225 protein-coding genes, 1 tRNA gene and 1 pseudogene (2 of these 227 running past the window's edge) are annotated in these 225702 nt (G+C 63.2%); 114 read left to right on the forward strand and 113 right to left on the reverse strand.

Annotation, left to right across the window (positions count from 1 at the left end; genetic code table 11):
• The 3 genes from JLC71_RS14475 to JLC71_RS14485 all read left to right on the forward strand — a co-directional run.
• A protein-coding gene (locus JLC71_RS14475) for a DMT family transporter (RefSeq protein ID WP_200916169.1) crosses the window boundary here: on the forward strand, positions 1 to 634 show its 3' portion. Its footprint begins 287 nt before the window's first position; only the last 634 of its 921 coding nucleotides appear in the window; the start codon falls outside the window, past its left edge; it ends in the stop codon at positions 632 to 634.
• Positions 635 to 698: 64 nt separating this feature from the next.
• Positions 699 to 1529: a triose-phosphate isomerase gene (gene tpiA / locus JLC71_RS14480; RefSeq protein ID WP_200916171.1), complete on the forward strand. Its 831-nt coding sequence runs from the start codon at positions 699 to 701 to the stop codon at positions 1527 to 1529.
• Positions 1530 to 1614: 85 nt separating this feature from the next.
• Positions 1615 to 2571, forward strand: coding sequence for an MBL fold metallo-hydrolase (locus JLC71_RS14485; RefSeq protein ID WP_200916173.1), 957 nt, complete (start codon positions 1615 to 1617; stop codon positions 2569 to 2571).
• A gap of 65 nt (positions 2572 to 2636) precedes the next feature.
• Here the strand turns inward: JLC71_RS14485 and JLC71_RS14490 are convergent, their stop codons facing one another.
• Positions 2637 to 3569 carry a LysR family transcriptional regulator gene (locus JLC71_RS14490; RefSeq protein WP_200916175.1) on the reverse strand — a complete coding sequence of 311 codons (933 nt, stop codon included), beginning with the start codon at positions 3567 to 3569 and terminating at the stop codon, positions 2637 to 2639.
• Between the two features lie 106 nt (positions 3570 to 3675).
• On the opposite strand from JLC71_RS14490, the gene JLC71_RS14495 reads away from it, so the two are divergent.
• Both JLC71_RS14495 and JLC71_RS14500 read left to right on the forward strand, forming a co-directional pair.
• Positions 3676 to 4569 (forward strand): DMT family transporter, encoded by an 894-nt coding sequence (locus JLC71_RS14495; protein ID WP_200916177.1) that lies wholly within the window; start codon positions 3676 to 3678, stop codon positions 4567 to 4569.
• A gap of 332 nt (positions 4570 to 4901) precedes the next feature.
• Positions 4902 to 5621, forward strand: a complete 720-nt coding sequence (locus JLC71_RS14500; protein WP_200916179.1) for a sugar isomerase domain-containing protein — start codon at positions 4902 to 4904, stop codon at positions 5619 to 5621.
• 114 nt (positions 5622 to 5735) lie between these two features.
• Here the strand turns inward: JLC71_RS14500 and JLC71_RS14505 are convergent, their stop codons facing one another.
• Positions 5736 to 7022: a hypothetical protein gene (locus tag JLC71_RS14505; protein WP_200916181.1), complete on the reverse strand. Its 1287-nt coding sequence runs from the start codon at positions 7020 to 7022 to the stop codon at positions 5736 to 5738.
• A 168-nt stretch (positions 7023 to 7190) separates the two neighbouring features.
• Here JLC71_RS14505 and JLC71_RS14510 point away from each other — a divergent pair, with 168 nt between their 5' ends.
• Positions 7191 to 8069, forward strand: a complete 879-nt coding sequence (locus JLC71_RS14510; RefSeq protein ID WP_200916183.1) for an EamA family transporter — start codon at positions 7191 to 7193, stop codon at positions 8067 to 8069.
• Positions 8070 to 8135: 66 nt separating this feature from the next.
• On the opposite strand, the gene JLC71_RS14515 is transcribed toward JLC71_RS14510, so the two are convergent.
• Together JLC71_RS14515 and JLC71_RS14520 are read right to left on the reverse strand one after the other, a co-directional pair.
• Positions 8136 to 8489, reverse strand: a complete 354-nt coding sequence (locus JLC71_RS14515) for an SUI1 family translation initiation factor (RefSeq protein WP_200916185.1) — start codon at positions 8487 to 8489, stop codon at positions 8136 to 8138.
• A 40-nt stretch (positions 8490 to 8529) separates the two neighbouring features.
• Complete coding sequence (locus JLC71_RS14520; protein ID WP_200916187.1) at positions 8530 to 10737, reverse strand: YgiQ family radical SAM protein; 2208 nt, start codon at positions 10735 to 10737, stop codon at positions 8530 to 8532.
• Between the two features lie 135 nt (positions 10738 to 10872).
• Here JLC71_RS14520 and JLC71_RS14525 point away from each other — a divergent pair, with 135 nt between their 5' ends.
• Genes JLC71_RS14525 through JLC71_RS14535 form a run of 3 tightly spaced genes read left to right on the forward strand, consistent with a single transcriptional unit; the run spans position 10873 to position 11983 of the window.
• On the forward strand, positions 10873 to 11322 hold the full coding sequence (locus JLC71_RS14525; protein WP_200916189.1) for a YaiI/YqxD family protein: 450 nt from the start codon (positions 10873 to 10875) through the stop codon (positions 11320 to 11322).
• Between the two features lie 36 nt (positions 11323 to 11358).
• Positions 11359 to 11667, forward strand: coding sequence for an NIPSNAP family protein (locus tag JLC71_RS14530; RefSeq protein WP_200916191.1), 309 nt, complete (start codon positions 11359 to 11361; stop codon positions 11665 to 11667).
• Positions 11668 to 11674: 7 nt separating this feature from the next.
• On the forward strand, positions 11675 to 11983 hold the full coding sequence (locus JLC71_RS14535) for a cupin domain-containing protein (protein WP_200916193.1): 309 nt from the start codon (positions 11675 to 11677) through the stop codon (positions 11981 to 11983).
• A 154-nt stretch (positions 11984 to 12137) separates the two neighbouring features.
• Here JLC71_RS14535 and JLC71_RS14540 read toward each other — a convergent pair whose 3' ends face one another.
• Positions 12138 to 13049, reverse strand: a complete 912-nt coding sequence (locus JLC71_RS14540) for a DMT family transporter (protein ID WP_200916195.1) — start codon at positions 13047 to 13049, stop codon at positions 12138 to 12140.
• A 94-nt stretch (positions 13050 to 13143) separates the two neighbouring features.
• On the opposite strand from JLC71_RS14540, the gene JLC71_RS14545 reads away from it, so the two are divergent.
• A complete protein-coding gene (locus JLC71_RS14545; protein ID WP_200916197.1) occupies positions 13144 to 14019 on the forward strand; it encodes a LysR family transcriptional regulator in 876 nt (291 codons plus the stop codon).
• Positions 14020 to 14036: 17 nt separating this feature from the next.
• Here the strand turns inward: JLC71_RS14545 and JLC71_RS14550 are convergent, their stop codons facing one another.
• Positions 14037 to 14576, reverse strand: coding sequence for a YaeQ family protein (locus tag JLC71_RS14550; protein ID WP_200916199.1), 540 nt, complete (start codon positions 14574 to 14576; stop codon positions 14037 to 14039).
• A 177-nt stretch (positions 14577 to 14753) separates the two neighbouring features.
• On the opposite strand from JLC71_RS14550, the gene JLC71_RS14555 reads away from it, so the two are divergent.
• Positions 14754 to 15962, forward strand: a complete 1209-nt coding sequence (locus JLC71_RS14555; protein ID WP_200916201.1) for an aspartate aminotransferase type Ic — start codon at positions 14754 to 14756, stop codon at positions 15960 to 15962.
• Between the two features lie 283 nt (positions 15963 to 16245).
• On the forward strand, positions 16246 to 17142 hold the full coding sequence (locus JLC71_RS14560; RefSeq protein ID WP_200916203.1) for an AraC family transcriptional regulator: 897 nt from the start codon (positions 16246 to 16248) through the stop codon (positions 17140 to 17142).
• Between the two features lie 3 nt (positions 17143 to 17145).
• Here the strand turns inward: JLC71_RS14560 and JLC71_RS14565 are convergent, their stop codons facing one another.
• Complete coding sequence (locus JLC71_RS14565) at positions 17146 to 17853, reverse strand: tetratricopeptide repeat protein (protein ID WP_200916205.1); 708 nt, start codon at positions 17851 to 17853, stop codon at positions 17146 to 17148.
• Positions 17854 to 18273: 420 nt separating this feature from the next.
• Here JLC71_RS14565 and JLC71_RS14570 point away from each other — a divergent pair, with 420 nt between their 5' ends.
• A complete protein-coding gene (locus tag JLC71_RS14570; RefSeq protein WP_200916207.1) occupies positions 18274 to 19572 on the forward strand; it encodes a DUF3422 family protein in 1299 nt (432 codons plus the stop codon).
• Here JLC71_RS14570 and JLC71_RS14575 read toward each other — a convergent pair whose 3' ends face one another.
• From JLC71_RS14575 to JLC71_RS14630, 12 genes are all read right to left on the reverse strand, one after another.
• Positions 19573 to 21069: a pilus assembly protein TadG-related protein gene (locus tag JLC71_RS14575; protein ID WP_200916209.1), complete on the reverse strand. Its 1497-nt coding sequence runs from the start codon at positions 21067 to 21069 to the stop codon at positions 19573 to 19575. It lies immediately after the preceding gene.
• Positions 21070 to 21072: 3 nt separating this feature from the next.
• Positions 21073 to 21354 carry a DUF3613 domain-containing protein gene (locus tag JLC71_RS14580; RefSeq protein WP_200916211.1) on the reverse strand — a complete coding sequence of 94 codons (282 nt, stop codon included), beginning with the start codon at positions 21352 to 21354 and terminating at the stop codon, positions 21073 to 21075.
• Positions 21355 to 21385: 31 nt separating this feature from the next.
• Positions 21386 to 22114 carry a tetratricopeptide repeat protein gene (locus JLC71_RS14585; protein ID WP_200916212.1) on the reverse strand — a complete coding sequence of 243 codons (729 nt, stop codon included), beginning with the start codon at positions 22112 to 22114 and terminating at the stop codon, positions 21386 to 21388.
• Positions 22114 to 23028: a type II secretion system F family protein gene (locus tag JLC71_RS14590; protein WP_200916213.1), complete on the reverse strand. Its 915-nt coding sequence runs from the start codon at positions 23026 to 23028 to the stop codon at positions 22114 to 22116. The genes JLC71_RS14585 and JLC71_RS14590 overlap by 1 nt, the downstream gene beginning before the upstream one ends.
• An 11-nt stretch (positions 23029 to 23039) precedes the next feature.
• Positions 23040 to 23894: a type II secretion system F family protein gene (locus tag JLC71_RS14595; RefSeq protein WP_200916215.1), complete on the reverse strand. Its 855-nt coding sequence runs from the start codon at positions 23892 to 23894 to the stop codon at positions 23040 to 23042.
• A 25-nt stretch (positions 23895 to 23919) separates the two neighbouring features.
• A complete protein-coding gene (locus tag JLC71_RS14600; protein ID WP_200916217.1) occupies positions 23920 to 25182 on the reverse strand; it encodes a TadA family conjugal transfer-associated ATPase in 1263 nt (420 codons plus the stop codon).
• A complete protein-coding gene (locus tag JLC71_RS14605) occupies positions 25179 to 26408 on the reverse strand; it encodes a CpaE/TadZ family protein (protein WP_200916219.1) in 1230 nt (409 codons plus the stop codon). Before JLC71_RS14605 ends, JLC71_RS14600 begins: the two co-directional genes overlap by 4 nt.
• Positions 26405 to 27673 carry a type II and III secretion system protein family protein gene (locus JLC71_RS14610; protein ID WP_200916221.1) on the reverse strand — a complete coding sequence of 423 codons (1269 nt, stop codon included), beginning with the start codon at positions 27671 to 27673 and terminating at the stop codon, positions 26405 to 26407. Before JLC71_RS14610 ends, JLC71_RS14605 begins: the two co-directional genes overlap by 4 nt.
• The gene (gene cpaB / locus JLC71_RS14615; RefSeq protein ID WP_200916223.1) at positions 27657 to 28553 is read right to left on the reverse strand and encodes a Flp pilus assembly protein CpaB; all 897 of its coding nucleotides are present in this window, start codon (positions 28551 to 28553) and stop codon (positions 27657 to 27659) included. The genes JLC71_RS14610 and cpaB overlap by 17 nt, the downstream gene beginning before the upstream one ends.
• A 43-nt stretch (positions 28554 to 28596) precedes the next feature.
• Positions 28597 to 29031, reverse strand: coding sequence for a TadE/TadG family type IV pilus assembly protein (locus JLC71_RS14620; protein WP_200916224.1), 435 nt, complete (start codon positions 29029 to 29031; stop codon positions 28597 to 28599).
• 119 nt (positions 29032 to 29150) lie between these two features.
• Positions 29151 to 29318 (reverse strand): Flp family type IVb pilin, encoded by a 168-nt coding sequence (locus tag JLC71_RS14625; RefSeq protein ID WP_200916226.1) that lies wholly within the window; start codon positions 29316 to 29318, stop codon positions 29151 to 29153.
• A gap of 146 nt (positions 29319 to 29464) precedes the next feature.
• Positions 29465 to 30637, reverse strand: coding sequence for a GNAT family N-acetyltransferase (locus tag JLC71_RS14630; RefSeq protein ID WP_200916228.1), 1173 nt, complete (start codon positions 30635 to 30637; stop codon positions 29465 to 29467).
• 102 nt (positions 30638 to 30739) lie between these two features.
• On the opposite strand from JLC71_RS14630, the gene JLC71_RS14635 reads away from it, so the two are divergent.
• Positions 30740 to 31777 (forward strand): oxidoreductase, encoded by a 1038-nt coding sequence (locus tag JLC71_RS14635; RefSeq protein WP_200916230.1) that lies wholly within the window; start codon positions 30740 to 30742, stop codon positions 31775 to 31777.
• 146 nt (positions 31778 to 31923) lie between these two features.
• Here JLC71_RS14635 and JLC71_RS14640 read toward each other — a convergent pair whose 3' ends face one another.
• The 3 genes from JLC71_RS14640 to mutM form a co-directional block, all read right to left on the reverse strand.
• Entirely contained in the window at positions 31924 to 32688 is a 765-nt protein-coding gene (locus JLC71_RS14640) for a copper homeostasis protein CutC (RefSeq protein WP_200916232.1), read from the reverse strand.
• Positions 32689 to 32791: 103 nt separating this feature from the next.
• A complete protein-coding gene (locus JLC71_RS14645) occupies positions 32792 to 34810 on the reverse strand; it encodes a dynamin family protein (protein ID WP_200916234.1) in 2019 nt (672 codons plus the stop codon).
• A gap of 57 nt (positions 34811 to 34867) precedes the next feature.
• Complete coding sequence (gene mutM / locus JLC71_RS14650; protein WP_200916236.1) at positions 34868 to 35683, reverse strand: bifunctional DNA-formamidopyrimidine glycosylase/DNA-(apurinic or apyrimidinic site) lyase; 816 nt, start codon at positions 35681 to 35683, stop codon at positions 34868 to 34870.
• 94 nt (positions 35684 to 35777) lie between these two features.
• Between mutM and JLC71_RS14655 the strand changes: the two genes are divergently transcribed.
• From JLC71_RS14655 to JLC71_RS14700, 10 genes are all read left to right on the forward strand, one after another.
• Positions 35778 to 37565, forward strand: a complete 1788-nt coding sequence (locus JLC71_RS14655) for a tetratricopeptide repeat protein (RefSeq protein ID WP_200916238.1) — start codon at positions 35778 to 35780, stop codon at positions 37563 to 37565.
• 17 nt (positions 37566 to 37582) lie between these two features.
• Entirely contained in the window at positions 37583 to 38098 is a 516-nt protein-coding gene (gene lolB / locus JLC71_RS14660; protein WP_200916240.1) for a lipoprotein insertase outer membrane protein LolB, read from the forward strand.
• Complete coding sequence (gene ispE / locus JLC71_RS14665; protein WP_200916242.1) at positions 38086 to 38955, forward strand: 4-(cytidine 5'-diphospho)-2-C-methyl-D-erythritol kinase; 870 nt, start codon at positions 38086 to 38088, stop codon at positions 38953 to 38955. Before lolB ends, ispE begins: the two co-directional genes overlap by 13 nt.
• Before the next feature lie 15 nt (positions 38956 to 38970).
• Positions 38971 to 39047 (forward strand) — tRNA-Gln (locus tag JLC71_RS14670).
• 61 nt (positions 39048 to 39108) lie between these two features.
• Positions 39109 to 40059: a ribose-phosphate pyrophosphokinase gene (locus JLC71_RS14675; RefSeq protein ID WP_070530089.1), complete on the forward strand. Its 951-nt coding sequence runs from the start codon at positions 39109 to 39111 to the stop codon at positions 40057 to 40059.
• Positions 40060 to 40137: 78 nt separating this feature from the next.
• Entirely contained in the window at positions 40138 to 40716 is a 579-nt protein-coding gene (locus tag JLC71_RS14680) for a 50S ribosomal protein L25/general stress protein Ctc (protein ID WP_200916244.1), read from the forward strand.
• Between the two features lie 154 nt (positions 40717 to 40870).
• Complete coding sequence (locus JLC71_RS14685; protein ID WP_200916246.1) at positions 40871 to 41476, forward strand: hypothetical protein; 606 nt, start codon at positions 40871 to 40873, stop codon at positions 41474 to 41476.
• Positions 41477 to 41576: 100 nt separating this feature from the next.
• Positions 41577 to 42191: an aminoacyl-tRNA hydrolase gene (gene pth, locus JLC71_RS14690; RefSeq protein WP_200916248.1), complete on the forward strand. Its 615-nt coding sequence runs from the start codon at positions 41577 to 41579 to the stop codon at positions 42189 to 42191.
• Position 42192: 1 nt separating this feature from the next.
• Positions 42193 to 42801 carry a ParA family protein gene (locus JLC71_RS14695; RefSeq protein WP_200916250.1) on the forward strand — a complete coding sequence of 203 codons (609 nt, stop codon included), beginning with the start codon at positions 42193 to 42195 and terminating at the stop codon, positions 42799 to 42801.
• Positions 42798 to 43841, forward strand: a complete 1044-nt coding sequence (locus tag JLC71_RS14700) for a CobW family GTP-binding protein (protein WP_200916252.1) — start codon at positions 42798 to 42800, stop codon at positions 43839 to 43841. Before JLC71_RS14695 ends, JLC71_RS14700 begins: the two co-directional genes overlap by 4 nt.
• On the opposite strand, the gene JLC71_RS14705 is transcribed toward JLC71_RS14700, so the two are convergent.
• The 5 genes from JLC71_RS14705 to JLC71_RS14725 form a co-directional block, all read right to left on the reverse strand.
• Entirely contained in the window at positions 43819 to 44319 is a 501-nt protein-coding gene (locus JLC71_RS14705; RefSeq protein WP_200916254.1) for a hypothetical protein, read from the reverse strand. The genes JLC71_RS14700 and JLC71_RS14705 overlap by 23 nt on opposite strands.
• 119 nt (positions 44320 to 44438) lie before the next feature.
• Complete coding sequence (locus JLC71_RS14710) at positions 44439 to 44918, reverse strand: hypothetical protein (protein WP_200916256.1); 480 nt, start codon at positions 44916 to 44918, stop codon at positions 44439 to 44441.
• A gap of 186 nt (positions 44919 to 45104) precedes the next feature.
• Positions 45105 to 46223, reverse strand: a complete 1119-nt coding sequence (ccsB, locus tag JLC71_RS14715) for a c-type cytochrome biogenesis protein CcsB (protein WP_200916258.1) — start codon at positions 46221 to 46223, stop codon at positions 45105 to 45107.
• Entirely contained in the window at positions 46220 to 48283 is a 2064-nt protein-coding gene (locus JLC71_RS14720; RefSeq protein WP_200916260.1) for a cytochrome c biogenesis protein ResB, read from the reverse strand. The genes ccsB and JLC71_RS14720 overlap by 4 nt, the downstream gene beginning before the upstream one ends.
• A gap of 70 nt (positions 48284 to 48353) precedes the next feature.
• A complete protein-coding gene (locus JLC71_RS14725) occupies positions 48354 to 48971 on the reverse strand; it encodes a c-type cytochrome (RefSeq protein WP_200916262.1) in 618 nt (205 codons plus the stop codon).
• 100 nt (positions 48972 to 49071) lie between these two features.
• On the opposite strand from JLC71_RS14725, the gene yihA reads away from it, so the two are divergent.
• The 11 genes from yihA to JLC71_RS14780 all read left to right on the forward strand — a co-directional run bounded on the left by yihA (position 49072) and on the right by JLC71_RS14780 (position 65296).
• Positions 49072 to 49722: a ribosome biogenesis GTP-binding protein YihA/YsxC gene (gene yihA, locus JLC71_RS14730; RefSeq protein ID WP_200916264.1), complete on the forward strand. Its 651-nt coding sequence runs from the start codon at positions 49072 to 49074 to the stop codon at positions 49720 to 49722.
• Between the two features lie 364 nt (positions 49723 to 50086).
• Positions 50087 to 50470: a response regulator gene (locus JLC71_RS14735; protein ID WP_200916267.1), complete on the forward strand. Its 384-nt coding sequence runs from the start codon at positions 50087 to 50089 to the stop codon at positions 50468 to 50470.
• Between the two features lie 45 nt (positions 50471 to 50515).
• A complete protein-coding gene (locus tag JLC71_RS14740) occupies positions 50516 to 50878 on the forward strand; it encodes a response regulator transcription factor (RefSeq protein ID WP_200916269.1) in 363 nt (120 codons plus the stop codon).
• 12 nt (positions 50879 to 50890) lie between these two features.
• The gene (locus JLC71_RS14745; RefSeq protein WP_200916271.1) at positions 50891 to 51394 is read left to right on the forward strand and encodes a chemotaxis protein CheW; all 504 of its coding nucleotides are present in this window, start codon (positions 50891 to 50893) and stop codon (positions 51392 to 51394) included.
• Between the two features lie 36 nt (positions 51395 to 51430).
• Positions 51431 to 53599, forward strand: coding sequence for a methyl-accepting chemotaxis protein (locus JLC71_RS14750; RefSeq protein WP_200916273.1), 2169 nt, complete (start codon positions 51431 to 51433; stop codon positions 53597 to 53599).
• Between the two features lie 79 nt (positions 53600 to 53678).
• A complete protein-coding gene (locus JLC71_RS14755) occupies positions 53679 to 59489 on the forward strand; it encodes an Hpt domain-containing protein (RefSeq protein WP_200916275.1) in 5811 nt (1936 codons plus the stop codon).
• A gap of 233 nt (positions 59490 to 59722) precedes the next feature.
• Positions 59723 to 60997, forward strand: coding sequence for a tyrosine--tRNA ligase (gene tyrS, locus JLC71_RS14760; protein WP_200916277.1), 1275 nt, complete (start codon positions 59723 to 59725; stop codon positions 60995 to 60997).
• A gap of 72 nt (positions 60998 to 61069) precedes the next feature.
• Positions 61070 to 61927: a pyridoxal kinase PdxY gene (gene pdxY, locus JLC71_RS14765; protein WP_200916279.1), complete on the forward strand. Its 858-nt coding sequence runs from the start codon at positions 61070 to 61072 to the stop codon at positions 61925 to 61927.
• A 94-nt stretch (positions 61928 to 62021) separates the two neighbouring features.
• On the forward strand, positions 62022 to 62555 hold the full coding sequence (locus JLC71_RS14770; RefSeq protein WP_200916281.1) for a hemerythrin domain-containing protein: 534 nt from the start codon (positions 62022 to 62024) through the stop codon (positions 62553 to 62555).
• Positions 62552 to 63736 carry an NnrS family protein gene (locus tag JLC71_RS14775; RefSeq protein ID WP_200916283.1) on the forward strand — a complete coding sequence of 395 codons (1185 nt, stop codon included), beginning with the start codon at positions 62552 to 62554 and terminating at the stop codon, positions 63734 to 63736. The genes JLC71_RS14770 and JLC71_RS14775 overlap by 4 nt, the downstream gene beginning before the upstream one ends.
• 183 nt (positions 63737 to 63919) lie before the next feature.
• Positions 63920 to 65296, forward strand: a complete 1377-nt coding sequence (locus JLC71_RS14780) for a NarK family nitrate/nitrite MFS transporter (RefSeq protein WP_200916285.1) — start codon at positions 63920 to 63922, stop codon at positions 65294 to 65296.
• A 46-nt stretch (positions 65297 to 65342) separates the two neighbouring features.
• Here JLC71_RS14780 and JLC71_RS14785 read toward each other — a convergent pair whose 3' ends face one another.
• Complete coding sequence (locus JLC71_RS14785; RefSeq protein ID WP_200916288.1) at positions 65343 to 65840, reverse strand: NAD(P)H-dependent oxidoreductase; 498 nt, start codon at positions 65838 to 65840, stop codon at positions 65343 to 65345.
• 205 nt (positions 65841 to 66045) lie between these two features.
• On the opposite strand from JLC71_RS14785, the gene JLC71_RS14790 reads away from it, so the two are divergent.
• The 18 genes from JLC71_RS14790 (at position 66046) to JLC71_RS14875 (ending at position 82942) form a co-directional block, all read left to right on the forward strand.
• The gene (locus JLC71_RS14790; RefSeq protein ID WP_200916290.1) at positions 66046 to 69741 is read left to right on the forward strand and encodes a nitrate reductase subunit alpha; all 3696 of its coding nucleotides are present in this window, start codon (positions 66046 to 66048) and stop codon (positions 69739 to 69741) included.
• A complete protein-coding gene (narH, locus tag JLC71_RS14795) occupies positions 69738 to 71285 on the forward strand; it encodes a nitrate reductase subunit beta (RefSeq protein WP_200916292.1) in 1548 nt (515 codons plus the stop codon). Before JLC71_RS14790 ends, narH begins: the two co-directional genes overlap by 4 nt.
• 3 nt (positions 71286 to 71288) lie before the next feature.
• Entirely contained in the window at positions 71289 to 71936 is a 648-nt protein-coding gene (gene narJ, locus JLC71_RS14800; protein ID WP_200916294.1) for a nitrate reductase molybdenum cofactor assembly chaperone, read from the forward strand.
• An 11-nt stretch (positions 71937 to 71947) separates the two neighbouring features.
• A complete protein-coding gene (gene narI, locus JLC71_RS14805) occupies positions 71948 to 72634 on the forward strand; it encodes a respiratory nitrate reductase subunit gamma (protein ID WP_200916295.1) in 687 nt (228 codons plus the stop codon).
• Positions 72635 to 73334: 700 nt separating this feature from the next.
• Positions 73335 to 74969: an alpha-keto acid decarboxylase family protein gene (locus JLC71_RS14810; protein ID WP_200916297.1), complete on the forward strand. Its 1635-nt coding sequence runs from the start codon at positions 73335 to 73337 to the stop codon at positions 74967 to 74969.
• Positions 74970 to 75317 (forward strand): TfoX/Sxy family protein, encoded by a 348-nt coding sequence (locus JLC71_RS14815; RefSeq protein ID WP_200916299.1) that lies wholly within the window; start codon positions 74970 to 74972, stop codon positions 75315 to 75317.
• 210 nt (positions 75318 to 75527) lie between these two features.
• Positions 75528 to 76121, forward strand: a complete 594-nt coding sequence (gene hisB / locus JLC71_RS14820; protein ID WP_200916301.1) for an imidazoleglycerol-phosphate dehydratase HisB — start codon at positions 75528 to 75530, stop codon at positions 76119 to 76121.
• 1 nt (position 76122) lies between these two features.
• On the forward strand, positions 76123 to 76767 hold the full coding sequence (hisH, locus tag JLC71_RS14825) for an imidazole glycerol phosphate synthase subunit HisH (RefSeq protein WP_200916303.1): 645 nt from the start codon (positions 76123 to 76125) through the stop codon (positions 76765 to 76767).
• Between the two features lie 9 nt (positions 76768 to 76776).
• A complete protein-coding gene (locus tag JLC71_RS14830; protein ID WP_200916305.1) occupies positions 76777 to 76986 on the forward strand; it encodes a hypothetical protein in 210 nt (69 codons plus the stop codon).
• A gap of 8 nt (positions 76987 to 76994) precedes the next feature.
• Complete coding sequence (hisA, locus tag JLC71_RS14835; protein WP_200916307.1) at positions 76995 to 77747, forward strand: 1-(5-phosphoribosyl)-5-[(5-phosphoribosylamino)methylideneamino]imidazole-4-carboxamide isomerase; 753 nt, start codon at positions 76995 to 76997, stop codon at positions 77745 to 77747.
• Complete coding sequence (gene hisF / locus JLC71_RS14840; RefSeq protein ID WP_200916309.1) at positions 77747 to 78514, forward strand: imidazole glycerol phosphate synthase subunit HisF; 768 nt, start codon at positions 77747 to 77749, stop codon at positions 78512 to 78514. The genes hisA and hisF overlap by 1 nt, the downstream gene beginning before the upstream one ends.
• Entirely contained in the window at positions 78511 to 78900 is a 390-nt protein-coding gene (gene hisI / locus JLC71_RS14845; RefSeq protein WP_200916311.1) for a phosphoribosyl-AMP cyclohydrolase, read from the forward strand. The genes hisF and hisI overlap by 4 nt, the downstream gene beginning before the upstream one ends.
• 139 nt (positions 78901 to 79039) lie before the next feature.
• Positions 79040 to 79366, forward strand: coding sequence for a phosphoribosyl-ATP diphosphatase (locus JLC71_RS14850; RefSeq protein ID WP_200916313.1), 327 nt, complete (start codon positions 79040 to 79042; stop codon positions 79364 to 79366).
• Positions 79367 to 79383: 17 nt separating this feature from the next.
• Positions 79384 to 79740 carry a histidine triad nucleotide-binding protein gene (locus tag JLC71_RS14855; RefSeq protein ID WP_200916315.1) on the forward strand — a complete coding sequence of 119 codons (357 nt, stop codon included), beginning with the start codon at positions 79384 to 79386 and terminating at the stop codon, positions 79738 to 79740.
• 28 nt (positions 79741 to 79768) lie between these two features.
• Positions 79769 to 79987: a Sec-independent protein translocase subunit TatA gene (gene tatA, locus JLC71_RS14860; RefSeq protein ID WP_200916317.1), complete on the forward strand. Its 219-nt coding sequence runs from the start codon at positions 79769 to 79771 to the stop codon at positions 79985 to 79987.
• Positions 79988 to 79990: 3 nt separating this feature from the next.
• A complete protein-coding gene (locus JLC71_RS14865) occupies positions 79991 to 80461 on the forward strand; it encodes a Sec-independent protein translocase subunit TatA/TatB (protein ID WP_200916319.1) in 471 nt (156 codons plus the stop codon).
• A gap of 9 nt (positions 80462 to 80470) precedes the next feature.
• The gene (gene tatC / locus JLC71_RS14870) at positions 80471 to 81202 is read left to right on the forward strand and encodes a twin-arginine translocase subunit TatC (protein WP_200916321.1); all 732 of its coding nucleotides are present in this window, start codon (positions 80471 to 80473) and stop codon (positions 81200 to 81202) included.
• Positions 81203 to 81208: 6 nt separating this feature from the next.
• Complete coding sequence (locus tag JLC71_RS14875; protein WP_200916324.1) at positions 81209 to 82942, forward strand: PglL family O-oligosaccharyltransferase; 1734 nt, start codon at positions 81209 to 81211, stop codon at positions 82940 to 82942.
• 170 nt (positions 82943 to 83112) lie between these two features.
• Here the strand turns inward: JLC71_RS14875 and JLC71_RS14880 are convergent, their stop codons facing one another.
• The 29 genes and pseudogenes from JLC71_RS14880 to JLC71_RS15015 all read right to left on the reverse strand — a co-directional run bounded on the left by JLC71_RS14880 (position 83113) and on the right by JLC71_RS15015 (position 104767).
• Positions 83113 to 83859: a TlyA family RNA methyltransferase gene (locus JLC71_RS14880; RefSeq protein ID WP_200916326.1), complete on the reverse strand. Its 747-nt coding sequence runs from the start codon at positions 83857 to 83859 to the stop codon at positions 83113 to 83115.
• Complete coding sequence (locus JLC71_RS14885) at positions 83859 to 84590, reverse strand: pseudouridine synthase (RefSeq protein ID WP_200916328.1); 732 nt, start codon at positions 84588 to 84590, stop codon at positions 83859 to 83861. The genes JLC71_RS14880 and JLC71_RS14885 overlap by 1 nt, the downstream gene beginning before the upstream one ends.
• A 68-nt stretch (positions 84591 to 84658) precedes the next feature.
• Positions 84659 to 84970 carry a monooxygenase gene (locus JLC71_RS14890; RefSeq protein ID WP_200916330.1) on the reverse strand — a complete coding sequence of 104 codons (312 nt, stop codon included), beginning with the start codon at positions 84968 to 84970 and terminating at the stop codon, positions 84659 to 84661.
• 83 nt (positions 84971 to 85053) lie between these two features.
• Complete coding sequence (locus tag JLC71_RS14895) at positions 85054 to 85716, reverse strand: response regulator (protein WP_200916332.1); 663 nt, start codon at positions 85714 to 85716, stop codon at positions 85054 to 85056.
• Positions 85691 to 87649 carry a type IV pili methyl-accepting chemotaxis transducer N-terminal domain-containing protein gene (locus tag JLC71_RS14900; RefSeq protein WP_200916334.1) on the reverse strand — a complete coding sequence of 653 codons (1959 nt, stop codon included), beginning with the start codon at positions 87647 to 87649 and terminating at the stop codon, positions 85691 to 85693. The genes JLC71_RS14895 and JLC71_RS14900 overlap by 26 nt, the downstream gene beginning before the upstream one ends.
• Entirely contained in the window at positions 87649 to 88140 is a 492-nt protein-coding gene (gene moaC / locus JLC71_RS16535) for a cyclic pyranopterin monophosphate synthase MoaC (protein ID WP_236251056.1), read from the reverse strand. The genes JLC71_RS14900 and moaC overlap by 1 nt, the downstream gene beginning before the upstream one ends.
• A 39-nt stretch (positions 88141 to 88179) precedes the next feature.
• Positions 88180 to 88731, reverse strand: a pseudogene (mobA, locus tag JLC71_RS16540) (molybdenum cofactor guanylyltransferase MobA); the annotation flags it as partial.
• On the reverse strand, positions 88728 to 89204 hold the full coding sequence (gene moaE / locus JLC71_RS14910; RefSeq protein ID WP_200916338.1) for a molybdopterin synthase catalytic subunit MoaE: 477 nt from the start codon (positions 89202 to 89204) through the stop codon (positions 88728 to 88730). The gene moaE and the pseudogene mobA, both read right to left, overlap by 4 nt.
• 1 nt (position 89205) lies before the next feature.
• Complete coding sequence (locus JLC71_RS14915) at positions 89206 to 89463, reverse strand: MoaD/ThiS family protein (protein ID WP_200916340.1); 258 nt, start codon at positions 89461 to 89463, stop codon at positions 89206 to 89208.
• 17 nt (positions 89464 to 89480) lie between these two features.
• Entirely contained in the window at positions 89481 to 90686 is a 1206-nt protein-coding gene (locus JLC71_RS14920; protein ID WP_200916342.1) for a molybdopterin molybdotransferase MoeA, read from the reverse strand.
• Complete coding sequence (mobB, locus tag JLC71_RS14925; protein ID WP_200916344.1) at positions 90673 to 91185, reverse strand: molybdopterin-guanine dinucleotide biosynthesis protein B; 513 nt, start codon at positions 91183 to 91185, stop codon at positions 90673 to 90675. The genes JLC71_RS14920 and mobB overlap by 14 nt, the downstream gene beginning before the upstream one ends.
• Positions 91185 to 92189 (reverse strand): GTP 3',8-cyclase MoaA, encoded by a 1005-nt coding sequence (gene moaA, locus JLC71_RS14930; RefSeq protein WP_200916346.1) that lies wholly within the window; start codon positions 92187 to 92189, stop codon positions 91185 to 91187. Before moaA ends, mobB begins: the two co-directional genes overlap by 1 nt.
• Positions 92190 to 92372: 183 nt before the next feature.
• Complete coding sequence (locus tag JLC71_RS14935; RefSeq protein ID WP_200916348.1) at positions 92373 to 93113, reverse strand: peptidylprolyl isomerase; 741 nt, start codon at positions 93111 to 93113, stop codon at positions 92373 to 92375.
• Positions 93114 to 93210: 97 nt separating this feature from the next.
• Positions 93211 to 94503: a histidinol dehydrogenase gene (gene hisD / locus JLC71_RS14940; RefSeq protein ID WP_374757607.1), complete on the reverse strand. Its 1293-nt coding sequence runs from the start codon at positions 94501 to 94503 to the stop codon at positions 93211 to 93213.
• 71 nt (positions 94504 to 94574) lie between these two features.
• Positions 94575 to 95753 carry a DUF805 domain-containing protein gene (locus tag JLC71_RS14945; protein ID WP_200916350.1) on the reverse strand — a complete coding sequence of 393 codons (1179 nt, stop codon included), beginning with the start codon at positions 95751 to 95753 and terminating at the stop codon, positions 94575 to 94577.
• Positions 95754 to 95887: 134 nt separating this feature from the next.
• The gene (gene hisG, locus JLC71_RS14950; RefSeq protein ID WP_200916352.1) at positions 95888 to 96526 is read right to left on the reverse strand and encodes an ATP phosphoribosyltransferase; all 639 of its coding nucleotides are present in this window, start codon (positions 96524 to 96526) and stop codon (positions 95888 to 95890) included.
• A gap of 7 nt (positions 96527 to 96533) precedes the next feature.
• On the reverse strand, positions 96534 to 96938 hold the full coding sequence (locus JLC71_RS14955; protein WP_200916354.1) for a DUF4870 domain-containing protein: 405 nt from the start codon (positions 96936 to 96938) through the stop codon (positions 96534 to 96536).
• Between the two features lie 10 nt (positions 96939 to 96948).
• Positions 96949 to 98199, reverse strand: coding sequence for a UDP-N-acetylglucosamine 1-carboxyvinyltransferase (murA, locus tag JLC71_RS14960; RefSeq protein WP_200916356.1), 1251 nt, complete (start codon positions 98197 to 98199; stop codon positions 96949 to 96951).
• Positions 98200 to 98272: 73 nt separating this feature from the next.
• Entirely contained in the window at positions 98273 to 98455 is a 183-nt protein-coding gene (locus JLC71_RS14965) for a hypothetical protein (RefSeq protein ID WP_200916358.1), read from the reverse strand.
• On the reverse strand, positions 98452 to 98691 hold the full coding sequence (locus tag JLC71_RS14970) for a BolA family protein (RefSeq protein WP_200916360.1): 240 nt from the start codon (positions 98689 to 98691) through the stop codon (positions 98452 to 98454). The genes JLC71_RS14965 and JLC71_RS14970 overlap by 4 nt, the downstream gene beginning before the upstream one ends.
• Before the next feature lie 7 nt (positions 98692 to 98698).
• A complete protein-coding gene (locus JLC71_RS14975) occupies positions 98699 to 99454 on the reverse strand; it encodes an ABC transporter permease (protein ID WP_200916363.1) in 756 nt (251 codons plus the stop codon).
• 5 nt (positions 99455 to 99459) lie between these two features.
• Positions 99460 to 99894, reverse strand: a complete 435-nt coding sequence (locus tag JLC71_RS14980; protein ID WP_200916365.1) for a GNAT family N-acetyltransferase — start codon at positions 99892 to 99894, stop codon at positions 99460 to 99462.
• Positions 99891 to 100790: an ABC transporter ATP-binding protein gene (locus tag JLC71_RS14985; protein WP_200916366.1), complete on the reverse strand. Its 900-nt coding sequence runs from the start codon at positions 100788 to 100790 to the stop codon at positions 99891 to 99893. Before JLC71_RS14985 ends, JLC71_RS14980 begins: the two co-directional genes overlap by 4 nt.
• Positions 100787 to 101638, reverse strand: coding sequence for an MlaA family lipoprotein (locus JLC71_RS14990; RefSeq protein ID WP_200916368.1), 852 nt, complete (start codon positions 101636 to 101638; stop codon positions 100787 to 100789). Before JLC71_RS14990 ends, JLC71_RS14985 begins: the two co-directional genes overlap by 4 nt.
• 117 nt (positions 101639 to 101755) lie before the next feature.
• A complete protein-coding gene (locus JLC71_RS14995) occupies positions 101756 to 102037 on the reverse strand; it encodes an STAS domain-containing protein (protein WP_200916370.1) in 282 nt (93 codons plus the stop codon).
• Positions 102030 to 102635 carry an MlaC/ttg2D family ABC transporter substrate-binding protein gene (locus tag JLC71_RS15000; protein WP_200916372.1) on the reverse strand — a complete coding sequence of 202 codons (606 nt, stop codon included), beginning with the start codon at positions 102633 to 102635 and terminating at the stop codon, positions 102030 to 102032. The genes JLC71_RS14995 and JLC71_RS15000 overlap by 8 nt, the downstream gene beginning before the upstream one ends.
• A gap of 3 nt (positions 102636 to 102638) precedes the next feature.
• Entirely contained in the window at positions 102639 to 103118 is a 480-nt protein-coding gene (mlaD, locus tag JLC71_RS15005) for an outer membrane lipid asymmetry maintenance protein MlaD (RefSeq protein ID WP_200916374.1), read from the reverse strand.
• Positions 103119 to 103161: 43 nt separating this feature from the next.
• Positions 103162 to 103956, reverse strand: a complete 795-nt coding sequence (gene mlaE / locus JLC71_RS15010; RefSeq protein WP_200916376.1) for a lipid asymmetry maintenance ABC transporter permease subunit MlaE — start codon at positions 103954 to 103956, stop codon at positions 103162 to 103164.
• Entirely contained in the window at positions 103949 to 104767 is an 819-nt protein-coding gene (locus JLC71_RS15015; RefSeq protein WP_200916378.1) for an ABC transporter ATP-binding protein, read from the reverse strand. The genes mlaE and JLC71_RS15015 overlap by 8 nt, the downstream gene beginning before the upstream one ends.
• 172 nt (positions 104768 to 104939) lie before the next feature.
• Here JLC71_RS15015 and JLC71_RS15020 point away from each other — a divergent pair, with 172 nt between their 5' ends.
• The 11 genes from JLC71_RS15020 to JLC71_RS15070 all read left to right on the forward strand — a co-directional run bounded on the left by JLC71_RS15020 (position 104940) and on the right by JLC71_RS15070 (position 117077).
• Entirely contained in the window at positions 104940 to 105809 is an 870-nt protein-coding gene (locus JLC71_RS15020; protein WP_200916380.1) for an ExeA family protein, read from the forward strand.
• On the forward strand, positions 105802 to 107652 hold the full coding sequence (locus tag JLC71_RS15025) for a type II secretion system protein GspD (protein WP_200916383.1): 1851 nt from the start codon (positions 105802 to 105804) through the stop codon (positions 107650 to 107652). Before JLC71_RS15020 ends, JLC71_RS15025 begins: the two co-directional genes overlap by 8 nt.
• Positions 107649 to 108884 carry a tetratricopeptide repeat protein gene (locus tag JLC71_RS15030; protein ID WP_200916385.1) on the forward strand — a complete coding sequence of 412 codons (1236 nt, stop codon included), beginning with the start codon at positions 107649 to 107651 and terminating at the stop codon, positions 108882 to 108884. The genes JLC71_RS15025 and JLC71_RS15030 overlap by 4 nt, the downstream gene beginning before the upstream one ends.
• Positions 108881 to 110593, forward strand: coding sequence for a GspE/PulE family protein (locus JLC71_RS15035; RefSeq protein ID WP_200916387.1), 1713 nt, complete (start codon positions 108881 to 108883; stop codon positions 110591 to 110593). Before JLC71_RS15030 ends, JLC71_RS15035 begins: the two co-directional genes overlap by 4 nt.
• Positions 110594 to 111790, forward strand: coding sequence for a type II secretion system F family protein (locus JLC71_RS15040; protein ID WP_200916389.1), 1197 nt, complete (start codon positions 110594 to 110596; stop codon positions 111788 to 111790).
• Complete coding sequence (locus JLC71_RS15045; RefSeq protein ID WP_200916391.1) at positions 111790 to 113355, forward strand: hypothetical protein; 1566 nt, start codon at positions 111790 to 111792, stop codon at positions 113353 to 113355. Before JLC71_RS15040 ends, JLC71_RS15045 begins: the two co-directional genes overlap by 1 nt.
• On the forward strand, positions 113352 to 113936 hold the full coding sequence (locus JLC71_RS15050) for a hypothetical protein (protein WP_200916393.1): 585 nt from the start codon (positions 113352 to 113354) through the stop codon (positions 113934 to 113936). The genes JLC71_RS15045 and JLC71_RS15050 overlap by 4 nt, the downstream gene beginning before the upstream one ends.
• Positions 113933 to 114223, forward strand: a complete 291-nt coding sequence (locus tag JLC71_RS15055; protein ID WP_200916395.1) for a hypothetical protein — start codon at positions 113933 to 113935, stop codon at positions 114221 to 114223. Before JLC71_RS15050 ends, JLC71_RS15055 begins: the two co-directional genes overlap by 4 nt.
• Before the next feature lie 22 nt (positions 114224 to 114245).
• Positions 114246 to 115649, forward strand: a complete 1404-nt coding sequence (locus tag JLC71_RS15060) for a hypothetical protein (protein ID WP_200916397.1) — start codon at positions 114246 to 114248, stop codon at positions 115647 to 115649.
• Positions 115618 to 116325 carry a type II secretion system protein gene (locus tag JLC71_RS15065; protein ID WP_200916399.1) on the forward strand — a complete coding sequence of 236 codons (708 nt, stop codon included), beginning with the start codon at positions 115618 to 115620 and terminating at the stop codon, positions 116323 to 116325. Before JLC71_RS15060 ends, JLC71_RS15065 begins: the two co-directional genes overlap by 32 nt.
• A 125-nt stretch (positions 116326 to 116450) precedes the next feature.
• A complete protein-coding gene (locus JLC71_RS15070; RefSeq protein ID WP_200916401.1) occupies positions 116451 to 117077 on the forward strand; it encodes a type II secretion system protein in 627 nt (208 codons plus the stop codon).
• A 76-nt stretch (positions 117078 to 117153) separates the two neighbouring features.
• Here JLC71_RS15070 and hda read toward each other — a convergent pair whose 3' ends face one another.
• On the reverse strand, positions 117154 to 117828 hold the full coding sequence (gene hda / locus JLC71_RS15075; RefSeq protein ID WP_200916403.1) for a DnaA regulatory inactivator Hda: 675 nt from the start codon (positions 117826 to 117828) through the stop codon (positions 117154 to 117156).
• A 226-nt stretch (positions 117829 to 118054) separates the two neighbouring features.
• On the opposite strand from hda, the gene purM reads away from it, so the two are divergent.
• The 4 genes from purM (at position 118055) to JLC71_RS15095 (ending at position 122369) form a co-directional block, all read left to right on the forward strand.
• Entirely contained in the window at positions 118055 to 119092 is a 1038-nt protein-coding gene (gene purM / locus JLC71_RS15080; protein ID WP_200916405.1) for a phosphoribosylformylglycinamidine cyclo-ligase, read from the forward strand.
• Positions 119093 to 119167: 75 nt separating this feature from the next.
• Complete coding sequence (gene purN, locus JLC71_RS15085) at positions 119168 to 119764, forward strand: phosphoribosylglycinamide formyltransferase (protein WP_200916407.1); 597 nt, start codon at positions 119168 to 119170, stop codon at positions 119762 to 119764.
• Positions 119765 to 119771: 7 nt separating this feature from the next.
• Positions 119772 to 120989, forward strand: a complete 1218-nt coding sequence (locus JLC71_RS15090; protein WP_200916409.1) for a DUF3108 domain-containing protein — start codon at positions 119772 to 119774, stop codon at positions 120987 to 120989.
• Positions 120990 to 121094: 105 nt separating this feature from the next.
• Positions 121095 to 122369, forward strand: a complete 1275-nt coding sequence (locus tag JLC71_RS15095) for an RsmB/NOP family class I SAM-dependent RNA methyltransferase (RefSeq protein ID WP_200916411.1) — start codon at positions 121095 to 121097, stop codon at positions 122367 to 122369.
• A 55-nt stretch (positions 122370 to 122424) separates the two neighbouring features.
• On the opposite strand, the gene JLC71_RS15100 is transcribed toward JLC71_RS15095, so the two are convergent.
• From JLC71_RS15100 to JLC71_RS15130, 7 genes are all read right to left on the reverse strand, one after another.
• Complete coding sequence (locus JLC71_RS15100) at positions 122425 to 122865, reverse strand: ClpXP protease specificity-enhancing factor (RefSeq protein ID WP_200916413.1); 441 nt, start codon at positions 122863 to 122865, stop codon at positions 122425 to 122427.
• Positions 122866 to 122945: 80 nt separating this feature from the next.
• Positions 122946 to 123551, reverse strand: coding sequence for a glutathione S-transferase N-terminal domain-containing protein (locus JLC71_RS15105; protein ID WP_200916415.1), 606 nt, complete (start codon positions 123549 to 123551; stop codon positions 122946 to 122948).
• Between the two features lie 156 nt (positions 123552 to 123707).
• On the reverse strand, positions 123708 to 124484 hold the full coding sequence (locus tag JLC71_RS15110) for a cytochrome c1 (RefSeq protein ID WP_200916416.1): 777 nt from the start codon (positions 124482 to 124484) through the stop codon (positions 123708 to 123710).
• Positions 124485 to 124501: 17 nt separating this feature from the next.
• Positions 124502 to 125854: a cytochrome b gene (locus JLC71_RS15115; RefSeq protein WP_200916418.1), complete on the reverse strand. Its 1353-nt coding sequence runs from the start codon at positions 125852 to 125854 to the stop codon at positions 124502 to 124504.
• Between the two features lie 19 nt (positions 125855 to 125873).
• Entirely contained in the window at positions 125874 to 126458 is a 585-nt protein-coding gene (gene petA / locus JLC71_RS15120; protein ID WP_200916420.1) for a ubiquinol-cytochrome c reductase iron-sulfur subunit, read from the reverse strand.
• 122 nt (positions 126459 to 126580) lie between these two features.
• Entirely contained in the window at positions 126581 to 127042 is a 462-nt protein-coding gene (locus JLC71_RS15125; protein WP_200916422.1) for a hypothetical protein, read from the reverse strand.
• Positions 127039 to 127794 carry a Nif3-like dinuclear metal center hexameric protein gene (locus JLC71_RS15130; protein ID WP_200916424.1) on the reverse strand — a complete coding sequence of 252 codons (756 nt, stop codon included), beginning with the start codon at positions 127792 to 127794 and terminating at the stop codon, positions 127039 to 127041. The genes JLC71_RS15125 and JLC71_RS15130 overlap by 4 nt, the downstream gene beginning before the upstream one ends.
• A gap of 7 nt (positions 127795 to 127801) precedes the next feature.
• On the opposite strand from JLC71_RS15130, the gene JLC71_RS15135 reads away from it, so the two are divergent.
• On the forward strand, positions 127802 to 128953 hold the full coding sequence (locus tag JLC71_RS15135) for a S1C family serine protease (RefSeq protein ID WP_200916426.1): 1152 nt from the start codon (positions 127802 to 127804) through the stop codon (positions 128951 to 128953).
• 72 nt (positions 128954 to 129025) lie between these two features.
• Here the strand turns inward: JLC71_RS15135 and JLC71_RS15140 are convergent, their stop codons facing one another.
• Positions 129026 to 130996 carry a monovalent cation:proton antiporter family protein gene (locus tag JLC71_RS15140; protein ID WP_200916428.1) on the reverse strand — a complete coding sequence of 657 codons (1971 nt, stop codon included), beginning with the start codon at positions 130994 to 130996 and terminating at the stop codon, positions 129026 to 129028.
• A 104-nt stretch (positions 130997 to 131100) separates the two neighbouring features.
• On the opposite strand from JLC71_RS15140, the gene JLC71_RS15145 reads away from it, so the two are divergent.
• From JLC71_RS15145 to JLC71_RS15205, 13 genes are all read left to right on the forward strand, one after another.
• The gene (locus JLC71_RS15145) at positions 131101 to 132078 is read left to right on the forward strand and encodes a KpsF/GutQ family sugar-phosphate isomerase (RefSeq protein WP_200916429.1); all 978 of its coding nucleotides are present in this window, start codon (positions 131101 to 131103) and stop codon (positions 132076 to 132078) included.
• Positions 132079 to 132111: 33 nt separating this feature from the next.
• Entirely contained in the window at positions 132112 to 132627 is a 516-nt protein-coding gene (locus tag JLC71_RS15150; protein ID WP_200916430.1) for a KdsC family phosphatase, read from the forward strand.
• A gap of 1 nt (position 132628) precedes the next feature.
• Entirely contained in the window at positions 132629 to 133210 is a 582-nt protein-coding gene (gene lptC / locus JLC71_RS15155; RefSeq protein WP_200916431.1) for an LPS export ABC transporter periplasmic protein LptC, read from the forward strand.
• The gene (gene lptA, locus JLC71_RS15160) at positions 133185 to 133808 is read left to right on the forward strand and encodes a lipopolysaccharide transport periplasmic protein LptA (protein WP_200916432.1); all 624 of its coding nucleotides are present in this window, start codon (positions 133185 to 133187) and stop codon (positions 133806 to 133808) included. The genes lptC and lptA overlap by 26 nt, the downstream gene beginning before the upstream one ends.
• Complete coding sequence (gene lptB / locus JLC71_RS15165) at positions 133805 to 134539, forward strand: LPS export ABC transporter ATP-binding protein (protein WP_200916433.1); 735 nt, start codon at positions 133805 to 133807, stop codon at positions 134537 to 134539. Before lptA ends, lptB begins: the two co-directional genes overlap by 4 nt.
• Positions 134540 to 134548: 9 nt before the next feature.
• Positions 134549 to 135973: an RNA polymerase factor sigma-54 gene (locus tag JLC71_RS15170; protein WP_200916434.1), complete on the forward strand. Its 1425-nt coding sequence runs from the start codon at positions 134549 to 134551 to the stop codon at positions 135971 to 135973.
• Positions 135974 to 136000: 27 nt separating this feature from the next.
• Positions 136001 to 136327, forward strand: coding sequence for a ribosome hibernation-promoting factor, HPF/YfiA family (gene hpf / locus JLC71_RS15175; protein ID WP_200916435.1), 327 nt, complete (start codon positions 136001 to 136003; stop codon positions 136325 to 136327).
• A gap of 113 nt (positions 136328 to 136440) precedes the next feature.
• The gene (locus JLC71_RS15180; RefSeq protein WP_200916436.1) at positions 136441 to 136908 is read left to right on the forward strand and encodes a PTS sugar transporter subunit IIA; all 468 of its coding nucleotides are present in this window, start codon (positions 136441 to 136443) and stop codon (positions 136906 to 136908) included.
• A gap of 214 nt (positions 136909 to 137122) precedes the next feature.
• Positions 137123 to 138067, forward strand: a complete 945-nt coding sequence (gene hprK / locus JLC71_RS15185) for an HPr(Ser) kinase/phosphatase (RefSeq protein WP_200916437.1) — start codon at positions 137123 to 137125, stop codon at positions 138065 to 138067.
• Positions 138068 to 138085: 18 nt separating this feature from the next.
• Positions 138086 to 138940 (forward strand): RNase adapter RapZ, encoded by an 855-nt coding sequence (rapZ, locus tag JLC71_RS15190; protein ID WP_200916438.1) that lies wholly within the window; start codon positions 138086 to 138088, stop codon positions 138938 to 138940.
• A 41-nt stretch (positions 138941 to 138981) separates the two neighbouring features.
• Positions 138982 to 139305 carry a NusG domain II-containing protein gene (locus JLC71_RS15195; RefSeq protein ID WP_236250913.1) on the forward strand — a complete coding sequence of 108 codons (324 nt, stop codon included), beginning with the start codon at positions 138982 to 138984 and terminating at the stop codon, positions 139303 to 139305.
• 4 nt (positions 139306 to 139309) lie between these two features.
• On the forward strand, positions 139310 to 139807 hold the full coding sequence (locus tag JLC71_RS15200; RefSeq protein ID WP_236250914.1) for a Gx transporter family protein: 498 nt from the start codon (positions 139310 to 139312) through the stop codon (positions 139805 to 139807).
• Positions 139804 to 140403: a flavin prenyltransferase UbiX gene (locus JLC71_RS15205; protein ID WP_200916439.1), complete on the forward strand. Its 600-nt coding sequence runs from the start codon at positions 139804 to 139806 to the stop codon at positions 140401 to 140403. The genes JLC71_RS15200 and JLC71_RS15205 overlap by 4 nt, the downstream gene beginning before the upstream one ends.
• A gap of 122 nt (positions 140404 to 140525) precedes the next feature.
• Here the strand turns inward: JLC71_RS15205 and JLC71_RS15210 are convergent, their stop codons facing one another.
• The 4 genes from JLC71_RS15210 to JLC71_RS15225 form a co-directional block, all read right to left on the reverse strand.
• Positions 140526 to 141875: an MATE family efflux transporter gene (locus JLC71_RS15210; RefSeq protein WP_200916440.1), complete on the reverse strand. Its 1350-nt coding sequence runs from the start codon at positions 141873 to 141875 to the stop codon at positions 140526 to 140528.
• Positions 141876 to 141922: 47 nt separating this feature from the next.
• Positions 141923 to 142210, reverse strand: coding sequence for a hypothetical protein (locus tag JLC71_RS15215; RefSeq protein WP_200916441.1), 288 nt, complete (start codon positions 142208 to 142210; stop codon positions 141923 to 141925).
• 286 nt (positions 142211 to 142496) lie between these two features.
• Entirely contained in the window at positions 142497 to 142949 is a 453-nt protein-coding gene (gene dtd, locus JLC71_RS15220) for a D-aminoacyl-tRNA deacylase (protein ID WP_200916442.1), read from the reverse strand.
• A gap of 72 nt (positions 142950 to 143021) precedes the next feature.
• On the reverse strand, positions 143022 to 143411 hold the full coding sequence (locus tag JLC71_RS15225; protein WP_200916443.1) for a hypothetical protein: 390 nt from the start codon (positions 143409 to 143411) through the stop codon (positions 143022 to 143024).
• 166 nt (positions 143412 to 143577) lie between these two features.
• On the opposite strand from JLC71_RS15225, the gene asd reads away from it, so the two are divergent.
• Positions 143578 to 144684, forward strand: a complete 1107-nt coding sequence (gene asd, locus JLC71_RS15230) for an aspartate-semialdehyde dehydrogenase (protein ID WP_200916444.1) — start codon at positions 143578 to 143580, stop codon at positions 144682 to 144684.
• Between the two features lie 115 nt (positions 144685 to 144799).
• The gene (locus JLC71_RS15235; protein ID WP_200916445.1) at positions 144800 to 145165 is read left to right on the forward strand and encodes a hypothetical protein; all 366 of its coding nucleotides are present in this window, start codon (positions 144800 to 144802) and stop codon (positions 145163 to 145165) included.
• Positions 145166 to 145180: 15 nt separating this feature from the next.
• On the opposite strand, the gene JLC71_RS15240 is transcribed toward JLC71_RS15235, so the two are convergent.
• The 9 genes from JLC71_RS15240 to JLC71_RS15280 form a co-directional block, all read right to left on the reverse strand.
• Entirely contained in the window at positions 145181 to 145726 is a 546-nt protein-coding gene (locus JLC71_RS15240; protein WP_200916446.1) for an isochorismatase family protein, read from the reverse strand.
• A 5-nt stretch (positions 145727 to 145731) separates the two neighbouring features.
• On the reverse strand, positions 145732 to 146496 hold the full coding sequence (gene yaaA, locus JLC71_RS15245) for a peroxide stress protein YaaA (protein WP_200916447.1): 765 nt from the start codon (positions 146494 to 146496) through the stop codon (positions 145732 to 145734).
• 10 nt (positions 146497 to 146506) lie between these two features.
• Positions 146507 to 147127 carry a response regulator transcription factor gene (locus JLC71_RS15250; protein ID WP_200916448.1) on the reverse strand — a complete coding sequence of 207 codons (621 nt, stop codon included), beginning with the start codon at positions 147125 to 147127 and terminating at the stop codon, positions 146507 to 146509.
• Positions 147111 to 149345 (reverse strand): PAS domain-containing sensor histidine kinase, encoded by a 2235-nt coding sequence (locus JLC71_RS15255; protein ID WP_200916449.1) that lies wholly within the window; start codon positions 149343 to 149345, stop codon positions 147111 to 147113. The genes JLC71_RS15250 and JLC71_RS15255 overlap by 17 nt, the downstream gene beginning before the upstream one ends.
• A gap of 1 nt (position 149346) precedes the next feature.
• Complete coding sequence (locus JLC71_RS15260) at positions 149347 to 150342, reverse strand: 2-hydroxyacid dehydrogenase (RefSeq protein ID WP_200916450.1); 996 nt, start codon at positions 150340 to 150342, stop codon at positions 149347 to 149349.
• Between the two features lie 45 nt (positions 150343 to 150387).
• Complete coding sequence (locus tag JLC71_RS15265) at positions 150388 to 150639, reverse strand: RNA recognition motif domain-containing protein (RefSeq protein ID WP_200916451.1); 252 nt, start codon at positions 150637 to 150639, stop codon at positions 150388 to 150390.
• A gap of 25 nt (positions 150640 to 150664) precedes the next feature.
• Positions 150665 to 151612, reverse strand: coding sequence for a complex I NDUFA9 subunit family protein (locus JLC71_RS15270; protein WP_200916452.1), 948 nt, complete (start codon positions 151610 to 151612; stop codon positions 150665 to 150667).
• An 8-nt stretch (positions 151613 to 151620) separates the two neighbouring features.
• Entirely contained in the window at positions 151621 to 153549 is a 1929-nt protein-coding gene (locus JLC71_RS15275) for a lytic transglycosylase domain-containing protein (RefSeq protein WP_200916453.1), read from the reverse strand.
• A gap of 302 nt (positions 153550 to 153851) precedes the next feature.
• Positions 153852 to 154847, reverse strand: coding sequence for a YeiH family protein (locus JLC71_RS15280; RefSeq protein ID WP_200916454.1), 996 nt, complete (start codon positions 154845 to 154847; stop codon positions 153852 to 153854).
• A 282-nt stretch (positions 154848 to 155129) separates the two neighbouring features.
• Between JLC71_RS15280 and JLC71_RS15285 the strand changes: the two genes are divergently transcribed.
• The 8 genes from JLC71_RS15285 (at position 155130) to JLC71_RS15320 (ending at position 164622) form a co-directional block, all read left to right on the forward strand.
• Complete coding sequence (locus JLC71_RS15285) at positions 155130 to 156056, forward strand: LysR family transcriptional regulator (RefSeq protein WP_200916455.1); 927 nt, start codon at positions 155130 to 155132, stop codon at positions 156054 to 156056.
• Positions 156057 to 156105: 49 nt separating this feature from the next.
• Positions 156106 to 156996 (forward strand): glycine--tRNA ligase subunit alpha, encoded by an 891-nt coding sequence (gene glyQ, locus JLC71_RS15290; protein ID WP_200916456.1) that lies wholly within the window; start codon positions 156106 to 156108, stop codon positions 156994 to 156996.
• 4 nt (positions 156997 to 157000) lie between these two features.
• Positions 157001 to 157477, forward strand: coding sequence for a surface-adhesin E family protein (locus JLC71_RS15295; protein WP_200916457.1), 477 nt, complete (start codon positions 157001 to 157003; stop codon positions 157475 to 157477).
• 5 nt (positions 157478 to 157482) lie between these two features.
• Positions 157483 to 159543 (forward strand): glycine--tRNA ligase subunit beta, encoded by a 2061-nt coding sequence (gene glyS, locus JLC71_RS15300; RefSeq protein WP_200916458.1) that lies wholly within the window; start codon positions 157483 to 157485, stop codon positions 159541 to 159543.
• A gap of 64 nt (positions 159544 to 159607) precedes the next feature.
• Positions 159608 to 160147: a D-glycero-beta-D-manno-heptose 1,7-bisphosphate 7-phosphatase gene (gmhB, locus tag JLC71_RS15305; protein ID WP_200916459.1), complete on the forward strand. Its 540-nt coding sequence runs from the start codon at positions 159608 to 159610 to the stop codon at positions 160145 to 160147.
• 224 nt (positions 160148 to 160371) lie between these two features.
• Entirely contained in the window at positions 160372 to 161103 is a 732-nt protein-coding gene (locus JLC71_RS15310; protein WP_200916460.1) for a lysophospholipid acyltransferase family protein, read from the forward strand.
• Positions 161085 to 161777: a M48 family metallopeptidase gene (locus JLC71_RS15315; protein WP_200916461.1), complete on the forward strand. Its 693-nt coding sequence runs from the start codon at positions 161085 to 161087 to the stop codon at positions 161775 to 161777. Before JLC71_RS15310 ends, JLC71_RS15315 begins: the two co-directional genes overlap by 19 nt.
• Positions 161778 to 161961: 184 nt before the next feature.
• Positions 161962 to 164622 carry a family 20 glycosylhydrolase gene (locus tag JLC71_RS15320; protein WP_200916462.1) on the forward strand — a complete coding sequence of 887 codons (2661 nt, stop codon included), beginning with the start codon at positions 161962 to 161964 and terminating at the stop codon, positions 164620 to 164622.
• Positions 164623 to 164715: 93 nt separating this feature from the next.
• Here the strand turns inward: JLC71_RS15320 and JLC71_RS15325 are convergent, their stop codons facing one another.
• The 6 genes from JLC71_RS15325 to JLC71_RS15350 form a co-directional block, all read right to left on the reverse strand.
• Entirely contained in the window at positions 164716 to 164982 is a 267-nt protein-coding gene (locus tag JLC71_RS15325) for a DUF2798 domain-containing protein (protein ID WP_200916463.1), read from the reverse strand.
• Positions 164983 to 165165: 183 nt separating this feature from the next.
• Positions 165166 to 165672 carry a heme-degrading domain-containing protein gene (locus JLC71_RS15330; protein WP_236250915.1) on the reverse strand — a complete coding sequence of 169 codons (507 nt, stop codon included), beginning with the start codon at positions 165670 to 165672 and terminating at the stop codon, positions 165166 to 165168.
• The gene (locus JLC71_RS15335) at positions 165669 to 166709 is read right to left on the reverse strand and encodes an oxidoreductase (RefSeq protein ID WP_200916464.1); all 1041 of its coding nucleotides are present in this window, start codon (positions 166707 to 166709) and stop codon (positions 165669 to 165671) included. The genes JLC71_RS15330 and JLC71_RS15335 overlap by 4 nt, the downstream gene beginning before the upstream one ends.
• Positions 166702 to 167457, reverse strand: coding sequence for a DeoR/GlpR family DNA-binding transcription regulator (locus tag JLC71_RS15340; protein WP_200916465.1), 756 nt, complete (start codon positions 167455 to 167457; stop codon positions 166702 to 166704). Before JLC71_RS15340 ends, JLC71_RS15335 begins: the two co-directional genes overlap by 8 nt.
• Positions 167458 to 167525: 68 nt before the next feature.
• Positions 167526 to 168119: a hypothetical protein gene (locus JLC71_RS15345; protein WP_200916466.1), complete on the reverse strand. Its 594-nt coding sequence runs from the start codon at positions 168117 to 168119 to the stop codon at positions 167526 to 167528.
• Positions 168120 to 168319: 200 nt separating this feature from the next.
• On the reverse strand, positions 168320 to 169633 hold the full coding sequence (locus JLC71_RS15350; RefSeq protein ID WP_236250916.1) for a deoxyguanosinetriphosphate triphosphohydrolase: 1314 nt from the start codon (positions 169631 to 169633) through the stop codon (positions 168320 to 168322).
• Positions 169634 to 169824: 191 nt separating this feature from the next.
• Between JLC71_RS15350 and JLC71_RS15355 the strand changes: the two genes are divergently transcribed.
• From JLC71_RS15355 to JLC71_RS15380, 6 genes are all read left to right on the forward strand, one after another.
• A complete protein-coding gene (locus JLC71_RS15355) occupies positions 169825 to 170913 on the forward strand; it encodes an ABC transporter ATP-binding protein (protein WP_200916467.1) in 1089 nt (362 codons plus the stop codon).
• A 14-nt stretch (positions 170914 to 170927) separates the two neighbouring features.
• Positions 170928 to 171854: an ABC transporter permease gene (locus tag JLC71_RS15360; protein ID WP_200916468.1), complete on the forward strand. Its 927-nt coding sequence runs from the start codon at positions 170928 to 170930 to the stop codon at positions 171852 to 171854.
• 65 nt (positions 171855 to 171919) lie between these two features.
• A complete protein-coding gene (locus tag JLC71_RS15365; protein ID WP_200916469.1) occupies positions 171920 to 172699 on the forward strand; it encodes an ABC transporter permease in 780 nt (259 codons plus the stop codon).
• 141 nt (positions 172700 to 172840) lie between these two features.
• Entirely contained in the window at positions 172841 to 173905 is a 1065-nt protein-coding gene (locus JLC71_RS15370; RefSeq protein WP_200916470.1) for a polyamine ABC transporter substrate-binding protein, read from the forward strand.
• Positions 173906 to 174032: 127 nt separating this feature from the next.
• Positions 174033 to 175091 (forward strand): polyamine ABC transporter substrate-binding protein, encoded by a 1059-nt coding sequence (locus JLC71_RS15375; protein ID WP_200916471.1) that lies wholly within the window; start codon positions 174033 to 174035, stop codon positions 175089 to 175091.
• A gap of 36 nt (positions 175092 to 175127) precedes the next feature.
• Positions 175128 to 176234, forward strand: a complete 1107-nt coding sequence (locus JLC71_RS15380; RefSeq protein ID WP_200916472.1) for a VanZ family protein — start codon at positions 175128 to 175130, stop codon at positions 176232 to 176234.
• Between the two features lie 75 nt (positions 176235 to 176309).
• On the opposite strand, the gene JLC71_RS15385 is transcribed toward JLC71_RS15380, so the two are convergent.
• Positions 176310 to 176906, reverse strand: coding sequence for a 6-pyruvoyl trahydropterin synthase family protein (locus tag JLC71_RS15385; RefSeq protein ID WP_200916473.1), 597 nt, complete (start codon positions 176904 to 176906; stop codon positions 176310 to 176312).
• Between the two features lie 678 nt (positions 176907 to 177584).
• Here JLC71_RS15385 and JLC71_RS15395 point away from each other — a divergent pair.
• Together JLC71_RS15395 and JLC71_RS15400 are read left to right on the forward strand one after the other, a co-directional pair.
• Positions 177585 to 180359 (forward strand): chitinase C-terminal domain-containing protein, encoded by a 2775-nt coding sequence (locus JLC71_RS15395; RefSeq protein WP_236250917.1) that lies wholly within the window; start codon positions 177585 to 177587, stop codon positions 180357 to 180359.
• A 197-nt stretch (positions 180360 to 180556) separates the two neighbouring features.
• Positions 180557 to 180706, forward strand: a complete 150-nt coding sequence (locus JLC71_RS15400) for a hypothetical protein (RefSeq protein WP_200916474.1) — start codon at positions 180557 to 180559, stop codon at positions 180704 to 180706.
• A gap of 87 nt (positions 180707 to 180793) precedes the next feature.
• Here JLC71_RS15400 and JLC71_RS15405 read toward each other — a convergent pair whose 3' ends face one another.
• From JLC71_RS15405 to JLC71_RS15425, 5 genes are read right to left on the reverse strand one after another with little or no spacing between them, the layout of a single operon-like run.
• The gene (locus JLC71_RS15405) at positions 180794 to 181477 is read right to left on the reverse strand and encodes a DUF502 domain-containing protein (RefSeq protein WP_200916475.1); all 684 of its coding nucleotides are present in this window, start codon (positions 181475 to 181477) and stop codon (positions 180794 to 180796) included.
• Positions 181478 to 181514: 37 nt separating this feature from the next.
• On the reverse strand, positions 181515 to 183029 hold the full coding sequence (gene ubiB, locus JLC71_RS15410) for a ubiquinone biosynthesis regulatory protein kinase UbiB (RefSeq protein ID WP_200916476.1): 1515 nt from the start codon (positions 183027 to 183029) through the stop codon (positions 181515 to 181517).
• Positions 183029 to 183586 (reverse strand): ubiquinone biosynthesis accessory factor UbiJ, encoded by a 558-nt coding sequence (locus JLC71_RS15415; protein ID WP_200916477.1) that lies wholly within the window; start codon positions 183584 to 183586, stop codon positions 183029 to 183031. Before JLC71_RS15415 ends, ubiB begins: the two co-directional genes overlap by 1 nt.
• Positions 183586 to 184323, reverse strand: a complete 738-nt coding sequence (ubiE, locus tag JLC71_RS15420; protein WP_200916478.1) for a bifunctional demethylmenaquinone methyltransferase/2-methoxy-6-polyprenyl-1,4-benzoquinol methylase UbiE — start codon at positions 184321 to 184323, stop codon at positions 183586 to 183588. The genes JLC71_RS15415 and ubiE overlap by 1 nt, the downstream gene beginning before the upstream one ends.
• A 32-nt stretch (positions 184324 to 184355) precedes the next feature.
• Positions 184356 to 184790 (reverse strand): gamma-butyrobetaine hydroxylase family protein, encoded by a 435-nt coding sequence (locus tag JLC71_RS15425; RefSeq protein WP_200916479.1) that lies wholly within the window; start codon positions 184788 to 184790, stop codon positions 184356 to 184358.
• A 165-nt stretch (positions 184791 to 184955) separates the two neighbouring features.
• Here JLC71_RS15425 and phoB point away from each other — a divergent pair, with 165 nt between their 5' ends.
• The 3 genes from phoB to tal all read left to right on the forward strand — a co-directional run bounded on the left by phoB (position 184956) and on the right by tal (position 188316).
• The gene (gene phoB / locus JLC71_RS15430; RefSeq protein ID WP_200916480.1) at positions 184956 to 185645 is read left to right on the forward strand and encodes a phosphate regulon transcriptional regulator PhoB; all 690 of its coding nucleotides are present in this window, start codon (positions 184956 to 184958) and stop codon (positions 185643 to 185645) included.
• 105 nt (positions 185646 to 185750) lie between these two features.
• Positions 185751 to 187043, forward strand: coding sequence for a phosphate regulon sensor histidine kinase PhoR (gene phoR / locus JLC71_RS15435; protein ID WP_200916481.1), 1293 nt, complete (start codon positions 185751 to 185753; stop codon positions 187041 to 187043).
• A gap of 193 nt (positions 187044 to 187236) precedes the next feature.
• Entirely contained in the window at positions 187237 to 188316 is a 1080-nt protein-coding gene (gene tal, locus JLC71_RS15440; RefSeq protein WP_200916482.1) for a transaldolase, read from the forward strand.
• A gap of 79 nt (positions 188317 to 188395) precedes the next feature.
• Here the strand turns inward: tal and ntrC are convergent, their stop codons facing one another.
• The 10 genes from ntrC to glnA all read right to left on the reverse strand — a co-directional run bounded on the left by ntrC (position 188396) and on the right by glnA (position 196978).
• Entirely contained in the window at positions 188396 to 189796 is a 1401-nt protein-coding gene (ntrC, locus tag JLC71_RS15445; RefSeq protein WP_200916483.1) for a nitrogen regulation protein NR(I), read from the reverse strand.
• Positions 189793 to 190869, reverse strand: coding sequence for a nitrogen regulation protein NR(II) (glnL, locus tag JLC71_RS15450; RefSeq protein WP_200916484.1), 1077 nt, complete (start codon positions 190867 to 190869; stop codon positions 189793 to 189795). Before glnL ends, ntrC begins: the two co-directional genes overlap by 4 nt.
• A 202-nt stretch (positions 190870 to 191071) precedes the next feature.
• The gene (locus JLC71_RS15455) at positions 191072 to 191560 is read right to left on the reverse strand and encodes a DUF4124 domain-containing protein (RefSeq protein WP_236250918.1); all 489 of its coding nucleotides are present in this window, start codon (positions 191558 to 191560) and stop codon (positions 191072 to 191074) included.
• 32 nt (positions 191561 to 191592) lie between these two features.
• Positions 191593 to 191889 carry an Rdx family protein gene (locus JLC71_RS15460; RefSeq protein ID WP_236250919.1) on the reverse strand — a complete coding sequence of 99 codons (297 nt, stop codon included), beginning with the start codon at positions 191887 to 191889 and terminating at the stop codon, positions 191593 to 191595.
• A complete protein-coding gene (locus tag JLC71_RS15465; protein WP_200916485.1) occupies positions 191889 to 192512 on the reverse strand; it encodes an HAD family hydrolase in 624 nt (207 codons plus the stop codon). The genes JLC71_RS15460 and JLC71_RS15465 overlap by 1 nt, the downstream gene beginning before the upstream one ends.
• A 39-nt stretch (positions 192513 to 192551) precedes the next feature.
• Complete coding sequence (locus JLC71_RS15470; RefSeq protein ID WP_200916486.1) at positions 192552 to 194030, reverse strand: GGDEF domain-containing protein; 1479 nt, start codon at positions 194028 to 194030, stop codon at positions 192552 to 192554.
• A gap of 126 nt (positions 194031 to 194156) precedes the next feature.
• A complete protein-coding gene (locus JLC71_RS15475) occupies positions 194157 to 194642 on the reverse strand; it encodes an SgcJ/EcaC family oxidoreductase (protein ID WP_200916487.1) in 486 nt (161 codons plus the stop codon).
• Between the two features lie 133 nt (positions 194643 to 194775).
• Positions 194776 to 195120 (reverse strand): hypothetical protein, encoded by a 345-nt coding sequence (locus JLC71_RS15480; RefSeq protein ID WP_200916488.1) that lies wholly within the window; start codon positions 195118 to 195120, stop codon positions 194776 to 194778.
• The gene (locus JLC71_RS15485) at positions 195117 to 195428 is read right to left on the reverse strand and encodes an EthD family reductase (protein ID WP_200916489.1); all 312 of its coding nucleotides are present in this window, start codon (positions 195426 to 195428) and stop codon (positions 195117 to 195119) included. The genes JLC71_RS15480 and JLC71_RS15485 overlap by 4 nt, the downstream gene beginning before the upstream one ends.
• A gap of 140 nt (positions 195429 to 195568) precedes the next feature.
• Positions 195569 to 196978, reverse strand: a complete 1410-nt coding sequence (glnA, locus tag JLC71_RS15490) for a type I glutamate--ammonia ligase (RefSeq protein ID WP_200916490.1) — start codon at positions 196976 to 196978, stop codon at positions 195569 to 195571.
• A 310-nt stretch (positions 196979 to 197288) separates the two neighbouring features.
• On the opposite strand from glnA, the gene JLC71_RS15495 reads away from it, so the two are divergent.
• From JLC71_RS15495 to JLC71_RS15520, 6 genes are all read left to right on the forward strand, one after another.
• A complete protein-coding gene (locus tag JLC71_RS15495) occupies positions 197289 to 197741 on the forward strand; it encodes a rhodanese-like domain-containing protein (RefSeq protein WP_200916491.1) in 453 nt (150 codons plus the stop codon).
• Between the two features lie 59 nt (positions 197742 to 197800).
• Entirely contained in the window at positions 197801 to 198628 is an 828-nt protein-coding gene (gene aroE / locus JLC71_RS15500; protein ID WP_200916492.1) for a shikimate dehydrogenase, read from the forward strand.
• Positions 198629 to 198639: 11 nt separating this feature from the next.
• Positions 198640 to 199344 carry a monofunctional biosynthetic peptidoglycan transglycosylase gene (gene mtgA / locus JLC71_RS15505; protein WP_200916493.1) on the forward strand — a complete coding sequence of 235 codons (705 nt, stop codon included), beginning with the start codon at positions 198640 to 198642 and terminating at the stop codon, positions 199342 to 199344.
• Between the two features lie 112 nt (positions 199345 to 199456).
• A complete protein-coding gene (locus tag JLC71_RS15510) occupies positions 199457 to 200272 on the forward strand; it encodes a Stp1/IreP family PP2C-type Ser/Thr phosphatase (RefSeq protein ID WP_200916494.1) in 816 nt (271 codons plus the stop codon).
• Between the two features lie 42 nt (positions 200273 to 200314).
• A complete protein-coding gene (locus JLC71_RS15515) occupies positions 200315 to 200923 on the forward strand; it encodes an FHA domain-containing protein (protein ID WP_200916495.1) in 609 nt (202 codons plus the stop codon).
• Between the two features lie 2 nt (positions 200924 to 200925).
• Positions 200926 to 201684 carry a 3',5'-cyclic-nucleotide phosphodiesterase gene (locus tag JLC71_RS15520; protein WP_200916496.1) on the forward strand — a complete coding sequence of 253 codons (759 nt, stop codon included), beginning with the start codon at positions 200926 to 200928 and terminating at the stop codon, positions 201682 to 201684.
• 53 nt (positions 201685 to 201737) lie between these two features.
• On the opposite strand, the gene JLC71_RS15525 is transcribed toward JLC71_RS15520, so the two are convergent.
• The 7 genes from JLC71_RS15525 to JLC71_RS15555 form a co-directional block, all read right to left on the reverse strand.
• On the reverse strand, positions 201738 to 203360 hold the full coding sequence (locus JLC71_RS15525; protein WP_200916497.1) for a cyclic-di-GMP receptor FimW-related protein: 1623 nt from the start codon (positions 203358 to 203360) through the stop codon (positions 201738 to 201740).
• An 8-nt stretch (positions 203361 to 203368) separates the two neighbouring features.
• Positions 203369 to 203794 (reverse strand): HIT family protein, encoded by a 426-nt coding sequence (locus tag JLC71_RS15530; RefSeq protein ID WP_200916498.1) that lies wholly within the window; start codon positions 203792 to 203794, stop codon positions 203369 to 203371.
• Positions 203795 to 203897: 103 nt separating this feature from the next.
• Positions 203898 to 207779 (reverse strand): DUF3683 domain-containing protein, encoded by a 3882-nt coding sequence (locus tag JLC71_RS15535; protein ID WP_200916499.1) that lies wholly within the window; start codon positions 207777 to 207779, stop codon positions 203898 to 203900.
• A gap of 204 nt (positions 207780 to 207983) precedes the next feature.
• Positions 207984 to 208988 carry a tetratricopeptide repeat protein gene (locus JLC71_RS15540; RefSeq protein WP_200916500.1) on the reverse strand — a complete coding sequence of 335 codons (1005 nt, stop codon included), beginning with the start codon at positions 208986 to 208988 and terminating at the stop codon, positions 207984 to 207986.
• A gap of 112 nt (positions 208989 to 209100) precedes the next feature.
• Entirely contained in the window at positions 209101 to 210330 is a 1230-nt protein-coding gene (locus tag JLC71_RS15545; protein WP_200916501.1) for a nucleoside recognition domain-containing protein, read from the reverse strand.
• 36 nt (positions 210331 to 210366) lie between these two features.
• Positions 210367 to 211374, reverse strand: a complete 1008-nt coding sequence (locus JLC71_RS15550) for a tetratricopeptide repeat protein (protein WP_200916502.1) — start codon at positions 211372 to 211374, stop codon at positions 210367 to 210369.
• A 163-nt stretch (positions 211375 to 211537) separates the two neighbouring features.
• Positions 211538 to 212131 carry an IMPACT family protein gene (locus tag JLC71_RS15555; protein ID WP_200916503.1) on the reverse strand — a complete coding sequence of 198 codons (594 nt, stop codon included), beginning with the start codon at positions 212129 to 212131 and terminating at the stop codon, positions 211538 to 211540.
• Positions 212132 to 212215: 84 nt separating this feature from the next.
• On the opposite strand from JLC71_RS15555, the gene JLC71_RS15560 reads away from it, so the two are divergent.
• Complete coding sequence (locus JLC71_RS15560; RefSeq protein ID WP_200916504.1) at positions 212216 to 213043, forward strand: ChaN family lipoprotein; 828 nt, start codon at positions 212216 to 212218, stop codon at positions 213041 to 213043.
• A 647-nt stretch (positions 213044 to 213690) separates the two neighbouring features.
• Here the strand turns inward: JLC71_RS15560 and adeC are convergent.
• The 3 genes from adeC to JLC71_RS15575 are packed head-to-tail and all read right to left on the reverse strand — an operon-like array spanning position 213691 to position 219465.
• Positions 213691 to 215124, reverse strand: a complete 1434-nt coding sequence (adeC, locus tag JLC71_RS15565) for an AdeC/AdeK/OprM family multidrug efflux complex outer membrane factor (RefSeq protein ID WP_200916505.1) — start codon at positions 215122 to 215124, stop codon at positions 213691 to 213693.
• Entirely contained in the window at positions 215117 to 218275 is a 3159-nt protein-coding gene (locus tag JLC71_RS15570) for an efflux RND transporter permease subunit (protein WP_200916506.1), read from the reverse strand. Before JLC71_RS15570 ends, adeC begins: the two co-directional genes overlap by 8 nt.
• 14 nt (positions 218276 to 218289) lie before the next feature.
• Entirely contained in the window at positions 218290 to 219465 is a 1176-nt protein-coding gene (locus JLC71_RS15575; protein ID WP_200916507.1) for an efflux RND transporter periplasmic adaptor subunit, read from the reverse strand.
• Between the two features lie 231 nt (positions 219466 to 219696).
• Here JLC71_RS15575 and JLC71_RS15580 point away from each other — a divergent pair, with 231 nt between their 5' ends.
• Together JLC71_RS15580 and pyk are read left to right on the forward strand one after the other, a co-directional pair.
• The gene (locus tag JLC71_RS15580; protein ID WP_200916508.1) at positions 219697 to 220287 is read left to right on the forward strand and encodes a TetR/AcrR family transcriptional regulator; all 591 of its coding nucleotides are present in this window, start codon (positions 219697 to 219699) and stop codon (positions 220285 to 220287) included.
• A gap of 132 nt (positions 220288 to 220419) precedes the next feature.
• On the forward strand, positions 220420 to 221841 hold the full coding sequence (gene pyk, locus JLC71_RS15585; protein ID WP_200916509.1) for a pyruvate kinase: 1422 nt from the start codon (positions 220420 to 220422) through the stop codon (positions 221839 to 221841).
• Between the two features lie 69 nt (positions 221842 to 221910).
• Here pyk and JLC71_RS15590 read toward each other — a convergent pair whose 3' ends face one another.
• Complete coding sequence (locus tag JLC71_RS15590; protein WP_200916510.1) at positions 221911 to 222792, reverse strand: LysR family transcriptional regulator; 882 nt, start codon at positions 222790 to 222792, stop codon at positions 221911 to 221913.
• Between the two features lie 132 nt (positions 222793 to 222924).
• Between JLC71_RS15590 and JLC71_RS15595 the strand changes: the two genes are divergently transcribed.
• Both JLC71_RS15595 and JLC71_RS15600 read left to right on the forward strand, forming a co-directional pair.
• Positions 222925 to 223566, forward strand: coding sequence for a glutathione S-transferase family protein (locus JLC71_RS15595; protein ID WP_200916511.1), 642 nt, complete (start codon positions 222925 to 222927; stop codon positions 223564 to 223566).
• 27 nt (positions 223567 to 223593) lie between these two features.
• Positions 223594 to 225639 carry a 2Fe-2S iron-sulfur cluster-binding protein gene (locus tag JLC71_RS15600; protein WP_200916512.1) on the forward strand — a complete coding sequence of 682 codons (2046 nt, stop codon included), beginning with the start codon at positions 223594 to 223596 and terminating at the stop codon, positions 225637 to 225639.
• A 17-nt stretch (positions 225640 to 225656) separates the two neighbouring features.
• On the opposite strand, the gene glmS is transcribed toward JLC71_RS15600, so the two are convergent.
• Positions 225657 to 225702: the final stretch of a glutamine--fructose-6-phosphate transaminase (isomerizing) gene (gene glmS / locus JLC71_RS15605; protein ID WP_200916513.1), read on the reverse strand. Its footprint extends 1781 nt past the window's final position; only the last 46 of its 1827 coding nucleotides appear in the window; the start codon falls outside the window, past its right edge; its stop codon occupies positions 225657 to 225659.

Raw genomic sequence — 225702 nt, forward strand, 5'->3', positions numbered from 1 at the left:
GCCGTCGCACGGCGCGGTGATCATGGCGACGATGCCGATCACCACGCTGCTGATGCGCTGGGTGTTCGAGCGCCAGCGTCCGCAGCTGTGGGCGTGGTGCGTCGTCGCACTGGCGATCTTCGGCGTCTCGCTGGTTTCCGGCGTCTGGCGCAGCGGCAGCGACACGGGCCACAGCACCGTGGTCGGCGACCTGATCGCCTTTGTCGGCACCGTCGGCTGGATCATGTACACCCGTGGCCAGGCCAGCGTTTCCAGGCTGTCGGTGATCGAGTACACGACCTTTACCGCGATTCTGGCGCTGCCGGGCCTGTTCGCCTTCGCCGTGCTCGCGACCATGCTCGGTTACGCCAACCGCCCCGATCCGGCCGACCTGATCGCCGCGATTCCGCCGATCCTCTACATCGTCGTCATCGGCACCGTGCTGGCCGCGCTGGCCTTCAACAAGGGCGTACGCACCCTGGGCGCCGTGCACGGCATCGTCTTCATCAACCTGGTTCCGGTCTCGGCGCTGCTGATCAGCGCGGCCAAAGGCAGCGTGCCCAGCGGCAGCGAAATGCTCGGGACCCTGCTGATCATCGTCGCCCTGAGTGTCCAGGCCCGAAAGATGGGGCTCGGGCTCAAGGCCGCCAAATAGCTGCCGGCGCGCCGCCTCACCGAACGATTCGGCCCGGCGCCCGGCTTTCCGAGGAAGTCTGAAAATGAAAACAGTCATCGGCAACTGGAAGATGAACGGCAACATCGATCTGTTGCACGAAATCGTGCCGACCCTGATGCAGGAAGGACTGGGCGCGACGGTGGGGCTGTGCCTGCCCTATCCCTACCTGAGCGCTGCCAATACGCTGCTGGCCGATGCGCAATCGGCGATCAAGCTCGGCGCGCAGAACGTCAGCGAGCACCCGTCCGGCGGGCATACCGGTGAAATCTCGGCCGCCATGCTCAAGGAGTTCGGCTGCCGGCTGGTGCTGATCGGCCACCCGGAGCGCCGCAGCATGTACGGCGAAACCCGCGAAGTCACCGCCCGCAAACTGTACGCCGCGCTCGATGCCGGCCTGTATCCGGTCTACTGCGTCGGCGAAACGCTGGCGCAGCGCGAAAGCGGCAAGGCGCATCAGCTGATGGTCGACGAACTGTCCTTGCTGAGCGGCGTGCCGACCGAACGCTTTGCCATTGCCTACGAACCGTTGTGGGCGATCGGCGGCGGCGTGACCGCCTCCGTGGCCGATATCGGCGAAATGCACGGCTTCATCAAGGACGTGCTCGGCGCCGGCACCCGTGTGCTCTATGGCGGCAGTGTCAAGGCGCACAACGCCGCGCAGGTGCTCAACGTCGACAGCGTCGACGGTGTCCTCGTCGGCAACGCTGCGCTGTCGGCCAGCGAGTTCCTGAGCATCTGCCGGATCGCCAACCACAGCATGCACGGCGAACCGATCACGCTGGGGCTGAAACATCGTCCGGCACCGGGCGAGACCACGCTGCGGATGCCGTTGCCGGCCACGATCTGCGTCCCGCCACCGTGGCGCGAGTTCTGAACGATACCGCTATCCATCGGGCCGGAAGCGGCCCGCACCTCACCACAACAAGATCCAACCCGGAGAAATCATCATGAAGTTTGCCATGAAAGCCACCCTCGGCCTGACCGCCGCCGTCCTGAGCCAGCTGGCGCTGGCCGGCAAGCTGGGCGTCTATACCTCGGACGCCAACGGCTTCGACACCCATACCTTCTACTACGACGACGGCAAGGAAGTGACCGTCATCGATACCCAGTTCGTGCCGACGCTGACCGAAGCCATGGTCAAGCAGATCCGCAGCGAGACCAAGTCGCCGATCACCCGCGTCGTCGTCACCCACCCGAATCCGGACAAGTACAACGGCCTGCCTTATCTGCACAAGCTCGGGGTCGAATCGATCACCAGCGCGGCGGTGTCGGCCGAAATGCCCAAGGTGCATGCGTACAAGGAAAACTTCTGGGTCAACACCGCCAAGGCGTTCAAGCCGGGCACCTATCCGGCGTTCGAGAACGTCAAGACCACGTTCGGCGGCAAGACGGTGCTCAAGCTCAAGTCGGGCGAGACGCTGAGCCTGTTCGAGCTGCAACACCCGGGCGTGGCGACCAAGCAGGTGGTGGTGCGCGTCGACCAGAGCGGCGATCTGGTCGTCGGCGACCTGCTGCACAACAAGGCGCACCTGTGGCTGGAGGGCGGGCTGGTCAACGGCAAGCCGCAGCCGGATCTGCCGGCATGGTCGGCGGCGGTCGGCGAGCTGGCGGCGCTGGCGAAGGGCAAGCCGAACGCCAAGGTCTACGGCGGTCGCGGCGAGTTCGTCACCGTGGCCGAGGCGGTCAAGGAGCAGCAGCGCTATCTGGCGCAGGCCGATGTGCTGGTGCGCGACTATGTGGCGCAGCTCGGTGACCGTCAGGGCGAACTGAAGGATCCGAAGCTCGCGAGCGGCCACTACAAGGAGCTGGAACGTCGCTTCAGCGCCCGCTTCCCGGACTACAAGCTCAGCTACATGATCGGCTACAGCGTGTACGGTCTGGTCAACAGCGATCTCGATTCGGGCAAGTCGCTGTAATCGTCACCGGGGGCACCGCCGCCGGAAGGCGGTGTGCCGCGGACTCACCGACGGCGCAGTGGAGCTCACTGCGCCAGCTGCGTTACCAGATGGTCGATCAGCACGCGCACCTTCGGTGCCAGATGGCGCTTCGGCGGGTAGAGCAGCCACGCGGTGCCGCGATACGCCGGCGCGCGGAAGGCCCAGTCGGGCAGCACGCGGATCAGCCGGCCGTCGGCGAGCGCGTCGCGGGCGGTGAACAGCGGCAGGCAGGCGATGCCGAGTCCGGCCAGCGCGCCCTCAAGCCGAACGCCGCTGTGATTGGCGACATAGCGGCCACGGACGGTGACGCTGGCGGCGTCCTTGTCGCGGCGGAACTGCCAGCGCGCGTCGTCGGGCGTTTCGCCGAGATAGATGCAGCTGTGGCCGGCCAGTTCGTGCGGATGCACCGGCGTACCGCGGGCGGCAAGGTAGGCCGGGGTTGCCGCCAGCACATGCTCGATGCGCAGTAGCGGCCGGGCCGCGAGCCCCGGTGGCGGTGTCTCGGTGATGCGCAGCACCAGATCGACGTCGTCGTTGTACGGATCGACATCGCGGTCGGTCAGCACCAGTTGCACGTCGATATCCGGGTAGCGGGCGAGGAACGCCGGCAGCGTCGGGTGGACGACCTGGCGGGCGAAGGCGTTGGGCGCGCTCAGCCGGACGAGCCCGCGCGGTGCCTCCATGAATTCGCCCGACACCGCCATTACCGCCCGCGCCGCGGCGACCATGTCCTGCGCGCGTGCCAGCGCGGCGCGGCCCGGTTCGCTCAGCCGCAGCTTGCGCGTCGTGCGCTCGAGCAGCCGCGCGCCCAGCGCCGTTTCGAGCCGGGCAATCTGCCGGCTCACCGCCGACGGCGTGCTGCCGAGCTGGCGCGCCGCCGCCGAAAAGCTGCCGGCGTCGACCACGCGGACGAAGACCGCCATATCGTCGAGCAGGCCGAGGAAGTCGCCGGATGCAGCGCGTTTACCTGCGTTCATGGTTTGATTTGTTCTCATCGAGCACAAGTATTGTTCCAGTGTCGGTGATTATCGCCACTGGCCGCAAGACATAAGCTGCGCACATCCCTGTTCAGCGAGTCGCACCATGCCCAACCTGCTTTCCCGTTACCCGGCCGAGGCGATGCTGTTGCTGGTTGCGCTGCTCTGGGGCACGAGCTACGGCGTCGCCAAGGGCGCGCTCGTCTACTACCCGGTGCTCGGCTTTCTGGCGGTACGCTTCGGGCTGACCTTTTTGCTGCTGCTGCCGTCGCTGCGGCAACTGGCGACCCCGGCCGGACGCGGTGCACTGAACGCCGGCCTGCCGCTGGGCGCGATCCTGTTGGGGATCTTCATCTGCGAGACCTTCGGCGTTGCGCTGACCAGTGCCGCCAACGCCGCACTGCTGATCAGTCTGTGCGTGGTGTTCACGCCGTTTGCCGAATGGGTGATGTTGCGGCGTCGCCCCGAGGCCAGTGCCGTCGTCGCGGCGCTGGCCTCGCTCGTCGGTGCGGCCATGCTCAGCAGCGCGGCCAGCCTGAGCTTCAATCTTGGCGATGCGCTGATGCTCGCGGCCGCGCTGCTGCGGGCGGTCAATGTCTGCCTGATCAAGAAACTGATCCACGGCAAGGCGATGCCGATGCTGACGCTGACCGCGGTGCAGGCCGGTGTCGTCTGCGCCGGCAGTGTTGCCGTCGCGCTGATGGTTTCCGGGCGTGGCCTGCCGCCGTTGCCCAGTGCGCCGGCGTTCTGGATTGCGGCGCTGTATCTGGTGCTGTTCTGCACGATCTTTGCGTTCTTCGCCCAGAACTGGGCGGTACGTCGCGGCAGCCCGACCCGGGTTGCGCTGCTGATGGGCAGCGAACCGGTATTCGGCGCGCTGTTCGCCGCGATCTGGCTGGGCGAGCGACTGACGCCGCTGGCCTGGTCCGGCGCGGTGCTGATCGTCGGCGCTAGTCTGTGGGCAACGCTGCCGCGGCAGGTCTCGCCGGCCACGGCCTGATGGCGGATCAGTGCGCCGCGTAAGCGGTCCGGGCTAGACAGGCTCCGCGCGGCGCGGGCCTCGGTGGCGAGCGCACGATAAGTGCGGCACGCAAGCCTGAGCCGTCTTTAATTAAAATAGGATTGCGTGGCCGTTGAGTGGCGCCGCAGATGCCAGGCATTCGGCAAACCCCCGCATTGACCGCGCCTGCGGGCAGCACAAGTACCGGGCTTCGTGCCGGCCCCTGCGTCGGATTGGCAGGTATGCGACCCGCCCGGCGGGATCAGGATCAGATCGGGCGAGTCGTGGCGATCAATCCGGTCTCCTCATGATCGATGTTCCAGGAGCCCATCATGTACGACTTCCTCGCCCAAAGCCTGTCACGCCTGCAAGGGCTGATCGAGTCGCAGCGCGACGCGATCGATCTTGCCGTTGAAAAGATGCTGGAGGCCGTCGCCGCCGACCGCTTGATCTTTGCGTTTGGAACGGGGCATTCGCACATGGTGCCAATGGAGTTGTTCGGCCGGGCGGGTGGGCTCGCCAATGTGGCGGCGATGCTGGATAGCTGTGTGCTCAATGGCGGTGGCGCTACGCGCAGTGGCCGGTTGGAACGGCTGCACGGGCTGGCCGATATCCTTTGGGACGAGTATCAAATCTCCAAGGGCGATCTGCTGTTGATCGTTTCGAACTCCGGGCTCAACGCCGTCATCGTCGAGATGGCGCAACGTGCGCGCGCCGAGGGCGTGTATTGCATCGCACTGACCTCGCTCGAGCAATCGCGCGCCAATACCTCACGCCACCCGAGCGGCGCCAAGCTGTACGAACTGGCCGATCTGGTCATTGATAATGGCGCGCCAAACGGTGATGCATTGCTGCGCTACGGCGAACTGGGAACCGGATCGTTTTCGAGCCTCTCCGGGATTGCGATCGCCCAGGTGCTCGTTGCCGAAACGGTGAGGCGAGGCGTTGAGCTGGGCATTGATGTGCCGCTTTACCAGAGCCAGAACACCGACCGTGCCACCGGCAACGAGGCGCTGTTCGCCAGATACAAGCCGCGCATCAAGCATTTGTAATCCCACCGCCGGGCCGGTCGCGGTCGTGATGCACAAGGTCGGTGTGCATTGCGAAGGTTTAACGCCAGGCTTCTGGCTTATTCGTTTGCGTTGGGCGGCTTGAAACGCCGGCGCTTACCGGCGTTCGCCGCCGCTCGAGTGCCGGGCTTCGTGCACGACGATGCCGGCCGGCTCGGCCGCCCTGGCGGCAAATGCGGCGTCGTCGAGCACGAAGCCGTGGGCGATGTACAGCTCGACGTCGGTACGCGGCTGGCCGCCGCGTTGCTCGGTGCCAAGAATGACGATGCCGGTCTTGCGGTCCGAATAGATGCGGTACTCGGTGCGCGGGCCGACCAGGTTGATCCGCAGCTCGCTGTGCAGATTGCTCTGCATCAGCCCGAAGTAGGCGCGCAGCCGTCGCGGCCCCGGGCCTGCGCCGCGCTGGCAGCCGGCGTCGCAGCGGTAGGCGTGCACCAGCCGATAGCCGTTGCGCTTCAGGATAGCGCCGTAATAGTTGTTGACCCACTGGGCGCTGTCGTCGAGCGTGTAGCCGTAGAACCAGGTGTTGCCGGCCACCGGCACCAGCCGGTCGACGCGCAGGCCGCCGCCGGGCTTGAAGTACGGTGTCGAGATCGGTACGTCGACGCGGACGTGTTCGAGGTACTTGCCCTGCTCGAACGGCGGATTACCGGGCAGGATGTCCAGATCGAACGGCGCGCGGCCAAGCGGCGCCGGCGTGTCGCGCACCGGCCACACCGCCTGCGGCCCGGCCTTGTCGCCGGCCGGACAGTCGGCGTGATTGAGCTCGGGCGCGGTCGGGCTGGCCTTCAGCTTGCGCGCGATCGGCTTCATGTCGCGGATCGCACCCTGGGCAATCGCCAGCGTCACGTCGACACGGGCCGGGTCGGTGTCCGAGTGACCGGTGCCGAGCAGCACCACGCCCTCGCGCTGGCTGGCGTAGACGGTGTAGTCGATCGAGTAGCCCGGTTCGGGGCGCGGCCGGACATTGCGCATCGCGATGCCGGCGATGCGGCGCAGATCGACACCGTCGGTATCGCGCAGGCAGCGCTCGTCGCACTGCTGCGCCTCGACCCGGGCAAAGCCGCGGTTGGCCAGCGTGCATTCGTAATGCTTGCGCACCGCGGCGGCGGTCACGCCGCGACGATAGCGGTACTCGGCGTACCAGCCGTCGCCCACCACCGGCACCGCGTATTCGTCCCAGCGTTCGGGCACGCCGCGCTTGTCGCGGATCCAGCCGGAGACCGGCACGTCGAGTTCGACATTCGCGCGCAGGAACGGTGGAAAGGTCGGGGTAAAGCCGGGCAGCGGCGTCAGCCCGAACGGCATCGGTGCCGCGCCGACGGACGTGGAGTCGGCGTTGGCAAACGGCAGCAGTGCGAGCAGCAGGATCCACGGCTTCATCGGTTTTCCCCAACGGTGGCGCTGCTTTCAACATACCCGCAGCGTGATGATCCTGCCGTGCCGGCGGTCGGTCATCGTCCGCTGTTACGGATGCCGGCCGTGGCCACTGTGACCGTCGTCGAAAGTGCGAACGGCGCATACTGGCTACTCCTTTTCCGGAGCGTCGCCATGGTGTTGAAAGACTGGCTGGCCGCACTGCTGGTGATCGTTGCCTGGGGCGTCAATTTCGTCATCATCAAGGTCGGCCTGCACGGCGTGCCGCCGATGCTGCTCGGCGCCTTGCGTTTCACGCTGGTGGCGTTTCCCGCCGTGCTGTTCGTGCCACGCCCGCAAGTACCGTGGACGCGGCTGCTGGCCTACGGCGCGACGATCAGCCTCGGGCAGTTCGTCTTCCTGTTTTCCGCCATCGACGTCGGCATGCCGGCCGGTCTGGCGTCGCTGGTGCTGCAGGCGCAGGCGTTCTTCACCTTGCTGCTGGCCGCGGCGCTCTTTGGCGAGCGCATGCACTGGCACAATCTGGCCGGGCTGACCGTGGCGGCGGCCGGTCTGGCAATGATCGGGTTGAGCGGCGGTGCCGGACACGTCTCCGGCCTGGGGTTCGGACTGACGCTGTGCGCCGCGCTGTGCTGGGCGGGCGGCAATCTGGTGATCAAGGGCATCGGCAAGGTCAACCCGCTGGGGCTGGTGGTCTGGGGCGCGCTGGTGCCGCCGTTGCCGTTCCTGGCGCTGTCGATCTGGCTGGAAGGAACGCCGCGCATCGCGGCCAGTCTGGCCAGCCCCGGCGTGGACAGCGTGCTGGCGGTGCTCTATCTGGCGTACATCGCCACGTGCATGGGTTACGGCTTGTGGGGTCGTTTGCTGGCACAGCATCCGGTGCGGCAGATTGCCCCCCTGACGCTGCTGGTGCCGGTGGTCGGTCTGGTTTCCGCCCGGCTGTTGCTGGGCGAGCAGTTGACGCCGCTTCAGTGGGCGGGCGGGCTGGTGGTGATGCTCGGGCTGCTGATCAACGTGTTCGGCCCGCGCTGGCTGGCGCCGCAGACCGGCTGACGCCCGGAGCCTGTTCACGACCTGTCGCGAGCCCCGATCAGTGGCGCGCAGCACGTGGACAGGTATTCAGCCGCCGGCGCGTTTGACGGTGTGGCCCAGCTGCCTGAGCGCGGCCATCACCAGCTCGCAGTGATCGCCCTGGATTTCGATCACGCCGTCCTTGACCGTGCCACCCGAACCGCACTGGGTCCTCAATTGTTTGCCTAGTAGTGCGAGCGCCGCCGCATCCAGCGTCAGGCCCTTGATCAGCGTGACGCCTTTGCCTTTGCGCGTTTCCCGCGATACCCGCAGCGCGCCATCGGCGAAACCCGCCGGCACGACGGCTTTGCAGCTGCAGCTTGCCTGCGGATTGCGGCAGGCCGGGCATATGCTGCCGTGCTCGGTCGAGTAGACCAGACCGCCTGACGATTGCGCTTTCAACGGTTGGCCTCGCGTTCGGGTTGGAAAATCCGGGTATCCATCAGCGCCCGCTGCGCGCCTTGCCGCTGGTCTTCTTGCCCTTGCCCTGCCCCGGCAGCACGATCTTGCGCTGACCTGCGGGCACGCGCGGTTTGGCTGCGACTTGAGCTACCGGTTGCGAACCGCGCGGCGCGGCATGGCTGCGGCGCTCGCCCGGCGCTTCACGCGGGATCAGGTGCTGCGGCGCGTTGCCGATCAGGTCGGCGCGGCCCATATTGATCAGCGCTTCGCGCAGGATCGGCCAGTTTTCCGGATCGTGGAAACGCAGGAAGGCCTTGTGCAGCTTGCGGCGGTAGCCGTCGCGGATCACGTCGACTTTTTCCGAGCTGCGGCCAAGCTTCTTCAGCGGGTTGCGGCGGGTGTGCCACATCGTCGTCGCCAATGCCATCGGCGTCGGCGTGAACGCCTGCACCTGATCGGGCTTGAAGTTGTTTTTCTTCAGCCACAGCGCCAGATTCAGCATGTCTTCGTCGGCCGTGCCCGGATGCGCTGCGATGAAGTACGGGATCAAATACTGCTGCTTGCCGGCTTCCTTGCTGTACTTCTCGAACAGGCGCTTGAAGTTCTCAAACGCGCCGATGCCCGGCTTCATCATTTTCGATAGCGGTGCGTCTTCGGTGTGCTCGGGGGCGATCTTCAGGTAGCCGCTGACGTGGTGGGTGACCAGCTCTTTGATGTACTCGGGAGATTCGACCGCGATGTCGTAGCGCAGGCCGGAACCGATGGTGATCTTCTTCACGCCCGGAATCGCCCGCGCCTTGCGGTACAGCTGGATCAGGTGCGAGTGATCGGTGTTGAGGTTCTCGCAGATGCCCGGGTAAACGCAGCTCAAACGCCGGCAGCTCTGCTCGATTTTCTCGTCCTTGCACGCCAGCCGGTACATGTTCGCGGTCGGGCCGCCGAGGTCGCTGATGTGGCCCTTGAAACCGTCGGTCTTGTCGCGGATTTCCTCGATCTCTGTGAGGATGCTTTTTTCCGAGCGGCTCTGGATGATCCGGCCCTCGTGCTCGGTGATCGAGCAGAAGGTACAGCCGCCGAAACAGCCGCGCATGATGTTGATCGAGAAGCGGATCATCTCCCACGCCGGGATATGCGCCTTGCCGTAAGAAGGGTGAGGATTGCGCGCGTATTGCAGGCCGTAGACGTAATCCATTTCCGGCGTGGTCAACGGCACCGGCGGCGCGTTCATCCACACATCGCGCTCGCCGTGCTGCTGCACCAGCGCGCGGGCGTTGCCCGGATTGGATTCGAGATGCAGCGTGCGACTGGCGTGCGCGTACAGCACCGGATCGTGCGCGACGGCTTCATACGCCGGAATCCGTACCACGGTTTTCTGCCGTTCGGCCTGCTTGGCGGCAAGGCGTTCGGCCTTGCTGACGAGGCGGATCGGTTTCGGCGCATCCGGCGCAGCGCCGGTTTCACAGGCGGCGCCGGCCTGTTTCTCTTCTTCCATCGCGTACGGATCGGGATGCGCTTCGACCCGTCCCGGCGTATCGACGGTGGTCGAATCGAGCACCGCCCAGTCGCGCGCCGGCATCCAGCCGTGGCTGCTCATGAAGGCCGTGCCGCGAATGTCGCGCATGTCCTTGAGCTTTTCGCCAGCGTTGGCGCGATGCGCCACTTCGACCAGCGCGCGCTCGGCGTTGCCGTACAGCAGGATGTCGGCCTTGGCGTAGACGATCGCCGACTGGCGCACCTTGTCGCTCCAGTAATCGTACTGGGCGATCCGGCGCAGGCTGGCCTCGATACTGCCGACCATGATCTGCACGCCGGGGAAGGCCTCACGGCAACGCTGCGAATATACCGTCACCGCGCGATCGGGCCGGCGGCCGGCGACGGCGTCGGGCGTATAGGCGTCGTCCGAACGCGGGCGCTTGTCGGCCGTGTAACGGTTGATCATCGAATCCATATTGCCGGCGGTAATGCCGAAAAACAGCCTTGGCTTGCCCAGCGTCTTGTACGGCTCGGCGCTGTCCCACTCGGGCTGGGCGATGATGCCGACCCTGAAGCCCTGCGCCTCGAGCAGCCGGCCGACCAGCGCCATGCCAAAGCTCGGATGATCGATATAGCAGTCGCCGGTCACCAGAATGATGTCGCACTCGTCCCAGCCGAGCGCGGCCATCTCGGCGCGGCTCATCGGCAGGAAAGGCGCCGGCTTGGCGCGGCGCTGCGGTGCGTAATCGAAAATCGGTGTTGGAACGGAATTCATGATGACCGGCAATCTGGCTAATCGACCATTTTCGCAGATTTCGCCCCGATGAATCCGGAAATTTTCTTGTTTTTCATCGGGATAGCGACGATCGGCGGGGTAAAATGGCGCATCTTTTCTCGCCTGGAAAACCCGATGCAAATCTGGGTCGACGCCGACGCCTGCCCCCGGGTGATCCGCGACATTCTCTGCCGCGCCGCCGAACGCGCCCAAATCAGGACCGTTTTCATCGCCAATCAACTGCTGAGCGTGCCGCCATCGAAGTGGATTTCGGCGCTGCAGGTGCCCAAGGGCTTTGACGTTGCCGACAACGAGATCGTCGCCCGCGTGAGCGCCGGTGATCTGGTGATCACCGCTGACATACTGCTCGCCGCCGACGTCATCGCCAAAGGGGCGCGGGTGCTCGACCCGCGTGGCGAGCGGATGACGGTGGAGAACATCCGCGAGCGGCTGTCGATGCGCGACTTCATGCAGGGGCTGCGCGATTCCGGCGTCGAGACCGGCGGGCACTCGGCGCTGAACCAGGGCGACCGGCAGGCGTTTGCAAGGGCGCTGGATAGCTGGCTGGCGCGTTTGCCGAAATAGTTTCACCGAACACTTGCCCATCAAGGACCTTCGCCCATGATTACCTGTCATCTGAAGTACGTCGTCGACGCCACGAAGATGGTTGAATTCGAACAGTACTGTCGAATGTGGCTGCCGCTGATCAAGAAGTTTGGTGGTATCCACCATGGCTACCTGCTGCCCTCGGAAGGGGCGAGCAACATCGCGCTCGGCTCGTTCTCGTTCCCGTCGCTCGCTGCGTATGAACAGTATCGAATCAAGTCACTTGAAGACCCTGAGTGCCAAGTCGCCTTCCGGTTTTCCAAAGAGACGCGGTGCTTCCTGAGTTACGAACGAACTTTCTTCCGTCCGTTGTTTCCCGAGTGATTGGCGCATGAGCAACCTGTTTGAAAACCTGCCGGTCGCCTTGCCCGGCGAGCTGTTCGAAACGCTGGCGCGCAGCGGGGCCGTACGGATCGAGCGCATCGTCTCGCATGGCCAGACGTCCCCGGACGGCTTCTGGTACGACCAGCCCGAGTCCGAATGGGTCGTGGTGCTGCAGGGCAGCGCGCGCTTGCGTTTTGACGATGAGGCCGCCGATACCGAGTTGCACGTCGGCGACTACGTGCTGATTGCGCCGCACCGCCGGCACCGGGTGACGTTCACCGAAGTGCCGACTGTGTGGCTGGCGGTGTTTTTCTGAAAACCTGCTCATGCTTCTGCTGCGCGCCACTGATCGGTGCTCATGCGCTGCTCGAAATCCTCATTTACTCAAGTAAATTCCGGTTTCTGCGCTGCTCTTCACTCCGCTGAGTGTCGCTCGCGACGAAGCGTGGGCAGGTTTTAGCCGGCAGGTTTCAGCTGGCCGGGCAGGCCAGCGCCGGGGCGAGCGGTTTCGCCGCGGGCCAGCTCGACGCGTAAAGCACGCCACCGATCACCAGCGCCGTGCCGGCCAGTTGCGCGCCGCTGACGGCTTGGCCGAGCGCGATGCCGATCAGCACGGTAAAGATCGGGATCAGGTTCATGAAGATCGCCGCCCTCGCCGCGCCGATCCGGGCGACGCCGTCGTTCCACCACATATAGGCGAGCACCGTGCCGAGCACGCTCATCGCGGCGATGGCGGCCACCACGCTGTGCGGCGGCAGCGTGTAGAAGTCGGGGCTGACGATCTGGGCGACGCCGCTCATCAGCAGGCCGCCGAAGCTGATCGTCATTGCCGAAACCTGCAGCGGTGCCAGACCGGTGATGAAGCGGCGCGGAATGGTCGAATACACCGCCATCGCCAGCGCGGCACAGAACACCAGCGCATCGCCCGGTGTGAACGACAGCGCGAGCAGTGCGGCAACCGAGCCATGGCTGATCACGGTGACCACGCCGGCGAGTCCCAGCCCGAGGCCGGCCATCTGCCGGCGGCTGACGGGCTCGCGGTTGAGCAGCGCCGACAGCAGCACGGTCAGCGCCGGGCACAGCGCGGTAATCAGCGCGCCGTTGACCGGCGAGGTGGAATGCAGGCCGTAAAACAGCGCGATATTGAAGCCGCAAATACCGATGGCCGCCATGGCGAGCAAGGGCACGAGATTGCGGCGCAGTCCGGCCAGGTCGATGCCTTCGCGCCAGTACACCAGCGGCACGAGGATCAGCGCGGCGGCGAGAAAGCGCCAGCCGCCGATCGCCAGCGGCGACATGAAGGCGACCACATACTTGGCGAGGTGAAACATCATTGCCCAGAAAAACGTGGTCAATACCAGTCTGGAATAGATCAGGGCCATGGCGGGCTCCGGCTTGTACGGTGGATTGGAAAGCCGATTATAATTTTCCGTATTCGCAACGAATTTAGAGATTTCGAAAAACCATTTTCCGTATATGAAAAACATGCCCGAGCTCGACTGGAACGATCTGAAGTACTTCCTTGCCGTGGCGCGCGGCGGCGGGCTGACGCCGGCGGCGCAGGCGCTGCACAGCAGCGCGTCGACGGTCTCGCGGCACATGGACGCGCTGGAAAAACGCCTCGGCGTGCGGCTGTTCATGCGCCAGCAGCGCGGCTATCTGCTGACCGATGAAGGCAGTGCGCTGTTCGAGCACGTGGCCGAAGTCGAACGGGCGATGCAGGCGGTCGAGCGCCGCAGCAGCGAGGTCGCCGGGCTGGTGAAGGTCGCGACGTCGGAAACACTGGGCAACCATCTGCTGGCGCCGAATCTGGCCGGTTTTGCCGCGCAGTATCCGCATGCGCAGGTCGAGCTGGTGATCAGCCGCAACCTGGCCGATCTCTCGCGCCGCGAGGCCGATCTGGCGCTGCGGATGATGGAACCCGGCGCGGCCATCGTCGGCAACGACTACATCGCGCATCCGCTCGGCAAGGTGCGTTTCGGCCTGTATGCGACGCCGGCGCTGGTGGCAGCGCATCCGGACTGGCGCACGATGCCCTATGTGACGTGGGATGAATCCTGGGGCTACTACTCGATGGGCAACTGGCTGATCGCGCAGTTCGGCGGCCGGCCACCGGTGCTGCGCGCCAATAATCTGCAGGCGCAATACCTGGCCGCGCGCACCGGCATCGGGCTGGTGATGCTGCCGCACTTTCACGGCGACGCCGACCCGCTGCTACAGACCGTCGCCGACATGCCCGAGCCGGCCGGCCGCGATCTGTGGATCGTCTATCACCGCGATCTGAAAGCGAGCCGGCGGGTGCTGGCGATGCGCAGCTATGTCGAGGCGCTGGCGCGGCGCGTGCTCGGCTGAAGCGTCGGAGCCGGGCGTTACTTGAGCGTTTCGAACTCGATCAGCAGCGTGGTCTTTTCGTCATTCAGCCACAGCTGGCCGTCCTGAATCGTCACCTGCAGCCGCATCGAGCGTTCGAGCATGGCACCGAGCGCGCCGAGGGTGTCGTTGTCGATCGCCAGCACATGCAGGTTGTCGAAGCGGGTGAAGCCGCCGGCCATCGGTGCCCACCAGGTTTCGGCAAAACGGGTGCCGCCGTAGGCGTAAATCCATGCTTCATCGGCGCGCTGCGCGGCGCGGCGGATGCGTTTTTCGTCGGGCTGGCCGAGCTCGATCATCACCTCGATCTCGTCGACGAGGTTCTTCTGCCACAGCGCCGGCTCTTCGTCATCGCTGATGCCCTTGCCGAAAGCCATGGTTTCGCTGGCGTGGCGGGCAAACGCAACCAGACGCAGCATCAGCCGTTCCGGCGTTTCCGACGGGTGCTGGGCGACGGTGAGCGCGTGCGTCTCGTAATAGCCGCGATCCATATCGGCGATATTCAGTTCGGCTTTGTAGATCGTGGCCTTGAGCGCCATGGTGGCCTTGTGCTGGAAAGGGGAAAGGCGCGAAGTTTAGAGCAGCGTCAATGAATCGGCGAGCTTCTTGCCGATTGACGGCCAGCCGGCGGGTGCAGATCGTCGCGAATGGGCATAAAATCGTGCTTTTTCACGGACGACGGTTCGGCGTCCGGTCATTTACCCGTGGGGCAAGCAATGAATCTGGCGGATGTGCAGGCGAAGTATCAGGCGTTCAAGGAACTCGGTCTCAAACTCGACATGTCGCGCGGCAAGCCGGCGCCGGAGCAGCTCGATCTGTCGCTGCCGCTGCTCGATGCACTCGACGGCTTCAAGGCCGCCGACGGCACCGACACCCGCAACTACGGCGGCATCGTCGCCGAAGCGCGCGCGCTGTTCGCCAGCCTGCTCGATGTGCCGGCGCCGCAAGTCGTCGTCGAAGGCAGCGCCAGCCTGTCGCTGATGCACGATGTGCTGATCTACAGCATGGTTTACGGCCAGCCGGGCCATGCGCCGTGGGCCGGTCAGTCGCCGGCCTTCATCTGCCCGGTACCGGGTTACGACCGTCACTTCGGCATCTGCGAAGCGCTGGGCATCCGCATGATCAACGTCGCGATGACCGACAACGGCCCGGACATGGACGAAGTCGAGCGTCTGGTCGCGTCGGATGCCAGCATCAAGGGCATGTGGAACGTGCCGAAGTACAGCAACCCGGGTGGCGTGGTGTATTCGGATGAAACCATCCGCCGTCTCGCCGCGATGAAGACCGCCGCGCCGGACTTCATCCTGATGTGGGACGATGCTTACCGCTTCCACCACCTCACCGCTGAAAACATCGTCAGCGCCGGTGTCATCGATGCCTGCGCCGCCGCCGGCAACCCGAACCGCGCGTGGGTGTTCGCATCGACGTCCAAGGTGACCTTCGCCGGTGCCGGCCTGGCCGCGCTGGCCAGCTCGACTGAGAACGTCGCATGGTGGACCAAGAAGTCGGGCATCCGCAGCATCGGTCCGGACAAGATCAACCAGCTCCGTCACGTGCGTTTCCTCAAGGACCGCGCTGGCGTCGAGGCGCTGATGGTCAAGCATCGCGACATCCTCGCGCCGAAGTTCGATGCGGTACTGGCGCAGTTCGAAGCCGTGCTCGGCGGCGTCGAAGGCGTGAGCTGGACTTACCCGAAGGGCGGTTACTTCATCGATCTGGTCACGCCGAACGGCTTTGCCAAGCAGACCATCGAACTGGCCAAGGCCGCCGGCATCACGCTGACTCCGGCCGGCGCGGCGTTCCCGTACGGCAAGGACCCGAAGGACGCGCACATCCGCATCGCGCCGAGCTTCCCGTCGCTGAAGGAAATCACCCAGGCGGCAGAAGGGATTGCGCTGGCGTTGCGCCTGGCGATCGGCCGCTAAAAAAACCTGCCTCGTCAGACCTGCTGCGCTTGCGCATCTCGCTGTCGTCCGATGCTCGAAATCCTCATGTACTCATACGTACATTCCGGTTTCTGCGCTTCGGGCGTCAGCGATCTGCTTTGGCTCGCAGGCCTGCCGAAGCAGGTTTGCGCATCGCATCGTCTTGATCAAAACCGCCGCCCGGCTTGTCCGGCGGCGGTTTTTCGTTGTCTGCGTTGCGCTGAACCCACCGTGACGACAGACGCGGTCGCGCCGATGTCGATGGTTGATTTATGCTTTCGGCATGAATGAATCCCCGCTCTGGACCGCCGGCTTCCGGCACTTTCTCGGCTCGCGCTTCATGGCGCTAGCGCTGTGCGACGGCCCGCCGCCGCCGCCCGGTGATGTCGCGCGTTTCGCGCTGTGTCTGGTGCAAGCCGGCTCGGCCCGGGTCGAAATCGGCGGCATCAGTCAGTTGGTGACCGCGCCGGCCGCCCTGCTTTTCGACGAGACATTAAGGCCAAGCTTCGAAGCCGCACGCGGCTTGCGCTGCGAGAGCGTGGTGTTCCATCCCGGCATCGTCAATGATGTGTTCGAGCCGGCGGTACTGCGCGCCGGCGGCTATACCGGCACGGCGATGCAGGATGCCGACGTGCTCGATCCGTTCATTTCCGGCTCGCCGCTGCGGCGCTGCCTGGCCTTGTCGCCGGCGCTGGCGGCCCGCGCCAGTGCGGCGCTGGGACAAATGCGCATCTTGCTGACCCGGCAGGACGATCTGCGCTGGCCCTGCCGTACCCGTGCCGCCTGGATCGAGCTGCTGTTCGGCCTGCGCGCGGCGTGGGATGCCACCGATCCGGCGCAACTGCTGCCCAGCGATGAGCGAGTTGCCTGCGCCTTGCAATGGGTGCACGACCACTATGCCGAATCGTTCACCGTCGAGACGCTGGCGCGCGTGGTCGGCTGCAACCGCACCACCTTGAACGACGGGTTTCGCGCGCATACCGGTCACAGCATCCGTGCCTACGTCGTTGCGCTGCGCATGCGCGCCGCGGCGCAATTGCTGCGCGATACGCTGATCCCGGTCGGCGACGTGATGGCCAAGGTCGGCTATGACAACCCCAGTCACTTCAGCCGCACCTTCCGCAGCAGCACCGGCTTGACGCCGGGTGCGTACCGGCAGCGCGAGTGCTGGCTGGACTGAGCGCTACTCCTGCGCCCGATCGACGATGAGCTGGCCCAGATCGCGGGCCCGGATCGCCGCGGCCGGATCGCCCTGCAGCGCGGCGGCGCGATACCAGTGCCAGGCCTGAGCCAGACTGCGCGGCACGCCGTCACCACGCTCGTACAGTGTCGCCACGATGTACTGGGCGCCCACATCGCCGCCTTCAGCCGCGCGCTCGTACCAGCGCGCGGCGCGGCGCATGTCCTGCGGCGCGCCGCGGCCGAGGAAATACTGCGTGGCCAGATTGACCTGCGCTTCGGTGTGGCCCTGTTTGGCGGCTTGGGTAAACCAGCGCGTTGCCTCGGTCTGCGAGCGCGACAGGCCACGACCAGTTTCGCATAGCCGGCCCAGCGCGAACTGCGCCGGCGCCGAGCCGGACTCGGCGGCAAAGCGCAGCCAGTACGCGGCGGTCGCATCATCGGCACTGTTGGCTTCGCCGTTGAGCAACAGCATGGCAATGTTGTACTGCGCGTCGGCATCTCCGGCCTGTGCGCCGGCCTGATACTGGCGTGCAGCCTCGGGATAATCGCCGGGCCGGTGGGCTGGCTCGGCCGGATAGGCCGCGATGGCGAGGGTGGAGCAGAAAGACAAAAGCAAGAGCACGCGCACGACAACCCCCTGCACGGCGATGGCGCCGTGGCTGCCTACATGTCGCAGGGCGACGGCAAGGGCGGATGAGGCAGCAGTCATGGTGTCCGGATGCGCGGCGCCGGCCTTGCGCGGCGCCGCGGCACGCGCTTCCGGCAGGTGTAGTCAGCCGGTTTTGCGCATGCATGAAGCAGTCTATGCACGGTTTGCCGATGCCTGCTGTCGGGATGCTCATGCTTCCCGCGCCAACGGGTTGCAATGCGCCTGTTTTGAGACGAGGCTATCCCGCTTCGATGCCCGGTTTGCGGCGTGTGGTCCGGAAAAATGACGGGTTTTGCCGCTTGTCGACTGAGTGCGCGCACCCGGCTTTGGTCGATCAACGGCGGGCCGGGCGGGCTGCGCGAGCGGGTCGATATCGTGCCGCTTGAGGACATGCAATAGGGGAAACGCCATTTGCTGCGTCGCATCAACGCCGCAAAACGCACGGTATGATGGCCGGGTCAGCCAGTTCAGGAATACCCGATGACCGCCACCACCGTACTCAAGCTGAATGAATATCCGCAGCGGCGATTGCTCAACGACGAAGCGCATGCCCGGCCATTTGAACCCGCCAGCACGCCGGGGCGAATCAGCCATATCGTTTATCTGAACCGCAATGTGAGCATCGAGCAGGAATGCTGGCTGGTCGGCGAGCTGTGCGCCTGGTTCCGGGTGCCGCCACCGACACCGGGGCCGGTGCATTTTTCGGTTGATCTGGGGCCGCTGCGTTTCAAATGGGCACGGCATAGCGAGTTTTCATCGCTGACCTTCTCGCAGTACGGCGAAGCGGGCGAACCGTTCGCCGGTAGCGCGCTCGATCTGGTCCCGGCCGACTGGCTGGCACAAATGCCCGGCAATATCCTGCTGGCGGCGCATGCGGTGCTGTTGGCCGATGCCGACCTGTCGGTGCCACTGGAAGACATCAGCGAGCGATACTTTGACGGCCACGACCTGATCGGCGCGCAACTCGGCGACGGCAGCGGCACCGCGTACACCGATTTCCACCTCCACGCCGGCGGATTTTCGCGTTACCTCGTGATCGACCACAGCATGGGGCCGCGTCAGGCGGGGCGCATGGTGCAGCGGCTGTTCGAGATCGATACCTACCGGATGCTGGCGTTTCTGGCGCTGCCGGTGGCCAAGAGCATTTCGCCCGAGCTGAGCGATGCCGATCATGAACTGGCCGAGCTGACCACGGCGATGTCGAACGCCCGGCAAGACGATGAACCGGCGCTGCTCGACCGGCTGACCAAGCTGGCCAGCCGGATCGAGAGTGCATTGTCGCTCACCGACCACCGTTTCTCGGCGGCGCATGCTTATTACGAAATCGTCCGCCGCCGCGTGGGCGAACTGCGCGAGCTGCGGATTCAGGGCGTGCAGCCGTTCAACGAGTTTGTCGAGCGACGCTTGAGCCCGGCGATGGAAACCTGCGAAGCGGTTGCGCGGCGCCAGCGCGTGCTGGCGGCACGCGTCGCCCGGGCATCGTCGCTGCTGCGCACCCGCGTCGATATCACCCACGAGAAGCAGAATCAGGCCTTGCTCGAATCCATGAACAAGCGCGCCCATCTGCAACTGCGACTGCAGGAAACCGTGGAAGGCTTGTCGGTCGCGGCGATCACCTATTACACCGTCGGCCTGGTCGGCTATGCGGCCAAGGGGCTCAAATCGGCCGGTGTCCATATCAATCCGGAGCTGGCGACCGGCGTGGCGATTCCGGTGGTCGCGCTACTGGTGGCGCTCGGCCTGCGGCGGATGCGCAAGGCGCTGATGAACGAGGCGTGATCAGTTCACCAGTCCGCTGCCGCCGCACTGGACGTTGAGTAGTGTGACGTCGGCGTAATTGAGCCGGACGCCTAGCATGGTTAGCAAGCCGTTGACGATGGGGTCGAGCGCGGTGGTCAGTGGCGCCAGGATGGTGCCGAGCAGGCCGCCGATGACCCCGCCGAGTGCGCCGAGTGAGCTCGACAGCATGCCGGACAGGAACGATGACAGTGTGCCTAGTCCCGCGCCGCCGGAATAGCTTTTAGGCGGATCGCTCGGCAGATCGGCGTTGCTGCCGACGTGGAAGTGCAGGGGCGGGACAGCCGGTTCGCCGAGACAGTTGCCGCTCCCTTGGCAGGCGATGCTCGGCCTGACGCCGATGACGACGTCGGCGCCGCTGTTCGTGCATTGCATCGACTCCAGCCAAGCGGTAGCGCTCGCCACGGTCAAGGTCAGCGGCACCTCAATCGCCGGAAGCAGCAGCGGTTTGATGCTCAGCGTCAGTCCCAAGCGGGTTTGCGCAGTCTGTGCCTGCGTGCGCCAGTTACCTTGACTGTCTTTGCCCGGTTGGCCGGCGGCCAACACCGGCGGCTCGATCAGTGTCAGCCCTATGTCTGCGGTGATCCTTGCCACTCCCAGTGGCAAATCGATCTGCTGCCCGAGGTCGAGGAAGTGGTTGCGGTTCGATTGCTGTAGCGACGTATTCAGCAGGTCGAGCACCGATAGCTGCGCATTCATCGCCGCCGTTTTATCGGCGATATCGAGGTTGAGCAGGCCGCGGTGATCGGGGGTATCGATCAGGTGGAAATTGGCGCCACCGCTGGTCAGGTTGAGTGTTTGTAGTAGCACTGCCGTCGCCGGGCTTTGCGTGCTCAGCGCGTTGACCATCGCCAGCCTGAGTTGCTCGTAGCTGACCTGGGTATCGATCAATTGCTCATAACCGCCCACCGCCAGTGCCGCAGCCAGTTGGCCGATCGAAAGGCTGGTATTGGCCAGTGCTTGGTAGCTGGCAACCGAGAGCGAGATCGGGCGGCCGAGCAAGGCTGAAAGTAGTGAGTTGAGTGCACCTTGCTTGCTGTTATCGATTTTCGCCAGCCCGCTGCCGACGGTGAACGCGGCGTAGGCGCTGCTGATGGCGGTGGCTTCAGCGCTGATGAGCTGCGTACCGGGCAAGAAAAATAGCCTGAACGCGGTATTGCTGACGACGACGCGTGCGGCGTCGACTGGGCTGGCCGACAAGGCGCCGGTCTGGCCCGGTTGCCAGTGGCCGGTGGTCAACGCCAGTATGTGAGTGGCATCGGGAACGAAGCCATTGTTGCTGGCATTCGCCAAGGCTGCCGCTTCCGGGGCGCGGAACAGCGATTGTGCTGCCGCCATGGCGGCCAGATCTGCGACCTTCTGCAGTTCGCGTTTTTCGGCATACATTCGGCCGATATCCAGTGCACCCATGGCGAACACGGCAACAAAAATCAATATTCCCGTGATCGCAATCGCCATACTGCCGGACTGGGAGCGCATCTTTTAACGCGTTCCGCTGGTTTTGGCGTCTTTCACATCGGTGACCGAGATGGCGGTATCAAAGCTCTTTTGGTAGCGCTGATACGCACGTACCGCTTCTTCAGAGCGGGCAGGGAGCAGCGAGGCTGCATCACCGCTCACTTGCAGCGCCAGCCAAGCGCGGGTGGCATCGCCCACCCGGTAGGGCCGCTGCTTGGCTGGCGTATCCGGATCTGTAATGGGCTCATCGCCGGCATGAGCCACGCCCGCTAAGGCGAGCAGGAAAAAAAGGCAGCAACGTTTCATGATTGATCCTTGAGCGAGGTAGCGCCTTAAATTACCGGGGTGCGGTGTCGAGCGTTTGCGCCATTTGCAATCCAGAAGCGGTGGGCTGCTGCCACAGGCTCGATTCGGTGCCGATGCGTTGGGCGATCTCGCCCGGGATGCCCGGATCAGCGGCGCCGCTACTCAATTGCCGGTACAGCGCCAGATTGGCGCGAAAGCGCGGGTCACTCGGCGCCAGTTCCACGGCCCGGGCCAGCGCTTGGGATGCGCCGGCCCAGTCGCCGCGCAGCAAGGCCAGATAGCCAAGATCGTTCCAGGCGGCGGGGTTGGTGGGCGCATCCCGCGTTGCATCGGTCAGGTACTGATGCGCCTTGCCCCAGTTTTGTTCGCCGGCGTAAATCAGCGCGAGCCCGTGCTCGGCAGCGGCACGCTGGGGGCCGTTCAACAGTGATTCGTAGCGTTGCCGCGCGGCGGCAGCGTTGCCGGTGGCACGCTCCGCCCTGGCGCGCATCAACTGTGTTTGGGGCGAGCTGCCGTACGAGTTCTCCAGTGAATCAAGGTGCGAGAGCGCCGCATAGTGAGTGCCCTGCGCCTGCAGGGACGCGATCATGCTGACGTAGGCGCCGCGTGCATCGGCCGTTTTAACGGGGGCGTCGCCGCTGGTTTGTCGGGCTTGCTCGGCCAGTTGCTGCTGCTGAGCCTGCGCGACTTGCGTCGGTGTTTGGGCACACGCCGTCAGCAATGCGCCCAGCGGAAGTATCAGGGAAAGAAAGCGGCGCATCAGCGAGCTCCTGTGTGTTGCAGTGTGCCAATCAGCGCGAGCATGCCGGGGCCCGCAAGCAGGATGAACAGCGCGGGCAGCATAAAGAGCACCATGACGCCGGTCATTTTGACCGAGAGATGGCCAATGATTTTTTTCAGGTTCATTCGTTGCTGTTCCAGCAAGCGTTCCCCGAACTTGGCAAGCGGCTCTTCCGATGCGCCGCCATAACGCTCCAGGCGATCCAGCAATTGCGCGAGTGCGGAAAAATCAGGCGAATTGAAGATATCCGCCAAGGGCTCCAGTGAGTCTCGCCGGTCACGCCCGCCCTGATAGCGCTGATTGGCGAGCGCGATTTCCGGCGCAAGCACCGGCAGCACGATGGTGAATTCATTGGCGCATACAAGCAGAGATTGGCCCACGCTCATGCCGGAGCCCTGCATCATGCGTAACAGGTCGATAAAAAGCAGTAGCTCTTTATCGGCCATCTTTGCCCGGATCGCCGCGCGCCAGTGTAATAAACGCCGCGGTAAGAGCATCCCGATGATGACCGCCAGGGCAATACCCGGAAGGCTGAATCTGGCTGGGAGGATTGGAAAAACCATGACCACGATGGCGAGCAGCAATGGCAAGCCAATACAAATCAAAACATAGTGGTAATAGTGTTTTTCATTGCTAAAGCCGGCAGCAACCAGCAGTTTGCGAGTGGGATGGGTGTGACGCACTGCTTGCGGGTCGTGGATGATGCGTTTGGTGAGATTGATCAGGCGTGAGCTGGGCGTAGACGCGGTCGCGGCAGACGATTGCGAGGGCACGACGGGCAAGCGGCGGAACAGGCGCTGTGTCGTTTGCTGGTTACGCATCCGATGGGTTGCGATGAGCAGGCCTGCAACAAGCAGTAACACGGCGGCCAAGAGTGACAGCAGGTTCAGCATGGTTTGCTCCATCAGACTTGCTTGGCCAGGCGATACAGCAGCACGGCCCCGATGACCTGCATGATGAGGACGCCGGCGAGCATTTTTTGTCCGGTTGGGTCGCTGAAGAGAACGGCCATGTAATCGTGATTGATGATGCCCATGACGATACCAAGCGTAATGGGCATGCCACCGAGTACCCAGGCTGAAAGACGGACTTCCGAGGTGAGGGCGAGCAGTTCCTCGTGTGAGGCGTGTCGTGTTTGCAGAACGATGGCGATCCGGTTGATCAACTTCTCGGGTTGGCCGCCATAACGCACGGCAACGCGCATTGCCGTGGCCAACAGATCGAATTCGGCGATTTGATAAAGTTTGGCGTTTTGATGCAGCGCGGTATCCAGCTCGACGCCGGCAGCGTGCATGCTCTGCGCCCTTTGCATCATGGCGCCGAGCGGCTGCGGTGTTTCAGCAATGAGCTTGCCGAAGCCTTGCGGCAAGCTCTGGCCGACCGAGGCCAATCGTGCCAGTCCCTCCAGAAACGCCGGTAACTGCCGCGTGGCGCGCTGGCGCTGCTTGATCGTGCGGATCCCCTGCAGGATCACCAGCAGGCCGATGCCCAGGACGAGCCCAGCAAGCCCGGCCGGTCCTTGCCAGACCAGTTGTGCCGCGAGCCCCAGGCACAGCGGCAATAACAGCCAGAATCGCCAGTGTGGCGGCAACTCGGCCTGCCGGGTTTGCCACCATAGTTGCCAGTGCGTCCGGGTGGCTTGCCTCAGTTCCAGGGGCTCATCGGCATAAGCGTGCGGGCTTTGGCGCGCGAGCCGGCTTGATAGCTGCCGTTCTCGGCGCCGGTATGCGCTCAGGCTGAGCGCGGCGGCGATCAGCATGAAAAAACTGAGCAGCAACAAGAGATTAAGCATGGGCGGTCTCCGGTTTCCAGCTCGCCAGCTTCTCGTGCTGCGCCACGGTTTCGGTACGTTCCCAGCTTGGGGTTGGCGACGAGGAAAAGCGGAACAGCTCTTGCAGCGCGACCATATCGCCATCCATACCGGTCACTTCGGTCACGCTCAACATGCGCCGGCTGCCATCGCTGAGACGGCCGACCTGCACGATGAGGTCAACGGCACTGGCAACCTGGCGGCGCAGGCTTAAATCGCTGCCGACAAACCCGGCAAAGCCGGCCAGCATCTCCAGCCGGTAGATGGCGTCGCGGGCGGAGCTGGCATGCAGCGTGCCCATCGAGCCGTCGTGGCCGGTACTCATCGCTTGCAGCATTTCCAGCACCTCGGCACCGCGGACTTCGCCGACGACAACGCGATCGGGCCGCATGCGCAGGCTGTTGCGCACCAGATCGCGGATGGTGATTTGTCCGGCGCCTTCGTAACCGCCGGGGCGGCTTTCCAGTTTGACCACGTGCGGGTGTTGCAGATCGAGTTCGGCGGTGTCCTCAACCGTGATGACGCGTTCACCCGGCGGGATGTAATTGGATAACACATTGAGCATGGATGTTTTGCCGCTGCTGGTACCGCCGATCACCAGCAAATTGCAGCGCTGGCGAACCGCGTGGGCCAGGAAAGCCAGCAACTGCGGCGAAAGTGCACCGACTTCGACCATGCGCTCGCCGGTATAGAAACCGCTATGGAATTTGCGGATCGACACCGCCGCCCCGTCGACGGCGAGTGGCGGAATCACCGCATTGAGTCGCCCGCCATTGGGCAAGCGGGCATCGACCATCGGGCTGGATTCGTCCAGCCGCCGGCCCAGCGGAGCCAGCAGCCGCCGCAAAAAACCGATGAGGTGATCGTTGTCGCGAAAATGGACGGGCTCGCGGGTGAGGACGCCTCGCCGCGAGACGATGATGTTGTGCGGACCATTGATGAGGATGTCCTCGACGGCTTCTTCATTGAGCAGGTCCTCGATTGGCCCATACCCGACCAGTTCTTTCAGCAGCGCGTCGGCAATGGCGCTGATTTCGCGCTCGTTGATGGCGATCTGGCTGTTGGCAATGAATATGCCGACCTCGTAGCGGATAAGGCGAGCCAGGCGTTCACGCGGCATATCGCTAAAGTTTCCGCCCAGCTCGGTAATGCGGTCGATCAGGTAATCATGCGCCGCACGCTGGATGCGCTCGAATTCGGGACTACCCAAAAAGCCGTTGTCGGGCAGCGGGCTCATACCGCATCGCTACGCACGAAGAGCCGCGATAAACGCCGGCCAAGCGTGTCTTCTGTGGTCGCGGGAACCTTGATGTCGATGGCTTCAAGTACCTTGAGGGCGAGTGCATCAACGGCCCGTGCCCAGTGGTTTTTCGCGGGAAGCAACTGGCCCAGACTTTGGGCGTCATTGAGGCCGGAGGCATCGTGAGGCAAGGTTGCCAGTACCGGAATCCCAAGCCGTTGCCCGATATGACTGGCACTGACGGCGCGCTCGTCCACGTGGCGGTTGATTACGGCATGCCAGGCCGTGGTTTTGATGCCGGTGGTTTCCAGCTGGCTCAGATAATCCAGGCTGGCTTTCAGGCTACTGATGCCTTGCTCGCACACCAGCAGCACCAGGTCGGCGTTGCGGATCAGGTGCTGCGCCAGCAGCGGATCGGGTGAACCACCCAAATCGACGACGACCGTACCGAAGTGCGAGCGCAGGATCCGGAACAAGCGCAAGGCGTCGGTTGCGGCGATATCGGCGCGGTCGAGCGCCGAGATGGGCAGCGGCAGCACCGCAAGGCCGTGTTCATGGCGGGCAAATGCCGTTTTCAGCATGACCTGGTCGAAACGGGCGATATTCAGGATCGCACCGAGCATATTCAGTTCGGGCTCAAGCCCCAGGTAGAGGCTGCAATCGCGTACCGGCCCGCCGCAATCCATCAGCAGAATCTCCTGCTCGCCCAGATGAGCCTTGATCCGCAGCGCCAACTGGGTGCTGATGCTGCTGGTGCCCACGCCTTGTTTGGCTCCAATGAGCGCAATCATCGGGCCACCACCGCGACGTGGTTGTTCGTCATGGGTGCGCAGCGTTTCGCTGACGATGGTTGTTGCCGATTCGAGGTTGTCCATGTCGACGAACTCGGCCACGCCGGCCTGTAAGGCCGCGTGGAGCGCCGCTTCACCGGGATGGCCGACCCCGATCCGCGCCAATGTCGGATAGATTTCGGCCAGTTGTCTGGCGGCCTGATGCGAGGCGCCGTGTGCGGTGTTGTCCAGCACCAAAAACACCGCATCCGGCCCGAGCAGGCCAACCTCGCGAATCAGGTCCTCGACGTTGCCGGCGCGGCCAATGACCACGCCGAGTGAAGCCAGTGCCTGATCCAGCCGCTCGGCGAGCAGCGTGTCGGCGGAGTACAAAATGAAGGTGTGCGCGCCAGCCGCAGCCTGGATCCGCTCTGGATGTTGGGCAATGTTCATTCTGAGAACCCCGTCAGTTTCCGGTCTTTACCCAAGCCGACAAGCCAGAGTTTCCAGATCGATTCATCAATGCGGCTGCCTTCACCCGGTAAGCCCGGTTTGGGCGCATTTTTTGCCATTGGGGAAACAATGTGGGGTGTAACGACAATCATCAATTCACGGTCTTCGCGTTCATCCTCGACGCGCTTGAAAAAGGCACCAAGAATCGGCAAATCGCCCAGCCCCGGCACCTTGTCGATATTTTTCCTGAGGTTGCGCGAAACCAGTCCACCAATCACGAAGCTTTCGCCATCGCCCAATTCAACCGTGGTTTCGGCGCGCCGCGTCACCACCGATGGCACCGCCGTGCCGTTGAGCAAAATGGCGCGGTTGTAATCGAGCTCGCTGGCTTCGGGCGCTACCTTGAGCGCGATTCGCTGCTTGTTGATGATGGTTGGCGAAATAGCGAGACCGATACCGAATTTTTTCCATTCGATCGATACCGAGCCCAAGGTTTGCGCCACCGGAATCGGCAATTCGCCACCGGCCAGAAACGTGGCGGTCTGGCCTGACAGGGCGACAAGGCTGGGCTCGGCGAGGACTTGAACATAACCGTTGGATTCAAGCAGGCTGAGTGCGCCGGTGATATCCCACGCCGAAGTGATGCGCCGTGCGAAAAGATTGAAGGCGGAGGCGATGGGATTGGCGAGATCGGTCGCACCCGGCACCAGCGAGCCGAAGGTGAATGCACTACCGTTATGCTTCACCAATAGATTGAGGCCGGCTTGCGCCAAGGTGTTGCGGGAAAACTCAACGACTCGAATGTCGACTTGTACCGTGCCGCCGGTATTCAGGACGGTTCTGTCGTCCACCTCTTTGCCAAGCGCTCCGACAAACTGCGAGTGCTGTGCGACATCGGCGATTTTTCCGTCGAGGATCTGCCGGCTGCCGTTGCTGTGCCAATCAACGCCCGGCGCGGGCTCAAGTGTGGCTCTGGCATTAACCTGCACCTGGATCCGCGTCGGCGCGGTCTGCCCTTGTTGCCAAAGCAGAACGGTGGTTCGGCCTGGCTTTCGCCCCTCTACCAACAAGGCGTCACGCTGTTTTGGCATATGCACATCGGCGATGCCCGGGTCGGCAACGGCGACACGAACCAGCTTCTGCATGGGCACCGCCTGCATGTCGCCAACCTGCACCTTGAGCGTTTCCGCTTGTGAATGGGCATAGGCAACGGTGCTCAAGAGCGCAAAGCCATAGGCCGCGAGATGACTATTGGCCTTTGCCACGAATCACCTCCACACCGGATTCATTAGATACATTGGCGACCCTTGCCGGGCCGGATTCCGGCGTGCGAGGGGGCGGCGGCGCGGCGGTTGCGATCTGCTGCACGGCAGCGGGCATGGGCTGCGATCTGGCGGCGAGCGTCGCAGCCCGTGGCGCTTGGCCGGTCAACTCTGCAACGGTGCGGTTGGCGATGGCATGGTTCTGCGCGGCAGGCGAGCGCAAAACCAGCGTGAGTTGCCCGCTTTGTTGAGCAAGCACCACATCGGCGACCCGCTCATTCGGAACGGCCAAGACTGCGGAGCGCGCCTTGTCGTTCGTTTCGGCCGGTGCACCGGGGACGGCGGCGCCTTCCCGCTTGGCGCCGATGGCACTGCCTCCCAGCGCCAGTACACGCACATCCGCGAGCAGACGAATGGCCTCGCTTTGCATCACCTCTTGGCCGTCCTTGCGAACCGTGAAGAAGACATCGACGTGATCGCCCGGCTGCAGGTGATTGCCCACGGCCTTGATTTCATCGATGGCCATCGCCATGGCTCTTTCATCGGGGGCGACCAGGGCGGCAAAATTCGGGGTAGAGAAATCGGCTTCGGTGAGCACGCTGCCCGCGGGAATGGCCCGCACCGGCAGACGGCCGACCGCGGCTTGGGCATTGGCCAACCCCCCCGCGACCGGCGCGGCTTGCTGTGTGCTTTGCAGCTGTATCAGCGTGACCGGTTGATCCGGCGTGAGATTGGCACTTGCTTTTACGGCCGGGTATTGCGGCGCGATGGCCATTGGCGCGGCTTTGCTTGCGCCAGCCCAGCGGGCGCCGAGCGTGAAGGCGAGCAGGGCCAAGCCCGTTACGCCAAGGGCGTAGGCTGTGCGTTTGAGTCTGATCGACATGGCTGGCTCTTTGGGGCGGGTTTATTGATTTATTTGTTTGTGTTTATTGATCTATCAATACCGAAGCTTTGCTTTCAAATTTGCCCGGGAACGGCAGGCCCAACAGTGATGGCAATACCGATTTCGGATTTGCAACTGAAACGGATACGGTAATGGTGCATGGCGCGATGTATGTGCAGGTGCTGCTGTTCTTGTCGCTGATTGCATCAATGGCGATTGCATTTTTCTGGCCGGGTGGTAAAACGGCCACGGCCTCTGTGGCAACCTGTTTGGCAATCTGCTCGCGCGTGTTTGGCGACGCAACATAACGCATGGCCGCGCGCGCGCCTTCTTCCGCTGCAAAGGTCATGTGTTGTTTCATGATGAAGAAAACAATGTAAACCGACAGGCCGTAAAACAGCATCAAGAGAGGCAGCAGCAGCAAGGCGAATTCGATTGCCGCTGCGCCAGCTTGTTTTCGATTTATCAGCCTTCGCATCGGATATTCCTTGACGGGAAACGATGGCGTTATTTGCAAGGGCATCACCAGCCATTTGTCTTTGAAACAACCCGCGGTGTTTCAGCCGTCCTCGGTCGAGCGATGGTTATGGGACTGCGTTATGCGTTAATCAGCGCGGTTCTAATGTTGGTGAAAATGGTGCTGATTTGCCCGCCGAGCGCCTCTGCGGTAACTGCAATCACTACAGCAATCAAGGCCGCGACCAGGGCGTACTCGATCGCGGTGGCGCCGCGTTGCCGTTTGGGTAGTGCGATGGGGAGTTTCATGTGTGTTCTCCTTTCCTTGGCTGCTTGACTACTGACCAATCAATTTCTTTCAGGGTCAGCTTAGTTCGCAGCTTAGGAAGGGAACTTCAGTAAGTTTTTGTTTGCTGACGAACGGTGGCGTCGCAGCAAACTGGCGGACATCTGGCCTAGATGTCGTAGTTCTGGCCGATTTCCGGTGCCGAGTTACCGCTGGTCAAGGAGGACGCCAGGGCGGCGTGCCCGGCCAGATTATTGAGGCTGTATGTAATCTGTCTGTTTTCCTGCCGGATGGCGCGGGCGATGGCTTGGTGGAAGCCGGGGTGGCGCAGCCAGTGGGCCGACTGCGTCAGCACCGGGCTGAAGCCGCGCGCCATTTTGTGCTCGCCCTGCGCGCCGCCTTCGAATACCGCCAGATCGGTTTCGAGCGCGAATTCGATGCCTTGGTAGTAGCACAACTCGAAGTGCAGTGCCGGGATGAAACCGGCTTCGTCCCATTGCGCACCCCAGTAGCGGCCGTAGAGCCGGTCCCGATCGATGAGATCAAGCGCGGCGGCGATCGGTTTGCCATTGCGATAGGCGAGGATCAGCAGGCAGGAATCCGGCAGGGCTTGCCAGAGCCGCAGGAAGAAATCGAGGCTCAGGTAGGGGGTGCTTTGGTGCTCGTGGTAGGTGTTGGTGTAGCAGGCGTGAAAAAAGCGCCAGTCCGCCCCGGTGATGGCGGCGCCGCGCTTGCGCTCGATGTCGACCCCGGCGTCGCTGACCTTGCGCCGTTCCTGGCGGATTTTCTTGCGCTTGCTCGCCTTGAGCGCATCGAGAAAATCATCAAAATCACGCCAGCCGCCCTGCTTGTGCCAGTGAAACTGGATTTGCCTGCGCAGGAAAAATCCGGCGGCTTCCAGTGCATCGCCCTCGGCTTCATTGTGGAACAGCACATGTGCCGAGCCGGCATCGAGTGATTCGGTGGCGGCTTTCAGGCCGTGTGCCAGTTGCAGCCGCTGCTGCGCATCGGCCGCCAGCAGGCGCGGGCCGGGCACCGGGGTGAACGGCACCGCAGCGACCAGCTTGGGGTAATAGTCGAGACTATGCTGCTGGTAGGCCCGCGCCCACGACCAGTCGAAGACGTATTCGCCGAACGAGTGCGATTTCAGATAGAGCGGCATCGCCGCGCTCAGGCCATCGACGGCAAGGTGGCACGGTTGCCAGCCCCGGTTGGCGGCGACGCTGCCGCTTTGCTCCAGCGCATTGAGAAAAGCGTGCTGCAGCACCGTTTGCTCGCCGGCCAGCGCATTCCATTGCATCGGGTCGAGAGCATCGATGCGCGAGTGAAGCTGGATGTCCATTGCCGGTCCCGTATGCGTTATGACTAGGGTAAGGCCCAAGCGACAAGCGCGGCAAGGCGGGGTAGAACTGGGCGGTTAAACCGGCGACGTGGGAGCCGCACAATGAAAAAACAATTACAAGTGGGGCTGATCGGCTATGGCTATGTCGGCAAGACCTTCCATGCGCCGCTGATTGCCGCGACGCCGGGGTTAAAGCTGGCCGCGATTGCGTCGAGCCGGCCGCTGGTGGTGAACGCCGATTGGCCGGAGGTCGATGTCGAGCCCGATGCCGAGGCGTTGATCGCCCGGCGTGATCTGGATCTGATCGTGATCGCGACGCCAAACGACAGTCATGCTGCGCTGGCGCGTGCGGCGCTGCTGGCCGGTCACCATGTCGTGGTCGACAAGCCGTTCACGCTGACGGTGGCCGAGGCCGAAGGGCTGGCGGCGTTGGCGCAGGAAACCGGTCGGCGGCTGTCGGTGTTCCACAACAGCCGCTGGCATGCCGATTTCATCGCCGTGCGCGCGGCGCTGGCGGCGGGGCGCATCGGCGAGGTCAAACAGTTCGAAAGCCGGATCGACCGTTTCCGGCCCGTGGTGCGGCCACGCTGGCGCGAGTCGGCGCAGCCCGGCGCCGGGCTGTGGTACGACTTCGGGCCGCATCTGGTCGATCAGGCGCTGCAGCTCTTCGGCATGCCGCAAACCGTCTGGGCCGATCTGGCCTTGCGGCGCGAGGGGGCGCAGTCGGATGACGATGTGCACGTGGTGCTCGGCTATCGCGATCTGCGCGTGGTGCTGGGCGCGAGCAATCTGGCGGTCGGTGGCAGCCACCGCTTTCTGGTGCATGGCAGCAGCGGTAGTCTGGTTGTGGACGGTGTCGACAGTCAGGCCGAACAGCTCAGGGCAGGGGTGCGGCCGGGTCATCCGGCATGGGCATTCGATGCGCGGCAATTGACCATCTACACCGAGATCGATGGTGAAACGCGGTTACAGCACGTCGATCTGCCGCGCGGTGAATACACCGCCTACTACGCCGGCATGCGCGACGCGATGCTCGGCGTTGGCCCGAACCCGGTGATGCCGTCCGATGCGGTCGCGGTGATGCGGGTGATCGAGGCCGGCATCGCCAGCGCGCAAAGCGGCCGGCGCGTCAGCCTCTGAAAATCTACCCATGATCTTGCTGCGCGCCCCTGATCGGGGCTCATCCGCTGCTCGGAATCCTCATTTACCTGATGTAAATTCCGGTTCCTGTGCTGCTCTTCACCCCACTGAGGGGCGCTCGCGACAGATCATGAGCAGATTGCGATTTACGGTGCCAGCGCGCCGCGCGCGTTGGCGATCAGCTCGCGCACCAGCGCGGCGTCGGTGTCGACGATCGCGTATTCGTCCTGCCCCGGCGCACCCATTTTCACCACGGCGTTGCGGTAGCGCATGGCGCTGTCGCGCGGCGCGCGGCCGGAGCTGTGATATTCGCTGCAACCGGTTGATCGCACCAGTTCGGCGATATTGTGGCCGCGCACGCCGGCGCCGGGCATCACGATCAGCCGCTCACCGGCGATCTCGTTCAAGCGCTTGAGCATCGGGGCGCCTTCGAGTGCGCTCGGTGCCTGGCCGCTGGTGAGCAGCCGGTTGCAGCCGGTGGCAATGACGTCCTCGAGCGCCTGAATGGGGTCGCGCGCGACGTCGAAGGCGCGGTGGAAGCTCACCTGCATCGGCGTCGCCAGCTCGACCAGCTCGCGCGTGCGGGCCACGTCGATATCGCCATCGGCGGTCAACAGCCCGATCACTACGCCGTCGACGCCGATTTTCTTGCAGGCGAGGATGTCGCGCTTCATCACCTCGAACTCGATCTCGTCGTAGAGAAAATCGCCGCCGCGCGGGCGGATGATGACATTGAGCGTGATCCACAGCCGGTCGCGCGCGACGGCGATGGCGCCGTGCGACGGCGTGGTACCGCCTTCGAGCAGGTTGTCGCAGAATTCGACGCGCGCCGCGCCGCCTTCCTGCGCTGCCAGTGCCGAGAAGACCGAGCCGGCACAGATTTCCAGCTGAATTTGATCGGGTTGGGACATGGTGTGCTCCGAAATGGATATCCGGATGGTAGCGCTGTGTGGAGGCAGGCCCAAATAAAAAGCCGCGCAGTGGCGCGGCTTTTTGTGGCGGATCAAACCCGCGTCAGGCGCTGCGGCGCTCTTGCGCCATGCCGGCGTTGAGCACGGCGAACACCGCTCGCTGCTTTTCGTTCAGCTCGGCCAGTTGCTGCGACAACTGGCGGTCGATGTCTTCGAGTTCCTCGATCCGGCCTTCGAGCGTGTCGGTGGCCTTGTGGATGCGCTTGATGCTTTCAAGCCGGCGGCGCAGTTGCAGCTGGTGCTCCTTCACCTGCGTTTCCATCGGCGCCATCACCGCCTTGAGCCAGTGCTCGACATCGCGGTTGGCGACTTCGAATACGTAAACGACGCGGCTGGCGACGGTTTCGAAGAACTTGTGCGTCAAACGCCCCTGACTGGTGGTCAACAAGCGGCCGATGGTGTTGAAATGCTCGCGGAACGACTTCTCCAGCCGGGCCAGCTCCTTGTGGTACTTCAGCGTCGAGAACGGCGGCGGCGTGACCTGACCGAGACCGTGCTCCTCGCTGAACTTCTTGTACATCGCCGCCATCATCGCCTGCACCTCGGCGACCTGCTCGGCGGCGCGGCTGATGTTGCCGTTCACGTCAGTGAAAAAGCGGTCCATGATCGAGCGCAGGCCGGCCTCGCCAAACGAGAACAGGCTGCGTTCCATTTCGGCGCGGATGCCGGCGATCTGCGCCTTCAGTGCGTCCATGCCGAGCAGCGTCAGCAACTGGTTCTGCTGCTGCGAGAAAATCGAGCGCAGCGCCTGAAAGCGCACCAGACCTTGCTCGAATTCTTTTTTGTCGGCCTGAACCTTGTCCATCATCTGCGTGACGACATCCTGATTCTTGCCGCGCAGTCCGGTGAGCTCGAACAATTGTTCGGTGACGCCATCACGGCGCGCGGTGAGGATGCCGCGCGTGGCCATGACGATGTCTTCGACCTCGGTCACGGTCGCATCGCGGACGATATCGAGCTTGGCCGGTAGCAACTCTTCCGAGAGTGCCGTTTCCAGCGCGGTCAGTTGCGCGCGTTCGAGCAATTCGGCGTTGCTCTGTACCTTGGCGACCAGCGCCTTTTGCGCCGAGACCGGATAGACCTGCCGGGCCGAGATGCCGAGCAGTTGCGCCGTGGTCTCCACCTGACGGGCGATTTCGGCGTCGGTTTCGGCCATCGATTTCAGCTCGTCCCAGAGCGTGTCGATCTTGTTGAGCACCACCAGCCGGCCACGGCCGTTGCCCTGGGCCTTGCCGATATGATTGCGCCAGACGTCGATGTCGCTCTTGGTGACGCCGGTTTCGGCGGCGAGGATGAACAGGATCGCGTGCGCGTTCGGCAGCAGGTTCAGCGTCAGCTCGGGCTCGGTACCGATCGCGTTCAGCCCCGGCGTATCCAGAATCACCAGACCCTGTTCGAGCAGCGGATGCGGGAAGTTGATGATCGCGTGGCGCCAGCAGGGGATTTCGATCGTGCCATCGCTGGCTACGATCAGTTGCTGGTCGGGGTCGGCGGCGTCATACAAGCCGTAGCGCTGCGCCTCGGCTAGCGGTGCGCGACGGGTTTCGCCGACGCGGCGGAAAGCGGCGAGCAGCTGATCGGAATCATCCAGGTCGAGCGCAATCGTTTGCCATTCTTCCGGGTAACGGCGGTATTCACTGGTGGTGACGTTGTGGGCGCGGGTTTCGATCGGCAATAGCCGGATCGACGGGGTTTCATCGGCTTCGTACAGCAGCTCGGTCGGGCACATCGTGGTGCGCCCGGCCGACGAGGGCAGCACGCGCTTGCCGTAGTGGGCGAAGAAGATCGCGTTGATCAGCTCGGACTTGCCGCGCGAGAACTCGGCGACAAAGGCGATGTTGAGCTTGTCGTCCTTGAGCTTGCCCTGCAGCGAGGCGATGCGCAGCTGGGTCTGCGCGTCGTCGAGATCCTGCTCGGTCAGCCAGCGCGATAGCTGGGTGACCGATTGCGTCAGCGTGCTGCGCCAGTGGCTATAAGCCTGGAAGTCGCCGACGAGGCGGTCGCCCGCATCGGTCGGATCATTGACGGCGATGTCGTCGCGGTGCAGGTAATCGGTGCTCATGGCGGCTCACGGCGGTGTAAATATTGCCGCTGTTATCGCCCGCCGCTACAGCCCTTGTCAACGCTGGCAGTGGGGGCAGTAGTAGCTTGTCCGCTGGCCGATACGAATTTGCCGGATGAGCGTGCCGCAAACGCGGCAGGGTGTGTCATTCCGGCCATAAACAAAGGCATTGAGCTGGAAGTAACCGGGCTTGCCCTCGGAGTCGACGAAGTCGCGCAGCGTGCTGCCGCCGGCGCTGATGGCCTCGGTCAGCGTGGCCTTGATCGCCGCAACCAGACGATCGATCTCCTCGGGATTGAGTGTGGCGGCGGCTCGTTCCGGATGCACGCCGCTGCGAAACAGCGACTCGGACGCATAGATATTGCCGACACCGACGACGACGTGGTTATCCATGATCGCCAGCTTCACCGCGCGGCGCGTCCGCTGCAGCGCCGCGGCGAGGTGGCCGGCGTCGAAGGCATCGGAGAGTGGCTCCGGCCCGAGCGCGGCGATCAGCGGGTGCTCGCTGGCGTCACCGTCGGCCCACAGCAGCGCGCCAAAGCGGCGCGGGTCGCGGTAGCGCAGGCGTACGCCCGACGCGAGCACCAGGTCGAAATGGTCGTGTTTTTCCGGCGGGAAGGCCTCGGTCAGTACGCGCAGGCTGCCGCTCATGCCGAGGTGAATGATCAGCGTGCCGGTATCGAAACCGATCAGCAGATACTTGGCGCGGCGGCGGAGGTTGCGGATCGGCTGGCCGGCGATACGCGCCGGCAAATCGGCTGGAATCGGCCAGCGCAGCCGGCTTTCGCGGATCACCAGTTCACGAACCGTGGCTAGCTCGAGATAGGGCGCAACGCCACGGCGTGTAGTTTCGACTTCAGGAAGTTCTGGCATGGTCTTTACTGTGAGGGCGTGCCGGCGTTTGGACGCGCCGCCGCCGATTCATTAAGATCAGTCTGTCTAACATAAAACAGGCAAATCCGTCGTTATGACCAAACCGCCCGTCGTTCGTATCTCGCGTTTATTGTCGGCGCTGTTGTTGGCGTTCGGGCTATCGGCTTGCGCATCGCTGAGTTCGGCGCCGACCGCGCCCAGCCATGCCAGCGAACCGGCCGCGGACGCGACGCCAGAGCCGGATGGTGACGAGATTCCGGCCGATAAACTACCCAACCAGCCGCTGACCAGCGAACTGCTGATGCGCTTTCTGGTTGGCGATATCGCGCTGCAACGCAATCAGCCGCAACTGGCCGCGCAAACCTGGCACGACCTTGTGCTGAAGACCAATGATCCGCGCGTTGCCCGCCGGGCGACCGAAGTCGCCATCGGCAGTGGTCAGTTGGCAATCGCCCGTGACGATGCGCAGCGCTGGATAGACGCGGTGCCCGATTCGATCGCCGCACGTCAGGTCATGCTCAGCCTGCTGATTCGCGCCAACCGGCTCGACGAAGCCAAGCCGCACATGCAGGCACTGCTCGCGGCACAGCCGCAGGAAATCGCGCCGTTCTTCCTGCAAATGCACATGCTCTGGGACAAGAACACCGACCGCGAGGCCGCCTTGCGCTTGACCGAAGAACTGACCACGCCGTACCCGCAGCTCGCCGAGGCGCGCTTTGCCCGTGCCGTGGCACTGGCGAATGTCGGCCGTCTCGACGATTCGCTCAAAGAGCTCGATGAGGCGAACCGGCTCAAGCCCGATTGGGAGCCGGCAATCCTGTATCGCGCGCAGTTGATGGGCAAATCGTCGACGCCACAGGCGCGCATCGATTACCTCCAGTCAGCCGAGCGGCGCGTACCCAAATCGATGGCCTTGCGATCGGTGCTGGCGCGCGAATACGTTGAAGCCTCGCAATTTGCCGCGGCGCTCAAGGTTTACGACCAGATGCTCGTGTTGCAGCCGAACAATCTCGAGGCGCTGATGGGCAGCGGTCTGGTGGCGCTGCAAATGCGCGATCTGGACACCGCCGAGCAACGATTGTCGAGGGCCACCGAACTGGCTCCGCAGCAAACCGGCAACCTGCGCTATTACCTCGGTCAGATCGCCGAGGAGCGTTACCGCTTTCCCGAGGCGCGTGACTGGTATCAGGGCGTCGACGGCGAATTCAAACCCGCGGCCGACAAACGACTGGTGCGTGTGCTCGCGCGTTTGGGCGATACCGACGGTGCGCTGGCGCTGCTCAAAACGCTGCCGGCCGAAACCGATGAGGCGCGGGTTGCAAACCTCCAGCTGACCGCCTCGGTGTGGCGCGAGGCGCGGCAGTATCGCAAGGGCTACGACGTATTGGGCGAGGGGCTCAAGCGTTATCCGGGCAACGCCGACCTGATCTATGACCGTTCGCTGTTCGCCGATCTGCTGGGTGATTACGCCGAATCCGAGGCCGAGTTGCGCCGCTATCTGGCGCTTGAACCCGATAGCGTCATGGGGCAGAACGCGCTGGGTTATACGCTGGCGAACCGCTCCACTTTGGCGGATACGGCGCGGCTGGCCGAATCCGAGAAGCTGCTGAATGCCGCTATCGTCAAGGAGCCCGACAACCCGACCATTCTCGACAGTCTTGGCTGGTTGCGTTTTCGGCAGGGCAAGCCTGCTGAAGCACGGGCGCTGCTGGAAAAAGCCTATGCCAAGATGCCTGATCCGGAAATCGGTACGCACTTGGGTGAAGTGCTCTGGCAACTGGGAGACAAGAGGGCGGCACAAAAGCTGTTTGACGCCGCCAGACTGCTCGACCCCCAGAGTGAAATCCTGCGCGAGGCGGTTCAGCGGCTGGGTGCGCAGTGAGCCGCCGGTTTACCGTCTTGCTCGCCGTCATCCTGCTGGCGGGCTGCTCGACCTTGCCCGCGCCGGCTCCCGGCGAGCTGGCTGCCTTGGGGCGGGTCAGCATCAAGCGAGCGCAAGGCAATGAATATGCCAACTTCATCTGGACTTGGCGCGCCACCGAGAACCGGCTGGCACTGAATAACCCGCTTGGCCAGACGCTGGCCGAACTGACGCTGACGTCCGGTGGCGCGAGCTACCGTGATGCCAACGGCCGGGTGTTGAGCGCTGGCGACGCCGATGCGCTGCTGCAGGAGGGGCTGGGCTGGTCGGTGCCGGTCAACGGCCTTGCACACTGGCTCAAGGGCGAGGCCGATCCGGCCAGCCCGGCGAGCATCAGCGATGCCGATGGCAAGCGCATCATTCATCAGGCCGGCTGGCAGATCGAATTGTCCGACTGGCTGTCTCGGGGCAATGGCCAGCAACTGCCGCGCCGCCTCTACCTCACCCGCCCAGATATTGAACTGCGAATTGCGATTTCCGAATGGCAACCCTGAACGACTTCCCGGCCGACGCCGATGGCTGGCGCGCGTTTCCGGCGCCGGCCAAACTCAACCTGTTCCTGCACATCATTGGCCGCCGCGATGACGGCTACCACCTGTTGCAGTCGGTCTTCCAGCTGATTGATCTGGCTGACACCATCCGCCTGCGGCTGCGCGACGATGGCGAGGTTGTCCGCGTTGATCCGCTACCGGGGGTGCCGAGCGATAGCGATCTGACCGTGCGTGCGGCACGGCTGCTGCAGCGCGAAACCGGCTGCTCTCTTGGCGTCGAGATCAACATCGACAAACACCTACCCATGGGCGGTGGTGTCGGCGGCGGCAGCTCGGACGCGGCGACGGTGCTGCTGGCGCTGAACCGTTTGTGGCGACTGGATCTGAGCCGGGAGCGCCTGATGCAGCTTGGTTTGGCGCTGGGCGCGGATGTGCCGTTCTTCCTGTTCGGCGAAGCCGCCTTCGTCGAAGGCGTCGGTGAGAAAATGCGCGCGGTGGCGAGCGCCGATGGCTGGTACGTGGTGTTGCAGCCGCCGGTGCACGTGCCGACGCCGGAAATTTTTTCCGACCCAAGCTTGACACGCGATACGCCGTCACTTAATATGCGCGACCTCAGCACTGCAACTACTCGCAACGATTTGCAGGTAGTGGCGGCGAGGAAGCATCCTCTGGTCGAGCAATACATCGCTTGGCTGAGCCGGTTTTCACCGGCAAGGATGACCGGTTCGGGGAGTTGTGTTTTTGCACATTTTTCTTCACAAGCCGGCGCGAATACAGTAGTATCGCTGCTTCCTCGGGACATGACCGGATGGGTTGCGAAAGCGATTGATCGTCATCCGTTGAAAGAATTTGCCGGGTAATCGGCAAGTGCCGCTAGGGGAGTCGCCAAGTTGGTTAAGGCATCGGATTTTGATTCCGACATGCGAAGGTTCGAATCCTTCTTCCCCTGCCAAATTCGAAAAGAAAAGCGTGTAACCCGGGTTACACGCTTTTCGTTTTTCTAGGGTTTGAAAATGGCTTACGACAGCCTCATGGTCTTTACCGGCAACGCTAACCCCAAGCTTGCCGATCGTGTTGTCAATCACCTCGACATCTCACTGGGCCGGGCTACCGTCGGCCGCTTCTCCGATGGCGAAGTGACGGTCGAGCTGCTGGAAAACGTTCGCGGTCGCGACGTCTTCGTGCTGCAGTCGACCTGTGTGCCAACCAACGACAACATCATGGAGCTGATCCTGATCGTCGATGCGCTCAAGCGTGCGTCGGCCGGCCGGATCACCGCCGCCATTCCTTACTTCGGCTACGCCCGTCAGGATCGCCGCCCGCGTTCGGCGCGTGTACCGATCTCGGCTAAGGTCGTCGCCAACATGCTGCAGGCCGCCGGTGTCGACCGTCTGCTGACCGTCGATGTGCATGCCGACCAGATTCAGGGCTTCTTTGATATCCCGGTCGACAACATCTACTCGACCCCGGTGCTGTTCGCCGATATCCGCGCGCAAAACTACGAGAACCTGATGGTTGTGTCGCCCGACGTCGGCGGCGTGCTGCGGGCCCGTGCGATGGCCAAGCAGCTCGGTACCGATATGGCGATCATCGACAAGCGTCGTCCGAAAGCCAACGTCGCCGAAGTGATGCACATCATCGGCGACGTGAAAGACCGCACCTGTTTGATCGTCGACGACATGATCGATACCGCCAACACCCTGTGCAAGGCCGCCGCCGCGCTGAAGGCGCATGGCGCCAAGCGCGTGCTGGCGTATGCGACGCACCCGGTGTTCTCGGGTGCCGCGGTCGAGCGCATCGTGCAGTCGGATCTGGACGAAGTCGTCGTCACCGATACCATTCCGCTCTCCGACGCCGCCGAGCTGTCGGGCCGCATCCGCTGCGTATCGATCGCCGGCCTGCTGGCCGAGACGATGCGCCGCATCAACAACGAAGAGTCGGTTTCATCGCTGTTCGTTGACTAATTCAGGGGAATCATCCCCCGGAATCGACAGCCTTCCTGGTCGCGGGAGGCTGTTGCTTTTAATGCTATGGAGCACACCATGACTTACGAAATTCAAGCTGTAGCCCGCGCTGCCCAGGGTACCGGTGCGAGCCGCCGCCTGCGCAAGGCTGGCAAATTGCCAGGTATCGTCTACGGCGGCAACGTTGCCCCGCTGGCGATCGAACTCGATCACAACAGCATGTACTACACCCTGAAAGAAGAAGCATTCCACACCGCGCTGATCAAGCTCGCCGTGGAAGGCAAGATCGAACAGGTGTTGCTGCGCTCGGTGAACTATCACCCGTTCAAGCAACAAGTGCTGCATCTGGACTTCCAGCGCGTTGACGAAAACACCACGGTTGAAGTGCGCGTTCCGCTGCACTTCATCGGCGCTGATGTTTGCGAAGGCGTGAAGATGCAAGGCGGCACGATGAGCTACATCCTCAACGATGTGATGGTTCGTTGCGTTGCCACCAAGATCCCGGAATTCCTCAATGTGGATCTGAGCAAGCTGGCCGTTGGCAACACCATTGCCAACCTGAGCAACATCCAGCTGCCGGAAGGCATCGAGCTGATGGCGCTGGTGCGCGGTGAAGGCCTTGCCGTTGCCAGCCTGAACGGTGCCAAGGCCGGTTAATCCAGCCCTTTCCGTTTGAAACCCGCCGCGACGCAAGTCCGGCGGGTTTTTTCTTGCCTGTTGTTTTGCTGGTTTTGCCTGCCTGCTGACAGGGCATCGTCAAGCTTCTGTGCTGTACTACATTGAGGTCTTTCTTCTTCGGTTCAGGGATTTTATGCATTGGAAGGAACAGCCCGAAGGTCAGGATCCGGTTCGCCGGCATATCCCGAGCCCGCTTGAGTGGCTCGCCAATCTGCCGGTGATTCCGCCGCGGCATCGTGCCAAGGTGTGGCTGATGTGGGGTGTGTTGGGCGTGATCCTGCTGCTGTACTGGCTGATGCCGCGCTGGGGTGTTTCGCCGTTCCATTCGCGTCAGGACGGGCTTGATTACCTACCCTATTTCACCGATGTGCAGTCGCCACGCTTTCAATCCAGCCCACCGCCGCGCACGCCCGATTCGGCTGTCACGATAGGCTGGCCCGGCTGGCGGCTTGAGCAGTACGCGCCGCAACAGGGGGAGGTCAATAGCTGGCTGGTGCTGCGCGATGGCGATGGCGCGGTGCGCTGGCAACAGGTGGCGAGCAATGACAACTGGCTGGGCGACTACCGACTCAAGCCCGACTCGGCGCGCTGGGCGTGGTTCGGTGGCTGGGTGGTTGAACTGCAATCGCCGAAGGCTGAGGCGGCGCGGCTGTATCTGACGCCCGACGGCTCGCCGCGGCTGATCCGCCAGTGGCCGAATGCGCAAGCCAGGGCCAAACTCAAGGCCATGGGGGCTTGAGCCTCGGCGCACCCAGCAGGGCGTGTCACTGAAACATCGTCCGACTCGCGTTATCATGATGGCCTTGCCTGCCTTGGGCGGGCCATTTGTATTGCTATCGATGTCTCCAATCAAACTGATCGTCGGCCTTGGTAATCCGGGCGCCGAATATGCTGCAACGCGCCACAACGCCGGTTTCTGGTGGGTCGACCAATTGGCGCGCGATGCCGGCATTTCCTTGCGGCACGACGCCAAATTCCACGGCCTCGCCGGCCGTGCCCGCTTTTCGGGCCACGAGGTCTGGCTGCTGGAGCCGCAGACCTATATGAACAAGAGCGGCCTGTCGGTGGTCGCCTTGGCGCAATTCTATAAAATACTGCCGAACGAAATCCTCGTCGTGCACGACGAGCTCGATCTGCCTGCGGGCGAAATCAAGCTCAAACAGGGCGGTGGTCATGGTGGCCACAATGGCTTGCGCGACATCGGTACTCATCTGTCGACACCGAATTACTGGCGGCTGCGAGTCGGCATCGGCCATCCGGGTGAGCGCAACGAGGTTGTCAATTTCGTGCTCAAACCGCCGCGCAAGGAAGAGCAGGATGCGATCGACGATGCGCTGATCCGGGCGCACCACATTCTGCCGCTGCTGCTCGCCGGCGATACCGGCGCGGCGATGCAAAAGCTGCACACCGACGACAGCAAGAAGCGGCAGCACAAGCCGGCTCCCGGAGTCTGAGATGCATACGATCCTGGTTGCCAATCCCAAGGGCGGTAGCGGCAAGACAACGGTGGCGGTACAGCTGGCGGCGTGGTTTGCCTGGCAAAATCGCCCGGTGGTGTTGAGTGACCTGGATCGGCAAGGCTCGGCCTTGCGCTGGCTGGCGCAGCGGTCGGAGAAATTTCCGCCGATTCGCGGCCGCGATGAAATCATCGACCGCTTGCCCGCAGGTGCGGTGCAGGTGATAGACAGCCCGGCTGGCTTGCACGGCAAACTGTTCGACGCGGCCTTGCGTAGTGCATCCCACGTGGTTGTGCCACTACAGCCGGCGGCATTCGATCGCTGGGCCTGCGCCGATTTCTTCGCCCGGCTCGCTGACGAGAAGCGCGTGCGCAAGGGCAAGGTCGAGCTGAGCTTGCTGGGCATGCGCGTCAATCCGCGCACGCAAACCGCGCGGGATTTCACCGCGTTTGTCGACGAGGCGGCCCTGCCGTTATGCGCGACCATTCGCGATACCCAGCTCTATGTGCAGCTGCAGCCACGCGGGCTGACGCTGTTCGATCTGCCACGGCCGCGCTTCGAGCGCGATTATGCGCAATGGCAACCTCTGCTGGATTGGCTCCCATGACGTCTTCGAATTCCCGCATCCCTGTCAATCTGGTCAGCGGTTTTCTCGGTGTCGGCAAAACCACCGCCATGATGCGCCTGCTGGCGGATAAGCCGGCCGGTGAATACTGGGCGGTCATCGTCAACGAGTTTGGCGAAGTCGGCATTGATGGCGCGACCTTATCGTCGGCCGGCGAGGGTTTGCAGGTCGCCGAGGTGCCGGGTGGCTGCATCTGCTGCACCACCAGCCCGATGTTGCGTACCACCTTGACCAAGCTGGCGCGGGGCCGCCGGCCCGATCGGCTACTGATCGAACCCTCGGGGTTGGGGCATCCGGCCGGCATCATCGACCTGTTGCGCGATCCTTTTTTGTCCAAGGTGTATGCAACGCAGGCGGTGGTCACGCTCATCGATGCCCGCCACCTCGACGATAGCCGCTATACCTCGCACGAAACCTGGCGTGACCAGATCGAACTGGCCGATGTGCTGGTGCTGAACAAGATCGATCTCGCCGACGTCGAGCAGATCGAACGGGCGCGACGCTTTGCTGCCGCGCTGTATCCGCCGAAGCTGGCTGTTATCGAGGCAAGGCAGGGCGTGTTCGATGTGGCGTTACTGGATTTGGCGCTGCAGCCATCTCGTTGGCCGGAGGCAGCACCGGCGACGCCGAGTGCGCACGCGCTGGCTCCGCGCCGCCCGGTGGCAAGTGCCGCTGCTGCGGTCAAATACTGGCCGCAGCGCAATATGCAAACCAGTCTGGGGTCGGAAAGCTGCGGCTGGATATTTCCTGCCGAGACGCAGTTCTTCTCCGCGGCGCTGGCCGCGCTGTTCGACGAGGCCGTGATGCTGTTGCCGGGGCTGACTCGCGCCAAAGGTGTGTTCAATACCGAGCGCGACTGGTATCGCCTCGATTGGGTCGATGGCTATAGCGGTGCGGCGGTTTCGGCGTATCGGCGCGATTCTCGGGTCGAATTCATCGTCGCGAACGATAGCCCTGTTGACTGGGCCGTCGTCGAGACCCGCTTGGCCGCAGCCTTGATCAGCGGCGCAGAATCGCGCTGATTTGCTGCAGGTAGTTTTGCACTACGTCGCCGTGGCCGCGACTGTTCATTGTCGTTTGCCAGTGCTGCAGGCAGTTTGTCAAAGCCGCGTGATCATTGCACTGCCCGAGTACCCGGTCGATCCAGTCATCCAGCGCGCCGTGCAAATGGGTGTTGTTGCTGATGTAAAGAATCTGGCGAATCTGGGCGAGCTGCTTGCTGCCGATCGCCGGCGATGCGGTTTCGTTGACCGTTACCGCTGCTGTCGGTGAGGGGGCCGGGCCGATCTGGCCGGCGATCTTCTCGATCATGCCGTCCCATTCGAGCTCCAACAGGGCTTGCAGCAACTCGCGCCCGACCAGGGTGGTGATCAGTAAATCCGCACTTTTGATGCCGTCGATCTGGATCAGCAATTGCCGCGATTTGGCCGAGAGACCGCTTGAGCGGTTGAGCATCTCGGAGAGTCCCTGCGGGGTTTTACGATAAATCACGCCTTGCATAACCGCTTCCCTGCCTGAATATCTGACGAATATATTACAGAGTTAGCCGCTCGCGCGCTGCCCGGCGCGGGCCGGGGAAGCCCGTGCATTTAATGGGATGGGAATGCGAGTAGAAAGAATCATGAAAGCACGATGCGAATTTCTCGCTGTACCCGGTCGGCAACGCCGCGATGGCCGGATCGGCGCAACGCCGTTTGCCAATCCTCCAGCAATTGCTCGAGTGCATTTGTGCTTGCCAGTGCGTCGAACGCGCTTGCCAGTCGGTTGAGCCAGGTTTCGCCAAGGTATTCGCGGGCGCTGTCCTGCACGAGCGTTCGCACTTGGGCCAGCCGTGCCGGCTCGGGGAGGGGGCCGGTTGCGACGGGCCGTGTTACCGCTGCCAGTGGCGCTCCGGCTTGTTCTGCGATCAACGCCAGCTCGCGCAAGCGGGCCAGTACCGCCTCGACATCGGTGGCCGGCGCCAGCTGTTTCAGCACGCTGACATTGCGTGCGCCGTCAATCATGATCAACAGCTGCCGGGCCTTCAAGCTGAGTAGATCGCTACGGGTGGCCAGTTCCTGCTGGGCTCTGGCCGTCTTGTGATAGACCGTGTTTTCCATACTTTTCCCCTGACTTTGTACGCCTCGAGTAGAAAGTCGTATTGCCACTTTAGCCGCTGCTGATGCATTTTTTGTAGCATAGTCTTACGGACTACAAGCGTGTGGCCGGGGCTGATGCACTGTTGTATTGATGCAAGAAAAAAGCCCGCGCGAGGCGGGCTTCATCGTGATGTCATCGTTCCGGTATTACAGGCCGCCGTAGGAGTGCAGGCCCGAGAGGAACATATTGACGCCGAGGAAAGCGAAGGTCACCACCAGCAGGCCGATCACCGACCACCAGGCGAGCACGTCGCCACGCCAGCCTTTCACCAGCCGGATATGCAGCCATGCGGCGTAGTTGAGCCAGACAATCAGTGCCCAGGTTTCTTTCGGATCCCAGCTCCAGTAGCCACCCCAGGCGTCGGCGGCCCACATCGCGCCGAGAATAGTGGCGATGGTGAAAAACAGGAAGCCGATGGCGATGGCCTTGTACATCACTTCGCCGAGCGTGTCGTAACTCGGTAGTTTGCTCACCAGTACGCCGCGCGATACCAGCAACTGTGCAATGCCGAGCATCGCCGCGATTGCGAACGCGCCATAGCCGACGAAATTGGCCGGTACGTGGATTTTCATCCACCACGATTGCAGCGCCGGAATCAGCGGCTGGATTTCGTGCGCCTGGCGATCGAGCGAGTACCACAGGATGAAGCCGACTGCGGCGCTGATCACCATTAGCACGAAGGCGCCCATTGTCCTGGCTGCGAAGCGGGCTTCGTAATACAGATACATCAGTGCGGTGATCAGGCAGAACAGTACGAACACTTCATACAGATTCGAGACTGGAATATGCCCGACATCAGGGCCGATCAAATAACCCTCGTACCAGCGCACCAGGCTGGAACTCAGCGAGGCCGCCGCAGCGACCCATGTCAATCCCGAGGCGAGCGACAGCGCCGTGGCGCTACGGCGTAGCATGCCGATCCAGTACATCAGCGTGGCGAGGGCGAAGAGCACGCACATCCACATTACCAATGACTGGCTGGAGAGCAGGTACTTGAGAAAGAAGTTGCTGCCGCCGCGGGCGAGTTCGCCCTCATAGAAGCCGATCCCGATCAGCGCGGTGGCGGCGCAAATCGGCAGAAAACGCTGCATGGCCGGCCAGAATTTGCCAAACCAGATCAGTGCGGCGGCGCTGGCGAACAGGATGCCCTGCTCGTAGTAATCCATGGCACCGCGATAGCGGCTGAAGCTGATGCCGGCGGCAAGCAGGACGAGGGCGGCGAACACGATGTTGCCGATGGGGCGCTTGGCGTTAAGCGTGGTCATGATGATTCTCCGGCCGGATCGGTGCTTTGATCCTGAGGGGGCAGCAGGGTGTCGCGGTGGGCGATGAAAGCCTGATCAAGGTCGGTGTTGCGGCGGTTGCTGGTCATCGCGATCAGCGTCCGGCCGCCTTCGAGGCGAATCCACAGCCGCTCTTCGCGAATGTAGAACATGCAGAAAATACCCAGTACCAGCAGCACTGAACCGAGATACACCACCGTCTTGCCCGGTGAGCGCGTCAACTGGAAGCCGCTGGCCTGCACCTGAGTGAAGCCGGTCGGCTGTAGATACATCGCCGGGCCATAGTCGAACAGATTGCTGGTCGCGACGAGGCTGTCCATCAGGAAGCGATAGTTGGCTTCGTTCATCGGTAGCGGCGCGAGCCCGGCCTGGCGTTGCGACAGCGCGAAGGCTTCAACCGCCGCACCCTGAAGGATTTTCAGGTACGTCTGCGCCACGGTCTGGCGCTGTTCGGCCGGCACCTTGCCGTCGAGGAAGCGTTCGAGCGCGGGGAAGCCGCCGCTGCCAAACTGCGCCAGCACGCTGCGGGCCACTTCGGCGAACTGGGTCTGGCTGGTGGCCGAGAATGCGCCGTCATGGAAGGCCGCATCGGTGGTCGCCTTGGCGATGGCCGGGTAGCGCTGCGGATCAAGCAACACCTGGCGCAGCCGCATGAAGGTGTCGACCTTGCCGTCGGCATCAAGCGGCATGCGGATGAAGGAGAACGGTTGCGCCACTTCGCGGCGCATGCCCGAGACCAGATAGAAGCCATCGTCAAGCGGCTGTGGCGCCAGATAATTGAGGTACTCGACGGCCTGACCGGTGGCATCGCGCAACTTGAACTGGATCGAGGGGCCGAGATTGCGCAGATTGTGCTCGCCCTTGACGCTGGCGGCCTGCGACAAAGCCTGCTCGAACTTGTTGACCGATACTGCCGATTGGGTGGAGTCGGCTTTGCCCAGGTTCTCGATATTGATCACGCGCAGATCGCCCGTTTCCAGCGTGTAGGGCTGGCCGGCAATCGTCAGCGCCGTGCTGGCTTGCGAGCGGGCTGCGAGCGTCGAGCTTGGCGTGCCATCGAGGTTCCAGCGCGCAAAGGTCAGCGGTGAGCCGCCGTCGCCGAAGCTCGCTTGATAAATGGCGACGCCATCGACCACCATCGGCTTGTTGACCTCGATGGTGCCGCTCTGGCGCACCTTGCCGGTCTGGCTGTCGAGAATGTCGATGTCCGAGGCGAAAAGCTTGGGCTGGCCGGTCGTGTAATACTCGACGTGGAACTGCTTGAGCCGGAGCGCGAACGGCAACTCCTGTACAAAGTAGCCATTGCCGGCGTTGAGGAAGATTACATCGGCGGCACTGCCTTCCGGCACGGTGACGTTGCCACGGAAAGACAGGTTGCCCTCGCTGAGGCGGCTGATCTGCGGCACCTGGCCTTGCGGCATGTCGCGGGTTTCCGGCGTCTTGTGGCCGACCAGCTCCATCAGCTTCAGCGGCAGATTGCCGTCGAGCAGGCCGCCAATGCAGATCACCACAATGGCCGCGTGCGCGAACAGGTAGCCGAGCCGCTGCCACGCACCGCGCTTGGCCGCAACCTGCCAGGTGCCATTGTGCTCGCGCAGCCGGTAGCGAAAGCCTGTTTGCGTCAGGTGCGCGAGCACCGTATCGCGATCGATCTCGCCCTCTGCCTCGGCGTGATGCGTCATCAGCCGCAAAGAGCTGCTTCCGGCCTTTTCGCGCCAGCTGCGGATGTCTCGCAGCATGCCGGGCACGTGGCGCCAGAGGCACAACGAGGTCGACAGCATCAAAAAAGCGAGCAGCAGCAAAAACCAGCTGGCGTGATAGACGTCGAACAGGCCTACCGACTGGAAAATACGGAACCAGAAATCGCCGAATTCGAAGCGGTAATTGACGTAGGGCTCGTTCTGCTTGAGCACGGTGCCGATGACCGAGGCGATCGCGAGGATGCTGAGCAGGCTGACGGCAAAGCGCATCGACGAGAGCAGCTCGTAGAGCGCCCGGCCGAACGGGGCGGGGTGATGGCGTGGAGGAGTTTTCGTAGTCATAAAGCAAAAAAGGGGCGAAAGTCGCCCCTCTTGGTGAGTGAATGCCGGCAAAGGTTCACCGGCAGCTGACTCAGTTGAGCGCCTGCATGTATTGCGCGACGGCCTTGATCTCGTCGTCACGCATCTTTTTGGCAATCTCGGTCATGACCGAATTGTTCTGGCGCTCGCCCGAACGGAATGCCTTCAACTGCGCCTCGATATAGGCGCCATGCTGGCTGGATACGCGCGGATACTGGATCGGAATGCCCGAGCCGGATGGGCCGTGGCAAGCCATACAGGCCGGCAGACCGGTTTGGGCCAGACCGCCGCGGTAAAGTTTCTTGCCGGCTTCGATCAGCGTCTTGTCCGATGCGCCAAGCGCTTTGGGCTGCTGGCTGGCGAAGTAGGCGGCGACGTTGCGCATGTCGGCATCCGACAGCGTCGCAGTCATGCCGAGCATCACCGGGTTGTTGCGTTTGCCGGTTTTGAACTCGGTCAACTGCTTGTACAGATACTGCTCGTGCTGGCCGGCCAGACGCGGATAGGTCGAGGCAACTGCGTTGCCGTCGACACCGTGACAGGCGGCACAAACCGTTTCAGCCTTCTGTTTGCCCGCGGCGATATCGACCTTGGGTTGTTCTGCGTAGGCAGCCGATGTGGCCAACCACAATGCTGCTGCAACGAATGCTGCGACAGGCGCGCTGCGCATAGCTCTGCTCCCTCAAGCGATAGCGGTTCCCGGCTATGGGTGCCGGTTTGCAACCAAATCCTGCTATTCTATAACAAGACTTTTTACCAAACAAAATACCATGACGCTCTTTCGCGGTTTGCAGTTCCTTACTACCGTCAATGATCTGTCGGCTTTGCCTCACGAAGGCCTTGAAGTGGCCTTTGCCGGGCGCTCCAATGCGGGCAAATCGAGTGCGATCAATACGCTCGCCAATCACACCCGGCTCGCCTTCGTTTCGAAGACGCCGGGGCGTACCCAGCACATCAATTACTTCGATTTTGGCAAGGAACGCCGACTGGTTGACCTGCCAGGTTACGGCTATGCCGAGGTGCCGGCCAATGTGCGCGCGCACTGGGAAAAGCTGCTGAGCTTTTATCTCGTCAACCGCGACAACCTGATTGGCCTGGTGCTGATCATGGATGCGCGCCGGCCGCTGACCGAGCGTGATCGCCGCATGCTCGACTGGTTTCTGCCGACCGGCAAGCCGGTACATTGCCTGCTGACCAAGTCCGACAAATTGAGCAAGCAGGAGCAGATCAAAACCTTGCGCACGGTTGAAGCCGAATTCGAGGGCGATCCGCGTGTCACCGTGCAGCTTTTTTCCAGCCTGAAGAAGCAAGGGGTCGAACGGACCGAGGAAGTCGTCGGTGCGTGGTTTGACGCCATGAAAGCGGCGACGCCGCAAGACGGCAACGAGACTGGCGACGTTGAGTCGACGGACGGCGCCTGATTCGCCTTGCGCTTTAAGGCCACCTTTCTATCTTGAAAGCTAGGTGCGCCCCTGCACCTCCCGCTTTTCCTCCCTGAGCGGGTGCCCCGGCTTTGTGCCGGGGCGTATGTATACCCCGGTCATTCTCCCCTTGGACCGGGGTTTCTTTTTTTCTGCTCGGCCCTCTTCGTTCTTGCCGGCATGTGTTCCGTATATCGGAATTGTCTGATTTAAACGTCGGCTTTTTCTCAATCTGGCGGCAGATTTGCCGTATGTAAAAATCCATCGGTATGATCGTCTGAACGAGAATTCCGGCTTTGCGTGTCGCGAGTTGGAACGAAAAAGGGTCGACGCCGAGTACGTTTGACCCGCTGGGAGGAGCACCATGTCGGAACTCACCGGGGTCAGGGTGATGGTGATTGATGACAGCAACACCATCCGTCGCAGCGCCGAAATTTTCCTGGGGCAAGCCGGTTGCGAGGTCATCCTTGCCGAAGACGGCTTCGATGCCTTGGCCAAGATCAGTGATCATCAGCCGCAGTTGATTTTCGTCGACGTGATGATGCCGCGTCTTGATGGCTACCAGACGTGTTCGCTGATCAAGAAAAACCCGCGTTACAAGACCACGCCGGTGATCATGCTCTCCAGCAAGGATGGCCTGTTCGACCGCGCCCGCGGCCGCATGGTCGGTTCCGACGAATATCTCACCAAGCCATTTACCAAGGACAGTCTGCTGGCCGCCGTCGGCGAGCACGTGCAGCAGCGCTGATCCATTTCATCTCACATTTATCCGTACTGAGCGAAGAAAACCGCCATGGCCATCAAGAAAATCCTGATCGTCGATGATTCGCCGACCGAGCGTCATTTCCTCGGCGAATTGCTGACCAAAAACGGTTTCACCATCGTGACCGCCGAATCGGGCGAGGACGCCGTGGCCCGGGTCAAGGAGCTGATGCCCGACCTGATCCTGATGGATGTGGTCATGCCCGGCATGAACGGCTTCCAGGCGACGCGCACCATTACCCGCGATGCCGAAACCGGGCATATCCCGGTGATCATGTGCACCTCCAAGAACCAGGAGACCGACAAGGTCTGGGGTAAGCGCCAGGGCGCGGCCGAGTATGTGGTCAAGCCGGTCGATCCGCAGGAACTGCTTTCCAAGATCGCTGCGCTGTAAACGGAGTCGGTCATGGCCAAGCGGATCAGTTTGCGCGACTACCAGGAAGGGGTAATGGCCCGGCTAAAAAGTGCCGCGGCCACCGCTCAGGTCAATGCATGCCTTGGCATTCGCATCGGCCAGGACAATTGGCTGGTGGATCTGGCCGATGTGGCCGAAGTGATGCCGGTGCCGCCGGTCTCGTCCTTGCCGCTGTCTCAGCCGTGGTTCAAGGGCGTGGCCAATATGCGCGGTAACCTTGTGAGCGTGTCGGATCTGTCGGCCTTTTTTGGCGGCCCTGCGCTGACGGTCTCGCCGCTGGCGCGGCTGATGCTGCTGCATCCGCGGTACATCCTGCATTCGGCGGTACTGGTCGAGCGCATGCTCGGCCTGAAGCATTTGTCGGATTTGAGCGTGGACGACGCGGTGCACCCGCGCGCGACCGCGGTTTACCGTGACGCAGCCGGACAGCGCTGGTTGGCGCTCGACGTTGCGGCACTCGCCAGCGACCCCGGATTTTTGCAGGCCGGGCAATAACAGATAACGATAGCAATACGGGAAGAGACGCGCATCATGGCCTTGAAACTGGATCGCCTGAAAAACCTGTTTGGCAAGAATTCCGGGACGCAGGCCGGCAAGGGTTATGAACCCCTCAAGACCACGTGGATTCTTGAGAAGATTCGTCTGCCCGATGTGGACGAAGCGAAGGTGCTCAAACCGGTGCCGCTGGTCGGGCACCTGCCCAGCCGCCAGCAAATGGCCATTTTCTTGTTGCTGTTGATCGCTTCGGTCGGCCTGTTCGCCATCGTGGCTTTTCTGTCTTTCCAGTCGTCGAATCACAACGCCGAAAGGCGCTCGACCGCGACCGAAATGCAGATGTTGTCGCAGCGGATTGCCCGGGCTTCGACGCAGGCGGTGCAGGGTAACGCCGAGGCATTTACGGTGCTCGACGAGGCCTACAAGAAGTTTGGCGACAACCTCGATACCCTCAAGAACAGCGGTGCGTTTTTCGGTCTGTTCGGCGTGGGCCAGAGCGATCTGCTCGACCATATCGGCAAAATCTGGAGCGCGAGCTATGCGCCGAACCCGAGCCACCCGAGCGTCGAGACCATCCTGAAGCAGAAGAGCGCGCTGATTTCGGTGGGCAAGAGCGTTAGCGGCATCAACACCAACGATGCCAAGCTGCTTGAGCTGACTCAGCAGTTCACCTCGATGCTGGGCGAAACCGGCGGCAGTGTCCGCGAGCTCGATTACGCCAATCAGTTGTCGATGTTGAGCCAGCGGATGGCCAAGAATGCCAACGCCATGCTGGCGGGCGAGTTGATCAATCCCGAGGTGGTATTCCTGCTCGGCAAGGACGTATCGACCTTCTCGGATATTCTCAAGGGCTTTAATGACGGCAGCGAAGAGCTGCAGATCCGGGCGGTATCCAGCTCGGCACTGGTCGACAAGCTTGGCGAAATCCGCTCGCTGTTCCACGACTTCGAGATCGTCGTGAGCGCTTTCTCGAAGAATATGCAGCCGCTGGTGAATACGCGCCTGGCCAATCAGGCCATCGTTCGCGATTCTGAGCCGCTGCTGAAGGACACCATCGAGTTGGCCGAGGCCTATGAAAACAAGGTCGGTGGCGTACTGACCTCGGTACTGGAGCTGGCGCTGATCGGCACTGCGCTGCTGTCGCTGTACATGCTGGTGCGCGTATTCAACCAGGAAGCCGTGCGTCGCCGTGTGGCGTCCGATGGCGAGAACAAGCGGAACCAGGAGGCGATTTTGCGCCTGCTGAACGAAATGGCCGATCTAGCCGATGGTGACCTGACCGTGCGTGCGTCGGTAACCGAGGATCTGACCGGTGCGATCGCCGACTCGGTCAACTACACGATTGAAGAGCTGCGTGCGCTGATTACCGAGATCAACCGGGCGACCGAGCAGGTGACCAGCGCAACCAACGAAGCGCAGGACGTGACCAGCGGCCTCCTGGCTGCGGCCGAACGCCAGTCGAATGAAATTGCCGATACCACCGGTACCGTTGAACAGATGGTGCGCTCGATTCAGGGCGTATCGGGCAACGCGGCCGAATCGGCCGGTGTGGCGCAGGCATCGCTGCTGGCCGCCGAGAAGGGCTCGGACGCGGTACAGAACCAGATCAAGGGCATGGGCGAAATTCGCGAGCAGATTCAGGAAACCGCCAAGCGCATCAAACGCCTTGGCGAAAGCTCGCAGGAAATTGGTGAAATCGTTGAGCTGATCTCGGACATTACCGAGCAGACCAACGTACTGGCGCTGAACGCGGCGATTCAGGCGGCTGCCGCCGGTGAGGCCGGTCGTGGCTTCTCCATCGTTGCCGAAGAAGTGCAGCGGCTGGCGGAACGTTCGGCCGAAGCAACCAAGCAGATCGGTGCGATTGTGAAAACCATTCAGACCGATACCCACGATGCGGTCGCGGCCATGGAAGTCTCGACCCAGGGCGTGGTCGAAGGCGCCAAGTTGTCCGATGCGGCCGGTGCTGCGCTGACGGAGATTCGCCAGGTGACCGGCGAGCTGGCGCGACTGATCGAATCGATCGCGCATGAAACCGAAGATCAGACCGGTCTGGCTGCACGAGTGAATACCTCGATGCGTGACATCCTGAGCATTACCGAGCAGACCTCCAGCGGTACCCAGCAGTCGGCGCAGATCGTTGGCCAGCTGTCCGGGTTGGCGCAAGACCTGAAAGACTCGGTGTCGGGCTTCAAGCTCGCCTGACCTTATACCTGCCTGAAACGGAGGCCGGCCGGCCTCCGCCCTCGCCCGATCCGCCGGGCCAAGACGAAGAGACCCCGCCATGAGCGTCCATACCGAATTTGACCGCGGCTCGCTAGTCTGGGTGAAGAGCGAAATCGAGCAGACGCTGACCCGCGCTGCCGATGCCCTCAACCAGTATTGCAACGAGCCCGACGCGGCACTGCTCAAGCATGCCCAAACCCATTTGCACCAGGGCTTTGGCGCCTTGCAGATGGTCGAGCTCGAAGGGCTGGCACGTTTTTGCGAAGAAATCGAACAGCTTGTCGCCAAGGTTGCCGCCGGTGAGGCCGGCGACGATGCGTTGCAGTACGCACAGGCGGCGATTCAGGATACGACCCGTTTTCTTGAGCGCATCTCCGCCGGTGCACCAAACGTACCGCTCTATCTGGCGCCGCGTTTTGCCGAGCTGGCCGCCTCCCGTTCCGGCAGCGCCAGTGCCGCCGAGCTGTTCTTTCCGCGCCTGGGCGAATTGACCCTGCCGGCTGGTTTGCCGGCGCGTACCGTCGCCGCGAGCGAGTGGCACGATTTTGTCCGCCAGCAGCGCAGCCGCTACGAGTCGGGCCTGTTGCGCTGGATTCGTGGTGATGCTGCCGCCGCGCCGCTGATGACGCGCGCGTTGGCCGAGCTGGCGTCGGCACAGCCCGCAGGACTGGCGCGCGTGTTCTGGTGGAGCGCCGCCGCGGTGACCGAAGCCTTGCCCGCGCAGAGCGACGTCGACCTCAAGCAGTTGTTGATGCGGCTGAACTTGCAGTTGCGCCGCCTTGCCGATGGCTCGGCCAAGGTGGCAGAACGGCTGTTCCGGGACCTTTTGTATGTGCTGACGGCGACCGATGCCGCCGGCCCGCTGGCGCAGCATCTGCGGCAGGCTTTCGAGCTGGATGCGCTTCTGCCCGGTGGTAGTGCCTCGGCGGATCTGTCACCCGAAAGCGAAGCGCTGCTGCGCCAGGCTGCCGCGCTACGCGATGAATTGGGTACGGCCCGCGAGATCTGGTCGCGCACTGCGGCAGGGCAGCACGAGCGCTTGCCGTCATTGCAAACCGAATTGAGCCGTCTGGCCGGTGCGAGCGTGTCCTTGGGCATTCATGGCCTGCCGCAACTGTGGGACGCGATGCAGTCGGCATGTCGCCGCTACGCCGATACCGGCGTGGTCGAAAGCGACGCACTGGAGATGGCGACGGCGCTGCTGCTGGTCGATAACGCGCTGGCCAATTATCCGCGCCAGGCGAGTGATTTCCCCGAGCAGGTCGAAGCGATGCTCGCCCGTCTGGCCGAACCCGGTCGTGATGGTGATGTGCCGCATCTGGATGCCGTCAGCCAGCTGGCGCAAGAACGCTTGCTGCGGGCGCAACTGGCACACGAAATGCGCAGCAATCTGCGCCATGTCGAAGACGTGCTTGACGGTTATTTCCGCGCGCCGCAATCGCGTGACGGCCTGCTCGAACTGGAGCCGGTCCTGCGGCAAACGCTGGGCGCGCTGGCGATGCTCGAATGCGATGACGCGGTGCGTTTGCTGGAGGCGTGCCGTCAACGCATCGCCGATGATGCGCAGAGCGACGAGCTGCCCGAGCAGGGGGGGCTTGAGGCGCTGGCCGAGGCTTTTTCCAGCCTTGGTTTCTACATCGACGCGCTTGAATCTGGCCGTGCGGATCGCGATCGCCTGATCGCGCCGTCGCTGGCGCGTTTGTGCGGTGAAGTACAGCTTGCCGCTGCGCCGGTTGAAGAGGTGCTGGAGGCCGAGGTGCCGCTGGCCGCCGTGGTTGCCGTTGCTCCCGCCTCGCCTGAGGTCAAACCGCTGCCGCAAACCGACGATGCAATCGATGCCGAGTTGCTCGATGTTTATCTGGAAGAAGCGGTCGAAGTGCTGGCGACGATCGCCGGCCAGCTCGAACGCAGCCGCATCGCACCAAGCGATCGCGATGCGATGACGGTGATTCGCCGCGGTTTTCATACGCTCAAGGGCAGCGGCCGCATGGTCGGGCTGATGCATCTGGGCGATGTGGCCTGGGCGATCGAGCAGGTAATGAACAAATGGCTGCAGGACGAAGTGCCTGCATCCGGTGCGCTGCTGGCACTGGTTGCCGATGCGCACGACGCCTTCGCCGGCTGGGTGCGCGAGCTGGGTGAAACCGGCTCGGCACACGTCGCCGCCGATGCGCTGATTGCGCGGGCTGAAGCGCTACGCCTTGGTGCGCAGCTGCCGACCGTGAGTGAAGCGCTTGCCATCGCCCCGGTTGCCGCCGAAGTGGCGCCGCTTGATGGTGCCGGCGATGAAGTGCAGATCGGCGACGTAAGCGTGTCGGCATCGTTGTTCGCGCTGTTCCGCGACGAGGCGCAGCGCTATATCGAGACCTTGCAGGAGGGGCAGCGCGCGTTGCGGCACGGCGAACCCCTGGCCGCGAATGTCGAACTGGCTGCGCACACGCTGGGCGGCATCGCCTCCACGGCCGGTCTGCGGCCGATGGGCGAGCTGGCCTATGCGATTGAAAATGCGCTGCAGGCCCTTGATCTGCAACTGGCCTTCCATGCCGACGCGGTGGATGACGCGATCGACTTTCTGGGCGGGATGCTCGATTCGGTCACCGCGCTGCGTGCGCCCGCCGATCCGGCTGCACCACTGGCTGCGCTGACGGCGTTGCGCGATGCGCAACTTACCGTGGCACTCGCCGGCCCGGTCGCCGAAATGGTGCCGGTCGCCGATGCGGATCTGGGCGACTTGCCCTTGCTCGATGCTGAAGGCCTGAGTCTGCCCGGACTGGCGGACGACGACGGCGCCGACTTGCTGATGCTCGATGGTGTCGAAACCGCCGACGTCAGCGAGGTGGCCTTCGATGCGCTCGGTGTCGAACCGCTCGTGGCCGACGCTGGCGCACACGAGCATGACGAGCTGTTTGCGCTTGATCTGGACGGCTTGCTCGACGAGATCGTCGTGCCGGCGATTGATGCATCCGGCATTGCGGATGACGCGCTCGAACCCATGGATGTGCCGCTGGCCATTGAAGCCATGCCGGCCTTGGATACGCCGTCGTTCGACGAGATCACGCTGAGCTTTGATGAGAATGGCAACGCGCTGGCACTGGCTGATGGGGGCGCCGCCGACACGGTCGGTATTGATCTGTCATCGCTGGATGGCGGCGAGCCGGATTGCAACGATGCGCCGCCCTTGCCGGCGCTCGTCACCGAGCCGGTTTCGACCGAAGGCGTCGATCCTGATGCGCTCAAGGCCGATCTGCCTTCGTTCGACGAGTTCGAGCTGCATTTTGATGACGAGGATGAGTCGTCCGCCTCGTTCGACGTCGGCACTGCCGCAGCATCGGCCGATATGGCCGAGCTGCCGCTGGATCGGCTCGGCGAAACCGAACCGTGTTTGACTGCTGACGACATTGCGCCTGGCGGGTTTGCCGATGATGAACGCACGGAGCCGGTGAGTGCTGTCGAGCCCGAGTTGTCCATCATGCTGGATACGGACGAGGTATCGCTCGATGCCGAGCTGGCCACGGCGATAGACGTCGAGCTGGCCGAGGCACTCTATGGCGAGCCGTTGGCCACGCCGGCCAAGCCTGACGTCGCCAATGAGGCCAGGTCGCCGTTTGAAACCCTGCTCGCCGGTACTGCGCCTGGCGTTCCGCGTGATGAGCTTGAAATCAGCGTTGTCGATGACATCGACGAGCAACTGCTGCCGGTCTTTATCGAAGAGGCAGACGAGCTGTTGCCGCAACTGGTGGCGCAGCTGCGGGTCTTGCGCGATGCGCCGGACGACAGCGCAGCCGCAGCGGTGCTCAAACGCGTGTTGCATACGCTCAAGGGCAGTGCACGGATGTCGGGTGCGATGCACCTGGGGGAAGCCGTGCACCGAATGGAAAGCCGGCTACTCGCAGCCAGCGGGACGCCGACGTCACCACTGCTGGATGAGCTCGATAATGATTACGATCTGATCGTCTCGCTGTATGACACGCTGTGCGGTCGCGGCCAGCCGGCCGCGGCACAGGTTCAGGCGCAAGCCGCCGCCGTGCCGCAGTTCCTGCTTGGCGCGGCCGAGGCCGATGCCAAAACGACGATCCGGGTCAAGTCCGAGCTGGTTGATCAACTGGTCAACCAGGCCGGCGAAGTCGCGATTGCCCGTTCACGGATCGAAGCCGAAATGCTCTCGCTCAAGGGCTCGCTGCTTGAGCTGACCGAGAACGTCGGCCGCTTGCGCAGCCAGCTGCGCGAGCTGGAAATCCAGGCCGAAAGCCAGATGCAGGCGCGCTCGCGCGAGATCGAAGACAGCCATGGCAACTTTGATCCGCTTGAGTTCGACCGCTTTACCCGTTTGCAGGAAGTCACCCGCTTCATCGCCGAAAGCGTCAACGACGTGGCGACGATCCAGCATGGCCTGCTGAAGAACCTCGACGATTCGGCCGGCGCGCTGACCGCGCAGGGACGGATGACGCGCGAGCTGCAGCAAAGCCTGATGCGCGTGCGCATGGTGCCGTTCGCCAGCGTTTCGGATCGCTTGTACCGGCTGGTGCGGCAGACCGGCAAAGAGGTCGGCAAGAAGGTCAACCTGGAGCTCAAGGGGGGCCGGGTCGAGATCGATCGTGGCGTGCTGGAAAAGATGATTTCGCCGTTCGAGCACATGTTGCGCAACGCGATCGACCACGGGCTTGAAACCAGCGATACGCGCCTTGCCGCCGGCAAATCCGAATTTGGCGAAGTGCTGGTTGAAGTACGTCAGGAAGGCAACGAGCTGGTGCTGGTGCTGAAGGACGATGGCCGCGGTCTGGATTTCGAACGGATACGCGCCAAGGCCGAAGCTTTGGGTCTGGTGGCGGCAAATGGCGATATGTCCGAGGCTGCGCTGGCACAGCTGATTTTTGAACCGGGCTTTACCACCGCCTCCAACGTGACCCAGTTGTCCGGTCGTGGTATCGGCATGGATGTGGTCAAGAACGAGATCAGCAATCTTGGCGGCAGCATCGAGGTCAGCAGCACGGCGGGCCTTGGTACGCGCTTCACGATTTATCTGCCGCTGACACTGGCGGTCACGCAGGTGCTGCTGGTCAAGGCCGGCGAGCGCAAGCTCGCGATTCCGTCGGTGATGATCGAGCAGGTACAGGAACTCAAGCAGGGGCCGCTGGCTGATCTGTACGAGGCACAGAGTCAGAGCTGGATGGGGGCAAGCTACCCGTTTGCCTACTTCCCGCGTTTGCTCGGCGATGCCGACACGGTGCCGGAACAGAAGCGTTTCTCGACGGTACTGCTGCTGCGTGCCGGTGCGGCGCGGATGGCGTTGCATGTCGATGCGCTGATCAAGAATCAGGAAGTCGTGGTCAAGGCGATCGGCCCGCAGCTGGCGCGGGTGCCCGGCGTGGCCGGTGCAACCGTGCTGGGTAACGGCGATATCGTGCCGATCATGAACCCGATTGCGCTGCTGGCTCGCGGCGTGACCGCGGCATCCGGTCAGCGTGCGGTGGCGGTGCCGGAGAAGCTGGAAACCGCGCCGGTGGTGATGGTGGTCGACGATTCGCTCACCGTGCGCAAAATCACCTCGCGCTTGCTGGCGCGTGAGGGCTTCCAGGTGGTGACGGCCAAGGATGGCGTCGATGCGCTGCAGCAACTGCAGGATGTGACCCCGGCGGTGATGCTGGTCGACGTCGAGATGCCGCGCATGGACGGTTTCGAGCTGACCCGCAATGTGCGCAACAACGAGGGCACCCGCACCACGCCGATTGTGATGATCACCTCGCGAACCGCCGACAAGCACAAGAATTATGCGTTCGAGCTCGGTGTGGATGTTTTCCTGGGCAAGCCGTATCAGGAAGACGAATTGCTTGGGCATATTCGTCGGCTGATCGCGCTGGCAACCGTCTAAGGCGGTTTTTTGCCGGAACAAGGCAGCATGGAAAAACGGTCACGATCTCGTGGCCGTTTTTTATCGATGAAAATCGTGAGTGATGGCCGGGAATTAGCCATTTTTGTGCACGATGGCCGCGACCGACGGTGCGACAGCCTTTATCATTGCAAGTGAATCCAAGCGCACCGGCCCGCCGGCGCGCAGCTCCATTTCGGTCCGCCGCTGATGCGTGACCGCAGCCAGGAAAAACAATGTCCAAGCATGCACTGATCCAGCAATTGCAAGAACGTGGGCTGGTCGCCCAGGTTACCGATGTCATCGCCCTGGGCGACCTGCTCGATAGCGGTCCGGTCACGCTGTACTGCGGTTTCGACCCGACCGCCGACAGCCTGCATCTGGGCCATCTGGTGCCGGTGCTGGTGCTCAAGCGCTTCCAGCTCGCCGGCCACAAGCCGATCGCGCTGGTGGGCGGCGCCACCGGCATGATCGGCGATCCGAGCTTCAAGGCGACCGAGCGCAAGCTCAATACGCCCGACGTGATCGAGAGCTGGGTAGGGCGGATTCGCAAGCAGGTCGAGCCCTTCCTGTCGTTCGAAGGCAGCAATGCCGCGATCATGGCCAACAACCACGACTGGTTCGGCAAGATGAACGTGCTCGATTTCCTCCGCGACATCGGCAAGCACTTCTCGGTCAACGCGATGATCAAGAAGGAATCGGTGCAGCAGCGGCTCGATCGCGACGAATCGGGTATTTCGTTCACCGAATTCAGCTACAGCCTGTTGCAGGGCTACGATTTTGTCGAACTCAACCGCCAGCATGGCTGCCGCCTGCAGATCGGCGGTTCGGACCAGTGGGGCAACATCACCGCCGGCATCGATCTGACCCGCCGTAGCAACCAGCAGCAGGTGTTTGGCCTGACCTTGCCGCTGGTGACCAAATCCGACGGCACCAAGTTCGGCAAAACCGAAGGCGGCGCGATCTGGCTGGATCCGAAAAAGACCTCGCCGTACAAGTTCTACCAGTTCTGGCTCGGCACCGCCGATGCCGACGTGTACAAATTCCTGCGCTATTTCACCTTCATGTCGATGGACGAAATCGCCGCGATCGAAGCCGCCGATATGGCGCGCGACGGCAAGCCCGAGGGCCAGCGCATTCTGGCCGAGCAGGCGACGGCGCTGGTGCATGGCCAGGATGCGGTGGTGGCGGCGCAGCGGATTTCGCAATCCTTGTTCAGCGACAGCCTCGACGGCCTGACCGAGGATGATCTTGAGCAACTGGCGCTCGACGGCATGCCAACGGTGGGTCTGGCGCGCGATACCGGTTTGCTCGACGCCATCGTTGCCGGTGAGCTGGCCAAATCCAAGGCCGAAGCGCGCACCTTCATCACCAGCGGTGCGGTCGCGATCAACGGCGCCAAGGTTGGCGGTATCGACCATGCGATCAGCGATACCGAGCGCTTGTTCGGCCGCTATACGCTGCTGCGTCGGGGCAAGAAGAACTACAGCCTCATCCTTTGGCAAGATTAAGCAGCGATAAGCAGCGATCGATTCCGCGCGGCCGGCCTTGGGGCCGGCTTGCTGCTTTCTGCTAGGTATACGATGAAAAACGTTCTCAGCATCCAGTCCCACGTCGTCTACGGCCACGCCGGCAACAGCGCCGCGGTGTTTCCGATGCAGCGCTTGGGTGTTGAAGTCTGGCCGGTCAACACCGTGCAGTTCTCCAATCACACCCAGCATGGCCGCTGGGCCGGGCAGGCGCTGGCGCCATCGCAGATTACCGCGCTGGTCGACGGCATAGACGCGATCGGCGAGCTGCAACGCTGCGATGCGGTGTTGTCGGGCTATCTCGGTGCGCCCGAGCAGGCCGCCTACGTGATCGCGGCGGTGCGCAAGGTCAAGGCGGCCAATCCCCGGGCGATCTACCTGTGTGATCCGGTGATGGGCCATCCGGAGAAGGGCTGCGTGGTGCAGCCGGGCATCCAGCAGTATCTGGTCGAGCAGATGCCGGCGGTCGCCGACATCATGGCGCCGAATCATCTGGAGCTGGAAAAGCTCGCCGGCCGCGAGATCGACACTTTCGACGATGCGCTCGCCGCCTGCCGCGATCTGATCGCGCGCGGGCCGAAGGTCGTGCTGGTCAAGCACCTTGAATACGCCGGCAAACCGGCCGGTGTGTTCGAGATGCTGGTGGTGAGCGAAACCGAGGCATGGCGCGGCCGGCGGCCGTTGTATGCATTCGATCGCCAGCCGGTCGGCGTCGGCGATCTGACCTCGGGCGTATTTCTGGCGCGCTTGCTGCAGGGCGATAGCATCAAGGCGGCGTTCGAGCACACGCTGGCCGCGGTCGACGCGGTGCTGGCGCGCACGCACGCGGCTGGCGAATACGAGCTGCAACTGGTTGCCGCGCAGGATGAAATCGCCGCGCCGCCACGCCACTTCGCCGCGATTGCGGTTTGATGCCGCCGGTGTAAACAATGTCGCCTTGCCCTTGGGCGGCATTTTTCTTATATTGATGCATATAAAATACCTCTTTCGTCCGCGACTTGCACCGATGCGCAATCCTTTTTCCACCGAGACCGTTGGTTTTGATACGCCGATCGCCATGCTGATCGCCTGTCACGACCGCGTCCGCCATTACGCGGCCTTGCTGCCCAAGCTGGCCGAACATGTGAGCACGCACGGCGCCGATGCCGAGGCGGCGCGCGCGGCCGCGGCTGTCCTGCGTTATTTCGACGTCGCCGCACCGCTGCATCATCAGGACGAGGACGACTTGCTGTTTCCGCTGCTGCACGAGCGGGGCGACGAGGCCTTGCGTGGCGCGATCGATGAGCTTCACGCCGAACACGATGTGCTCGGCGCGCAGTGGCAAGCGCTGCGGCCGGCCTTGATTGCGCTGACCGAGGGCAGGGCGGCGACGCTGGGCGAGGACGCCGCACGGTGCTTTGCCAGCGACTACCCGGCGCACGCGGCGCGCGAAGAGCTAGAGGTCTATCCTTGTGTCGCTGTTTTGCTGAGCACCGGTGAACTCGCCGACATCGGTCGGCGCATGGCCGATCACCGCAGTACCCAACAGGTAAAAAAATGAATCGACTCTGGGATGCGCCGCACCGCGCGGCATTTTTCTTCGGCGGCGTCGGCGCGATTGCGGCGCTGTGCTGGTGGGCGGCCGAGATGGTGCTGCGGCTGCACGGCGAATCAACCCAATCGGCGGTGCCGGTGATGTGGTTGCACGCCGACCTGATGCTGTTCGGCTTTTTTCCGCTGTTCATGCTCGGCTTTATCTATACCGCCGGGCCGAAATGGCTCAATGTCGAGCCGCCGCCGCTGGCGGCATGGGCACCGGCGATTCTTGGCTACACCACCGGCACGCTGCTGCAGCTGATCGCGCTGCGCTGGCCGATGGCCTGGTCGCTCGGCGATGCGATGCACTGGATCGCCTGGGCCGGCGCGACGCTGCTGTGGATAGGACGGATACGCGCCAGCCGCGCTACGGACAAGAAGCACGCGACGGCGGTTGCCTTTGCCTTCGGCCTTGGCGCGATCGCGCTGGCAACGATGGTCGGCGTATCGTGGTTCGGCATCGCCGAGGCCTTCCAGCCGGCGGTGACGCTGGGCGTATGGGGCTTTCTGCTGCCGGTGTTCCTCGCCGTGTGTCACCGGATGGTGCCGTTCTTTTCGGCCAACGTGCTGCCCGGCTACACCGCGTGGCGGCCGGGCTGGCTGCTGGGGGCCTTTGTGCTGCTGTCGTGGGCGCACGGCGGCTTTGCGCTGATGCAGTTCAACCCGGTCGCCGTTGATACCTTGTTTGCCGGGCTGTTGCTGTACACCAGCTGGCGCTGGCGGCTGTTCGCATCGTTCAAAAACCGGCTGCTGGCGATGCTGCACGCCTCGTTCGCGTGGGCCGGCATTGGCTTGCTGCTGTTTGCCGTGCAAGGCATCACCACCGCACAGGGCGAACCGTGGTTCGTGTTCGCGCCGCTGCATGCGCTGACGATCGGCTTCTTCGCGACCATGCTGCTCGCCTTTGTGACCCGCGTGACCATGGGCCATTCGGGCCGGCCGCTACTGGTAAGCGGCATCGTCTGGAGCGCTTACTGGTTGCTGCACGGCGTCGCGCTGGCGCGGGTCGCCAGCGAAATTTGGCCGCAGGCGCAGTTTGCGCTGCACGCCGCGGCTGGGGTTGGCGCGTTGTTGGCCTTTGCCGTCTGGGGTGTCTCGTCGCTGCCTGTCTACCTGAAGGCGAGGGCAGACGGCAAGCCGGGCTGATCGCCGCCTAGTTCAAAAGAACTAGCCGACCCGCCCATTTCGAACGGCCGGCCCTGAGCCAATGGCGAATGGCCGACTTGTGCGGGCAGGACTACATTGCGTGCAATGGCCCCGTTGCCGGGGCGTATGTACTACCGTTCAAATCATGCGGGGCCTCAGCGCCCGGCCAACGGGGATAACGCAATGTCCAATGCCTTGATCAAACGCTGGGAGCCGGAAGATCCGGTTTTCTGGAAAGACACCGGATCATTGATTGCCAAGCGCAATCTGTGGATCTCGATTCCTTGCCTGCTACTGGCTTTCTCGTGCTCCATCGTCTGGAGCATCGTGGTGCTGAAAATGCCGCTGGCCGGCTTTTCGTATACCAAGGATCAGCTCTTCCTCTTGACGGCATTGCCGTCGCTGTCGGGGGCGACGCTGCGGATTTTCTACAGCTTCCTGCCGTCGATGATGGGCGGACGCAAGTGGACGACGATCTCGACCGCGTCCTTGCTGATCCCGGCGATCTGGCTCGGCTACGCGGTACAAGACCCGAGCACGCCGTATCCGGTGATGCTGATCATCGCGCTGCTGACCGGTTTCGGCGGCGGCAACTTCGCCAGCTCGATGGCCAATATCGCCTATTTCTTCCCGAAATCGCAAAAGGGTTACGCCAACGGCATGAACGCCGGCCTTGGCAACCTCGGCGTGTCGATCGCGCAGTTCGTGATGCCGCTGGCGATTACCGTCAGCATGTTCGGTGCTTTCGGCGGTAATCCACAGGCCTTGCCCGACGGCGGGCAGATCTGGCTGCAGAACGCGGCCTTTATCTGGGTTCCGTTCGTCGCCGTCGCGACCATTGCCGCCTGGTTCGGCATGAACGATCTGGCGTCGGCCAAGGCCTCGTTTACCGAGCAAGCGGTGATCTTCAAGCGCAAGCACAACTGGCTGATGTGCTGGCTGTATCTGGGCACCTTCGGCAGCTTCATCGGTTTCTCGGCCGGTTTCATGCTGCTGTCCAAAACCCAGTTCCCCGACGTCGATCCGACCAAGGTCGCCTTCATCGGCCCGCTGGTTGGTGCGCTGATCCGCCCCATTGGCGGTATGGTGTCGGACAAGCTCGGCGGCGCCCGCGTCACGCTCGGCATCTTCGTCGGCATGGTGATCGCGGTGCTCGGGGTGCTGTCCTTCCTGCCGGGCGCCAGCGGTGCCGGCAGCTTCATGGGCTTCTTCCTGTGCTTCCTGGCGCTGTTCCTGCTTTCGGGCATCGGTAACGGCTCGACCTACCGGATGATTCCGACGATCTTTTCGACCCTGGCCATGCGTGAAGCGCGCGGCAAGGATTCGACATCGATCAAGGCGGCCGAAGCCGACGGTGCGCGCGAATCTGCCGCTGCCGCGGGCTTCATCAGCGCGATCGGTGCCTACGGCGGCTTCATCATTCCGCAGACCTTCGGTTTCTCGATGAAGGCGACCGGCGCGGCCGAAGCGGCACTGTATGTGTTCATCGCCTTCTACCTGTCGTGCGCGGCGATTACCTGGTGGTACTTCGCCCGCAAGAACGCCGAGATGCCTTGCTGATCTTTGCGTGCCGACAAAAAACCCCGCTTAGCGGGGTTTTTTGTTTTCAAGGCGCCGTATCGAGCAGCGCCCGGTAATGCTCGGCAAACGGCGCGATCACCGCGAGCGGATCGTCGCCGACGTCGAGCAGCAGCGGCTCGGCCCAGTCCATGCCGCACAGGTGCGCGGTCTCGATCAGCGGCCGCATCAGCACTTCAGGGGCGGACCGGCCCCATCTGGGGCTGCCGTAACTGGCGACCACTTGCAGCGTCTTGCCGGCCAGCGGCTTGGGTTCGGCCAGCGCCCAGTCCGAGTCGAGCACCGTATCGAGCCAGTCTTTGAGCGCCGCCGGCGGCGCAAACCAGTACAGCGGAAACTGCAGCACCAGCCGCCGCGCGTGGCGACAGGCTTCGCGCTCATCGTCGACATCGAACGCGCCCTCGGCCACCAGGGTATCGACGTGATGCAGCGCGACATCGGCCGTTTCGGCCAGCATCTCGGCCAGTCGGGCGTGGACGACCGACGTTGCCAGATGCGGATGGGCGAGGATGACGAGATTTTGCATGGTGGTGTGTCCTTTGCGTTTCAACGGCCCGCCCGGATGCTCTTGTTGGGGAAAGCATCTACTCCATTCGGACTAGCCGCGCTAAGCCGATTGCGCCGCACCGCCTGATCGTGCGGCGAATGTTGCGCTCGTCATGCAGCTCGTATGCTCGGTTCATCCATAGAAGCGCCTTCGCGCGCTGACCAGAACCGCAACCGGAGGCAGCATGAGCCACTTTCTGGACCGACTGAAGTTCCTCTCCAAAACCCGCGATACCTTTGCCAATGGCCACGGCGCCGTCGTCAACGAAGACCGCAAGTGGGAGGACGGTTACCGCAATCGCTGGGCACACGACAAGGAAGTACGCTCGACCCACGGCGTCAACTGCACCGGCTCCTGTAGCTGGCGCATCTTCGTCAAGAACGGGCTGATCACCTGGGAAGTCCAGCAGACCGATTACCCGCGCACCCGCCCTGATCTGCCCAACCACGAACCGCGCGGCTGTCCGCGTGGCGCTTCCTATTCGTGGTACGTCTACTCGGCGCAGCGCGTCAAGTATCCGATGATCCGCGGCCGGCTGGCACGGATGTGGCGCGAAGCGCGCAAGACCCTCGATCCGATCGCCGCATGGGCGAGCATCGTTGAAGATCCGGCCAAATCGGCATCGTACAAATCGGTGCGCGGTCAGGGCGGTTTCGTTCGCACCGGCTGGGATGAAGTCACCGAACTGATCGCCGCGTCGAACGCCCATACGATCAAGAATTACGGCCCCGACCGCGTGATCGGCTTTTCGCCGATTCCGGCGATGTCGATGGTCAGCTACGCCGCTGGCGCGCGTTACCTTGGCCTGATCGGCGGCGTGCCGCTGTCGTTCTACGACTGGTACTGCGATCTGCCGCCGGCCAGCCCGCAAGTCTGGGGCGAGCAGACCGACGTGCCCGAATCGGCCGACTGGTACAACTCGACCTATCTGATGGTGTGGGGCTCGAACGTGCCGATGACGCGCACGCCGGACGCGCACTTCTATACCGAGGTGCGCTACAAGGGCACCAAGACCGTCGCCGTATCGAGCGACTTCGGCGAAATGGTCAAGTTCGGCGACCTGTGGATGGCGCCGAAGCAGGGCACCGACGCCGCGCTGGCGATGGCCATGGGCCATGTGGTGCTGAACGAATTCCACAAGACCGGCGCCTCGGACTACTTCCGCGACTACGGCAAGCAGTACACCGACTTCCCGATGCTGGTGACCTTGCGCGCCAAGGGCGACGGTTTTGTCGCCGACCACTTCCTGCGCGCCTCGCAACTGCCGGACAACCTCGGCGAAGCCAAGAACCCGGACTGGAAAACGGTGCTGATCGATGCCACCACCGGCGCGCTGACCGTGCCGAACGGCACCATCGGTTCGCGCTGGAACGAGTCCGAAGGCCGCAAGGGCAAGTGGAACCTGGAAATGAAGAACGTCGCCGACGGCGGCGAGATCGAGCCGCAGTTGTCGCTCAAGGGCGCGCACGACGAGGTCGCCTCGGTCGGTTTCGACTACTTCGGCGGTGAAGCCGAAGACCTGCTGTTCCGCAATGTCCCGGCCAAGCGCGTTCAGCTTGCCGACGGCTCGACCGTGCTGGTCGCCACCGTCTACGACCTGCTGCTCGCCAACTACGGCGTCGACAACGGCATGGGCGGCGCCAACGTCGCGACCTCGTATGCCGACGATGTGCCGTACACCCCGGCGTGGCAGGTCAAGCACACCGGCGTGCCGGCGATCGACGTCGAGACCGTCGCGCGCGAATTCGCCCAGAACGCCCACGACACCCACGGCAAGAGCATGGTGATCGTCGGCGCGGCGCTGAACCACTGGTTCCACAACGACATGACCTACCGCGGCATCATCAACCTGTTGATGATGTGCGGCTGCGTCGGCCAGAGCGGCGGTGGCTGGGCGCATTACGTCGGCCAGGAAAAGCTGCGGCCGCAACCGGGCTGGACGCCGCTGGCGTTCGCGCTCGACTGGCAGCGCCCGGCGCGGCAGATGAACGGCACCTCGTTCTTCTACGCCCACACCAGCCAGTGGCGGCACGAGCAGCTCTCGGTATCCGAGATCCTCGGCCCGAGCGCCAATGTCGACGCGTACAAGGACATGTCGCTGATCGACTTCAACGCCAAGGCCGAACGGATGGGCTGGCTGCCGAGCGCACCGCAGCTCGAAACCAACCCGTTCGACGTCGTCCGCCAGGCCGAAGCGCTTGGTCGCAACCCGGTCGAATTCGCCGCCGAACAGCTGAAATCCGGCGCGCTGAACATGAGCTGCGACGACCCGGACAACCCGAAGAACTTCCCGCGCAGCCTCTTCGTCTGGCGCTCGAACCTGCTCGGCAGCTCGGGCAAGGGCCACGAGTACTTCCTCAAGTATTTGCTCGGCACGCAGAACGCGGTGTTCTCCGATGAAAACGACGCGATCACCCCGTCCGAAATCAAGGTGCGCCCGGCGGCCGAAGGCAAGCTCGACCTGCTGACGGTGCTCGACTTCCGCATGAGCACGACCTGTTTGTACGGCGACATCGTGCTGCCGACGGCGACGTGGTACGAGAAGGACGATCTCAACACCTCGGACATGCACCCCTTCATCCACCCGCTGTCCGAAGCGGTGCAGCCGCTGTGGCAGTCGAAAACCGACTGGGAAATCTACAAGGCGATCGCCAAGAAGTTCACCGAGATCGCCGGCCCCTACCTCGGTGTGCAGAAGGATCTGGTGCTGACGCCGCTGATGCACGACAGCCCGGGTGAAATGGGCCAGCCGTTTGCGCCTAAGGACTGGAAGAAGGGCGAGTGCGAGCTGATTCCGGGCAAGACCGCGCCGAACATGACCGTGGTCGAGCGTGATTACAACCGCATTTACGAGAAGTTCACCACCATCGGCCCCTTGCTGAAGAACGTGAACAACGGCGGCAAGGGCATCTTCTGGCAGACCGGCAGCGAAATCGACGAGCTGGCCGCGCTGAACGGCGTGGCCGCCAACGGCCAGCCGAAGCTGGAAACCGCGATCGACGCCGCCGAAATGATCCTGACGCTGGCGCCGGAAACCAACGGCCATGTGTCGGTGAAGTCGTGGGCGGCGCTGTCCGAAGTGACCGGCCGCGATCACACCCATCTGGCTGTGGGGCGCGAGCACGACAAGATCCGCTTCCGCGATGTGCAGGCGCAGCCGCGCAAGATCATTTCGTCGCCGACGTGGTCGGGGCTTGAGTCCGAAGAAGTCAGCTACAACGCCGGCTACACCAATGTGCACGAGATGATCCCTTGGCGCACGCTGACCGGCCGCCAGCAGTTCTATCAGGATCACCGCTGGATGCTCGACTTTGGCGAGGGCTTTGCCGTCTACAAGCCGGCGATCGATCTGAAAACCGTCGCGCCGATGCTGGGTCGCAAGCCCAATGGCGAAGAGGAAATCGTCCTCAACTTCATCACGCCGCACCAGAAGTGGGGCATCCACTCGACCTACTCCGACAACCTGCGGATGCTGACGCTGAGCCGTGGCGGCCCGCACGTGTGGCTGTCGGAAATCGACGCGAAAAAGGCCGGCATCGAGGACAACGACTGGATCGAGGTGTTCAACGTCAACGGCACGCTGACTGCCCGCGCCGTGGTCAGCCAGCGTGTACCGGAAGGGATGACGCTGATGTACCACGCGCAGGAAAAGATCATCAACGTGCCGGGCGCCGAGCAGAGCGGCAAGCGCGGCGGCATCCACAACTCGGTGACGCGCACCGTGATCAAGCCGACGCACATGATCGGCGGCTACGCCCAGCAGGCCTACGGCTTCAACTACTACGGCACCGTCGGCGCCAACCGCGACGAATTCGTGATCATTCGCAAGATGAAGAACGTCGACTGGCTGGAAGGTCCGCTCCAAGGAGAAAAAGCATGAAGATTCGCGCCCAGGTAGCGATGGTGCTCAACCTCGACAAGTGCATCGGCTGCCATACCTGTTCGGTGACGTGCAAGAACGTCTGGACCAGCCGTGACGGCGTCGAGTACGCCTGGTTCAACAACGTCGAGACCAAACCCGGTATCGGCTACCCGAAGGAATGGGAGAACCAGAAGAAGTGGAAAGGCGGCTGGAAACGGCTTCCGAACGGCAAGCTCGTACCGCGTCAGGGCGGCAAGCTGCGGATTCTGGCGAGCATGTTCGCCAACCCCAACCTGCCGGAAATCGACGATTACTACGAGCCGTTCACCTTCGATTACGACCGCTTGCAGAACGCACCCGAAGTCGAAACCCCGCCAACGGCGCGGCCGATCTCGGTGATCACCGGCAAGAAGATGGACAAGATCAACTGGGGTCCGAACTGGGAAGACGACCTCGGCGGCGAGTTCGCCAAGCGCTCCAAGGATCAGCTGTTCGAGGATGTGCAGAAGGAGATGTACTCGACCTTCGAGAACACCTTCATGATGTATCTGCCGCGGCTGTGCGAGCACTGCCTGAACCCGTCCTGTGTCGCCTCGTGCCCGTCGGGCTCGGTCTACAAGCGCGAGGACGACGGCATCGTGCTGGTCGATCAGGACAAGTGCCGCGGCTGGCGCATGTGCGTGTCGGGCTGCCCGTACAAGAAGATTTACTACAACTGGCAGAGCGGCAAGGCCGAGAAGTGCACCTTCTGCTTCCCGCGTATCGAAGCCGGCCAGCCGACGGTGTGCTCGGAATCGTGCGTCGGCCGGATCCGCTACCTCGGCGTGATTCTGTACGACGCCGACATGATCGAAGAAGCCGCCGGTGTTGCCGATGAAAAAGACCTGTACGCGGCGCAACTGAAGGTCTTCCTCGACCCGCATTCGCAGGCGGTGATCGACGAGGCCCGCGTTCAGGGCATTCCCGAATCGTGGCTGACCGCGGCGGCGAAATCGCCGGTCTACAAGATGGCGGTGGAATGGAAGGTCGCCTTCCCGCTGCATCCGGAATACCGCACCTTGCCGATGGTCTGGTACATCCCGCCGCTGTCGCCGATCCAGTCGGCGGCCGAACGCGGCCTGATGAACAGCAAGGGCGTGCTGCCCGATGTCAGCGAGCTGCGCATCCCGGTCAAGTATCTCGCCAACCTGCTGACCGCCGGCGATGAAGCGCCGGTGCTGTCGGCGCTGGAACGGATGCTGGCGATGCGCGTGTACATGCGCGGCAAGTCGGTGCACGGCAGCGAGGACATCAACGTGCTCAAGCAGGTCGGCCTGACCAAGGCTCAGGTCGAGGACATGTATCACATCATGGCGATCGCCAATTACGAAGACCGTTTCGTGATTCCGAGCAGCCACAAGGAAGAGGTCGAAGACAGCTTCAACGACAAGGCGGCCTGTGGCTTTACCTTCGGCAACGGCTGCTCCGGCGGCACCTCGCCCGAAGGGCTGTTTGGCGCGCGCAAGGAAGGCTCGGTGATCTTTGTCGATATGCCCAAATCGCGCAAACCGAAGGAGGCGTGAACCATGACTGATACCCTGCATTTTCGCGTGCTCTCGGCACTGCTGCAGTACCCGGAGGCCGAGCTGATCGCCGCCTTGCCCGAGCTCGAAGCCGCGCTGGCGCAAGCGCCGGGTGGCATGCGCATCACGCTGGCGCCGTTGCTCGCGCATCTGGCCGGCGGTGATCTGATCGCCGCGCAGGAAAGCTATGTGGCGACGTTCGACCGTTCGCGCGGCCACTCGCTGCATCTGTTCGAGCACATCCACGGCGAAAGCCGCGAGCGTGGTCCGGCGCTGGTCGATCTGATGAACGCCTATCGCGGCCAAGGTTTCGACGTGAACGCCAACGAGCTGCCCGACTACCTGCCGCTGTTTCTGGAGTTCCTCGGCAGCGTCGATGCGGCCACCGCCGAGGATTTCCTCAACGAGGCGGTGCATGTGATCGCGGTGCTCGGCGACCGGCTCGGCGAAGCCGCCAGCCCCTACGCCTGCGCGATGAACGCGCTGGTGTCGCTGGCCACGGTAGCGATCAAGCCGCTGGTCGCGCCGCCGATCCGCGACATGGACGAAATGCTCGAAACCTTCGGCCCCGGTGCCGACGGCGCCGAGCCGCTGTTGTCGCAGACGGCCGGCCCGCAGCCGGTCAAGTTCTATCCGCGCGCCAGCGCCTAGGAGAGCCCATCATGAGTTATCTGCATCATTTCGTCTTCGGGATTTACCCGTACATCGGTCTGGCGATCTTCCTGTTCGGCAGCCTGGTGCGCTTCGATCGCGAGCAGTACACGTGGAAGAGCGATTCAAGCCAGTTGATCGACCGCCGCCTGCTGCATGCCGGTTCCTACCTGTTCCATATCGGCGTGCTCGGCGTGTTCTTCGGCCATCTGGTCGGCCTGCTCACGCCGCTGGCGATCTGGGATGCGCTCGGCGTCAGCCACGGTGCCAAGCAGCTGCTGGCGATGGTCGCCGGCGGCATCTTCGGCGGCATGGGGCTGATCGGCGTGCTGATCCTGATCTACCGGCGCTGGAGCAGCGAGCGGCTGCGCGCGATCACCACCTGGCGCGACAAGCTGACGCTGGGCTGGATCGCCGTGACCCTGGTGCTGGGGCTGTCGACGATCGTCGTCTCCAAGGATCACCTCGACGGCCACATGATGACGTTGTTCATGGAATGGGCGCAGCGCATCGTCACCTTCCGTGGTGATGCGGCGGGCTATATCGTCGACGCGCCGGGGATCTTCAAGCTGCACATCTTCATGGGCATGACGCTGTTCGTGATCTTCCCGTTCACCCGGTTGGTGCATGTGTGGAGCGGCTTTGGCGCTGCCGGTTACGTGACGCGGGCTTGGCAGTTGGTGCGGCCGCGCGGTTGAGCGTTGCCTGCCATGTAGAAAGGAGGGCGCCTGCGGGCGCTCTTTTTTTTGCGTTGGCGGGTGGGGTAAAGCTAAGGCTAAGCGCCTGCGGCGCGGATAAATGCCTTGATGCCGGTTCCGCCCGGCGGACGGGATACTTTCTTTTGCTTCGCCAAAAGAAAGTATCCAAAGAAAAGGCGACCCCGCATCCGCGCCCCTTCGGGGTTCCCTGCGCTGCGCGCCAAACGCGGCGGGGTCCTGAACTCGCCCTGCGGGCTCAGACAGCCAGGCCCCGAAACCCCGCGTCCGGCTGTGCTGCTCGGCGCTACTGAGGGGATCGGGGCGGTATGCCACCGGCAGTGAACAAACACACTGCAAACCCGTTGCGGTGAAAAGTGCACCGCTTTTCATCCCGTTCGCCAGCGCCGAGGAGTGGAGCGAGACGAGCCGGTTTCATGGCTTGGCTCGCGACCGATCGAGGGTAGCCCGGAGGGCCGTAGGGCGCGGTCACGCCAAAGCTTAGCGGCTTTGCCGCTTAGCGACGCGCGATGCAGCGCACGCCGTTGGGGTGAAGGGGGCTTTGGCGAGACAAAGCTCCCTTCTCGTCTGCGCGGCGGAACGCGCATGCAACGCTTTTACCTGCGCCGCAGGCGCTGATCGCTGATGCTTGTGGCAAGGGCGGGTCTAAATTGAAACCACACCCACGACGCCGGAGAACGTCATGAGCACCAGCATCGGCCAATACCTGCTGCAACGATTGCATGACGAAGGCGTGCGCCACGTCTTCGGGGTGCCCGGCGACTACATCCTGCGCTGGTATCAACAGCTCTCGCAGAGCGAGCTGATCCAGGTCGGCACCACGCGTGAAGACACCGCGGCCTTCGCCGCCGACGCCTATGCGCGCGTGCACGGCCTCGGGGCGCTGGCGGTGACCTACGGCGTCGGTGCGCTGTCGGTCGTCAACGCCGTCGCCGGCGCGGCGGCCGAGTCGTCGCCGGTGGTGGTGATCTCGGGCGCGCCCGGGGTGGTCGAACAGCGTGAACGCCCGCTCCTGCATCACCGCTTCGGGCCGTTCCACTTTCAGCGCGAGATTTTCGAGCGGCTCACCTGCTACGCCGCGGTGCTCGACGACCCGCTCTTGGCGGCGCGGCAGATCGATCGGGCACTGGCGGCGGCGCGGCGTTACAGCAAGCCGGTGTATCTAGAACTGCCGCGCGACCGCGTCGATACGGTGATCCATCTGCAGCCCGAATGCCTGCTCGACGACGATGGCAGCGATCCCGGCGCGCTGGCCGAGGCGGTCGCCGAAACCGTGGCGCTGCTCGGCGGCGCCGAGCGCGGCGCCATGCTGGCCGGGGTCGAGTTGCACCGTTACCGGCAGCAGGACGCGCTGGCGGCGCTGGTCGACAAGCTGCGCTGGCCGGTCGCCGCAACCCTGTCGGGCAAGTCGGTGATCGCCGAACATCATCCGGCGTATCTGGGCATTTACGAGGGGGCGATGGGCGGCGATTACGCGCGCGGCGTGATCGAGGGGGCCGACATCCTGCTGCTGCTTGGTTCGGCGCTGAACGATGTCGACCTCGGCGTATTCACCGCCAAGCTCGACGCGCGGCACATGATTCAGGCCAGCGGCGGCGAGGTTTGCGTTCGCCATCACCGCTATCCCAATGTGCGGCTCGCCGATTTTGTCGCCGCCCTCGTTGCCGCCTTGCCTGAACACCACACCGAATGGCCGCCGCACAATCTGCCGCTGGCGGCGCCGGGCTTTCCCGAGCCGGCCGCAGCGATGAGCGTGACGCGGCTGATCGGCCGGCTCAACGACACCTTGCCCGACGACATGATCGTCGTCTCCGATACCGGCGACTGCCTGTTCGCGTCGCTCGAATTACGCACGCATCCGCGCACCGGCTTTCTCGCCTCGGCGTTCTACACCACGATGGGCTTCGCGGTGCCGGCGGCGCTTGGCGCGCAGCTGGGCAGTGGCCTGCGACCGCTGGTGCTGGTCGGCGACGGCGCGTTCCAGATGACCGGCACCGAGCTGTCGACCGCCGCGTGGCTGGGGCTGAACCCGGTGGTGATCGTGTTCGACAACGCCGGTTACAGTACCGAGCGTTTCATTCTCGACGGCCCGTTCAACGACATTGCGCCGTGGCGCTTCGACGCGCTGGCCGGGGTGTTCGGGCCGATGTACGCATTCACCGCCGACGGCGAAGAGGCGTTCGACGCGGCGTGGCAGCATGCGCTGGCCAACGCCGACCGGCCGACCCTGATCGCGGTAAAACTGGCCGCCGATGATCCGTCGGCGGCGATGCGCCGGCTTGGCGAATCGCTCGGCAAAACCGTCAAGGGAGGCTGAATGCCGGCACGCAGCGAATATCTGGACTGGCTGATCGACGAGCTGGCGCCGCTGGGGACGATCCGCGCCAAATCGATGTTCGGCGGCTGGGGGCTGTATTGCGACGAAGCCTTTTTCGCCATCGTCGACGCCGATACGCTCTACCTGAAGGCCGATGACGCCAACCGCGCCGCCTTCGTCGCCGAAGGCGTGGCACCGTTCAGCTACGCGGTGCGCGGCAAGACCCAGACGATGTCGTATTACAGCCTGCCCGATGCCGCGCTCGACGACAGCGCCGTGCTGCTGGCTTGGGCGAAGCTGGGCTTCGAGGCGGCACTACGGGCGCGGGCAAAGTCCTTGCGTGCTTAATGTGTGCCGATTCACCGGGCTTGAGGCTTTCATCTACCTTATCGTGTGGCAGTGAATGCAGAAAGCGATCGGCCTGCACCGGCACTCACGCGGTCTTTCGGGTGCTGTCGCGCTCGGGGGCACGTCGGCGCGCCCCTTCCCGTGGGGGGCAAACTGTTGGAGAATCGGGATTAATTACCTCCAACTTCCCGCCTGCAAGCGGGCTTAGCTATGCGCCAGGTTACCGTTACCCGCAATACCCTCGAAACCCAGATCACCGTTTCGATCAATCTCGACGGCACCGGCCAGTCCAAGTTCGACACCGGCGTCCCGTTTTTCGAGCACATGCTCGACCAGATCGCCCGCCATGGCCTGATCGATATCGACGTCAAGGCCGTTGGCGATCTGCATATCGACGCTCACCACACGGTTGAGGATGTCGGCATCACCTTCGGTCAGGCCTTCGCCAAGGCCGTCGGCGACAAGAAAGGCATCCGCCGCTACGGCCATGCCTACGTGCCGCTGGATGAAGCCTTGAGCCGCGTCGTCGTCGACCTGTCCGGTCGCCCCTGTCTGGAATACGACTGCGAATACACCCGCGCAATGATCGGCGGTTTCGATGTCGACCTGTTCGGCGAATTCTTCCGCGGTTTCGTCAACCACGCGGCGATCAGCCTGCATATCGATAACCTGAAGGGCAAGAACGCTCACCATCAGGCCGAAACCATTTTCAAGGCACTGGGCCGCGCGCTGCGCATGGCGGTCGAGCACGATGAACGCATGGTCGGCATTACCCCGTCGACCAAGGGCACGCTGGTAGGCTGATATGCAAAAAATCGCCATCGTCGATTACGGCATGGGCAACCTGCACTCGGTGACCAAGGCCTTCGAGCTGGTCGCCGCCGGGCAGGCCGAAGTGGTGCTGAGCGCCGATCCGGCCGTGATATCCAGCGCCGACAAGGTGGTGTTTCCGGGCCAGGGCGCCATGCCCGATTGCATGCGCCATCTGCAAGAATCCGGCCTCAAGGCAGAAGTGCTCAAGGCCGCCGCCGATCGGCCCTTCCTGGGAATCTGCGTCGGCGCGCAACTGCTGTTTGCCCGCAGCGAAGAAGGCCCGACCGACTGTCTGGGCGTCTTCTCGGGCGAGGTCGTGCGCTTTCCGCCGGAAAAAATGCATGATGCCGCCGGCAACAAGCTCAAAGTGCCGCATATGGGCTGGAACGAGATGTTCATCAAGCGCGCCCATCCGCTGTGGAATGGCATTCTTGACGGCGAACGGTTTTATTTCGTCCATAGTTACCACTTCGCCGGTGCCGACGACCTCGCGGTGATCGAGTCGGCGTATCCTTACCGTTTTGCCGCTGCGGTTGCGCGAGACAACATTTTCGCCATCCAGTGTCACCCCGAGAAATCGGCGGCGGCCGGTCTCAAGCTGCTGAAGAATTTCGTGGGCTGGGATGGCCGCCAGTAGGAGATTGCCGTGAAGTCCTTGCCTCTATGGCTGCGTGAGTCGTGCAGGCTGTCTTTTATGACCGTCGGTGCGCTGGCGCTGGTTTTGCAGGTGATGGCACTTCTTGGTATGCCTTCGCAAATGAACTACCTCGCTTTTTTTGCCGTATATTTTTCATTTAGTGCCCTGGCCGCATCTCTGCGCGCCAAGTCGTCCCAAACTTCGACAACTCATTCGTAATCGTCATCATGCTGATCATTCCTGCTATCGACCTCAAAGACGGCCAGTGCGTTCGCCTGCGCCAGGGTGAAATGACCGACGCCACGGTCTTCTCCGACGACCCGGCAAGCTTCGTCAGTCACTGGCTTGGCCAGGGCGCGCGGCGCATGCACCTTGTCGATCTCAACGGCGCATTCGCCGGCAAGCCAAAGAATCTTGATGCGGTCAAACGCATCATCAAGGCGATCGACGGCGAAGTGCCGATCCAGCTGGGCGGTGGCATTCGCAATCTCGACACCATCGAAATGTATCTCGATGCCGGCATCGACTACGTGATCATCGGTACTGCCGCGGTCAAGCAGCCGGGCTTCTTGCACGAGGCGTGCGACGCGTTTCCGGGCCACATCATCGTTGGCCTCGATGCCAAGGATGGCAAGGTCGCGACCGACGGTTGGGCCAAGGTCACCGACCATGATGTCGTCGATCTGGCGAAGCGCTTTGAAGGCTACGGCGTTGAAAGCGTGATCTACACCGATATCGGCCGCGACGGCATGCTCTCGGGCGTGAACATCGAAGCGACGGTGAAGCTGGCGCAAGCGCTGCGGATTCCGGTGATTGCCTCGGGTGGTCTGACCGATCTGGACGATGTGCGCAAACTGGTCGAAGTCGAAGCCGAGGGCATCGAGGGCGTGATTACCGGTCGCGCCATCTACGAAGGCACGATCGACTTCAAGGCGGCGCAGGAACTCGCCGACGGCCCGACCGAAGCCGTGGAAGCCTGATGCCGCTTGCCAAACGCATCATCCCTTGCCTTGACGTGACCGCCGGTCGCGTCGTCAAGGGCGTCAATTTTGTCGGTCTGCGCGACGCCGGTGATCCGGTCGAGATCGCCAAGAAGTACGACGCGCAGGGCGCCGACGAGCTGACCTTCCTGGATATCACCGCCAGCTCGGACGACCGCGATCTGATCCTGCACGTGATCGATGCGGTCGCCAGCCAAGTGTTCATTCCGCTGACCGTTGGCGGCGGCGTGCGCAAGGTCGAAGACGTGCGGCGGCTCCTGAACGCCGGCGCCGACAAGGTGTCGATCAATACCACCGCGGTGAGCAATCCCGAGGTGGTCGAGGCCGCGGCGAGCAAGTTCGGCAGTCAGGCGATCGTCGTGGCGATCGATGCCAAGGCGGTCGACGCCAGCAATACCCGCTGGGAAATCTTTACCCACGGCGGCCGCCGGCCCACCGGGCTGGATGCGGTCGAGTGGGCGATCAGGATGCAGCAACTGGGCGCCGGTGAAATCCTGCTGACCAGCATGGATAGAGATGGCACCAAGATTGGCTTCAACCTGCCGCTGACGCGCGCGGTGTCCGATGCCGTGGATATTCCGGTGATCGCCTCGGGCGGCGTCGGCAATCTGCAGCATCTGGTCGACGGTGTCATCGACGGTCACGCCGATGCGGTATTGGCGGCGTCGATCTTCCATTTTGGCGAGTACACGGTACGTCAGGCCAAGGAAGCGATGCGCGCGGCCGGGATCGAGGTGAGGCTGTGAGCTGGCTCGATGAAATCAAGTGGGACGACAAAGGCCTGGTGCCGGTGATCGCCCAGGATGCGCAAACCGGCCGGGTGCTGATGTTCGCCTACGCCAACCGCGACGCGGTGGCGCTGACCGCCGAACATGGTACCGCCCACTACTGGACCCGCTCGCGCCAGAAGCTGTGGCACAAGGGCGAGGAGAGCGGTCATTTTCAGCATGTGCTGGAAATTCGTCTCGATTGCGATGGCGATGTGCTGATCTATGTGATCGAGCAGGATGGTGGCATCGCCTGCCATACCGGCCGCGAGAGCTGCTTCTTCCGTGTGCTCAACAACGGCGAGTGGGAAACGGTCGATCCGGTGTTGAAAGACCCCGCGGCGATTTACCACACGCATCACTGAGCGTCTGCTCGTGACCGACAGGCCGGTTTCCGGCCTGTTTTCTTTTGTACCTTTTACCCTGGCGCCGATTTCTGCCACGCCAGTGTCACCAAACGGCAATATAATTGCCGCTAAATCACGCGATTTTCCGAGGCTCTACATGGTTTCCACCGAGATTCTTGAACGCCTGTCGGCCACGCTCGCCAGCCGCCGCGATGCCGATCCGTCGACGTCCTACGTCGCCAAGCTTTTTCACAAGGGCCAGGAAGCGATCCTGAAAAAAGTCGGCGAAGAGTCGTTCGAAGTGGTGATGGCCGCCAAGGATGGCGACAAGCTGCACCTGGTGCGCGAAGTCGCCGATCTGTGGTTCCACACGCTGGTGCTGCTCGCCCACGAGGGCTTGAGCCACGAGGATGTGCTGGCCGAGCTGGCGCGCCGCGAGGGTATCTCGGGCATCGATGAAAAAGCGGCTCGCCCCAGGGGCTGAGACAGGAGAAGACAAGCATGAGCGATTGCATTTTCTGCAAGCTGGCCAGCGGCGAGTTTCCGTCGAACAAGATTTACGAGGACGACGACATTCTGGCGTTCCACGACCTGCATCCGGTTGCGCCGGTGCATTTTCTGGTGGTGCCGAAGATTCATATCGAATCTCTGGCCCACGCCGAGGTCGAACACCAGGCGCTACTGGGGAAAATGATGCTGGTTGCGGCGCGTGTCGCCACCGAACAGGGGCTCGAGAGCGGGTTCCGCACCATCATCAATACCGGCGCCGGTGGCGGCCAGAGCGTGTTTCACCTGCACTTGCACGTGATCGGCGGCAAGAAGTTGCCGACCAACATCACCGAACTCAGCACCCACTAATTCAGTATCTATTTTCGGAGAGTATTTCATGGGTTCCTTCAGCATCTGGCATTGGCTTATCGTGCTGGTCATCGTCGTGCTGGTGTTCGGCACCAAGCGACTCGGCAATATCGGCAAGGATCTGGGCTCGGCCGTACGCGGTTTCAAGGACGGTATCCGCGAAGGCGAGGCCGAGAAGACCGAGGCGAAAGACGTGCCGTCCGAATCCGGCCGCGTGATCGACGTGGTTGAAAAAGACAAGCGCTAAGCCGTGTTCGACGTCAGTCTCGGAGAACTTGCCGTCATCGGCGCCGTGGCGCTGGTGGTGATCGGGCCGGAGCGCCTGCCCACGGTTGCGCGCACCGTTGGCGCGCTGATCGGGCGCGGCCAGCGCTTTGTATCCAGCGTGAAGGCCGATCTCGAGCGCGAGGTGCGTGCCAGCGAGCTGATGCAGATCGAGGCCGAGTTGCGCGCCGAGGGTGATGCGCTCAGGCAGACGATACAGGCGCCAATGGCCGAGCTGCGTGAAACGCTGGCCGATACCCAGGCGACGCTGAGCGGAGCGGGGGCGCTTTCGCCAGCGTCGGCAAGCGGTGATGCCGTACCGACACCGATCGAGCCGGCTGCAGCACCAGCTACCGAGGCGCCTGCGTCCGATACACCCGGGCACGACGAACGTCAGCTCGATCTGCTTTTTGCTGAAACCAATGCGCTGCCGCCACCCGCGTCCGATCGCCGCTGATACCCCTCTATGAATGCTGCCGATTTTCAACCGCTGCTGGCCCATCTGATCGAATTGCGCAACCGGCTGGTACGCGCCGGTCTTGTGTTTCTGCTCGGTTTTGGTGTGAGTTTCGCTTTTTCTGCCCAGCTCTACGATCTGATCGTGGCGCCGCTGACGCACGTACTGCCGGGGCAAAAGCTGGTGTCGATCGGCATCGCCACGCCGTTTCTGGTGCAGGTGAAGATCGCCGCATTGGTCGCCTTCATTGCGACCCTGCCGCACACGCTGTATCAGGTCTGGGCGTTTATCGCGCCGGGGCTGTATACCCACGAAAGAAAGCTGATCGTGCCGCTGATCTTTGCCTCGACGCTGCTTTTCCTTGTCGGGATGGCGTTCGCGTATTTCCTGGTCTTTGGCGTTGTCTTCCAGTTCATCGCCTCGGTGGTGCCAACCTCGATGCAATGGCTGCCTGATTCGGGCGAGTACCTCGATTTCATCTTTGGCATGTTCATCGCCTTTGGCATGACCTTCGAGGTGCCGGTGGCGATTGTCGTGCTGGTTTACCTCAACATCGTCAGCGTTGCCCAGCTTGTTGCCTGGCGGCCGTACGTGATCGTTGGCGCGTTCGTCATTGCCGCCGTGGTTACGCCGCCGGATGTGTTGTCGCAATGCCTGCTGGCCATCCCGCTATGGCTGCTGTACGAGCTCGGCTGCGTTATTGCCCGGCTTATTTCTCCTCGCTCGCCCATTCCTGCCTGAGTACCCATGCTTCGTGTTTTTCAGATTCTGCTCTTTATGCTTGCCGCGATTCCTTGCGGTATTCCTTTCCGCTATCCGCCCAATCCGGTATTTCCGTCCGAACTCGCGGCCTACGCGCTAGCGACCTTGCTGATCCTCGCCGTCGCCGGGCTGCCAACACGGCGTAACGAGCGCACCAGCCTGCCATGGATGTCTACCGTCTGGCTGGGCCTGGCTGCGGTGCTGGCGCTGCAATGCGTGGTGACGACGGTGCCTTACTGGTCCGAGTACACCATTCCGATGCTGTACATGGTGACCGCCGGCCTGTCGGTGTGGGCGCTGGCGCGGGCGCGTGACGAGTTCGGCGCGGCGCCGCTGGTGCAGGCGCTGGCGTGGGGGCTGGTGGCCGGAGCTTTGTTCAATTCGGCGATCGCCGTCGAACAGATCTACCAGTTGATCAAGTTCGGCCCGCGACTGATTTTCGGCCATATCGGCCAGAAGAATATGTACGGCCATTATCTGGCGTGGGGCTTTGCTTCGGTGATGTGGCTGGCGGCGACGGGCAAAATGCCGCGCTGGCTGACCGTGACACTGGCGCTGTGGTTCTCGCTGTCGATGGCCTATTGCGGCTCGCGCTCGCCCTTCCTGTACGCGGTGGCGTGGCTGGTGTTCGGGCTGCTGCTGGCGTTCCGCCAGAACGATGTCGTGCGCAGGCTCGGTCGCAATCTGATGATCGCCGGCGCACTGATCATCGCGATGCAGTTCATCGCGCCGCTGATCAACGACGTGCTCGGCAGCCTGCTGCATACCAAGAACGAAGTGCCGACCGGTCTGGACCGGCTCGATTCCAACGGCGCGCGCCGCTTGGTCGAATGGCACAAGGCCTGGCTGACCTTCCAGGCGCATCCGCTGCTCGGCGTCGGCTGGGGCGAGTACCCGGCCTATGGCGTGGCCTTGCAGGTGCAGCCCGAATTCGCCAAGGTGGTCGAAAGCGTGCTGTTCACCCACGCGCACAACTCGCTGTTGAACCTGATGGCCGAGACCGGCATCGCCGGCACCGCGGTGGTAGTGATCGCGATCCTCGCCGCCTTCCTGGGCTTATGGTCGCGTCGTGACGACGACGTGGCAATGTTCGCCGCCGCGCTGGTGGCGGTGTCGATTTTGCACAGTCTGGTCGAATATCCGCTGTGGTATTACCACTTCTTCGGGCCGTTTGCGCTGATGCTGTTTCTGGCTTTCGATGCCGCCCCGCGCAAGGGCATCAAGACCTCGCGCCTCGGCTTTGCCGCCTACGGCATCGCTTCGCTCGCCATCGCGGTGTTCGGCGGGATGACGTATCTGAAGATCTATCCGATCATCGATCCGAGCGACAATGTCGCGACCAACGAGCGCAATCTCAAGACGCTGGGCGAGTTGCGCAACAACCCGCTGGTCGACTTCTACGCCGATTACGCGCTGTCAAACTACATCACCGCCAGTGGCGAGAACATGGCCTGGAAGCTAGGCATCCTCGACCGGCTCAACGCGGTGCGCCCTTATCCTGGGCAGTTGTCCGATGCGGCGATCATGCATGCAATGCAGGGTGAAGCCGAACTGGCACAGACGCTGATGCGCCAAGCGGCATTCGCCTACCCGGAAAGCCTCGACTACTTCCGCGACGAGCTGGCACGCTTCCCCAAGGATGCCAAGGTGCAGGCACTGGCCAAGCCGGTGGGTGAGGCCGAGCTCATGTTTGGCAAGCAGCCGCACGACGGCGAGTGATCGCACTCAGTAAAATCTTGCTGGCGGCGTTGTACTCACTGGCCGTACTTTTAGTACTGCCTGTGTTTCGTATGCCTTGCCAGCACCGCTGCGGTGGATTTTCTTGAATGCGCTGCTTTGGTATGAAAACAGCCCGGTGATGCCGGGCTGTTTTTTTGCACTGCGCTTGTTCAGTTGCGTCGCGCGTAGACGAAGAACTCGCGGTTGCCGTCGCCGCCGGTGATCACGCTGTCGAAGTAATCGAGCACCTCGAAGCCGGCGGCGCTGGTCGCGGTGCGGATCTTGGCTTCGACCTCGGGGTAGCTGCTCGCGTCGCGGACAATGCCACCCTTGCCGAGGCCAACCAGCCCGACCTCGAACTGCGGCTTGACCAGGAACAGCAGTCGCCCGCCGGCCGGCAATTGCGTGGCCAGTGCCGGCAGGATCAGCGTCAGCGAAATAAACGATACATCGCCGACGATCAGGTCGACCGGCGCATCCAGATGATCGGCCAGATCACCTGCCGCCAGATGGCGGGCGTTGAGGCCTTCGAGCGTCACGATGCGCTCGTCGTCGATCAGCCGGCGATGCAGCTGATCATGGCCGACTTCAAGGCCGATCACGCGGCGTGCACCGGCCTGCAACAGGCAATCGGTGAAGCCGCCGGTGCTTTGCCCAACGTCGAGCACCAGCATGTCGGCGACCATGAGCCCGGTATGCCCCAGCGCCCCGGCGAGCTTGAGCCCGCCGCGCGAGACAAAACGGTCGGCTTCTTCATCGGCTGCAATGGCGATTTTCATGCCGGCATCGAGCTTGGCGCTGGCCTTGCTCACGAGCTTGCCTTCCACGCTGACCCGGCCCGCGGCAATCAGCTGCTGCGCATGCGTGCGCGAGCTGGCGAGGCCGATTTCGACCAGTAACACATCAGCCCGCGCCATCAGAATTGCTCGTCCGGGTGCAGGTAACGCCATTGCCCGGTCGGCAGATCGCCCAGCTCGACCTTGCCGATACGGATGCGCTTGAGGCCGACCACGTGCAGGCCGACCGCCTCGCACATGCGGCGGATCTGGCGCTTTTTGCCTTCATGCAGGATAAAGCGCAGCTGCTCGCGGTTTTGCCACCAGACTTCAGCGCGCTTGAGCGGCTTGCCGTCGAGCTCGAGGCCGAAATTCAGTCGTTTCAGATCGCCCGGCGACAGCTGGCCCGACACACGGACCAGATACTCTTTTTCAACGGTCGAATCCTCGCCGATCAGGTGTTTGGCAACGCGGCCGTCCTGCGTCAGCACCAGGAGGCCAACCGAATCGATATCGAGCCGGCCTGCGGGAACGAGGCTTTTGAGGTGTTCGCGCTCGAAGCGGATACCGCTCTTGTCGTCCTGCCACTGATTGTCGGGCTTCACCAGCACCACGGCCGGCTGGTAGCCGTCTTCGGCCTGGCCCGAGACGTAGCCGATCGGCTTGTTGATCAGTACGGTGACGCGGCCCGCCTGTTCGCGCGCGGCGGCGCGTTCGAGCGTCACGGTCTGGCTGGGCAAGATCTTGCTGCCGAGTACGTCGATCACGACGCCATCGACCCTGACCCAGCCGCGGGCGATGTATTCATCGGCTTCGCGGCGCGAGCATAGCCCCAGTTCGGTCATGCGTTTGGAAAGGCGGATCGGTTCCATAACGTCTCTCCGGAAAAACCGTGCAGCTTATCGAATCGGACGGCCGAAGGCGAGCCGGTACCGATGATTCACACGCCTGGCGCGTGGTTGATCTGGCTGAGCGGTAGGTTGATATCGAAAATGAACGAGCGGATGTCGCTGGCGCCCCTCTGGCTCAAGCGCAGGCTGTGCATTGCCAGATACTGCTCGGCATATTCGCGGTTTTCGAACAGATAGACCCCCCCGCTGCGGCCGTCCTGCTCGCTCACGGTCCAGATTTTCCAGAGGAAACCGGGCTCGCGGTTGATGGATTCGGCCAGTTCAAGCAGCGCTGGCGGTGGCGCATCGCCGGACAGCGCTACAGGGGGAAATGCAAAGTCGACTTGCAGCAGCACACGCATCTGGGTCTCCACAATGAACGAGCGGTATCGATCACACCGCGACGCATCCAGCTTAACGCCGGGCCCTTGCCCCGGCCATGCGCTTAATCAAGCCGCGATTCGCTGCGGCCAAGGCCGTGTTCGACCGCATACACCGCCGCCTGCACCCGGCTTGAGAGTCCCAGTTTCTTGAGAATGTTCTGCACATGGATCTTGACGGTGCTTTCGGCCAGCGCCAGCTCGCGGGCAATGCCCTTGTTGCTGTCGCCACGGGCGAGAAAGCCGAGGATTTCGCGTTCACGTGGCGTCAGCCGGTCTTCGTCGCGCGGTGCGGCTGGCGCGGCGGCACTGCGAAACTGCGCGACCAGCTTGGCCGTCATCGCCTCGGCAACCACCGCTTCGCCGGCGTGAGCGCGCTTGATCGCGGCGACCAGATACTCGGCGTCGATATTCTTCAGCAGATAACCGCGCGCGCCACCGCGCAGCGCCGTCGCCAGGTCTTCGGCGTCTTCGGACACGGTAAGCATCAGCACCGCAGTTTGCGGCCGGTCTTCGAGCATCAGCTGCAGCGCTTCCAGCCCCGAGAGGCCAGGCATGTTCAGATCCAGCAGCACTACATCGGGGGCGAGCTCGTGGCAGCGCTTGACGCCCTCGGCGCCGTCGGCCGCTTCACCGACGACGGTGAGTTCGCTCTGGCGCGATAGCAGCAGCCTGATGCCGCTGCGAAACAGCGTGTGATCGTCAACCAGCAATACCTTGATCGCCATTGGCGCTCGTCCTTTCTATGGTTCTTTCGTCGAGTCGGCGCGCATTGGCCGGGATAAACAAGCGCACCACGGCACCGTGATCCGACTCGATATTCAGTTGCGCCGCCAGTCTGGCTGCGCGCTCCTGCATGATTTTAAGCCCGACATGGCCTTCGGCGCGCGCGGCCATCTCGGCGGCGTCGAAACCACGGCCATCGTCGCGGATTTCCAGCGTCACGTCGCGCTCGTTGGCAAAGCGGACGTGCACGGCACTGGCGTAAGCGTGCTTGCGCACGTTCGACAGCGCTTCTTGCAGGATGAACAGCAGCTGCAGCTGATCCTCGGCCGCCAGCGGCGCGCCCGAACCGCTGGCGTCGAAGGCGACGGCGATGCCGGTCTGGCGGCGGAAGCGCTCGATGGTTGCGCGCATGCTCGATACCAGATCGCCTTCGGCCAGGCGCGCGCGGAAGTTGTTGAGCAGCTCGCGCACGTCGTCGTAGCTTTCCTGCACGCCGGCCTTCAGCATGGGCACGATCTCCTGCGCCTCGGTGGCGGCACCGCGCTTGAGCGAATCGTCGAGCATCTGCACCTGCAGGTTCAGGAACGACAGCCCCTGCGCGATGCTGTCGTGCAAGCCCTGGGCCAGCAGGTTGCGCTCTTCGTACACGGCGATCTCGCGCTCGCTGGCGGCGAGGCGCAGGTTTTCCAGCGCGATGCCGAGTTGCTCGCCGAGCGTTTCCAATAGTTGCCGCTCGCTGACACTGATCTCGCGGCCGCTGCGGAAATGCAGGTTGAACTGCCCGGTCGAACGGGTGCGCGCGCGCACCGGAAAAGCGCTGACCTGGACAAAGCCTTCGCGCTCGCACGAATAGGGCGCGGCGGCGGTCGGCAGTTTGCGGAAATCGTGGATCAAGGCGACGCCGTCCTTGAGGCTGGTGCCGCACAGGCAGTCGCCCGGTTGCAGACAATGCTCGGCGGCGGCCAGCGTGTCGGAGATCCCCTCGTAAACGACCATGTGCGCGGCGTTCGAGTTCGGGTCGACGATGCGCACGCTACCGCCATCGGCGCCGAACCAGCTCATCAGCTTGCCGAGGAAATCCCGGCACATCGCTTCGGCCGAGAGGCTGGCGTTGAGCCCGGCGCCGGCGTCCGAGAGCAGCGCGAGTTCGCGGTTCTGGATATTGAGCGCGGCGGTTTTCTCGGCGACTCGGGCTTCGAGCGTGGCGTAGACGTCGGCGAGGCGGTCGGCCATGCGGTTGAAGCCACGGGTCAGTTCGCCGAATTCATCGTCGTTTTCCACCGGCAGCCGGACGCTGAAGTCCCGCTCGGCCATCCGGCTGATCCCGCCGGAGAGCCGGTACAGCGGCCGGAAAATCAGCAGGAACATCAAATAGATCTGCGTGACGGTGCCGGCAATCGCCAGCGCGATCAGCAGCATTTGCGAGGCGCGCAGCAGCATGGTGCGGCGGGCGTTGTACTGCTCGATATCGAGCACCAGCGCATTGATCTGGTCGACGAAGCGATCCATCTGCACGCGCATCTCCGCCGGGTCGCGCTTGAGCGTGCTCGGCGGTGCGGCCAGCAGCCGCGCGTAGCGCGCCTTGATGGCGTTGAAGCGTTCCCGCACCGCCGGATCGCTCGGCAGGTAGAGCGGTCGGGCCGGGTCGCCGTGGTCGAGCAGCGCCAGCGTTTCGGCAAACTCGAGACGTTCGCTGGCGATCTGTACATCCAGCGCAGGGCTCGGGCGTTCGCGCTTCAGTTGCAAGGTGTAGCCGAGCCGGTAGGTCTGCATGCGCAGGCTGCCGGCCGCGTTGATCGCCGCCGCGCCGCCTTCGAGCTGCCACGACAGGTAGAGCGTGGTGCCGACGGCGGCGAGCCCGAGCAGCAGCGATGCCAGCAACAGCGTGACGACCTTGTGCGAGAGTGGCTTGCGTGCCGGTAGCGCCTCGTTCATCAAGACGTCCCGGCGTGCCAGTCGCCGGACTTGCCGCCGCGTTTTTCCAGCAGGCGCACGCCGTCGATGACCATGCCGCGATCGACCGCCTTGCACATGTCGTAGATCGTCAGCAGCGCCACGTTGACCGCGGTCAGCGCCTCCATCTCGACGCCGGTCTTGCCGACGGTTTCGGCGATGACCTCGCAGCGCACGCCATCATGCTCGATGCTGAAATCGACGTCGACGCGTGTCAGCGGCAGCGGATGGCACAGCGGAATCAGCTCGGACGCTTTCTTCGCCGCCATGATCGCCGCGATGCGGGCAATGCCGAGCACATCGCCCTTCTTGTGCCCGCCTTGGGCCACCAGTGCCAGCGTCGCCGGCAGCATGCGGATACGGCCTTCGGTGCGGGCCACACGATGGGTTTCGGCCTTGGCCCCAACGTCGACCATATGGGCCTGACCTGCGGCATTGAAGTGGGTCAGTGCCGGGTTTGCAGTTTCGCTCATGTCGGGTGTTGCTCCACCGGCGTGTTCGGCCAGTTCGGAAGGGGTGTTGAGGTTGGCAAAGGCGCTGCCGGGGAAGTCGACCGCGACCGCGCCAAGGCTGGCGAGCCAGTCGCGCAGCTTGCCCTGGCGCTGCGCCAGCCGCTCGGTAATCGTCGCGCGCACACTGCGGTGCAGCAGGCAGATGGTCGGCTGCATTTCGCCGCTGGCGCTGCAGGCAAAGGCCGCCACGGCATTCTGCGTTTGCAGTGCGCTCTGCATTTTCGCCAGCAGGTCGGCGGGCAGGGCTGGCACGTCGCACGGCACTACCAGCAGATAATCGGCAGGTGAGGTGGTCATCGCCGCGTGGATGCCGGCCATCGGCCCCGGGAAGCCATCAAAAATGTCGCGCACGACCTTGAGGCCGAGGCGTTCGTAGACATCCTGATTGCGATTGGCCGAAATCAGCATATCGGCGACCGGCGCGCTTTGCTTGGCCAGCGCATCGATCACCCAGCCGATCAGCGCTCGTTCGCCCAGCGGCATCAGCCCCTTGTCTTGCCCGCCCATGCGCAGGCTCTGACCACCGGCGAGAATGACCGCATCGGTGCTCATGCCTGTTCATCCGGCTGCCAGCGCTGCATGGCCTCGGTATCGCTTTCGCGTGCATCGACCCAGTGCGCCGAGTCGCCGTCGAACTCGCGCTTCCAGAACGGCGCCTCGGTTTTCAGGTAATCCATGATGTAGGCGTTGGCGTCGTACGCCGCGTGGCGGTGCGTGCTGGCGGTCAGCACCAGCACGATCTGCTCGGCCGGATGCAGCTTGCCGACACGGTGAATGACGGTCACCGCCGTTAGCGCCCAGCGCGCGGCGGCCTGCTCGGCAATGCGTGTCAGCGCTTTCTCGGTCATGCCCGGATAGTGTTCGAGTTCGAGCACGGTCACCTGCGTATCGAGGTTCAGATCGCGCACCCGGCCGACGAAGGCGACCACGGCGCCGCTGTCGGCCTCTGCGGCGATCAGGCCGGCGTACTCCGCACCGAGGTCGAAATCGGCCTCGCCGACGCGAATGGCTATGCGGGCGCTCATCTCAGCCCCCGGTGACCGGCGGGAAGATCGCCACTTCGGCACTGGCTGGAATGGCATCGTCAACGCTGGCCATCTGCTGATTCAGCGCCACGCGAAACACCCGCGCGCCACCGAGTTCGTCGGCGAAAACGCCACCGCGCTCGACGAGCCGCGCGATCAGATCGGCAACACGGCTGCCGTTGGGGACGGTGAGCGTTTCCTGCGCCAGGCCGAAAACATCACGCAAGCGGGCGAAGTAGAGCAGCTGGATGGTGTTCATCGTTGTTTCCTCAATACCTATTGCAGCGCCGCCAGCGGCACGAAGTCGACGAGTTCTCCCTCGGCCACCGTGGCACCCTCGGGCACGACCACCAGCCCGTCGGCCCAGACCATCGACGTCAGCACGCCCGAGCCCTGGTTCGGGTAGAGCACCGCTTGGCCCGCGGCTAGCCGGGCGCGCAGGTATTCGCGGCGGCTGCCGGCGCGGCCAATGCTGAAGCCGGCAGGCACCTTGAGGGTTGGCATCGTCGCCACGCCACCGCTGCGCGCGGCGAGAAAAGGCCGCACGAACAGCAAGAAGGTGACAAAACTTGAGACCGGGTTACCGGGCAGGCCGATGAAGTCGGCACCTTGATCGGACCCGGCTTCGCCGGTGGCGATACGGCCGAAAGCGAACGGTTTGCCCGGTTTGATGGCGATTTTCCATAGCGACAGCGCACCCAGCGACTCGACCGCCGCCTTGACGTGGTCCTCCTCGCCGACCGATACGCCGCCGGTCGAGAGCACGACATCGTGCGTTGCCGCCGCATCGGCGAGCACATCGCGCGTTGCGGCGAAGCTGTCGGGCACGATGCCCAGATCGCTGACTTTGCAGCCGGCCTGCTGCAACAGTGCCCGTAGCGCATAGCGGTTGGAGTTGTAGATTTTGCCCGGCGCAAGCGGTGATCCGGGCTCGGTGAGTTCATTGCCGGTCGACAGCAGCGCCACGCGCAGGCGCCGCACAACGCCGACCTCGGCGACGCCGATCGCCGCCAGCAGCCCCAGTTCGGCGGCGCCGAGGCGGGTGCCGGCGGCGAGAACCACCGCGCCGGTCATCACGTCCTCGCCGCATCGGCGGATATGCTGGCCGGCGCGCAGCGGGGTCTTCACGGTCAAGGTGCCCGCCTCGATCTGACAGTCTTCCTGCATCGCCACCGCATTGGTGCCGGGTGGAACCGGTGCGCCGGTGAAAATGCGCGCCGCTTCACCGGGCGCGAGCGGGCTGCCGGTATCGCCGGCGGCGATGCGCTGGGCGACGGTGAACGGCGACGGTGAAGCGAAATCCCCGGCGTTCAGTGCGTAACCATCCATCGCGCTGTTGTCGAATCCGGGCACAGACAGGGTCGAGACGACATCGTTCGCCAGCGTGCGCTCAAGCGCGGCCGTAAGCTTGCAGTCTTCGGTGTCGGCAATGCGCCGGGCACCGGCGAGCAATTGGGCGAGGGCTTGGTCAACGGTCAGCATGGTCGGTCAGCTTCAGGTGGTCGGCGATGAAGGTGGCGATCGCCGTGATGTTGTTGAGATCGAGTACCGGCAATGCGGTCTCGAGAAGCGCATCGCTGGCGATGGCGACGATATCGGCATCGGTCGGGTACAGCGGCGGCTTGCCGGTTGCGGCGCGCCAGACTTCAAGCTTGGGGATCGCTTCGCGCTTGAAGCCTTCGACCAGCGTCAGGTCGGCGGGGGTGAGCCGGGCGACTTGTTCGGCCAGTGTCGGTTCGGCACCGCCACGCAGCTCGTGGACGATGGCGTAACGATAAGGTGAGGCCACCAGTACTTCGCCAGCGCCGGCGCTACGAAAGCGGGCGCTGTCCTTGCTTGGCGGTTCCAGCTCCAGATCGTGGTGCGAGTGCTTGATTGCATTGACGCTCAGGCCCGCAACGGCAAAGTGGGCGATCAATTGCTCGGTCAGCGTGGTCTTGCCGCTGCCGGAATAGCCGACGATACCGAAAACCTTGGCCATCAGCCGCCCGTTTGCGACATGAAGCGCACCAGCTTGGTCGGCGCTTCGCGAAATTCGTGGCGTTCGGGCTTGAGCTCGATGGCGTGGGCGATCGCCGCGTCAAGATCGGCATCGCTGCAGCCGGCGCGCAGCATCGGCCGGAACTCGAACTTTTCCTCCTGACCGAGGCAAAGGTAGAGCGTGCCGTCGACCGACAGGCGAACGCGGTTACAGGTAGCGCAAAAATGCTGCGAGATCGGCGTGATAAAGCCGATGCGGCCGTGGCCGTCGGCGGTTTTCCAATAACGCGCCGGCCCGCCACCGAGTTCTTCGGCTTCGGGCTCCAGCCCAAAACGTTCGACCAGCCGCTCGCGCACGGGTGCCAGATCAAGGTATTGGGTATTGCGGCCGGTATCGCCCATGGGCATGGCTTCGATCAGCCGCAGGATGAAGCCGTGCGCCATGGCGAATTCGGTCATGCGCTCGATTTCGGCCTCGTTGACGTCTTTCATCGCGACCATATTGAGCTTGATCGGCGCAAAGCCCTCTTCCTTGGCGGCCATGATGCCGGCGAGGCTGGCGTCAAAGGCGTCACGGCCGGCGAGTTTTTCGTAACAGCCGCGATCGAGCGTATCCAGACTGATGTTGAGGCGATCGACCCCGGCGCTGCGCAACGCGCGGGCGTGGCGGACTAGCTGGGTGGCGTTGGTCGACAGCGATAGATCGGTCAGGCCGTCGAGCCGCTTGAGCCGGCCGGCAAGCTCGGGCAGATTGCGCCGCAACAGCGGTTCGCCGCCGGTGAGCCGCACCCGGGCGACGCCGGCGCGCACGAAGGCGGCGACGAGCCGTTCAAGCTCGTCGAAAGTCAGCCAGTGCTCGGGTTCTTCGAAACCGTGAAAACCGCGCGGCATGCAGTAACTGCAGCGCAGGTCGCAGCGATCGGTGACCGAGACACGCAGATAACGGATGGAACGGCCGAACCGGTCGACTAGGGCGTGATCGGTGAGTTTGCGGTCGGTGAGCATTGCCTCTCTCCTCATGCTGCCATTCTAAGTGGTTTGCGGGGAGCGGGCTGCTCGCCGGTCGATGCAGGCGGGCTAGTCCATTCGGACTATACCTTGGTCATTTTATGACACGACGGCGTTGCTGCAGATAAGCAATCGCCCCGACCGGGGCCGGGGCGATGAATGGGCGGATACCGCTCAGGATCAGTTGGCTGCGCCAGCTGCCTTCAGGTCATAGCCCTGGATTTCGGCCGCTTCGACCAAGCCTTGCAGGTAGGTGTGCATCGCGCGGCGTGCTTCCATTTCGGTCAGGTAGGCGGTCAGGCGGTCCTGGACTTCGTCAAAGCTGACGCTGGCACCGCCGGTTTTCTTGCCGGCCTTGATGATGTGCAGGCCGAACTGGGTTTCCACCAGTTCCTTGGCCAGCTCGCCTTCGCCCAGTGCGAATGCCGCCTGTTCAAATTCGGGCACCATCTGGCCGCGGCCGAAGGCGCCAAGCGAGCCGCCCTGCTGGCCCGACGGACAAGCCGACAGTTCCTTGGCGCGGGTTTCAAACAGATGCGGCGCAAGGCGCAGTTCGGTCAGCACCTGTTCGGCCTTGCCGCGCATCAGCGCAGCCGGCGTTTCCGGCGTGCTCTTGAAAAGGATGTGGCTGGCTTCAACCTGCTCGCCCTGCACGAAGGCTTGCGGGTTGGCTTCGTAGAACGCGCGGGCCTGGGCTTCGTCAACCTTCGGCGCTTCGATTTCCTGGCCGAGCAATTCGCCCACGGCTTCTTGCGGATCGGCTGCGGTAATGCCTTTGGCGCGGGCGCGCTGGGTCAAGAGTTCGCGCAGGATCAGTTCCTGTACGGTCGCGTCGAGCGGGCTCGGTGCATCTTGGTGATGCGGCATTTCCGCTTCGATCTGTGCATCGGTGATTTCGACGCCGTTGACGAGAATGCTCATGATCAGGTCCTGTCTGAATGTAGTAAAAAGCCGCGACACTGGTCGCGGCCTGTCATCGCTTGCATATCGGGTCGAATAACCCGATTACAAGTGCGGTTTATTTGAGCCGCAGCTCGGCGGCGTTGGCATGCGCGGTCAGCCCTTCGCCGTGCGCCAGCGTCGCGGCCACCCGGCCCAGCGTTTGCGCGCCGGCTTCGGACACCATGATCAAGCTGCTGCGCTTCTGGAAGTCATACACGCCCAGCGGGCTGGAGAAACGGGCACTGCGTGCGGTCGGCAGCACGTGGTTCGGCCCGGCGCAATAGTCGCCGAGGCTTTCCGAAGTGAACTTGCCCATGAAGATCGCCCCGGCGTGGCGCAGCTTTTCGACCCACGCCTGCGGATCGGTCACTTGCAGCTCAAGGTGCTCCGGTGCAATGCGGTTGGAGATCGCGCATGCTTCATCCAGATCGGCGACCTGAATCAGCGCACCACGATTTTTCAGCGATGCGGCGATGATGTCGCGGCGTGGCTGGCCCGGCAGCAGTTTTGCTATGCTGGCGGCGACCTTGTCGATATAGGCCGCGTCGGGGCAGAGCAGGATCGCCTGGGCGATTTCGTCGTGCTCGGCCTGGCTGAACAGATCGATGGCGACCCAGTCCGGGTCGGTGCTGCCGTCACAAAGCACAAGGATTTCCGACGGCCCGGCGACCATATCGATGCCGACGACGCCGAACACCGCGCGCTTGGCTGCGGCGACATAGGCATTGCCGGGGCCGGTGATCTTGTCGACCGGCGGCACCGTTTGCGTACCGTAGGCCAGTGCGCCGACGGCTTGCGCGCCGCCGATGGTGAACGCGCGCGACACGCCGGCGACATAGGCGGCGGCCAGCACCAGATCGTTCCGCTCGCCCTTGGGCGTTGGCACAACCATGATGATCTCGGCCACACCGGCGACGTGAGCCGGAATCGCGTTCATCAGCACCGACGACGGATACGCCGCCTTGCCACCGGGTACATAAATGCCGACGCGATCGAGCGCGGTGATTTGCTGCCCCAAGAGTGTGCCGTCTTCATCCTCGTAGCTCCACGAGGCCATTTTTTGATGTTCGTGATAGCTGCGCACGCGACGGGCGGCGAAGTTCAGCGCGTCTTTCTGTACTTGCGGCAGGCGCTCGAACGCGGCCTTGAGTTCGTCTTGGGTCAGCTCAAGTTCGGCCATCGTGCTGACCGAGGTGCCGTCGAAACGGTTGGTGTACTCGACCACGGCGGCATCGCCACGGGTTTTCACGTCGGCGAGGATGGCGGCTACACGGACGTCTACCTCGGGATCTTGCGAGGTTTCGAACGCCAGCAGCGCGGCGAGTTCGGTTTCAAAGTCGGCGGAGCGGGTATCGAGGCGGCGGATCATGGCGGCTCTGGGCTATCGTTGGGGTTGCGCCGATTATACCTGCCGCGACTCGCCGACAGGCTTGCGGCGGCTCAATCATCGCCGCTCTGGCGTTGCAGCTGTTTGCGCAGTAGCTTGGCGCGGACTTCGGCATCGCTGATGTTGGCGCCATTGGCCCGCAACTGCTCGCCAAGCTGGTGAATCCGGGCGTCGGTAATTTCGCGGCCGTGGTTGTCGTAAATCGTCGTTCGATCGGCAGGATGGCCGGTGGGTGCCTGCGTATTGGCGACCTCCGCGACGGATGGCGTACTGGATCGGGGCCATTGCAGTGCAGCCGGGGCCGACAACACGCTGATGATGAGTCCGAGCACACCGCCTATCTGAATCAAGGCCGTGGGTGGCTCGGCCGGCGGGCCAAAGCGGTTGTCAGCGGCATCGCCCGGAATCAGGCCGAGGGCAAGCGATGCAAGGGTCAGCACGCCCGACAGCAGCATGCCCAGTCGCGCATCGATGCCGTAGCCGGCGGCGGCAATCAGCAGGGCGGCGGCAAGCCACCAGCCGGAAAAATCGAAGTCATGCAGCCGCAAAACGACGAAGCGCAGCGAGACCCAAGCAAGGGCGCCGGCAAAAGCGACGCTGGCGCCCTTGAACAGGAATAGCAGCGGAGCGGCAAGCAGCGCGACGGCGATTGCCGCAAGGATGAAAATCATGCTGTAAGCGAGATAACGCATCCGCCCCAGGCGCCCCAAGGCCAGAAGGCCGAGCAACGGTGGCGTAAGGTAGTCGGCGGCGGGCTCCACCTGTGCACTGCGAGGTGATGGACTGCCGACAACGGTACCCGGCTGGCTGGCGGGGCCGGCTGCAGGGGTTTGCGCCGCCAGCAGGCGCGGCATGTCGGCCCCACAGGCGAGACACAGGGTGCGCCTGGCTTGCTGCTTGTTACAGGCCGGACACGACATCGGCTCGGCAGGCTCGTCGGCAAGCGCCAGCGGCGCGCCCACCGGCGGGGAGATCTGTGCGGCCAGCTGCATCGGGTCGTGCGCGAGCGATTCGACCCGGACGACGACACCGGCATGATCCAGCCGTGCCAGATAGGCGGCCAGCTGATCCCGCGCCAATCGTTGCTTGATCACCGCAGGGGCGCTGTCCAGCAAGCGGGCGACACGGCCGGCGTCGGTTTTCAGCAAGGCGGCAAGCTTGTCCGTGGCGGCTTCGGTCGAGACGCCGGGGAGCAGATCGCCGGTGAGGACGAGACGAACATGATCGCTCATCGGATATTCCAAGGGCATGAATATATCGACGACGATATGGTTATATTCAGTTTCGAGCAAGAATTTGCTGTCAAGGTGTACTGCGCAAACAAAAAAACCGGCTTGCGCCGGTTTTTCGTGATCTTGCCGAGTGCTTACTTGCCGATGGCGCCGACGAACGCGTCCAGCATCGGCTGAATGCGTTCTTCCTTCAGCTTGAGTGCGGCCTGATTGACGACGAGCCGGCTGGAAATCTCGCGGATATGCTCGACCGCGACCAGATTGTTGGCTTTGAGCGTGCCGCCGGTCGAGACCAGATCGACGATGGCATCGGCCAGGCCAACGAGTGGCGCCAGCTCCATCGAGCCGTACAACTTGATGACGTCGACGTGCACGCCCTTGCTGGCGAAATGTTCACGCGCCTGCTGGACGTACTTGGTGGCGATTTTGAGTCGTGCGCCCTGGCGCACCGCACCTTCGTAGTCGAAGCCGTTCTGCACCGCGACCATCAGTTTGCACTTGGCAATTTCGAGGTCGAGCGGCTGGTACAGGCCGGCGCCGCCGTGTTCGATCAGCACGTCGCGGCCGGCGACGCCCAGATCGGCCGCACCGTACTCGACATAGGTCGGCACGTCGCTGGCGCGAACGATGATCAGCCGCACGTCGTCACGGTTGGTGCCGATGATGAGCTTGCGGCTCGACTCCGGATCTTCGGCCGGGGTGATGCCGGCGGCGGCGAGCAGCGGCAGGGTTTCTTCGAAAATGCGTCCCTTGGACAGCGCGATCGTAATCATCGAGGACTCACTTGAACAATTTCAGGGTCAGCGGGTACTTGGACGGCCAGCCATTGATGGCCTTGGCGCCTTCCCACATTGCGAAGATGGTTGAGCCGATGGCGACCCACCAGATCAGGAACATCGAATGCAGCGCAAACCCCGCCAGCATCGCAAACAGGTACAAGCAGCCCATCAAGAGCTGGAAATTCACCGCTTGAATTGCGTGTTGCTCGACGAATTCCGAATGCACGCGGGCCACCTGCAGAATCAGGAAGGGGATCACCAGCGCGAGCACCGGCATTGGCAGATAGGGAATCCAGAACAGCCCGGCCAGATGCGCGAGCGCAGCAAAGCCTTTCTCGATCTGCCGCGGCGGTGGCGCCTTGCCGTCGGAGTCTTCGCCTTGCGGCTTGGGGTTCAGCGTCAGCATGGATGGCGGCTCAGGAAATGCGTTCGATGTGCGCGCCGACACCGGCGAGCTTGGCTTCGATGTGCTCGTAGCCACGGTCGAGGTGGTAAATGCGATCGACGATGGTTTCGCCGTCGGCAACGATGCCGGCGATCACCAGGCTGGCCGAGGCGCGCAAATCGGTCGCCATCACTGTCGCGCCAGAGAGCCGCTCGACGCCGGTGACGATGGCGGAGTTGCCTTCGGTCACGATCGTGGCGCCCATGCGGATCAGTTCGGGGGCGTGCATGAAACGGTTTTCAAAGATCGTTTCGGTGATCACGCCGGTGCCCTCGGCCACGCAGTTGAGCATCATGAACTGCGCCTGCATATCGGTCGGGAAGGCCGGGTAGGGCAAGGTGCGCAGGCTGACGGCCTTGGCGCGGCTCTTCATGTCGAGCGAAATCCAGTCGTCGCCAGCTTCGATATAGGCACCGGCTTCACGCAGCTTGTCGAGCACTGCCTCCATGATGCCGGCGCGGGTATTGCGCAGCACCACGCGGCCTTGGGCGGCGGCGGCGGCGCAGAGGAAGGTGCCGGTTTCGATCCGGTCCGGCACGATCGCGTGCTCGGCACCGTGCAGCTTCTCGACGCCTTCGATGACGATGGTATCGGTGCCGTGGCCGCTGATTTTGGCGCCCATCTTGATCAGCAGTTCGGCCAGGTCGACGACTTCGGGTTCGCGCGCGGCGTTCTCGATCGTGGTGATGCCTTCGGCCAGCGTCGCCGCCATCAACAGGTTCTCGGTGCCGGTCACGGTGACCATGTCGCAGATGATGCGCGCGCCCTTGAGCTTGCCGGTCGCCTTGACGTAACCGTGCTCGATAACGATCTCGGCGCCCATCGCCTGCAGGCCCTTGATGTGCTGGTCGACCGGACGTGCGCCAATGGCGCAGCCGCCGGGCAAGGACACCTGGGCTTCGCCGAAGCGGGCCAAGGTCGGGCCGAGTACCAGAATCGATGCGCGCATGGTTTTTACCAGCTCGTACGGCGCGACCAGGTTGCTGATGTGATTGGCGGTGATTTCGTACTCGTGGACGTTGTCGGTCATCACGCGCACGCCCATGCCTTGCAGGAGTTTCTGCGTGGTTTTGACGTCGGCCAGCTGCGGCACATTGGTCAGGCGCAGCGTATCGGCGGTCAGCAGGCTGGCGCAGAGAATGGGCAGCGCAGCGTTCTTGGCGCCGGAAATGATGATTTCGCCATTGAGCGGCGTGCCGCCGATGATTCTGAGTTTGTCCATGATTTTTCTACAGCTGGGCTCGCGCGCAAGCACGGGCGGATTGATTCGGGGTGGTGTGACGCGGGGCGCAGGCTTAGCGGAAGTACCAGTACGCCAGCGCGATCGCAGCGATCAGCCACGGCAGATTGGTCAGCGCCACGAGGCCTTGCGTGTTGCTGCTTTTGCACGATTCCATCGCGGCTTTTTTGGCCGCATCGAGCTTGGCGCGTTCGCGGTCGATGATATCGAGTGAGAAGCGGTCTTGCGGATCGTTCACTGCGCAGCCCATTCGGCCGGCGTGGCGGTCTTTTCCAGCGACAGCGCGTGCAGCTCGCCCGAGTCGATCACGTCTTTCAACGCATCCTTGACGAGGCGGTGCCGCGCCAGCAGGCCAAGGCCTTCAAAGCGCGGGCTGACGATGCGGGCGTAAAAATGATGGCCATCACCATTCACGTGAACGTGAGTGGCTTCAAGGCGGTCGGTGATCAGTTGCTGGACGAATTCGGGGGTCATGGTGCGCTTAGTGCCTGATTTTGTAGCCCGATTTTATCAGTGAGTAAGCCCAGAGCGACAGCGCAATCAATGTTACGCCGACAACCGCGAGGCTTTGCCACGGCGAAACGTCCGATACGCCGAAAAAACCGTAGCGGAAACCGTCGATCGCATAGAACACCGGGTTCCATTGCGACACGCCGTACCAGAAAGGGGGGAGCGAATGGATGGAGTAGAACACGCCGGAAAGAAACGTCAGCGGCATGATCAGGAAATTCTGGAATGCGGCGAGCTGGTCGAATTTTTCGGCCCAGATCCCGGCGATCAGGCCGAGAATCGCCATCAGCGCACTGCCGAGCAGCGCGAAGGTGAGCACCCAGAGCAAATGGGCCATCGGTGTCACGGTAAACAGCTGCGTGACCAGCAGTACACCGGCGCCAACCATGATGCCGCGCACCACGGCGGCAAGCACATAGGCGGCAAAAAACTCGAAGTGCGACAGCGGCGGCAGCAGGATGTAGATAAGGTTGCCGGTGATTTTGGACTGAATCAGGCTGGAGCTTGTATTGGAGAAGGCATTCTGCAGCATCGACATCATCGCCAGCCCGGGAATCAGGAAGGCGGTGTAACGCACGCCCGGATAGGGCTGGACGTGGGCATCAAGCACCTGAGCGAAGATCAGCAGGTAAAGCAGTGCGGTCAGTACCGGCGCAGCGACGGTCTGGAATGAAACTTTCCAGAAGCGCAGCAGCTCCTTGTAGAACAGCGTGGTGAAGCCGTGCATCGGGGTCAGTCCAGGGTTTTGACGAAGCGCAGCCCGGTATCGCGGTAGCCCTGCGTTTCATAGAAGTGATGTGCGTGTTCGCGCTGATGGGCGCTGTTGACGATCAGCGAGTTGGCGCCGTGCTCGTGCGCCCAGGCTTCACCGGCGGCGAGTAAAGCCTGGCCGACGCCGAGGCCGCGACAGTGCTCGGCGACGACGAGGGCGATGATGCGCGCATGGGCGCCGTCCTGTTCGAGCGAATAGCCGAGCGCCAGGGCGATCAGGCCGGTCACGTCGCCATCGAGTTCGGCAACAAGCGCGCCGTAGCCGCCGGCCTTGTTCAGCTGGCCCAGTCGCGTCTGCATTTCGTACTCGGTGCTTGGATAGCCCAGGCTTGCCATCAGCCGGGCCAGCACCGGTGCATCGTCGAGTCGGGCGGCGCGGATCGTCGGTTCGCTCATGGTGCGGGGGTATTCATCATTTCAACAAAGATGTCTTCGAGGTCGGGTTTGACGACTTCGATATCACGCACCGCCACCGCTGCGGTTTTCAGCGTTGCAAGTATGGTTTCGAGCGCATTGCAATCGGCGAGCTTCAGTTCGACCAGACCATCCGCACCGCGCAATCGCAGTGGTGCCAGGCTGGCCGGCAAGGCGCCGTCGAGCTTGAGCCGCAGCGTACGGCTGCGGCCGCGGTCGAGCAGCGTGTGCTTGTCTTCAAGGGCGAGCAAGCGCCCCTGCTTGAGCATGGCGATGCGGTTGCACAGCGTTTCGGCTTCTTCGAGATAGTGCGTCGTCAGCACGATGGTGTGACCCTGGGTGTTGAGGCGCTGAACGAAGTCCCATAGCGTTTGCCGCAACTCGACATCGACGCCAGCGGTTGGCTCATCGAGCACAATCACCGGCGGCCGGTGCACCAGCGCCTGCGCGACCATCACCCGGCGTTTCATCCCGCCCGAGAGCGCACGCATATTGGCATTGGCTTTACTGGTGAGACCGAGGTTTTCGAGGATTTCATCAATCCAGTCGTCGTTCTTTTTCAATCCGAAATAGCCGGACTGAAATGTCAGTGTTTCGCGCACACTGAAGAACGGGTCGAAAACCAGCTCCTGCGGCACGATGCCCACGGAACGGCGTGCGGCACGATAATCGCCGGCGACGTCGTGGCCCATCACCGCAATCTTGCCGCTGCTGGCTCGGGCCAGCCCGCCGAGAATCGAGATCAGCGTCGTCTTTCCGGCGCCGTTCGGGCCGAGCAGGGCGAAGAAATCGCCTTCCGCGACCTCAAAGCTGACACCTGAAAGCGCGTTGAAGTCGCCATAGCGTTTGACGACGTTATCGAAAGTGATGGCGCTCATGCTGCGGCCGCGTCGGGGCCGGATGCAGATGCTTCCGGTGCAGAGGCCGGCGTCGGGGTATCCAGCGCCGCCGGGGCGCTTGCGGCTTCGCCGGCGACGCCGGAGGCATCAGGCAGGCCATCCTCATCGTCGTCAGGCTCGCCTAGCAGCAGTTGCCGTGGCGGCTGGCCGTCGTAGACCTTGCTCCAACGCTTCTGCAGGTAGGCATCGCGCATGAAGGCGTAGGGGTCGAGCTGGGTATCGAGCAAGGCGTCGAGCGACAGCAACTGGCTGCGCGCATCGACAAAATAGAGGCCGTAGTAGGCGATCTGTCCGGCGAGCGGATCGATGTAATCGATCGGGCCCCAAGCGAGCCGCACCAGCGGATCTGCGCCATCGCGCAGCGTCAGCGGTCCGTAAAGCGGCATCATCAGGTAAGGGCCGGAGCCGACGCCCCAATGGCCCAACACCTGGCCGAAGTCCTCGTCGCTCTTTTCCAGCCCCATGCCGGTGGCCCAGTCCATCAGCCCGAACATCCCGAAGGTGGTGTTCACGATCACGCGGCCGGCGCTCTGGCCAGCCTTGCTGAATTTGCCCTGAAACAGCGCGGCGACGCTGGTGAAGATATCGTCAACGTTGCGGAAGAAATTGGATGTGCCGTCCTTGACCGGGCCTGGCGCGTAATCGGCGTAGGTCTGCGCAACCGGGCGCAGCACGGTGCGGTCGATGGCGCGGTTGAAGGCAAAGACCTTGCGGTTCACCGGCTCAATCGGATCGTAGTTGTTTTGCGGCGTCGCACAGCCTACCAGCAGTAAAAGGGCCAGGCCTGCGATCCGGGTGCGCGTTGCGTACAGGGTGTCTTGGGTCATGGTGATTTCAAGGTAGTGCTACAGCACGCGGCTGCATATCCGAATTTCGGGATACTTGCCGCGGCCGGTGTGCTTTGATTCAAAAAAATGGGGTCGCCATGGCGACCGGTCGGATATTCAGGACGGCTTTTCGTGCAGCCAGTCGGCGACGTCATAGAGCTTTGCCAACTGGGTCAGTGCCGTCGGGATATGGGTAAAGCGCAGGCTCACCTTGCGCCGCTGCGCCTCGCGCAACCAGTGCAACATCACCGATACGCCGGCCGAGTCGGCATCATCAATACCGGCCAGATCCAGCGTCAGCGTACCGCCCGCGGACGGCCATTCACTCAGGTCAAGCCGTCCGGCCGCACTGGCGATGGTCAGTGGCCCGTTCAGCGCGAGGGTGCGGGTTTCAGCCACCTTGCTTGCTGTTCCCGGCGAGCTTGGCGTTGCGATCGGACAGCGTCTTGATCAGGCCATCGATCCCGTCCTTGCGGATGACCGCGCCGAACTGGTTGCGGTTGTTCACGGTAAAGCTGATGCCGTCGACGGCGATGTCGAATACCTTCCAGTTGTTGCCGGATTTCTCAAAGTAGAAATCCAGCGGAATCGGCTTCTGGCCCGGGATGGACACTTCGGTGCGAACCGTCTGCTCGCTGGCATCGGCACCGGGGCGCGTGCCTTTCACCGCGACGTCGGCATTTTTGTAGATCGTCAGCGCCGACATATAGGTGCGCACCAGCATGGTTCGGAATTCGCGGCTCAGTGCCTGCTGTTGTTCCGGGGTTGCCTGACGCCAGTACTTGCCGACCGCGAGCGAGGTCATCCGGGTGTAATCGGCCAGCGGCGAGACGCGGGCGTCGACCTGATCGCGTACCTTGCCGACGTCCTTGTCATTTTGCCTGAGGATGTTCAGTACGTCGGTGCTGACGCCGCGAACGATTTGTTCCGGGTCGCTCGACGCCAGTGCGAACACCGGCAGCAGGGCCAAGAGCAGCAATGCGATCCATTTTTTCATTGTTTATTTCTCCGTAGCACTCGTGCCACTTTCGTCTGCCTTGGAAAACAGGAAGCGGCTGATCAGTTGTTCCAGCACGATCGCCGACGAGGTGATCGTGATCCGGTCTCCGTTCTGGAGCGTTTTTTCGTCGGCGCCCGGTTCAAGGCCGATGTACTGCTCGCCCAGTAGCCCCGAGGTGAGGATCTCGGCACTGGTGTCGCGGCTGAAGTGATAGCGATCGTCCAGTTTCAGCGTCACGCTGGCGACATAGCGCTGCGGATCAAGCGAAATCGCCGCCACGCGGCCGACGACGACACCGGCGCTTTTCACCGGCGCACGTACCTTGAGGCCGCCGATATTTTCAAAATTGGCGCTGACCGTATAAGTGCTCGATGCCGGGAGGCTGCTCTGGCTGCTGACCTTCAAGGCCAGAAACAGCAGGGCGATGACACCGAGTGCAATAAAGAGTCCGACCCAGAAGTCGATCATTGTCCGTTTCATCGGCACAGTCTCACGTATCTATTTGTTAATCGTCGCGGTCTCATCACGCCCCCCGGAACATGAAGGCGGTCAGCAGCACGTCGAGGCCGAGAATCACCAGCGCGCTGGTGACCACGGTGCGCGTCGTCGCACCCGAGACGCCCTCGGCCGTCGGTGGTGCATCGTAGCCTTCGAATACCGCGATCAGGCTGACGGCGACGCCGAAGCACACGCTCTTGATCACGCCGTTGATGACATCGAGGCGAAAATCGACCGAGCTCTGCATCTGGCTCCAGAACGTGCCGGAATCCAGCCCGAGAAGCTGCACGCCGACGAGGTAGCCGCCGAATATGCCCATGGCGCTGAATAGTGCCGCCAGCAGCGGCATCGAAATCACGCCGCCCCAGAATTTCGGCGCAATCACGCGGGCGACCGGATTGACCGCCATCATTTCCATTGCCGACAGCTGCTCGGTGGCCTTCATCAGGCCGATTTCGGCGGTGATGGCACTGCCGGCGCGGCTGGCAAACAGCAGGGCGCCGATCACGGGCCCGAGCTCACGCACCAGCGAGAGCGCGACCAGTACGCCGAGCGAGTTTGATGCGCCAAAGCGCACCAGCGTCTCGTAGCCCTGCAGCGCCAGCACCATGCCGACAAACAGCCCGGAGACCGCGATGATCAGCACCGACAAAACGCCGGCAAACCAGATCTCGCGCATCGTCAGCGAAAAGCGTCTCAGCGCAAACGGCGACGCTTTGAGCACCGACCACAGAAAGCGGGTGGCAAAGCCGAGCTTGATCAGCGCATTGGTCACCGGCGCACCAAGCGCCTGCAACGAACGGGATACCGGGTTAGTCATGCCTACCTCCGCCGAGGTTCAATGCTGTGGCATACGGCTCGGCAGCACGCTGGAACGGGACTGGTCCATCCGGCTCGCCGTTGATGAACTGTTTGACGAAGGGATGGGTCGATGCGCGCACCTCATCCGGCGTACCTTCGGCGACGACGCGGCCGTCGGCGAGGAAATAGACATAATCGACAATCGCCAGCGATTCCGCCACGTCGTGAGTCACGACGATCGAAGCACCGCCGAGCGCATCGTTGAGCTGGCGGATCAGTTGGCCGGTGACGCCGAGCGAGATCGGATCCAGACCGGTAAACGGTTCGTCGTACAGCATGATCTGCGGATCCAGCGCAATCGCCCGCGCCAGCGCCACTCGGCGGGCCATGCCGCCGGACAGCTCGTTGGGCATCAGCGGCGCCGCGCTGCGCAGGCCGACCGCGTGCAGTTTCATCAGCACCAGGTCACGAATGACCGATTCGGGCAAGTTGCTGCGTTCGCGCAGCGGAAAGGCGACGTTGTCGTAGACCGACAGGTCGGTAAACAGTGCGCCGAACTGGAACAGCATGCCGAGCTTGCGGCGCATCGCATAGAGCTGCGCCTCGCCCATCGTGGTGACCTCGTCGCCGCCGACGTGCACGCTGCCGCTATCGGCGCGCAATTGCCCGCCGATCAGCTTCAGCAAGGTTGTTTTGCCCGAGCCTGAGCCACCCATGATCGCGACCACCCGGCCACGGTCGATGCTGAGCGATAACTCGCTCAGTACCGGCTGTTCGCCGTAAGCAAAAGAGACGTCGTTGAAAACGACGAGGGGGGCGGAATTGGACAAGTTGGCTGACTAGACTGGTGAGTACAAACAGGGGTCCATTGTACGACGAGCGCGATTGCCCAAGCCATTACAAAAAGGGCGAAAACAACACATACAATGTAAGCAAATATTCCGTGTGCTTGCTGCATGGTAGTATCTGGCTGACAATATTTCGTGAATATTACCAATCGATATGTACTTGCAGCATTTCGGGCTCAATGCCCCGCCGTTCCGGATCACGCCGCATCCGGCGTTTTTCTTCGGTGGCGGGCGTCGGGGCGAGGTGTTGGCGGCGCTGGTTTATGCCGTTCTGCATGGCGAGGGCTTGGTCAAGGTCGTCGGCGAAGTCGGTAGCGGCAAAACCATGCTGTGCCGGATGTTGCTGGAGCAATTGGCCGGCGAGGTCGATCTGGTTTTTATTCCGCATCCGCTGCTCGAACGTGACGAAATCCTCGATGCGATCGCATCCGAATTGGGGCTGCCGCTTGAGCATGGCCGCAGCAATGCGCGTGTTCAGTCCCTGCAGCTGGCGCTGATCGAGCGGTTTGGCCGTGGCCGGCGCGTCGTGGTGGTCGTTGACGAGGCGCATGCAATGCCGGTGCTGGGGCTGGAAACGATAAGGCTGCTGTCCAATCTCGATCACGGCCACGACAAGCTGCTGCAGATCGTGTTGTTCGGCCAGCCAGAACTCGATACCCGACTCGAAAGTTACGAATTAAGACAGCTGTTCGAGCGGATTACTCACGCTTTTGCATTACAGCCGCTACGCCGCGATGAGTTGTCGGCCTATCTGGAGTTTCGCCTGCGCGCGGCCGGTTATCGTGGCCCCCAGCCCTTTTCTGGCGCCGCGCTGAAGCAGATCGCCGGCGCTGCCGATGGTCTGGTGCGGCGTGCCAATATTCTTGCCGACAAGGCGCTGCTGGCGGCTTTCGCCGATGGCGCCCACGCGGTCACCGGCCGACACGCCCGCGCTGCCGTCGCCGACTGCGGTTACCGCCGGGCGATGTGGTCTCCACGCCGCTTCTTTGGCGCTTTTCCCTTCTTTTGGCGCCGTCATGCTTGATGTGAAGTGTTGGTTTTTGATCTCGCTGGGTGCGCTGCTATCGGGCTGTGCCGGCAACGCCGGCTTATCGGTGGCGGCTTCGCGGCATTTGTCCGCGCCGGCCAGCGCACCGGTGGCGATACCGCCGACCATCAGCGGCCTGCCTCCGCTACCCAAGCCGCGGGCGGCGGCGAAAACCGAGACCTATAGCGTGGTCGTGCACAAGTTGCCGCTGGCCGAGCTGCTGTTTGCGCTGGGGCGAGATGCCAGGATCAACGTCGATGTGCACCCGGGTGTCAGCGGCGTGATCACGCTGAACGCGATCAACCAGACGCTGTCGCAGATCATGGATCGGGTGTCGCGCCAGGCCGATATCCGCTGGACGCTGGAGCACGGCGTGCTGGCGGTGATGCCGGATACGCCGTATCTGAAAACCTATGCGCTCGACTATATGAATGTGTCGCGCAATGTGAAATCGGCGGTGAGCATCCTCAACTCGGTGTCGAGCGTGGGGGGCAACAGTACGACCAGTAGTAGCGGGGCGACCACATCGTCATCGGCTTCGGGGGAGGGTGGCAATACCTCGAGTACGCAGCTGGAAATGGCGTCCGAGCATCAGTTCTGGCGCCGACTGGAAAGCAATCTGAAGGTCTTGCTCGGGATCACCGACTCAGGCGCGGCGACGCCAAGCCTGGCGCAGCAGGCGGTGGCGCAGGTGGCGACATCCTCACCGACGCCGCAGCTCGCGCAGCAACTGGCCCAGATCGAAAAAACGCTCGCCCAGACCGGCAAGGCGCAGGCCGAAACCACCGCGCTACTGGCCAGAATGGCCCAGCCCGCGCCGCAGGCGGTGGCCGCGCCTGTCGTCGCCAATCAGGTCATCGTGCACCCGGAAACCGGCATGATCACCGTGCGGGCCTCGCACAAGGATCAACTGCGCGTGGGCGAGATGCTCGCGGCGGTGCAGGCCAGCGCTTCACGGCAGGTGCTGATCGAGGCGACCATCGTCGAAGTGGCGCTGTCGAACGAGTATCAGGCCGGCGTCGACTGGAGCCGCGTGGCGACCAACGGCGTCAACTTCGCAGTGCAGAACATCGGCGCGGCGCTGGCGCAGGCGCCATTCACCGCGGTGTCGTACAGCAATCCGAACCACGGTTTCGACATGACCGTGAAGATGCTCGAGCAGTTCGGCCGCACCCGCGTGCTGTCGAGCCCGAAGATCATCGCTCTCAATAACCAGACGGCGCTGATGAAGGTGGTCGAGGAGCAGGTCTACTTCACCATCACCCAGCAGACCAACCAGAACGACAGCCAGACCGTGACCAATCTGACCAGCACGCTCAACACCGTGCCGGTGGGGCTGGTGATGCAGGTGACGCCGCAGATCGCCGAGGACAACACGATCGCGCTGAATGTGCGGCCGACGATCACCAATATCAGCGGCTTTGTCGCCGACCCGGCGGTCGCCTTGCTGGCGGCGCAGGCCAAGGTCAGCCTGCAGAGCCTGGTGCCGGTATTGCAGGTGCGCGAGTTCGATTCGACGCTGAAAGTGCCCAGTGGTCAGATCGCCGTGCTCGGCGGCTTGATCCAGGATTCGCTCGACGCCAATCGCTCCGGGATCCCCGGTGTATCGCGCATCCCGGTCGCCGGCGATCTGTTCAGCTATCGCGACGACAAGGTCAGGAAGATCGAACTGGTGATCTTCCTGCGGCCGATGGTGGTGAAGAACGCCAGCGTCGATGGCGATTTTTCCGGCTTCAAGGACTATCTGCCTGGGCAGGATTTCTTTGATAAGCCGCAGGATCAGGATCTATCCGCGTTTCAGGGCGGCCTGACGGCCTTGCCGGGCAAGGCACCGCGATGAGCCTGTTGTTGCAGGCGCTCAAGCGCGCCGACGCGCAAAAGCGCCAGCCGATCGGTACTGCCGGGTTGGCGCAGCCGGAGCAAGCGACGCATCTGCAAGCGCCGACGATGACGCTGGCGCTGGAGGCGGATGAGCCCGCGATGGCCGAGATGCCGGCGCCGTCGCTGGCGGCCGAAGCGCTTGATGCCGTCGTGCCCGAGGCGCTGCCGCAACCGGCCGCGGAAGCAGTTCCGGAGCCGGTCTCGACGTTCAGATCGGAGCCGATCCACGCTGCTGCACTGACGCCTGCGATGGCCAGAACGGTGGCGCCGTCGCCGGCCTTGGCCAAGCAGGTTTTCGCCGCCAAGGTTCCGGCGCGTGGATGGCGGCCCAGTTCGCTGATCCTGTTGCTGCTTGCGGTACTGGTGGCCGTTGCCGCCGGCATCGCCATGCTCATGTTTGATCGGCCGGTCGCACCCACGCAGCCGCTGATCGCCGCACAGCCGGAGGCTGGCGTTGCTGTCGCCGCAGCGGCGCCGATGGCCTTGATCGAACCCGCCGTTCCGGCAGCGGCCGTGGCGAGCGCACCGCTTGCGCCGCCGTCACCGCCCGCCCCAGAGCGCATCGAGATGCAAGTACCGGCGGTTGCGCCGGCGCGGGTCGAAGTGCGCCGTAGCGAGGCCACCGAGCGCGTGCCGGCGGCGATCGAAGCCGGCTTCGAGGCCTACCAGTCCGGTCGCTGGGGCGATGCCGAGGCACAGTACCGCCGCGCCTTGCAGCAAGACCCCCGCTCGCGTGACGCCTTGCTCGGCCTCGCCGCCGCATTGGCGCAGCAAGGCAAAAGCGCGGGGGCGATCGACGTCTATCGCCGCCTGAGCCAGCTGTACCCGGACGACGCGGCCGCGCAGGCCGGCCTCGCTGCGCTGCAGCAGGGCGGTGGCGAACGGCAGAGCGCCAGGCTCAAGCAGCAGGCCGACGGCGGCGATGCCGACGCGGCCTTCGTACTCGGCAACCGCCTGTCGTTTGAGGGGCGCTGGCCCGAGGCGCAGGCGGCGTACTTTCAGGCCTTCTCGCAGGAACCGAGCTCGGCCGATTACGCCTACAACCTTGCGGTCAGCCTTGATCGGCTGCAGCAGCCACAGCTGGCCGCCGACTATTACCGCCGTGCGCTGAGCCTGGCCGGTGGCCGCTCGGCACGATTTGACGCGCAATTGGCCAAGGCGCGGCTCGCCGCGCTGACGGAGCCGCAATGAACGCGCCGCTGCCGCGCCGGCTACCGCTGGGCGAACAACTGGTCGGCAAGGGGCTGATCAGCGACGACCAGCTGCGCATCGCGCTGATCGAGCAACGTCGGGGCGGCAAGCCGCTCGGCCAGACGCTGGTGCAGCTCGGCTTTTTGTCCGAGGCGATCCTGCGCGATGCACTGTCGGAAACCCTGGGACAGGACAGCGTCGATCTGGCGCACACCATTGCCGACCCGCAGGCGGTGCGCCTGATCGGCAAGGATTTCGCCAAGCGGCTGATGTTGTTGCCGATCGCGCTCGATCCGGATGCGGCGACGCTGACGGTGGCGATGGTGCAGCCGAACAATCTGGTCGCGCTCGATCAGTTGCGGCTGTCGCTGCAAAACCGCTACACCATCGTGCCGCAGTTGGCGGCCGCATCGCAGCTGAATCACGCCATCGACCAGTGCTACGGTTTCGAGCTGTCGATCGACGGCATCCTGCACGAAATCGAAACCGGCGAGATCGACGAGGCCAGCCTGCAGCTGCAGGACGCCGAATACAACCAGCCGGTGGTGCGGCTGATCGACGCGCTGCTGGCCGACGCGGTATCGCGCGGCGCATCGGACATCCATTTCGAGCCCGAGCAGAGCTTCGTGCGCATCCGCTACCGCATCGACGGCGTGTTGCGGCAGATCCGCGCGCTGCACCGGACCTACTGGCCGGCGATGGTGGTGCGGCTCAAGGTGATGGCGCGGATGAATCTGGCCGAAACGCGCGCACCGCAGGACGGGCGCATTTCGCTGACGCTGGCCGGGCGGCCGCTGGATTTTCGCGTCGCCAGCCAGCCGACCACCTGGGGCGAGAACGTCGTCTTGCGGATTCTCGACCGTCACAAGGGCCTGGTCGCGCTCGATGCGCTCGGCCTGACCGACGCCAATTTGCAGCTACTGCAGCTGATGATCGCCCGCCCCGAAGGGCTGATCCTCGTGACCGGGCCGACCGGCAGCGGCAAGACCACCACGCTGTACTCGGTGCTGAGTCATATCAGTTCCGAGGCGATCAATATCATGACGCTCGAAGACCCGGTCGAGTATCCCTTGCCGCTGATCCGGCAGACCTCGGTGAACGAGGCGGTGAAAATGGATTTTGCCGACGGTATCCGCTCGATGATGCGTCAGGATCCGGACGTGATCCTCGTCGGCGAAATCCGCGACCGGGATACCGCCGAAATGGCCTTCCGCGCCGCGATGACCGGCCATCAGGTGTATTCAACGCTGCATACCAACTCGGCGATCGGTGCGGTGCCACGGCTGCTGGATATCGGCGTACTGCCCGACATCATTGCCGGCAACCTGATCGGCATCGTCGCGCAGCGCCTGGTGCGCAAGCTCTGCCGCCATTGCCGCGAGCCCTATGTCGCCGACGCGTTCGAGCTGAAGCTGCTTGGTCTGAGCGATGAGGCCGGGCCGGTGACGCTGTACCGCGCCGCCGGTTGCGCCCATTGCGAGCATCAGGGCTATCGCGGCCGGATGTCGGTGATGGAAATCCTCAAGTTCAACGATGAACTCGACGAGCTGATCGCCCGCCACGCGACCCTGCGCGAGATCCGCGCTGCCGCGGTGGCGACCGGCTTCGTGCCGCTGATCGAGGATGCCTGCCGGCGGGTGCGCGACGGGCTGACCACGCTCGAAGAAATCTCCCGCGTCGTCGACATGACCGCGCGCGCGGTGAGCTAGATGCAGTTCCGTTACCGCGCCGTCGATGCCGATGGCCGCATTCGTCAGGGCACGATGGATGCCGCCAATACGGCCGATCTGGAGCTGCGGCTCAAGCGGCTGGCGCTGTCGCTGATCCGCGCCCGCCCGGCGCGCGAGCTGCACGGACTGGCGGCGCGGCGCATCGGCCGGCGTGAACTGGTGACCTTCTGTTTTCATCTTGAGCAGATGAGCCAGGCCGGCGTGCCGCTGATCGACGGGCTGATCGACCTGCGCGACAGCAGCGAACATCCGCGCTTCCGATTGGTGATCGCGCAAATGATCGAAGACATCGAGGGCGGCAAGCTGTTCTCGCAGGCGCTGGCGATGCACCCGCGTGTGTTCAACCCGCTGTTCGTCAATCTGGTTCGCGCCGGCGAGGCCAGCGGCAAGCTGGCGGTGGTGCTGGCGAATCTGGCCGAATCGCTCAAATGGCAGGACGAACTGGCGGCGCAGGCCAAGAAGGTCATGGCGTATCCGCTGTTCGTCAGCGTGGTGGTGCTGGCGGTGATCGCGTTTCTGATGAGCTATCTGGTGCCGCAGATGGTCGAGTTCATGCGCTCGATGAACCAGACCTTGTCGTTCAATACCCGCTTGCTGATCGGCGTGTCACACGCGGTGGTCGAGTACGGCTGGTTGCTGATGCTGTTGCCAGTGCTGGCCATCGTGGCCTTGCCGGCGTGGGCGCGACGCGACGCGGCGATGGCCGAACGGCTCGATGCGCTCAAACTGAATGCCCCCTTCATCGGCCCGACCTTGAAGAAACTGTCGCTGGCGCGCTTCGCCGACCAGTTCGGCCTGCTCTACGCGGCGGGGATTCCGATTCTGGATGCGCTGGCGATTTGCGAAGGCATCGTCGGCAACCGGGCCATTGCCGCAGCGCTGGCGCGGGTACGCGGGCTGATTCGCGAAGGTGTCGGCATCGCCGCGAGCTTCGAGCGCGAGCAGCTTTTTCCACCGCTGGTGCAGCGCATGGTCAAGATCGGCGAGCAGACCGGCGGCATCGATACCGGCATGCGCAACGTCGCCTACTTTTTTCACCGTGATGTGCGCGAATCGATTTCGCGCATCCAGGGCCTGGTCGAGCCGACCATGACCGTGGTGCTCGGCCTCTTGCTGCTGTGGATCATGTCGGCGGTGCTGGGGCCGATTTTCGATACTGTCGGCAGGATGCGCTGATGGCGTGGCGTTTCTTGACCGGGCAGGCCCGTGACGGCTTGATTGTTCTGGCGCAGCGGGGGCTATCGGTGGGGCCTTTGAGCCACTTGCCGTGGCGTGCCGATGCGCAGTTCGCGCTCGATCCGGCGGGTCTGGCCGATTTTGCTGCTTACTGCCGCCACAATCCGTACCGGCGCTTCCGTCTGCTGGTGCTGGGCGGCGACGAGGAATTCAAGTCCGATACCTTGCCGCCGGTGCGCGGACGAGACCGGCAGCTACTGATTCAGCGCCGGCTGGAGCAAGCCTGGCGCGGCACGCCGTATCGGCGCGCCCGGGTGCTGGGTGATGGCACCTTGGTGCTGTCGGCGCTGACGCAACGCGATCAGATCGATGCCGTGGTCAAAACCCTGCTCGAGGCGGGCTGTGCGATTGCCGGCATCCACGCGGCATCGGGCTTGCTGGCCGGCATGCTGGCGCGTTTGGCGCTGGTGCAGGGGCCGACCTTGCTGCTGTCGCCCTTGGTCGACGCGGGTATCCAGCAGGCATGGTTGACGCCAGATGGGCTGCGTTTTGCCCGCGTCAGCCAAGGACAGACCTGCTTCGTGTCCCTGAGCGCCGAGACGGTCGCGCCGGTGCTGGCCGACGAAGTTCGTCTGACCTTGCAGTATCTGGCGAGTGAGCGGCTGTTGTCGCACGCTAGTCAGGTGACGGTCTTGCTGCTTGATGGCGATGCGCGCGTGCAAGCGCTGGCGGCGCAATTGCAGCAGCGGCTGATCGATATGGGAGAAACCGCCCAGGTTTCATCCTTGCCGCTGAACGAAACGAGCCGGGCACTGGGGCAGGCGGAAACGGGTGATCTATTGGGGCTGCTGGCCGGCACACTCGGGCGCCGTTTGCTGGCGGCACATTATGCTTCGGCCGAGGTGTGCCGCTTCGAAACGGTCCGGCGCACCGGTCTGGTCTTGCGCTGCCTGGGCGCGATGGGATTTGCTGCTGCGGCGTTCTGGTCGCTCTCGATCTGGCTGGCGGCAAATGCGCTGGATGAGCGCACTGCGACCCAGCAAAGCAAATTGACGACCCTGCAGCGGGAGTCGCAGCGGGTGGCGGCGGAGCTGGTCAAGCGCGATGTCGGAGACCCCGTGGCATTGCGCGCGGTCGATACGCTGTACCGCGCCGGGATGGCGTCGTGGCCCAGCGCCGAAGCCAGTGCGCGCGGATTCAGCCGCATTATTGCGAGCTTCCCGGCGATCCGGATTGATGCGTTGGCTTGGGAGGTAGCCCCACCGGTGGCACCGCCATCCGAGGACGCTGCGCCGGTTGGCGGCACCGTGGCCGTATGGACGCAAACCGTGTCGCTCTCGGGGCATGTATTGCCACCGGTGGATGCGCGTCAGGCTCTGGCCCAAGTCGAGGCGCTGGCCGCGCGCTTGCGTATCGAGCGAGGCATGGTGGTTGAGGTGGTCAAGCTGCCGCTCGATATCCGCCCGCAAGCGACGATCCAGAGCCAGGCCGATGCGCCGGCCGAAGATGCCTTGGCGCAGCGCTTTGTGCTGAAGCTGACCCAGCGTGCCGGAGCAGATCAATGAGATTGCCCGCCCGTCAGGATTGGCCTTTGCTGAGTAAGGCCTTGCTGGTGCTGCTACTGGGCTTGGGGGCTGGCCTTGCCCTTTGCTATGCCACGTGGCGGCATCGGGATGCGGCGCAGTTGAAGTTCAATCAAGCGCTCAGCCAACTGGTGACGATGCAAAACCAGGTGGACGATGCGCGCGCGCAGCTTGAGCATCTGGGCAATTACCAGCACGAGTACGCGCTGCTGCGCCGGCGTGGCGCCATCGGTGTCGAGCATCGGCTTGAATGGGTCGAGTACCTGAACGCCGAGGCGAGCCGCAGGCCGGGGCTGAGTTACCAGATCGGCGCGCGCCGGGCCTTGCCCGGTGTGGATGCCCAGAACGGTTTGCAGCTGTTTGCCAGCAAGCTGGATGTTCGTTTTACCGCGAGCGACGAGACCGGCTGGTCCAGCTTTAACGCCGGCTTGCGCCGGTTGCCCGGCTGGGCCGCCGAGGGCGCTTGCCAGATTGCCCGTTCGCCAAACAAGGACGTCGCCGCTTTAAGCGTCGATTGCAGTTATGAATGGCTGAGCATTGATCGTGCCGAGGTTGCCGAATGAACACGCTGCGTTGCTTGCTGCTGTTTTTGGGCGCTGCGATGGCCCATGCCGACGACGGCTGGGGCACGCTGTTTACCTCGCAGTCCGAACGCAGCGGGGCGCTCGGGCCGGCGCAACAGCAGGCCTCGGGCGTATCGGCGCGCTTCGATGGCGAAGTACGCAGCGCGCACGGCGTGTCGCGCTGGGTGGACGGCGTGCACCGCCGGACTGCGCCGGCCGGGCTCAAGCCGGGGCAGCGCCGGGTGGGGGGCGTGGTGCGTGATGCTTACGAGCCGGACGGCCGCTAGGGTGCCGTCGGCACAGCGCGGTATGGCGCTCGGCATTTTTTTACTGGCCTTGATCGTGATGATCACGGCCTTGAGCGCGCGGGCGTTTCGATTCAATAACGCCAATCGCGATGCGGTCACCAGCCGGGCGCTGGCCGATGCGAAACAACAACTGATTGCCACGGCATTGAGTCGTCAGCCGACGGGCGTGGGCGGCGCGAATAATGACAACCGCCCAGGTTCGCTGCCGTGCCCGGATCTGAATGTACCGGGAAGCGCCGATGCCGGTTTCGCTGGCCTGGCTCGCGTATCCGCGTGCGATGGTGTTTCGGATGCGCGGCGTCTGGGCCGTTTGCCATCGGCAACGATGAGCCAGCCGGCCTTGCGTGATGGCAGTGGCGAGCCACTCTGGTACGCGCTGGTGAGCGGCCTCTCGGACATCGACGATGCGCCGCTGAACGATGACTTTATCCCCGAAGGCGGCAAGCCCTGGTTTACGGCGTGGGCCGATGCGGGTCGAGCGGCCATTTCTGCTCGTCACGATCCCGTGGTTGCGGTGGTGATCGCACCGGGAACCCCGTTGAGGGGGCAGTTGCGCGGCAATGTCGCGCAGCAACGCAGTGCGGCAAATTATCTCGAAGCGGCAACGACCACGCAGGGGAAATTCTCTAACCGCGACCTTGCCCTCGCTCGTTTTCTTGATGGCCCGCTGCGGGATACCAATGGCAACGCGCTACTCAACGACCGTGTGTTGACGATCCGGCGTAGTGAGCTGCTTGCGCCGGTCGCGCGGCGGGCGGCGTTTGAGTACCAGCAGCTCTTGGCACTGTGGGCCGAGCGCAAGGGCGGCAATCGCTGGCCGAACCCCGCCGATCCGGCCAGCCCGGGCTGCACCGAAACCGGCGGCAATGCGACGGCGAACGGCTGTATACCGGATGCAGCACGCTGCCGGGGACGATTGCCCAAGTCGATTGCGCTGACGAATGAACTCCAGGAAAAGGTCGCTTACCGCCCACTTGGCACCAGTCCCGCGGATTGGCTGGCGCGCTTGCGGAGCTACTACTGGCTGTATCGCAATCGCTGGGAGCAACAGTTCTTCTATGCCGTGGGCGGCGATGCCATTCACGCTGCGCCAGCCGGGTGCGCGGCGGCACTGAAGGTTGAGGACGCGACCTTGCCGGCTGACACAACGGTACTGGCCGTGCTGTTCAGTGCCGGCCCGGCGCGCGATGACCTGCTGTCGCCGCAACGGCGTAGCAATGCGACCGAAAAGCAAAACCTTGCCAATTACCTTGATCCCGTTTCCGGTCTTGACCCGGAGCGGAACCAGCGCGGCTGGGACACGCCGCCCGTGCATCCCGATGAGTACACGCTGCCTGCCGGTAACGACAGGCTTTATCTATTAGTGAGAAATAATGGCGCGACAAGCTGGATTCACGCTCATTGAGCTGGCGGTAGTGTTGGTCATCGTCGGCATGCTGCTCGCCGGAGCGCTGCAGGCGGCCCGCGTCATGGGTGAGGCGCAGCGCGTGCGCGACACCCGCAGCGAGCTTGCCGAGATTCGCGAAGCATTGCTGGGGTTTGCTGTTCGTGAAGGCCATTTGCCGTGCCCGGCGGATCCGGCTGCAACCGGTGCAGCCATCGGGGTGGAAGATCGCTCTGGCGATGTATGTAATCGCTTTCAAGGGTTGCTGCCGTGGGTAGCTCTGGGCCTTGGTCAAACCGATGCCTTTGGTCGGCCATTCAGCTACCGGGTGACTGATTTTTATGCCAATACCGATGGCAAGAGCTTTGGTGGGTGTGGTGGCAACTCGCCACCGGCAGGGGTGTCGTTTGCCATGTGTTCACTGGGCGATATCAACATTTTTTCTGCAGCCGTTGCGGGGCAGGATCTCGCCCGAAATGTCGTGGCGGTGGTGGTCTCGCACGGCAGTTACGGCCCCGGACCCTTGCAGGCCGGGGGCGTGGGCGACGAGGCCGAAAATGCCGATAACGATCGCGAGTTTGTCAGTCGTGAACGCGTGGATGGCGCTGACGGCGTGGCCGTGTACGACGACCTGACCGATTGGCTGCCTCCTGCAACGCTGCTCAGCCGGATGTTGCTGGCAGGGCGGTTGCCGTGATCGATCACGGGCCTATTTCTGCCGTGCTGGCAATGAAGCGACTCAGGAGGTGAGCCCAAGAACAATGCCCCTGAAATCTTGATCCAACGAATAAAAAATAATGATTCAACAACGGAGAAACACAAATGAAGCACACACCAAAGCAGGGTGGTTTTACCCTGGTTGAACTGGCCATCGTGCTGGTGATTGTCGGGCTGATTCTGGGGCTGGCATTCAAGGGCCGGGACTTGATCGACGGTGCGCGGGTCAAGAGCGCGCAGGCGAGCACCAACAAGATTCAGGCTGCGGTGAATATTTTTTTCGAGCGTTACCAGCGTTATCCTGGTGACGGTTGTGTCGTGGCGAATGCGGCGCTGTTGTCGCAGTGTGGCGGTGCTCGAAACGGACTGATCGACAATGCGAATGAGACCTCGTCGTTCTGGTCGCTGCTGATCGGCACCGGCATTCTCACCACTGCGGAACGCACCAGCCCGTTCGGGACACAATGGAACGTTGCCACTGATGCCATTAATGGTCGGATTAATACGGTGACCTACCTGGTTTCTGGCACTGCTGCTGTCGGTGCAGCCTCAACGGCGACCGATATCCGTTACGTGTGCTCGCTTGATACGCAATACGACGACGCCAATCCAACCTCTGGCAATATCCGCAGCAACGTGGCCGCCGGTATGACTGTCGGTACCTATCAGGCTGGCGAGGACTGCTGGAGCAAGAGTGGCCAGGTTGCGATGAGCATCCGCTTGTTGCCTTAGGCGATATGCAAAACAAAAACCCGCCATCAGGCGGGTTTTTGCTCTCGATCGAGCGGCAATGGGGTACCGCCCTGGTTCAGTCCGGTGCAGCATCTGCGCCGCCCAGCACCTCGCGCAGCAGCGGCAGCGTCACTGGTCGCCGCAGCGACAGCGCGTAGCGGTTGGCGCGGGCGATCAGCGTCTGCAGGTCGGCAAGATTGCGGCTGGCGTGGTGCAAGAGGTAGTCGCAGGCCTCGTCGGAAAGCTCGAAACCGAGCTGGTGCGCCTGCTGCTGCAGGGCCGCAGCCTTGTCGCGGTCGGACAAACCCTTGAGCTGATACACCAGCCCCCAGCCCAGCCGGGTGGTCAGGTCGTCGCGCAGCGTCAGCAGCATTGGTGGCAGCGGGCCGGCAGCCAGCAAGCGGCCGCTGCCTTCACGCACGGTGTTGTAGTGGTCGAAAAGGCGGATCTGCTGCTCGTCATCGAGTGCATCGACGTTGTCGACGATCAGCGCGGTGTCGGCGGCGATTTCGTCCGGCAGCGGCTCGAGCTTGGCATCAACGTAGGTCGCGCCATCGAGGCGATCTCTGGCGGCGGCAAGCAGATGACTTTTGCCCACGCCGCTTCCACCCCATAGGTAGAGGAAGCGAACGTCATCGCTACCGCTCAGCCATTCGCCCAGCATGAACAGCAGCTCGGCATTCTCGCCGGGGATGAAGCCGGCAAAGCCCGCCGGTTGCGGGAGCATGAGGTCGAGAACGAGTTGTTTCATTGGCAAGCGGCACCAGACGCACGAAAGCGCGCAGCCTTGTCGGCAGCGTGCAGGGTAGTCTGGATGTGGGCGCAAAGCGCGATCGGCGAGGCCGGTGTCGCGTTGCGCCGGCGGGCGGGCAGGCGTTTCATTGCAGGATGCGGTAAACTACCGCGTTTTCAGCAGCTTGCCGTCATTTTACCTGAGTTGGCGCGCTGCAGAACCCGAATTCTTTCACGAGGCCGTCATGAGTTCCCAAAGCCTGAGCTACCGCGACGCGGGTGTCGATATCGACGCTGGCGATCAGTTGGTCGAAAACATCAAGCCGTTTGCCAAACGCACGATGCGTCCGGAAGTGTTGTCCGGCATCGGCGGTTTCGGTGGTCTGATCGAAATCTCCAAGAAGTTCAAGGAGCCGGTACTGGTTTCCGGTACCGATGGCGTTGGCACCAAGCTCAAGCTTGCGTTTGAATTGAACCGTCATGACACCGTCGGCCAGGATCTGGTCGCGATGAGCGTCAACGATATTCTGGTGCAGGGCGCCGAGCCGCTGTTCTTCCTCGATTACTTCGCCTGCGGCAAGCTCGACGTCGATACCGCCACCGAAGTGATCCGTGGCATCGCTCACGGTTGCGAGTTGTCGGGTTGCGCATTGATCGGCGGTGAAACCGCCGAAATGCCGGGCATGTATCCGGTCGGCGAATACGATCTGGCCGGCTTTGCCGTCGGCGTAGTCGAAAAATCCAAGATCATCACCGGCGATGACATCGTTGCCGGCGACGTGGTGCTGGGTTTGGCGTCGAACGGCGCACACTCGAACGGTTACTCGCTGGTGCGCAAGATTCTGCATTTGACCGAAGCCGATTATGCCGCCGAGTTCGACGGCGGCAAGAGCCTGGCCGACGTGGTGATCGCACCGACGCGTATTTACGTGAAGCCGATCCTGAAGCTCATCGAGGCGCTGACGGTCAAAGGCATGGCCCACATCACCGGCGGCGGCATCACCGAGAACGTGCCGCGCGTGCTGCCGAGCAATGTGGTCGCGCAAATCGACGCCAAGAGCTGGACCCTGCCCAAGCTGTTCCAGTGGCTGCAGAAGGAAGGCAACGTCGAGGCGCAGGAAATGTACAAGACGTTCAACTGTGGCGTCGGCATGGCCGTGATCGTTGCGGCCGGCGATGCGGCAGCCGCCAAGGCGCTGCTCGAAGCCGAGGGCGAAACCGTTTACACGCTGGGTACGATACGTCCGCGTAACGGTGACGAGCACCAGACCCAGGTGGCCTGATCCGGGCTGCCGGCAAACGGGGCGAGGTGGCGACACCTCGCCCTTTGTTATTGAAGCGGGCGCGTTCGTAGAACTATGAAAAACATTGTCATCCTGATTTCCGGCCGCGGCTCCAATATGCAGGCCATTGTCGACGCGCAGATTCCCGGCGCGCGCATTGCCGCGGTGATTTCCAACAAGGCCGATGCCGAGGGCCTGACATGGGCGCGCGAGCGCGGCATTGCCACCGCGTCACTGAACCATAAAGAGTTCGACGGCCGCGAGGCTTTCGATGCCGCGCTGGTGACGCTGATCGACGGCTACGCGCCCGATCTGGTGGTGCTGGCCGGCTTTATGCGCATCCTCACGCCGGTGTTCGTCAACCGCTATGCCAACCGGCTGATGAATATCCATCCCTCGCTCTTGCCGGCGTTCACCGGTCTGCATACGCACGAACGGGCGATTGCCGAAGGCGTGAAGTTCGCCGGCTGCACCGTGCATTTCGTCACCGCCGAACTCGATAACGGCCCGATCATCGCGCAGGCCGTGGTGCCGGTGCACGACGGTGACACCGCAGCGACGCTGGCGGCGCGAACGCTGGTGGAAGAGCACCGGTTGTATCCGCAAGCGGTCGCCGACTTTGTTGCTGACCGGTTGATCATGACCGGCCGGCGCGTGCTGCGCCAAGGCTGACAAGCCCATGACCTTGCGCTTCGGTCGCCGATTGCTTGCGTGCGCGCTGATCCTCTCGCTATTGCTGCACCTGTCGGGCATCTTTGGCGAGCTGGCTTATGCCTGGGTCGCGCAGCCGCGCGGTGACGATACGCCGCTGCGCAAGGCAACGAAAAAGCTCGTCGCGCAGGATATCGATGACGAGGCGCAGCAGCCCGCCGGGCTGGCCGGGGTCAAGCCGGCCGACAAACAGGTCGTCTACCTGCGGCCACTGGCCGAACTGATACCGCCCGCGCCGCCCGAACCGCCTCGTCCGTCACCCGCGCCCAAGCCGGCCCCCCGCAAGCCCAAGCCGAACCCGGCCAAGGTCGTCGCCAGTGCGGCGAGCGCTGCACCGGTCGCCTTGGCGGCTGTCGATGCCAGTGCCGCGGCGAGCAGTGGCGGGGCCAGCGCGCCAGCCAGCGCCCCGGAGAATGCCCCGGTCACCGCCGGCATGGACAGGCGGCCGGGGGCGATGCCGGCCGAGGCCAGCCGTGTGGCGCACGCCAGTGCGCCGGCAGGCCTTAGCAAGCAACAGGCCAAGGCATTTCCGCGCGCGGTTGAAATTACCTATGTTTACGGTGTCTTCCCGGTCAGAATGACCTGGCAGGTCGATCATGGTGAGTACCAGCTCAAGCTGGCCGGTTCGCTGTTCGGTCGAACCCGGGTGATCCAGAGCCAAGGCAAGGTCGGCAAGCAGGGAGTGGTGCCGCTGCATTTCTCGGACCACAAGGACGACAAGCTCCTGAACGAGGCGAACTTCGATTGGGATGCCAAGACCGTGACGCTGAACGACAAGGGCAATCTGAAAACCGAAGACCTGAGTCCGGGCGATCAGGATCTGTTTTCGGCCGCCTTCCAGTTTGCGCTGCAAGGCGCCAAGATGAAAAACTTCACCTTTGCGATGGTCAGCGGCCGCAAGGTCTACCCGCAGGTCAATTTCGAGATTCGCGGCGAAACCACGCTGCGGCTCGGTGACCAGAAGATCGACACCATCCTGTTGCACGGTAATTTCGAGGATCGCAGCTTCGATTTCTGGCTGGCGCCACAGTGGAACAACATGCCGGTGCGCATCCGGCTGACGCTGGGCAAGGAAGGCAATAATTTCGACATTCTCGCCAATGCCATCACCATCAATGGCGAGCAAGTACTTAAACCGCTGTCATCGACGAACGGGGCGAACCGAAATTCGCCGCAGTTGCGTTGATGCTGAGCGCGGTGCCCCTTATTCCGATCAACGGCGACTCGGCCATCGGGCCGGTCGCCCCGACCAACTCTGGTGCGAATCCCTATTCGCCGGTACAACGCTGATATGAACAAAACCCAATTTGATGCCATTCTCGACGTGCTGCACACCGTGCTGCCGTTTACCGCGCCGGCCGACGTGTGTTTGTCGCGCTACTTCCGTGATCACCCCAAGCTTGGCGCGCGCGATCGTACCGAGATCGCCGAAACCGTCTTCGGCCTGCTGCGCCATCTGCCACGGCTGAAGTGGGTCTGCGGCGAAAAGGCCGGTGTGATCGACTGGATGGTCGCCTACTGGGCCGCGGTAGAAAAACGCAACCTCAAGGAACTGACGGAGATCTTTGATACCCGCCGGATGGAGCAGGCCAAAGAATACAAGGCCGTGCGCTGGGAGGATGCGCCGCTGGCGGTGCGTGCCGGGCTGCCGGAATGGATCGCCGAAGCCATGCTTGCCGACGGTTTCGATGAAGCCGGCACTCTTGAAATCGGCCGCACCATGATGCAATCGGCACCGCTCGATCTGCGCGCCAATACGCTGAAAATGAAGCGCGAACCGATACAGGCCGAATTGACGGCCCAGGGTATCGAGTCGGTGCCAACGCCGTACTCGCCTTGGGGTCTGCGCGTGACCGGCAAGCCGGGGCTCTCGAAGCTCACGCTGTTCAAGGAAGGCGCGTTCGAAGTGCAGGACGAAGGCAGCCAGTTGTTGGCGCTGCTGACCGGTGCCAAGCGCGGCCAGATGATTGCCGATTTCTGCGCTGGTGCCGGTGGCAAGACACTGGCGATCGGCGCGATGATGCAATCGCTGGGTTCGCTGTATGCCTTTGATATTTCCGAAAAGCGCCTTTCCAACCTCAAGCCGCGTCTGGCGCGCTCGGGTTTGTCGAATGTGCGCCCGCAGCTGCTGACTTCCGAGAACGATACCAAGGTCAAACGCCTGGCCGGCAAGATGGACGCAGTGCTGGTCGACGCGCCGTGCTCGGGCCTGGGAACGCTGCGCCGCAATCCGGACCTGAAGTATCGGCAGAGCGCACAAAGCGTCGCCGAACTGAACATCAAACAAGCCAATATCCTGGCTTCGGCCTCGCGGCTGGTGAAGGTCGGCGGCCGGCTGGTCTACGCCACCTGCAGCTTCCTGCCGTGCGAAAACCGCAAAATCGTCGATGACTTCCTCGCCGCACACCCGGAATTCGTACTGCTTGATGTCCGTGAGCTGCTGGCCAAGGAGCGGGTCGAGATTGCCCTCGATGGCGAGTGTCTGCAGATGTCGCCGATGCAGCATGGCACCGATGGCTTCTTTGCCGCGGTAATGCAGCGAGCGCCAAACGCTGCGGCCGAGTAAGCCAATAAAAAAGCCCGCATCAAGCGGGCTTTTTTATTGTGCCGATATCGCGTCGTTACTTGACCACGCGTAGCGCCGGACGGCCGCCACCGCCACTGGGGCGCGAGGGTGGCGGTTCGTTGTCGTCGTCCTTGGCGGCAACCGGCGCGCTTTCCGGTGCATCTTCCTGCTCGCCGTCGGTCGGGCCTTCGTACTCAAAGCCCATGCCTTCGCCGTTTTCACGCGAAAAGATCGACACCACCGCGCCAACCGGGATGGTGATATCGCGCGAAACGCCGTTGAAGCGCGCCGAAAAGCTGATGTAGTCGTTACCCAGATTCAGGTTGCGCGTGGCGTTGTAGCTGATGTTGAGCACGATCTCGGCGTTCTTCACGTATTCCATCGGCACCTGCATCTTGCCGCGTACGGCAACGACGAGATAGGGGGTGAAGTCGTGATCGGAACACCACTCGTGGATCGCACGAATCAGGTAGGGCTTGGTCGAAACGGATTGCATGGCCAACGTCCTCGGTAAAATCGCTGCTCAAGGTTTCGTATTCCGGCCGTTGGCGTACAAGCCACCGGCCAGAGCACGAATTACTTGCGCATCGCCTTTTCGTTCGGCGTCAGCGAGTCGATGAAGGCTTGGCGGCTGAACAGGCGCTCGGCGTACTTCAGGATAGGCACCAGCGGCTTGGTCATTTCGATGCCGTAATGCTCCAGACGCCACAGCAACGGCGCAATGGCAACGTCGAGCATCGAGAACTCTTCGCCGAGCATGTGCTTTTGCTTGGCAAACAGCGGTGCAATCTGGGTCAGGCTGTCGCGGATGGCAATACGTGCGGCTTCCAGCGTCTTCTTGTTCGAGGCACTGTCTTCCAGCGTCTTTATGTGCACGAAGAGTTCGCGTTCGAAGTTGAACAGCATCAGTCGGGCGCGGGCACGCATGACCGGATCGGCTGGCATCAGCTGCGGGTGCGGGAAGCGCTCGTCAATGTATTCATTGATGATGTTCGACTCGTACAGGGTCAAATCGCGTTCGATCAGAACCGGCACTTCGTTGTACGGGTTCATCACGGCCAGGTCTTCCGGCATGCTGTGCGTGTCGACATCGAGAATCTCGAAGTCCATGCCTTTTTCAAACAGGACAATGCGGCAACGGTGGCTGAACGGGCACGAGGTACCGGAGTAAAGCTTCATCATGGCGTCGGGATTCCTAGGGTTGATACGATGGCGCCGAGTGTAGCGATTTCGCCCTTGATAAGCTAGGGGTAATGGGTTAACTGATTGAATTTTATGAGTAATTCGTGGAAATGAAAAAAGCGCCCGAAGGCGCTTTTTTGTGCTGGCAGGCGATGCTTAGTGGATATCGCGCCAGTATTCCTTCTTCAGCAAATAGGTCATCGGGATCAGGATGAACAGCAGGAACAGCAGGACGCCGTAACCGATCTGCTGACGCTTCACCTGTGCCGGCTCGCCCATATAAACAAGGTAGCTGACCAGATCGCCGACGCGCTTGTCGAACTCGTGCTGATCGTACTGATTGTTTTCGCCGATCCGGGTCAACAGGCCCGGCTTCGCCAGCTTCAGCCCTTCGAGCACCTTCTCTTCCTTGCCGTCATGGCCTTTCACCGTCTTGTAGACCGGCTCCTGGATGCCTTGCAGCTCCCACAGTACGTGCGGCATGCCGACCTTGTCGAAGGCGGTGTTGTTCCAGCCGGTCGGACGCGAATCGTCACGGTAGAAGCCGCGCAGATAGGTATACAGCCAATCGGCGCCGCGCGAACGGGCGATCAGCGACAGATCGGGCGGGGTGGAGCCGAACCATGCCTTGGCATCATTGGCCTGCATCGCCACCTTCATCGGATCGCCGACCTTGTCGGCCGCGAACATCAGATTGGCTTTGATCTGCTCTTCGGTCAGGCCGATATCCTGCAGCCGGTTGTAGCGCATGTTGATGGCGCCATGACACGACAAGCAGTAGTTGGCGAAGGTCTGCGCGCCGCGCTGCAGGCTTTCAACGTCACGCAGGTTGACCGGGGCTTTGTCCAGGTGGACGCCAGCTTCGCTGGCAAAAGTGGCAACCGGGACGAGGAGTGCCACGGCGGCCAGGAAACGACGGAAATGCTTGGTCATTTGGTGGGCGTCCTCAATCAAACCAGTTTCGCGAAGATGGCAGCACCCAGGAAGGTCACCAGCATCAGGATGCCGAAGATCATCTGGCGGCGGCCATTGGTATCGGTCACGCGCTCCGGAACCGGCAGCGGCGTACCGAGACGGGTATAGAACGGCATGCCGAGGAAGAACGCGAAGTAGATCACCGAGAACACTTGCGACAGGACGGTGCGCGGGCCATCCGGCGGCAACGCGCCGAGGATGCCAAGGCCGAAGAACGCGACCAGGAAAACCGCCAGAATCCACTTGAAGAAGGCCGGACGATAGCGGATCGACTTGACCGGGCTGCGGTCGAGCCATGGCAGGAAGGCAATCACCACCACCGCCGCGCCCATGGCCAGTACGCCCCACACCTGGGTGCCGAGGAAGGACGGGATCGCGCGCAGGATGGCGTAGAACGGCGTGAAGTACCAGACCGGCGCAATGTGCGGCGGCGTCTTCATCGGATCGGCCGGGATGAAGTTATTGTCTTCGAGGAAGTAGCCGAACATGTTCGGATAGAAGAACACGATGACGGTGAATACCGCGAGGAAGACCGCAACGCCGAAGATGTCCTTCACCGTGTAGTACGGGTGGAAGGGGATGCCATCGAGCGGAATCTTGGTTTTCGGATCCTTGAGCTTCTTGATCTCGATGCCGTCCGGATTGTTCGAGCCGACTTCGTGCAGGGCCACGAGGTGAGCGACGACCAGCGCCAGCAACACCAGCGGCACGGCAATCACATGCAGCGCGAAGAAGCGGTTCAGCGTGACATCGGAAACCACGAAGTCGCCACGAATCAGCGTCGACAGATCCGGGCCAATGATCGGCAAGGAGGCGAACAGGTTGACGATTACCTGTGCACCCCAGAACGACATCTGACCCCAAGGCAGCAGATAACCAAGGAAGGCTTCGGCCATCAGGCACAGGAAGATCAGTGTGCCGAACACCCAGACCAGCTCGCGCGGCTTCTGGTACGAGCCATAGATCAGCCCGCGGAACATGTGCAGGTAGACGACGACGAAAAACATCGATGCGCCGGTCGAGTGCATGTAGCGGATGATCCAGCCACCCGCAACGTCGCGCATGATGTATTCAACCGAGTTGAACGCCACCGAGACGTTGGTGCCTGGAATCAGGCTGCCGTCCGGCTTGTAGTTCATGGTCAGGAAGATGCCGGTGACAATCTGGATCACCAGCACCAACATGGCCAGTGAACCGAAGAAGTACCAGAAGTTGAAGTTTTTCGGCGCGTAGTACTCTGATACGTGCGCCTTCCAGGTCGAGGTGAGCGGGAAACGCTCGTCGACCCAGTTCAGGACGTTTTGTCCGATTTCTTGTGCTTTGCTCATGCCTCAGGTCTCCAGTGCCTTACTTGTCGTCGCCGATCATGATCCGCGCGTCGGACAGGTACTTGTAGGGCGGAATGATGAGGTTCTTCGGGGCCGGAACGCCGGAATAGACGCGACCTGCAAGATCGTATTTGGAGCCGTGACAGGGGCAATAGTAGCCGCCGAGCCAGTCGCCACCGAGATCGGCCGGGCCGAGGTCCGGGCGGAAGGTGGGCGAGCAGCCCAGATGCGTACAGACGCCGACGGCAACGAGAATCTCGGGTTTGATCGAGCGCGCCTCGTTCTTGCAGTTGTCCGGTTGCTCGCTCGTTTCCGATTTCGGATCGAGCAGTTGCGGATTGAGCTTGGGCAGATTGGCAAGCATCTCCGGCGTGCGTTTGAGCACCCAGACCGGATTGCCACGCCATTCGACGTTGATCTGCTGGCCCAATTCAAGCTTGCTGATATCCACCTCGACCGGTGCGCCTGCTGCCTTGGCGCGCTCGGATGGCAGGAAGCTCGCGATGAACGGTGTCGCAATGCCCGCAACCGCCCCGGCGCCGGCGACGCTGGTGGCAATCAGCAGGAAGCGCCGTTTGCTGTTATCGACTTGCTGGTCACTCATACCCAATCCCTGATGTCTGGAACTAATACCTAAACCCGTGAATTCTACCCGACCAATGGGGGAACAGGAAGCTGCCCACGCGGTCTGCGCAGGCAACTGGGCATGCAGGGGCGGTGCGGGTTTTAGTGACTCGATCCGGCGCGGAGATAGCGGGGGAGCTCGTCGGCCAGTTGTGCGGCGACGGCCGGGGTGATCTCGCTGAGTGCTTCGCGAGTGGTGCCGGGGTAGCTGACCTGGAAGACCCGGGCGGACAACTTCCAGCTTTTGCCCGATGGCGTCAGCTCGTAGCGCATCCGCGCTTCGGTGGGTACCTTGGCACGCGGCACCGCTTGCTTGAATTCCACCCGGTTCGCCGTGCGTGCCAGTACCCGCATGCCTTTCTGGGTGCGATAGGCGACCACGTCATCAAGAATGGCCTGCGGCGTGCGGCCGTCGATCAGCACACTAGGCGCTGTGCTGCCTTGTTGCGGCATTGTCGGGGCGGGCGTTGGTACGGTGCCGGTGGCCGGATCTTGGAGAGGTGTGCTGGCACAGGCTGCGAGCAACAGGCTGGCGGCAAGCAGGGCAAGGCGTCGCATGTTCATACCGGATTCTCGATGTCGAGATGAATAAGTTCCAGACCGAACTGTCTGGCCAAATGTTCCCCAAGTGCGCGCACGCCGTAACGTTCGGTCGCATGATGGCCTGCGGCGATGAAGGCGACGCCGGTTTCGCGGGCGAGGTGGGTAACGAATTCCGAGGCTTCGCCGGTGAGGAAGGCATCGATGCCGAGATTCACGGCCTCGTGGAAATAGCCCTGCGCGCCACCGGTGCACCATGCCACCCGCCGGATCGGTCTGGCTGCGTCGCCGATCACTAGCGGTTCGCGATCGAGTGCGGTAGCGATGCGGCGGGCAAAGTCGGCCAGCGTGGCCGGTTCGGCTAGCTCGCCGATCCAGCCTAGCTCTTGATCGCCGAAGCGGCCAGTGGCGGTCAGGCCAAGCCGTTCGCCTAGCTGGGCGTTATTGCCGAGCTCGGGGTGGGCGTCGAGCGGCAGATGGTAGGCGAACAGATTGACATCGGCCTTGATCAGCGCGGCGATGCGCGCCTTCTTGGTGCCGCGAATCGCTGCGGCTTCGCTCTTCCAGAAATAGCCGTGATGCACCAGCAGTGCATCGGCACCGATCGCGACTGCGGCATCCACTGCCGCCTGACTGGCGGTGACCGCCGTAGCCAGTTTGACGATGGTTTCGCGGCCCTCGATTTGCACGCCGTTTGGACAATAGTCTCGGAAGCGGTCAACCGAGAGCAGTTGTCCGATATAATTTTCCAATTCGAATCTTGCGATCAACGTCATTCTGCCGATGAAAAAGCTATGGTTGATTTTCGCACAAACGGCCACGGTCGGCCTTGCGGTCTGGTTTGTGATCACGCTGGTCGCGCCACAATGGCTGCCGCGCGCGGTGACCGACGTGGTTACGGTCAGGCAATCGCCGGCGACGGCCTCTGCGCCCGCGGTTGCGCCGAGTAGTTATCACGATGCCGCGCACCGGGCGATGCCGGCCGTGGTTAATATCTATACCGCCAAGGATGTAAAAACCAAGAGTCATCCCTTGTTGAACGACCCGTTCTTCAAGCGTTTCTTTGATGACCGCTTCGGTGGCGACGATAGCCAGCGCGCGTCCAGCCTTGGTTCCGGCGTGATCGTGTCCGATCGCGGCTACATCATTACCAATAATCATGTGGTCGAATCGGCCGACGAAATCGAGGTCGCGCTTGCCGACGGACGGACGGCCGAGGCCACGATCATCGGCAGCGATCTGGATACCGACCTGGCGGTGATCAAGATCGATCTGGATGCGCTGCCAACGCTGAGCTTCGCCGACGTCAAGCGCATGCAGGTCGGCGATGTGGTGCTGGCGATCGGCAATCCCTTCGGCGTTGGCCAGACGGTGACCATGGGCATCGTCTCGGCGCTGGGCCGTTCGCAACTAGGTATCAACACCTTCGAGAACTTCATCCAGACCGACGCCGCGATCAATCCGGGCAACTCGGGTGGTGCGCTGGTCGATGCCAGCGGCAGTCTGGTCGGGATCAATACGGCGATTTACTCGCGCAGCGGCGGCTCGCTCGGTATCGGTTTCGCAATTCCGGCGACGACGGTGCGGCAGGTCATGGATGAAATCATCAAGACCGGTAGCGTTACCCGCGGCTGGCTCGGGATCGAGGCGCAGGACGTGACGCCAGAGCTGGCGGCCTCGTTCAAACTGGCCGATGCCCACGGGGCGCTGATTGCCGGGGTGGTGCGTACCGGCCCGGCGGATGCCGCTGGCATGCGGCCTGGCGATATTTTGCTGAGCATTGCCGGCAACCCGGTCAAGGATTCGTCGGACATGCTCAATCAGATTGCCGGACTCAAGCCCGATACCGAGGTGCCGATTGGCATCTACCGGGCTGGAAAACCGCAATCGGTAATGGTGAAAATCGGCAAGCGGCCACGGCTGAGCGGTCGCTGAAATCAGCATGATGCCAAATGACGAACGCCCCGCAATGCGGGGCGTTTTGCCGTGGGTGTGCCGCCCTGCGGCTCAGCTTCCCTGCAGCAAGACCATTTCCGCAGCCGCAAGGTTTTCGGGTTCGCCAAGCAGCACCAGTACATCATTCTCCTGCAGCACCAGCTCGTCGCCCGGCTGGGTCGGCGGCAAGGCCTTGCGGCGAACGCTTTTAACTTCGACGTGCAGGCCGGCGAGATCAATGTCGCCAAGGCTGCGACCGATGGCGCTGGCGTCATGGCTGAGATGGATGGTGTGCAGGCGTGGCAGGTTGGCGCTCTCTTCCATGTCCTCGGTGGTGCCGCGGAAGAAGCCGCGGAACATCTGGTAGCGATCCTCCCGCACGTGGCGGATGCGCTTGAGCACGGTATTGAGCGGCACGCCAAGCATCATCAGCGTGTGCGACGCCAGCATCAGGCTGCCTTCGAGGATTTCGGCGACCACCTCGGCAGCACCGGCGTTCTTGAGCTTGTCGATATCGGTTTCATCATAGGTGCGCACGATCACCGGCAACTCGGGACGGATCTGGTGCGCCAGTTCGAGGATTTTCATCGCCGAATGGGTGTCGGCATAGCTGACCACCAGCGCGCGGGCGCGCATCAGCCCGGCCGCCATCAATACCTCCCGCTTGGCCGCATCGCCGTAGACGACCGATTCGCCGGCGGCGGCGGCATCACGGACCTTTTCCGGATCAAGGTCTAAAGCGAAAAAAGGGATATGTTCCTCGGTCAGAATTCGCGACAGGCTTTGGCCGCTACGGCCGTAACCACAGACGATCACATGCCCCTGGCTTTGCATCGTCCGTACCGCGATCTGGTGCAGATTGGCGGCCATATTCATCCACTCGGATGCCGCCAGCCGCAGTACCAGTTTGTCCGAGTGCTGGACAATGAACGGCGTCGCCAGCATCGACAGAATGATCGCCGCCGTCGTCGCCTGCATCAGCGGTTCGGGCAGCAGTTTGCCGCTGGCGGCCAGCGTCAGCAGCACGAAGGCGAACTCGCCGCCCTGTCCCAGTGCGAAGCCGGTTCGCAGCGAGACACCGGCGCTGGCGCCGAACCAGCGGGCCAGTCCGGCGATCATGGCGATTTTCAGCGGCAGCAGGATCACCAGAATGATCAATACCAGCCACCACTGGGTAGCGAGCTGACTGAAATTGAGCGTCATGCCGACGGTAACGAAAAACAGCCCGAGCAGCAGGTCGCGAAAGGGGCGGATATCGTCTTCGACCTGATAACGGTATTCGGTTTCGGCGATCAGCATGCCGGCGAGAAAGGCACCGAGTGCCAGCGACAGCCCGGAAAGCTCGGTCAGCCAGGCGATGCCGAGCGTCACCAGCAGCAGGTTGAGCATGAACAGCTCGCTCGAATGCTGCTTGGCGACAAGGTTGAACCACGGCCGCATCAGCTTCTGGCCCAGGCTGAGCAAGACGAACAGCACGACGACGATCTTCAGCGCCGCGATGCCGAGCGCGCTGACGAGTTCTTCGCCGGGCTGGCCCAGCACCGGCAGCATGATCAAGAGCGGTACGACCGCGAGATCCTGGAACAACAGGATGCCGATGGCGTTCTGGCCGTGTGCGGCGTTGAGTTCGTTGCGGTCGGCCAGCAGCTTGGACACCATCGCGGTCGACGACATCGCCAGCGCCCCACCCAGCGCCAGCCCGGCGGCCCAGTCGAGCCGGACGATCAAGACCAGGCCGATGATCACCAGCAGCACCATCGCGCCGACCTGCGCCGCGCCAAGGCCGAACACGATGCGGCGCATCGCCTTGAGCTTGGCGAGGTTGAATTCGAGCCCGAGCGTGAACATCAGGAACACCACGCCGTATTCGGCCAGATGCGTGGCCTCCTCGCTGCTGGCGATCAGGCCGAGCGCGTGCGGGCCGATCAGCATGCCGACGAAAAGGTAGCCAAGCATCGCCGGCAGCTTGACCAGACGGCACAGCACCACGGTGATCACCGCGGCGGCGAGCAACAACAGCAGGGAGGAAAGTTGAACGGGCATGGCTGCGGCGTGAAGGTTCCAAGGGTAACACTGGCAAAAATTATACCCGCCGGATCGACCAGCTTGCTGGCGGGGGCATGCGTGGCTCTTTTATACTGAGCCCCATGAGTGAAAACACGCAATCCAGATCGCTGGCGCAAGCCCGGCAGGTGCTGACGATCGAAGCCGACGCGATTGCCGCGATGGCCAACCGGCTGGACCACCGTTTTGATGCCGCCTGCGCGCTGCTGCTTGGCTGCCCCGGTCGGGTCGTCGTGACCGGCATGGGCAAATCGGGCCACATCGCCCGCAAGATCGCCGCGACGCTGGCGAGTACCGGCACCACGGCGATGTTCGTCCACCCGGCCGAGGCCTTGCATGGCGATCTGGGCATGATCACCGCCGATGATGTGGTGCTGGCACTGTCGTATTCGGGCGAAAGTGATGAATTATTGTCCATCCTGCCCAGCCTGAAGCGCATGGGCGTCAAGGTGATCGCGATGACCGGGCGCGAGGATTCGACGCTGGGTCGCGCCGCCGATATCTGGCTCGACGCCGCTGTCGCGCAGGAAGCCTGCCCGCTGAATCTGGCCCCGACCGCGAGTACGACTGCGGCGCTGGCGCTCGGCGACGCGCTCGCGGTGGCGCTGCTCGACGCACGCGGTTTCAAGGCCGAGGATTTTGCGTTGTCCCACCCCGGCGGCAGTCTGGGTCGGCGCCTGCTGGTACTCGTGCGCGATGTGATGCACGCCGGCGACGAGCTGCCGGTTGTGCGCGATGATGTGCTGCTGCGCGATGCATTGATGGAAATCAGCCGCAAGGGAATGGGCATGACCGCCGTGGTCGACGCCGCCGGTGCACTGGTCGGGGTCTTCACCGATGGTGACCTGCGCCGTGCGCTCGACGAGGGGCGCGACGTGATGTCGACGCCGGTCGCGCAAGTGATGACCCGCAATCCTTTGACGATCGATGCCGATCATCTGGCCGCCGAGGCGGTGCAAGTGATGGAAAAGCGCCGTATCAACGGCTTGCTGGTGCTCGACGCCGGCAAGCTTGCCGGTGCGCTGAACATGCACGATCTGTTGCGGGCCCGGGTCGTCTGAGCCGCCTTTTTCAAAGATTCAAGGGAATTTAAAATGCAGGAAAAAGCACGTGCCGTGCGGCTGATGATTTTTGACGTGGACGGCGTCATGACCGATGGTGGTCTGTATTACAACGATGCGGGTGAAGAAATGAAGGCCTTCAATTCGCTCGACGGTCATGGTCTGCGCATGCTGCAGCAAACCGGAGTGAGGGTCGCGATCATCACCGGCCGGACCTCCCGACTGCTAGAACACCGCGCCAGCAATCTTGGCATCGACTTCGTTTATCAGGGCTCGCACGACAAGCTGGCGACGTTCGGCGAATTGCTCGCAGCCGCCGGTGTCGCCGCCGAGGAGTGCGGCTATATGGGTGATGACGTGATTGATCTGCCGGTGATGCGTCGCGCGGCCTTTGCCGTTGCGGTACCGGATTCGCCCGACATCGTGTTGCAGAATGCGCACTACGTCACCGTTCGCGGCGGTGGTCGTGGCGCGGTGCGCGAAGTGTGCGAGGTGATCATGCAGGCGCAAGGCACTTACGATGGGCTGATCGCCCACTACCTGCGTTGAGATGATGGGCGGACTGTCGACCAAACTTTTGCCGATTGTCTTGCTGGCGACACTGGGGGCGCTGGTGCTGATCCTCAACGAGGTCGCCCGTGTGCCCTCGTTCGAGCAGCCCGAGCGACCGAGTGATCCGGACCTGGTGGCGCATGGCGCGACCGCGTTCCGTTTCGGCCAGGATGGCAAGCTGCTGTCGCGCATTTATGCCGACCGGCTTCGCCATTACCCCAAGGGCGACACCAACTGGCTGGATCAGCCGCGTATCCACTACACCAAGCCCGATTCGGCCGAGCTGACCGTCGTTGGCGCACGCGCACGCACCGAACAAAATGGTACTCTCGTCTGGTTTCCCGATGATGCCAAGCTGACCCGGGCGCCGACTGCGGACAAGCCGCAGCTTGATGTGGTGAGCTCGGATGTATGGGTCAAACCGAACGAACGCTACGTCTGGTCCAAGGCGCCGATGACCGGCACCATGGGCGCATACACCCTGTCCGGTACCGGCTTCAAGGCCGACCTCGACAAGGAAACCCTGGAACTTCTCTCCAAAGTGAGCACCATCTATGTCCCGCCGCCGCCGCGCCGTTGAGTTTGCTGCGCTGACCCTGCTGGCCGCCTCCGCCGTCCAGGCAGAAACTGCCGACCGCGAAAAGCCGATGAATATCGAGGCGGATCACGCCAACTTCGATCAGAAGAACAATATTGGCGTCTATACCGGCAATGTCATCATGGTGCAGGGCACGATGACGCTGAAGGCCGCCAAGGTCACCATGCGTCAGGACGCCGACGGCAACCAGTTCTCGCAAGGCGAAGGCAGTCCGGTCAAGTTCCGGCAGCGCATGGATACCGGCGAATGGATCGATGCCAACTCGCTGCGTTACGACTACGACAGCAAGACCGGCATTCTCAAGCTGATCAACAAGGCCTGGGTGCGCCGCGATACCGGTGACGAAGTGATTGGCGACGTAATCGTCTACGATATGGCCTCGTCGACGTATCAGGCGCAGACCGATGGCAAACCGGGCAGTCGGGTCAATATCACGCTGATCCCGAAGAAAAAGGATGCCAGCGCACCCGCTGGCAAGGCCGCAGCAAAGCCGGCGGCGAAACCTGCCGCCAGCAAGCCCGCCGAGGCGGCGAGCGCGCCAAAAGCGCGCAGCAGCTCCTGGAGCAAGGACGCACAATGAGCGAAGGCAAGGCCGTGCTGAGCGCCGGTGGCTTGATGAAGCGCTATAAAAAGCGCACCGTCGTCAAGGACGTGTCGATCGATGTCGCCGCCGGTGAGGTTGTCGGTCTGCTGGGCCCAAATGGTGCCGGCAAAACGACGAGCTTTTATATGATCGTTGGCCTTGTTGCCAAGGATGGCGGTGAAATCCGCCTGGACGACATCGATATCGGCCATCTGCCGATGCACGAACGTGCCCGCATGGGCGTCGGCTATCTGCCGCAAGAGGCGTCGATTTTCCGCAAGATGACGGTCGAGCAGAACATTCTGGCGGTGCTCGAGCTGCACGTTGCCGACAGGGTCGAACGCGCCCGGCAGCTTGATGCGCTACTCGAAGATCTGCATATCTCGCATCTGCGTGAAAACAATGCCATGAGCCTCTCCGGCGGCGAGCGCCGTCGTGCCGAGATTGCCCGTGCACTGGCGGCGAGCCCGCGCTTCATCCTGCTGGACGAGCCGTTCGCCGGCGTCGACCCGATCGCGGTGATGGACATCCAGCGCATCATTCGCTTCCTCAAGGAACGCGGTATCGGAGTCCTGATTACCGACCACAATGTGCGCGAAACGCTGGGGATCTGCGATCGTGCGTACATCATCTCCGAAGGCTCGGTGATGGCCTCGGGCTTGCCGAGCGAAATCATCGCCGATGAACAGGTACGCAGGGTTTATCTCGGTGAACATTTCCGGATGTAAGGCGGGCGCATGAAGCAATCGCTGCAACTTCGCCTTTCGCAACAGCTCAATCTGACGCCGCAGCTGCAGCAGTCGATCAAGCTGCTGCAGTTGTCGACGCTTGATTTCCAACAGGAGGTCGAGCGCTTCCTGGCCGAAAACCCGCTGCTTGAGCGCGGCGAAGACAATCACGCCTCAAGCGAAGGCGAAGGTAGTGCCGAAGCGCCGACCGAGAACAGCAGCAGCGACGATGCGCCGGCGAGCGAGTCGGCGTTCGACAACGACGACTGGGGCTGGGAAGGCAGTGGCGGCGGCGCGCGTGGCAGCGGTGATGACGACGATGATTTCGACCCCGCCAGCAACATCGCCCGCGAGCTGACCCTGCGCGAGCATCTGCTGGCGCAAGCCGGGCTGCTGCCGATTCCGTTGCGGGATCGCGCCGCGCTGACCTGGTTGATCGACGCGCTCGACGACGACGGCTTTCTGACCCAGCCGCTTGAGGAAATCCTCGCGCTGTTGCCGGCGGAACTTGCCGGCGAGTTCGAGTTCGAATCCGATGACCTTGCGATTGCCCTGGCGCGGCTCAAGCAGCTCGAACCGCTGGGCGTCGGCGCGAAAGATATGGCCGAGTCGCTGGCTTTGCAACTGGCGGTCTTGCCACTCTCTGACGCACGTCAACTTGCGTTGGGGATTGTGCGGGACAGCCTCGATTTGCTCGCGGCACGGGACTACACTAGGTTGAAACGTCGCCTGAAATGCGATGAAACGGAGCTGAAGGCAGCGCAAGCGCTGATCGTCAGCCTGAATCCGCGGCCAGGCGCGCAATGGAGCGACGAATCGTCGCATTATGTTGTCGCTGATGTACTGGTCAGCAAGCTCAAGGGGCAGTGGCGAGTGCGCTTGAACGACGCGGCCAGACCCAAGCTCAGGGTCAATCGGATGTACGCCGATATCCTGCAACGCAGTGATGGCGGTTCGATGGCCCGCGAGTTGCAGGAAGCCAAATGGCTGGTCAAGAGTGTCCAGCAGCGTTTCGACACCATCCTGCGCGTCGGTCAGGCGATCGTTGATAAGCAAAGCGCGTTCTTTGAACATGGTGAAATCGCGATGCGGCCCTTGGTGCTGCGCGATATTGCCTCCGAGCTTGATCTGCACGAATCCACCGTTTCGCGGGTGACCACCCAGAAGTACATGCTCACGCCGCGCGGAATTTTCGAGTACAAGTATTTCTTCGGCAGCCATGTCGAAACCGAAGCCGGCGGGGAAGCTTCCGCTACTGCGATCAAGGCGCAGATTCGCCAGCTGATCCAGCAAGAGGACAAGCAAAAGCCTTTATCGGATAGTGCCATCGCTGATGCGTTGGCGGGGCAAGGGGTCGTGGTTGCGCGACGAACCGTTGCCAAGTACAGGGAGGCGATGCAAATCTCTCCCGTCAATCTGCGCAAATGCCTGTAACGGCGATTTACCTGAAGGAGAAGACCTATGAACCTCAATATCAGCGGCCATCACCTCGAAGTGACTCCGGCGATTCGTGATTACATCACGAGTAAACTCGACCGAATCACACGCCATTTTGACGCGGTGATCGAAGTGGGCGTCGTCCTGTCGGTCGAACGCCTGCAGCAGAAAATTGAGGCAACCGTGCATGTGCCGGGTAAGGCGATCCACGTGGAGGCAATTGACGAAGACATGTATGCCGCGATCGACGCGCTGGCCGACAAGCTTGACCGGCAGGTCGTCAAGCACAAGGAAAAACGGAATGATCACGATGGCGAGAGCATCCGCCGTCAGGTCGTAGCGGAGGAGTAAGTGTCCTTTTCCTGCCAACGGGAACCCGATAAACGGGTTCCCGTTTTTATTTATGCGCCGGCTGACGATACAATGATGCGCTTCGACGTTCCTCCTGCTCATGGATTCTCGCAATGAGCCTGATTTCCAAAATTCTGCCGACGCAAAATGTCTTTCTCGACATGGACGTTGGCAGCAAAAAGCGCGTATTTGAACAAGTCGGCATTCTGTTCGAAAACAGTCACGGCATTGCCCGTAGTGTGATTTTCGATAGCCTGTTCGCGCGTGAAAAGCTCGGCTCGACCGGCCTCGGTCAGGGCGTGGCGATTCCTCACGGCCGGATCAAGGGCCTGAAGGAAGCCACGGGCGCTTTCGTGCGCCTGAAGGAAGCGATTCCCTACGATGCACCCGATGGCAAGCCGGTATCGCTGCTTTTCGTGTTGCTGGTGCCGGCCAACGCTACCGATTTACACCTGCAGATTCTGTCTGAGTTGGCTCAGCTTTTTTCGGACAAATCGGTGCGTGAGCAACTGGCGACGTTCGACGAGCCCGGTCAGGCGTACAAGCTGATTTCCACCTGGGAGCCGTACGCGGGCTTCTGAGATACTGCTCACGATCTTGCTGCGCAGCCCTGATCGGGCTTCGAGTGCTGCTCGAAACCCTCATGTACTTTATACATTCCGGTTTCTGCACTGCGCGTCACCCCGCTGGCGACAGATCGTGAACAGGTTCTAAGCAGCGCCGCTCCCGGGTAAGCTCAAGGGGTGGTGCGTGTTGCCCCGCCCTTGTCTTTGACTTCACAGCCCATGAGCGACCATGCCGCAGATCACGACCAGGCAACTCTTCATTGATAATGCCGAGAAGCTGCGGCTGACCTGGGTTGCCGGCCAGTCCGGCGCCAACAATCTGCTCACGAATGATTCTGCCGAGCAGAAGCCCATTCTGGCGCTGGTTGGCCACCTGAACTTCATTCACCCGAACCGGATTCAGGTGCTCGGCATTGCCGAGACCAAGTACTTTCTCGACCTCTCGCCCGAGGCGCAGCGTGAGTCGGTCGACCTGCTGTTTGCCAGCGAAATGGCGGCAATGATCATTGCCAACGGCCAGCCTGTTCCCGATGCCTTGCGCGAGGGCGCCGAGCGTCATCACGTACCGCTGTTGACCAGTCCTGAACAATCGCCCTATCTGATGGATGTGCTGCGCTACTATCTGGCCAAGGCGCTGGCGGTATCGACCCATCTGCATGGCGTGTTCCTCGATGTACTCGAAGTCGGCGTGCTGCTGACCGGTGAATCGTCGATGGGTAAGAGCGAGCTGGCGCTGGAGTTGATTTCGCGCGGCCACGGTCTCGTTGCCGACGATGTGGTCGAGGTGTATCGCACCAATCCCGAAACGCTCGAAGGCCGCTGCCCGCCGATGTTGCGTGATTTCCTTGAGGTGCGCGGGATCGGCGTGCTGAATATCCGCACCATTTTCGGCGAAACCGCCGTGCGGCCGAAAAAGACGCTGAAGCTCATCATTCATCTGGCCAAGGCCGGCGGAGATACGCTGGCACCGATTGACCGTTTGCAAATGCAGGCGGCGACGCAAGAAATCCTTGGTGTGCCAACGCGTAAACTGGTGATCCCCGTGGCCGCCGGCCGCAACCTGGCGGTATTGGTCGAGGCCGCGGTGCGAAACTACATTCTGCAATTGCGCGGTATTGATTCAACCCGCGAGTTTATCGAACGCCATCAGCGTTTCATGGAAATGGGTGAGTAGCCCGAAGGAGCTTTGCGCATGTCCTGGAGTCGTCAACAGGTAGTGCTGTTGTCCGGCCTGTCCGGCGCCGGCAAGAGTGTTGCGCTCAAGGCCCTGGAGGACCTCGGTTACTTCTGTATCGATAATCTGCCGGCGCCCTTGTTGCCACAAACGGTAGCGATGCTCGACGAGGATGGCTATCCGCGCGTGGCCATCGCCATCGATGCGCGCAGCGCGCACAACCTGGCCAGCTTTCCGCTGCACTACGAGGCTTTGGTGGAGCTTGGGCTGGATGTGCGCCTGATGTATCTGGAATCGAACAACGAAACGCTGGTGAAGCGTTTCTCCGAGACACGTCGCAGTCATCCGCTCGCCAATGGCGAGCTGACGGTGAGCGAATCGATCCAGCTTGAGCGCGAAATGCTGTCCTATTTTGCCGAGCTGGCGCACCGCATCGATACCAGCGGCTTGTCGGCCAACCAGCTACGCGCCTGGGTACGCGAGTTCGTCGCACTCGACCGCAGCAAGCTGACCTTGATCGTGCAGTCGTTCGGCTTCAAGCATGGGCTGCCTCTGGATGCCGATTTCGTGTTTGACGTTCGTTGCCTGCCCAACCCGCATTACGACCCGGTGATGCGGCCGCTGACGGGCAAGGATCAGCCGGTGATCGATTTTCTCGAGCGCCAGCCGCAGGTTGGCCGCTATCTCACGCATGTGCTTGGGTTCCTTGAGCGCTGGTTGCCCGAGTTCGATCGCGATAATCGCAGCTATGTGACCCTTGCGATCGGTTGCACTGGGGGACAACACCGTTCGGTGTATCTGGCTGAACAACTGGGCAAGCATTTCTCCACGCATCGGCAGGTGTTGATACGGCATCGCGAGCAATATCCCTGACTAGCCTGCGTGCGGGGGACTGGCTGACACTGGGAGGCGGCTTGCTGCTGATCATCGCTAGCGCGATCTGGGGTTGGCAGGGCGGCCGCGCCGCGCAGGTGCGGGTATATCAGGGCGGCAAACTGTTCGCTCAGGTTGATCTGGCCGCGACGCGCACGCTGGTCGTGCCGGGGCCGCTGGGCGATACGGTCATTGAGATCGCGGCCGGCAAGGCGCGCATCGCGGCCGATCCAAGCCCGCGACAATACTGCGTGCGTGAAGGCTGGCTGACGCAAGCCGGCGAGGCGGCCATCTGTTTGCCGAACCGCACCAGTGTCGAGCTGGTCGGCAATGGGGGGAGGGGATTTGACAGCCTCAGTTACTGAGCTTGTGCCTGACGCCGACGATGTCCGCGTTGCCCGGCTGGCGGCGGCGGCGATTGCGCTGGCGGTGATCGAAGCAGGGATTCCGTCGCCGATTCCCGGCATCAAGCCCGGGCTGGCCAATATCGTCACCTTGTATGCGCTGATGCGCTACGGCTGGGGCATCGCCGCGTGGGTGGCGATGCTGCGTATTTTCGGCGGCGCGATCCTGCTCGGTGGATTCCTGTCGCCGGGTTTCGTGCTCAGTCTGGCTGGCGGCGTGCTCAGCCTGCTGGTGCTGGCACCGGCGCAATACCTGCCCAAGCGCTGGTTCGGCGTGGTGACATTGTCGCTGCTGGCTGCGTTTTCCCATATTGCCGGCCAGTTGATCGTCGCACGACTCTGGCTGATCCCGCACGACGGCTTGAAACATCTGGTGCCCTTGTTCGCCGCCGCGGCCTGGGGCTTTGGTCTTGCCAACGGCCTGATCGCCGCAAAATTGCTTGAGGACACACCGCAAACATGAAAACCATTACGCTCGCTTTTACCGGTGCCTCCGGCCTGCCCTACGGTTTGCGCACGCTTGAGTGTCTGCTTGCCGCCGGTTGTACCGTGCATGTGCTGTACACCCAGGCGGCACAGATTGTCGCCAAGCAGGAACTGGGGCTGACTTGGCCGAGCCGCGCCGAGGCCTTGGCCGAGCAGTTTCGCGCCCAGTATGGCGTCGGTGAGGACAGGCTCAAGGTCTGGGGGCAGCAGGAGTGGTTTGCGCCGATGGCATCGGGCTCCAATCCGGGCGACGGTATGGTCGTCGTGCCGTGCACCATGGGCGCGCTGGCGGCGATCGCCGGCGGCGCCAGCGACAACCTGCTCGAACGCGCTGCCGACGTAATGATCAAGGAGCGCAAGACGCTGGTGATCGTGCCGCGCGAGGCGCCGTTCTCGGTGATTCACCTCGAGAACATGCTGCGCCTCGCCAAGCTGGGTGTGGTGATCCTGCCGCCAAATCCGGGTTTCTATCACCACCCGCAAAGCATCCAGGATCTGGTCGATTTCGTTGTCGCGCGCATCCTCGACCAGCTGGGCGTGCCGCATCAGCTGATGACGCGCTGGGGCGACTGAGCCACTGACAAAACCCTGCTGGCGGCGTTGTGCTCACTTGCCGTACTTTCGTACTGTCTGCGTTTCGGACCCTAAAGGGCCCCTTGCCAGCACCGCTACGCTGGGTTTTATCAGTGGCTCACCTATCGCAGTAGCGAAGCCCGACTCTTCTTCAGGTAGAGCCAGACCAGCAGCGCTGCGGCGCACACCAGCGCCAGCACCAGTGCCTGCCAGTAACCGGCGGCGCCGCGACCGGCGAAGCCTCCCCAACCGAATGCCAGTACGTAGCCGAGTGGAATGCCGACCAGCCAGAAGGCGGTCAGGTGGATCAGCATCGGTTGGCGCGTCACCTTGTAACCACGCAGAATGCCGGCCGCGACCACCTGGGTGGCATCGGCGAACTGGAAGGCGCCAGCGTAGAGCAAGAGCACCCCGGCCAGCGTCAGTACCGCCGCATCGTTGGTGTACCAGCTGGCGATATGGTGGCGACCAAGGATAATCATCAAGGCCAGTGCGCTGGCGATGATCAGGCCGAGCACCAGACCGGTATTGCCGATTTCTCGCGCCCGGTGCGTGTCGCCGGCACCGAGTGCATGGCCGACCCGTACGGTCAGCGCCGTTCCGAGCGCCGATGGAATCATAAAGGTGAGCGAGGCGACGTTAAGCGCGATCTGGTGCGCGGCAACCGAGGTGGTGCCAAGCCGTGCCATCAAGAGCGCGATGCCGCCGAAGGCGCTGACTTCGACGAAGAACATCACCCCCATCGGCGCACCCAGTCTGAACAGCTCGCGCTGCCGCACCCAGTCGATCCGCCGCCAGTGTCGCAGCGGATAGGTGGCGCGATAGCTCGACGAGAAGCGTATCCAGCCGATCATCAGCAACAGCGTGACCCACATGCAGAAAGCCGTGGCCCAGCCGCAGCCGACGCCGCCCAGCGCCGGGAAGCCGAAATGACCGTAGATCAGCATCCAGTTGGCCGGTACGTTCAGCGACAGGCCGATTAGCGAAATCACCATCATCGGCTTGGTCTGGCCGAGGCTGGCGCTGTAGCCGTAGAGCACGCGGAACAGCGAGAAGGGCACCAGCCCCCAGCTCACGGCAGTCAGGAAGCCGTGTGCCTTGGCGGCGACGTCGGGCGGCAGGCCCAGGTGCGGGAAAATGGGCGCGGCCAGCAGCGCAATCAGCCAGGCGACCAAGGCCCAGAAAAAGCCTTGATACAGTGCCTGCTGTACCAGCGCGGGGACTTCGGCTTCGCGGCGTGCGCCGACCGCGTGGGCAATCAGCGGGCTGGCGGCGAGGTTGAGGCCGATCAGCGTGACGATCAGCATGACCCAGATCGACGCGCCGACCGACACCGCGGCAAGGTCGCCGGCGGAAACGTGGCCGGCCATGACCGCGTCGACGAAGGACGTGCCGGTCGAAGCGAGCTGGCCAATCATGATCGGCCAGGCCAGCATCCAGGTTTCTCGGGCCTCTTGGCGCAACTGCAACATAAAACATCCTTTCTTGCGCCGCGCCGGCCCTTGATAGGGGCTGGCGGCTAGCGGCGGTGACAGCGGTACCGGGTCGGTACCTCGTAGCACGCGATCAGCGTGGGAAACAGCGCCTGCAATCGTAACGCCAGATGAACATCAATCGCCCTGATCCACAGCTCGGCCCCCTGTCGTCGCGTCGGATAGCCCAGGTCGCTGGCGATGACCTCGGCGCGGCACAGTGCCACGACCGCATCGGGACAGGGGGCCTTGAGTCGCAGGCTGGTTTCACCGATGGTGCGTGGTGGGGATGTGCGGGCGGTGTTCACGGGCAAAGTATCGAGACAATCGTACATGGCGGCCTCCTGTTGGATGAGAACGGACGGCCGCCGGTGCGGCCGACGCTTTAGCAGCATTTGGTACGCGCCCCGCAAGTTGTCGCTTAAATTGGCGCGGTGGATGAGACGGCATCCACGACCGGAAAACAAAAAACCCGCGTGCAAGACGCGGGTTCGCTCGCACGCTTTAGCCGGATTTGTTGGCAGCGCCCGCAAGCTGATGGGTCAAATCGGCGCTGTAATGCAGAGGCCATTCTGGCGATTGGAGCGATGCGTAGTCAAGTGCTGCGCTGCAGATGCCGGCTTATTCCGTCTGTTTTGAGTCGAGTTGCAGCGTGACCGGGCCATCATTGACCAGCGACACCAGCATCTCGGCGCCGAAGATGCCGGTCGGCACCGGTTTGCCGAGCGTCGTCGACAACTGCGTGACAAAGGCGTCGAACATCGGCTGTGATACCTCGCCCTTGGCGGCGCGGCCCCAGGACGGGCGGTTGCCCTTGCGGTAGCTGCCGAACAGGGTGAACTGCGACACCGCGAGCGCAGCGCCGCCGGTCTCGCGCAGCGAGAGATTCATCACGCCGGCCTCGTCTTCAAAAATCCGCAGATTGGCCACCTTGCTGGCCATCCAGGCCAGATCGGTATCGGTGTCGGCATCTTCGATCCCGACCAGTAACAGCACGCCGGCGCCGATCTGACCGCAAATCGCATCATCGACCGAAACATGCGCCTGCCGGACGCGCTGCAACAAAACCCGCATGGCGATTTCCTGTTGAACGATTGAAAGTCGAGCCGGAAATGGTAGCGCTACGAGAACGAGGTGTCAGTAAAACTAGTTGCGAGAGTGGATGCGTACCGGGGCTTTTTGCGCCGCGCTGACAAAGCGCGCCCGGGCGCTGGCTGCGTGCACGTCGTGGCAACCATAGAGCCGCAGCCGCAGCGCTTTGGCCTGATCGGGGTGATGCACGGCGAGTTTGTCGATATCGATGATGATGGAGCGCAGCAGCGGTGGCTGCGCATCGGCCGGTGCGCGGATCGACAAAGCCTGACCGCTGAGCTGCGCCATTTCAATCCGGAAAAGCAGGTCGTGATAGGCCGCACGGCTGATCTTGTGGGCAACGATCTGCGGGATCGTCGTCGCCATCGCCATAGAGGTGCGGCGGCTGCGCGATGCGAGTCCGGAGAGCTGGGTGCTGAGCAGGGTTTTCAGGCGACTGAGCAAAATAGGCTCGGCGATTACTTAATTGAGCGCACTGTAATAATTTCTATAAAAGTAAGCAAGTGTGCGCGACTACGAAACCGACCCCCGGTCGGTGCTGGCAATCAATCCGGTTTTTCACTAAGATCGGAAGCTTGCTTTATCTCACTGTTTTCCTAAGGATTTGATGATGAAACGCGTAGGCCTCGTCGGTTGGCGCGGCATGGTGGGCTCGGTCCTCATGCAGCGTATGCAGGAAGAAAAAGATTTCGACCTGATCGAACCGGTGTTCTTCACCACCTCGCAGGCTGGCAGCGCTGCACCGAATTTCGGTCGCGACGCCGGCACGTTGAAGGATGCGAAGAACATCGCCGAACTGAAGGCGATGGATGTCATCATTTCCTGCCAGGGTGGCGACTACACCACCGAAGTCTTCCCGCAGCTGCGCGCAGCCGGCTGGGATGGCTACTGGATCGATGCGGCCAGCACGCTGCGCATGGAAGACGATGCGGTCATCGTGCTCGACCCGGTCAACCGTGGCGTGATCGATGCGGCGCTGGCGCGTGGCGTGAAGAACTACATCGGCGGCAACTGTACCAACTCGATCCTCTTGATGGGTGTCGGCGGCCTGTTCCGCGAAGGGTTGGTCGACTGGGTCAGCTCGATGACCTATCAGGCGGCGTCGGGCGGTGGCGCCAATCACATGCGCGAACTGCTCAAGGGCATGGGCGTGGTGTACGGCACCGTCGCCGACGAGCTGGCGACGCCGGCTTCGGCCATCCTTGATATCGACCGCAAGGTCGCCCAGGCGATCCGCTCCGATGTGCCGAGCGAATACTTCGGCGCGCCGCTGGCCGGCGGGCTGATTCCGTGGATCGACAAGCAGCTCGACAACGGCCAATCCAAGGAAGAATGGAAGGGCCAGGCCGAGGTCAACAAGATTCTCGGCATCGAAGCCACCGTGCCGGTCGACGGCCTGTGCGTGCGCATTGGCGCGATGCGTTGCCACAGCCTGGCACTGACGATCAAGCTCAACAAGGATCTGCCGCTTGCCGAGATCGAAGCCATCATCAAGTCGGGCAACGACTGGGTGAAGTGGGTGCCGAACGACCGCGAGGTCACCGTCAAGGAACTGACCCCGGCGGCGATTACCGGCGGGCTGGAAATTGGCGTTGGCCGTGTTCGCAAGCTGAACATGGGCCCGGAATACGTATCGGCTTTCGTGATCGGCGACCAGCTGCTGTGGGGTGCGGCCGAACCGCTGCGCCGGATGCTGCGGATTTTGCTCGGCGAATAAGCCGTCAGACCGGCAGACAACGGGACGCGCTGCGTCCCGTTTTTTATGGTGAATTTCTTCCGCCCGGGGGCGACGCATGTGGCAATGGTTGACGAAAATGATCAGGCGCGAGTTCGTGACGAACTCCGCGACGAATTCGCATTTCCCGCCGACCGAGCTGATGCCGTCGCAACGCCGCGCGAGCGAGGCCGGTAGTCATCCGCTGCGCCACTCGCTGACGTACCGGATCAAGCGTGATGCCTTGATGATCGTTGCCGAGATGAATCGTGGTACGACAATGGAAAACTGCGAGCTGCTGGCCCGGCAGCTGGCGTTTATCCAGAAGGAACTGATTCAGGCCGCCTATCACGACGAGACGCTGCCGAAGGAGCAGCGCGTGGCGTTGGCCAAATATCACGCGCTGAACATTCGCCAGGGCCTGGGGGAGCGTCGCACCCAGCCGCTGCGCGGTATCAAGGTGCCAACGGAGCGCCGGGCGTAAGCCGTTGCGCCGCGGCTAGCCGGTGATTGCCGCCGTATCGACGACGTGGCCGAGACGCGGAAAGATGTACTTCACCGTCGCATCGTGTGCTTCCGGGCTGGCGGTTTTCATCGCATCGACGACGAAATACTGGGTGTAGCCGAGTTCGTACGCTTGCCTGGCGGTCGATTCGACGCCGATATTGGTGGCGATGCCGGCCAGCACGATGGTGTCGATGCCGCGGCGGCGCAGCTGCAGGTCAAGATCGGTGCCGAAAAACGCGCCCCATTGCCGCTTGGTCACGGTGTAGTCGTGATCGCCGACCTCGAGCGCTTCGACGAAGCGGCCCCAGTCCGGCGGGCGCAGGCCCGGCGCGGTCGGTGCGTCGCATGACGGCGCGAGCGCATCGCGGCCGTCGTGGAAGTCGACGTTGACGAAGGCGATGAAACCGTTGTGAGCACGGAAGTGCTGCAGCAGCTGCGTCGCGTGATCGACCACGGCATTGCCGTCAAAGGCACGAACGATGCCGCACTGCAGATCGATCAGCACCAGTGCGGTGCGCTTGAAGTCGAGCGCTAGCATCGGGGTTACTCCTGCAGGTGGCGCCGGAACACCCAGCGCTGTGCATCGCTGGCGTCGGCGGCGAAGGCATAGCCGTCGAGGTCGAAGCCTTGCAGCGCTTCGGCTTTGATCACATGGTTCAGCGCGGCGTAGCGCACCATCAGGCCGCGGGCACGCTTGGCGTAGAAGCTGATGATCTTGTAGCGGTCGTTCTTGAAGTCTTCGAATACCGGTGTGATCAGCCTTGCCTGCAGTTTCTTCGGCTTCACCGATTTGAAGTACTCGTCGCTGGCGAGGTTGACGATGGTTCTGGCATCCAGCGCGTTGACGGCGTCGGTGATGGTGTCGCCCCAGTGCGCGTACAGGTTGGTGCCGGCAGGGTTGGCGAGGCGGGTGCCCATTTCCAGCCGGTAAGGCTGGATCAGGTCGTACGGCTTCAGCAGCCCGTACAGCCCGGAGAGGATGCGCAAATGCCGGCCGACATAATCGAGCCCGGCGTGATCCAGTGCGTAGGCATCCAGCCCCTCGTACACATCGCCCTTGAAGGCGAATACCGCCGGTCGGGCGTTGTGGGGGGTGAACGGCCGCTGCCAGCTTTGGTAACGGCCGGCATTGAGCACCGCGAGTTCGTCCGAGATCGCCATTAGCGCCGACAGCTCGGACGGCGCTTTCTGTTTGAGGATATCGATCAGCGGCGCACTGCGGTCGAGGAAGTCGGGTTCGGAGTGGCGCCGCGTGGGCAGCGCCGTGGTGTAGTCCAGCGTCTTGGCCGGGGAAATCAGCATCAACAAACGCGGGCCCTCAGCTACCGATCTTGGCGTCGCGCAGCAGGGCGGCGAGCTCCATGGCGGTTTTGACGCGCATTTTTTCGAGGATGCGCGCGCGGTGCACTTCGACCGTTTTCATCGAAATCGACAGATCGTCGGCGATCTGCTTGTTGAGCCGGCCGGTGAGGATCAGCTTCATTACTTCGCGTTCGCGTGGCGTCAGCGATTCCAGCCGGGCTTCGACCGCATTCTTGGCCTGCCACTGGGTGCGGCTGAGCGCGTCGGCGGCGATCAAACGCTCGACCAGATCGACGATGTCGTTGTCGTTGAACGGCTTTTCGATGAAGTCGGTGGCGCCATCCTTGAGCGCGCCGACGGCCATCGGCACGTCACCGTGGCCGGTCAGGAACACCACCGGCGGCAGGTAGGGGAAATCCTTGAGTTTCTGGAACAGCTCCAGTCCGCTCATGCCGGGCATGCGCACATCGAGCAGCAGGCAGCTGAAACGGTCAGGTGTGTAGTCGGCCAGTAGCGATTCGGCGTTCGGGAAGGGCTGAACGTCGTGGTTACGGGTCGAGAACAGCCAGGCGAGCGCATCGCGCAGGGCGTCGTCGTCGTCGACGATGGCGATGCGGCGGTTAGGGTTCGATGGCATTGGGTTCCTCGCTGAACGGTACGGTAAAGATGAAGCGGCTGCCGCCGCCAGGATTGGCTTCGACCCACATCCGGCCTTGATGGTGCTCGATGATCGAACGGCAAATATTCAGCCCCATCCCCATGCCGGTGTCCTTGGTCGTATAAAACGGTTTGAAAAGCTGTTCGAGCTGCTCGGGACTCAGGCCCGGGCCGCGATCGGCGATGGTCACGCGCAGATAATCGCCATCGCGCGTCAGCGAGATCGCCAGCGCACGTCGCACCGGTGCGGTTACATCCATCGCTTCGAGCGCGTTCTTGATCAAATTAAAGATCACCTGTTCGAGCATCACCGGGTCGGCGTACAGCGAGGGCAGATCGGGGGATTGCTGCAGCGAGATATCGGCCTCGCGGCGAACGATTTCATGCCCCAGCAGGCCGAGCACGGTGTCGAGCAGGGTGCCGATTTCGCAGCGTTTTCGCGACGGCGCACGGCGCTGCACGAACTCGCGGATGCCGCGGATGATCTGCCCGGCGCGCTTGGCCTGCTCGGCCATCTTGTCGAGCGCTTGCGCCAATTGCTTCAAGTTCGGATCGGGGCTGCCGAGAATGTTGCGGCAGCCCGAGGCATAACTGGCGATGGCGCCGAGCGGCTGATTGAGCTCATGGGCGAGGCTGGAGGCCATTTCGCCCATGCTGATCAGCCTGGCCGTTTGTTGCAGGGTCTCGTTCTGGCGTCGCTCGCGTTCGGCGGCGGTTTTCAGCGCGGTGATGTCGGTGGCGATTTCCAGCCACACTGCCGAGCCGTCGACCCAGACGCTCTGGCGGCTCTTGATCTGGTACCAGCGTTTGCTGAACGGGTCGTACCACTCGGTATCGACCGGTGGCTCGGTACGGCGTTTGACGAAGGGCACGATACAGCAGCGGCCGCGCCAGTCCGGCAGGCCGAAGGCGCGATCGAACTGCAGATTCGACATCAGCAATTCGCCGCTTTCGCTATCCGAGACGGCGACCGCGGCGTCCAGGCCATTGAGCACGGTGACGAAACGTTCGTGCGAGGCCTGCAGCGCCTTGCGTTCGCGCCGCAGCTCGGTGATGTCGTACATCGCGTTCATCCAGCCGATGTGCCGGCCTTCGCCGTCGATCAGCTTGGATGCGTACAGGCGAACATCGAAACGCTCGCCGCTTTTTTTCATGAAGCGCACCGAGAAGCCGTTCGGATCGAGCTGGCCGGCGATGATGGCATCGCTTGCGGCCATGCAGCGCTCGATCTCTTCGGGGGGCCAGTACGGGAAGGGCGGGGTCAGGCCAACCAGTTCGTCGGCGCTGTAGCCGGTCATCTCGCAATAGGCGCGATTGACGTGAAGAATGTTGCCTTTCAGGTCGGTGGCCCTGAGGCCGGTGACCAACGAGTTTTCCATCGCCAGCCGCAAGGCCGTTTCGCTGCGCAGTTGCGCCTCGGCGATTTCGCGCTTGCGGATATGCCGCCGCAGCGCCCAGGTCGAAGCCAGCATCGCGCCGGCCAGAATGAACAGCAGCCATGGCAACAGATCGGCCAGCAGCGCCCGCGGCGTATGGTAAGTGCGTGCCGCCAGCGTCAGTCCGAGCGGCGGCTTGTCGAGGTGGATCGTGTGTGCGGCGCCGTTCGGATCGAACTGGCGCTGGTATTTGGATGCGATGGTTTTGCCGTCGGGGCCGAGCAGCGAGATCTGGTAGCGCTGCCCCAGCCACCATGGCACCTGGTGTTGCAGCAATACATCGAGCGCGATGGTGGCGACAATGTAGTTGCTGTGGTCGGGCGTGACCGTGGTGTAGGTCACCAGTGGTTGTTGATCGATGATCTGCAATTCGCCCCAACCGGCATTGCCCTTGAAGGGCTGGGTATGGCGCGCCTGCGGGGCGGTCCAGCGGGCGCGGCTACCGCCGTCGTGGATGGCCAGTCCGACGATTTCCGGGTTGGTCTGGATCAGCGTCAGCACGCGCGCCTGGAACGCCGGTGCGGTGTAATCATGCCCCGGCAGCGTGGCCGCCAGCGTGAGCAAGGCGTCGCGGTCCGCTTCTGCCTGCTGCTCGATCGCCTGCTTCTGCCACAGCATGTCCTGCTCAAGTTGCGCGGTGCGCATGTTCTCGGTCTCGCCGCGTGTCACCAGCAGATAGCTGGCGAACAGCAGCGCGAACAGCGCGGCAATCAGCCCGGGCAGCGGCTGCAGCCAGCGGGCCGGGGCACTTGGCAGGCGCACCTCAGGCGTGAACCGCGTTGACGAGCGGCAGGCCCTTGGCGAAGGCGTCGATGTTCTCGAACACGGTATCGGCGATATTGCGGAGCGCTTCGCGGGTCAGATAACCCTGATGCGAGGTGATGACCACGTTGGGGAAGGTCATCAGCCGTGCCAGCACGTCGTCCTGCAGCGCGGTGCCGGACAGATCCTCGAAGAACACGCCTTCTTCATACTCGTACACATCAAGGCCGACACCGCCAAGCTGGCCGCTCTTGAGCGCTTCAACCAGCGCCGCCGAGTCGATCAGCCCGCCGCGGCTGGTGTTGACAATGACCGCGCCGGGTTTCATCGTCGCCAGCGATTGCGCATTGATCAGGTGGCGTGTTTCCGGGAACAGCGGCACATGCAGCGAGATCACATCCGACTCGCGCAGCAACTCATCCAGCGGCACGAAGGTGCAGCCGAGTTCGCCGGCGTGCTTGGTATCGGGCGAGCGGTCGAACGCCAGCACGCGCATGCCGAAACCGTTGGCGATCTTCATCGCCGCCTGGCCGATCTTGCCGGCGCCGATCACGCCGAAGGTACGACCATGCAGATTGAAACCCTCCAGTCCTTCGAGCGAGAAGTTGCCGTCGCGTACCCGGATATAGGCACGGTGGGTCTTGCGCACCAGCGTCAGCAGCAGCGCAAACAGGTGTTCGGCGACGGCTTCGGGCGAGTACGCCGGCACGCGGGTGATGGCGATGCCGAGCTGTTGCGCTGCGGCGAGATCGACGCCGTTGAAGCCGGCGCAGCGCAGCGCAACGTGTTTGATACCGAGCATGGCCAGCGAATTGAGCGTCGAGGCGTCGAGCGTGTCGTTGACGAAGGGGCACACGGCGTCAAAGCCCGCCGCCAACGGCACGGTATTGCGATTGAGCCGGTCGCCGAAGTACACCAGTTCATGGCCATGCTTGGCGTTGGCTGCGTTCAGCGAGGCTTCGTCGTAACGTTTGCTGTCAAATACCGCGATCCGCATGCTCTTGATCCGTTGTTGGCGCCGGTGTGCCGGCCGATGAGGGCTTTACTGGCCGAATGGGTTGTAGCTGGCCGTCAGTTCGCGGCTGTTCCAGAAGTGGCCGTTCAGGCGCTGTACCAGCGCTTCGGCAGCGGCCGAGCTGCAGTCGATCGAGACCGATGCGGCCAGACGCTCGCCGAGACCTTCGGCGATGGTTACATCGCCGACATCGGCGCTCATGCCCAGCTCGGAAAGCAGCGTGCGCACGTCGTCGGTATTGGTTTCCGGAGGCAGGTTGCCGATCAGGATGGCAGTCATTACATCACTCCTACAATCAGGGATATTACTGGGAAGGGGGAAATTTCCACGTCCGGCTCGACACCGTCCGCCGATATCGGGCTGCCGGGTTATCCGGCGCCAGGCATTGCGGCATCACGGCTTCAAGCGCGGTGGGCGTCCAGCCTAGCACGGCCGCAAATCCGGCAGGCGCGACGTTATCAATTTTCATCGAATCAAGATTATCGCTGCTTAGCGGCGGATTGGGCAGCAGCGCCATCATGCAGGCTTGTACGCGGGCAATCGCGTCGGGCAGGGGCAGAATCGGCCGCGGGTGGCCCGACCACTGGCCGGCGAGGCGAACCAGCTGCGCCAGGGTGTAAACCGTGGGGCCGACCAGATCCAGCTTCTGCTGCACCAGCGCGTCGCGCTCAAGCGCCGCCGCGAAGGCGCGGCTGACATCCTCGACCCAGACCGGCTGAAAACGCGCACTGGCACAGGCTAGCGGCACCAGCGGAACGTGTCGCTGCAGCCTGGCGAACAGGTTGATGAAGCGATCGTCGCGGCCGAAAACGACCGAGGGCCGGAAGATCGTCCACGCCAGCGCGCTGGCGACGACGCGCGCTTCGGCGAGCCCCTTGCTGCGCTGATACATCGATGGCGCATCAATACCGGCGCCGAGCGCGCTCATGTGCAGATAGCGCGGCACGCCGGCGACCTCACAGGCGGCAATGATGCGCTCGGTCAGCGCAACATGAACCTGCGCGAAGCGCTCGGCGCTGCCTTGGAGGATGCCGACGAGGTTGATGACCGCGTCCTTGCCGTGCACCAGTTCGGCCAGCGTGGCCGGATCGTGCACATTGGCCTCGACCAGATCGAGATTGGGAAGTACCAGCAGCCGGGCCGCATGCTCGCGGTGCCGCGTGGGCAGCGTGAGTGTGTGGTCGGCTGCGACGAGCCGTGCGGCAAGGCTGCTGCCGATAAAACCGGTACCACCAATGATCAGGATCTGCATGCTGGACCTCAGTTGCTGTCGCCTCCGTCGGCGCCGCCGAGGGTGTTGTCCTGTGGCGGGGTGACGAGCTTGCCCGGGATGGCGGCGAGGCGCTGGTGCAATGTGGTGCTGGAACCAAAGCTTGCGCCGTAGTGCTGGGCGTTGGCGAGCACCTTCTTCACGTAATTGCGTGTTTCGTCGAAGGGAATCGTTTCAATATAGATGGCGGCATCGAGCGCGCCGTCGTTCTGCCAGTTGCGCGCCCGGCCGGGGCCGGCGTTGTAGCCGGCGGTGACCAGCACCGGGTGTTCATCGAGGCGGTCGAGCAGGTAGCGCAGATAGAAAGTGCCCATGCTGACATTGGTCGGAATGTCGGTGACTTCGCTCGGATCAAAGCCCTTGCGACCCATCTTGCCCGCGACCCATTTGGCGGTAGCCGGCATCAGTTGCATCAGCCCGGCGGCGCCGGCGCTGGAGCGGATGTCGGGTACGAAGCGGCTTTCCTGGCGGATCAGTCCGTACACCCAGGCTGGATCCAGCCCCTGCTCCTGCGCGGCCTGGGTGACGACCTTGCGCCACGGATAGGGGTAGCGCAGGGTCGGGTCGGACAACTGCTTGATGCGTTCGGCGGTATCGATCGAACGGTCGTACAGTCCGCTTGCGTCGGCCAGCGTCGAGGCGGCGAGCATCTGGTTGTCGTCCATGCCCTTGAGCGCCCACGACCACTCGCGTGCGCCTTCGACCCGCCAGTTTTGCGCATACAGCGCCAGTGCGCGACGGATGCCGGGAACGCGTTCGATGGCGCGCAGTTCGGTCGCGTCGGCGCGGCGGTGCTGTGGCGGATCGCTGGCGATCGGGCCGAGCTCTTCGCGCGCCAGCAGGCTATAGAAGTCATCCCCGCCGACCAGGCCCAGCAGCAGCGGCTGGGCTTCGGCCGGCCGGCCCAGGGCCTTGAGCGCCTCGGCTTTCCAGTAGCGCCAGACCGACAGTTGCAGATCCTCGGCCGGCATTGCATCGATGCGGGCCAGCACGCTTTTGAAGTCACGCACGCGCAGTGCCGCGCGCACCGACCAGAAGCGGCCGGCTTCTTCAAGCCCGGCGCTGCCGCCGCGTTCGAAGAAACCGTTGGCGTTGTCGTTGTGCGATTTCGCCGCGATGATGCCGAGCTGTTGCCAGCCATAACGTTTGTCGGCGAGCGGCCAGTTGATCGACGCCGACTGGAACAGTTGCGCGGCGCGATCGGCGTCCTTGCGCGCCAGTCTTTGCGCGGCATAGAGCTGCATTTCGCGCGCGGCGCGGCTGTCGGCGCTGGCGTCGAACACCTTGTCCGGCGTATTGGCGGCGCGGCCGAGCGCCTTGGCGCTCAGCTCGGACGGGAAGCCGACGCGGGCGGCGAGCTGGCGGGCGAGATCGCTGCGGTTGGCGGTCAGCGTCATGCGGATGCGCGTCCAGGCATCTTCCGAAGTCAGGACGTTGCGGGTGAACAGCGTGTCGAAGACCGGGTTGCAGGCGTCGGGCAGTGGCTTGGCGCTGAACCATAACGGTTTGGCCTGGGCCAAGGCGGCGGCATCGTTGCGTGCGATGGCCGCTTGCGCCGCCAGGCATTTAAGTTCGGCGCTTGGGCTCTCAAGCTTGGGGTATTCGAGATCGTAGGACACCCAGTCCTGGCGTTTTCCCAGTTCCTTGAGCCAGTCGGCCCGCAGGCGCTCGGCGATCGGCGAGCCTTCATGGCGGCTCAGGAAGGGCGCGACGTCGGCTTCGGTCAGCGTGTTTATCTGTGCCGACAGCAGGTAATAGCGCGGGTACATCTCGAGTACGTCGCCATTGGCGCTTTGCGCCAGTTGCTGCAAGGTGGCGAGGTCGCGCGAGCGGGCTGCATCGCGCAGTTGGGTCAGATCCAGACCCGCGGATGCGACGCCAGAGCACGTGATAAGAGCGGCAAGGATCAGTCGTTTCATGCGTGGCCCGGAAGTAGGATGGTTTAGAGATGGACGAGGAATACATGTAGATAGTTTCATGTCCCTGTCCTTATTCTAAATCACCCAGCCCCGAGCCGTGATCAAGCGTGCTGCAAGACAGCCATGCCGTGGCATGGTGGATTGCCGTCAGCCAGGCAGTAGATGCGCGTCGGAATTGATCGCCGCGTCACCGATAATCAGGACGGCAAACAGCGGCGGTATCGGCGCTGGTTTCCGGGGCTTGGCGCGTCGCTGCGACGAGCTGTGCGTGGCAGCAAGGCTCCCGCAGCGCTTGTATTCACTCAGAGCTGCCCCATCAGGTGTTGCACCATCAGGCTGCTGGTCGCGACGCAGATCCACACGCCCAGACCGAGCAGGACGGGGCGAAAGCCGGTGCCGCGCATTTGCCTGAGGTTGGACGACAGGCCGATTGCGGTCAGTGCCACGACAATCAGGAACTGGGCGATCTGGCTGGCGTAGGGCACCACGGCGGCGGGGATGAACCCCAGCGTGCTGAGCACCGAGGCGACGACAAACCAGAGGATGAACCACGGAAAGATGCGCTTGAGGCTGAAGTTTTCGGCGCCGGCCTTGCGATGCTGGTGCGCCATGTACAGCGCCAGGCACAGGCAGACCGGAATGATCAGCGTGGCGCGGGTCAGCTTGACGATGGTCGCGTACTGGCCGGCGATCTGGCTATAGCTGTAACCGGCGGCAACAACCGACGAGGTGTCGTTGATCGCGGTGCCGGCCCACAGGCCGAAGCCCTTGTCGCTCATGCCGAACAGATGGCCGAGGAAGGGAAACAGCAGCACGGCGACGATATTGAACAGGAAGATCGTCGAAATCGAGAACGCGGTTTCGTGGTCGTCCGGCTTGATGATCGGTGTCACCGCGGCGATGGCCGAGCCACCGCAGATCGCGGTGCCGACGCCGATCAGCACCTTCAGCTTGTCGGGCACGCCCAAGAGCTTGCCGAGCACGATCGCCGACAGAAAAGCCGAGCTGATGGTCACCAGCGTTACTGTCAGCGACTGCATCCCCGTTTGCGCAACCTTGGTAAAGCTCAGGCCGACGCCAAGCGCGACAATCGACCACTGCAAGATCTGCTTCGAGGCAAACGTAATCCCCGGACGGAAGCGCTCGCCCGGTGATCGCAGGTTATTGAGCAAGAGACCAAGCAGGATGCCGAAGACCGGGCCGCCGATCAGCGGGAAGGCGTGGCCGAGCAGTGCGGCGATCGTGGCGAGACCGAGTGCCAGCAGCAGGCCTTGATAGTGGGTTTGAACGAAGCGCATGGTGATCATCCTTGTTGCCAATACTGACGAGCTTTCGTTTGTTAGCTCCAATGGAAATAAATATATTTATTCTGGTTATATGTGTAAAAGTGGTTATTCAGCGCTTTAGAACCTGAAAAACCGATTTAGGCTGGGCTTGCCAAGCCCTGGCTCGCCGCGAACCTATCGCTGCTGCGGGTTTGCGGCCGGTGGTGCTTGCGAGGCAATCGGGGTCCCGCCGGGATGGCGGTGGCATGGACGGTGTTATTACCGGCCGGCGCGGCCGGTGGAAGGAGAAGAACCATGATTCGCCTGACCTTGCGCGAGCTCGAAGTGTTCGTCACCACGGCGCGGATCGGCGGCATTACCGCCGCCGGCGAAACGCTGGGACTGTCGCAATCGGCGGCGAGCGGCGCGCTGGCCGAACTGGAGCGCCGGCTCGGGGTGACGCTGTTCGATCGCATCGGCCGGCGGATCCAGATCAACGAGCATGGCCGCTGGTTGTTGCCGCAGGCCGAAACGCTGCTGGCGCAGGCGCGCGACATCGAAGCGCGGTTTCGCGGCAATGCGCCGGCACGCCTGCGGCTGGCTGCGAGCTCGACCATCGGCAACCGGGTGCTGCCCGACTTGCTGGGGGCGCTGTTGGCGCAAGAGCCCGAGAGTCGCGCCGAAATCTCGATCGGCAACACGCACGATGCGATTGCCGCTGTCGCCGATTACCGTGCCGATTTCGGCCTGATCGAAGGCATTTGCCACGATGCCCGTGTGCTGGCCGAGCCGTGGCTGGCCGACGAACTGGTCATCGTCGCGCGCCCCGATCATGACTGGGCCGGCCGCGAGATCGGCATCGCCGCGCTGGCCGGGGCGCAATGGATATTGCGCGAGCAGGGTTCGGGCACGCGCGAAGTGCTCGAAGCCGCGCTGGCGCCGCTGATCGGCAGCCCGAAGGTGGCGCTGGAACTGGGCACCAGCGAGGCGGTGAAAGGGGCGGTACGCGCCGGCCTCGGCCTGGCCTGCCTGTCGCGGCGCACCGTCGCGACCGAACTGGCGCGTGGCGAGCTGGCAACACTGGCGGTGCCGGGACTGGATCTGTCGCGGCGCTTTTACCTGATCCGCGCCCGCGACAAGGTGCTGACGCAGGGCGCACAACGCTTCCATGCGCTGTGTCTGGCAAGATTTGCCGCCGAATCGACGGCGAGCGATTCGCCGTCTGTGGGCAAAAACACGTAGAATCAGCAGGTTTCAGACCTCGAAACCGGGTCATCCGGCCAAGACCGACATGCTGACTTTTCAGGAAATTCTCCTTACGCTCCAGAACTACTGGAGTCGTCAGGGCTGCGCATTGCTGCAACCGTACGATATCGAAGTCGGCGCGGGCACCTTCCATACCGCGACCTTCCTGCGTTCGCTCGGCCCAGAGCCGTGGAACGCCGCCTACGTGCAGCCGTCGCGCCGGCCCAAGGACGGCCGTTACGGCGAGAACCCGAACCGCTTGCAACACTATTATCAGTTCCAGGTTGCGCTCAAGCCCAACCCGGACAACATCCTCGATCTTTATCTGGGTTCGCTGAAAGAGCTCGGTATCGATCCGACCGTGCACGACATCCGCTTTGTCGAAGACGACTGGGAAAGCCCGACGCTGGGCGCCTGGGGTCTGGGTTGGGAGGTGTGGCTGAACGGGATGGAAGTCACCCAGTTCACCTATTTCCAACAGGTCGGCGGCATCGACTGCAAGCCGGTGCTCGGCGAAATCACCTACGGCGTCGAACGGCTGGCGATGTATCTGCAGGGGGTCGAGAACGTCTATGACCTCGTCTGGACGGTGTATCCGAACGGCCAGAAGGTGACCTACGGCGATATCTATCACCAGAACGAAGTCGAACAATCGACCTACAACTTCGAATACGCCAACGTCGAGCTGCTGTTCAAGCTCTTCAACGATTTCGAAGGCGAAGCCAAGCGGCTGATCGAAGCCGATCTGGCGCTGCCGGGCTACGAAATGGTGATGAAGTGTTCGCACACCTTCAACCTGCTCGACGCGCGCGGTGCGATCTCGGTGACCGAGCGCGCGGCCTATATCGGCCGGGTACGCACGCTGTCGCGCATGGTCGCGCAGGCGTATTACGACAGCCGCGAAGCGCTCGGCTTCCCGATGTGCAATCCGGCCTAGTGCGATGAAAGCGGCCGCTGCGCTGTGCCTGTCCGTGTTGCTCGCCGCTTGCGACGACTACGAGGCTGGCACGCGCGGCCCGCAGCCGGTGCCCGGCGAGATGGCCGACTGGCGCAATTACGGCAAACTCAATGATGTACGTGTCGATGTCGACGTGAATTCGATTTCGCACCGTGACCGCGCCGGCAGCAGCGCCTACACCTATGTGTGGATGCGCCAGACTTTCGACACCGACCAGATCGATGGTGCGTCGAAAGGCAAATACCGGGTCAAGTTTGCGCGCCAGGCGATCGATTGCCCCAGCGGCCGGATGGCCGGAACGGCGGTCGAGTTGCAGGATGAAAACGGTGCCGAGATCGCGCGTTACGACGTACCCGGCTACCAGTGGGAATTCACCGCAGCCGAGCCCGATAGCTATGGCGCCGATTTCGTGCGCCAGGTTTGCAAGATGATGGCCGACAAGGCCCAGAACAAAGAGTGATCGTCATGTCCCAAACCCTGTTGATCGAACTGTTTACCGAAGAGCTGCCGCCGAAGGCGCTCAAGAAGCTGGGCGATGTGTTCGCCCGGTCGATTTTTGACGAACTCGCCAAGCTTGGCTTCGTCGCCAAGGACGGTGATTGCCACCCGTTCGCCAGCCCGCGCCGTCTGGCGGTGACGATTCCGAACGTGCTCGCGGTGCAGCCCGAGCAGAAGATCGAGAAGCGCGGCCCGGCCGTCGCTGCCGGCTTCAAGGACGGCGCGCCGACCCCGGCGCTGGCCGGCTTTGCCCGCTCGTGCGGCGTCGCGGTCGACGCGCTCGAGCAGGGCTCGGACGGCAAGCAGGATGTGTTCATCTTCCGCAGCACCAAAGCCGGCGAAGCGCTGGCCAGCGTGTTGTCGAACCTGATCGAAGCCGCGCTGAAAAAACTGCCGGCGCCGAAAATGATGCGCTGGGGCGATCGCGACGGTCAGTTCATCCGTCCGGTGCACGGCCTCGTGGTGCTGCACGGCGCCGAAGTGATCCCGGCCAAGGTCTTGCACCTTGAATCGGGCCGCGTCACCCAGGGCCACCGCTTCCTGTCGAAGGGCGCGGTCGAGCTGGGTCACGCCGACGAATACGCGCGCAAGCTGTACGAGGAAGGCAAGGTCGTCGCCAGCTTCGGTGCGCGGCACGAGCTGGTCGTCGACCGCCTCAAGGCCGCCGCCGCCAGGTTGAACGCAACGATCGCCGCCGACGACGCGCTGTTCGACGAAGTCTCCGCGCTGGTCGAATGGCCGGTGGTGCTGGAAGCCGGCTTCGAGGCCGAGTTCCTCAAGGTGCCGCAGGAATGCCTGATCCTGACGATGCAGCAGAACCAGAAGTACTTTCCGCTGCTCGACGCCAACGGCAAGTTGATGAACCGCTTTTTGCTGGTATCGAACATCGAAGCGGCCGATCCGAGCCACATCATCACCGGCAACGAGCGCGTGCTGCGCGCACGCTTGTCGGACGCCCAGTTCTTCTACGCGCAGGATCAGAAGAAGAAGCTGGAATCGCGCGTCGAAGGGCTGCGCAGCGTCGTGTATCACAACAAGATCGGCAGCCAGTACGAGCGTGTCGAACGCCTGGTCAAACTCGCCGGCGAAATCGGCCCGGCGCTTGGCGCCAGCGCGGCCGACTGCAAGCGCGCGGCGCTGCTGGCCAAGGCCGACCTGGTGTCGGACATGGTCGGTGAATTCCCCGAGCTGCAAGGCACGATGGGTCGTTACTACGCGCAGATCGACGGTGAACCCGCAGCGGTCGCCGATGCGATCGAGCAGCACTACCGCCCGCGCTTCGCCGGCGACGCGCTGCCGGCCGGCCCGGTGGCACAAGCCGTGGCGCTGGCCGACAAACTCGAAGCCATCGTCGGCATCTACGGCATCGGCCTGATCCCGACCGGCGACAAGGATCCGTTCGCGCTGCGCCGCGCCGCGCTCGGCGTGCTGCGCCAGTTGCTGACGCTGCCGCTCGATTTGAAATCGCTGCTGACCGCGACCGCCGCCGCCTTCCCGGCCGGGGTGATCAAGGACGGCACGGTTGAGGGCGTGCAGGGCTTCATGCTCGACCGTTTGAAGAATTTCCTCGCCGCCGATTACCCGGCCGCTGATATCGACGCGGTGCTGGCGCTGAATCCGGAGCGTTTCGACGACGTGGTGCAGCGGCTCGACGCCGTCGCCGCGTTCAAGGCGCTGCCGGAGTCGGCCGCACTGGCCGCCGCCAACAAGCGCATCCGCAACATTCTCAAGAAGGTCGACACCACCTTGCCGGCACTGAGCCCGGCGTTGTTCGACAACGATGCCGAGAAGGCGTTGTTCGCCGCTTACCAAGCGGTCGCACCGCAGGCCGAAACGGCGCTGACCAAGCAGGACTTCACCGGTGCGTTGACGACGCTGGCCGCGCTGAAAGCGCCGGTCGACGCCTTCTTCGACGGCGTGATGGTGATGGCCGACGATCTGGCGGTGCGCGGCAATCGTCTGGCGCTGCTCTCGGCGCTGGCCGGGCTGATGAACCGCGTCGCGGAGTTGTCGCTACTTGCAGAATAAGCGCCGATTGAACGCAGGCGGCGACCACGCCGCCTTGCCGTGGATACCCCGTGCGGAGGTGCCTATGAAGTTGCTGATCCTGGATCGCGACGGCGTCATCAACCATGACAGCCCCGATTACATCAAGTCGCCGGACGAGTGGATTCCCATTCCCGGCAGCCTGGATGCCATCGGCGCGTTGACCCGCGCCGGCTGGACGCTGGTGGTCGCGACCAACCAGAGCGGCATCGGCCGTGGCTACTACGATGTGGCGACGCTGAATCGTATCCACGCCAAGATGCACCGGCTGGTTCACGACGCCGGTGGCGAGATCGACGCGGTGTTTTTCTGCCCGCACATGGGCGACGCACAATGCCGCTGCCGCAAGCCGGCACCGGGCATGGTGCTGGATATTGCCAAGCGCTTTCACGTCTCGCCGACCGAGTTGTGGATGGTCGGTGACAGCCAGCGCGATCTGGAGGCGATTGCCGCCGCCGGTGGCAAGCCGCTGCTGGTGCGCACCGGCAACGGCAGCAAGACCGAGCAGAAAGACTGCTTACCAGCCGAGACGCGCGTGTTTGACGATCTGGCGGCGGTAGCCGACTGGCTCCAGCGCCTCGGCTGAGTGGCCATTCCGTCTGGCGGCTGCGCCTGCGCATCCCGGGCTCGTCCGATGCTCCGACACCCCGCAAGGGGGCTACCTTCGGGTCGTCCTCATGGCCCACGTGGCCATTGCGGTTTCTGCGCTTCGGGCGAGCCCGGCCTGCCTTGGCTCGCTCGCCAGCCGAAACGGCCACGCTTGTATAGACGCTCTCTCGATTAACCTTTGATACCTGATACGGACCGGCAATGATCTGGATTCGCTCCATTCTCTACTGGCTCGGCATGGCGATCATTACGCCGCCGTATGCCATTTTCTGCATCATGATCCTGCCACTGCCGCCGGTGCTGCGCACGCGCATCATCACCGGCTGGAGCCGCAGCCTGCTGTGGTGGCTCGGCGTAACCTGCGGCCTCAAGGGCAGGGTGGTCGGCGAGGAGAACATCCCGGCCGGGCCGGCGATGATCATCTGCAAACATCAGTCGGCGTGGGAGACCATGGCGCTGCAGATGGTGTTTCCACCGATGGTGTTCGTGATCAAGCGCGAGCTTTTGAAGCTGCCGTTCTTCGGTTGGGGACTCAAGGCGACGTCGCCGATCGCGATTGATCGCACCAATCGTTCCGAGGCGCAGCGCCTGTTGATGGAACAGGGGCAGGATAGGATCAAGCACGGCTTCTGGATCACGATCTTCCCCGAAGGCACGCGGATCGCGCCGGGTGTGCGCGGCAAATACAAGCCCGGCGGCGCGCGTCTGGCGATTGCGCTGGGTATTCCGCTGGTGCCGGTGATGGTGAATGCCGGTGAGTTCTGGCCGCGCAATTCCTTTCTCAAGCATCCGGGCACGATCACGATGAAGATCGGCAAGCCGATCGATACCGCCGGCCGCGATGCGATGCAGCTGACCGCCGAGGTCGAACAGTGGATCGAGTCCGAGCTGGCGGCCATGCCGGAACGCGGGCCTTGCTACCCGAAAAAATAAGCGAACGGCGCGTTCGCCATCCCGGTGGCGAACTCGCCTACACGGTGAAGCGCAGCGCCCGTCGCGGCTCGATCGGCCTGAAGATCGATGCGAACGGCCTTGCCGTGGTGCTGCCGGCGCGCGCGACGCTTGCCGACGCCGACCGCGCCGTCATCGCCCGGATCGGCTGGATTCTCAAGCATCTGGCCAATCGCCCGGCTCCGCCACCCGCGCTGGCCGATGGCGCCATGGTCAGCTGGTTCGGCAAGCCGATGATGCTGGTCGCCGGAGCCAAACGCAGCGCACTGGCCGACGGCGTGCTGCATATCGCCGGTGCCGGCGAAACGTTGGCGCCGGCGCTCAGCCGTTTCCTGCAGCGTACCGCGCGCAGCTACTTTGCCGAACGGCTGCCGCTGTGGGCCGGGCGGATGGGGCTGCAGCCGAGCCAGCTCAAACTCACTTCGGCCGGCACGCGTTGGGGCAGTTGTACCGCCGCCGGGGCGATCCGGCTCAACTGGCGGCTGGTGCAGGCGCCGCTGGACGTGATCGATTACGTCATCATCCACGAGCTGGCGCATCTGGCCGAACTCAATCATTCGCCACGTTTCTGGGCCATCGTCGCGCAGTACTGCCCGGCGTGGACGGCGCAGCGCGATTGGCTCAAACGTCATGGCCACGCACTGCTGGCCTGGTAGTGTTCGGCTGGATAATTACGGAATTAATTACTGTTAATTTGCCGAAGTCACCCCGTGCGTTGATCTTGAACAACGACGGGATACGTTGCTGGGTGCAATCTTGTTTGCGGAGGCGGGGTCAATGTAATCCCGCTGCAGTCGATCAGTCCGGGCCACCAGCCCGGATGCAAGCAAGGAAGCCGTGATGAAAAGTAAACTGACTCTGATGGTGGCGAGCATGGCGTTCGCCGGATTTGCGTACGCAGGTTCCGGGGCGCAGCAGCAGGTGGACAGCATCGCCAGCCAGCTGGGCATCAAGTACACGATGCAAGGCAATAGCCAGCCGGGCAAGGAATGCTCGGCGCTCGGTGCCGACTGGGCATCGTGCTTCAAGATCGATGTGACCTTCGACGCCGCCAGCGACATCAACGGCAAGGACTGGCAGATCTATTTCTCCAGCATCCGCCGCATCCTGCGCGTCGATAACGACCAGTTCAAGATCACCCATTTGACCGGTGACCTGTATCGCCTCGAACCGACCGAAAAATTCAATGGTTTCACCAAGGGCAAGCCGGTTCAGCTTGGCATGATCGGCGAATACTGGCAGGTGTCGATGTACGACGCCATGCCGCGCTGGTATGTGACCTCGGGTGACGCCACGCCGAAAGTGATCGCCAGCACCGATACCGAAGACCTGACCAAGTTTGTCGCGCCGTTCAAGGTCGCCGACGCCAAGCGTTCGGCCGGCGACAACAATATCGTCATGACCGCGGCCACGCGTTTCGATGCCTATCAGGCGACGCCGCTGCTGCCGGCCAAGGACATTGCCGCGCGCATCATTCCGGCGCCGACCGCACAGAAGCTCACCGGCCAGCTTGCCGATCTTTCCAAGGGCATCAAGCTTGATGCCAAGGGTCTGGACAAGGCCAGTGTCGATGCGCTGCAAGCGCGCGCCAAGGAAATCGGCGTGACCGCCGGCGCCTATCCGGTGACCGTGCGCATTGCGCCGAAGTCGCTCAAGGGTGCCGCTGCCAAGGCCGAGGGTTACTCGCTGGTGATCGGCGCCAAGGGCGCGCAAGTGGTCGGCCATGACGCCGCCGGCGCGTTCTACGGCGTGCAGTCGCTGCTGTCGCTAGTACCGGCGCAAGGTGCCAAGACCGTACCGACGATGGAAGTCGCCGATGCGCCGCGCTTTGACTATCGCGGCTTCATGATCGATTCGGCGCGTAACTTCCGCAGCAAGGCCACCGTGCTGGCCGCCATCGATCAGATGGCCGCGTACAAGCTCAACAAGCTGCACCTGCATATGTCGGATGACGAAGGCTGGCGTTTGCAGATTCCGGGCCTGCCGGAACTGACCGATGTCGGCGGCAAGCGCGTGCACGATCTGACCGAAACCAAGGGTTTGTTGCCGCAACTGGGCCAGGGTCCGGATGGCAAGACCGCCGGTTCGGGTTATCTGACCCGCGACGACTTCATCGAGATCCTCAAGTACGCTCACGCTCGCCAGATCGAAGTGATCCCGGAATTCGACATGCCGGCGCACGCCCGTGCCGCCGTGGTATCGATGGAAGCGCGCTACAAGCGCCTGATGGCCGAAGGCAAGACCGAGGCCGCCAACGAATACCGTCTGCTCGATCCGCAGGAAACCACGAATACCACCGGTGTGCAGTACTACGATCGTCTGGGGATGCTGAACCCTTGCCAACCGGGTGCGCTGAAGTTCACCGACAAGGTGATCGGCGAAGTCGGCAAGATGTACAAGGATGCCGGTCTCAAGCTCGACAGCTGGCACTTTGGCGGTGACGAAGCCAAGAACATCTTCTTCGGCGCCGGCTATGCCGACAAGAACGCCAAGGACAAGGATGGCAAGGGCTGGATGGATATGTCCAAGCAGGATCGTCCGTGGGCCAGATCGCCGGCCTGCCAGGCGCTGATCAAGTCGGGCAAGGTCGCCGATGTGGAACATCTGCCGGGTTACTTCGCCCACGAAGTCAGCGGCCTGTTGCCCAAGCACGGCATCAGCAACTTCCAGGCCTGGCAGGATGGCCTGAAGTTCGCGCCGAATGCCAAGGACTTTGCCGTCAAGAATGTACGCGTCAACTTCTGGGACACGCTGTACTGGGGTGGCGCCGATTCGGCGGTCGAATGGACCAACAAGGGTTACGGCGTAATCATCTCCAACCCGGACTACGTCTACCTCGATTTCCCGAACGAAGTGGATCCGAACGAGAGCGGCTACTACTGGGGCGCGCGTGCCAACCCGATCAAGAAGATCTTCACGTTCTCGCCGGCCAACCTGCCGCAGAACGCCGAAACTTCGCTCGATCGTGACGGCAACGCCTTCGAAGCCAAGGCCAGCAAGGCGATGCCACCGGTCGAAGGCATGTCGGCGCAGCTGTGGAGCGAAGCCGTTCGCACCGACGCACGCTTCGAATACATGGTCTTCCCGCGACTGATCGCCGTTGCCGAACGTGCATGGCACCAGGCCGCTTGGGAACGCCCGTACACCGTGGGCGAGCGTTACAAGGCTGGCGAAACCAAGCTGGTCGATGCCAAGGCACTGAACAGCGACTGGGTGGCTTTTGCCAACGTCGTTGGCCAGCGTGAGTTGGCGAAGATGGACAAGGTTGGTCTTGAGTACCGTCTGTCCATGGTCGGTGCCAAGGTCGTCGACGGCAAGCTCGCCGCCGTGACCGAGCTGCCGGGCGTGAAGATCCAGTACTCGCTCGACGCCGGCAAGACCTGGCAAGCGTTTGACGCGGCCAAGGCCCCGGCGGTGACCGATGCGAACGCGGTACAGGTGCGCACGGTGAGCTTTGATGGCAAGCGCTTCGGCCGGGCTACCGGGCTGATTCCGAAATAAGTGGTCGTTGCAGCAAACAGAACGCCCCGGCTTGCCGGGGCGTTTTTTTTAGCAGGATGTCCGGGCGCATTGGCGTGCCGCCGGCGGCACCCGCTAGCTCAGGCCGGCATCAGCCGGTGCGCACGACCAGCACGTCAGCCGGCGCACCACCGGCAGTACCAGCAGCAGGACCGGGAAGGCGACCAGCCACGACAGGCCCCATGCGCTGAGCCAGATCTGCGGGAATCCGTCGGGGCCAATGCCGCGCAGCGTGCTGATAACCGAGACGATGCACGTCATCAGCAGCGACAGCAGCAAGGGCATGACGATAGCGGCGTAACGGGCGGGGAGTTTGCGGAACGAGGATTGCGAGTAAGACATGGAAGCTCCATAAGCCGGCAGAACAAGGCGCCCCTTCCGGTTGGCGGAAGGACACAACCCCGGCAAATGCCGGCAGAAGTTGGCGCGTTGCTTGACGTAAACGCTTACGGCGGCTTCCGGAAGGGAAATCGCAGTTCCGATGCTAAGGGCAAACGGCTGGCCGTGGCAAGCCTGCAGCGGCGCTCAGCCCGGTAGCGTGACGGCTGCCGGATCGATGCCGAGGTATTCGGCGACGACCGCGACCACCACCCCGTGATCATCGCGCTGCGGCAGCCCGGATATCGCAATGCTGCCGACAATGCCGGTGCCGCGTATCGCCAGCGGGAAGGCGCCGCCATGCGCGGCGTAATCGCGCTCGGGCAGCGCATGCTTGCCGGCGAGGGTGTCGCCGCTCTTGGCGAGCTTGAGGCCGATCGCGTACGAGCTGCGGCCGAAGTGCCAGACGGTGTTGCGCTTGCGCCGCAGCCAGTCGGCGTTGCTCGGCGTGCAGCCGGGCATGGCGAAGAAGAACAGCGGGCTGCCGTTGAGCCAGATTTCGATCGCCACCGGCGTGCCGTAGCCGGTGGCGGCATCGCGCAGCCGGCTGCCGAGTTCGAACGCCACGTCGGCGTCGAAGCGCTCGAACTGCAGCAGTTGCTCCTGTTCGGCGATCAGCGCGAGATCGGCGTCGATGTCGTGCATCGCACTCATGGCAGCGGCAGCTCGCGGCGTTGTTCTGCCGCAAGGATCGCCGCTTCGATGATCTCCATCACCGCAATCGCTTCGCTCGCCGGCACCGGGTTGGCGGCGCCTTCGACGATGGCGTCGCGCACGCCGGCGTAGTAGCGGCGGTAGTCGCCGGGCAGCGTGGCAACCGGTTCGGCGACCGGCGCGTCGGCGTTGCCGACATAGCGCGTGCCATGTTGCATGTCGATGCCCCAGCCTGCATCGCCGGGCATCGCGCCGGCCTTGAGCTGGTCTTCCTGCACATCCAGCCCGTGTTTGACGAAACTTGCCGTCGTGCCGTGCACCGAGAAGCGCGGCGTGCCGCCGGGCACCAGTACGCTGCCGTGCAGGATCACCCGGGTCTTGGGATAGCGCAGCAGCACGTGGAAGTAATCGGTTGCCTGCGCGCCATCGCGGCGCTGAGCGAGGTCGGCGTAGACGGCGTCGGGCTCGCCGAACAGTTGCAGCGCCTGGTCGACGATGTGCGGGCCGAGGTCGTACCACAGCCCGGCACCGGCGACGGCGGCCTCGCGCCAGCGCTGTCGGACCTGCGGGCGGAAGCGGTCGAAGTGCGATTCAAAGGCGACGACGTCGCCGAGCTTGCCGGTGGCGATCAGGCTTTTGAGCGTGAGGAAGTCGGCGTCCCAGCGGCGGTTGTGGAACACCGAGAGCACGCGGCCGCAACGCTTGGCGATGGCGTCGAGTTCACGCGCCTCGGCGACGGTGACGGTGAACGGCTTGTCGACGACCACGTGCTTGCCGGCCTCGAGTGCGCGGCGGGCCAGATCGAAGTGGGTGTCGTTCGGCGTGGCGATCACGATCAGGCCGATCGCCGGGTCGGCGAGCACGGTGGCGACGTCGGCGTGGACCGGGACATCCGGCCAGTCGCCAACGACCTTGTCCTTGCTGCTCGAGACGACGGCGGCGAGCGCAAGGCCCGGCACATTGGCGATCAGCGGTGCGTGGAAGGTCTTGCCGGCGTAGCCGTAGCCGACGAGGGCGACGTTGATGGTTTCAGCCATGAGTGGTCTCCGTGAGCAGGGTCAGGGTCGTGTTGGGGGCGAGCGGCAGTTGCGGGTCGCGGTCGGTGAAGATGCGCTCGAATGCATCGAGCGGCGCGACCGCGTACGGCGCGTGTTCGCCGAACTTGCTGTGGTCGGACACCAGCCAGCTGCGCGCGCTGCCGGCGATGAAGGCGCGCTTGATTGCGCCGTCCGATTCGTCGCTGGCGGTGACGCCGAGCGTCGGGTGGATCGCGCACGCGCCCATGATCGCCAGGTCGGCGCGGTATTGCTGCGCCATCGCCAGCATGGTCGCGCCGCGGAACAGGCGCTGCGATGCATCCCATTCGCCGCCGAGCAGGATCAGCTTCACCTGCTCGCGCTCGGACAGCAGCTGGGCGATATCGAGCGAATGGGTGATCACCGTCAGCGGCACGTCGGGCAGTGCCTGCGCGACGGCAAGCAGCGAATTGCCGGCATCGAGCATCAGCGTCTGCCCCGGCGTGACCAGCGCGGCGACGCGGCGGCCGAGCGCCTGCTTGACCTCGGGCAGCACCGCCGCACGGGCGCCGCGACGCATGTTCGGCACGTCGAGCGACAGCGCGCCGCCGTGGGTCTTTTGCAGCAGGCCGAGCGCGGCCAGCGTGTTCAGGTCGCGGCGTATCGTGTCGTCGGAAACCGCGAGCGTGGTGGCGAGATCGGCGACGCTGGCGCGGCCTTGATCGGCGAGGAGGGCAACGATGCGTTGCTGGCGTTCGTGCGTAAACATGCGCCCACTATGCGCCACCGTGCATTTTTATGCAAATACGATGCGGTAATTTGCGGTTTTGTGCCGGATTATCGCCAGCCGCCGCGTGATGGTGCGGCTTCGCCGGGGGCGACGAAGACCGGTTTGGCATCGCGGATCGGGCTCGCCGGTTTGCTCGCTGCGGGCATCGGCGCGGCGGCCGGCGTTTGCCTCAGCGTTTGCCAGTCGGCGACGAAGGCCTTGAACGCGCTGGCGTCAAGACGGGCGGTCTGGCCGCGAATAAAGCGGGCGCCATCGCAGCGCTTGCCGTCGGCGCTCCACGATAACCGGGCGGTATGCGCGACGACGCGCTTGCCCTGCTGCACGGTGCCGAAACTGCGCGCATAGCGCAGCGTATCGCCGCTGCTGTAGTAATTGATCCTGGTGCGGCCATCATCGCGGGTTTCGATGATCAGTTCGCCGGCATCGCCGGGATAGCGTTCGGCCTTGCGGTCGTCGCCGGTGTTGATGGTTTGCGGCGTCGTCCTGATGGCGTCGATCTTGGCGACGAGGTCTAGCGCATCGCGCTCGCAGCGCGGCGCGGCCAGTGCGGGAAGGGCAGCCACGCTGCAGAGCGCGGCCAGCAGAAGGCGGATCATCCGGTGGATCTCGTAAGGGACGGGATCCTTGATGGTCTCATTCACGGTCGGGCGAGTTCCCGTCACTAAGGCAGCTTGCCGACGGACTGCCGATCTGCCTCGGCCCCGGCTCTAAACCTGTTCTTGTCGGCGAGCGAGCCAAAGCAGTTTGATGCCGCCCGAAGCGCAGCAACCGGAATGGACAAGTGGTCCATGAGGATTGCGAGCATCGGACGGAGTCAGAATGCGCAGGCGCAGCCGCCGAGTCAGCGCCCCATGCCGCCGACCTGCTGCGCCAGATAGGTCGCGTAGTTGTCGGTCATGCCGCCGATGAAATCGAGTACGCGCTGGTAGGTGTCGTACAGCGGCCATTCCTTTTTCGGCGCGTTGTAGTCCATCAGATCGAGCACCCGGCGCATCCGGAAAGGCAGCTCCGGGCTGACCTTGAGCTGGTAGGCGGCGTTGCAGAAGGCGTCGAGCAGGATGTCGAGGCAGGTGAACGAGCCGACTTCGATTTCGATCTTGCGGCGCTCGTTGAAGATGCGGTCGCGCGCCAGTTGCTTGGCCTCGTTGATGCCAAGGCGCATCGGTGCCGGGCAATCGTTGAGCAGATCGCCCTGATAGCTGCCGTCCATCAACCGCTCGTACTGGGCGATGAAGGTCGCCGCGACATCACGCACGCAGCGGTCGATCGCCTTGCCGCGCAGCAAGGATATCTTGCGCCGCACGCTCGGTGCGGCGGCGACTTCCAGCGCCAGCAACTCGCGCTCGCCGCCGCAGATTTTCATCAGGATAGGTTCGACCGTTTCGTACGCCAGCATGCCGATCTCGATACCGTCTTCCAGATCGAGAATCGCGTAGCAGATGTCGTCGGCGGCCTCCATCAGATAGGAAAGCGGGTGACGTGCCCAGCGCCCCGGAGCTAGTTGCGGCAGGCCCAGTTCGGCGGCGATCTGGCCCAATAGTGGCAGTTCGCTGACGTAACAGCTGAATTTGCCCTTGGCGCAGGCGTGATCGCTGGTCCACGGATATTTGAGCGTGGTGCCGAGCGTGGCATAGGTCAGCCGCAAGCCGCCTTCGAAGCGGTGGTTTTCCAGCTGGGTGATGATGCGGAAGCCCTGGGCGTTGCCTTCATAGGTGATCAGGTCGCGGCGCTCGGCCGGGCTCAGGTTCTGCAGCAGATAGGCGTGATCGTCGCGGCGGAACCAGTCGCGGATCGCATATTCGCCGGCGTGGCCGAACGGCGGGTTGCCGATGTCGTGCGCCAGACACGCCGCCTGGACGATGGCGCCCAGATCGTAGGGATTCACATGCGCCGGCAGCTTGTCGCGGATCGCCTCGCCGACCAGCACGCCCAGGCTGCGGCCGACGCAGGCGACTTCGATGCTGTGCGTCAGCCGCGTGTGCACGTGGTCGTTCTCGGTCATCGGGTGAACCTGGGTCTTGCGGCCCATGCGCCGGAACGGCGAGCAGAACACGATGCGGTCGTGATCCTTGTGGTAGTTGCTGCGGCCCGCCTCGATCGGTGTGCTCTCGTGGGTGCCGAGGCGGTTGGCAGATAGCAGCTGATTCCAGTCCATGATCGTGTTGCCGGAGCGAGTAGCGGGAGCCCCGATTATAAGGTGACGGACGGCTGGCGGCGCGTCTGTGCCGGGCTATGCCGGAGATCCAGCGTGAATCTGGCGCAATCCCTTGTCTTTGTTGGTAAAAACGCCCTGTCCCCGGGGGGGGATCTTCGCTAAACTACGGGCCGTTTTTTGCGGGGAACAACATGGCGCTCTTGGAGATTCGTGACGTGGTCAAAACCTTCGGTGATTTCACCGCGGTGAACCATGTCAGCCTGTCGGTCGAAGCCGGCGAATTCTTTACGCTGCTCGGCCCGTCCGGCTGCGGCAAGACCACCTTGCTGCGCATGCTCGCCGGTTTCGAGCAGCCCGATTCGGGGCAGATTCTGCTCGACGGCAAGAACGTCGCCGGCGTGCCGCCGGAAAAACGCCCGGTGCACACGGTATTCCAGAGCTATGCCTTGTTCCCGCACATGACGGTGGCGCAGAACATCGCCTTCCCGCTGAAGATGGCCAAGGTGGCGCAGGCCGAGCTGAAGGCGCGGGTCGACGAGGTACTCGACGACGTGCGGCTGACCCAGTTCGCCACGCGTTTCCCGCACGAACTTTCCGGCGGCCAGCGCCAGCGCGTGGCGATTGCCCGCGCACTGGTCAACCGGCCACGGCTGCTGCTGCTGGACGAGCCTTTGAGCGCGCTCGACGCCAAGCTGCGCGAGGATATGCAGCTTGAGCTGATCAATCTGCAGAAGGAAGTCGGCATCACCTTCGTCTACGTCACCCACGACCAGGGCGAGGCGCTGGCGCTGAGCCACCGGATCGCGGTGATGAACAAGGGCGAGGTCGCGCAGCTCGATGTGCCGGAAACGATCTATAGCTATCCGAACAGCCGCTTCGTCGCCGATTTCATCGGCCAGTGCAATCTGCTCGACGCAACCGTCGTCGGCATCGACGACGGCAAGATGAAGCTAGAGATCGAAGGTGTCGGCATCGCCGAAGCATTGCCGGTCGCCGGCGCCAAGGTCGGTGACAAGGGCACGCTGACGCTGCGGCCGGAAAAAATCCGCCTCGGCGCGACCTTGCCGGCCGGCGACGAACACGAGGTGCATTTCAAGGGCAAGGTGCACGACTGCCTGTTCCTCGGTGACGTGACCATCTACATCGTCGAGCTCGACAACGGCATGCTGGTCGAGACGATGCTGCCGAACTCGGCATCGGGCCGGGCGCGCTTTTTTGACGATAACGATCAGGTCGAACTGGCGTGGCGCTTTGACGCCGGTCATTTCGTGCTGGCCTGAGGCCGGGAGCCCCGATGCGCAATAACCGTCTGGGCCGCTGGCTGATTTCCGGCCCGCCGCTGTTGTATTTGCTGCTGTTCTTCGCGATTCCGTCGGCGATCATGGCCTTTGCCGCCTTCCGTTTCCCCGGCGATTACGGCGGCCTGTTGCCGCTGATGGACGTCAACCCGGATACCGGCAAGACCGAGCTGCTGATCAACTTTGCCAACTACGCCGATTTCCTGACGCTGGAGAACTTCGCCCGCTTCTTCCAGGAACCGGTGTTTTTCGAGCTGTTCCTCAAGTCGTTCTGGTACGCCGGGCTGACCACGGTGATCTGCCTCGCGCTGGCGTATCCGCTGGCGTGGCTGATCGCGCGCAGCCCGAAGAAGCACCGCGATCTGCTGGTGCTGCTGGTGATCCTGCCGTTCTGGAGCAACTTCCTGATCCGCGTGTACTCGTGGATGATCATCCTCGGGCCGCAGGGCTACTTCGCCAAAACGATCAACGCCATCCTTGCGGTGATCGGCATCGGCCCGGTGCAGTTGATGTTCAGCCATTTCGCGGTGATTCTGGTGCTGGTCTACGTGCACCTGCCGTTCATGGTGCTGCCGCTGTACGCCAATCTTGAAAAACACGACATGAATCTGCTCGACGCCGCGCAGGATCTTGGCGCCAACGCCTGGCAGCGCTTCTGGCGCATCACCTGGCCGCTCTCGCTGCCCGGCGTATGGGCTGGTGCGGCGCTGGTGTTCATTCCGGCGCTGGGGATGTTCGCGGTGCCCGACCTCGTCGGCGGTACCGACGGCATCATGATCGGCAACCTGATCAAGCAGCAGTTCCTCGACAGCCGCGACTGGCCGTTCGGCGCGGTGCTGTCGATCATGCTGACGCTGGCGGTGCTGCTGCTCGCCGGTCTGGCGACCTTGATCGGCCGTGGAGGCAAGCGCAATGCACTCTAAACAATCAAGTCAGCTGCGCTGCGCAGGGGAAGGCCAAGCCATGAGCCGTGGAGGAAGTGAACACGATGCACTCTAAGCAATCGAAATGGCTGTGGGGCGCGGCGGGGCTGGTTTACCTGTTCCTCTATCTGCCGCTGATCATCGTCGTCGTCTACTCGTTCAACGACTCCAAGCTCAACGCCGAGTGGGTCGGCTTCACGTTCAAGTGGTACCACATCCTCTTCAACGACGCGCAGATGCTCACCGCGGCACGCAACACGCTGATCATCGGTGTCATCACCTCGCTGTGCGCCACCGTGCTCGGCACGCTCGCCGGGCTGGCGATGTACAAGTACAAGCTGCGGCTGCTGCCGGTACTGGTGCTGACGCCGATCGCGATTCCCGAAATCCTCATGGGCGTGTCGCTGCTGATCTTCTTTGTCATGCTGAACATGACGCTGGGACTGGTATCGATCGCGCTGGCGCATATCGCCTTCTGCATCGGCTTCGTCGCCATCGTCGTGCGCTCGCGGCTGCAGGGGATGGACGAATCGCTGGTCGAGGCCGCGCGCGATCTGGGCGCCACGCCGATCCAGGCATTCCGGCTGGTGACGCTGCCCTTGATCATGCCCGGCATCATCGCCGGCGCGCTGATGGCGTTCACGCTGTCGATCGACGACTTCGTGATCACCTTCTTTACCGCCGGCGCTGGCGCGTCGACCTTGCCGCTGCAGATCTACTCGATGATCCGTATCGCGGTGACGCCGGAAGTGAACGCGATTTCGACGCTGCTGATGCTGCTGACGCTGGCGCTGATCGTCATCGCCAGCAAGGTCGCACCCGGTGCGGTCAAGGCGCAGTCATAATGCCCATGCGCAACCCGCTTGAACTGCACTGGGTGGATTTCTGCCCGGATTGATTTCAGGTCCTCGCCGCAAGGCGGGGTTTTTCCATCTGCGGCCAATGCCGCTCTGGCCTCGCGGCCCTTTTTTAATGGCAACACGCTAATGAAAAAGCTGCTTCTTTCCCTCCTCCTTGCTTCCACCAGTCTCGCCGCTCATGCCGAGGGGGTCATGCACCTCTTCAACTGGAACAACGCGGTCTCGCGCGACACGATCAAGCGCTTCGAGGCGCAGTGCCAGTGCCAGGTGCAGGAGACCTACTACGGGTCGATGGAAGAAGCGCTGGCCAAGCTCACCGCCGGCGCCAAGGGTTTCGACGTGATCGGCCCGTCGAACTATGGCATCCCGCCGCTGGCCAAGCTGGGCCTGCTGCAGCCGCTGGACAAGACCAAGCTGCCGAACCTGAAGAACCTCAACCCCGCCTTCGCCAACACGCCGCTTGATCCGAACAACCGGTATTCGGTGCCGTACGATTTCACCGTGACCCTGGTCGGTTACAACGCCGACAAACTCAAGTCGCTTGGTATCGATGCGAGCAGCTGGGCGGTGGTGTTCGATCCCAAGATCCTCGCCAAACTGAAGGGCAAGGTCACCGTGCTCGACGATCCGCGCGAAGTGATCGCCGCCGCGCTGCGCTACAACGGCTACTCGGCCAATTCGCAGAATCCGGCCGAGCTGAGCAAGGCCGTCGCGACGATCAAGGCCGCCAAGCCGTACTGGGCGGCGTTCAACAGCCAGAGCTATATCAAGGAGCTGACGCTGGGCAATATCTGGGTCGCGCTCGGTTACTCGAACGATCTGTTCCAGGCCAAGCAGGATGCAATCAAGGCCAAGCGCGCGTTCAAGATCGATTACACGCTGCAAAAAGAAGGTAACGGCATGACCGCTGATTCCTTCGTCATTCACAAGAGCGCGCCGCGGCCCGATCTGGCGCTGCAGTTCATCAACTTCATGCTCGACGGCAAGAACGCCGCCGCGATCACCAATAACGTTGGCGCCGGCAATCCGAACGCCGCGGCCAAGCCGTTCATCAGCAAGGAACTGTTGGCGGTGCCGGCGATCAATCCTGACGCGACTCAAGTGAAACAGCTTGAGCAACTGAGCGATCTGAACGCGGCCACCCGGCGTGCGTGGAACCAGGCCTGGACCGGCATCAAGGTCGGCAATTAAATCCATCCATCTGTGAAGTGTCGCAAGCCTGGCCGTACGTTTTGCAAACACGGCCGCTTGCGGCATCATTTGACGCCTCGACGCGGGACTTAGGTGCCGCGTTTTTTTCGGACACCACGGAAAAAACATGAAAAAACTGCTGCTGGGCTTGCTGCTGACCGCCGGCGTCGCCAATGCCGACGACGTTCTCCACGTGTACAACTGGAACAACTACATCGCGCCGGAAACGGTGAAGCGCTTCGAGGCCGACTGCAAGTGCCGCGTGGTGCAGGATTACTACGGCGCGATGGAAGAAATGCTCGCCAAGCTCGCCGCCGGTGCCAAGGGTTACGACGTGGTGGTGCCGACCGGATTTGCGATCCAGCCGCTGGTGAAGCAGAAGCTGCTGCAGCCGCTCGACAAGGCCAAGCTGCCGAACGCCAAGAACGTCAACCCGGCGTTCCTGAACAGCGCGTTCGACAAGGGCAACCTGTATTCGCTGCCGTACTCGTTCACGACCACGCTGGTCGGCTATAACGACGCGCGGCTGAAGGAAGCCGGCGTCGATCCGAGCTCGTGGTCGGTGATCTTCGATCCGAAGGTGCTCGCCAAGATCAAGGGCAAGGTCACCGTGCTCGACGACAGCCGCGAAGTGTTCGCCGCCGCGCTGATGTACAACGGTTTTTCGGCCAACTCGGTCAAGCCCGACGAGCTGAAGAAGGCCGCCGCGACGATCAAGGCCGCCAAGCCGTACTGGGCCGCGTTCAACAGCCAGAGCTATATCAAGGAGCTGACGCTCGGCAATATCTGGGTCGCCCACGGTTACTCGAGCGATATGTTCCAGGCCGCGCAGGATGCCAAGGCCGCCAAGCGCCCGTTCAACGTCGCCTACACGCTGCAGAAGGAAGGCAATACGCTGTCGGTCGACAATATGGTTGTGCTCAAGAGCGCGCCGCGTCCCGATCTGGCGCTGAAGTTCGTCAACTTCATGCTTGATGGCAAGAACGCCGCCGAGCTGACCAATATGGTCGGCACCGGCAATCCGAACGCCGCCGCCGTGCCGTTCGTGAAGCCGGAGATCAAGAAAATCAGCGCCGTGTTCCCCGACGCCAACGCGATCAAGAAACTGCAACAGCTCAACGCACTCGAAGGCAAGCAATTGCGCGGGCTGAACCAGTTGTGGACCGAAGTGAAGACGTCCAAGTAAGCCGGGCGGGGCGAGGCAACTCGCCCCATCGCACACATGCGTTTTCCTCCGATCAGCTTTCTTGCGCATCACGTCGCGCAGTCGCGTATCTCGCAGTATTTCTTTTACTGCTACCTGCTCGTCATCCTGACGATCAGCTTCTATCCGCTCGCCGGCTGGCGCTACACCGGCGAGTCGGTGTTCGCCTTCTACAGCTACCCGCTGCCTTACTATTTCACGCTGTTCGACAACCTCGTCAATGTGCTCGCCTACATGCCACTCGGCGTCGCCGTCGGCTTGATGGCCAAGCGGCGCTGGTTCGCCTGGCCGCTGGCGACGCTGGTCGGCCTGTTGCTTTCGGGTTCGGTCGAGTTCGTCCAGCAATTCCTGCCCGGCCGGATTGCCTCCAACCTCGACATGCTCAGCAACGGTTTTGGCGCTTGTCTTGGCGGGTTGCTGGCGCTGCTGATCGCCAACCGGCGCTGGCAGCGGGCGTGGCTGGTGTTCCGTCACAGCCATCTGGCCGATAGCACCCTGGCCGAATGGGGGCTGGTGTGGCTCGGGCTCTGGTTCATCACCCAGTTTGATCCGTCGGCGCCCTTTCTGGGGGTCGTGGTCGCACCGCTGGGGCTGCCGCAACCGTTCGATTCGCCGCTCGCCAATCCGGCGCTGTTTCTCGCGCTGCTGGAAGGCGGCGGGATGATGCTCAATCTGATCGGTGTCGCGCTGTTCGTTTCGGTGCTGGTCAAGCATATGCGAGAGGTGCCGATGGCAATCCGGCTGACCTTGCTGGCCGGACTGATCGTCAAGCTGACCTTCGCCGGCATGCTGCTGCAGCCGGCGCAGTTCTTTGCCTGGATCAACCGCAACATCGTCATCGGCGGCGCCGTTGGCGTGTTGCTCTTGTGGGGGCTGTGGCAGCTGCAACGGCGGCTGCGGGCGCTGGTCGGTGCGCTGGCACTGGCGGCGGCGCTGGGTGTGGGCTGGGCGTGGCCGCTGGCGCCGCAGCTCTCGGGGATGCTGCCGCTGTTCCGTTGGCACTACGGCCATCTGATGCATTTCAACGGTCTGGCGGCGGTGATCGGCGATGTCTGGCCCTATGGGGCGATCCTGCTGATGCTCTGGGCGGCGGTGACGATGCCAGATTCGGGCGAAGCCTGGTAAATGCAGCCTTCCGGATGGTAAAAAGCCGCGGCATGCTGCGGCTTTTTCATCTGGGCCGCATCAACGGCGGCCTGCTCAGGGCTTGACCTGCAGTTCGACCGGCGGATTGGCGAAGGTATCGCCATCGATCAGCTTGTCGTACATCACCGGGTCCGCCCACTCGGCGCACACCTGGTCGGAGAAGACGATATCGCCGAGCGCGATCGTGCCCATGCGCGGGTTGTAGGCATCGTCGCGGAAAGCCTGGGCGTAGCCGGTATCGGTTTCGTGGGCGATGACCGAATGCAGCAGCACATCGCCCTCGCCATTGGCCATTGCCGTCTGTTTGAGCAGTGCGTCGATGATCACGAAGAACAGCCGCGCGAACTGTTCGGCCGACGGCGACACCGGCAGCGAAATCCACCGCGCCGAGAAGGTCTTGCACAGCGCGATGTAGTCGGGATCGTCCTTGTCCCAGAAGCAGATGGCGTGATCGAAGGCATCGATTACGTCCTTGATCGTGCCCTTCATCAAACCAAAGTCATACACCATCTGGCCGTGATCGAGCGCGTGCGCTTCCAGCAGCACCTCAACCTTGTAGCTATGGCCGTGAATCGACCGGCGGCAGCGGTCGGATGAACAATTGCGCACGATATGCGCGTTTTCAAACTTGAACAGCTTGCGAATCAGCATCTTGAAGTAACCCAGTAACCTAGTCGGGTTTTATCAGATGCGCCTGAACGGGGCAAGGTGAATGGCTGCATCGACGGAGAAAACGAAGGTCTGCCGGCGATAAAATAATACCAATTTCATATTCGCGCGTTCAGTTTGGCGCGGCTTGCCCGGCGGACATCGTTCATTTCAAGACATGTTTATTTGTGTAAGTTTTGTGAAAAAAATACGGCGAGCGAGTGTGGTGAAAGCGCCAAAAATGGCCTGCAGCTGATCGGAGATAAACGGTAAATCAATGCGGCTAATGACATCAACTACCTGTTGTTAGTCAGGTTAACTACATTATCAATTGCTAATTTATTAGGAGTTTGATGCGTGTTGATTATGATTTTTGCTTGTTTTTCATGATGATAGGCGCGTTGCTCCGGTGGGGTGAAATCGGCCGCTGGTGTAGTTTTGTAGTGAAAACGACTTGTTTTTACGGGCGCTTACATGCCGTTCGATCCGCCGCCGGACGGTGGCTTGACAGCTTGTCGGGCTTGGCGAGTAATCAGGTTTCGCCATGCATGGGCTCGTCGTTGTAACGGGCCTGGCAATGCCTCTTTTGTGGTTGCTTACTGCAAAATGACGGTGTTGGCGTTCATGGCTAATACCACTTGGTATCGCCTGAACAAAACCAATAACGAGGAGACGCTTTCCATGTCCCGTTTTAACCGCTTCACCCTGGCCGCAATCCCGGCCGCACTGTTTGCCGTGCAAGCCTTTGCTGCCAGCCCGGCTTGGCAAGAAGGCCAGACCTATAACGCTGGCACCGTCGTGTCGTACAGCGGCAGCGATTACCAGGCACTGGTAACGCACACCGCCTACGTGGGCGCCAACTGGAATCCGGCCGCGAGCCCGACGCTGTGGAAGCTGGTTAGCGCCGGCACGCCGACGCCTGCGCCTACCCCGACGCCAAGCGCTACGCCAACCCCGGCACCGACGCCTGCTCCTACGCCAGCTCCGACTCCGGCGCCGACTCCGAGTGGCTGTGTCGCTTGGTCGAATACCGCCGTGTATAACGCCGGCCAATGCGTCACTCATGGCGGCGTGACCTACAAGGCCAAGTGGTGGACGCAAAACAATATCCCGGGTGCCGAGCAATGGGGCCCATGGGAAGTGCAAGGCAGTGTGACTCCGACGCCAGCTCCGACCCCGGCTCCGACGCCAGCTCCGACGCCAGCTCCGACCCCGGCTCCGACCCCGGCTCCGACCCCAGCGCCTACCCCAGCGCCTACCCCGGCTCCGACCCCAGCGCCTACCCCGGCTCCGACGCCAGCTCCGACCCCGGCGCCGACCCCGGCACCGACGCCAGCGCCGACGCCAGCACCGACCCCAGCGCCGACGCCAGCACCGACCCCAGCACCGACCCCTGCGCCGACCCCGAGCGGTCAGGAAGCCTGCCGTCCGGACGGTCTGGTGAGCAGCGTCGCCAACGTACCGTATTGCACCGTTTACGATACCAATGGCCGCGAAATCCTCGCTAATGGCCTGAAACGCCGCATCATCGGCTACTTCACCAACTGGCGCACCGGCAAGAACGGTCTGCCGAGCTACCTCGCGTCCGACATTCCGTGGAACGACATCTCCCATGTGAACTACGCGTTCGCGCACGTCGACAGCGCCAACAAGGTGTCGGTCAATGCAGGCGTGGCCGGCAACGAATCGACCGGCATGGTATGGGACGGTTCCGATGGCAAGCCGGTGATCGCCGGCAACGAAATGGATCCGAGCCTGCCGTACAAGGGCCACTTCAACCAGCTGACCAAGTTCAAGAAACAGCACCCTGGCGTTCGCACCCTTGTGTCGATCGGCGGCTGGGCTGAAACCGGCGGCTACTTCGGTCCAGACGGCAACCGCGTCGCTTCGGGTGGCTTCTACACGATGACGACCAACGCCGACGGTTCGATCAACCAGGCCGGCATCAACACCTTCGCCGAATCGGTCGTGGCCTTCCTGCGCCAGTACGGTTTTGACGGCGCCGACATCGATTACGAGTACCCGACCACGATGGACAAGGCCGGCAACCCGCTCGACTGGAGCGTGTCTAGCCCGCGTCTGAAGGGTCTGCAGGCGTCGTACCGTGCGCTGCTGGAAACGCTGCGTACCAAGCTCGATCAGGCTGCGGTGGCCGACGGCAAGTACTACATGCTGACGATCGCTTCGCCGTCGTCCGCTTACCTGCTGCGTGGCATGGAGTCGTACCAGGGCGTGAAGTACCTCGATTACGTCAACATGATGACGTATGACCTGCACGGTGCATGGAACGAGTTCGTCGGTCCGAACGCCGCGCTGTTCGACGACGGCAAGGATGCCGAGCTCGCCAAGTGGTCGGTCTACAGCTCGGCACAATACGGCGGCATCGGCTACCTGAACACCGACTGGGCCTTCCAGTACTTCCGCGGTGCGCTGCCGGCCGGCCGTATCAACGCCGGTGTGCCGTACTACACCCGTGGCCACAAGGACGTGACCGGCGGTACCAACGGCCTGTGGGGCACCTCGCCGAAGTCGAGCAACTGCGGCCCGGGCCTGACCGAGTGCGGTCTGGGTGCGGTCGGTATCGACAACATCTGGCACGACAAGGATCAGAACGGCAACGAAATGGGCGCTGGTTCGAACCCGATGTGGCACGCCAAGAACCTCGAGAAGGGCATCGCGGGCGACTACCTGCCGCTGTTCAACCTCAAGGCGACCGATCTGGTTGGCACCTACTCCTACAACTACGATGCGACCCTGGTTGCTCCGTGGCTGTGGAACGCCAGCAAGAAGGTGTTCATCTCGACCGAGGATGAAACCTCGATCCAGAAGAAGGCCGAGTGGATCATCAACAAGGGCGTTGGTGGTGCGATGTTCTGGGAACTGGCTGGCGACTATGCCTATGACGCCAACAAGACCAACCTGAACGGCACCAAGGGCCAGTACGTGCCGGGCTCGACGCTGACCAAGTTGCTGGCGACCAACTTCCGCAACGCTGCGCCTTACGGCAACAAGCGTGCGAAGACCGCCATGCCGGCACAGCAGATCGACCTGAAGTTCGAGTTGACCAACTTCAAGCTGGGTGATCAGAACTATCCGATCAACCCGTACCTGAAGGTCACCAACAACACCGGCGCAACGCTGCCGGGCGGTACCGTGGTCGAGTTCGACTATCCGGTGTCGGCGCCGAACAATATGGCCGACCAGTCGGGTGCAGGTCTGAAGGTCGTGTCGTCGGAACACACCGGCAACAACGTCGGCGGCTTCAAGGGTGACTTCCACCACGTCAAGTTCTCGACCCCAAGCTGGCAGACGCTGGCTCCGGGTGCGAGCATCGACATCACCCTGAACTACTACCTGCCGATTACCGGCCCGTCGAACTATGTCGTCACCATCGGCGGCAAGAGCTACGCGGTGAAGCAGGAGTACCCGTCGCTGCCGGCCGGTACGGTTCAATAATCTTCCTGTTGTAGACCTTGAACGGGCAGGCCTTGCGGCTTGCCCGTTTTTTTATGGCCTGACCGGGTGGAATGCCTGCGCTTGCAGCCAGGACGATGCCGACATCAAACGGCAATAATTCACAAATTAATTACTTTTGCTGCTATGCAGCATATGATGGTCTGGTAAGTGCATTCAACCGATGGAGGAATAGAACCATGGATAACTTGACGAACTATCTGAGCACAATCTGGCGCAGCGCACTTGAGGCTGCTGGCCCGGGCCTGGTCCGCCAGTACGATGATCACGCACGGCTCTGCGCCTGGCTGCAGGTTCAGGGTGAAACGCCGGAAGGCAATGTGGCCTGAGGGTGGCCGCCGCAAGCGCGGGCACGCGGTATGCCGCGTGCGCTGCGTGTTTGGCGGCTGCCGATGTGCCGCGTGGCGGCGCCTGGCTTAGCCGAGGATGGTCGGCGCAGCGCCGCCGAGCACGACCTTGCCGCTGCGCAGCGCCGGCGGCGGGGTGATGCCCATCGAGACGTAGACACTGGTCAGTTTGTCGACGCCGATATTGGCCGGCCGTACCCAGTCGGCCGGCACGTACAACAGGCCGCCACCGATGGGTACCGGTGCCGTGGGCACCAGTACGGCATAGTAGAGCCGGCCGTCGAGGTCGACCGGTTCGGGGCTCGGCATCAGCGCCAGTACCGCGACGCCGTCGCCGCCGAAGAAGCACCATACCGGGCTCATCGCGCCGATGTCGGCCTCCTGTTTCTGATCCAGCAGGCCGACGAAGCGGTCGGCAAGGTTATAGAGGCTGCCGAACAGCGGAATCCGTCGCAAGGTCAGGTCGACCAGTTTGGCCAGCGGCCGTTTCAACCCCGATTGCACCGCAAGACCCAGCGGGTAAATGGCGACGAGCAGCAACAGCGTGCCAAGCAGATAGGCAATTACGTCATTGCTGGCAAACGGTTGCCCCAGCGCGCCAAACATCTGGCCGATGAGGCTCTCGGGGCCGATGAAACTATTCAGCACGCTGACAACCCAGCCGATCAGCGCGAGCGTCATCGCCAGTGGCAATAGCGCCAGCAAACCGGCCAGCCAGGTGGTGAGGATGGATTTGACGCTGCGCTTGATCATGAGGTGCGGGAGTCCGGTATGGGGTGTGTGGTTGGGATTATCGCAGCCACAACGTCAGTAACAAGCCCGCCAGCAGCGCGGCGATCGCGCCCAGCAGCCAGTTGCGTTTTTTCTGTTCCCACATCAGCCCCTGATAGCCGGTGACCATCAGCTCGACATGGTTGGCGCTGGCGATCTCGTTCAGTTTGCGCGGCAGCGTCGGCAGCATCGCCGCCCACTGCGGTGCCTCGTGCTTGAGATTGCGCACCAGCGCGCGCCAGCCGATCTGTTCGTTCATCCAGCGCTCGAGGAAGGGCTTGGCTGTGTCCCACAGATCCAGGTCAGGGTCGAGCTGGCGACCGAGGCCTTCAATGTTGAGCAGCGTTTTTTGCAGCAGCACCAGTTGCGGCTGGATTTCGACGTTGAAGCGCCGGCTGGTTTCGAACAGGCGCAGCAGGATCTGGCCGAACGAGATCTGCGAGATCGGCTTGTCGAAGATCGGCTCGCACACGGTGCGTACCGCGGCTTCGAGTTCCTCGACCCGGGTATCCTTGGGTACCCAGCCCGATTCGATGTGGGCGCTGGCGACGCGGCGATAATCTCGGTTGAAGAAGGCGAGGAAATTGATCGCCAGATACTGTTTATCCACATCCGAGAGGTTGCCGACGATGCCGAAATCCAGCGCGATATAGCGGTTGTCAGCGGCGACGAAGATATTGCCCGGATGCATGTCGGCGTGGAAAAAACCGTCGCGGAACACTTGGGTAAAGAAGATCTCCACCCCGTAGCGGCCGAGTTTCTTCAGGTCGATCCCGGCGGCGCGCAGCGCGTCGATGTGGCTGATCGGCGTGCCGTCCATCCATTCCAGCGTCAGTACCTCGCGACTGGTCCAGTCGTAGAACACTTCGGGAACGATCAGCTGGCTTGAACCAATGAAATTGCGCCGCAGCTGGCTGGCGTTGCCGGCCTCGATCATCAGGTCGAGTTCGTCGTGCAGGTACTTGTCGAATTCGGCGACCACTTCTTTGGGTCGCAGCCGCTTGCCGTCGGCGGACAGCCGTTCCACCAGTCCCGCCATGACCCGCATCAGCGCCAGATCGGATTCGATCACCGGCAGGATGTCCGGGCGCAAGACCTTGACCGCGACGGCACGGCCGTTTGGTAACGTGGCGCGGTGCACTTGCGCGATCGAGGCGCTGGCAACCGGGGTGCGATCAAAATCGGCGTACAGCATGGCCAGCGGCTTGCCCAAGCCCGCTTCGATCACCGCGACGGCGGTGTCGCCCGAGAACGGAGGGACGCGATCTTGCAGCAAGGCCAGTTCATCGGCGATGTCCGTAGGCAACAAATCGCGGCGCGTTGACAGCACCTGGCCGAATTTGACGAAAATCGGCCCGAGGTCTTCCAGTGCCAGTCGCAGCCGCTCGCCGCGCGGTTTGTCGAGCTTGCGCCAGAAGCAGGCGGCGTTGATCAGCTTGCGCAGGCCATGTGTGCGTTCATGACCGAGCAGGAATTCATCGAGCCCGTAGGCGATGACGACCCGGACAATTTTGGCAAAGCGGAGCAGACGCATCAGCGGTATTTCTTTTCGAGCAGTTCGAGTCGTTTATTCAGGCGTTCGACATCATCGCGCAGTACATCGACGCCACCGAAGTGGCGGCCGGCATCATGCTTGTGGGCGAGCAGCGGTGCTTCATCTCGCCAGTATTCGATCAGATGCGCAGCCATGCGGGCGCCGATGGCGCCGGGAATGCCGCCGACCTTGCCGGCGAGCCAGACGACGCGGTGCGCGGCAACGTCGCCGACCAAGGTCGACAGCGATTCGGCGGTTTCCCAGCGCACCAGCCCCAGCGTGCGGCCGACACCGGCGGCCAGATGCTGGTCGCCGACAAGCAGCAGCTGGCGCTGTGCGCCGGTGCGGTCGAACGGCAGGGTCATGAAGAAGCGCAGCCCCAGCGCCAGCGTTGCCTCGGGCTCGGCATCGCGGGCAACAAAGCGGCCGGCTTCAATGGCCAGCGTGGCCGACATCACCGGGAACACCAGCCTGATCACCCGGCCATCGAAGCGTGCCAGTTCGGCACGGGCCGCGGCGTCGTGATCGAACAGGCGGTTGAGCAGGCCGGCCAGCATCAGAACTTGTAGCCCTTGTGCAGCGCGACGATGCCGGCGCTCATATTGTGATATTCGACGCGGCCAAAGCCGACGTCCTGCATCAGCGTTTTCAGCGTTTCCTGATCCGGGTGCATGCGGATCGATTCGGCCAGATACTGATACGAATCGGCATCGTTGGTGATCAGCTTGCCCATCAACGGCAGCAGCTTGAACGAGTACAAGTCATACACCGGCTTGACCGGCGCCCAGACCTTGGAGAATTCCAGCACCAGCAGACGGCCGCCGGGTTTGAGCACCCGGTGCATTTCGGCCAGTGCCTTGTCCTTGTGGGTCATGTTGCGCAGGCCGAAGGCGACCGAGACGATGTCGAAGTAGTTGTCCGGGAAGGGCAGCTTTTCGGCATCGCACTGCGCGGTCGGCACGGCGAAACCGGCGTCGAGCAGGCGGTCTCGGCCGACGCCGAGCATCGAGCTATTGATGTCGGTCAGCCAGACCTGGCCGGTCTTGCCGACTTTCTTCGAGAAGGCCTTGGACAGATCGCCAGTGCCGCCGGCGATATCAAGCACGCGGTTGCCCGGTCGGGCGCCGCTGGTTTCGATGGTGAAGAACTTCCAGGCGCGGTGCAGGCCGGCGCTCATCAGATCGTTCATCACATCGTATTTCTGCGCGACCGAATGGAAGACTTCGGCGACTTTTTGCGCCTTGTCCGATTCGTTGACGGTCTTGTAGCCGAAATGGGTTTGTTGTTCAGTCATGGGTCACCCGGTCAATCAAGGTCAAATCAATATCAGTCGTGGCGCTGCGGAGCACGGCTGGCGTTATCCAATCGATCGCGGCTGGCGTTACTCGATTGATCACGGCTGGCACCGTGGGCCGTGAGCTTGTCGAGGTAGTCCTGCCACAGCGTCGTCTGGTCACGGCCCAGCTCGAACAGCCAGTCCCACGAATACAGCCCGGAATCGTGGCCATCGTCAAACACCAGTTTCACCGCGTAATTGCCGACCGGCTCGATCGCGACGATGTTGACCTCGCGCTTGCCGGTCTGCAGCACGCCGGGGCCGGCGCCATGGCCGCGCACTTCGGCCGACGGGCTGTAAACGCGCAGGTATTCGCAGGGCAGCGAAAATGCCGAGCCATCGTCAAAAGCGATGTCGAGCATGCGTGCGCCCTGATGCAATGTCAGTGCCGTCGGTTGCGGCGTATTCGGTTTGAGTCCGGCCATGAAGAATCCGGGAGCTGGAAATAGACTGCAATGATAGCGCGAGCGGGCAGGGGCGTCGCGGCCGCATCGTCTTGCTAAAGACGTCAGCGGATGCAACTTGTAATATTAAGTTCACACGAAGGCATTACGCTCGCCACAAACCACGAAATGCCAACTGGGAATCCCATGCCTGCGAATATCCTGCTCGTCGAAGACGAACCCGCCATCCAGGAGTTGATTGCGTTCAACCTCACCCAGGCGGGGCATCACGTGATGCGTGCCGACTCGGTCGAGAGCGCGATGGGCATCGTGCGCAATGCGCTGCCCGATCTGATCCTGCTCGACTGGATGCTGCCGGGCATGTCCGGCATCGATTTCGCCAAGAAGTTGCGTGCCGAAGAGCGCACCAAGACCATTCCGCTGATCATGCTTACCGCTCGTTCGGACGAGCAGGACAAGATCATCGGCCTTGAAACCGGTGCCGACGACTACATCACCAAGCCGTTCAGCCCGCGCGAACTGCAGGCCCGCATCAAGGCGGTGCTGCGCCGCCGCTCGCCGCAGATCACCGACGATGTGGTCGAGGTGCAAGGATTAAGGCTTGATCCGACCACGCACCGTGTTACCGGGCACGGCAAGCCGCTTGATCTGGGGCCGACCGAGTTCCGGCTGTTGCATTTCTTCATGACCCACGCCGAGCGCGTGCACTCGCGGGCGCAGCTGCTCGATCAGGTCTGGGGCGATCACGTGTTCGTCGAGGAACGCACCGTTGACGTGCATATCCGCCGGCTGCGCTCGGCGCTGGAATCCTCGGGTTTCGATACGCTGATCCAGACGGTACGCGGCACCGGTTATCGTTTCTCGGCGCAGCAATAAGCACGACAGGCCTTCGCGCCGTAACGATTTGGCATCGCCGCGGCAAGGCTGCGGTGCCACAATTCATGAACGTCATACTACGGACGCGCTTGGCGCCCCTTTCTCATGCTCTGGCTGCGCTCCCTGATTTACTACCTCTCGATCACACTGGTCGCGCTGTTCATCGGCGCGGTCGCCGGCACCGAATGGGGTTTGATATTCGCGCTGGTCGTCGTTGGCGGCTCGGCGCTGTTTCACGTCTATAACCTCGGCCGGCTGTACCGCTGGTTGCTGGATCCGCACGTCGACAAGGTGCCGTCGAGCTTTTTGCTGTGGCAAGACCTGTTCGACAAGCTATACGACCAAGTCCGCTTGCAGAAAAAACAGCAAGAGCGGCTGGCCGCGACGCTGGAGCGCTTTACCAGCGCAGGCGAAGCATTGCCCGACGGGGTGCTGATCCTCGACGAGCACGACCGGATCGAATGGTGCAATCAGGCGGCGACCCAGCATCTGGGGATCGACCGGGTTGGCGATGTCTGGCAAGTGATCACCAACATCATCCGCCAGCCCAGCCTGCGCGATTACCTGCGCAGCCAGGATTTCGCCCACCCGCTGATGCTGCGGCTGACGCGCCCGCTCGATCAGGTGCTGACGGTACAGATGGTGCCGTTCGACTCGACCCGCAAACTCTTGCTGAGCCGGGACATCACCCAGCTCGACCGCATCCAGACCGTGCATCGCGATTTTATCGCCAACGTCTCGCACGAGCTGCGTACGCCCTTGACCGTGGTCGGCGGTTTTATCGAAACCATGATCGATATGCCCGACGTCGACACCCAGACGCGCAACAGGCATCTGGAACTGATGTATGACCAGACGCAGCGGATGCAGCGACTGGTCGACGATCTGCTGACGCTCTCGCGGCTCGAGAACGGCATGCAGATGAAGGAAGAAGAAGTCGATGTGCCGCAGTTGATGCGCTTGCTGGCGGTCGAGGCCGAGGGGCTGTCGCAAGGCCGGCATACCGTGGCGATCGGCTCCATCGTGCCGGCGCGGCTGATCGGCAATCACGACGAGCTGCATTCGGCCTTCGGCAATCTGGTCTCGAACGCGATCCGCTATACCCCGAACGGCGGCACCATTACGCTGCACTGGCGCATCGATAACGGCCAGCCGGTATTCGCGGTGCAGGACACCGGCATCGGCATCGCGCCCGAACATGTGCCGCGACTGACCGAGCGCTTTTACCGTGTCGACCGCGGTCGCTCGCGCTCGACCGGCGGCACCGGTCTCGGTCTGGCCATCGTCAAACACATCCTGCAACGGCATCAGGCGCAGATGGCGATCCAGTCCAAACTGGGGCAGGGCAGTGAATTCTCGGTGCGCTTTCCGATGCAGCGTTTGCTGGCCGAATGCTGAGCGCGTAGTCAACAGGGGTAGCTACCTAGCTCGGCGTCGGTGGTTTTCTGGCACAATTAAATGACGCCCGCAGCCGGGCACTTTGCCTCAGCGCAATGTCTAATTCCATGCCGCTGTCAGATAATGCGCGCTGACGCCCTTCCGGCAGGAGCCGGTGCTGGCGGCCTTCCCTTCATCGTATGAGGATCACGTTATGAGCAACATCGCTGCCATCAAGCCCTTCGGTCAACGCATCTGGCTGGACAATCTGTCCCGCGGTTTGCTGAAGTCTGGCGCCCTGCAGAAACTGATCGACGAAGACGGCATTGCTGGCGTGACTTCCAACCCGGCTATTTTCTACAAGTCGATTTCGTCCGACCCGCTTTACGCCGGCGATCTGGCCGAATTGAAGAAGCAAAACATCAGCGCCGAAGCGCGTTACGAAGCGCTGGTGGTGCCGGATATCCAGGCAACGTGCGATCTGACCCGCCCGCTGTACGACAATTCCAAGGGCCTGGACGGTTACGTCAGCCTCGAAGTGTCGCCGCATCTGGCCAATGACACCCTCGGCACCATCGCCGCGGCCAAGCGCCTGTGGGCCGAGATCAATCGCCCGAACGCGATGATCAAGGTGCCGGCGACGCACGCCGGCGTGCTGGCGTTCGAACAACTGATCGCCGCCGGCATCAATGTCAATATCACGCTGATGTTCAGCCTCAAGCAAACCGACGACGTGCTGACCGCGTACATCCGCGGCCTCGAAGCGCGCGCCGCCGCCGGTCTGCCGGTCGACCATGTGCAAGCCGTGGCTTCGGTGTTCCTGTCACGCGTCGACGTGCTGCTCGACAAGCAGCTCGACGCCATCGGCACGCCGGAAGCGCTGGCACTGCGCGGCAAGAGCGCCATCGCCTTCGTCAAGGTTGCTTACCAGCACTACAAGCAGTTGTTCCACGGCACCCGTTTCGAGAAGCTCAAGGCACTGGGCGCGCATCCGCAGCGTCTGCTGTGGGCGTCGACCGGTACCAAGAACGCCGCCTACTCGGACGTGCTCTACGTTGAAGAGCTGGTCGGCCCGGAAACCGTCAACACCGTGCCGGATGGCACGCTCGATGCGTTCCGCGATCACGGCGTGGCCGCGAACAAGCTCGACACCCAGATCGACGATGCGGTGCGGACGCTGGCGGCGCTGCGCAAGCTCGGCTTCGACTTCAACCTCGTCGGCGAGCAACTGCAGTCCGAAGGCCTGAAGCTGTTCGATGACGCATTCGACAAGCTGCTGGAACTGACCGCTTAAGTTCTGCGGTCGAAAAAAAAACAGCCCGTCCGGTTACCCGGCGGGCTGTTCTGTTTTGGGGCCAGCCCGGCGCGGCAGGCTAGAGCGCGTCTTCCATTCCCAACTCCTGAATCTTGCGCGTCAGCGTGTTGCGGCCCCAGCCCAGGAGTTCGGCCGCTTCGATGCGCTTGCCGCCGGTATGCGTCAGTGCCTGCACGATCACGGTACGCTCGAAGGCGGGGACGATATCGTCGAGTACGCGCGCATCGCCGCGCGCGAGTCGCAATGCGATTTCCTGCGCCAGTAGCCGGCGCCAGTCGCCACTGCCGACGGTTTCGCTGCCGGCGTGATTATCGACGAGCTCGGGCGGCAGATCGTTGACGGTGACCACCGCGCCGGGCGCCATCACGGTGATCCAGTGGCAGAGGTTTTCCAGCTGGCGCACATTGCCGGGGAAAGAAAAGCCGCCCAGCTTGGCCATCGCTTCGTCAGACAGGCGCTTGGCGTCGACACCGAGCTCGGACGCCGAGCGGCCGAGGAAGTAGCGCGCCAGCAGCGGAATGTCCTCGCGCCGCTCGCGCAGCGCCGGCAGCCGCAGCCGGATCACGTTGAGGCGGTGGTAAAGGTCTTCGCGGAACACGCCGTCCTTGACCCGGGTTTCCAGATCCTGATGTGTCGCGGTGATCACGCGCACATTGGCCTTGATCGGCGAGTGGCCGCCGACACGGTAGAAAAAGCCGTCTGACAGCACGCGCAGCAGCCGCGTCTGCAGATCGAAAGGCATGTCGCCGATTTCATCGAGGAACAGCGTGCCGCCCTCGGCCTGCTCGAAGCGCCCGGTGCGGCGGGCGTCGGCGCCGGTGAACGCGCCGCGCTCGTGGCCGAACAGCTCGGATTCGAGCAGGTCTTTCGGGATCGCCGCCGAGTTGATCGCGATGAACGGCTTGGCCGCACGCGGGCTGTGGCGGTGCAGCGCGCGGGCGACCAGTTCCTTGCCCGAGCCCGATTCGCCGGTGATCAGCACCGTGGCCGCCGACTGGCTCAGCCGGCCGATGGCGCGGAACACATCCTGCATCGCCGGCGCCTGGCCGAGGATGTCCGGCGCGGTGAGCGGGACGATGTCGTCGCCGAGCTGGCGCTCGCCTTCCTGCATCGCGCGGCGGATCAGCGCGACCGCGGCATCGACGTCGAAGGGCTTGGGCAGGTATTCAAACGCGCCGGCCTGAAACGCCGAGACCGCGCTGTCCAGATCCGAATGCGCGGTCATGATGATGACCGGCAGGCCGGGGTGATCCTGTTTGACGCGCTCCAGAAAGCTCAGCCCCGATTCGCCGGGCATGCGGATATCGCTGACGATGGCCGCCGGGGTCGAGCGCGCCAGCGCGTCGATGGCTTCGGTGGCCGAACTGAAGGTGGCGTGGTCGATACCATCGCGTGTCAGTGCTTTTTCGAAGACCCAGCGAATCGAGCGGTCATCGTCGATGATCCAGACGGTACTCACGATGTGCTTCCTTGTATCGGTGTGGCCGCCTGCCAGCCATTGAGCGGCAGGTGCAGCGTAAAGCAGGTATCGCCGGGGCGGCTGTCGAACTCGATGGTGCCGCGATGCTGGCTGACGAAGGTGTGCGCCAGATGCAGGCCAATGCCGGTGCCGCCGGGGCGACCGGAGACCAGCGGGTAGAACAGCGTATCTTTCAACTGCTCGGGAATGCCGGGGCCGTTGTCGTGAATCTGTACCTGAATCGCCAGTGGAAAGCGCTGACGGTTCAGCGTGACCTGCCGCGCCACGCGGGTGCGCAGTACGATCTCGCCGACGCCGGCCATCGCCTGCACGGCGTTGCGGACAATATTGAGCAGCGCCTGAATCAGTTGCTCGCGGTCGCCGATCAGATTGGGCAGGCTGGTGTCGTAATCGCGCCGTACCGCCAGGCCGTTCGGCGTCTCGGCGAGCACCACGCTGCGTACGCGCTCAAGCACCTCGTGAATCGACAGCTCGGACAACTGCGGCAGCCGGTGCGGCGTCAGCAGCCGGTCGAGCAGGCTTTGCAGCCGTTGCGATTCCTCGATGATGACCTGGGTGTATTCCTTCAGGTGCGGGCTCGGCAACTCGCTCGACAAAAGCTGTGCCGCGCCACGGATGCCGCCGAGCGGATTCTTGATTTCATGCGCCAGATTGCGGATCAACTCGCGGTTGGCCAATTGCTGCGCTTGCAGTCGCTCTTCGTTGGCGATGCGGCGCTGCTGGTCGATCTGACGGATTTCGACCAGCGCCAGCGTTTGCTTGGCGCGCTCGATCGGGCCGGCCGTCAGCGTCACATAGATTTCGCCCTGCGGCACCGGCAACAGCAGCTCGTATTCGGTGATGCTGACGTTTCTGGCCAGCGCCGTGCCGACCGCGGCGACGACGGCGCTTTCGGGCGACAGGCAAGCGGCCAGCGACAGGCCGAGCTGGTCGTCCTTGAGGCCGAACAGGTCGTGTGCAGCCGGGTTGAAATACACCAGCGTGCCATCGTTGGAAGTGGCGAGGATCGCCGCCTCCAGATAATCGAGGCCGCAAAAATGGGGGTCGTGCATGCTAGGCACCGTGGCATGGATGACATGCCTTCACTAAGCAATTACCGCGCCAGCTGTGTTGGCGCGGATTGCCTGGCGGGCAGATTCATCACGATTGATGGTTGCACCATCTTAGTGCATTCATCCGTTTGTGCGGGCCGGAATGCAGCAGCGAGCACGGTGCGTCCATTTTGGCGCATGCCAGGTGGGGGGCGACGGGGGCTTAGCGAACCCGGGTGAGTTCGTTGTTGAGCGCGGTGACGTTTTTTTCGTGCGTCACCACCGCTTCACGCAGGCGGCCGAGGCGTTCGACGTAACGCTGCGGATTGGCCTTTTCATCGGCGCTGCGGTTGCCCTCGGCATCGGCGAGTGCCTGTTTGGCGCCGGCGAGCGCGGTTTTCTCGCTGCCCAGTTCGTCCTGGAGGATTTGTTTGCGATTGCTGTCGCGGCTTTTTTGCGTGGCCGCATCGACCTTGGGGAAATTGCCGGGCGATGGCGTGCTGACCTTGGGGGCGGTGTTACCGCCGCTCTTGGCGCGTGATTTAGCCGGCGCCGGAATCACCGAAATCGAGTCGATGTAGATGCGCTGCGCGCCCTTCATCGGCGTATTGGTGAAAGTGACGTGGCCGTTTTCGTCGACATACTTGTAAATGTCGGCGAGCGCCAGCGAAGGCAGCATCAGGATGGCAAGCAGCGGGTAAAGCAGTTTCATGAGTCAAAACCTAACACAGCCAGGCGCCCTCGTCAGGATGCCGGGCTATCACTGTGGCCTAGCGGTTTATCGGGGGCGATCACGTCGCGGACGCGCTGCTTGAGGATTTTGGCTTCGGGGAAGCCGCCTTCGGTCTTGCGATCCCACACCAGTTCGTCGTTCACATGCACTTGAAACAAGCCGCCGCTGGCCGGTTGCAGCGCGACTTCGCCGATCTCGTCGACAAAGGTGGTCAGCAGCTCCTGTGCCAGCCAGGCCGCGCGCAGCAGCCATTGGCACTGGGTGCAGTAGCGGATGGTGATGCGTGGTTTGTGCATTGCCTCGCGCATCAGAACACCAGCCCGAGCCGGCGCAGCTGCTCGGCGGTATGGGCGGCGCTGGTGTGATGGATGCCATGCCAGCCCAGCGCGGTCGCGGCGTCGGCATTCTTCTGGCTGTCGTCGATAAAGGCCAGCTCGGCGGTCTCGACATCGGGCAGATCGCGCTTGATGCACGCGTGCATCTCGGCATAGATCGCCGGATCGGGCTTGATCAGTTTGAGCCGACCGGAGACGACGATATCGCGGAAGCGCTGCAGCAGCGGGTAGTGCTGCCAGGCGTAGGGGAAGGTTTCGGCCGACCAGTTGGTCAGCCCGTACAGCGGCACGCCGGCGGCTTCGAGCGCTTCCATCAGCGCCACGCCGTCGGCCAGCGTGCCGTTCAGCGTTTCGGGCCAGCGCTCGGAAAAGGCGCGGATATGCGCTTCGTGCTGCGGGTGCTCGGCGATCAGGGCTGCGTTTGCCTCGCTGAACGGCCGACCGCCATCTTGTTGCAGATTCCATGCCGGATTGCAGACGTGTTCGAGAAACCAACGGCGTTCGGCCGCGTCCGGAATCAGCTTGCGATACAGGTAATCGGGGTTCCAGTCGAACAGGACCCCGCCGAAATCGAACACGACAGCACGTAGCGGCATGGTAGCGAGCAGCCAGTAGAGGAGTGAGGTGCCGTTATTCTACGCGTCGTCGCCTTCGCAGACGACGCAATCGCGGCCGCCGCGCTTGGCGCGGTACAGCGCGTCGTCGGCACGGCGGATCAGCAGATCAAGGGTGTCGTCGTAATCGCGCAAGGAAGCCATGCCGATGCTGACCGTGAGCCGTACCATCTCGCCGTTGTCGAGGCCGATGCGGATCGAGGCGATCGCCTGCCGCAGCTTCTCGGCGACCCGGCGCGACTCCTCCTTGCTGGTTGCCGGGAGCAGCACGACGAACTCCTCGCCGCCCCAGCGGGCGAAACTGTCGCTGGCGCGCAGTGCCGCGGTACAGGCATCGCAGGCGGCGCACAGTGCCAGATCACCGGCGTGGTGGCCGTAACTGTCGTTGATCAGCTTGAAGTGGTCCAGATCGAGAATCAGCACACTCAGCGGTTCGGGATAGCGGCGGGCGTGCAGCAGTTGTTCGGTGGCGCGGTGCAGCCATTCACGCCGGTTGCGCGCGCCGGTGAGCTCGTCGATGGTCGCCAGTTCGGCCAGCTTGGCGTTGCTGGCGGCGAGCGCCTCGGTGCGGGCGATCACTTCGGCCTCCAGCCGCATCCGGTGGCGCAAGAGCAGCGTTTGCGCCAGCGCGAGGTAATGCAGCATGAAGCCGGTCGAGAACAGAAATATCTGCAGATTGAGGTAAGAGAGTTCGGACGTCGCACCGATGAAAATGCCCTGCCCGTGCGCGGTGCCGGCGATGCTGGTCAGCGCCAGCAGCAAGACCGCGAGGCTGGTGCCGGGCAGGCCGTACTGGATCGCCATCACCAGCAGCAGTGGCAGCACCAGCATCAGCGTATGGCGGTAGACGAGGAAGGCCAGGGCCAGCACGGTGACGAAGGCGGCGATCCACCACCACGGCAGCGACACCAGCCGCGGCCAGCGGCCACGATCGCGCCAGCCGGCAAAGCATGGGCCGATCAGGAACAGGCCGCTGGCATGACCCAGGATCAGGATCAGCGTGCGCCAGCCGGTCTCCATGATCGAGGGCTGGTTGCCGATGCCGGCCACGTTCAGCAGCAGCACCTGGATGGGTTGCGTCAGCAGTGGCGGCAGCATGACCACGTAGAGCCAGAAATAAAGCAGCTCGCGCGGCTCGCGCAGCAGCGGATGCTGAAAGCGCGCTTCACCGCTGCGCCAGCCGATCCGTGCCAGATGCGCTTCGGCCATGTCGACAAAGGCCAGCGCGCCCGCCAGCGGCAGCGCGAATTCGATGCCGAGCATCATCGTCAGCTGCGGCAGGTGCACGATGGTGCTGCCGAACCAGACACTGGCATAGCCGCGACGCCCGCCCAGCAGCAGACAGACAAGACCGGCGCCGGAGGCGAACTCCATCACCGGCAGTGGCCCCACCGCCAGTCGCGCCAGCCAGGCACTGCCATAGCCGCACAGCACGTACAGTGTCGTGAGCGTGAGCGCGAGCCGGTTGGGTGTGCCGGCAAGGGGGCGAAGCAAGCGCATGGGCAAGGCCAGGCAACGGATTATTTCAGCATATTCCCGCTACCGCGCCAGCTGCTGCCGCTTGTCGGCTGTGAATAAACAAAGCGCCAGCGAGGGCTGGCGCTGGGAACGAGTACTGAGTGGGACTTACGGCTTTGCCGAGGCCACGGGCTCGGGCATCGCTGACGAGTGATGGTGCAGAATCTTCCAGCTGCCGCCGCGATTTTCGTACACATAGGTGTAGCGTGCGGCGACCTGCTGGGCGTGGCCGTCCTTGTCCTGCAGCGTGAACGTGTAGGTGCCCATGTCCACGGCCATATTGCAGTTGATCTTGATGGTGCGGCTATCGATCTTGCCTTGCGGATGCTTGCGCAGGAAATCGACGAAATAAGCCTGGATGCTGGCGCGATCGGTACGTGGCGTGTTCGACACCGTTGCTAACAGCACCGCATCGGGCCAGTAGCGGTCGGCGACCTTGGCCGGATTCTGCGTCGCCAGCGAAGCATTCCATTGCTCGAACAAGCTTGCGATCGCGGCATCGCCGGCCTTGGCGCACGCGGGCGCCTTGGCGAGCGCGCCGCCGGACAGCGTCAGCGCTGCGGCGGCTAACAGGGGGAGGGAAAGTGATTTCATGGTTGAGGCGTCCTGAACGGGCGGTGATTCGGTTCGGCGCAAAAGCGCGCCCGGCTCAGTTCATCCTAACGTCATAAGGTTCGTGGCCGGATGGACAAGTGGCTGTTTTCGCCGTCAAACGGTTGCGCCCTGCTCAGCGCCACCAGCGCGGAAACATGAAGATCGTGAACAGGCCGCTCAGGCTGAGCAGCATCACGCCGCCGGTCGTGATTGTTAGCCAGAAAAAGAGGCGCCACGACGACGACTGGATCCGGCGCCATTCGCCGTTGCGTGCCACCCGCCAGACATCGGCCATATAGCCACCGATCGACTCGGTTTCCAGAAAACCGTGGGTGGCCTTGGGCGAGAGCATGTCGTGGTAGTGCGTTTCCAGATGGTCATACACCAGTCGGGCCAGCAGCGTGAACAGCAGGAAACCGCCCAGCCCGGTGCTTACGAGTGTCGGCAGCAGGTAATCGAGCACGAACTGTTTGATCACGGCAGCACCTCGGCGAACTGGATGTCCGGGCTCAGGTCGGTGTAGTTGCTCACGTCGGCGAGAATCTCTGCGCCATGGGCCGCCAGCCCGTCGGCCAGTCGCTGCGGGTCGGCAAAGTGCAGCAGGCCAACGGCAAGATAGCGTGGCGAATTGCCATCCGGCGACGGCAAACCGCGAACGACCTCGCTGCGCAGCAAGCCGTAGGGGCTGAGCAGGCGGTGCACCATAGTCAGGTGCTGCTGCCGGTAGTAGTCGAAGTCGAAGCGTGCGCCGGCGCTGTACGGGTAGTAGGCAGAGGCGAGTATCACCGGAGTCCCCACTGGATAAAAAAACCAACTTTAAACTGACTAGGTAATTTGCCTTATGGAAAGTTTGTAGTCGTTGTGGTTGCCGCAACAAAAAAGCCCCGCATCGCTGCGGGGCTTGGTGTCGACAGGGACGTCGCCGATTACAGCGAGTAGTACATGTCGAATTCAACCGGATGCACGTTCGTGCGGGTGCGGTTGACGTCGTTCATCTTCAATTCGATGTACGCATCAATCCATTCGTCGGTGAACACGCCGCCACGGGTCAGGAACTCGCGGTCTGCATCCAGTGCGGCCAGCGCTTCGTCGAGCGACGAGCAGACGGTCGGGATCAGCTTGTCTTCTTCCGGCGGCAGATCGTACAGGTTCTTGTCGGCCGGATCGCCCGGGTGGATCTTGTTCTGGATGCCGTCGAGGCCGGCCATCATCAGCGCGGCAAAGCACAGGTACGGGTTAGCCAACGGATCCGGGAAACGCGCTTCGATGCGACGGCCCTTGTCCGATGCCACGTGCGGGATACGGATCGAGGCCGAACGGTTCTTGGCCGAGTAAGCCAGCTTCACCGGTGCTTCGTAGTGCGGAACCAGACGCTTGTACGAGTTGGTGCCCGGGTTGGTGATCGCGTTCAACGCCTTGGCATGCTTGATGATGCCGCCGATGTAGAACAGCGCGGTTTCCGACAGGCCAGCGTAGCCGTTGCCTGCGAACAGGTTCTTGCCGTCTTTCCAGATCGACTGGTGCACGTGCATGCCCGAGCCGTTGTCGCCAACGATCGGCTTAGGCATGAAGGTTGCGGTCTTGCCGTACTGGTTCGCGACGTTGTGAACCACGTACTTGAGGATCTGGGTCCAGTCGGCGCGCTGGGTCAGCGTGCTGAACTTGGTACCGATTTCGTTCTGACCGGCGTTCGCCACTTCGTGGTGGAACACTTCGACCGGCACGCCGAGTTCTTCCAGCACCAGCACCATCGAGGCGCGGATGTCTTGATGGCTGTCGACCGGCGGAACCGGGAAGTAGCCGCCCTTGACGCGCGGACGGTGGCCGAGGTTGCCGCCTTCGAACTTCTCGCTGGTCGCCCAGGCGCCTTCTTCCGAGCCGATCTTGACGAAGCAGCCCGACATGTCCGTATTCCAGCGGATATTGTCGAAGATGAAGAATTCAGGTTCCGGACCGAAGTAGGCGGTGTCGCCGATACCGGTGGTCTTCAGATACGCCTCGGCGCGCTTGGCGAGCGAACGCGGATCGCGGTCGTAGCCCTTGCCGGTAGCCGGCTCGATCACGTCACACGTGATGATGACGGTCGGCTCATCGAAGAACGGGTCGATATTGGCGGTCGACGGATCCGGCAGCAGCAGCATGTCCGAAGCTTGAATGCCCTTCCAGCCGGCGATCGACGAACCGTCGAAGGCGTGGCCGTTTTCGAACCATTCTTCGTCAACAACGTGCGAAGGCACGGTGACGTGGTGTTCTTTACCAATGGTGTCGGTGAAACGCAGGTCGACAAAGCGAATGTCGTTGTCCTGGATCAGCTTGAGAACGTCGGCTACCGCCATCTTTACAACTCCTTGAAAAGCGAGAGGAACAAGAGAAATTTGAAGTGACCAATCGCGAGTCGCGACAGGGATGGCAGATCAGTAAGCAGGAACCATGCCAGCCATGATTGAGGGTCGATCCATTGTGCCACAATCCGGTGCGCCAAGAACAACACCGTATTGCCACACCCGGCATTGGCCTGTATTGGCCCCAAGCTGGTGCCCGTTTGTCATTGGCGCACCTAAATGGTGCGCTATTGCGCCGTGGCAAAGGACGCACGAAAATCGATGCATCAGCAACGGCCCGATGATAGGGCCCAAGGAGAACACGATGAGCCAAGCCGCCCAGATTCTTGAAGTCGCGAGTCAGCGAGGCCGTGCCCAAGGCTTGCCCTATGCCGGCGCGGTGACGCCGCTTGAGGCGCAAGCGCTGCTGAGCAGCCTGCCAAATGCCAAACTGGTGGATGTTCGCACCCATGCCGAATGGGCGTTTGTCGGTGTGGTGCCGGGGGCCGAGTTGATCGAATGGAAGCGCTATCCGGGCATGACGCCGAATCCGGATTTTCTGACTCGCTTGAAGGCCGAGGTCGATCCGGAGGGCGTGGTGCTGTTCTTGTGCCGCAGCGGCGCGCGCAGCCACGATGCGGCGGCCCTGGCGGCGGCGCATGGCTATAGCACCGCGCTGAACGTGCTAGAGGGCTTCGAGGGCGACAAAGACGGCGCCGAACATCGCGGCCAGCTCAATGGCTGGAAAGCGGCCGGCCTGCCCTGGGTGCAGGGCTGACGCGCACTCGGCCCGGCGCGGTAAGATGCGCGTTTTCCTCGACACTCGCCGGCTAAATCATGCGTTACGTCGTCATCGGCAACCCGATTGCCCACAGCAAGTCCCCGCAAATCCACGCCGCTTTCGCCGCGCAGTTTGGCCTGAGCGATTTCAGCTACGAGCGGCTGCTGGCGCCGCTGGATGGTTTCGCCGAAACGGCGAACCTGCTGTTTGCCAGTGGGGCCGGTGGCGCCAATATCACCGTGCCGTTCAAGGAAGAAGCCTACGCCTATGCCACCAGCCTGAGCGCGCGCGCGGCGGCGGCCGGCGCGGTGAATACGCTGATCCGGCGCGAGGACGGGACGATAGAGGGGGACAACACCGATGGCGCCGGCCTGGTTGCCGATCTGCGTCGTTACGGCTCGCTCGGCGGCAGGCGCGTGCTCTTGCTGGGCGCCGGCGGTGCCGCGCGTGGGGTGCTGCTGCCATTGGCCGGTGAAGCGCCGGCGTCGATCACGCTGGCCAACCGCACTTGCGCCAGGGCTGCTGCGCTGGTCGATGCACAAGTCGATGCCATTACCGGCAAGCTTGGCGTGCCGCTGGCCGCCGCTGGTTTCGATGCACTACAGGGCGAATTTGACGTGGTCATCAACGCGACGTCGGCGAGCCTCGGCGGCGCGGCCTTGCCACTGCCGGCCAGCATATTCGCGCCCGGTGCGCTCGCCTACGACATGATGTACGGCCGGGATGAAACGCCGTTCCTCGCCCAGGCGCGCAAGGCCGGGGTGACGCTGTGCGTCGACGGCCTCGGCATGCTGGTCGGGCAGGCGGCCGAAGCGTTTACGCTGTGGACCGGCCATCGCCCCGATGTCGAGCCTGTGCTGGCGCAAATGCGCGCCGCGCTGTGACGCTCGCGCGAATGAAAAAACGGATATCGGTTGGTGACTGGATCGGCCGCATCATGCTGTTGTTGGTCGGCCTGCTGGTGCTGTGGAATCTGTGGATTTTTGCGCACGTGCTGGCGTGGCGCTGGGTCAACCCGTCGCATACGGCCTTTATGAGCGAAGGGCTGGCGCGGCTGGAGGCGAGCAATCCCGATGCCGAACTGCGGCAGCAATGGGTTGATTACACCAAGATATCTACCAATTTGAAGCGTGCGCTGGTGGCATCCGAAGATGCCAAGTTCCTTGATCACGATGGTTTTGACTGGGAAGGCATCCAGACCGCGTGGGAGAAGAACCTCAAGAAAGGCCGCATTGTCGCCGGCGGTTCGACCATCAGCCAGCAACTGGCGAAGAATCTGTTCCTTTCCTCCAAGCGTACGCCATGGCGCAAGGCCGAAGAAGTGGTGATCACGGTGATGCTGGAGGCACTGCTCGACAAGCGGCGTATCTTTGAAATCTATCTGAATGTGATCGAATGGGGCGATGGCGTCTACGGCGCCGAAGCGGCCGCACGACACTATTATCGGACCGGTGCGGGGCGCTTGAGCGTGATGCAGTCAGCCAAGCTCGCTGCCATGGTGACCAATCCCCGCTACTACGATGCCCATCGTGGTGATCGGCGTCTGGCGCGCAAAACCGCCATCATTGCCCGGCGAATGTCCTACGCCGACATCCCATAAATTTCTATATGCTTACGTAACTGGTATGTATTTGCGTTTTTTACCGTTGCGACACAGCGGTAAAGCCCGAGCCGGTTTACGATGCAATCAGATGTGAACACGGGATACGAGCATGGCAAGGCTATCGCAGGCGCTGGAAATGGTCGGTCAGACCGATCCGGGCTTGGTGCGTGCACAAAACGAAGATGCGATCGCTTGGGATGCCGATGCCGGTTTCGTGGTGCTGGCCGACGGGATGGGCGGCTATAACGCCGGTGAGGTCGCCAGTGCCATTGCGGTGGAAGTTCTGTCACGCCGGCTGTCACAGCCCTTGCCGTCATCGCCGCTGACGCACAGTACCGGGATGTCGGCCGCTCACTGGTTGCTGCAATCGATCGATGAGGCCAATCAGCTTATCTACGACACGGCGCTGTTGCAGCCGCAATGCGCCGGCATGGGAACGACGCTGGTTGCGGCATTATTTTATGACAATAGAATATTGATTGCGCATGTGGGCGATTCGCGGCTGTACCGTTTGCGCAACGCTGAGCTTACAAGGTTAACCCATGATCATTCGCTGCTACAGGAGCAAATCGATCAGGGTTTGATCGATGAGTTTGATACTCGTCATGCGGTGCAACGCAATTTACTTACGCGTGCAGTCGGCATCGATGCAGTGGTTCGTGCCGAACTGGGCGAGTTCGATACGCAGCCGGACGATCTGTATTTGCTGTGTTCGGATGGCCTCACCGATATGGTTGAAGACGAGCGAATTGCTGACATATTACTGACACTAAAGGACAATGCACCTTTGGCAGCGATGCAATTGGTGCAGAGTGCCAATCATCGCGGCGGTCATGACAATATATCGGTCATTCTGGTGGCCGTACGCCACCCTTACCCGGCCGAGGCCGGTTTCTGGTCCAGGCTGACAGCCTGGTTGAGTTGACCCGGATGCCCGTTGAGGGCACCACAGAATCTTTGTTACGCCATGGCGAAATTGCTGCTCTGCCTCGACGGTAACGTCATCAAGGAATACCGGATCCATCGCGACACGTTCGCCATCGGGCGCCGGCCGCATAACGACCTGCAGATCGAGAATCTGGCGGTGTCGGGCGAGCATGCCCGCATCGTCCGGGATGGCGAGGATTATCTGGTCGAAGATCTGGGCAGTACCAACGGCACGGTGGTGAATGGCGCGCCGGTCGAACGTGTGCCGCTGCGCAATGGCGACGAAATCGGTGTGGGCCGCTATCGTCTGCGCTTCTGGTGCGAGCCGCAAGCCGGCGGCGGTTATGCGGAGACGCTGGTGCTGCGCGAGCCGGTGGCACCGGCAAGGGTTGGCGTGATCAAGGTACTCACCGGCGGCAATAGCGGCCGGGAGATCGTTCTGAGCAAGGCCGTGACCTCGCTGGGCAAGCCGGGCGTGCAGGTCGCCATGATCGCGCGCCGGCCACAAGGCTATTTCCTGTCTCACCTCGAGGGCGCCACCCGCCCGCGTATCAATGGCAGCGAGGTTGGCACCGAGCCGCATCTTTTGAGCGAAGAAGACCTGATCGAACTCGTCGGTGTCCGGCTGGCGTTCTTCTGCCGGGACTGAGCATGCAACTGACCGTGCTCGGCTGTAGCGGCGGCATCGGTGGCTCGGCACGCACCACATCGCTGCTGCTCGGCAACCGGGTACTGATTGATGCGGGTACCGGCGTTGGCGATCTGTCGCTGGATGCCTTGTGTCGTATCGATCATGTCTTTCTGACCCATGCGCACTTCGACCACATCGCCTGCCTGCCGATGTTGCTGGATACCGTCATTGGTGCCCGCAACGAGCCGGTTACCGTGCATGCACTGCCGGAAACCATCGCAGCGCTACGTGCGCACGTTTTCAATTGGCAGATCTGGCCCGATTTCAGCGTGATTCCCGACGCTGCGAGCGGTGTCTTGCGCTGGGCACCGATTGCCGTCGGTGAGATCCGCGAGGTGCACGGTGCGCGGATCACCGCCTTGCCGGCACAACATACGGTGCCGGCGCTGGGCTACCTGCTCGACGGTGATGCCGGTTCGATCGCCTTTTCGGGCGACAGTGCCGATTGTCCCGCGTTTTGGGACGCGCTGGCGTGCGTGCCGGACTTGCGTGCGCTGATCGTCGAAACGGCATTCAGTAATCGCGAGGCCGAATTGGCGCGTGCGTCGCAACATTTTTCACCGGCAACATTGCTGGCGGCGTTGAGGCGGCTCGATCCGGCCGTCGATGTCTGGCTGACGCATCTGAAACCGCTCGACGCCGAGCGCATTGTCACCGAAGCGCATGATGGCTTGCACCGGATTGAACCGCTGCTCAGCGGGCAGGTGCTGAAATTCTGAAAAAAATGCCGCGTGGTGAACGCGGCATTTTTACTGGTGGATCCAAACCCCTGTCAGCGGCGCTGCTGGCCCGCCGGCACGACATGCATTCGCTCGTAATCAACACCGCGTTCGAGCAGCGTTTCAACGCGCATCTTCTTCAGCGTCTGGCCATCCCACCATTCGATCAGCCGGCCACGGCGATACCAGCCTACCGGCAGGATCAGCGACAGTGGCGCGCGCAGGGCGGCCACGGCCGGCAGGGCCAGGCATTCGATCCAGCCGCGCCGGTCCGAATACGCCAGCTCGACGGGCCGGATTGCCGCAGCCGTCGGCAAGCCCGGCATCAGCCGGACACCGGCTTCAATATGGCCATCGTGTTGCTGTAACCAGCGCACCACGCCAAGATAATGACTGCCTTCCAGTTGCACCGACATCAGCTGTTGCAGGGCAATGCGTCCACCCGCAGCGCAGGGCCGCGACAAGCGCAGACCTTGGGCCGATTCATTGCGCACCTGCCAGGTTTCGCCGACCGGCGGGGTGGTGGTGGCGTCCGCCGTCGCGCTGGCGCTATTGGACTGGCCGAACAGCTGCAAGCGCACCAGATCCTGGCTGCCCAGCGGCGCGGGGCCGTCGTCGGGCAGGGCGAACCGGCCGTGGCCGATCAGCGCGTGCTGGCGTGGCAGACCGAAAACGGCTTCAAGGTGGCGTTGGCTGTCATGCCGGGGCAGGGCTCGCTCGCTCGCCTGTTCGCACCAGGTGCGGTACAGCTCAACCAGCAGCACTTCGACCTGAGCCGCCGCAAACAGGCTGCCCAAACCCAGTTTTTCCGGGCTTTCACCCTGGCGCAGCAGCTTGATCCGGCGTGAAAGTGCCTGCGCCAGTTGCAGGGTATCGAGTTCGCGGATCGACTCGCCGGCAAGGCGAGGCTCGACACGCCGTGGCGGGCCGGGCTGGGCGAAATCGATTTGCAGGCTGCCGCGACCTGGCAGGGCCGCGGCTTCGCGCTCCAGTGGCGTGCGCTGGGCCAGTCCCGGCAGATGTTCGTCGAGCCAGCGAATTTGCCGACCGGTGAAATGGAACGGTGTCGCTGCTGCGAGCAGCAGCAGGTGAACAAAAGCGTGCTGTGGCGTGGCGATGCCGGCGACCTTGAGCAGGCTGTCCTTGGCCGACTTTTCCGCCAGCCCATTGGCTTCGATCAGCTGGTAGCTGTCGAACAGCTGTTGCCACAGCGCGGCGGGAATGGGGCGATAACTGAGCAAGGATTCGCGCGCGGCCAGTGCCAGGTAACGCATCCGCCGCTGCGCCAGCAAGCTGGTGTGGGCTGCTAGCTCGGGCTCGCCGGCCAGCGCGGCATCCAGCCCGGTGCCGTAGAGGGCCGCCAGTTTTTCCCACAGGGCGACGGTGGCATCGCGTGCTTGCGCTTCATCGGTGCCCAGCGGGAGTGCGCGGCCGAGGAAACGCTCGGCCAGCGCGCCCTGAACCATGTGCAGCGGCTCGCGCAGCAGTTCGAGGATCTTGAGCGTTTCGTAGGGGGCGACCTGACTGGTGGCGAGTTGCGAAATCGCCTCGGAAAGCTCGGCATGAGCAACCGGTGTATTGATCAGCGGTAAGAGCTGCAGCCAGGATTTGGCCGAACGGGCATCGCTGAACGGTGCTGAGCCGGAAAAGGTATGGGATATCGACAGATCGGTCATGGCGGGCGTTAGACAGCCTCGGGCGTAATATGTTGCAGAGCATGGCGCAATTGCGCCAGCGTTTCGGCGGCTATCGTGTGTCGCGCACCGGGGCGGATGGCCGTGGCCCAGATCGGCCCCGGGAACGTGGCGTCGTCGCGCCAGCGCGGAATGATATGCCAGTGCAGATGCGGCACGACGTTGCCTAGGCTGGCGATGTTGATCTTGTGCGGCGAGAGTACCGCACGCATCACTGTTTCGACGGCGAAGATGACGGCCATTAGTCGCTGACGATCGGAAGGGGCCAGGTCGGTCATTTCGGCAAGATGCTGCGACAGGATGACCCGGCAAAAACCGGGGTAGTCGGGTTCGTCGGCCAGCACAACCCGGCATAGATCGTTCTGCCACAAGCGTTCGCCGCCGGTCTCCCGGCAAAATACGCAATCGCGTTCCATTATCTTTTCCTTATGCAGCGCAATTATTACCGCAAGCTGGCCGCATAAACAACGGGGCATGCCCGTAAAGGGATGCCCCGTTGTAGTGCCGCCCGCTCCGGGGTCAGAGCAGCACGCGCTCGATCCCGCCGTTGCGCGCCTTGGCGACGTACTCTGCCTGCCAGTCCTGCCCGAGGATTTTCTTGGCCATTTCCACCACGATGTAGTCGGCGCTGGTATCGGTATCGTTGTCGTAACGCTGTAGTCCCTGCAGGCAAGACGGGCAGCTGGTCAGTACCTTGACCGGCTGCTTGGCATCGGCGACCGCGACTTCGGCACGCAGCTTGTCGGCACCCTGCTGCATTTCCTCCTGCTTGCGGAAACGCACTTGCGTGGCGATATCCGGCCGGGCGACCGCGAAAGTGCCCGATTCGCCGCAGCAACGGTCGTTCAGATCGACGCGCGTGCCCATCAGCTGGTTGGCGACGTCGATGCCCTTGTACTGCTTCATCGGCGTATGGCAAGGCTCGTGATACATATAGCGCTCGCCGCTGACACCATCGAGCTTTACGCCCTTTTCAAGCAGATATTCGTGGATGTCCAGCAGCCGGCAGCCCGGGAAGATCTGCTCGAACTGGTACTTCATCAGCTGATCCATACAGGTGCCGCATGACACGATCACCGTCTTGATATCAAGATAGTTCAGCGTGTTGGCAACGCGGTGGAACAACACCCGGTTCTCGGTGGTGATCTTCTCGCCCTTGTCGCCGTAGCCGCTTGAGGCCTGCGGGTAGCCGCAGCACAGATAGCCCGGCGGCAGCACCGTGGTGGTGCCGACGTGCCAGAGCATCGCCTGCGTCGCAAGGCCGACCTGCGAGAACAGCCGCTCCGAGCCGCAGCCGGGGAAGTAAAACACCGATTCGCGGTCTTCCTGACGGCTTTCCGGATCGCGGATCACCGGCACGATGCTCGAGTCTTCGACATCGAGCATGCCGCGCGCCGTTCTCAGCGGCACCTTGGCCGGTAGCGGCTTGTTGACGAAGTGAATGATCTGCGTCTTGATCGGTGCGGTGCCGAGCGTCGCCGGCGGCTGCTTGGTGACGCCCTTCAAGAGGCCGAAACGCTTGGCCAGCGTATGGCCGAGGCGCTGCGCCTTGTAGCCGATGCCGATCATGCCGGCGCGCAGCAACTTGATCGTCGCCGGATCCTTGGCGGTGAGGAAGGCCATGCCGAGCGCGGTGCCCGGGTTGAATTTCTTCTGGCCTTCCTTCCTGAGGAAGTTACGCATCGCGACCGAGACATCGCCGAAGTCGATCTTCACCGGGCACGGATTCACGCAGCGGTGGCACACGGTGCAATGGTCGGCAACGTCGCCGAGCTCTTCAAAGTGCTTGAGCGACACGCCACGGCGGGTCTGCTCTTCGTACAGGAAGGCTTCGGTCAACAGCCCGGTGGCGAGGATCTTGTTGCGCGGGCTGTACAAAAGATTGGCGCGCGGCACGTGGGTGGTACAGACCGGCTTGCACTTGCCGCAGCGCAGGCAATCCTTGATCGAGTCGGCGATATTGCCGATATCCGATTGCTCGAGGATCAGCGACTCGGCGCCCAGCAGGCTGAACGACGGCGTGTAGGCATTGGTCAGGTCGGAACCGGGCAGCAACTTGCCCTTGTTGAAGCGGCCTTCCGGGTCGATCTTTTGCTTGTACGCCTCGAACGGCGCGAGTTCTTCACGCGTCAGGAACTCGTACTTGGTGATGCCGATGCCGTGTTCGCCCGAGATCACCCCGTTCAGCTCGCGCGCCACCGCCATGATGCGCGCGACCGCGTGGTGCGCGCGCTGCAGCATGGCGTAGTCGTCCGAGTTCACCGGGATATTGGTGTGGACGTTGCCGTCGCCGGCGTGCATGTGCAGTGCGACCCAGGTGCGGCCCTTGAGCACCTGCTGCTGGATCGCAATCACCGCGTCGAGCAGCGGCTTGTCGTTGCGGCTGGAGAACATCGCCTCGAAGTCGGTCAGCAGCTCGCGTTTGTACGACACGCGCAGCACGACGTCGCGCAGGGCGATAAACACGCTTTGCGGCGCTTCGCCGGCTTCCAGCTCGCGCTCGAGCGGCATGGTCGGAAACGCGCTGGTGTAGGCCTCGAAGGCGTCGTCGAGGTGTTCGCGTATCCACGTCCAATGCGTGCGGGCGCGGCTGATCAGTTCGAGCGCGGCGGCGCGGCGGTCGCCGATCAGCGCGTCGCGCGACAGCGGCGAGTCGGCGAAGTCGACCGGCAGGATGCCTTGCTCGAAGAAATCGGTCAGTTTGTCGATCAGCTCGAGCTTGTTGTCGATCGACAGCTCGATATTGATCCGTTCGATCGCATCCGAGTATTCGCCGAGGCGTGGCAGCGGAATCACCACGTCTTCGTTGATCTTGAAGGCGTTGGTGTGCTTGGAGATCGCCGCGGTACGGGCGCGATCGAGCCAGAACTTCTTGCGCATTTCGGCGCTGACGGCGATAAAGCCTTCGCCACTGCGGGCGTTGGCGAGCTTGACCACTTGCGACGCGGCTTCGCCGACGGCGTTTTCATCGTCCGAGACCAGGTCGGCGATCAGCACCATCTTCGGCCGGCCACGGCTCTTGGCCTTGCTGGCGTAACCGACGGCGCGCACATAGCGCCAGTCGAGGTGTTCCAGCCCGGCGAGCAGCACCTTCGGATGCGCGTCGAGGTAATCCTTGATCTCGACGATCGACGGCACGGCGCGGCTGACTTCGCCGAAGAACTCGAGGCAAACGGTACGCACGTGCGCCGGCATCCGGTGCAGCACGAAGCGGGCGCTGGTGATCAGCCCGTCGGTGCCTTCCTTCTGTACGCCCGGCAGGCCGGCGAGGAATTTGTCGGTGACGTCCTTGCCCAGCCCTTCCTTGCGGAAGCGTGAGCCCGGAATCACCAGCGTGTCTTCGTTCAGCACCGTCTTGCCGTCGGGCTTGTAGGTGGTGACGCGGAAGCTTGCCTGCGGCGCGTCGTGGATCTTGCCGAGGTTGTGATCGAGCCGCTCGATGAATTTCCAGTTGCCGTCCGGGTCGACCATCTTCCAGCTGACGAGGTTGTCGAGCGCGGTGCCCCACAGCACGGCCTTCTTGCCACCGGCGTTCATGGCGACGTTGCCGCCGATGCACGAGGCGTCGGCCGAGGTCGGATCGACCGCGAACGCCAGCCCGGCTACTTCGGCGGCTTCCATCACCCGGCGGGTGACCACGCCGGCGCCGCACTGGATCGTCGCGATCTCGTGATCGACGCCGGGGATCATCATCCGCTCGACGCCGTTATGGCGGTCGAGCTTCTCGGTGTTGATGACCGCGCTCATCGGGGTCAGCGGCACGGCGCCGCCGGTGTAGCCGGTGCCGCCGCCGCGCGGGATGACGGTCAGCCCCAGCTCGATACAGGCGGCCACCAGCGGCGCCATTTCGGCCTCGGTATCGGGCGAGAGCACGACGAACGGATACTCGACGCGCCAGTCGGTGGCGTCGGTGACGTGCGAGACGCGGGCAAGGCCGTCGAAGCAGATGTTGTCGCGGCGGGTGAGCCCGCCCATGCGCCGCAGCACCTTCTTGCGCAGGCTGGCGACATCGCGGAAATCGTGCTCGAACACGTCGACGGCGCGGCGGGCGCGTTCGGCCAGCAGGCCGACCTTGTCGTTGCCTTCGCGGCGCTTGTCGATTTCGGACAGGCGGTGGTGCATCGCCTCGACCAGTTGCTTCAAACGCTTGGGGTTTTCCAGCAGATCGTCTTCGAGGTAAGGATTGCGCTTGACCGCCCAGATGTCACCAAGCACCTCGAACAGCATGCGGGCCGAACGGCCGGTAATGCGCTCGGCGCGCAGGGCTTCGAGCGTCTGCCATGCATCTTCACCCAGCAGCCGGATCACGATTTCGCGATCGGAGAACGAGGTGTAGTTGTACGGAATCTCGCGCAGGCGTTCGGTGGCAAGGGTCGGAGGGGCTGCAGTTAGCTCGGCCATGACAGGACGATCTCGCTAAGGCTGTGATTCAAAGATGGAATTTTATCGGAAAAATTCCCCTTGAAGCCCTCATTTTTCTTGGGGTTATGCGAATCGAGCGCCTGTATCACGTTGTGTCAGACTACATCGTGCTCTGGTCAGGTCACGGATTGCAGAAAGATCGCCCCGGCTTGCTTGAAAAGCAGTGAAGCCAAGGCAGGGCGGTCAGTTTGCCAGCCGCAGTTCCATCGTCGCAAACCGCGCCGCCGAGAGCTGGTTCAAAAGCTGCGCGCGCAGCTCGCGAAACAGGCCGAGATGGCGCTGCGCGTCAGTCGCGTGGCCAAGGCGCTCGAACAGTTCGGCCAGTACTTCGTGAGCCCGGGCGGCCAGACTGGTTGTGCCCATGGTTTCGGCCAGTGCCAGTGCTTGGGTCAATTCGTCGCGCGCATGTTCGAAATTGCCGGCGGCCAGGCTGCAGCGGCCGAGGGTGATCAGGTTGTAAGCCTCACCCCAGCCATTGCCGTGCAGGCGGCTGAGCTTGAGCGCCACGCGCAGATGGCGTTGCGCACGTTCGAAGTCGCCCCGCGCCAGCCGGATCTGCGCCTGCAAACCGTAGAGCTCGGCTTCGTGTTCAACATGCCGGGAGAGTTGCACCAGGGGCAGCGCCTGATCGAGTATCGCTTCGGCGTCATCGATCTGGCTCAGTTGCAGCAGATCGGCGGCGACGTTGATAAGTGCCGCCGCATGATAAAGGCTTAGCTCCGGGCGGAGGGTCAGCGTGACCGCGTGCCGATGATGCGCCAGCGCGGCTTCGTATTGCTCCTGCGCGTACAGCAATTGGCCGAGGCCGATGTGTGCGAGGCAGCGGACATCAGGGCTGACCCGCTCGGGCGGCAGCGCAAGGCAGGCGAGCCAGCATTCTGCGGTGCGATCGTAATCGCCTTGGGAATAATAAGAGCGCGCGATCTGCTGCAGCGCTTCGCCATGCAGGGTGCCAAGTTCGATGCCGCGGCCGATTTCCAATGATGCCATCAGCGCGGTGCGACCTTTCTCGTAGCGACCGTACATCAGCATGGCCTGACCGTGCAGCAACAGGGCTTCGGCTTCGGCCAGGGGTTGCGATTGTTGTCGCGCCAGCTCGCGAACCTGCGCCGCCTGCGCGATGGCCTCGACGGTTTGGGACGGAATGATGCGGCGGATACGATCAAGCAGTGCGCGGAGGTCGATCATGGTTTGCAAAGTTAAAGACTTAGGGATAACCCTAGTTTAAAACTTACTGCGGCGCGGCATTTTTTGTTTGTTGATTACAAATTAAATACAGTTGTATGAAAGTATTTTTGTGTTAAGCAAAAAACAGATAGGCCACCCACACCGAGGCGGCAAAGCCGATGGCGTCGGCGAACAAGCCGCAGCTGACCGCATTGCGGGTTTTGGTGATCCCGACCGAGCCGAAGTACACCGCCAGCACGTAGAAAGTGGTCTCACTGCTACCTTGCAGGATGGATACCAAGCGGCCGGCGAAGGAATCGGCGCCGGCGGTTTTCATCGTGTCTATCATCAGTGCGCGCGCGCCGCTGCCCGAGAGCGATTTCATGATGCCGACCGGTAGGCCGTCGACCCAGCGGCTGTCGTAGCCGAGCATGCCGACCAGATGGCGCAGGCCGGACAGCAGTAGCTCCAGCGCGCCGCTGGCACGCAGCAGTGCAATGGCAAGCAGCATGGCGACAAGATAGGGGATGATGCCGATCGCGACCTTGAAGCCCTCCTTGGCGCCATCGATAAAGCTTTCATACACGTCGACACGGCGTACCAGCGCGGTGGCAATGAAGATGACCACGATGGCGAGCAGCAGAAAGTTGCTGACCAGCGATGACTGTGCCGCGCGCTCGATGGGTGCCAGATGCAGGAACCACGCGGCAACACCGACGATCAACGCGCTCAGGCCGCCCAGATAGGCGAGCACCACCGGATCGTATAGCCGCAGCCGCTGGCGGATGCCGACCAGCAGCACGCCGGCGATGGTGGCGGTGAAGCTGGCGATCAGCAGCGGTACGAAAATGTCGGTCGGGTCGGCCGCGCCGAGTTGGGCGCGGTAGGCAAAGATCGTCACCGGAAACAGCGTCACCGCGGCGGTGTTGATGACCAGAAACAGCACCTGGGCATCGGTGGCGGTGTCGGGGCTCGGATTGAGCGTTTGCAGCTCTTTCATCGCCTTCAGGCCCAGCGGTGTGGCGGCGTTGTCGAGGCCGAGCATATTGGCGGCGATATTCATCGTCATCGCCCCAAGCGCCGGGTGGCCGGCCGGCACGCCGGGGAACAGGCGCGAGAACAGCGGTCCGAGCAAGCGCGCCAGCGCGGCGATCAGCCCGGCGGCTTCGCCGATCTTCATGATGCCCAGCCACAGCGTCATTACCCCGGTCAGGCCGAGTGCGACTTCAAAACCGAGTTTGGCGGCATCGAACATCGCCCGCGTCATTGCCGCGAACACATCGTGTTGGCCGAGCGCGAAGCCCTGGACACAGGCGGCGGCGAATGCCAGCAAAATGAAGCCGGCCCAGATTCGGTTGAGCATGGGAAGTGGTACTCCTGACGCGGTCGCGCCAGGCGATCAGTGGTTCAGCCTGGCTTCGAGCGCCTGCAGTTTAGCGTAGGTGCCGGAACGAACGATACGGCTGAACGCTTCCTGATAGCGGCGATGGTAGTACTCGGCCTGCGCGGTATCGCCAAGACGCTGGTAGATTTGCGCCAGCAGGTGATGCGCCTGGAAGGTCTTGTGACAGGTACCCATTTCGTCGGCCCGCGCCAGTGCCGCGCTGACCGAAGCCCGCGCTTCTTCGAGCCGGTTTTCATACAGATAAACCCGACCACGGGCGAGGTTCTGCGAGATTTCGCCCCAAGCCCAGACCCGGCGCATTGCAACCGCCTGATCCAGAAACGCGTGCGCTTCGGCGGTGTTGCCCGAGGCCAGCGCCACGGCGCTGCGATAGACGAGGATTTCGCCGACATACTCGGGATTGCCGGCCGCTTCGGCCAGCGGCAGCGCTTCGTCGAGTTCGTGCGCGACCTCGTCGAAGCGGCCGAGCTTGGCGTAATCGGCGGCCAAGTTGATCAGCACCCGGCAATGCAGATCGGTGTCGAACGGCGCGGTGATCAGCGCCTTGGCGTCGAGATGATTCTGCAAGGCCATCTCGTAGCGTTCGTGCGCGTAATAAACCTGACCGAGGCCGATGTAGGCGTGGATGCGGGTGTTGAGCGTGAAACCGTCCGTATCGATGCAATCGGCCCAGTAGGCGATCGCCTCGTCGTAGTCGCCCTGGGTGTAATAGGCGCTGGCAAGATCCTGGATCAGCTCGCCGCGCTCGGCGACGAGGTCTTCGGCGTCGGCAATCGTCAACGCCTTGAACATGGCGTGCTGGCCGTCGGGAATGTGGCCGAAGGCGAACAGCATCGTGCCGTAGCGGCGCCATGCGGCGATCGCCAGTAGCGTGTCGCCACAGCTCGGCGCTTGCTGGCTGGCCGATTCGGCCAGGCGCAAGGCTGCGTGCGGGTCGATGTATGTGAGCCGATCGCTTTCGCTGATCAGGTGCGCAAGCGCGCTGGGCTCGCCGGGGTGCATGGATCTGGGGGCGGCATGGAGGAGGGAATGGCGGCAAGCCTAAACGCTTGTTTATTACCTTTCAAGTGCCGACCGATAGCTGGTAAGAATTTATTCTCATTCGTTTGACGGCCACGCTCTGAGAGCGCGTTTAGAGCGCGATGGAAAACGAGTGCGCTGGCCATCAATCGGGTGCGTTCGGCAGGCTCAGGCGGCCCGCAGTAAGGTCGATCAGAGCAGTGATCATCGCCGAAACATCGGCTTTCGGCAGCGAAACGACGAGCGTTACCGCCGTTTCGTGCCGGGCGGCGATGACGGTGTAGTTGCGTTGCAGCAACCAGTGGCGAACACGGTTTTCATCGCCGTAAGCGAGCGTCAGTGAGTACTGCGCCATCGCGATCCGCTCGACCTTGACCGCCTGCACGAGCGCGCCGGCGACGGCGTCGGTGTACGCGCGCATCAGCCCGCCGGCGCCGAGTTTGATGCCGCCGTAGTAACGCACCACCGTGGCGAGCACGCCGTCGAGATCGTGGTGGCGCAGCACTTCGAGCATCGGCCGACCGGCGGTGCCCGAGGGTTCGCCGTCGTCGCTCATGCCCGAATCGCCACCGGCCAGCAGCGCCCAGCACACGTGCGCGGCGGCGGGATGCTCGGCGCGCAGCGCTTCGACCAGCAGCAGTGCGTCGGCACGGCTGGCAACGGGCTCGATTCGGCCAAGAAAGCGGCTTTTCTTGATGTCGATCTCGTGATCGACGGCGGCGGCAAGGGTGACGGGCATCGCGTGATTATTGCGGCGCACGCCAGGCTTGTCAGCGTGAAAGATAATGGATGAGAATGATTCTCTTTTTGTTGAGGTTGCCGCATGCCCCGTCCCACTCGCTCCTTACTCCTTGGCCTGCTGTCGGCGGCGGTGCTGGCCGCTTGCGCGTCGGCGCCGTCGCAACCGTTGGCAAGCCAGTTCGCCGGCAAGCGCGTGGTGCTGCTTGGCGAGGTGCACGACAACGCCGAAGGGCACGCGACGCGTTTTGCCGCGCTCAAGTCGGCGGTCGACGCCGGTTGGCGCCCGGCGATCGCGATGGAGCAGTTTGATCGCGAACGTCAGGCCGATCTGGATGCCGCGCGCCGCGCGCATCCGGGTGACGCCGATGCGCTGATTGCCGCCGCCGCGCCGGCCAAGAGCAGCTGGAACTGGGCGTTCTACAAGCCGGTGATCGCGCTGGCGCTGCAATACGATCTGCCCCTGATCGCCGCGAATGTCTCGCGCGCCGACGCCGGCAAGGTGCTGCGTGGTGGCTACGCGGCGGCGTTCGACCCGGCGGCGCTGCAGGCCGCGAAGCTCGACAAGGCGCCGGCGGCCGACATCGTTGCCGGCCAGCAGCACGAGGTCGAGGTGGGGCATTGCGGCAAGCTGCCACAGGCCATGGTGCCGGGCATGGCGCAGGCGCAGATCGCCCGCGATGCCTTCATGGCGCAGGTGTTGCGCGAGCACGCCGCGCGTGGGGTGGTGCTGATCGCCGGCAACGGCCACGTGCGCCGGGATATCGGCGTGCCGCGCTGGCTGGCTGGCGTGCCGGCTGCACAGGTGTTGAGCGTCGGCTATCTCGAAAGCGAGAAGAATGCCAAGGCGTTCGATGCGGTGGTGACGATCCCGGCGGCGCAGCGGGCGGATCCGTGCGCTGCGTTGGGGTGAGGTTGGATTAGGCGCATTCGGTGTGAAGTTGCCGGCTTTGCTGGTTGACGTCATGTTTAGCGCCTGCGGCGCGAGTAAAGGCGTTGCATGCGCGTTCCGCCGCGCGGACGGGGTACTTTCTTTGCTTCGCCAAAGAAAGTACCCAATAGAAAGGCGACCCGCGCCTGCGGCCCTCCGGGCTGCCCTCGATCGGTCGCAAGCCAAGCCATGAAACCGGCTTGTCTCGCTCCACTCCTCGGCGCTGGCGAACGGGATGAAAAGCCGTGCATTTTTCACCGCCACGGGTTTGCGATATTTCGTTCACAGCCGGTTGCATGCCGCCTCGATCCCCTCAGTAGCGCCGAGCAGCACAGCCCGGCGTGGGGTTTCGGAGGTCGAGTGTTTGAGCCCGCAGGGCGAGTTTTCGACCTCCGCCACGTCGGGCGCGCAGCGCAGGGCATCCCGAAGGGGCGCGGATGCGGGGTCGCCTTTTCTTTGGATACTTTCTTTTGGCGAAGCAAAAGAAAGTATCACGTCCGCCGGGCGGAACCGGCGTCAATGCCTTTGACACTGCGCCGCAGGCGCTAAACGCAGCAACGTTTGCCGCAGCAGCCCTCAATGAAAAACGCCCCTCGAAGGGGGCGTTTTTTTACGACCGAGTCAACAGCTTACGACGCCTTCGCCGGTGCTTCTTCCTGACCACCGCCACCAAACACCTTGTACAAGGTGACGAGGTTGGCCTGGCGCGCCAGTCGGGTCGAGATCAGACCCTGCTGGGCGCTGTAGAGCGAGCGCTGCGAGTCGAGCACGTTCAGGTAGCTGTCGACGCCCTTGCTATAGCGCGCCTGCGACAGCGTGTAGCTCTTCGCGGTAGCGTCGACCAGCGCCTGCTGCGCCGAGACCTGCTCGTCGAGCGTGCCGCGATCGGCCAGTGCGTCCGAGACTTCGCGGAACGCGCTCTGGATCGCCTTCTCGTACTGCGCAACGGCGATCTTCTCGTCGGCCTTGGCGGCGTCGAGGTTGGCGATGTTGCGGCCGCCCTCGAAGATCGGAATGCTGATCTGCGGCATGAAGCTCCATGCCCCGGCGCCGGCCTTGAACAGATCGCCCAGGCTGGCGCTGGCACCGCCGGCGCTGGCGGTCAGCGTGATGCTCGGGAAGAACGCCGCGCGCGCCGCGCCGATATTGGCATTGGCCGACTTGAGCTGATGCTCGGCCTGGATCACGTCCGGCCGCGCCAGCAACACATCCGACGGCAAGCCGCCGGGTACGTCGCGCAGCGCGGTCACCGACTCGACCGACGCGGTTGGCTGCAACTCGGCGGGCAGGCGGGTGCCGACCAGCAAGGTCAGCGCATTGGCGTCCTGCGCGATCTGGCTGGTATAGCGCGCGACATCGACCCGCGCCGATTCGACGCTGGTTTGCGCCTGACGCACATCCAGTTCCGATGCCACGCCAAGGTCGAAGCGCTTCTTGGTCAGCTCGAACGAGTCGCGCTGACTTTTCAGCGTCTCCTGCGCCAGCCGGAGCCGGTCGTTGTCGGCCGCCAGCGCCAGATAGGTGCTGGCGACTTCGGCGATCAGGCTGATCTGCGCGCTGCGCCGGGCTTCTTCGGTGGCGAAGTATTGCTCGAGCGCGGCGTCCTTGAGGCTCTGGACCCGGCCGAACAGATCGATTTCGTACGACGCGAAGCCGAGGCCGGCGTTGTACTGGTGGCTGATTTCCGGCTTGCCGGTGCCGGACAGGCTGCCCGGCGTGCGCTGGCCGGTGCCGCTGCCGCTGGCACGGATCGACGGGAACAGGTCGGCGCGGGACACCTGGTACTGCGCGCGCGCCTTCTCGATGTTCAGCGCCGCAACGCGCAGGTCGCGGTTGTTGTCCAGCGCCAGCGCGATCACTTGCTGCAGTCGGGCGTCGGCGAAGTAGTCGCGCCAGGCCGCGTCGGCCAGCTTGCTGCCGTTCTCAGTGGTGGCGGCATAGGCCTGGCCTTGCGGCCAGCTGGCGTCGACCGGCGCGGCTGGGCGCTGGTAGTTCGGCGCCATGCTGGTGCAACCGGCGAGGAAGGCGCTGGATAGCGCCAGGCTCAGGAGGGTGTTACGCATCTTGTTGGCTCTCCGTGAGTTTGGCTGGGGTAGCGTCGGCCTTGGGCTTGGTGAAGCGGTCGAAGATCTTGTGCACGACGACGAAGAACAGCGGCACGAAGAAGATCGCCAGCAGCGTCGCCGAGATCATCCCGCCGAGCACGCCGGTACCGATCGCGTTCTGCGCGCCCGAACCGGCGCCGCTGTTGAGCACCATCGGCAGCACGCCGAGCGCGAACGCCAGCGAGGTCATCAGGATAGGCCGCAGCCGTTCGCGTACCGCGGTCAGCGTCGCGTCGATCATGCTGGCGCCGGCCTCCATGTGCTCCTTGGCGAACTCGACGATCAGGATCGCGTTCTTCGCCGACAGGCCGATCGTCGTCAGCAGGCCGACCTGGAAGTACACGTCGTTCGACAGCCCGCGCACCGTGGTCGCCAGCACCGCGCCGAGCACGCCCAGCGGCACCACCAGCATCACCGAGAACGGGATCGACCAGCTTTCGTACAGCGCGGCCAGGCAGAGGAACACGATCAGCAGCGAGATCGCGTACAGCGCCGGCGCTTGCGAACCCGACATCCGTTCCTGATACGACTGGCCGGTCCATTCGATGCCGACGCCCGGCGGCAGCTTGGCGACGATGTCTTCGATCGCCTTCATTGCCTCGCCCGAGCTCTTGCCCGGCGCGGCGGCGCCCATGATTTCGACCGCCGACAGACCGTTGTAGCGCTCCAGACGCGGCGAACCGTAGTCCCAGTGCGCGCTGGCGAACGACGAGAACGGCACCATCTCGCCCTGCGCATTGCGCACGTACCACTTGTTCAGGTCTTCCGGCTGCATCCGCGACGACGCATCGGCCTGCATGTAGACCTTCTTGATCCGGCCGCGGTCGAGGAAGTCGTTGACGTAGGACGAGCCCCACGCGGTCGAGATCGTCGAGTTGATGTCGGCGATCGCTACGCCGAGCGCGCCGGCCTTTTCCTGGTCGATGTCGAGCTGCAGCTGCGGCGTGTCTTCCTGACCGTTCGGGCGGACGCCGACGAGGTTCGGATCCTTGCCGGCCATGCCGAGCAGCATGTTGCGCGCTTCGATCAGTTTGTCGTGGCCGACGCCGGCACGGTCCTGCAGGAAGAAGTCGAAACCGGTTGCATTGCCGAGTTCGATCACCGCAGGCGGTGCGAACGCGAACGCGAAGGCCTCGCGGATCTGCGAGAACGCGCCCATTGCCCGGCCGGCGATCGCGTTGACATGGTCTTCCGCGGCCTTGCGCTGATCCCAGTCCTTGAGGCTGACGAAGGCGATACCGTTGTTCTGGCCGCTACCGCCGAAGCTGAAGCCGGCGACCGCGAACACCGAATTGACGTTCTTCTTCTCGTCGACGAGGAAGTGGTTTTCGACCTTCTTGATCACGTCGATCGTCTGCTCCTGGGTTGCACCAGCGGGCAGCATGATCTGCGAGAACAGGATGCCCTGGTCTTCATCGGGCAGGAACGACGTCGGCAGGCGCATGAACAGCACCACCATGGCCGCGGCGATCAGCGCGTAGATCACCATGAACCGGCCGCTGCGGCGCAGGATGCCGCCGACCGCGCCCGTATAGCGGGCGTTGGTCGCGTCGAACTTGCGGTTGAACCAGCCGAAGAAGCCCTTATCCGAGGCGTGGTGGCCCTTCTCGATCGGCTTGAGCATGGTCGCGCACAGCGCCGGCGTCAGCACCAGTGCCACGAGTACCGACAGCGCCATTGCCGAGACGATGGTGAGCGAGAACTGCCGGTAGATCACCCCGGTCGAGCCGCCGAAGAACGCCATCGGGATGAACACCGCCGACAGCACCATGGCGATGCCGACCAGCGCGCCGGTGATCTGGCCCATCGACTTCTTGGTTGCTTCCTTCGGCGACAAGCCTTCCTCGCTCATCACCCGTTCGACGTTTTCGACCACGACGATCGCATCGTCGACCAGGAGGCCGATCGCCAGCACCATCGCGAACATCGTCAGCGTGTTGATCGAGAAGCCGAACGCCGCGAGGATGCCGAACGTCCCCAGCAGCACCACCGGCACCGCAATGGTCGGGATCAGCGTCGCGCGGAAGTTCTGCAGGAACAAATACATCACCAGGAAGACGAGCACGATGGCTTCGACCAGCGTCTTCACCACTTCGTGGATCGAGATCTTCACGAACGGCGTCGTATCGTACGGGGTGACGGCCTTCATGCCCGGCGGGAAGAACTTCGACATTTCTTCGACGCTCTTCTCGACGGCCGCGCGGGTCTCGAGCGCGTTGGCGCCGGTGGCGAGCTGGATACCGATACCGGCGGCCGGCTTGCCGTTGAAGCGCGCGACGCTGTCGTAGCTCTGGCTGCCGAGCTCGACGCGGGCGACATCACGCAGGAAGACGGTCGAGCCGTCGCTGTTGATGCGCAACTGGATCGCGCCGAACTGTTCCGGCGTCTGCAGCATCGTCTGTGCCGAGACGGTCGCGTTCAGGCGCTGGCCCGAGACCGACGGCGTACCGCCGAGCTGGCCGGCCGAGATCTGGACGTTCTGGGCGCGAATGGCCTGGGCCACATCGCTCGGCGTCAGCTTGTAGTTGTTGAGCTTGCTCGGATCGAGCCAGATCCGCATCGCGTACTGCGAGCCGAAGAGCTGGATGTTGCCGACGCCGTTGACGCGGCTCAGCGGGTCCTGCACGTTGGCGGCGACGTAGTCGGCGAGGTCGATGTCGGTCATGCTGCCGTCGGTCGAGACGAAGCCGAGCACCATCAGGAAGCTGGCCGACGATTTCGAGACCGAAATGCCCTGACGCTGCACGGCTTCAGGCAGCAGCGGCGTCGCCAGCTGCAGCTTGTTCTGCACCTGCACCTGAGCGATGTCGGGGTCGGTGCCGGCGGCGAAGGTCAGCGTGATCGCGACCGCACCGGTCGATTCACTGGTCGCCGACATGTACAGCAGGCCATCGAGCCCCTTCATATTCTGTTCGATGACCTGGGTGACGGTGTCTTCGAGCGTCTTGGCCGACGCACCCGGGTAGGTTGCGTTGATCGCGACGGTCGGCGGCGCGATGCTCGGGTACTGGGCGATCGGCAAAGTGCGGATCGCCAGCAGCCCTGCGAGCATGATGATGATGGCGACCACCCACGCGAAAATCGGGCGGTCGATGAAGAAACGAGCCATTTAGGTTCTCTCCCTTACTTGGCTGCGACGGTCGGCGCGCTGGCCACACCGCTGGCGGCCACGGTCTTGACCTTGGCGCCCGGATGGATTTTCTGCAGACCGTCGACGATCAGCTTGTCACCGCTCTTCAAGCCGTCGGTGACGAGCCAGGTGTCGCCGATGGTGCGGGTGGTCTTGAGCTGACGCGGTTCGACCTTGCCGTCGGCGCCGACGACCATCGCCGTCGCGTTGCCGCGCGCGTCGCGGGTCACCGCCTGCTGCGGCGCGAGGATCGCGTTGTCGTTGACGCCTTCCTCGATCACCGCGCGGACATACATGCCCGGCAGCAGCTGGTGCTTCGGGTTCGGGAACACCGCGCGCAGCGTCACCGTACCGGTGCTTTGCTCGACGGTGACTTCGGAGAACTCGAGCTTGCCTTCGAGCGGGTAGGCGCTGCCGTCGTCGAGCACCAGCTTGACCTTGGCGGCGTCGCTGCCGGCGCGCTTGAGGCTGCCGCTGGCGAGTTCGCGCTGCAGGCGCAAGAGTTCGTTGCTCGACTGGGTGACGTCGACGTAGATCGGATCAAGCGTCTGCACCGTTGCCAGCGAATCGGCCTGGTTGGCGGTGACCAGCGCGCCCGGCGTGACCGACGAGCGGCCGATGCGGCCGTCGACCGGCGAGGTGACCTTGGTGTACGCGAGGTTGATGCGCGCGCTCTCGACCGCGGCGCGGCCGGCGGCGACATCGGCTTCGGTCTGCTTCAGCGCGGCGTAGGCGTCGTCGTGATCCTGCTTGCTGACGGCGTTGATCTTCACCAGCTCGGCGTAGCGGTCGGCCTTGTTCCTGGCCGACAGCAGATTGGCTTCGGCCTTGGCGAGCGACGCCTTGGCGCTGTCGAACGCGGCCTGGTAGGTCGCCGGATCGATCTGGTACAGCACCTGGCCGGCCTTGATCTCGCTGCCTTCGGTGAACTGCCGCTTCTGGATGATGCCGCCGACCTGCGGGCGGACTTCGGCGACCAGGTACGGCGAGGTGCGGCCGGCGAGTTCGGTGGTCATCGGCAGCGATTGGCCGGAGACCGTCACGATGCCGACGACCGGCTCGGGTTGCGCAGCATGGCTGGCGGCATTGGGTTCGCCGCAGCCGATCAGCGCCAGGCTGCCGGCGATCAGGCTGGCGGCGACCAGCGCGCGTCTCGGGGTCAGGTGCATGGGGGCCTCTTCTTCGGTATCGGTTCAACGAAAAACGACCGCCGGGCTTCTGGCCGGGCGGGCAGTGGTAACTGACGCTGTTCAGGCGCTTTGGTTCACTTTAGAATGAATGATCATTCTAGAATGAGCGTTCTAGAGTGATCATTCTAATTAATACCGTAATCATTTGGCAAGCGCTTACTTTAAGACCAAAACATGACGAGCGCATGCCTGCCAGGTTCGAGGGACTGTATGACAAGCGAACAAGACCGCGGCGAGGCCCGCTGCAATCAGGTGCTCGACGCGGCGGCCGACTGCTTCCGCCTGCGCGGCTTTCATGGTGCCAGCATGGCCGAGCTGGCCCGCGCTGCCGGCATGAGCGTCGGCCATATCTATCACTACTTTGCGAACAAGGAGGCGATCATCTCAGCCATCGTTGAGCGTGACCTGACCGAAATCCTTGATCAGCTGGCGGCCTTGGAGAGCGAGGACGATTTCTTGCAGGCGCTGATCCGCGAAGCCGGCAACGACCTGGAAAACCAGGCTTGCAACCGGGACGACATCCTGCAGCTCGAAGTGCTGGCCGAGGCCACGCGCAATCCCAAGGTGCTGGACATCGTCCGCTCCACCGACGAAGTTGCCCGCACCTGTCTGGCCGGTACCATCGCCAAGGGCCGCGCCTTGCGCGGCTTGCCGCCGCTCTCCGATCTGGAGGCGCGCACCGAGGTCATCATCGCGCTGTTCGAGGGTATTACCTGTCGTGCGGTACGCAACCCGACCTTGCCGCGTGATGCCATGGGGGTGGTGTTGCGGAAGATGGTGCAAAGCCTGCTTGAAACTTAATTTGGGCTGGTAGCCGGGCCAGTTATGCGGAATTGCCGGGCGTGGACGATTTACTTGTCGGGGCTGGCTGACGACAATGTCGGTCAGGCCGGCCTCTGATGGCCGGCAGCGTTCACGACACAGGAGAATGCCATGCCCCGCGGTACAAAAATCGTCGCCACCCTCGGCCCCGCCTCGACCGATCCGGCCGTACTCGAACAACTGCTCAAGGCCGGCGTCAACACCGTGCGCCTGAACTTCTCGCACGGCACCGCCCAGGATCACACCGACCGCGCCAATACCGTGCGCGCGATCGCCGACCGCCTCGGCGTGCCGGTCGCCGTGCTCGCCGACCTGCAAGGCCCGAAGATTCGCGTCGGCAAGTTCGAGAAGAACAAGATCGAACTCAAGAAGGGCGGGCGTTTCATCCTCGACGCCGCCTGCGAGCTGGGCAACCAAGAGCGCGTGGGTCTGGATTACAAGGAACTGCCCAACGACGTCGAAACCGGCGCCATCCTCTTGCTCGACGACGGCAAGATCCAGCTCGAAGTGCTCGAAGTGCGCGGCACCGAGGTCTACACCACCGTGCTGGTCGGCGGCACCTTGTCGAACAACAAGGGCATCAACCGCAAGGGCGGCGGCCTGACCGCGCCGGCGCTGACCGCCAAGGACATGGAAGACATCAAGACCGCCGCGGCGCTGACGGCCGACTATATCGCGGTGTCGTTCCCGAAGAGCGCCGCCGACATGTACATGGCCCGTACGCTGCTGCGCGCCGCCGGCGGCACCGGCGGGCTGATCGCCAAGATCGAACGCACCGAAGCGATCACCAACCTTGACGAAATCCTCGACGCCTCCGACGGCATCATGGTCGCGCGGGGCGATCTGGCGGTTGAAGTCGGCGACGCCACGGTGCCGGCGCTGCAGAAAATGATGATCAAGCGCGCCCGTGCCAAGCGCAAGCTGACGATCACCGCGACGCAGATGATGGAATCGATGATCTCCAGCCCGGTGCCGACCCGTGCCGAAGTGTCCGACTGCGCCAATGCGGTGCTCGACGGCACCGACGCGGTGATGCTGTCGGCCGAATCGGCCGCCGGCAAGTATCCGGTCGAGGCGGTCGAGGCGATGGTGCGCACCTGCATCGAGGCCGAACGTTCGGTGGAGCAGGGGATCGGCAGTGCGGCTTCGGATACGCTGCCGTTCGACCGCATCGACCAGACCGTCGCGATGGCCACGCTCTACGCCGCCGGTCACCTTGATCTGAAGGCGATCGCCGCGCTGACCAATTCGGGTACCTCGGCGCTGTGGTTGTCGCGCTATATCAGCGGCACGCCGATCTATGGTTTCACGCGTGACGAGACCACCTATCGCAAGATGGCGCTGTTCCGTTACGTGCAGCCTTTGATGATGGACGACGCTATTTCCGAGCGCGATGCACAGATCACCCATGTGCAGACCACCTTGCTCAAGGCTGGCGTTGCCGGCGCGGGCGACCGGATTGCGCTGACCTTCGGCACCGCTGCGGGGCAGGGCGCCAATACCTTGCGGATTCTGGAAATCTCCTCGCGCTGATCGTGCCTGCAGCCAATAAAAAAGCCCGCTATTGCGGGCTTTTTTATTGGCCGGAGAGCTTTGCCGACGTCAGGCGCCGAGCTCGTGCTTCATCCACTCGACGAACTGGCGCACACGGCTCGGCAGCAAGCCGGCGTGCGGATAAACGATGCTGATCGGCTGCGGCCGCAGCTGGTACGGCTGCAGCACCGGCTGCAAGCGCCCGGCGGCCAGATGATCGATGACCTGGTACGACAGGAACTGACCGAGACCGAGGCCGGCAAGGCAGGCGTCGACGGCGGGCAGACCGTGATTGCATTCGAGATTGCCCGAAATCACCACCCGCTGTTCCCGGCCGTTTTCCTGGAACAGCCAGGTCGACCGGCCATTGCCGGTAAAACGGATGCAGTTGGCACCGGCCAGATCGCGCGGGTGCTGCGGAATGCCGTGCCGCGCCAGATAGTCGGGGCTGGCGGCGACGACACGGTGGATCTCGCCGACTGGCTGGGCGATCAGGCTGGAATCGTCGAGCGTGCCGATGCGGATACCGACGTCGATGCCTTCCTCAAGCAGGTTGACGATGCGGTCGAGCAGCACCAGCTTGCACTGCACCTTGGGGTGCTGCTGCAAAAAGCGCGTGACGGCGGGCGCGACATACATCTGCCCGTACAGCACCGACGCGGTGACGACCAGCTTGCCACTGGCCTCGCCCTGCTGATCCGACAGTCGCCGTTCGGCCTCGTCGACGGCACCGAGGATGTGCCGGCAACTGTCCAGATACGCGCGGCCTTCCTCGGTCAGCGACAAACGCCGTGTGGTCCGGTTCAGCAGCCGCACGCCGAGCGCCTTCTCCAGCGCCGCCAGCGTGCGCACCACCGCCGGCAGCGATGACGCCAGCGCACGCGCCGCGCCGGTCAGGCTGCCGTGTTCGACGATGGCGACGAAGGCTTGCATTGCGCGCAGTTTGTCCATGCTGCCGTCCGTGAGGTATCCGGCCTTGATGATTGCTGCTCAAAGTGGAGTAGTCAAATCAGTTCGTTGATATTTATCCGAACATCGATGTTATCCAGAATGCATATCACCACCCCAGACAAAGGAATCGCCATGAACGCCCCGCAACGTCCGATCCAGCTCTACCGCCATCGCCTGTCCGGCCACAGCCACCGCGTCGAACTGTTCCTCGCCCTGCTCGGCCTGCCGTACGAACTGGTCGAGGTCGACCTGAAGGCCGGTGCGCACAAGTCCGCCGACTTTCTGCGCCTGAACGCTTTCGGCCAAGTACCGGTGATCGTCGATGACGGCGAGGCGCTCGCCGACTCCAACGCCATCCTCGTCTATCTGGCCTCGCGCTACGGCAACGGCCGCTGGCTGCCGGCCGATCCGCTCGGCGCCGCGAGGGTGCAGCGCTGGCTGTCGGTCGCGGCCGGCCCGCTTGCCGCCGGCCCCGCCAGCGCGCGGCTGGTCAATGTGTTCGGCGCCAAGCTCGACGCACCGGCACTGATCGCCCGCAGCCACGCGCTGCTCGCGGTGATCGAGGCGGAGCTGACCGGACACGACTGGCTCGCCGGCACCGAGGCGACGCTGGCCGATATTGCCTGCTATAGCTATATCGCCCGCGCACCGGAAGGCGACGTCTCGCTCGCCGACTATCCGCGGGTGCGGAGCTGGCTGGCGCGCATCGAGGCGCTGCCCGGCTTTGTGGCGATGGTGCAGACCCCGGTCGGCCTCGCGGCCGCGACGGCGTAAGCCCCTGTTCACGCACTGGAGATGACGATGGCGCTGCCCGGCTGGCCGCACGAGGCTTCCCCCTTTCACGCTGGCGAGCAGGAAGTGCAGCGCCGCGTCGGCGTGCGCGACAAGGTCGAGTCGATCGGCCGTCAGGTCGTGCGCTCCTATATGCCCGAGCAGCACCGCGAGTTCTTCGCCCAGTTGCCCTTTGTCGTCGCCGGCGCCATCGACGCCGCCGGCCAGCCGTGGGCAACGCTGCTGGCCGGCGAACCGGGTTTCGCCCGCTCGGCCGATTCACGCAGCTTGCGGCTGGCCGCCCATCCGCTCGACGGCGATCCGCTCGCGCACGCCCTGCAGCCGGGCGCGGCGATCGGCCTGCTCGGGATCGAGCTGCATACGCGGCGGCGCAACCGGCTGAACGGGCTGGTCGCGGCGCTCGACGACGCCGGCGTGCAGATCACGGTGACGCAGAGCTTCGGCAACTGCCCGCAGTACATCCAGAAGCGCGATTACCGCCAGGTCGAACCCGAGGCGGTGCTGCCGCCGCCCGAAGCGCTCGACGCGCTCGATGCCGAGGCGATCGCCAGCATCGCCGCGGCGGATACCTTCTTCATCGCCACGCATTTCGCCGAGACCGGCGACGACACAGAACGCAACGGGGGCCGCGACGGCGCCGATGTCTCGCACCGTGGCGGCAAGCCGGGCTTTGTCCGCGTCGACGGCGATACGCTGACGTGGCCCGATTTCATCGGCAATTTCCACTTCAACACGCTCGGCAACCTGCTGGTCAACCCGCGCGCCGGGCTGCTGTTTCCCGACTTCGCCAGCGGCGATCTGCTTTATATCGCCGGGCGCGGCGAAATCGTCTGGGACGGGGACGAACTGCTTGCCTTTGCCGGCGCCGAGCGGCTGGTGCGCTTTCGGGTCGAGCGCGTGCTGCGCCTGCGCGGACGGCTGCCGCTGCGCTGGGCGCTGCAGGAGGTCTCGCCCATCCTCGCCGGCACCGGCGACTGGCAGACCGTCGGCGAAGCGGTCGCGCTTGCCGGGCTGGCCAACCGCTACCGGCCGCTGCGCGTGGTGCGCAAGGTGCGGGAGAGCGAAACGATCACCTCGTTCTACCTGCAGCCCGCCGATGACCTCGGCGTCGTGCCGCACCAGTCCGGCCAGTTCCTGCCGATCCGCATCGACGTGCCGGGGCTTGGCGCGCTGACGCGCACGTATACGCTGTCGCAGGCGGCCGACGGCAACGCCTACCGTATTTCGGTCAAGCGCGAGGGGCAGGTCTCGCAACGGCTGCACGATACGTTGCAGGAAGGCGATCTGCTCGAGGCGCAGGCGCCGCGCGGCGGTTTCACGCTCGACGCCGCCAGCGCCCGGCCCGTGGTGCTGCTGAGCGGGGGCGTCGGCATCACGCCGATGCTGGCGATGCTCGATACGCTCGCGCCGGCGCAGGGCGTGCGCTTCCGGCCACGGCCGGTGTGGTTCATCCACGCGGCGCGCAACGGCCGCGAGCACGCGTTCGCGGCGCAGTTGCGCGAGCGCGCCGCGCTGCACGAGACGCTGCGGCTGCATGTCCGCTACTCGCAGCTGGATGAGCGCGACCGGCCCGGCGTCGATTACGACAGCGCCGGCCGGATCGACGCCGATCTGCTGCGCAGCCTGTTGCCACTCGACGACTACGACGTCTACCTCTGCGGCCCCGACGCCTTCATGCGCCAGGTGTACTGGGCGCTGCGCGGGCTCGGTGTTGCGCGCTCGCGCATTCATTACGAGTTTTTTGCCCAGGGCGAGCCGCTGGAACGCGACGCCGCCGAAGCCGCGCCGCCGGTGCCGACCACGGCACAGCCGGTGCGCTTTGCCAAAAGCGGCATCAGCGCCGAATGGCAGCCGGGCCAGACCTTGCTTGAGCTCGCCGAGGCCAGCGGGCTCGAGCCGGCGTACAGCTGCCGGGCCGGCCTGTGCGGCAGTTGCAGCACCGCGATCGGCGACGGCGCGGTTTGCTACCCCAAGCCGCCATCGCAACAGCCCCGCAACGGCGAGGCGCTGATCTGCTGCGCCGTGCCGGCAGGGCCGGTGGTGCTGGCTATTTAGCCCGGCCGCGCTGCGCGCTATTCAACCGTTACCGATTTGGCCAGGTTGCGCGGCTTGTCGACA

It is taken from the genome of Jeongeupia sp. HS-3, assembly GCF_015140455.1.
Classification (GTDB): Bacteria; Pseudomonadota; Gammaproteobacteria; order Burkholderiales; family Chitinibacteraceae; genus Jeongeupia.

Coding starts and splice junctions, on each gene's coding strand:
- JLC71_RS15550 (WP_200916502.1), bottom strand. CDS start 211,374: ATGCACCCCGGCGAGCCCAGCGCGCTTGCGCACCTGATCAGCGAAAGC.
- JLC71_RS15460 (WP_236250919.1), bottom strand. CDS start 191,889: ATGCGCGAGGCAATGCACAAACCACGCATCACCATCCGCTACTGCACC.
- JLC71_RS15180 (WP_200916436.1), top strand. CDS start 136,441: ATGAGCCTGATTTCCAAAATTCTGCCGACGCAAAATGTCTTTCTCGAC.
- JLC71_RS14495 (WP_200916177.1), top strand. CDS start 3,676: ATGCCCAACCTGCTTTCCCGTTACCCGGCCGAGGCGATGCTGTTGCTG.
- JLC71_RS14535 (WP_200916193.1), top strand. CDS start 11,675: ATGAGCAACCTGTTTGAAAACCTGCCGGTCGCCTTGCCCGGCGAGCTG.
- JLC71_RS15600 (WP_200916512.1), top strand. CDS start 223,594: ATGGCGCTGCCCGGCTGGCCGCACGAGGCTTCCCCCTTTCACGCTGGC.
- JLC71_RS15355 (WP_200916467.1), top strand. CDS start 169,825: ATGGCGCTCTTGGAGATTCGTGACGTGGTCAAAACCTTCGGTGATTTC.
- glnL (WP_200916484.1), bottom strand. CDS start 190,869: ATGCACGACCCCCATTTTTGCGGCCTCGATTATCTGGAGGCGGCGATC.
- JLC71_RS15455 (WP_236250918.1), bottom strand. CDS start 191,560: ATGAAACTGCTTTACCCGCTGCTTGCCATCCTGATGCTGCCTTCGCTG.
- JLC71_RS14725 (WP_200916262.1), bottom strand. CDS start 48,971: ATGCGCAGCGCGCCTGTCGCAGCATTCGTTGCAGCAGCATTGTGGTTG.
- JLC71_RS15405 (WP_200916475.1), bottom strand. CDS start 181,477: ATGATCAAGCGCAGCGTCAAATCCATCCTCACCACCTGGCTGGCCGGT.
- JLC71_RS15330 (WP_236250915.1), bottom strand. CDS start 165,672: ATGAGTGCGATGCACGACATCGACGCCGATCTCGCGCTGATCGCCGAA.
- phoB (WP_200916480.1), top strand. CDS start 184,956: ATGCCTGCGAATATCCTGCTCGTCGAAGACGAACCCGCCATCCAGGAG.
- JLC71_RS14880 (WP_200916326.1), bottom strand. CDS start 83,859: ATGGCGCGGGCTGATGTGTTACTGGTCGAAATCGGCCTCGCCAGCTCG.
- JLC71_RS15320 (WP_200916462.1), top strand. CDS start 161,962: ATGAAAAGTAAACTGACTCTGATGGTGGCGAGCATGGCGTTCGCCGGA.
- JLC71_RS15105 (WP_200916415.1), bottom strand. CDS start 123,551: ATGATGAAGCTTTACTCCGGTACCTCGTGCCCGTTCAGCCACCGTTGC.
- JLC71_RS15060 (WP_200916397.1), top strand. CDS start 114,246: ATGGCGCTCGGCATTTTTTTACTGGCCTTGATCGTGATGATCACGGCC.
- JLC71_RS15295 (WP_200916457.1), top strand. CDS start 157,001: ATGAAAGCGGCCGCTGCGCTGTGCCTGTCCGTGTTGCTCGCCGCTTGC.
- JLC71_RS15520 (WP_200916496.1), top strand. CDS start 200,926: ATGCAACTGACCGTGCTCGGCTGTAGCGGCGGCATCGGTGGCTCGGCA.
- moaA (WP_200916346.1), bottom strand. CDS start 92,189: ATGCTCACCGACCGCAAACTCACCGATCACGCCCTAGTCGACCGGTTC.
- pyk (WP_200916509.1), top strand. CDS start 220,420: ATGCCCCGCGGTACAAAAATCGTCGCCACCCTCGGCCCCGCCTCGACC.
- JLC71_RS15310 (WP_200916460.1), top strand. CDS start 160,372: ATGATCTGGATTCGCTCCATTCTCTACTGGCTCGGCATGGCGATCATT.
- JLC71_RS15110 (WP_200916416.1), bottom strand. CDS start 124,484: ATGACCAAGCATTTCCGTCGTTTCCTGGCCGCCGTGGCACTCCTCGTC.
- JLC71_RS14640 (WP_200916232.1), bottom strand. CDS start 32,688: ATGTCCCAACCCGATCAAATTCAGCTGGAAATCTGTGCCGGCTCGGTC.
- JLC71_RS14885 (WP_200916328.1), bottom strand. CDS start 84,590: ATGGAACCGATCCGCCTTTCCAAACGCATGACCGAACTGGGGCTATGC.
- JLC71_RS14505 (WP_200916181.1), bottom strand. CDS start 7,022: ATGAAGCCGTGGATCCTGCTGCTCGCACTGCTGCCGTTTGCCAACGCC.
- JLC71_RS14560 (WP_200916203.1), top strand. CDS start 16,246: ATGAATGAATCCCCGCTCTGGACCGCCGGCTTCCGGCACTTTCTCGGC.
- JLC71_RS14975 (WP_200916363.1), bottom strand. CDS start 99,454: ATGCACGGCTTCACCACGCTGTTCTACAAGGAGCTGCTGCGCTTCTGG.
- JLC71_RS15415 (WP_200916477.1), bottom strand. CDS start 183,586: ATGCTGGCCGGCCTGCTCAACCGCCTGTTCGATCACGACGCCGCGGCC.
- ispE (WP_200916242.1), top strand. CDS start 38,086: ATGGCAACCCTGAACGACTTCCCGGCCGACGCCGATGGCTGGCGCGCG.
- JLC71_RS15465 (WP_200916485.1), bottom strand. CDS start 192,512: ATGCCGCTACGTGCTGTCGTGTTCGATTTCGGCGGGGTCCTGTTCGAC.
- JLC71_RS14570 (WP_200916207.1), top strand. CDS start 18,274: ATGACCGCCACCACCGTACTCAAGCTGAATGAATATCCGCAGCGGCGA.
- narJ (WP_200916294.1), top strand. CDS start 71,289: ATGACTGATACCCTGCATTTTCGCGTGCTCTCGGCACTGCTGCAGTAC.
- JLC71_RS15350 (WP_236250916.1), bottom strand. CDS start 169,633: ATGGACTGGAATCAGCTGCTATCTGCCAACCGCCTCGGCACCCACGAG.
- JLC71_RS15140 (WP_200916428.1), bottom strand. CDS start 130,996: ATGCCCGTTCAACTTTCCTCCCTGCTGTTGTTGCTCGCCGCCGCGGTG.
- JLC71_RS15210 (WP_200916440.1), bottom strand. CDS start 141,875: ATGTTGCAGTTGCGCCAAGAGGCCCGAGAAACCTGGATGCTGGCCTGG.
- JLC71_RS14565 (WP_200916205.1), bottom strand. CDS start 17,853: ATGACTGCTGCCTCATCCGCCCTTGCCGTCGCCCTGCGACATGTAGGC.
- ccsB (WP_200916258.1), bottom strand. CDS start 46,223: ATGACCACGCTTAACGCCAAGCGCCCCATCGGCAACATCGTGTTCGCC.
- JLC71_RS15205 (WP_200916439.1), top strand. CDS start 139,804: ATGAAAACCATTACGCTCGCTTTTACCGGTGCCTCCGGCCTGCCCTAC.
- JLC71_RS15575 (WP_200916507.1), bottom strand. CDS start 219,465: ATGCACCTGACCCCGAGACGCGCGCTGGTCGCCGCCAGCCTGATCGCC.
- JLC71_RS15595 (WP_200916511.1), top strand. CDS start 222,925: ATGAACGCCCCGCAACGTCCGATCCAGCTCTACCGCCATCGCCTGTCC.
- lptA (WP_200916432.1), top strand. CDS start 133,185: ATGTCCCGCCGCCGCCGCGCCGTTGAGTTTGCTGCGCTGACCCTGCTG.
- JLC71_RS14645 (WP_200916234.1), bottom strand. CDS start 34,810: ATGAGCACCGATTACCTGCACCGCGACGACATCGCCGTCAATGATCCG.
- JLC71_RS14980 (WP_200916365.1), bottom strand. CDS start 99,894: ATGAGCGAACCGACGATCCGCGCCGCCCGACTCGACGATGCACCGGTG.
- tyrS (WP_200916277.1), top strand. CDS start 59,723: ATGTCCAAGCATGCACTGATCCAGCAATTGCAAGAACGTGGGCTGGTC.
- JLC71_RS15090 (WP_200916409.1), top strand. CDS start 119,772: ATGACCTTGCGCTTCGGTCGCCGATTGCTTGCGTGCGCGCTGATCCTC.
- JLC71_RS14555 (WP_200916201.1), top strand. CDS start 14,754: ATGAATCTGGCGGATGTGCAGGCGAAGTATCAGGCGTTCAAGGAACTC.
- JLC71_RS14525 (WP_200916189.1), top strand. CDS start 10,873: ATGCAAATCTGGGTCGACGCCGACGCCTGCCCCCGGGTGATCCGCGAC.
- purM (WP_200916405.1), top strand. CDS start 118,055: ATGAGTTCCCAAAGCCTGAGCTACCGCGACGCGGGTGTCGATATCGAC.
- JLC71_RS15545 (WP_200916501.1), bottom strand. CDS start 210,330: ATGCTCAACCGAATCTGGGCCGGCTTCATTTTGCTGGCATTCGCCGCC.
- hisD (WP_374757607.1), bottom strand. CDS start 94,503: ATGATCCGCCGCCTCGATACCCGCTCCGCCGACTTTGAAACCGAACTC.
- JLC71_RS15325 (WP_200916463.1), bottom strand. CDS start 164,982: ATGTCTTACTCGCAATCCTCGTTCCGCAAACTCCCCGCCCGTTACGCC.
- lptB (WP_200916433.1), top strand. CDS start 133,805: ATGAGCGAAGGCAAGGCCGTGCTGAGCGCCGGTGGCTTGATGAAGCGC.
- JLC71_RS14605 (WP_200916219.1), bottom strand. CDS start 26,408: ATGAACATTGCCCAACATCCAGAGCGGATCCAGGCTGCGGCTGGCGCG.
- JLC71_RS15030 (WP_200916385.1), top strand. CDS start 107,649: ATGAGCCTGTTGTTGCAGGCGCTCAAGCGCGCCGACGCGCAAAAGCGC.
- JLC71_RS15530 (WP_200916498.1), bottom strand. CDS start 203,794: ATGGAACGCGATTGCGTATTTTGCCGGGAGACCGGCGGCGAACGCTTG.
- moaE (WP_200916338.1), bottom strand. CDS start 89,204: ATGAGCGCCCGCATAGCCATTCGCGTCGGCGAGGCCGATTTCGACCTC.
- JLC71_RS15510 (WP_200916494.1), top strand. CDS start 199,457: ATGGCAAGGCTATCGCAGGCGCTGGAAATGGTCGGTCAGACCGATCCG.
- mobB (WP_200916344.1), bottom strand. CDS start 91,185: ATGGCCAAGGTTTTCGGTATCGTCGGCTATTCCGGCAGCGGCAAGACC.
- JLC71_RS14580 (WP_200916211.1), bottom strand. CDS start 21,354: ATGAAACGTTGCTGCCTTTTTTTCCTGCTCGCCTTAGCGGGCGTGGCT.
- JLC71_RS15045 (WP_200916391.1), top strand. CDS start 111,790: ATGGCGTGGCGTTTCTTGACCGGGCAGGCCCGTGACGGCTTGATTGTT.
- hisF (WP_200916309.1), top strand. CDS start 77,747: ATGCCGCTTGCCAAACGCATCATCCCTTGCCTTGACGTGACCGCCGGT.
- JLC71_RS14740 (WP_200916269.1), top strand. CDS start 50,516: ATGGCCATCAAGAAAATCCTGATCGTCGATGATTCGCCGACCGAGCGT.
- JLC71_RS15470 (WP_200916486.1), bottom strand. CDS start 194,030: ATGCGCTTGCTTCGCCCCCTTGCCGGCACACCCAACCGGCTCGCGCTC.
- murA (WP_200916356.1), bottom strand. CDS start 98,199: ATGGACAAACTCAGAATCATCGGCGGCACGCCGCTCAATGGCGAAATC.
- JLC71_RS14685 (WP_200916246.1), top strand. CDS start 40,871: ATGCATTGGAAGGAACAGCCCGAAGGTCAGGATCCGGTTCGCCGGCAT.
- JLC71_RS14635 (WP_200916230.1), top strand. CDS start 30,740: ATGAAAAAACAATTACAAGTGGGGCTGATCGGCTATGGCTATGTCGGC.
- JLC71_RS14700 (WP_200916252.1), top strand. CDS start 42,798: ATGACGTCTTCGAATTCCCGCATCCCTGTCAATCTGGTCAGCGGTTTT.
- JLC71_RS14855 (WP_200916315.1), top strand. CDS start 79,384: ATGAGCGATTGCATTTTCTGCAAGCTGGCCAGCGGCGAGTTTCCGTCG.
- pth (WP_200916248.1), top strand. CDS start 41,577: ATGTCTCCAATCAAACTGATCGTCGGCCTTGGTAATCCGGGCGCCGAA.
- mtgA (WP_200916493.1), top strand. CDS start 198,640: ATGAAAAAACGGATATCGGTTGGTGACTGGATCGGCCGCATCATGCTG.
- JLC71_RS14675 (WP_070530089.1), top strand. CDS start 39,109: ATGGCTTACGACAGCCTCATGGTCTTTACCGGCAACGCTAACCCCAAG.
- JLC71_RS15380 (WP_200916472.1), top strand. CDS start 175,128: ATGCGTTTTCCTCCGATCAGCTTTCTTGCGCATCACGTCGCGCAGTCG.
- JLC71_RS15065 (WP_200916399.1), top strand. CDS start 115,618: ATGGCGCGACAAGCTGGATTCACGCTCATTGAGCTGGCGGTAGTGTTG.
- JLC71_RS14625 (WP_200916226.1), bottom strand. CDS start 29,318: ATGAAACTCCCCATCGCACTACCCAAACGGCAACGCGGCGCCACCGCG.
- JLC71_RS14900 (WP_200916334.1), bottom strand. CDS start 87,649: ATGAACGAGGCGCTACCGGCACGCAAGCCACTCTCGCACAAGGTCGTC.
- JLC71_RS15400 (WP_200916474.1), top strand. CDS start 180,557: ATGGATAACTTGACGAACTATCTGAGCACAATCTGGCGCAGCGCACTT.
- JLC71_RS14770 (WP_200916281.1), top strand. CDS start 62,022: ATGCGCAATCCTTTTTCCACCGAGACCGTTGGTTTTGATACGCCGATC.
- JLC71_RS14745 (WP_200916271.1), top strand. CDS start 50,891: ATGGCCAAGCGGATCAGTTTGCGCGACTACCAGGAAGGGGTAATGGCC.
- adeC (WP_200916505.1), bottom strand. CDS start 215,124: ATGCGTAACACCCTCCTGAGCCTGGCGCTATCCAGCGCCTTCCTCGCC.
- JLC71_RS15265 (WP_200916451.1), bottom strand. CDS start 150,639: ATGACTGCCATCCTGATCGGCAACCTGCCTCCGGAAACCAATACCGAC.
- JLC71_RS15540 (WP_200916500.1), bottom strand. CDS start 208,988: ATGATCGACCTCCGCGCACTGCTTGATCGTATCCGCCGCATCATTCCG.
- JLC71_RS15515 (WP_200916495.1), top strand. CDS start 200,315: ATGGCGAAATTGCTGCTCTGCCTCGACGGTAACGTCATCAAGGAATAC.
- glyQ (WP_200916456.1), top strand. CDS start 156,106: ATGCTGACTTTTCAGGAAATTCTCCTTACGCTCCAGAACTACTGGAGT.
- petA (WP_200916420.1), bottom strand. CDS start 126,458: ATGAGTGACCAGCAAGTCGATAACAGCAAACGGCGCTTCCTGCTGATT.
- JLC71_RS14540 (WP_200916195.1), bottom strand. CDS start 13,049: ATGGCCCTGATCTATTCCAGACTGGTATTGACCACGTTTTTCTGGGCA.
- JLC71_RS15370 (WP_200916470.1), top strand. CDS start 172,841: ATGAAAAAGCTGCTTCTTTCCCTCCTCCTTGCTTCCACCAGTCTCGCC.
- JLC71_RS15150 (WP_200916430.1), top strand. CDS start 132,112: ATGCAGGAAAAAGCACGTGCCGTGCGGCTGATGATTTTTGACGTGGAC.
- hda (WP_200916403.1), bottom strand. CDS start 117,828: ATGAAACAACTCGTTCTCGACCTCATGCTCCCGCAACCGGCGGGCTTT.
- JLC71_RS14680 (WP_200916244.1), top strand. CDS start 40,138: ATGACTTACGAAATTCAAGCTGTAGCCCGCGCTGCCCAGGGTACCGGT.
- JLC71_RS14810 (WP_200916297.1), top strand. CDS start 73,335: ATGAGCACCAGCATCGGCCAATACCTGCTGCAACGATTGCATGACGAA.
- JLC71_RS15425 (WP_200916479.1), bottom strand. CDS start 184,790: ATGGCCGGACTCAAACCGAATACGCCGCAACCGACGGCACTGACATTG.
- narI (WP_200916295.1), top strand. CDS start 71,948: ATGAGTTATCTGCATCATTTCGTCTTCGGGATTTACCCGTACATCGGT.
- JLC71_RS15335 (WP_200916464.1), bottom strand. CDS start 166,709: ATGGCTGAAACCATCAACGTCGCCCTCGTCGGCTACGGCTACGCCGGC.
- dtd (WP_200916442.1), bottom strand. CDS start 142,949: ATGCGGGTTTTGTTGCAGCGCGTCCGGCAGGCGCATGTTTCGGTCGAT.
- JLC71_RS15555 (WP_200916503.1), bottom strand. CDS start 212,131: ATGCCCGTCACCCTTGCCGCCGCCGTCGATCACGAGATCGACATCAAG.
- JLC71_RS14630 (WP_200916228.1), bottom strand. CDS start 30,637: ATGGACATCCAGCTTCACTCGCGCATCGATGCTCTCGACCCGATGCAA.
- hisH (WP_200916303.1), top strand. CDS start 76,123: ATGCAAAAAATCGCCATCGTCGATTACGGCATGGGCAACCTGCACTCG.
- JLC71_RS15215 (WP_200916441.1), bottom strand. CDS start 142,210: ATGTACGATTGTCTCGATACTTTGCCCGTGAACACCGCCCGCACATCC.
- mlaD (WP_200916374.1), bottom strand. CDS start 103,118: ATGAAACGGACAATGATCGACTTCTGGGTCGGACTCTTTATTGCACTC.
- tatC (WP_200916321.1), top strand. CDS start 80,471: ATGAATGCTGCCGATTTTCAACCGCTGCTGGCCCATCTGATCGAATTG.
- JLC71_RS15580 (WP_200916508.1), top strand. CDS start 219,697: ATGACAAGCGAACAAGACCGCGGCGAGGCCCGCTGCAATCAGGTGCTC.
- JLC71_RS14790 (WP_200916290.1), top strand. CDS start 66,046: ATGAGCCACTTTCTGGACCGACTGAAGTTCCTCTCCAAAACCCGCGAT.
- JLC71_RS15360 (WP_200916468.1), top strand. CDS start 170,928: ATGCGCAATAACCGTCTGGGCCGCTGGCTGATTTCCGGCCCGCCGCTG.
- JLC71_RS14945 (WP_200916350.1), bottom strand. CDS start 95,753: ATGAGCGATCATGTTCGTCTCGTCCTCACCGGCGATCTGCTCCCCGGC.
- JLC71_RS14750 (WP_200916273.1), top strand. CDS start 51,431: ATGGCCTTGAAACTGGATCGCCTGAAAAACCTGTTTGGCAAGAATTCC.
- narH (WP_200916292.1), top strand. CDS start 69,738: ATGAAGATTCGCGCCCAGGTAGCGATGGTGCTCAACCTCGACAAGTGC.
- lptC (WP_200916431.1), top strand. CDS start 132,629: ATGATGGGCGGACTGTCGACCAAACTTTTGCCGATTGTCTTGCTGGCG.
- JLC71_RS14815 (WP_200916299.1), top strand. CDS start 74,970: ATGCCGGCACGCAGCGAATATCTGGACTGGCTGATCGACGAGCTGGCG.
- JLC71_RS15000 (WP_200916372.1), bottom strand. CDS start 102,635: ATGAAAAAATGGATCGCATTGCTGCTCTTGGCCCTGCTGCCGGTGTTC.
- ubiB (WP_200916476.1), bottom strand. CDS start 183,029: ATGCGTCTGCTCCGCTTTGCCAAAATTGTCCGGGTCGTCATCGCCTAC.
- moaC (WP_236251056.1), bottom strand. CDS start 88,140: ATGAGCGAAACTGCAAACCCGGCACTGACCCACTTCAATGCCGCAGGT.
- JLC71_RS15035 (WP_200916387.1), top strand. CDS start 108,881: ATGAACGCGCCGCTGCCGCGCCGGCTACCGCTGGGCGAACAACTGGTC.
- JLC71_RS14710 (WP_200916256.1), bottom strand. CDS start 44,918: ATGGAAAACACGGTCTATCACAAGACGGCCAGAGCCCAGCAGGAACTG.
- JLC71_RS15340 (WP_200916465.1), bottom strand. CDS start 167,457: ATGTTTACGCACGAACGCCAGCAACGCATCGTTGCCCTCCTCGCCGAT.
- JLC71_RS15240 (WP_200916446.1), bottom strand. CDS start 145,726: ATGCTAGCGCTCGACTTCAAGCGCACCGCACTGGTGCTGATCGATCTG.
- yihA (WP_200916264.1), top strand. CDS start 49,072: ATGACGCTCTTTCGCGGTTTGCAGTTCCTTACTACCGTCAATGATCTG.
- JLC71_RS14500 (WP_200916179.1), top strand. CDS start 4,902: ATGTACGACTTCCTCGCCCAAAGCCTGTCACGCCTGCAAGGGCTGATC.
- JLC71_RS14600 (WP_200916217.1), bottom strand. CDS start 25,182: ATGAGCCCGCTGCCCGACAACGGCTTTTTGGGTAGTCCCGAATTCGAG.
- JLC71_RS15095 (WP_200916411.1), top strand. CDS start 121,095: ATGAACAAAACCCAATTTGATGCCATTCTCGACGTGCTGCACACCGTG.
- JLC71_RS15170 (WP_200916434.1), top strand. CDS start 134,549: ATGAAGCAATCGCTGCAACTTCGCCTTTCGCAACAGCTCAATCTGACG.
- aroE (WP_200916492.1), top strand. CDS start 197,801: ATGCGTTACGTCGTCATCGGCAACCCGATTGCCCACAGCAAGTCCCCG.
- JLC71_RS15040 (WP_200916389.1), top strand. CDS start 110,594: ATGCAGTTCCGTTACCGCGCCGTCGATGCCGATGGCCGCATTCGTCAG.
- hpf (WP_200916435.1), top strand. CDS start 136,001: ATGAACCTCAATATCAGCGGCCATCACCTCGAAGTGACTCCGGCGATT.
- JLC71_RS15270 (WP_200916452.1), bottom strand. CDS start 151,612: ATGCAGATCCTGATCATTGGTGGTACCGGTTTTATCGGCAGCAGCCTT.
- glnA (WP_200916490.1), bottom strand. CDS start 196,978: ATGGCGGTAGCCGACGTTCTCAAGCTGATCCAGGACAACGACATTCGC.
- JLC71_RS15280 (WP_200916454.1), bottom strand. CDS start 154,847: ATGCGCTTCGTTCAAACCCACTATCAAGGCCTGCTGCTGGCACTCGGT.
- JLC71_RS14510 (WP_200916183.1), top strand. CDS start 7,191: ATGGTGTTGAAAGACTGGCTGGCCGCACTGCTGGTGATCGTTGCCTGG.
- mutM (WP_200916236.1), bottom strand. CDS start 35,683: ATGCCAGAACTTCCTGAAGTCGAAACTACACGCCGTGGCGTTGCGCCC.
- JLC71_RS14895 (WP_200916332.1), bottom strand. CDS start 85,716: ATGGCGATCAAGGTATTGCTGGTTGACGATCACACGCTGTTTCGCAGC.
- JLC71_RS14785 (WP_200916288.1), bottom strand. CDS start 65,840: ATGCAAAATCTCGTCATCCTCGCCCATCCGCATCTGGCAACGTCGGTC.
- hprK (WP_200916437.1), top strand. CDS start 137,123: ATGCCGCAGATCACGACCAGGCAACTCTTCATTGATAATGCCGAGAAG.
- hisG (WP_200916352.1), bottom strand. CDS start 96,526: ATGATTACGATCGCGCTGTCCAAGGGACGCATTTTCGAAGAAACCCTG.
- JLC71_RS15050 (WP_200916393.1), top strand. CDS start 113,352: ATGAGATTGCCCGCCCGTCAGGATTGGCCTTTGCTGAGTAAGGCCTTG.
- JLC71_RS15495 (WP_200916491.1), top strand. CDS start 197,289: ATGAGCCAAGCCGCCCAGATTCTTGAAGTCGCGAGTCAGCGAGGCCGT.
- JLC71_RS15275 (WP_200916453.1), bottom strand. CDS start 153,549: ATGAAACGACTGATCCTTGCCGCTCTTATCACGTGCTCTGGCGTCGCA.
- JLC71_RS15135 (WP_200916426.1), top strand. CDS start 127,802: ATGAAAAAGCTATGGTTGATTTTCGCACAAACGGCCACGGTCGGCCTT.
- JLC71_RS14875 (WP_200916324.1), top strand. CDS start 81,209: ATGCTTCGTGTTTTTCAGATTCTGCTCTTTATGCTTGCCGCGATTCCT.
- JLC71_RS14935 (WP_200916348.1), bottom strand. CDS start 93,113: ATGAGCATTCTCGTCAACGGCGTCGAAATCACCGATGCACAGATCGAA.
- JLC71_RS15395 (WP_236250917.1), top strand. CDS start 177,585: ATGTCCCGTTTTAACCGCTTCACCCTGGCCGCAATCCCGGCCGCACTG.
- glyS (WP_200916458.1), top strand. CDS start 157,483: ATGTCCCAAACCCTGTTGATCGAACTGTTTACCGAAGAGCTGCCGCCG.
- gmhB (WP_200916459.1), top strand. CDS start 159,608: ATGAAGTTGCTGATCCTGGATCGCGACGGCGTCATCAACCATGACAGC.
- JLC71_RS15475 (WP_200916487.1), bottom strand. CDS start 194,642: ATGAAATCACTTTCCCTCCCCCTGTTAGCCGCCGCAGCGCTGACGCTG.
- JLC71_RS15145 (WP_200916429.1), top strand. CDS start 131,101: ATGAGTGAAAACACGCAATCCAGATCGCTGGCGCAAGCCCGGCAGGTG.
- JLC71_RS15260 (WP_200916450.1), bottom strand. CDS start 150,342: ATGCGGATCGCGGTATTTGACAGCAAACGTTACGACGAAGCCTCGCTG.
- hisA (WP_200916307.1), top strand. CDS start 76,995: ATGCTGATCATTCCTGCTATCGACCTCAAAGACGGCCAGTGCGTTCGC.
- JLC71_RS15590 (WP_200916510.1), bottom strand. CDS start 222,792: ATGGACAAACTGCGCGCAATGCAAGCCTTCGTCGCCATCGTCGAACAC.
- tal (WP_200916482.1), top strand. CDS start 187,237: ATGAGCAACATCGCTGCCATCAAGCCCTTCGGTCAACGCATCTGGCTG.
- JLC71_RS15100 (WP_200916413.1), bottom strand. CDS start 122,865: ATGCAATCCGTTTCGACCAAGCCCTACCTGATTCGTGCGATCCACGAG.
- JLC71_RS14590 (WP_200916213.1), bottom strand. CDS start 23,028: ATGCTGAACCTGCTGTCACTCTTGGCCGCCGTGTTACTGCTTGTTGCA.
- JLC71_RS15020 (WP_200916380.1), top strand. CDS start 104,940: ATGTACTTGCAGCATTTCGGGCTCAATGCCCCGCCGTTCCGGATCACG.
- JLC71_RS15560 (WP_200916504.1), top strand. CDS start 212,216: ATGCCCCGTCCCACTCGCTCCTTACTCCTTGGCCTGCTGTCGGCGGCG.
- asd (WP_200916444.1), top strand. CDS start 143,578: ATGAAACGCGTAGGCCTCGTCGGTTGGCGCGGCATGGTGGGCTCGGTC.
- cpaB (WP_200916223.1), bottom strand. CDS start 28,553: ATGTCGATCAGACTCAAACGCACAGCCTACGCCCTTGGCGTAACGGGC.
- JLC71_RS15125 (WP_200916422.1), bottom strand. CDS start 127,042: ATGAACATGCGACGCCTTGCCCTGCTTGCCGCCAGCCTGTTGCTCGCA.
- JLC71_RS14695 (WP_200916250.1), top strand. CDS start 42,193: ATGCATACGATCCTGGTTGCCAATCCCAAGGGCGGTAGCGGCAAGACA.
- JLC71_RS15570 (WP_200916506.1), bottom strand. CDS start 218,275: ATGGCTCGTTTCTTCATCGACCGCCCGATTTTCGCGTGGGTGGTCGCC.
- JLC71_RS15285 (WP_200916455.1), top strand. CDS start 155,130: ATGATTCGCCTGACCTTGCGCGAGCTCGAAGTGTTCGTCACCACGGCG.
- JLC71_RS14485 (WP_200916173.1), top strand. CDS start 1,615: ATGAAAGCCACCCTCGGCCTGACCGCCGCCGTCCTGAGCCAGCTGGCG.
- JLC71_RS15130 (WP_200916424.1), bottom strand. CDS start 127,794: ATGACGTTGATCGCAAGATTCGAATTGGAAAATTATATCGGACAACTG.
- JLC71_RS14735 (WP_200916267.1), top strand. CDS start 50,087: ATGTCGGAACTCACCGGGGTCAGGGTGATGGTGATTGATGACAGCAAC.
- JLC71_RS14545 (WP_200916197.1), top strand. CDS start 13,144: ATGAAAAACATGCCCGAGCTCGACTGGAACGATCTGAAGTACTTCCTT.
- JLC71_RS15375 (WP_200916471.1), top strand. CDS start 174,033: ATGAAAAAACTGCTGCTGGGCTTGCTGCTGACCGCCGGCGTCGCCAAT.
- pdxY (WP_200916279.1), top strand. CDS start 61,070: ATGAAAAACGTTCTCAGCATCCAGTCCCACGTCGTCTACGGCCACGCC.
- JLC71_RS14550 (WP_200916199.1), bottom strand. CDS start 14,576: ATGGCGCTCAAGGCCACGATCTACAAAGCCGAACTGAATATCGCCGAT.
- JLC71_RS14955 (WP_200916354.1), bottom strand. CDS start 96,938: ATGCTGACGCTGAACCCCAAGCCGCAAGGCGAAGACTCCGACGGCAAG.
- purN (WP_200916407.1), top strand. CDS start 119,168: ATGAAAAACATTGTCATCCTGATTTCCGGCCGCGGCTCCAATATGCAG.
- JLC71_RS14915 (WP_200916340.1), bottom strand. CDS start 89,463: ATGAACACCATCCAGCTGCTCTACTTCGCCCGCTTGCGTGATGTTTTC.
- JLC71_RS14920 (WP_200916342.1), bottom strand. CDS start 90,686: ATGCTGACCGTTGACCAAGCCCTCGCCCAATTGCTCGCCGGTGCCCGG.
- ubiE (WP_200916478.1), bottom strand. CDS start 184,323: ATGACTGAACAACAAACCCATTTCGGCTACAAGACCGTCAACGAATCG.
- JLC71_RS14850 (WP_200916313.1), top strand. CDS start 79,040: ATGGTTTCCACCGAGATTCTTGAACGCCTGTCGGCCACGCTCGCCAGC.
- JLC71_RS14720 (WP_200916260.1), bottom strand. CDS start 48,283: ATGACTACGAAAACTCCTCCACGCCATCACCCCGCCCCGTTCGGCCGG.
- JLC71_RS15070 (WP_200916401.1), top strand. CDS start 116,451: ATGAAGCACACACCAAAGCAGGGTGGTTTTACCCTGGTTGAACTGGCC.
- phoR (WP_200916481.1), top strand. CDS start 185,751: ATGCTCTGGCTGCGCTCCCTGATTTACTACCTCTCGATCACACTGGTC.
- rapZ (WP_200916438.1), top strand. CDS start 138,086: ATGTCCTGGAGTCGTCAACAGGTAGTGCTGTTGTCCGGCCTGTCCGGC.
- JLC71_RS15535 (WP_200916499.1), bottom strand. CDS start 207,779: ATGGCCGAGCTAACTGCAGCCCCTCCGACCCTTGCCACCGAACGCCTG.
- JLC71_RS14780 (WP_200916285.1), top strand. CDS start 63,920: ATGTCCAATGCCTTGATCAAACGCTGGGAGCCGGAAGATCCGGTTTTC.
- mlaE (WP_200916376.1), bottom strand. CDS start 103,956: ATGACTAACCCGGTATCCCGTTCGTTGCAGGCGCTTGGTGCGCCGGTG.
- JLC71_RS15115 (WP_200916418.1), bottom strand. CDS start 125,854: ATGAGCAAAGCACAAGAAATCGGACAAAACGTCCTGAACTGGGTCGAC.
- JLC71_RS15025 (WP_200916383.1), top strand. CDS start 105,802: ATGCTTGATGTGAAGTGTTGGTTTTTGATCTCGCTGGGTGCGCTGCTA.
- JLC71_RS14575 (WP_200916209.1), bottom strand. CDS start 21,069: ATGCGCTCCCAGTCCGGCAGTATGGCGATTGCGATCACGGGAATATTG.
- JLC71_RS14655 (WP_200916238.1), top strand. CDS start 35,778: ATGACCAAACCGCCCGTCGTTCGTATCTCGCGTTTATTGTCGGCGCTG.
- JLC71_RS14775 (WP_200916283.1), top strand. CDS start 62,552: ATGAATCGACTCTGGGATGCGCCGCACCGCGCGGCATTTTTCTTCGGC.
- tpiA (WP_200916171.1), top strand. CDS start 699: ATGAAAACAGTCATCGGCAACTGGAAGATGAACGGCAACATCGATCTG.
- JLC71_RS15525 (WP_200916497.1), bottom strand. CDS start 203,360: ATGACCGATCTGTCGATATCCCATACCTTTTCCGGCTCAGCACCGTTC.
- JLC71_RS14585 (WP_200916212.1), bottom strand. CDS start 22,114: ATGCGCCGCTTTCTTTCCCTGATACTTCCGCTGGGCGCATTGCTGACG.
- JLC71_RS14520 (WP_200916187.1), bottom strand. CDS start 10,737: ATGAATTCCGTTCCAACACCGATTTTCGATTACGCACCGCAGCGCCGC.
- JLC71_RS14620 (WP_200916224.1), bottom strand. CDS start 29,031: ATGCGAAGGCTGATAAATCGAAAACAAGCTGGCGCAGCGGCAATCGAA.
- JLC71_RS14705 (WP_200916254.1), bottom strand. CDS start 44,319: ATGCAAGGCGTGATTTATCGTAAAACCCCGCAGGGACTCTCCGAGATG.
- JLC71_RS14990 (WP_200916368.1), bottom strand. CDS start 101,638: ATGACCCAAGACACCCTGTACGCAACGCGCACCCGGATCGCAGGCCTG.
- JLC71_RS14890 (WP_200916330.1), bottom strand. CDS start 84,970: ATGCGTGTGCTGCTGCAAGTCGACTTTGCATTTCCCCCTGTAGCGCTG.
- JLC71_RS14985 (WP_200916366.1), bottom strand. CDS start 100,790: ATGAGCGCCATCACTTTCGATAACGTCGTCAAACGCTATGGCGACTTC.
- JLC71_RS14490 (WP_200916175.1), bottom strand. CDS start 3,569: ATGAACGCAGGTAAACGCGCTGCATCCGGCGACTTCCTCGGCCTGCTC.
- JLC71_RS14595 (WP_200916215.1), bottom strand. CDS start 23,894: ATGCTGATCGCCGCCGCGCTCAGCCTGAGCGCATACCGGCGCCGAGAA.
- JLC71_RS14970 (WP_200916360.1), bottom strand. CDS start 98,691: ATGACCCCCGAATTCGTCCAGCAACTGATCACCGACCGCCTTGAAGCC.
- tatA (WP_200916317.1), top strand. CDS start 79,769: ATGGGTTCCTTCAGCATCTGGCATTGGCTTATCGTGCTGGTCATCGTC.
- JLC71_RS15055 (WP_200916395.1), top strand. CDS start 113,933: ATGAACACGCTGCGTTGCTTGCTGCTGTTTTTGGGCGCTGCGATGGCC.
- JLC71_RS15250 (WP_200916448.1), bottom strand. CDS start 147,127: ATGCCATCGAACCCTAACCGCCGCATCGCCATCGTCGACGACGACGAC.
- JLC71_RS14755 (WP_200916275.1), top strand. CDS start 53,679: ATGAGCGTCCATACCGAATTTGACCGCGGCTCGCTAGTCTGGGTGAAG.
- JLC71_RS15365 (WP_200916469.1), top strand. CDS start 171,920: ATGCACTCTAAGCAATCGAAATGGCTGTGGGGCGCGGCGGGGCTGGTT.
- JLC71_RS15385 (WP_200916473.1), bottom strand. CDS start 176,906: ATGCTGATTCGCAAGCTGTTCAAGTTTGAAAACGCGCATATCGTGCGC.
- hisB (WP_200916301.1), top strand. CDS start 75,528: ATGCGCCAGGTTACCGTTACCCGCAATACCCTCGAAACCCAGATCACC.
- JLC71_RS14530 (WP_200916191.1), top strand. CDS start 11,359: ATGATTACCTGTCATCTGAAGTACGTCGTCGACGCCACGAAGATGGTT.